The sequence below is a fragment of the Xylella fastidiosa genome (assembly GCF_011801475.1).
GTDB lineage: Bacteria > Pseudomonadota > Gammaproteobacteria > Xanthomonadales > Xanthomonadaceae > Xylella > Xylella fastidiosa.
Genome location: NZ_CP044352.1, coordinates 806887 through 1037572, shown reverse-complemented (window position 1 = coordinate 1037572; position 230686 = coordinate 806887). Strand labels below are relative to the sequence as shown.

The window sequence follows — 230686 nt, the reverse complement described above, 5'->3', positions numbered from 1 at the left end:
TGACAACACAAAACCAATATTGGTCACCCCGATCAATATCGCGATTTTACTGACAATCATCGGCAAGAAGAAAAACACCACAAGAACAGAACGAGAATGCGCAGCAATATATTCTTTATATTCTTTGAGTTTAATGTTCAAAACACGCTCCAAAGATGTAAGGTTCATCATGAAAGAATCTCAACACACTCCGTGGTGTCTTTCTGTCAATAAACATACTAAATAGATTCCTTCGGAGTGATCTAGGCACTCCTCAAAGCGCTGGTTTGATGCAGTGATACGCTGGGGCAGCGTTGTACGTTGATGTAGCGGGGGTGATGCGGTAGTGCAGGTGATCGGCCAAGCCGCTGCAACGACACAGGGTGCGGTGATGAATGAGGGCGCCGTTGCCTGGGTGTGGCGGGGTGTCTGCTTGAGTTCCATCTCCATAGCGGGTGACTCAGTTCCTTATCGGTTCAATTGCGTTATTTCTATCACACTTTTTTGTTTGTGCCCAACCATTGGGTGATTTTTATCTCACCCATCACCTAACGTGCAGGAGTGTGGCAACGCGAGCAGTGTGGGTGCCGTCTACGTCATTGCAAACTTGCTGCAACAGAGTGCCAGTGTACGCAGGCCTGGTGATGTGAATGATATTTACTGATCGTTCGTCTCAGTCCGCTTCATCAAGGTTGTCACACGAGCATTTAGCATCTTCTGATACTCCTCTATAGTAGAACATCAAAAGACAGTTCTTTATTCCCTCATAAGGCACTTTCAGAGAGCAGCTCAAAGAAGCTGCATTTTTGTTCTCATCAATGATTTTAAACGTCATTGTCTCTACCTTTTTCGATTTAAATACGCCATGAAAATAATTTAAATAAATTTCAGTGGGGCCAACGGTAAATTCTTTCAATCCAACAGATCTATCATCTGCCAATACCTCCTTGATATAGATAGAATGATTCGTTAAATTTTTGATACTAAGATAATATGTATTACCCTGGAGTTTTAAATAGATCACAAAGAGGGCGAGAAGGAAGGCTGGAAGAACAACCAATACCACGAAGAGTATTATTAAAGCTCTTAATTTTGTCATACGCATGCGGGTGCATATCCATACTCACGCTCACTCCCATCGGGCAAGGTAATCACAATGAAAGTATGTGGAATACCATCTTGACCACCAACATCATACTTAATCTGAACAGATATATTATTACTCATCATAAATCCTTTCTATAATATGGGGACACAAAAATCATCTTATAAATATTTTCCATCTCATCTTTCGTTTTATTGTAAAATGAGATCATCACTGTTGTATGCATGCCAATTTCTTCTTTCCTTTTCAAAATTGCCTTTTCGATCAACGATGGATTAACCTTCTTTGAGCCAACATAAAAATTAAGATACACTCTTTTCTCATTTCCATCCCAAAATACAAGACATTTATTCCTGCAATCCATATTAGTTTGGCAGAGCCCAGTCTCTGCCAAAGCATCATGGGCTGCCATGTTGATTTCACCTGAACCTTCTACCGAATTCATACCACACCCTGAAAGCAAACTACCTCCTGCAACAAGAATAGATAAAATAAAAATTTTTCTTAAGCGTCGAATAAACATTATAGATACCCACATTAAAGATTTAATTTACTATCTTTCATACTCTTGAATAAATGCCAAAGACCCAGCTTTCAATACTTCGCTCCACTCATTGAAAGTACTGTCATCCATCTGATGAGATGTTGCTTTACCTGTATCTTCCGTATTATTACTCATGACGCTATCACTCCTATTAAAGTCTCTTAAAAATTAAACGCAACGTTAAAGATAATGTGCAATACCAAATTGCAACACACATAAAAACAAGCATCGCGTATATCATACAAAAACCAAAATGCGATTCCCCCAATGAGAAAAATAGTTGACCTGAAAATCGTCTTCCCACAGTATAAGCTGATGCCTTAGTAAGATAGTCAACAGACATATTTTCAATCATGCCACCTCCACAAATAATTGACAGAAACCATGCTGCAGGAAGCAGAATAATCGCTTTTCTCAAAGACATACCTGGGTAATTCGCTTGTGAATGTAACCACAAAAACGCAAGAGGCGACATCACCCAATACATCACCATTGTCAGGGTATACCCCTCGGCACCGCCGAATGCCGTCCGATAAGATATTTCCCATGGGGAAACAAAACCAATATTGGCCACCCCGATCAATATTGCGATTTTACTGACAATCATCGGCAAGAAGATAAATACTCCAATAACATAATAATGATGCGCAGCAATATATTCTTTATATTCTTTGAGTTTAATGTTCAAAACACGCTCCAAAGATGTAAGGTTCACCATGAAAGAATCTCAACACACTCCGTGGTGTCTTTCTGTCAATAAACATACTAAATAGATTCCTTCGGAGTGATCTAGGCACTCCTCAAAGCGCTGGTTTGATGCAGTGATGCGCTGGGGCAGCGTTGTACGTTGCTGTAGCAGGGGTGATGCGGTAGTGCAGGGATCGGCCAAGCCGCTGCAACGACACAGGGTACGGTGATGAATAAGGGCGCCGTTGCCTGGGTGTGGCGGGGTGTCTGCTTGAGTTCCATCTCCATAGCGGGTGACTCAGTTCCTTATCGGTCCATATTCTGATGTTTATCACACTTTATCGCGGATCAGCGACGCTTATCAGCTCCTCTGCTATGAGCAGGCTGGAATCATTTTGAGATGTTGAGATTTTTCATGGCATGACGTTGTCATGGTTGGGCGCATTGGTGTGATGGGGGGCCTCTGGAGGGGTGCGGCAGCAGGGAGGCGCTGTTCATCAACGCTGATAATCGCTATCACGGTAGCTGTGTAGCTGTTTGAGCTGGGTATAGCCGCAAGGTGACGCTGCTCAACAGCAGGAGGCGATGAGGAGTTGCGCCACTCCAGGATGCATCTATTTGGATTCATGGGCCGTCAGGCAGTACCTCAGTGAGCACGTTCTACAGCCAAGCGTGCCAGTGCGGTCAGGGGGGCAGCACGTTCGCCGTAAGGATGCAATTGGGTGTACAGGCGTTCTGCCAATTCTTGTAAATAGCATTTGGCACCTTCTACGCTCAGCAGGGCGGGGAAGGTGGATTTCTGCTGTATGGCATCTTTGCCAGCCGTTTTACCAAGTTGTTCGGAACTAGACTCGATATCCAGGATGTCGTCACGCACTTGGAATGCTAATCCAAGGGTGGCCGCAAAGGTGTCCAGGGAGTGCAGATCCTCCGCGGAAGGGTCGCCAGCCAGGGCACCCATTCTCACGGCGGCTCGCATCAATGTGCCGCTCTTCAACGCATGCATGGCTTCCAGTGCTTTGAGTGTCTGGGATTGGCCAGTGGCGTCAATATCTAGTGCCTGGCCGCCACACATGCCGGCAACTCCTGCGGCGTGTGTCAATGTCTGTAACCAGGCGATACGCAGGGAGGTGTCGGCTGGGGCATCGGCTAAGCATTCAAACGCCAGGGTCTGCAAGGCGTCGCCAGTGAGGATTGCAGTGGCTTCGTCGAAGGCGATATGGACGGTGGGACGCCCTCGGCGTAAGAGGTCGTCATCCATGGCGGGAAGGTCATCATGCACCAGGGAATAGGCATGGATCAGTTCCACGGCCGCAGCCGGTACGTCGAGTAGGGGTTCATCGACATGAAACAGGTGGCCGGCAGCGTAAACCAGTAAGGGACGGATGCGTTTGCCGCCACTCAGTACGGTGTATCGCATCGCGGCCTGGAGCCGCTGTGGTGCTTGGGTGGGGATGGATAACGTTCGTTCTAAGTAGCTGTCGGTGCGTTGGCACCAGCGCGTGAACAGCGCTTTGCTCACTGGGATGTACTCACGAGGCTGGGATCAAACGGTTCACCGTCATCTGGGTGCATTGGATCGCTCAATATCCGGACGCGCAATTGCGCTTGTTCCAGGGCTTGATGGCATTCACGATACAGGGCGATACCGCGTTCGTAAGCGCCAAGGGACTGTTCCAAGCTCAGTGCTCCGGTTTCCATGTTCTGTACCAGTTGCTCCAATTCTTGAAGAGACTGTTCAAAGCGGGCAACGGGGGAGGTGTCTGGCGGGGAGCGTTTTGGCATCGGGCAAGTGTGCGGGGTGTCATCGGGATGGTCAAATGCATGTGTTGTTGTGGTATTGCCAGCGTAGTTTGAGGCGATGAGCCTGCAACCAGGTGACCAGTGGTGCGGCCAGTAGGGCATCGCCAACGGCGAGGATCTGTTCACCGTCGCACAATAAGGGCATTGATGCACGCCGCCAGGGGGGGATGCCGACGTCTTGCAAGAGGTGTTTGAGGGGGTGGGAATGGGTACGCCCAGGCAAGATCAAGCGCTCTCCTCCACGGCGGGCACGCACGCGCAGGGGGTGTGGAAAACCGGGCACGGTCTCGTGATCGGTGCTCTCTAGGTGGAGTTGGCCACCATCAGGCAGGATCAGCGGTGCGGTGCCGCTCCACAGGGGCTGCCAGTCAGGGGGCCATGGCGGTTGTGGACGATGCAGGTATAGGCGCAGGCGCCAGCGCCGGATCTCGGTATGAGACCAGGTGAAGCAGGCGGCGGAATCGTGTCTGGCAGGCAGTAGTTCGCGCTCGATAATGTTCACACCGCGCTCAGGGAGTGGGGGAGCACCTGCGCGGGCACACCAGGCGCGCAGCAGTCGGGCGCGCCGTGCGGGTGGGTGGGCAGTGAGGGCGTTGATGTCCAATGCGCCGTCAGGGTCAAGTAGGTCAGGCAGCAGTACGGCATCTTCAGCATTGAGGAGGTCGGCGTTGGCCGCTGCCAGTGCCGCATTGCGGGCCAGTACAGCCGTGGCCTGGGGCCAGCGCTGATGCAGTAATGGCAATACGTGGATGCGCAGGAAGTTGCGGTCATGACGCAGATCCGCGTTACTGGAATCTTCAATCCAATCCAGGTGCTGCTGTTGTGCGTAGTCCAATAATTGCGCCCGGGAGTGGGTCAGCAGGGGACGCCACAGGTGGCCCGCGGCAAATGGGGTCAATGGCCGCATGGCGGCGAGTCCGTCGCAGGAGCCACGTAGTGCGCGTAACAACCATGTCTCGGCTTGGTCATCGCAATGATGCGCCAATGCCAGGTAGTGGCCATGTTGCAAGGTGTGGGCAAATGCGGCGCGGCGCGCGGTGCGGGCGGCCGCTTCCAAGCCTTGTCCGCTGTTGTGGGAAACGTGGACACGCGCGATGTGTAGGCGGATGTCGTGTTGTGTGCAAAAGGCGGCGCAGTGGGCGGTCCAAGCATCGGCGTTTTCATTGAGTCCATGATGGATGTGGATGGCTTCCAGGCCGTGGATGCGCTGGGTTGGCTGGCTGGCTAAGCAATGCAGCAGGACGGTTGAATCCAATCCGCCGCTGAAAGCAACCAGGACGGGAACGCCAGGATCTGGAATGCGGGGAAAGGGAGAAGACACGGTCAATGCAGGGGGGTGAAATGGGGATGCAGTATCTCTGCTGACTCAGCGAGCCGCCAGCGGCGGTAGGGAGTGTGTCTCCTGGTGTATTCAAATACACAGGCACAGGCACAGGCACAGGCACAGGCACAGGCACAGGCACAGGCACAGGCACAGGCAGACATGATGTGTCACACCAAAAAGCAATGCCTGTTCGCTGTGCTCGTGGACATCAGCGTTTGATACGGCACGCGGGTTGTTGTGTATGCACTAACACTACGGATCGGAGGCTGTGTGGGGTATGGGCCGGGGGGCGTGGTACTCAATATAGTGGTTTTGACGGCCTGGGGGATTGCCCCTCGAAGGGGAGCGATACGGACACTCTTGGAGTGAGCAATCAGGCATTTTGTGGGTCCAAGGCTGCTCAGGATACGCATGGTGTACATCAGGGAGGCATGGTGGGAGTGGTTCACTCCCTGCTCTGGTCTTTGCGTTCGAAGTCGGCCAGCTGTGGCAACTTGATCGGCACGCCAGCGGCGTTACATGTGCCAGCGGCACACAGGCGCTGGCGTAATGCGGGTGTCGCTTGGACGATGACATGGTAGATGACATGTTGTTCAAGGACGCCGCGGAACGCAGCACTGCCGGGGCCTGTGGCCCAGATGCCGACGTCTTCGCCGCTGTGGCTCTCCTTCTTCAGTGGGACCAGTGCTTCTTGCAGATAGTCGGGCGCTTGGGTGTCGATCGTGGTCAGATCTGGGCGACCACGGACTAATTCATAGGTACTGGGTTGATGGTTGAAGTGTTTGGTTCCAGCCGACTGTGTATTGCTGGCGGCGGTGTGGCCAGGACCGTTTGCGTAAGTCAATGTGGTATAGGGCAAGGCATTTAAATCATGTGCGTACTGGGTGCGGTCTCCTGCATCACGGCTGCTGCTACGCACTTTGCCCAATATGGGGTTGCCGCGGACTGGGTAGCCAACAAAGTTAAGGGTATGGGCATGGTCGGCAGTGACAATAATCAAGGTATCTTTAGGGGCTGTCTGTACGGCGGCGCGTACTGCATCTGAGAGTGCGATGGTTTCATCCAAGGCTCTGTAGGCGTTACCGGCATGATGGGCGTGATCAATCCGGCCTCCTTCAACCATCAGTACAAAACCATGTGGATCACGAGACAGCGATTGGATCGCGGTACGTGTCATCTCGGCCAAGCTAGGCTCGCCGTTGGGGTGTCGGTCGCGATCGTGTTCAAACTGCATATGGCTGGGCTCAAATAAACCCAGCAGGGCCGGTGCGCCAGCATCAGCGTTGAATTGGTGGGTGTTCCACACATAAGCACCATTGGGATGTGCACGTTTCCATTCTTCAATGAGGTCGCGTCCATCCAAACGTAAGCCAGTACGCTCAGCATATTCGGGGTCATGTTGGTGCGCAGGCATGAATTGGGCGCGACCACCACCCAGCACCACCAGAGGACCACGCCCATAGCGGGTAGAGGTGAGGAGTTGTTGGGCAATATCGCGGCAGCCGCCCGCTTTGGCGGCTTCAGGCAGGTTGGCATCACTTTCCCAATGACGTTCCGGGGTATGTGCGTAGAGCGCCGCCGGGGTGGCGTGAGTGATACGGGTGGTCGTTATGATGCCGGTCGCCATACCGGCACTGTCTGCCAGTGTCAGCCAGGTAAGTAGACTTTTGCCGAGGCTATCAACGCAGTCGTTGCGCTGACCTGCACTGACGCCGATCGCGCCCCTGTGGGTCTTTACTCCAGAGGTGATCGCGGTCATGGAACCGGCTGAGTCTGCGGTCTGGGCATCGGTGTTGTAGGTTTTGCTGAATGCGGTGGCAGGAAAATGCTCCCAGGACAATACGTTCTCTTCGCCAGTGGCAGCGTTGCGCTGGCCTTCCAGGATGCGTGCAGCGGCTACGGTGGTGAAGCTCATGCCGTCGCCGAGAAATAGGATGACGTTTTTGGCTTTGCCAGCCATGGCACCGTTAGCCGCAGCACGTGTAGCGCCGCTCTGATACCACCATTGCGGGGTCTCAGCGGCAGGAGGAGTCACTTTGGGCACGCTCAGCTGGGTAGTAGAAGTGGCAGCAGATGGGAAAGAAACCGCTATGGCAAATGACACGACAGGAAGAATGAGGAAAGTAGAAAAACGTCGGAACATAATGTGATTTGATGGTCGACAAATTGAGAAACGCATTCATTATTAACAGACGATAAAGTCACATAGATGACAGTGTTCAACTGTGGTTTCATATACGAATAACACAAGGGCTATTGTCTGTTCCCCCATTTTGGACACTCTTTCATTATGAAGTTGATCTCGGGTTGGTTACGGATTCCGTTCTGGCAACGCGTGGTCGCGGGTTTTGTACTCGGGGCTCTAGTTGGTTGGGTGATGGGACCGGCCGCCAAAACTTGGTTTGGACCATTGGGCACACTGTATGTCACGTTGATCAAGATGATCGCAATACCGCTGGTGTTCTTCGCGGTGATTAACGCGATTGCGGCGCTGCACGGACAACGATCGGTCGCCATGTTGGGCGGACGCACGTTTCTGTGGTTTATCGTCACCGCAGCCTTGGCGGTGTGTGTGGGATTGGGTGTGGGTACGTTGCTGAAACCCGGTAATGGTGACTTCACTGTGAGTGTGGATGCGGCATGGGCGCCACCAGATGTACCGAGTCCGGTGCATGTGTTGCTGGATGTGGTGCCATCCAATCCGTTTTATGCATTGACCGGCATCGGGACTCGCAGTAATAACACGGGGGAAACGACGTTGGCGGCCGGACGTGGCTCAATTCTTCCAGTAATCTTTTTCGCAGCGCTGTTGGGCTTGGCCATTGTCAAGCTTGGGGAACGCGTGACGGAGGTACGCAAGCTGATCGGGCAGATGAGCGAGATCATGATCCAAATCACTCGCTTTGTGCTGGAGATGACACCACTGGGGACCTTTGGATTAATCGCTGCGTTGGTCGGGAGCTATGGTTTTCAGAAGTTGCTGCCTTTCGGTCACTTTGTATTGGCACTTTATTTGGCATGTGCGTTACACATTGTGGTGGTGTACAGCGGGCTTCTGCTGGCACATGGTTTGAGTCCATTGAAGTTTTTCAGGGGTGTCGCGCCAGGGATGCAGGTCGCTTTTGTGAGTTCTTCCAGCTTTGCTGCGATGCCAGTGGCGTTACGCGCGATTACGCACAATCTGGGGGTTAACAAGGACTACGCTGCATTTGCTGTGCCGCTGGGTAGTAGCATCAAGATGGACGGTTGCGGGGCGATCTTTCCAGCGTTGTGTGCGGTGTTCATCGCTCAGTACACCGGGGTGCCGCTGACCGCGAATCAATATTTCGTCATTTTTATCGCATCGGTACTCGGCAGTTTTGGCACGGCCGGGGTGCCAGGTACGGCGGTGGTGATGGCAACCGTGGTGCTGAGTGCAGCTCATTTGCCGCTGGAGGTAATTGGTTATCTGTATGCCATTGATCGCGTGTTAGACATGATGCGCACTATGACAAACGTCACCGGACAGATGTTGGTGCCGGTGCTGGTGGCAAAAGAAACGGGATTACTGAATACAACGGTTTACGAGGCAGCGTCCAGTAACGTTGGAATTGGGACATCCTGATTGTGTCCAAGAAAATGCGACGCGAGCGGTGCTCAGTCAGATTGCGTCGCACTGCGGTGCTCCATATTTATACAGGCTTGCTTAAGACATCAGCTGCAAATAGTGAGGGCAAGCGTGCCCCCTTATCTGAGTCTGTGTTGGATGACCAGCATTGCAAGGCGCAACGGTTGCTGCGATGGGGTACTTTACCGGGCAATCAAGGTCCAGGTGCGGGGAGGATGGATGGAACCCGGGCAAACAGCATTGGCCCATACGTCAGTGGAGCAAGATGCAACATCAATATCGGCAATCTCAAGCACGTTGGATTATGAAAAACAGATGCACAAGGAGGCTTCAAGCTTCCTGGAGGTGCGATGGCGATGGCAGCAGCACATCAAACGGGTATCGCCAGCAAAGCTTTAATACTTATTACATGTGCATCATGCGTGGCGATGGGTAGGGACGACACACCAGTTCAGGGTATCGCCCCAGGGAAGATCAGGAACAATTCAAATAAGCATGTAGGCAAGTGAAAGCGCTATCAATGTCATGTTTTTAACCCTGTGATGCGAACGAGAATCCCTTGATTTATCGGCATCACGATCGACGGACACCCAAGCATACATTTGCAAAAATTAAATTAAGGTATGGGAGATCTGACAGAGATGGCAGATGCTCCATTCTTCTGATTCCAAAGAAAAAAGTGCATTCAAGATACTCTCTCCTCTTCAATCCGATGACACTGTAAAGTGTATGAATCATTCAAAGGACGCGACGCGCCTGGATAAATTTATGGCTCCAGTAGCCACTGGAGAAGGAATCCATACGAACGTCTTTACCAGTTCTGGGAGCGTGCAGAAATAACCCTTTATCCAGAACAATCCCTACATGGGTAATACGACCAGCTTTACCGAAGAACACCAAGTCACCGGTGCGTACCTCCTTACGATCCTTAATCAACTCACCGCCAGAGTGACGCGCCATATCACGGGAGACGCGCGGTAACTGGATCCCAAGCGCAGTACGGAACACATAGTTGACTAAGCCACTGCAATCAAAACCTCCAGGACGAGCGCCTCCCCAGCGATAGGGGGTACCAAGCAGGTTCATTGCACGCCTGAGGACTACTTGGGTCTTTTTATCGGTGACTGCTTTCTCGGCCGCTGCAAGGGTGCTCTGGGATACATCGTAACCAGTCAACGCACGATTCATGTCACCAGTAAACAGGGCAGAACGATCCATCAGCGGGATCGTATCGTTGTTGGCCAGATGCGGCAGCAATGCGGCCAAAGCAACAGTGGTAGCCGCATCAGTACGGTTGCGAGGGGGAGTAGCGGCAACAGCAGTAGTATTAGCAGTAGCAGACTCACCCTGAGCACCCTCGGGAGTGGCATGAAGGGCAACAGTAGCCGGGAGTTGCGTCATATCCTGCGCCAGAGCCGATATAGGACCCAATAACAGCGTTGTTGAGCACAGTAGATAAAGCGGCTTCTGAAATGGATGGACAGCGGGGTTAGATTTAAACTGTTCGTCTTTTATCTTCACGCGAGCATCACAGTGTTTCGAAAGTAAGGGTGGATGATGCCCCGGTCCAGCTCGCATAAGGTTCAAAAAAGGTTAAATTTCCGTTTTATGTATAGTGATGATTGTTGCAATTCAGCGTAAAACACGTTTTGCGCCAGTGTAATGATCCCTCCAGTAAGGGGTATCAAGCCGATCCAAACGCACGGTGCCACCACTGCTGGGGGCATGTACGAAGCGACCTTCACTGAGGTAGATGCCCACGTGAGTGACACTACGGGCACTCCCAAAGAACACCAAATCACCAGTGGTCAGTTGTTCAGCGTCAATCTTGGGACCCTGCACTGCGGCCAGCTCGTAGGAAGTGCGCGGTAGACGCAAGTCGAGTGCATCGCGGTAGACGTAGCTGACTAAACCGCTGCAGTCGAATCCACTCTCAGGGGTGTTGCCACCGAAGCGGTACGGAGTGCCAACCAAGCTCAAGGCACGCATCACGACCTCATTGGCTGCCTCTGGATTGGCTGGGGTTGTGAGGGGCCACACGTTGACTGAAGCGAGCTTGGGCTGTGTTTTGACCGGCACGCGACTGCAACCAATCAGCATTGCAGGGAGGATGAAGAGGATCGAACCAATGGACGTCCTCCGCAAAACAATGGGAACTGGCTTGTTATTCATGGAGTCAGGATAATCGAACGCCTTTACGTTTCCACCCTCATCACAGTGCGCCCCAGTACGCACCGCCCGTCGACAAGCCATGCTTAACATGGCTGTCACCGTATAGCCCCATCAACGAGTGAGATATGAAGATAGAAAAAGACTGTGTTGTTCGCTTTCACTACATTGTTTCCGAGGTCGGTCAAGCGCCGTTCGAAAGCTCTAAGGAGCGCAATCCGTTGGCAATCCTTATCGGTCACGGCAACATCATTCCAGGCTTGGAGAAGGCAATGCTGGACAAGCACGCTGGGGAAAGCTTCAGCGTTGACGTCAAGGCCGCTGATGCCTACGGGGAGTACCGCGAAGGGCTGACACAAAGGATACCGAAGAAAAAGTTTGGGAATACCCGCGTCACCCCAGGGATGCAGGTGGTGTTGCAAACCAATACCGGAACACAAGCCGTCACTGTGCAGAAGGTTGGGCTGACTGTGGTCGATGTCGATTTGAATCACCCGATGGCTGGTAAGGATCTGCATTTTGAGGTGGAGATCGTTGAGGTGCGCGAGGCGACTCAAGAAGAAATCGAGCACGGCCACGTGCATGGTGAGGGTGGTCACCTGCACTGACGCTTGGCCAGCTATCCTGCATGACTGCTCCGTTGCAGAACACTACGTTATCTATGGTGTGTATGTCCTCTGCCACTCCTCCGCTACTCCCTATTGCCCAGAGCGAACGCATCGCGATACTCGACATCCTGCGTGGTTGTGCGTTAATCGGCATTTTGCTCATGAATATTGAATGCTTCGTGGGGCCGCTGGATGCTGGTACCACTGGCATTGATCCACAGTTGACCGGAATGGACCGCATCGCCGACGCTCTGATCTACGTGTTGATCCAAGGGAAGTTCTACACGCTGTTCTCACTCCTGTTCGGTATGGGATTCGCGGTGATGAGCAAGCGCGCCGCAGACGTCGGCCGCGCATTCATGCCGTTCTATTTACGACGCAGCTTAGGATTGTTGACAATCGGACTCATCCACGCGGTATTGATCTGGTCCGGGGACATCTTGGTGCTGTACGCACTGATGTCATTGCCGCTGTTAATGTCACGTAGGTTACCCACCGCAGCGCTGCCACTCACCGGGACGTTGTTGTATCTAATACCTGTGGCGCTGATGTCAATATACTGCTGGGCGGATTTTATCGTCTCGACAAGCTCCAATAGCGCGAACATCAAAAGCTGGCAAGAAGTATTGGCACAGAACGGCACCGAGACGGCACAGTTAATACGCGAACAGCGCCACGCCTACGGTGCTGGCAGTTATGTGCAAGCCACCGTACAACGTCTGCATGATGTAAAAAATGGCCTGGAATCGCTCATCATCAACGGCGTACATGTGTTAGGCATGTTTTTGTTGGGAACGTGGTTTGTACGCAGCGGTGCGATTCTGCAACCAGAACGCTATACGCGTTTGTTCGCTTGGCTGCGTTGGGGTGCATGGCCGTTAGGGTTAACGGCTATGCTGCTCAGCGTTCATCTGGCTTCTTGGCAGGATGTGACTCGGGTCGACCCACGGGCATTCAGTGCATTTGCGCTGAGCATGATCGCCGGGTTGTTGATGTGTCTGGGTTATCTGGCTTGGGGGATACGTGCCGCCTTTGCCTTGACTTGGGCCGCACCCGCAGGACGCATGGCGTTAAGCAATTACTTGCTACAGTCGATGGTCTGTACGCTGATCTTTTATGGGTATGGTCTTGGTTTTTTTGAGCGCTTACCGCGGGTTTGGCAGCTCCCATTTGCAATCGCACTGTTCACCTTTCAAGTGGCCTTAAGCCGATGGTGGCTGCAACGCTTCCGCTTCGGTCCCTGTGAATGGCTATGGCGCAGTTTTACCTACCTACGCTGGGAACCATTACGCGTAGCCAGCACTGCACGCTGAATCACATCCGTTATACAGCAGGCAAGGACATCGCACCGGGGCTGCAGCTGTTCATATGATGACTCTCCGCACCAACGGATGCTGTGCATGAAAAAGCTGTAAGCACACGATCACCCAGGCCATGCAGAACACTGGAACACCATTTGAACATCACCCTATCCACGTGCTGGAACGGGAAGATAGGCTGTACAAGGATGCAATCTGCATAAGCTAAGACGGCAGGAACCATAGGAGACATCAGAGAACTGGTCACCAAAACGTATCGTGGTACTCCGACAAGTACAACGCTGCCTCTACGGAAGCAACAATCTGTGAATCAACAACGGATAAAACGCCATCTAACACACGATCACGCATCTTCTGACACCTGAAACACAGCAATGTTAGGCGCTTCAATAACGAGCTAGTTATGATGGCGGCAATTTCTGGGGGAAGCCTTCCATGTTTCCGAAACTGCCTACCGTCACCAAAGGTCTACTACTCACCAACGTCGTTATTTTCCTATTTCAGATGATGTTGGGTGAGAACACCTTCGCAACACTGATGCTGTGGCCGCTAGGCGGTAACAGCTTCGAAACATTGATATCAGGTGCCAGCTTCATGCCTTGGCAGTTGCTGACCTACGGATTTCTGCATGAGGGTTTTCAACACCTATTCTTCAATATGCTCGCAGTCTTCATGTTCGGTGCGGCACTGGAGCATACCTGGGGTGAGAAGCGCTTTTTGACGTATTACCTGGTGTGTGTCGCCGGTGCTGGCGTATGCCAGCTATTGGTCAGTTGGCTGCTGAGCAGTGGTACGCCAGTGCTTGGTTCGTCCGGTGGCGTGTTCGGTTTATTGATGGCCTACGGGATGCTATTTCCCGATGAACGTATCTTGCTGGTTTTTCCACCGATTCCTATGAAAGCAAGAACCTTTGTGATTTTATACGGTGTCATCGAATTGCTCATGGGCATCACTGGCATACAACCCAACGTCGCACATTTCACACATCTAGGTGGCATGCTGTTTGGCTGGTTACTGATCCGCTACTGGCGTGGGCAACCCCCGTTCGGTGGTAGCGGACGTAAACCCAAGCCACCTTACATCCGTATGGTGCCCTGACCATCAATGGCCAGAAAATAAAGTACGTTGCAGTGGGGTTTAAGGAATGGAATCACTGCACACGTGTCATCACCAGCTGCCAAGTGGAGTGACATGGCGTCATGCTGATAATGAAACAAAGCATGGTGCCATGCAATCCGACACAAACGGCTTATCAATTGGCTTATTTGAATCGCCGATGCGCAACACACAACCCCCAATCAGCAACACTTCAACGGATTGAATAAAGGGCAAGCCAGGATAAATAAACACCCCTGGTGTATTCCTTATGTGTCTTCCTTCCAATGATTTAAAAAATGTAATAGCAACTTCTAAGCTGCTGGCGTCTTGTCCTTGTAACGACATAAATCAGCAATCACACACTGTGAGCAGTTCGGTTTGCGTGCCTTGCAAACATAGCGGCCGTGCAGAATCAGCCAGTGATGCGCATCCTTCAAAAACTCCTGCGGGATGCGTTTGAGAAGTGCATCCTCAACGGCTCGTACATTGCTGCCAATTGCCAAACCAGTACGGTTGGCAACACGGAAGATATGTGTGTCTACTGCGATGGTAGGTTCGCCAAAGGCTGTGTTAAGCACCACATTGGCCGTTTTACGCCCTACACCGGGTAATGCTTCCAGCAGGGCACGATCCCGCGGAACTGCACCGCCGTATTGCTCCACCAGAATACGGCAAGTAGCAATCACATTCTTGGCCTTGGCATTAAACAAGCCAATCGTGGAAATATGACGCTTCAAGGCATCCTCGCCCAAATCCAAGATTGCCTGTGGCGTGTTGGCAAGCGAATACAGTCGACGTGTCGCCTTGTTCACTCCAATATCAGTAGCCTGTGCAGACAAGATCACGGCAATCAACAGCTCAAATGCAGTGGTGTATTTCAGCTCCGTGGTTGGATGTGGATTGATCTCTTGTAACCGCACAAATGCTTCGCGAATCTCCGCACGGGTCATTACGCTGCCACGACGCATCACGGGTTTATCAGCAGATCCGATCGTCATATGTCCTGGCGTCCGGCCGCCTTGGCCTTAGCACGCTTGAGGATCTCCGCAGCCAAAGGGGGAAGGACAGACGATGTCCCCGTGGAGGATGAATGTGCGGAAGACGTCGCACGACGCATTTCAAGTGCAGCGGCAACACGTTGTAACCGGACAGCACGCGCACGGTAGCGATCGCGTGCAGCCCAGGCCTGACGTAAGCGTCTTTGCGCGGCAAGCAGCTGTGCGGGCAAATCCGGATACCTTGGATCAAGCATTGCATCACCCAAAGCAGGCACATACTCCATCAGCCCCAATGTCAGAGCACGGTCCAGATCCTGATCAAGCACGCAACGCAATAAGAGGATGGCAGGATGATCGGTCATCACAGTCTCAAATAGATTACCGGGCGATACCGAATCATCTTGTGGGAATACCCGGAGATCCCACACCTATTCTCAATCACAAACAACAGGGTGAACTTGGTCAGCAGACAACTTTATTCTTAATAACCACATTAGATCAGCCTCAAAAAGTCACCTTACCTAGTCAATGCAGCCCCGCATAACACGACGCCCATATAAGGCCGTCAAGCCCCGGCACCGCATCTCGGCCTGATGAAAGCGGCCCTGGCCACTCAGCAATTAAACTCATCCCCATCAATACAACTGTTAATCAAAGGGATCACCTACTTGTCTTGGCAAGGATGTAATGCAACAAATTAAAAGTATCGAACACCATCAAGCGTACCGTATAACGTAAGGTTCAAAGCGGCTATGGTGACCATCACCTTACATTTCAAAAACATCAGTAGTACATAGAAATGAGATTTAACTCACCAGCTCGTATTGGAGTCGCCATCTCACCAATGCACTATCCCAAATCAATGCTGAGTGAACAAAAACGGGAACTTGTATGAACTATTTTCTGTCTTAGCGTGACACTTGCAAGTGGCGGAACGAAATATCGCCCGCTATCCTATATCATCATTATCTGGAGAATTTTTGATGAAGTTGCGTCTGATCGCAGTCGCTGTTGCGACCCTGGCCCTGACCGGCAATGCATTCGCCCAGGACATCACGTCCGAAAAGGGAAAAATAAGCTATTACTTGGGCTATCAGCAAGGCAGCGCTTTAGCCGAGCTGACTGGGCGCGGGGAGCAGTTGGATATGAACTCTGTGATCAAAGGTATGGAGGACGCCTACAGCAAGAAGCAACCAGGCGTTACTGTTGAGCAGTTACGTCCAGCGATTGAAGCATTCCAAAAACGCGAACAAGCCCGCGCACAGCAAGCGAAGGCCGAATACGATAAAGCAGCTGCTGAAAACAAGGTCAAGAGTGAACAATTCATGGCCAAAAATAAGAGCGCCACAGGTGTAAAATCCCTTCCTAATGGCGTGCAGTACAAGATCATAGAAGTTGGCAAGGGTGCCAAGCCGACCCAGGCCAGTACCGTTCAGTTAGAAGTCGCTGGCCCATTCCCATGGGGTCAACGTCCACAACAGGGACACCAAGCACAGCAAATCCCAGGGATTAAGGTCAGCGCGATTGACATTAAAGGCATGCGCGAAGCCCTAATAAATATGCCAGCCGGTTCAAAGTGGGAAATCACCCTACCAGCTGACGCTTACGGCGCCGATCCACGTAATATTCTCCCACCAAACGCGGCTGTTCAATTTGAAGTCAAACTGCTGAGCGTCAAGTAAGGTAGCACCCATATACGTATGACGACGCCGGTTCTATCACAGCGCAGGCGTCGTCTTATGTATGTCCACACTTTGTAAATGGCGATATCTTGATCTGCGTTACAGATACTTGGGCGATCAGCCAGCGTTATTACTGCCCAAACTGCTCACATCCATTACATCGTTAGGCGATGTGACACGGATAGATGTGTGAGATGCACACCGATACATAGTACTCACAAGCAACAAATACGTTTTAAGAACGCCTCCCCTGGAACAGCATCACTCCATGGTGATGCGCAACGAATCAGTTTCACGCAGCAACACTCCTCCATCTACAACATTAACTGAAGCCGCACACACACACAGTGCACGCACCATAAGATTGCGCCACACCGCAGTGACTCACGTTGACATGAGCCATTTACCTCCACTCATGCATCAAACGATGCTGGCGTCATACGATGCTATCTGCGACAACGTCGCCCAGCTCAGCACCGAAGCACCACGTGATCTGGAGGTGCGCTGCAACATACAGTTGCTCTCCCACAACATACATTGCTCAAACGCCTGTCGGAATTCCTGACAAAATATCCCCCAATGCAGTAGCAACTGCATATAGGCAACATCAGCATTCAACGGTCACCGGGATGCAACTGAATTAATGGGGAGTTGAATCAACCAGCACGGAGCATGTGATAATAGGCGCTTCTGTCTAAGTCACCTGGGCAGGGCGGACAAAAAGGCAATGACCCCCACCGCCTGGATCACCTGGGTGCTTCAACAGAGAATAAGGACACACACGTATAGATGAAGTATCGCGGCGCAATCCTTTGCACCGGTCGCGACCCTCAAAACATACTGCAGAAACAATGTGTTAGAAAACTTCAGCTGATGGCAGCGTTCATGCAGCTAAACAGATTATTAACACATCACAAAATTAGGTGGGTTGGCAGAGCGGTTGAATGCACTAGTCTTGAAAACTAGCAAGGGGGTAACCCCTTCCAGGGTTCGAATCCCTGACCCACCGCCATTACAATAGCCAAGGCAGCGCAATGGGCACGTATCGAGCCGCAAAGATCTGCCCCAATGGACACGTCGCAACGACTGCTGCAGACCAGAACCATGAATTGCGGGAAGCGTTCTGCTCCCAGTCTGGTGAAGCGACCATCATCCAGTACCCAAAATGCAGCGCTTCCATTGGCGGTGATGACTACGTTGAAGGCGTTCTCGGATTTGGCAGAGACTACGAGCCGCCCACCTTCTGCAACAACTGCGGCAGTCGGTTCCCTTGGGCTGAACGCAAGATTGCTGGCACTGTTGAGCTTGTTGAAGCAGACGCTAACCTGACGCCTGACGAAGTTCAACAGTTCCGTACCGACCTAACCAAACTGACCAAAGACAGTCCCAAGACCCAAGTTGCCTCCCTTCGCTTCAAGAAGGTGATGGCGAAAGTCAGAACTTCGGTGGCGTCTGGTGTGCGTGACATCGTTGTGGATGTACTCAGCGAAGCAGCCAAGAAAGCGATTTAGGGAGCTTAAAAGGAATGGCGATGACTCTTGACGACATTAAAGCCTGCCTCCAAGCGGGCGGCTTCCAAGTTGCGAACGAAGTTGCGCTATCGAATGGCAAGGGAACACAGCTTCGCCTACAGAATGAGGCCATCGTTAACAGTTATCACACCGGCAACTTCATCGTTCAGGGCAAGAATCAAGACGCCGTGAAGGAGTGTCTCGGCGTGCAGCCCACGCATGTTGCGGCAGCACCCACGCCGCAGAATGGCGCTGCTACCAAGCCAATGCTCAGCAAGGTATTCGTCGTCTATGGGCACGACGCAGCAGCGCGCACTGAGCTTGAAGCAATGCTGCGCCGCTGGAAGCTTGAGCCGCTGATCTTGGACCAGCTTCCATCGCAGGGACAAACCATCATTGAGAAGCTGGAGAAGTACACGGCAGAGGTAAAGTTCGCAGTAGTGCTTGCCACACCCGATGACGAGGGTTTCCCTGCCTGCCAGGAGAACGAAAAGAAGTTCCGTGCGCGCCAAAACGTTGTACTGGAACTAGACATGATGCTCACACTGCTCGGTCGCAAGAACGTTGCCATTCTCATGAAGCAACAGGACAACATGGAGCGTCCTTCTGACATTCAGGGACTGCTTGTACATCCCGTTCAAGGACAACCTGCAAAAAGATGCAGGAACAGCTCTGGCAAAGGAAATGGCAGCTCAGGGTTACCAGATTTCTGTGGCTAACCTATAAGTCACGCGCAGCGCTCTGCTCGCAATAGGCTAGAACGCAGCTAGTTCAACCAACCTAACCACTAAGAAAAACAAGCGGTTACTCAGCAAGAGCGCCTCATTCCGGTTTGACCTTCCCGCCTGCAAGCAAGCACGCTGCTACAGACTGCGTAACGGTACTCCCGTCCCCTCTGCACGCTGTACCCCTACTGATCACCAGGTCGCTGCTTGAGCACATATCACGGTTGGAGGCGGATACACATCTTTTAGCGCCTGCTGCACAAACATAGCCACTGCGACGCCAAACACGCAACAACGATAAGCAGTTGATTACTCATAGCGCTACAAGCTCAACAACGCTCCACAACCATTCATGAGTTCAAATCACACCGCTTCCGCCAAATCGCCAATCAATAAACCACCTATTGAAAACAAGCTGCTGCCCCATATCAAAACCCACAATCAATCAGACATTGAAAGACGAGTTAAAACAGCCAGAAGCATTCCACACCCCACCACAACTGTTCACGCTACACGTCGATACCATCCCCTTGCTTTGCCGCAGCAAACAAGACCTCATTCTGTTTCTTCATCGTACGGGGGTCACTCAAGAAGATCGTGCTGAAGTGCAACAACCCGTAGACGTGGATCACCATTCAATCACCAAGTTCGCCATTGTCCGCAACGTTCTCACCAAGGTGAATACACGCGGCGACAATGGGCTGCCTGCTCGCTGTGACATCGTCAAGCGTATCGCAGAGTTCGAAAATTTCGAACTCTGTTGAGAAAAAGACCGGCTCAAAGCGAAAGGATTAAAATCACTGAGATCCTTACATTGGTCAATACCAAAGATGCCTTCACCCGTATGCAGCAAGAGCAGGAGAACGGGAGACCGCGCGTCAGCAAGCTCTAGCACAACATGAAGAAGTACATCTAACAGCCACTACAAAACGTGCAAAGTTTGAAGAAATAAACCAACGGCTCACTGCATTCATGAGCATGAACAACTATCCGCAGAAATGCGAAAAACGACGTACCAATACGCATGACATGTTCATAGCAACACATGGCGATACGGAATCGGTCCTCTCCGAATGCAGGAATGTACTGAGTCAAGAAACCATCTTTCTGTGTTGGCTGCAAGAATTCATCATGCTGCTACAACGCCAAGGCGATCTCACCACACTTCTAAAGCGTAAGTCGCAAGCAGCCATCCTTGAAAAGAATCCTTTTCTTGAAATTCTCTTGTAAGAAACCCAGCACGAAGCACAACAAAGTGCCAATGACGCCAAGGAATCATCTTTCAGCAGTTTTGTGGTCGAACGTGCGGGCCTCTAGCCATTCAATCAGCAACATGCTTCATATCACCTATCGCCATCCATCGGCCCTTGTGACTCACACCTCACACCTCACACCAAGAACTGTGAACTACGCTTTCCACTATGCAAAAAAAATCGCGGCACTATACCCCTGCTCCAAATACAGCCCCTGGAATTGCTATTGCTCAACACAACTCCGTAGCGGCACTTCAACAAGCATCTCTTTAATATTTGTCGATCCTGCGACTTTTCATCACCACCAGTAACATCACCACTACAACAGGCAACCAATACCGACGCATTTGCATCCTTACCGCAACACAGCACCTCATAACAAACCACACAAAACATCAAGAACAACACACCGCCGCCGCCTTTGACAACATCAACTCACCCACTCCATTGAGACACCATGTTGGCTTACTCAGCAACGACCTCAGTAACGGACAGAAAGGACCGTACACCGTACTAAAAAGCACGCCTATTTTTCAGTCATGACCGACCAGGAACGCCATACTCTGAATGTAATACCGTATACACTGGATCAGTATCCGGACGCCGACCGTGCCAGAGAGAGAAACTTTCAGCCGCTTGCTCAACCAACATACCTAACCCGTCGATCGCATAGCGGGTCTCAACCGCATGCGCCCAGGCCAGGAAGGGGACTGCTGCACTACCGTAATTCAGGTCTACCGCCGCAGTCATACTGTCCAACAACGAACGCGGCAGAGAGAAAGTGCGCATATCGGATGTGTTTCCGATCGAAGTCGCGTTAATGATTAACTCAAAATTTCCAAGATCACCCAAGTCACCCCAGTAGCGTGCACTGACTTTGCCAGGTTCACCAAGCGCATCGCACAGCATATCGGCACGCTCAGGGGAGCGGTTAACGATCACCATCTCAGTAATGCCGGCATCTAGCAATGCAGGAGCCACACCACGTGCAGCGCCACCAGCGCCAAGCAGCAAAGCGCGGCGACCACGCAAATCCAAACCATGCCGCTCCGTCAAGTTACGTACTAAACCTGTCCCATCGGTATTCTCACCATGCCAAACACCGTCAACGCGAGATAGCGTATTGACCGCACCGGCACGGCGTGCACGTGCACTTAAAGTTGTGCACACCTCAAATGCAGCCTCCTTAAGAGGCAAAGTCACGTTTGCACCACATCCACCCTCGGCAACAAAATGCTCCAGCGAAACACGAAACGCATCTGGCGCAACATCAAATGCAAGATAGTCCAGCACGACACCCATCTGACGGCCAAACTCGGTATGGATGCGCGGTGATAGCGAGTGAGCAATGGGATGACCAAACACAGCAAAACGGGATACAGGCATACAACGCTCCCAATCTAATTAAATGATTCACCAATCTATGAGGACCCATGAAAAATGCGAATCCAATGTCCCCGACTGACGCTAGAAACGAGTGTACTCCGTGTCTCCTTAGAAGAGTGACCCCGATAAAACTCACTATAAAAATCATCTCATTATAAAAATGATGAATATCATCCCGCTCACCCATGAGAAGCAGCAATCGTCACTCAACCCAATAACGCATCCTGCAAACAACTTGGCACTGCCTACACATTCAAACATGCACAACACGTAAATCCAAGGCAACAAGCCGTGACATGCTGTGGCTGATAACAAGCAATCACTACATTCGGATCACTCAATGTTTCAATGGCATAGCCGCTGATTCATCCCCACTGGTACTGAATTTCAACAACGCCGCCTGCGTGAGAATATTTCCGAAGCATTGCCCATGACTTGGCACACTACCGACCCACATAATCATCATCGACATACACCGGAACCGACATGACAATACGCAGATTACATGACTCAGCAGGTTTCCTTGCTCCTCTCTTACAAACCCTACACCTAGCATTGCACCGACAACACCACTCAACGCATGAATCCATTCATTGGCAACAACATGCGACACATCCCCAGAAACATCCATTTCAAATTTTTTCATTCAGTGCCAATAGTGACAAAAGCCAACACCGTCATCTCCAATATCCCACGGCATTCTGCCTGTGCTGAACTCATCACCTGTAATGAGTGACTCATCATCACCGCCAATGAAGTTCAATCAAACTGACTGCATGAAACTAAACTCCGTTTGTAGAACCATTGAAATGGTGCATTCTGCACATTCAATAAATCTCCCTCAATCATTATGTGATGCGATTGACATCTACTCATTTTTAAATAGATTAAAATCATCACTCACGCATAATTAAGTCTCATTTGGCCGCCCCATGGCGGCCTTTTTTTCCTCTCTACACTTCTGACCATTCAATTCCCGCCTGTACCAAGTACCCATCGCATACCAACACTGCACAATAGACATTACTCATAAACGCTATAAGCAGCACGTTAGCAATGTGATTTGAATTGATTAAAAAATAAAAACCTGACTATTACCCGCGCATAGCTCAGCCAATGGATTACTAGACACTTCATCACAAGCATTAGACTACGCCCGCCGCAGAGACTAATGGCTATTTTTAGCTCCTATTTCCTGACAGAACGCGTTTCACCCTACCCGCTTCCACTTCAGGCTGCTTCATCGCAATGACTCTCCACCCAGTCACACCATGACTGTCATTCGTATTCACCTTCTCAGCACTTTAGATAAATCAATAAAAACACTAAAGGTAATAAATAATGGCAGACATCTCTTTGTGTGATTCACACACATCATTAGATGAAAATACTTTTAATGCTCTGCCAACACATTAAACCAGCCTTCGTAATATTGCTCACCTCACACCACACAGGATCACCGTACTGAGTGAGCCTTGCCTGCCCGAAGCAGCACACACACCAATACAACGCTTTAGATTAACGATCCGCAGCAATCCACCTACAACCCACGTCGTAGCACTACTACACCAATGCAACATTCATCGCATGCCCTCCACCTGGAATGGCAGATCATGCGACACGCACTACACCCCATCACCACAGCAACAACGTGCATGACATAAAAACCCATTGCACAATGACCACATGAACATCCCCAACATTATCTCCGCACTCACTATCGCCGGCTCGGACACAGGCGGTGGCGCAGGCATCCAGGCCGATCTAAAAACGTTCGCCGCACATCATATACACGGACTCTCTGCGATTACCGTGCTAACTGCGCAGCACACCCGCGGGGTGAATGCAGTGCATATACCGCCGCTGGAATTTATCGCAACACAAATCGACACCTGCTTCTCTGACTTCAATGTACACGCCGTCAAACTCGGCATGCTCGCCAATGCCAAAGTCATCACACTGGTCGCCGAAGCCTTGCAACGGCATCAACCACCTTGCATCGTCCTAGATCCCGTGATGATTGCTACCAGCGGCAGCACACTCCTTGAAGACAGCGCATTGGAGGCTTTACGCACCCAGCTGCTGCCATTAGCCACCTTAATCACACCTAACATTCCAGAAGCCGAGCGACTCCTCAATCGTCATATCAACAGCGGCAGCGATGCCGACACCGCAGCAGCATCATTACTGAAACTTGGCGCTCACGCGGTACTACTTAAGGGGGGACATTTGAACGAAGGCAACAGTGTGATTGATCGCTTCGACAACGGCACATTACGCGAGCGCTTCAGCAATCCACGCTTAGCATTGAATGCCCACGGCACCGGCTGCACCCTATCCTCAGCGATCACCGCCCAACTGTGCCTTGGTCTGAACCTGCATCAAGCCTGCAAAGCAGGCATTGACTACGTTGCACGCGGATTGCACGCGGGCTACCGACCTGGACGCGGCAACATCACCGTACTCAACCACATACCACCAAAGCATACGGAATAAACACTCTAAAGACTGATAGCCAACAATACACATAACATGCCCATCCACTACCATCAGTGCGGATGCAGACATCAAAAACCACACCCTGCCATTCACCCAAAAACTAAGAAGGACTCCAAAGACCTATTTGCGCATTAACTAAGATCAGCAAGCACACGTAGCACTCAACGTGCAGCGCGCAACAAAGCATCCTCCACAACATCCTTAGTCAACACATTGGGAAGAATGTTGGGCGGTGCACCTGGTCCATAAACCACATACAGCGGTACACCTACTGCCTGATGCTGGCTTAGAAACGCACTAATCTGAGCATCTCCATTAGTCCAGTCACCCTTCATATACACAGCATCAATCCGATGCATCACATCGTGAAAAGCATCACTGGACAACACATTGCGTTCATTCGCCTTGCAGGTCACGCACCAATCCGCAGTCACATTGACAAAAACAACACGGTTATCGGCACGCAAACGATCCAGAAGCAGCGGCGAGTAAGCCACTTCATCGCTACTGACATTCTGCGGGATCGAATGCGGTATCTTCAGTTGCGTCACCCCCCAAAGCGGCAACAAGGTCAACAATAACAATACACTGGAGAGCACCAACCCCCAGCGATCAGCATTCCAACGGCTGCGCTCGAACCAACACAATCCCATTGCCAACATGACCAAGCCAACCAACAGCAACGACTGTGCATCCACACCGCGCTGTTTGCCCAGAACCCACAATAACCAGATTGCAGTCAAATACATTGGCAATGCCAGAACGTATTTCAGTGTCTGCATCCATGGACCCGGCGTCGGCAAACGACGTGTCAACGATGGCACAAAGCCAAGCAACAGAAACGGCAATGCCAAACCAAAGCCAAGCGTAAGGAATACCAACATTGCCAACAACGGCGGCGCGGTGAAGGCGTAGACCAACGCAGGGCCCATGAATGGACCAATGCAGGCACTGGACACCACACAAGCCAACACCCCAGCGAAGAAATCGCCTAATGACCCACTGCGCGCCATCAATGACTGACCTATCGCACCAAACTTGGTGCTGCTCATGGTAAAGACCCCTGACAAACTCAGGCCAACGGCAAACATCAAGTAAACCAATACACCCACAAAGCCAGGCTGCTGAAGCTGAAAGCCCCATAGTATCTTCGCCATAATCGCGATACCGCCGATGACGCCAAACGAGAGCAATACGCCGGCTGTGTACCAAATGGCATGGCGACGCGCACAAGCACGGCTCTCACCGCTTTTAGCCAACGCTAATACCTTCAGCGATAACACCGGCAACACGCACGGCAACAAATTCAATAGCAAACCACCGACTAATGCCAGAGACAACGCCATGAAAAACTTGCTCGCACTGTACGAGGGATGATTCTCCAAAGCGCTGTCAACCGAAACGGCCGACTGACTGGCCGTGGCCGGCGGGACGTTGCTACCTGGCAAACGCAATGGGTTCTGGAGAGAGGCATGGTTACCCATCAACGGTATAGCATTAGCGCGATTCGGCGAGGAGACCTTTCCAGAAGGCAAAGACAAACGCACCCGACGAGTCATCGGCGGATAGCAAATGCCGTCAATTTGGCACCCCTGGAAAGTCGCTACCAGAGTCGCATTAGCGATAGGCCCTGAATAATCACGCTGTAGCGGCAGCATCACTTCAATTTGATTGAAGTAAACGACCACATCACCAAAATGCTCATCGTGATACTTACTGCCCTGCGGCCAATACGCCACACCCGTATGAACAGTCTTATCACCTTCCAAGGCCAGTGAAGTGCGGTCACGGTACAGGTAGTACCCCTTGGCCGGGGTAAAACGCAGCAACAGATGATTACCATCACCAACGATGGCCTCAAAACCGAACGCCTGCTCGGCTGGAAGCGGCAATGCACGGACTCCAGGAACAATCTCACTGAGCAATGGTCGCGCGTCAACAGCACTCCCCCTATCCTGCCTATCAACCACAGCTCCTCTATCCAAATCATTACCATCAGTCGGCAACGCAACATGCAACGTGCGTACCTGTGGTGGGTAACACACACCGGCATCCGCACATCCCTGGTAGTTCACTTGCAACGTCAGCTTATGCACACCTTTCACAGGCAATACGCTGCGCACCGCGGTCAGACTCCCACGGTAAATTTCAACGTCCCCTAAATACGAATCATTCTTCCTGTAGCCATTTGGCAAATTCAGCTTGGAATCGCTTTTGAGCACACCATCATTCAAGACCCGCACCGCAATCCTATGTCGGTAAAGGTAATAACCCTCGGCGATCTTCCAATGCACCAACACATGATGGCGATCAAGAGCTTTCACCCCGACCACAAAAGCCTTTTCCACCGGAAGTAGGTCCGTTTCGCTGACGGCGACTACAGGAAAAGAAATCAGTGCCAATACACATAGTGTGGCTAAACGATGCAAGAACGTCATGGTAGAGAGTATTCCTCGTCAATCTCTGTATTAATCCAAGTCAAGTACTCAGGTAATCCCACGCTGACCTGGACTGCGATTGCCTCCGGCAGTCGATAAGGATGCAGCGCGCACAAACGCGTAATAGCGGCGTTCACATGCACAGCGTTGGTCTTAATCAGTAACTGGATCTCTTGCGTCGTCTCGATCTTTCCCTGCCAACGATAGGTTGAGATCGCACCCGGTAATTGAGTCACACAAGCTGCCAACCTTTCCTGTACCAATACGCGAGAAATAATTTCAGCGCTCGGCAAATCAGGGCAGGTGCTGAAAATCAGGTATACATCAGATGCCATAAGATCACAGTGTAAAGGCTGAACGACTCTCTGATATCGGGCACAGATATATTTGTGAGATTAATGTGAATAACGACATACTTAATAGCCTATTCAGCGATACTTTTGTTACGCCATGAACGTGCCTTCGTTATGTTTCATGAGTTCAATGCCTAGAGCATGCGCACTCAGCAAAGCATCAATAGCGCCTGACACCACCACTCATCAAAAATGCCAAAAAGTCAGACGCTAGCAAACGATCCAACCGAATCTACCAACGTAATACGGCTATGCAAGCAACCCGGTTTACCCAACTTGCCCAGTGATACCAATCATTAAACTAAAATGGAGTGTTGGCTGAGTCATGCTCTTGCAGCCTTTCAGAACACCAACTGCATCAGCACAGCGAACCACCCTTGCCGCACACACGTATTGCACATAGGGATTTAATCAATGAATTTCACAAAAAAATCTCTGAACCCCCTTGAAACCCCTACACTCAGCCATATATGCCGTCTTGATCCTGAGTTTTCAGTCGTCAGGATTTTCGCATGTGCGGAATTAGCACTCATTACATAAGAGTGCTAACCCTCCCATGTAAGATCTATATAAATCAATCACTTAAAGAGGGTCTTTATGAGCATCAAACCGCTTCATGATCGCATAGTGGTCAAGCCAATCGAAGCCGACGAAGTTTCCCCTGGTGGTATCGTGATTCCAGACTCCGCCAAGGAAAAGTCCACTAAAGGTGAAGTCATCGCCGTCGGTGCCGGAAAGCCGCTGGATAACGGCAACGTCCGTACCCCATGCGTCAAAGTGGGTGAGAAAGTGATTTACGGTCAATACGCAGGCAGCACCTACAAGGCTGAAGGCGTCGAATACAAAGTATTACGCGAGGACGACATCCTGGCGATCATCGGTTGATTAAGCCAAGCCCGAAACTCGTGAATGCATCCGACATATCACGCCAACAGCGGACACATTGTTCCATACATCACTAATGTTCTCATCGCGAATCTTGGAGTAAAAACATAATGGCTGCCAAAGAAATTATTTTCAGTGAAAAAGCCCGTTCACGTATGGTGCACGGGGTGAACCTGCTTGCTAATGCAGTGAAAGCCACCTTAGGTCCCAAAGGCCGCCACGTAGTGCTTGATAAGAGCTTCGGCTCCCCAATCATTACTAAAGACGGCGTCTCTGTCGCCAAAGAGATTGAGTTGGCCGACAAGTTTGAAAACATGGGCGCACAAATGCTTAAAGAAGTTGCGTCCAAAACAAATGACCATGCAGGCGACGGCACCACCACTGCAACGGTACTAGCCCAGGCGTTGATCCGTGAAGGATGCAAAGCAGTGGCCGCTGGTATGAATCCAATGGATCTTAAGCGTGGTATCGATAAAGCAGTCATTGCCGCGGTTACCGAACTGAAGAAGATCTCCAAGCCAACCAGCGACGATAAAGCCATTGCCCAAGTCGCAACCATCTCTGCTAACTCAGACGAGTCTATCGGCAACATTATTGCCGAAGCAATGAAGAAGGTCGGTAAAGAAGGAGTGATTACCATTGAGGAAGGCACAACTCTAGAAAACGAATTGGATGTCGTCGAAGGGATGCAGTTTGACCGTGGTTACTCTTCGCCATATTTCATCAACAACCAGCAGTCCCAAATTGTTGAGCTGGATAATCCCTACATCCTCCTTCACGACAAGAAAATTTCCAGTGTGCGCGATTTACTCACCGTGCTTGACGCCGTCGCCAAAGAAAGCAAGCCGTTGCTGATCGTCGCTGAGGAAGTCGAAGGCGAAGCTTTGGCAACTCTGGTCGTTAACAACATCCGCGGCATCATCAAAGTCTGCGCAGTCAAAGCACCTGGCTTCGGTGATCGTCGCAAAGCCATGCTGGAAGATATGGCTGTGCTGACAGGCGGCACCGTCATCTCGGAAGAAGTAGGTCTGTCTCTGGAAAAGGCCACGACCAGCCATCTTGGCAAGGCCAAGAAAGTACGCGTCTCTAAAGAAAACACCACCATTATTGATGGTATGGGTGACAACGATGCGATCAATGGTCGCGTCAAGCAAATCAAGACCCAGATCGAGGAAACCACCTCGGACTACGACCGCGAAAAACTGCAGGAACGTGTAGCCAAGCTCGCCGGTGGTGTAGCCGTCATCAAGGTCGGTGCTGCAACCGAAGTGGAAATGAAGGAAAAGAAAGCACGTGTTGATGATGCTTTACTTGCAACCCGTGCAGCCGTTGAAGAAGGAGTGATTCCAGGTGGCGGCGTGGCCCTGATACGTGCAATCACGGCAATCAGCAATCTGAAGGGTGCCAATGAAGACCAGACACACGGCATTCAAATCGCATTGCGCGCTATGGAGGCACCATTACGCGAAATTGTTGCCAACGCCGGTGAAGAGCCATCGGTCATCTTAAATAAGGTGAAAGAAGGCAAGGACAATTTTGGCTACAACGCCGCTACTGGCGAATTCGGCGATATGGTCAACCTTGGCATCCTGGACCCAACCAAGGTCACCCGTTCAGCACTCCAGAACGCTGCTTCAATCGCTGGCCTGATGATCACCACAGAAGCAATGGTCGCCGAGGCTCCGAAGAAAGACGAGCCAACCCCACCTGCTGCTGGTGGCGGCATGGGCGGTATGGGCGGTATGGATTTCTAAGAAAATAAACTAACGGTTGTTGTATTTATCAAAAAAGCCCTGCTCACGCGGGGCTTTTTTTCTGCGGCGATCCTTCAGCGTGCAATGGTGACACAGCAACAACTTTAGCTTCTAAGAACGTTGGTTATCCAATTCCTGCAATATTTCAGGAAATTTAAGGATAATTGCAAAACATCCGTACCCAATGCATAAATGAATACAGATACAGATCAACATCCACTGCATTTACACGAAACCACATAATAAAAATAGAAATAACTACTAATAGATAAAGCCAAACTCATTTATATTTCTCATTTAATTTCTTTTGAACAATAGAAAATCCTTGATCATGTAACCAAACACGCCCCTCCAAAACCAAAGAAACACTAAGTATCACATCACCACTTTCATCAACATTAATCGGGAAGCGAATATATCGCTGAGCACCTGCTGTAATATCCTCTCCTTGAGGAAAATCGACACGGGGAACCCAAGCATCAATTTTAGGAGTAGTCCCCTTCGGATGGACCTGCCAAGATAACCGCAATGGATGCTCCTTAGGCAATACAAGCAAAGGATACTCACTTTGATTATCTACCTTGACCTTGACTTCATAGCGTCCATCACACAGTTTTTTTACATTGATAATCCCAAGCTTGATACGCTTTATTTGCTCGTTTGGAATTTCACGCCAATCTCCCTCTGAACAATTAGGAGTATCCAATGCAACAAAATACTTAAAAATACCCATATCCAAATTTTCCCCAAGGTGCCCAGCATAAAAACGCCGTGCTGATTCCATACGCGAAACAGCCTGCAAGCACGCCGGTTGCGTAGGATCATTCGTTGAATAACCATTAGGAAAATTTCCAGAATATCCGTTCAAGGTCTTCAATCCACGCTCTTGAGCAAGCAACATACCATCCAACTCGGTCATAAAGGATGGCTCAGATGTATTGACAGGAACAAAAATCACTGTGGAAGCATTCAGATGTGCAGGCAACTTTTGATCGAGCGTTGCGGCACGCATTTTCGCTTCAGCAATATCATAAAACTGGCCTTTCATTAGAATAGTTTCAATCATGAGCGCTACGCACAGTGAAGCTGCTAATATGATCCATCTTCCGCTTTTTAAGCGTGCCGCATCTATTCCAGAGGCAATCAGAATCGCAAGTGGAATCATTAATATTAGAATGATACGAGATACAGCTCGAATCGAATTAACTCCAGGGAAATCAGCAAATAATAGATAGAATGATTGATCTTTAATATTTAAGGTAAATAACATCAATAACGCCAAAGATATAATAGAAACATTCACTATTGGCGATCTATTGAGGGTTAACGCGAGTACAACCAACAAAAGCGCACCTAGACCCACAAACATCTGATGCTCATGGCGCATAGGCAAATCCTTGCCTACGTGGTCACTGAAGGTATGCCATATCGTCGAGATATCAGAAATAAAATAGCTGCTGATACGCGGTAACATCGAAGAGATGTCATGCGAATCACGCGAGAAACCATATAATTTTGAATATAAAACATAGGGATACATTAAAACTAACAGACTGGTAACGACTAAACCTAGTAATAGGAAAAGAAATAAAGCATCTCTCCTGTTTGAATTCACCCAAGCACCGAAACCAGCAAACCAGGTTAAAGGAGATGTCCTTTCAATCCAGCATTGCGCAGCTATCCAAGCGAGTAACAACAATGACAAGAAATACCCGAGATAAATAGAGACATAAAATTGCAATGCCACTGCTAGCGCCCCCCAACCCAACCACAGTGGAGCACCCAACTGGCGAAAGCGCTGCCAACACAGCAGCGCCAAAGGCGCTGGAAAACAGTAGCTTAATTGAGCATGACCTACATGATGGGCAACGGTTGGCATCCCGAAAGTAAAGAAAAACGCTCCCCAAGCAGCAGCAGCAACAGAGTAGCCCAATTTCCGAAGCACAAAGTGCATTGATGCGAAATTCAGCAGATAGCCTGTCAAATACCAAAGATCATAAGCAACATACCGATCAAAGCCTAAGATGCGATAGATCGAATAGATCCAGGCAGTTCCCCAATGATTATCGCTAAAAGCAAGAGCACCAGGCATCGGATAAAAAAATCCAGGACTCAATAGTGATTCATTACCGCCACTCACCCATCTATAAAAATACTCAAGAATAATGCCATTGAAACGAGCATCCCCTAGATCACCAGGCACGCCGCGGAAGTAATTAACATGTGTTGCCAGTATTAAAAGTAAACCTAAAGCAAGCAACATAATAGGCATCAGCAGATGCCATTGACGGAATGGTGGAGGATCTTGCTGGTAAATAGCAGTCACTTTAATCATATGATATTTCTTATACCTTATGTTTATTGACAACGATAATCTAATTTCATCCGACTTTCACGGAAAGGATCTGTCAATGTATCCGTATAATTTCCCATCAATAAACGATGCTTGGGTAAAAGATTTTTACGGTAGAAACGACTGAATGAAGCTAAGCGCTCACCACGCTCAGTCAGCTTAACGCAGCCATTATGGATATAAATTGTTCCTGACTGAAGCTGCTCGGTCAATCGAACTTCTACCAAATGATGTTCCCGCATATACTCATCTTGAAATATCTGTTGGAAAGCATCTTCACGAATACCACCACCTCGTTGCTGTAACTTTTCGAGGATATAGAAAGAAAGCGAACGATCAACAACAGTTGGAATCGAAATTGCGAACAAATATGCTCCAAGAAGCCATATCACTAGCAACTGTACTATTTCCAGTGAAGAAAAATTGTTGAAAAAACGGAATATCCAAAATAATAAACCCACTAATACAGCAGCCAGCACACCATCCAGCAGGCTCGCATAGAAGACAACATTCACTTTAAAATAAATAATATGTATATAATAAAAAGCCAGCATGAATACAATAAAAACAAACGTAACCAAAGCTGATTTGAAAAACATATTCATTTGAAAACCATGAATTTATTAGAAAAGAAACTAAAAACGACTTGCATAGCAGTAGCCATCAAAAAACCAAGGGTATAGTTCAAATTGTAAACGTCAGTCCAAAAATACAAGATGCACGTATGTATTAAGGCGATGCAAAAATACGTCAATATAAACAGCAATGCCTGCTTAGCCAACGGCACTTGCACTATACGGAAAACAAAATAACGGTTGCCAATAAAAGAAACGATGATTCCGAATATAGCTGCAATACCATTTGCCAATCCCGCTGAATGCAGGCCAAGTACTTCCAAAGTAAATCGCAAAATAGTGTAATGGACAGCAGTTGCGACTAGCCCATTAAGCAGATATCGAAGAAGTTGACCACGTAGCGCGCTATTAATTCTGTTTCTATTACTTCGGGCAGGCATACAGGATCTCTTCAATAAAACCCTTGTAAGTCTCTGGAGGCGATACACCACTACTACGGATGATTCCAGACATCATCAGAAGAAGTAAAGTCAACGCCGCAGTTTGAAGGAAAACAAGCAGCAGGATGCCGTTAACCAGAGAAAACCAACCTGGTGTCGCATAACCAAACATTTTCAACAGAAATGCCAATACGCCACCAAAGATCGAAGAGCTGGCGATCACAGTGCAGGCAATACCAACCCGTACCAAAACATCTTCAGCGAAAACCATCAATGCACGGAAGCCATGAAGCGCCAAACTAACAAAATTCATCTTGCTACGTCCCGCATAACGTATACCCCGATCAAGAGCATAGCTCGAAACGCGCAGCTTAGAATTGAGCACGCAGGCTGCTACGTGAATCCACAACTCCTGCATTGCAACAAGCCTGCGCACCGCCGACATTTTGGCTGCCATGAAATTACCAAAACCGATTTTTCGCCCGCTAAGCAACGAAAACAAGTACTTGTAGATCACATAAAAGACGCGGAACTTGAGAGTTTCCACACGACTCTTACGAGTGGCAACTACTACATCAATCTGTGCTGAATCCAGATTTCCCAGCAATTCAGAAATACTTCCAGGAGTATCCTCACCATCAGAATCCATGACGACTACGTAATGCGTGTCACCGAAATGCTCAACCACATAGCTCAAGCCAATCGCAATTGCTCGCTGGTGACCAACATTGCGGCGCAACTTAATCACAACTCCCTGCAATCCAGCGGCAGTGATCGCTTCCGGATGAAGCGGTTGGCGTATGGAGCCATCGTCAACAGCAACGATATAGGTATCAGTCCTCTGATTTTTTGCAAGTTCCTGGAATAACTGGCTTGAAGCTTCGATATCTTCAAAAACCGGTATCACAATAACAAGCGGAGGCACTGAAGCAGACATTGCTAAACACGCTTACGGAAATAAGCAATGGTTTCCCTGAGGCCATCTTCAAGCGAGACCTTGGGTTCCCAGCCAAGTTGAGATTTAGCCAAAGTGATATCCGGCTGACGCTGTTTCGGATCATCCAAGGGCAGCGGTTGAAATACGATTTTTGAAATACTACCCACCAATTTAAGGACCATTTCAGCCAGCTGCAGCATCGTAAACTCAGTGGGGTTACCAATGTTTACCGGTCCATTAAAATCTTTGGGACTTTCCATCATTCGCAACATGCCATCAATCAGATCATCGACGTAGCAGAAGCTGCGCGTTTGGGTACCATCCCCGTAGATGGTGATTGGCTCACCACGCAGTGCCTGCACAATGAAGTTACTCACCACCCGACCATCATTGGGATGCATGCGCGGACCATAGGTATTAAAAATACGCGTGACCTTGATCTCTAACTTGTGCTGGCGCCAATAATCGAAAAACAGTGTCTCCGCACAACGCTTCCCTTCGTCATAGCAACTACGGATGCCCACCGGGTTCACACGCCCCCAATAGGTTTCGAGTTGTGGATGAATTTCTGGATCGCCGTACACTTCACTGGTGCTGGCTTGAAGAATACGTGCCTTGACCCGCTTGGCCAGCCCTAACATGTTGATTGCACCATGCACACTGGTTTTTGTCGTCTGCACTGGATCATGCTGGTAATGCACTGGCGATGCCGGACAAGCAAGATTGTAAATGCGGTCGACTTCAACATAGAGTGGGAAGGTGACATCATGGCGTATCAATTCAAACTTAGGGTGACCAATCAGGTTGATGACACTGTCCTTGCTACCCGTATAAAAATTGTCAACACATAATACATCGTGACCGGAAGCAACCAATTTCTCGCATAGATGGGATCCCAGAAAGCCAGCACCCCCGGTGACTAGCACTCTGTTGTTATTTCCAGACATGGGTACTCCATAAGAACACTTCAAAATCCAAGCTTGATCGACCAAGGAAGATAAACTTCTCAGTCGACTCGTCCATCAAACAGCAGTTTTGAGCATCCATTCCAATGTTTCTCTCAATGGAGGAGAACTCCAAGGGCCAATCAATTGCCGCAACAGAGAATGATTTCCACGGAGAATACGCACCTCGTTGGTACGCATAAAGGCCGGATTGATCCGAACCTCAATGGCATGTCCAGTAATATCTCTGCAAAAATCAATCGCATCACGCAGGGAATAAGCAACACCAGAACATACGTTGATTGTTTTTCCAACCGCGTTTATGGTTTCAACCAAACGTCGATATGCCTGAACGACTGAACGCACGTCACTAAAATCACGCTGCACATCAAGATTGCCAAGTTCGATATGCTGGGAGCGAAGGCAAAAATGCGCGACGATTTTAGGGATAAGAAAAGTATCTGCCTGCCCAATCCCTGTGTAATTAAACGGTCGGGTAACCACCAACGGTAAACGCTCACGCCACAAGCTAGCGGCATACTCCATAGAAAGTTTGCTCACTGCATAATCGTTGGTTGGTGCTGGCTTCGTAGACTCTTCCAACTCCCCTTCGGATGCATTGCCATATACGTTGGCACTGCTGGCCAGCAACACACACTCTGGCGTTGCATCGCCGTGGGTTAAAGCAGTTAATAGGTTACGCGTGCCGATCACATTGACGTGGTAGAAATCGTTTGCACTACCATGTGCAACAAAAGCCAGCGCAGCCAGATGGATCACAACATCCGGACGCACATCAGCCACACTCCGGGTAAGCGCGTCGAGATCACACAGATCAGCTTGCAACCAACGCACCGAATCATCTTGTGTCTCAGGGAGAGACTTACCAAGGGCAATGACTTCGTAACCATGGCTAAGAAGCTCGTCCAGCATATATCGACCGGTAAAACCGCTGCTACCTGTCAATAGAACACGCTTACCAGAAAAATTCATTTAGAAGGGGAAATCGCGTTCGCTGCGGCGCACATCTGCTTCCATCATCATGTGACAAAGCTCCTCAAGTGTGGTCTTTGGTTCCCAACCCAGCTTCGTTCTAGCTTTGGCCGGATTACCGATCAACAAATCCACCTCAGCCGGTCGATAAAACTTAGGATTGATTGTGACTAAAGTTTTTCCCGATGCAACATCAACACCACATTCCCGTTCGGCTTGTCCCTTCCACTCCAACTGGATATCAACGGCACTGGCAGCCAAGCTGACGAAATCACGCACAGTTTCAGTTCGGTTGGTTGCCAGCACGAAAGTATCTGGCTCATCAGCCTGAAGCATACGCCACATTCCCTCAACATATTCCTTCGCAAAACCCCAATCACGTTTGGCATCCAAATTACCAAGCTCTAATACGTCTAGCTTCCCTAATTTAATCATGGCAATCGCATGAGTGATTTTACGAGTAACAAAATCACGCGCTCGCAACGGCGATTCGTGATTAAACAAAATACCACTAGCAGCAAAGATACCGTACGACTCACGATAATTAACCGTCATCCAGTGAGCATACAACTTGGCAATACCGTATGGGCTGCGCGGATAGAAAGGCGTTTCCTCAATCTGCGGAGTCTGCTGGACTTTTCCAAACATCTCAGAAGTCGATGCCTGATAGAAGCGAATCTTAGGATTAACAATCCGAATGGCTTCCAACAGGTTCACCGCACCCACTCCGGTAATATCGGTCGTGGTCAATGGCTGGTCAAAAGAGACGCCAACAAAGCTCTGTGCGGCAAGATTATAGACCTCTTTAGGAGCGGCCAATTCGAGCAATCTCACACTCGAAGAGAGATCGGTCAAATCATATTCGACCAGATGTAAATTGGGATGCTGTGCAATCCCAAGTTCATTAATACGCCAGAAGTTCAATGAGCTAGAACGACGATACGTACCATAAACCACATAACCCATTTCGAGGAGCAACTGCGCTAAATAAGCACCATCCTGTCCTGTAATACCCGTAATGACCGCGCTTTTATTACACATTAGTATTTCTTCAAAACATGATTGAAAAAGAAATAAACATCACTTTATTAATGGTGAATCTATCTCAAAAAAGAATTATAAACACATTCACTCACATCTCCCCCACTCTGTCTTTGACGAAATTCTCGCGCGTAACAAGGCGTTCGGTATCTTCAAACAACACAGCAGCCAAATCAGCTGCACTCTCCCGCCAAGTCAGCCAAGACATCACATCACTGCGCTGATATCGCTGCTCCCGATACAACACAATCCAATCCAGAATCGCATCACGCGCCTGTTCGGGTGCGGTTCCTGAAAAATAAGCCGCATATTCACCCGCCACTTCCCGAAAGACGGGAATATCACGTGCAATCACCGGCAACTGATGCTGCGCCGCCTCAATCAGTGGTAATCCAAAGCCTTCTCCTTCAGATGCAGCAATCAAGCAACTACACGCCGAATACAGTCGTCCCAACAGTTCATCACTGGCACCAACGAACCAGAACAAACGGTGATTCAACTCAGAATGAGACTTTAATTCCTCGCACAGTGCATCTACCAACCATCCGATCTTACCTACAATCACTAGCATCACATCATGCTCTGCAGCCCACAATTGATCAAAAGCACGCAGGATCTGAGCATAGCCCTTACGCGGTTCTAAGGTACCCACCATAAGAAAACTCACCCGGCCATTCAGTTGCTCAAGCACGCTGTGCTCATGTTCCAACATGCCCTGGCTTGGCAAGCTACTCTGAATATCAGCTCCGAGGTGGAACCAGCGTACATCCGGGCGCTTCTGCAACTGCTGTTCGTCCATCCACGCCAGTACATCATCAGCCGTCGCATGGGAGATGCAAAGCAATACCTCAGAAACCCCCACCACTTCGCGCAACCAACGCTCATGGTGATATGCACCGTCAACTTGCCACCAATCGGGACGACGCACCGGCAGAATATCGTAAATAACAAATGCGATCCGGACACCAGCATTACGCAAGTACTGAAACCAATCCGGCAACAAAGCGATACATTCATTCACCAAATCAAGACCAAGAAATACATCCCCGGAATGACAGACCAGCGGCGTGTCCTCAATCACCTTACCTGTGCCAGTCAACTCGGCAGCATAGGCATTGGCGCACACATAGGTGCAGGACTCAAGATCCATTCTCACCAATTGGATGACATAACCTTCAGGTGGCTGACGCTGCCATTCCAAAACAATCGCACGCGTGACACGTTGAATACCCGTTCTGAAATCAAGTAACGCCAGTTGAGTCACGTCAACCATAATCTTAGGTACCGGAGGAGGTACCGATCGATCAATTGCATCGGCCAAAGCAAACAAATCAGTGCTGGTTTCACCACCACCCAGTTCAATCAAGCGATGTTCAAGTGAACGTAGCAAGACATCGTGCTCTGGAATCCCCTGGCACACAGCATACTTGCCTACCTGTTCGCACACTTTAAGAAAACGAAGTGCCACTGCATCCCAAGAGAATTCCCCAGCACGCTCCAAGCAATACCTACGCAGCTCCTCCAAATCAGCAGTGTGATCGAGAAAATGCGCCATGCGGTCACAGATAGAATCTACATCGAATGGATCAAAAAACGCATCGGGGTAATGGACAATCTCGGGAATACTGGACACACCCGAGACAAGTACCGCAGCACCACAGGACATTGCTTCGAGTACTGGAAGACCAAACCCCTCATGCCAGGAGGGAAAGATGAAAAAGCAACACAGATTATAGAGAGCAACCAAATCATGGTCGGAAATATAACCGGTGAAAATGACTTCTCCTGATGTCAGACCCGCCGCAGTAGCACGCTCCAGCAGCTGTTTGACACAGTGATCAGGCATTCGTCCAGCCAGTACCAGCCTACAGCGCGTGCGCTGGCCATGCTCCAGACGCGCATAAGCATCAATAAGACGCTGTAGATTTTTGCGCTCGTCAGAACCACCGGTATAAAGAATAAAATTGCCATCCAACCCAAATTTATTCAAAACCATCTGTAATTCAGGGGAGTGACGGGACAGTGATACGAAGATTGAATCGCACGCCGCGGAGATATTGAACACCCGCTTGGCATCGTAGCGCATCACGTTAACAGCCTCAGCACAGGAACTCTCTGAAATCCCGACTAATGCGTCAGCGCAACGTAGCTGAGTGAGTTTACGCTCGTAGTACTTACGATAAGCAGGTGCCGGATCCAAGTAGATATTGCGGTGAATCCACGGGATCATGTCGTAGAACGTCACCACAGTAGGTATGTGGACGAACTGACCAACACTGGTAACAGCATTGTCTCCGTAACCCTCGAACATGCTTGACACGTGCACCACATCAGGAGCCAATGCGGCAATCGCCGCCTCTCTGATTTGTTCCGCGCGCGCATTTGCCCCTTGCATCTCTTTGATTGGCAAAGGCACATGGAACACATGGATATTGACCTGTGGCAACAACCCCTCAAAAGCCTGCCGAATCACTGGAATTTGTTCTGCAAAAGCGCCATTAAGGATGAGATGAATATCGTGGCCACGATGATTACGTGCTGCAGCCATGGCTAACGACAAGGTATAGCGACCAATACCACGATGGCGGCTTCCTTCAGACTGCGCACCCTGCAGATCCATGACGATACGCATCAATCATTCTCCCTTGTTTATCTGACCTATCATGCGTGCGTAGATCTCACGTCCACGACTTGACAATAAATGCGTACCTTTTTTTTCATCGCATGCCAAGGAGCGATGCATCTGGCCCAGCACATGCGGCACGGGTACGGATACCAGCACATCAGCAGTGCTCAACGGAGGTGCCACCAAACCCTCTTGTTCAGCTAGTGAACGCAAGCGTCGATGCAATACAGGGACACGCTTTACTACGCCATTTAATAACGCTCTAATGCCTGGACGGTGTAACAATGGGCGCATTGTCAGGATGAGGCACTTACTTATCGCGCGCCTGGGCGAACAACATAGCAATCTGACAATTCTAGAAAAAACTCGCAGCGGACGCGTCACACGCCAAGAATGGCTGCGACGGATATCATCCAGTCTGGCACGCAGGGAATCGACCTCCGAAATGAGATGCTCTAATTGCGCACGATGCGCATCAATGGCCTGCTGCAAACAGGCTTCGGATGCCTTCAACGTCTTGACTTCTACATAAGCAGCAATCGCATCCGCACGATACGCTTCAATAGCCTGGCGCAACACCACCTCGGACACCTTCAATGCCTCAACTTCTGCGTGTGCCCCAAGCGCATCAGACTGACTTTTTATCAAGCTCTTCTGACACTCATCCCATTGACGCACGCCCACCGCACACCAACCATTTTCCAATCTAAAACCATCAAGCACATTGGGAGGACACGCAAACCCAGCCAGCAACTCAGGATGGCGTTCACTCACGTAGAATCGATTCAACCCATCGAAGTAAGCGAACACATAACCTTTACCCAGAACAGCAGCCTCCCACTGCGTATGCGTCGACTCAACCGTCATGGGTCGAGTCGCCTCGACGACCACTACCCAAGGCCTCACTGGAGAAGCAACCCAGCTGCGCAGCACCCGAGCCTCACTACCTTCCACGTCGATTTTCAGCCAATGGACTTCACGCCCACATACGTGCTCCAACACTGCATCCAAGGTTATCGCAGCGACACTAACGTCACGCACCACAAATCCATTGGCTTGGTGAGTATCAGCAATATCAGGTTCGGTAGTACTCAAGCCAGTATCGGCAATATCAAAGAACGGCAGCACACCTGCCAAGTCACTCACTGCAACTTGAAGTACCAGCTCATCTGGCCGACGCATACGTAACGAGTCAGCACACTCTTGATTAGGCTCGATATGTATACCGCGCCAACCACGCTCATAGAACAATTTGCTCACCGAATCAATATCTGGGCTGTACGCCCCAATATCGATATAGCATCCTCGGTCAACATGCTTGAGAGCACGCCAGAGCATGATGTCTTCAAAATTTTGCGCATAAGAAATCAACTCTGACATCAGTTATTCATCTGCCGGGAAGAAAATGACATGAGGCTAAAAATATTTATCAAATGATGAGTGAGATATAGCACACGCGTGCACTGTTGCACTGTCAACACGTTCCAAACATTCGACGCATTACACCTTAGAACCTTTTTTTCTGAGAAAATACCAAGAAAATACAACGGCACTTAATCACCACTGATACCACCGCCGTTTGTTTACGGAGCTACCACAGAATAACACCCTGCTTACAGTGCTCATCACCCTGTAATAAATCATGTTTCAAGAACAGAAGACATACTTAATGTCGTCCTGGATCACTAAGCGCTCTAAAGCACCATGTCATTTATCAAGATAAAACCAATAAATAAATAGTAATTGATATAATCATTCAACAACTGAAATAATTCCACGAAAATTAAATATCCGAGACGAAACCCTTGAGATATACCGTTCTCTCCGCCTAACAATCGGATACTCCAGATTGCTCATTGCACATACATCAACGACTACACAGCATGCGCTCAAAACACAGCGGCAACATCACAAAATTGTTCAATGCCCGTAGCACACCAACCAGCAACTTGATGACTACTGGAGTTAAAGCTCTAAATCCTTACCGAATAGTCGTGAATAATATTGTGCTTCAGTAAAACTAAAACTCAGGCAGCCAGTGAGCCACTATAGCGCAAAGGTATCTAACCGTCATTGGATACGACGACGCAGGTAATTCAATAAATCAATGCGTGTAATCAGGCCCAAAAACTGATCATCTTCCATCACTATAGCCACTTGGCCTCGCTCAAACACAGGGAGTAACGCCTCAATCGGCGACTTCACATCCAATCGGTGAAGTTTACTGACCATCGCGGTAGAAACAGGGTCACAAAACCGAGTCTCATCACCATAGACATGTAACAGCACATCGCTTTCATCAAGGATACCGACCAACTGTCTGTCCTCAATCACTGGCAACTGTGAAACACCGTATCGCTTCATACGCTGGTAAGCCACAGTCAGCAAATCATTGGGATCAACCACAACAGTATGACGCTGACTGTAAGGATGCAGGATCAGATCACGCAAATCACCATAATGTGGCCTTTTCAAAAAACCGTTATCCAACATCCAATCGTCGTTATACATATTTAACAAATACTTGTTTCCCGTGTCGCAAACAAACACCAATACACGCTTGTGCTCAATCTGCTCACGGCAGTATTTCAATGCCGCAGCCAACACAGTACCTGTTGAAGAACCTCCCAGAATCCCCTCTTTACTCAACAACTCACGTGCAGTGTGAAAGCTCTCCGCATCACTGATCGCATACGTTTTTTTGATCCGCCTGAAGTCGGAAATCGGAGGCAAACAATCACTTCCAATCCCTTCAACCAACCAAGTACCAGACTTATCACTACGTGTTCCCTCATTGATGTACTGGGTAAGAATAGAACCAACCGGATCGGCCAAAATCAATTCGACATCAGAAGCAACTGAGTCGAATGCCCGCGACAAGCCTGTGATGGTGCCAGCACTATCGCAACCTAATACAACCGCATCCACATGACCGCCCATCTGCTTCAGAATCTCCGGACCAGTACCGAACTCATGCGCAGCTGGATTGTCCGCATTTCCAAACTGATTAATGAAGTAGGCTCCTGGTGTCTCGGCTGCCAGTTTTTCAGCCAAATCTTGGTAGTGCTCTGGATGACCCTTGCTGACATCTGAGCGGGTCAATATCACTTCCGCCCCCATAGCCTTAAGATTAGAAATCTTTTCCCAAGCCATGTTGTCCGGTACAACAAGGATCAGGCGATAACCCTTCTGCCGAGCTACAAAAGCCAAGCCCATACTGGTACTGCTGGCAGCCCCATCAACCAACGTAGCACCCGGCTTGATATGACCACGGCACTCAGCCGCCTCAATCATCGACAAGCCCACACGATCCTTGATTGAACCACCAGGATTAGCGCTTTCAAGCTTCAAAAATAAATCACAGAGACCAGTGTCAAGGCGCTGCGCCTTGATAATCGGCGTATTACCAATCAATTCAAGTACGGAAGAATGAATGACCATGTACTCTCAATCAATGAACTTACAGGAGGGTCGCACATTATTCATCTAAACAGAGCAGTATAAGCAACGAGCGGCAGGGAAATAACTCACCGCTCGCTGCAAGAGACATTGTTATTAAAATTAGGAAATTCAGTGCGGGCGTTGCTCGTATAGCCTGATGAGTTTCATCTTTGCGAACAGCTTCTCTCGTTTCATCTGGCTCAAGGTCACATCACTGATCGGAAGAACCCCCAACTCGGCATCCATGCATTTTTTATCGAGCAACTTATGGCGCTGATATAACTCTTTAAATTCTTGACTAGCCTTGATTAAAGCATCGATTTCTGACTGTGATTGCCCTTCAAACATCATTTGGACTCCTTCTGCTAGAAAACAAAAACGCCCTAGAAATTGAGAGAATCAGAAGGTACTGCTTCAGAATGAGGGATGCCACGAACAGTCAAGATTGACCTGTCACAGGAAAAATCTGAACGATACGCTCCTCATTACGATTCACACTCTTGCTGCATATCGGACTGGACCTCCCACATTCTTGCAGTACAACTGGCCAACTACGCACCAAACGCCACACATGCTCTCTAGATGGAGCAATAGTGCATTAACAAGACCGCGCTGACGAGTGTATTCCATATAAACAGTCCATATGAACTTCACCCTACCCTGCATATTCAGGGCAGCACCATAACTTCAGCCGCTTTGGTGTTGGTGTTGGTGTTGGTGTTGACGTTACCGTTACCGTTACCGTTACCGTTACCGTTACTGATTTTGAATCGATTAGCGGGGACACCCGCAGCAACCAAAGCATCAAGCAAGACTTCAGCACGCTTATGGGCCACCACCGCATCACTGCCATAACCAACAATCTCCACACCGCCTCTTTTAACAATTTTCAAGTACTGCGCCAGTGCCTGAATTTGAGCACGCGCACTCGATGAAAATCTCTTCTTACCACCGCCGTAAGCCTCCGTACCCAAAGTAAAAATCTCGATACGCTCATCAAAACGTGAAGGCGGCAACTTAGCACCGGAAAGTAATTCCGCTTCCTCGCGAGCTAACTGCGCAGCCTTCTGCTGAGCAACACTGAGATTGGCCTGCTGCTTTTCAGCAATACTGCTAAGAGCCTGCTCAGCATTTTTGCGGGCTATCGCCTCAGCCTCAGCAGTATGACGCGCACGCTCAGCCTCCTCAGCTTGGATTTGCGACTGGATACGCAACTGTTCGGCCTCATGACGAGCACGGGCAGCCTCCCGGCGGCTTTCTTCAATAAGCAGATCATTACGCGTACCCGCCAACTGATCCAGTTGACGCCGAAGCAATGCAATGCGCACCGTGGTTTCAGCAATCTCCACACGCCGATCAGCCAAGTAAAGCAACTGATCACGCTCCCTACGCCTGGCATCCGCCAATGCCGCCACTGCCTGTTGTGCCAACAACTGCTCGTAACGAGTGGCATCAGCGACTTCAGAGTTAGCACGTAGTGCATTCAAACGAACATTAAACGCATCAACCTCCGGATCAACTTTGGCAGCCAACGCGACGACAGGAATCAACACCAAGACCAGAGCGCAAGACAACAACGTCGGTTTGATCAACATCATTATTTTTCCTCCGTGGTGCCTAAAGTATTCTGAAGCTGCATGACCTCAGCCCTACGCTGCTCCAGCTGAACCTGGAACATAGCTACTTGACTGCGTGCGGTCGCCAAATCTGCATCCGCAGCGGCACGCTGTGCAATCAGTGGCCCCTGTTTACGCTGATCACGATCCAACAGCGCGCGCTGAGCTTGAATCAATAATTGACGTGCTTGATTGATCAGGTTCGGTGCGTATTGATCCGCATTGGCCTGAGTAGCACGCTGAATCGCCTGCTCAGCAACCTCCAATTCAGACGATGTCACCTGAGCCAAAGCCGGGATAGAACATACAAAGAAACAACCAAGAGCAAACACTATATAGAGGGATCGGCACCTTTGCGCGAAACTCATCATCATTAGCAAACTCATGAACAAGAAGACTTAAATCCCATCATTGTCAGGAGCCAACAGCACGCTTGCAATGATGATGTATCAAGATTCATAGAAAACTTACTGTTAACAAAAAATCACATTAGAACACCCAGAAAAATTTTCTTAGCCATTTTAATTATCTGACATCATTCAAAGAAATTTTTATTCATTTGTTTAGTCGCTCTCTTCATAAAGTTAAGGAGTATCAATGGCTATTGAAAATCATTCTCTTTTAAGATAAAGTCACTATGAAGGTGACAGAACATCCCCCTGTCCCCCGTCGGCCCCAGCTTCCGGGTTTCCTGTCTACAGATAAATGATCGTCATGTGCTGCCACAACTCAACCAGCACCGATCATGGCTCACTGAGACCTCCAATGCCATTCATTAAGAGTCGCAAACACCTCATCACAGCAACGGCCAGCAGCCGCCACCTCACCGCAGCTGCCCTACTGTCCTCTTTCTCATTCTCATTCTCATTTGTCGCTCAGGCACAAGCGATCCCAATCACCACGCTCGACAAAATTGACGTACAAGCTGAACAACTAAAACGCTATTCCGCAGACAAACCTACCTATGGCAAGTACACCCAACCACTGATCGACACCACCCAGACCATTAACATCATTGGCAAAACTCTGTTCAACGAACAAGGCGCCACCTCACTCACCGAAGCATTACGCAACAGCCCGGGCGTAGGCACCTTCTACGTCGGCGAAAACGGGACCACCTCAAGAGGTGACAGCGTCTATATGCGCGGCTTCGACAGTTCCAGCAGCATCTATGTCGATGGCATCCGTGACCTTGGCTCAATCACCCGGGACGTCTTCAACCTGGAACAAATAGAAGTCACCAAAGGCCCGTCTGGACCCGACTACGGACGTACTTCGCCGACTGGCGCGATTAACCTGATCACCAAACAGCCCTTTCTACACAATGCCAACACTGCAAGCATCTCCTATGGCACAGCTTCGCAACGCCGCATCACCAGCGACCTTAATCTCATTGTCAGCCCTGATTCGGCATTCCGCTTAAACATCATGGGACAAGACATCGGGGTTCCAGGACGCAACAATGTCAAAAACAAACGCTGGGGTCTGGCCCCATCAGCAGCATTTGGCCTGGGAACCAGCACCCGCGTATTCGTCAATTTGCAATATATCAACCAGAACAACATTCCAGACGGCGGCGTGCTCACCATTGGCTTACCCGGCTACAGCACCCCAGACAGCACACGGACACAAATCAGCGCCGCACCGCGCGTGGACAGCAAAAACTTCTATGGAACCGGATCAGATTTCGAACATGTGAAATCGTCCATGACAACCGTACGTATTGAGCACGATATCAATGACAAAACGAAACTGCAAAATACCTTGCGCTGGGGTCGCAACGAACAGAGTTACCTACTGACCTCCTACCGCGGCAACGTAGAGAACTTAATAACACCGGACCTAGCCGATCCTTCGACCTGGACAATCAACCGTGAAATACCAATATTCAAGAATCAAACCAACACGATTTTGACCAACCAAACCAACCTTAATCTGACTCTGAAAACCGGCCCGATCGAACACAACATCGCCACTGGTATGGAACTGACCCGTGAACGGATGCAAGGCTACGGTATCAGCAGCAGCGGTCGCTGGCCGGCAGCCAACCTGTACCACCCGGACCCGGACGTCAGCGGGCTGCACTGGGCAGCCAATGGCGCCTATGCCAACGGACGTACTGATACCACCGCGTTTTACCTGTTCGATACACTTAAGCTCAATCAGCATTGGCAGCTCAACAGCGGCCTGCGCTGGGACCGCTATAACACCGACTATGCGGCACTGCTCTGCGACCCAGTACGTAGCCGCATCTACTGCAACACAACACCTATCACACTCAATCGGTTCAATGGCAACACGTCCGGGACGCTGTTCGGCTGGAAAACGGGGATATTATTTAAACCCACCAAACACAGCAGCCTCTACATCAACTACGCCGTGTCCCAACAACCACCCGGAGGTTCCTCACTGGATCTCAGTGCCAAACCCCAGGATGCCAATAACCCGAAGTACCAACCACAAACGGCACGCACCGCAGAAGCAGGTGTGAAGTGGAACTCGTCTCAAGAAGGCTTGCAACTGACCGCCGCCATATACAACACCCAGGTCAAAAACGACATCGTGCAAGACCCCATCGACCTACAGTATTACCAAAATGGTAAGAAACGCGTGCGCGGTGTTGAACTCAGCGCAGTCGGCAAAATCACCAATGCCTGGTCAATATCGGCAGGGTTCACTACGATGGACGCCAAAGTCAAACAGGGACCCTCGGTCTCGGCCGACGGTTCACCCACACTTGCTTACACGCCCAATCAAGCATTCACCGCCTGGAGCACATACACCCTCCCATTTGGCCTGACCATCGGCGGTGGCGCACGCTACGTCGGAGAAATGAAACGCGACAGTAAAACCGCGATCGGGACGCCAACCTATATCAAGAGCTACTGGGCCCTAGACATGGTACTTAGCTACCGCCTGAACGAACACCTGGATCTACGGCTGAACAGCTACAACTTGTTAAATAAAGACTACGTCGCAGCGATCAACAAGAGTGGCTATCGGTATGCACCAGGGATCCCACGTGCGTTTCTACTGACAGCAAACTTCCACTTCTAAGCGACACGAGCACGGCATGAACACCTAGCTCAAAAAAACTCACAATGCTTTTACACATCCCAACCATCCTCAGTCGCACACATGCCACCTCAATGCAGGAACGCTTAGCAGCAGCCAATTGGACCGACGGACGCGAGACCGTCGGTCCCCAAGGGGCTCAGGTTAAACATAATCTACAGCTACCGGAAACATCACCATTGCGCCAAGAACTCGGGCAAGAGATCCTTGATGCACTGGCACGCAGCCCACTGTACTTTGCTGCAACATTACCGCTACGCACACTGCCACCACGTTTCAACCGCTACCAAGAAAACCACCAATACGGATTTCACGTTGACGGCGCAGTGATGTCCCTTCCGGTCGCCCCCGACCATACTCCAGCCAGCCTACGCAGCGACATCTCCTGCACCTTATTTCTCAACGACCCGGACGAATACGAGGGCGGTGAACTGATCATCGCTGATACCTACGGCGAGCATGAAGTCAAATTACCAGCCGGCGACCTTATCATTTACCCATCCACCAGCTTACACCGGGTCGCACCGGTCACCCGCGGCATGCGCATCGCCTCTTTTTTTTGGGTGCAAAGCCTGGTGCGTCAAGCCACACACCGCCATCAATTACTTGAGCTGGACACAGCGATACAATCACTGACTGCCTCCAACACCGACCACAACACGATCCTGCGACTCACCAACGTCTATCACAACCTGCTGCGGGAATGGTCGGAAACCTGAACACATCTAATGCCAACCACACCCTCCTCCACCACCGCCGACGCAACCAAGCGTCGACAACGCCGCAACCTCTGGCTGCGCACATTGCACCAATGGCACTGGATCAGCTCGGCAACCTGCCTGGTCGGCATCCTCCTTTTCGCAATCACAGGATTGACCCTGAACCACGCCACACACATTGAGACCACACCAAACGTAATACATCGCACCACAACACTGCCACCGACACTGCACGCGGCACTCACCACACCCGAAAACGGCAATGCGCCTCTCCCCCCTGCAGTCGCCGCGTGGCTCAGCACATACACTGGCCAAGCACTGGCCGGACGCAACGCAGAATGGTCGCCCGATGAGATCTATCTATCGCTCACCGGCCCCGGCACCGATACCTGGCTCAGCCTGAATCGCACCAATGGCGTACTGGAGTACGAACATACCGACCGTGGCTGGATCGCCTACTTCAATGACCTCCACAAAGGCCGTAACACAGGTCCAGCTTGGGCCTGGTTCATTGACCTGCTGGCACTCGCCTGCCTGGTGTTCTGCCTAACCGGCCTATGCCTGCTCCACCTACACGCCCGCCAACGGCGCATGACGTGGCCGCTCGTCGGCTTTGGTTTGATCCTGCCGCTACTGATCGCGGTCCTCATGATTCACTGAACTTGAACTTCCACGGAAACATTCCATGCGCATTACCCTGACGATTGCACTCAGCGGTCTGCTGTCCATGCCGACCTACGCCACCACACTGAACATCACCATCGAAATACCCACACTCAGCGTTGCCGAATATCACCGCCCCTACGTTGCAATCTGGATTGAAGACGCCGATCAGAAAGTCGCACATAACTTGGCCATCTGGTACCAACAACGTAACGGCGACAAAACACACGGCACCAAATGGTTACCAGAACTGCGCCAGTGGTGGCGCAAGAGCGGCCGTACCGTAGAACTGCCTATAGACGGTGTCACCGGACCCACTCGGCCCGCTGGGCGGTACACCCTGTCCTTAGACGAGCAAAAACAACTCAAACACCTACCACCAGGAAAGTACACCCTGGTTGTCGAAGCCACACGTGAAGTCGGCGGGCGTGAACTACTAAAGATTCCATTTACCTGGCCAGTCACAACCATACAGACGGGTCAAGCACTGGGTAAGAGTGAACTCGGCACCGTCACCTTGGCTGCCACCTCGAAACCCAAACCTCATTGAGCCTCTCCTTAACAAGGAACTGATATGAAACGTTTCCTCCTATTGAGCACCATACTGGCGGCTCTTCCCTTCACTGCACAAGCACACAAAGCCTGGCTGCTCCCCTCACAGACAGTCATTGCCGGCCAATCACCGTGGATCACCGTTGACGCAGCAATATCAAACGATCTGTTCTATTTCAACCACGCGCCGCTATCCCTGGACACCCTGATCATCACCGCACCAAACGGTAGCCATGAGCGACCACAGAACCCAACCAGCAGCAAGTACCGTAGCGTATTCGATGTCACACTGAGTCAACAGGGCACCTACCGACTCAGTGTCGTGAACGATGGGCTATCTGTCACCTGGACCGAGAATGGCCAACTCAAACGCTGGCGTGGAGATGCCACACGCTTCGCCGTAGAAGTACCCCAAAACACCCCAGACCTTAACGTCACACAATCCCTTACCAGGATAGAAACCTTTGTCACCAATGGGAATCCGAACCGGACCGCACTCGAACCCAGCAACCACGGTCTGGAATTAGTCCCCATCACCCATCCAAATGACCTGTTCGCTGGCGAAACAGCACAATTTTCACTACGCATTGACGGAAAAGAAGCCACTGGACTGGAAGTACACATCATCCGCGGCGCAACTCGGTACCGTAACTCACAGGATGAAATCAAAGTGACCACCGATACCCAAGGACATTTCTCTGTCATTTGGCCCGAAGCCGGGATGTATTTACTGGACATCACCACCGAAGACACCAAGGTCAGCCTGTCACCCGCAAAGCAGCGTAGGCTTAAATACATGGCCACCCTAGAAGTGCTACCACAGTGACCCCTTCGCTATGACAGCCCCATCGCTTCTATAACAACCGTCTCATCACCTGCTTGTCACACCCGCATGAACACACCCAACCTCAACCTTGCCACCCTGGGTGGCTACACCATGGGCACCACCTGGAGCGTGAAACTGGCTGCACCACGACGACTCGACCTACACCCACTACACAATGCAATCCAAGCACGACTCGACCAGATTGTCGCGGAAATGAGCACATGGGAGCCGAACAGTCACATTAGTCGTTTCAACCGCGCACCAGTCCGCTCATGGCATCCCCTACCAAACGATTTCGACTTAGTACTACGTACCGCCCTGGACATCGCAATGACCAGCAACGGCGCATTTGATCCAACCGTTGGACCGTTGGTGAGGCTATGGGGCTTCGGTGCCTACAGCGGCAATCACAAACAAATACCAACACCTGAAGCAATCACTCTGGCAACAACACGCGTAGGCTGGCAACACCTGGAGCGCACCACTGACGGACATTGGCTGCAACCTGGTGGAACCGAACTTGACCTATCAGCAATCGCCAAGGGATATAGCGTGGACGCCGTCGCCGCCACACTACATGCCAAAGGCGTGGAACATGCGTTAGTAGACATTGGAGGCGAGTTATATGGCTATGGACATAAACCTGACGGCACCCCTTGGAGTGTCCTGGTAGAAATGGATCTCACACACCAATATGGCAATCCACTGCCACCGTGCATCCTACAACTGGATGGACTTGCAGTCGCCACCTCTGGGGACCGCTGGCACCACTTCGAACACGAAGGTCAACGCTACACACACACTATCGACCCTCACCAAGGCACCCCTATCCCTGACGCACCTGCACTAGTCACCATGATCGCAAGCAGTGCAATGCACGCCGATGCCTGGGCAACCGCTCTAAACACGCTAGGCCGCGAAGCCGGCTTGGCACTAGCCAACACACTCGGATTAGCGGTTCGCTATCTAGAACACAACAATGACGCATTCACCGCTTACTACAGTCCTGCCTTCACTCGCTTGCTACACAAACCAGCAACAGCATGAATCGGGCTGGACAGAGTCACATACTGCTATGGCTAGCATCCAACCTTCAACAGTCGTAATAATGGCGCTACTAGACCTACATATCGGCCCGTGATCACTTGAGATACAAAGCACACCCCGATCCAAGTGCAAATGGAACAAGATATCAGGATGACGTGTTAATCGCGTGCCTACTCAATCGCATCAACTTCTCAGTAAATCCACATCACAGCGCTGCTACAACACCAAGCAACCCATTAGGCAACATTTTGGTATGCAAACACGCACCAAAGGAAAGATTGCCTTGTCGATCCGAACCAATACACGCTTTTGTAGTTCCATCTGAGGATCGCTCATCGATCTTGACTTCTCAAGGAACAGCCAATCACAGCGTTGCTACATCTCATATCTGCTTGAAATCAATACGGACATGTTAGGTAGATGGGTTGCCGATGATATCCGTCTCCACACCTTGGACAACCAACGAATGGAGAGCATCCATCTACTGGATAACATCTATTTCAGTAGGGGATGAACTCACGAACATGACAGTAACGAAAAGTCCCAACATGATTAGCATGATAAAAACATCCACTGTCTGACTCTTGCGAAAAAACGCCCGGGAGCACATCCAAGTGCAACCACCGGACGACGTTACATTCCATGTCGGCATCTTGCCTCTTCCAGGCATCTTGCCTAGAAAGGTAACGGCCATGCATCATGCATCGTACCGTATCCCTTCCGCGCCTCTTACCGCTTTCCCACCGACTTCAGCTCCGTTCCCTTGGCATGTTTAGCAGGTGCCATCCTGGTGCCAATTTCAATCAGGTCACGATTCCGTTCAACCGTCTTCATTCCGATTCCTTTGACTAGCGCCAATTCCTCAACACTTTTGAAGGGACCATTCTCCTCACGGTACTTGACGATGGCCGAGGCCTTAGAGGGGCCAATATTCACCAATACCTTATCCATTTCTTCCGCTGAAGCAGTGTTGATATCGACCTTGTTAGCCGCATGTACCGTAAAAGCAAGGACAAACAACAACAACAAAGACTTCAATCTCATAGCGAAAGATTTCATGGCAACGCCCCTTACATTAAGAGTGACTTGAGTATTTTATTTAAAAGTTCGTACCAGTATTTCTACCAGCCGATCCAGTATTCATTACTGGCTGAGGAAAAAATACCTTGAAACCACCTCTTATACTTTCAGTAAAAACCACAGAGTAATGTAGGAAAAATCCTAATCCATGCAAAACAACCTGGAACCGCAACACAGCGATGCCCTGTCACTCTCTGTCGTACCAAAACATTCCTTGGCGAAGCACACGAAGAGTCGATCAAATTAAATAAAAAGGAAATAGGATCAACAAAACATCATGCAATGGTCGGATAACATGTACACCCCAACACACCTCATTGATGATCGACATAAACTGCACCTTCCTGATACTCCCCCAGGCAAGCAGCCAAGTGACTTAACGGTGTCCCACTTTTGAATACTTCCGCAAGTATTCAATGAAAAATACGGAGCAAGCCTACAAAGGCACCTTACTATCTAACACTGACTCATTACCCGTCGGCCATTATTTCACGCTGCGTATGACCTCATCCGACTTCTCTGATACCACACGTGCGACACAACGCCTGCAATGGATCCGTACCACACTCGCAGACTCGACAGCAACGCTACAACGTGCTTCCAGTGACGCCGGATTCCGCAGTTATTGGCGCAGCACTAGCAACGGCCTTAGCCATATTTTGATGGATGCCCCACCACATCTAGAAAATCCACACCAATGGCTACGTATACATGCACTACTCACCAGCGGTGGCGTGCGTGTCCCACACATACTGGCACAAGACCTTGAAGCTGGCTTCTTACTGCTGGAGGACCTCGGCATACCAACGCTGGCCCAACGCCTGGACGCCGACAACGCCGACACCCTATTCGACGCCGCACTGGACCAACTGATCGCGTTGCAGTGCATTGTTCCGCCAAACGACCTTCCCCGGTTCAACACAGCACTACTAGAACGCGACGCCAGCTTGTTCGAAGACTGGTTCCTATACCGCCACCTGAACTTAACACTGAATCGCACAGACCTCGACGCACTGAAGCAAGTACAACAGCAACTGATGGATAACGCACTGACACAACCGCGTGTGCTTGTACATCGGGATTTCATGCCACGCAACCTCATGCTAACGACCGATGGAGTCACGGTTCTGGATTTCCAAGACTGTACAGTCGGCCCAGTCGCCTACGATCCAGTGAGCCTCTTCAAAGATACCTCGGTGAGCTGGCCACTGGCACGTGTGGATCGCTGGCTGACGCACTACCACGCACGCGCTAACGCAGCCAAAATTCCAGTACAAACACTCCCGCACTTTCTACGCGATGCAGACTGGATGGGCGTACAACGACACCTAAAAAATCTAGGTATCTTCGCCCGACTCCATTACCGTGACGGTAAGTCCTGGTATTTAGAAAACATACCGCGCTTTATCAGCTATCTTGAAGAAATACTGCCACGCCACCCAACACTCGCACCATTGGCCGAACTGATTGAGCACCGCATCAAACCAGCACTGGCAGCACGAATGATCACGGAGTCAACATGAAAGCACTGATCTTTGCCGCAGGCATCGGTCAGCGCATGCGTCCACTAACAAACTACACGCCAAAGCCACTCTTATGTGCTGGCGGTGAACCATTGATCGTCTGGAACCTACGCAAACTCGCCGCGTTGGGCATCAGTGAAGTTGTGATCAACACCGCCTGGCTGAGCGAGCAATTCCCGGAGATCCTCGGAGACGGTCAACGTTTCGGCTTACGCTTGTTCTACAGCAACGAAGGCTCACTGCCACTGGAAACTGGTGGCGGCATGCTACACGCGCTACCACTGCTGGGCAACGCACCATTCCTCGCAATCAACGGCGACATATGGACTGATGCCGACCTCACACGCCTACCGACGGAACCAGTAGGCGATGCACATCTCATGCTGGTCAACAACCCTGAATATCACCCACAAGGCGACTTTGTATTACAAGCAGACAGCAGCGTACTCGACCGCACCCCTGGGATTCCTACATTGACTTTTGCCGGACTTGGCATCTACAGATCACAACTGCTGGCCGACTGGCGGAACATCATCGGTGATACGCCCGACACACATGCACAACCACCACGCTTCAAGCTTGCGCCACTGTTGCGTGCGGCCATGCGAAGCGGCCGCATCCACGGCACCCACCACCGCGGCCAATGGACCGACGTTGGTACGCCGCAGCGTCTGCACGCACTAGATACATGGCTAAGATCACCAGAAGCACGCTTCTAAAAAAGATGAAATTTTCTTCATTTTCCAACACTAAAATGTATGGATCACTCCAATACTCCACTGGCCTGACCTTCGCTGACACACCACTCACAACGTGTTAGCGCTTTAATCACAACATGAATCCCTGACACTGGCTTCATTAGTTGGATTCAGAAGACCCTACCTCCCAACAGCAAAGCACCTCAACCCCCACCCTCGGCAAGCACATGACGCAAGAACGGAATGGTGACGCGCCGCTTTGTGGCTAGCGATTCACGATCAAGCCTTTCCAGCAACATCACCAAACTGCCTAAATCACGATCACCACGACTCAACAGCCACTCAATTGCAGCCTCATCCAACATCAGCCCGCGACGTTGCGCACGTTCACGCAACACGGATGCACGGCCGACATCATCCAGCGTAGGCAACGCAATACGGATGCACTGCGCCACACGTGAACGCAAATCCGGCAACGTCAACCCAAGCCCATCAGGGATAGCGCGGGCCGTATACAACAACGTAATACCAGCCGCACGCGCGCGATTATGAAAGTCGAATAACGCAATCTCGTCCTCACGCATCCCAACGATCGCCTGCAAACCATCCAACACGACCAAGACACAGCCTTCCAGCGCTTCCAACGCATCGCGTAAGCGCCCTACGGCAACCTGTAGCGGCAAGTAAGCCACTGACTGCCCGACCTGCTCGGCAGCCGCACACAACGCCAATGCCAAATGCGTCTTACCACTCCCGGAAGCACCCACAAGATAGATCCACTCCCGTGAGCACTGATCGACCAGAGCACGCAGTTGCGCAATCAAACCAGAGGGAGCGTGCAGATAGGTTTCAAAACGCTGATCTGAAGAATAACGCAAGGCCAGCGGAAGCTGCGAAACACTCACACCGCGTCCTTTTTGCCATCACAGTTCTCATCGCTTTTACACTCATGCAACGCGACCGCCAAATACTGACCTTTATAAAACTCACTTTCGATATAACGCTCATGCGCATAACGCAACAGCACATTCACCACAGCAGCGACAGGCAGCGCCAGTAACATACCCACGAAACCGAACAACTGACCGCCAGCCATCACCGAAAAAATGACTGCCACAGGATGCAAACCAATTTTGTCGCCAACAATCCGCGGAGTCAGCACATAACTCTCCAGAAGCTGGCCAACCCCAAAGACAACACCCACCAAAACCAACAACTGCAGATCCAACCCATGCACCTGCACGATGACGGCAATGAGTGCCAGGACCACGCCAGTGATCGCACCTAAATACGGGATAAAACTAATCAGCCCAGCAATCAAACCAATCAACAAACCAAGCCTTAGCCCTACCAAGGACAAACCAACAGCATAAATCGCACCTAAGGCCAGCATGACAAGGAACTGACCACGGATGAAAGCGCCAAGCACCTCATTTGCCTCTGTGGCCAAACGGCTAACGGTACCGATATAGGCGCGCGGAATCGCAGCCGCAACGCGCTCAACCCACTTATCCCAATCCCGCAAAAAATAGAAGCTCAAAATTGGCAACAGCGCTAAGTTGATGACCCACGTCACCATGACGAAACCAGAGCGCGACACATAACCGAAAAGCCCCCTGGCCACGCCCCCCGCCTGCTCCCAATTACTGTGCATCCATTGGATCATTTGCTCTGGATCTAACCAAGTCCTCAACTGTGACCCGGTTTTTTGCTCGACCCAGGGAATCACGGTATTCACCACCCAATCATGCATCTGTGGAAACGTGTTAATCAACGTCACCACTTGACGCTCAATCAGAGGCACAAAAATCATCAGCACCAGCACCAGTAACAGCACGACTAGAAAAAATACGAAACAGACAGCCATAGCACGTGAAACACCCACCCATTCAACCCTTTTCACCAACGGATCTGCCAACCACCCCAGGAAAACCGACAGCACAAATGGAATCAGCACGGGAGTGAGCAACCACGCCATCCACAGGACGCCCCCAACCAACACGTACCACTTCAAACGACGCAGAAACCGGGCAATTTCAACTTCAGGCGAAAACATCATTTCAGAACATACTCCACAAGCTCACCTTCACTCTGTGGCGACTCCAACGTGGCTGCAGCAACCGGCTGCAACGCACTATCGCCACCCAACATGCGATTCAGACCGGTGATACCCGTCATCAAATCCAAATACACCTCCAGACGTTCAGCACTCGCCTTCACAGGAATCATGCTGCGTACCACAGGAACCCTCTGCAATGCAGCAGACACACGCAAGTAATCGTCAGCACTACGGATACCATTAATTCCAACCCGATAGACCCCCGGTGTCCCCGTTAACGGCACCTTGGCATAACGCTTGACCAAAGCGTCCGCAGCACCATCAGCACCATCGGCCATCACCCGCAACGCATCCGCATTGCTACTGGACCAACTCGCCACCTGCTCACCACCATCCACAAAAATCCAATCCGCAGCCCAACCATTCCCTGAACGATACAATTTACCAACCAGCTGCATCGAAGATGTGTAACGGGTCGAAGCGCTCAGCACCGCACTCACATCACGCCGCCAAATGGCAGTCACCAAGGCTTGCTCCTCCGACCTTCCAGCCGGCAAACCTAACCTGTAGCCACGCTCAATTGCGCGATCGAGCACACTGCGTACCGCCCTGGACTGCTGCACCCCAACCAAACGCGGACCACTGCCATCATCAATAGCCAGCCACAACACGGGCTTGGGTCTAGGCTGCGGCCATAACGGCAACGCCAGCGCACCAACCAGAGCATTGACCTCATCTGGCCGGAAGTGCACCGTCAGCATGGTACGAGACGTCGGCGCACCTCCAGGCGAGCTCCCTTGATCTTGACGGTAGTCATAGCTATCGACAAAAACAGCCGCATCGCGCAACGCTTGAGACACTTCAGGACGTAACTTTGCATTGCGACTGCGATCACCTGTCACCTTGCCAAGCACAATGGACAGCGCACGCGCAATACCAGCTTTCCGGTCACTGTCACCCTGACTATTCACCGGCACCTCGGCCTCATAAATACTTTGCTCCTTGGCCACATCGCTCTGAATGTGCGGGGCACGTTGCGCCACAGCCGGAACGACCGGCAGCACAGCACACAAAGCAATGAACAGAAAAAAACGGTAACGCATTGATAATTCCATGGCATGGGATATGCAGAATAGAGATTGTTGCCCGAAATAAGGCATTGCCGCCAATGCACCCTGTTAACATTACCAAGGATTTCCGATCAAGCTGCCGCCTCCCCGTGACAACTCCCCCCCCCCCAGCACGACACCACTGACCTATCGCGATGCCGGAGTCGACATCGACGCTGGTAATGCACTTGTCGAACGGATCAAGCCGTTGGTGAAACGCACCTTCCGGCCCGAAGTCATGAGTGGACTGGGAGGCTTTGGTGCATTGTTCAACCTAGCAGGCAAATACAAAGAACCTGTGTTGGTCTCCGGAACGGACGGAGTTGGCACCAAATTGAAGTTGGCACAGCAACTGAACCGACACAATACGATCGGCATTGATTTAGTAGCGATGTGCGTTAACGACGTCCTGGTACAGGGCGCCGAACCCTTGTTCTTCCTGGACTACTTTGCAACCGGCAAACTTGATATAGACACCGCCACGGCAGTCATCAGCGGTATCGCACTAGGCTGCGAGCAATCCGGCTGCGCACTGATCGGCGGTGAAACCGCCGAAATGCCAGACATGTATCCACCCGGAGAATACGATCTAGCAGGCTTCTGTGTCGCTGCTGTCGAAAAATCTCAACTCCTGGATGGCAGCCAAGTACGCGAAGACGATGTCCTCATCGGCATTGCCTCCTCAGGTCCACACTCAAATGGCTATTCATTGATCCGACGTATCTATGAGCGTGCCGGATCACCTGCCGACCTGGATATCCACGGAACCCGCCTAATCGACACATTAATGGCGCCCACCGCGTTATACGTCAAACCAATACTGAAACTTCTACACACCCACAGCGACGCAATCCACGCAATGGCCCACATCACCGGCGGCGGCTTGACAGAGAACATCATCCGCGTGATTCCACCCAACCTGGGTTTGCGCATTGATGCCAACGCGTGGACACAACCGCCCGTGTTCCAATGGCTACAGCGCGAAGGCGCGCTAGCCGATACCGAAATGTGGCGCACTTTTAACTGTGGCATCGGCTTCGTATTAGTCGCCACACCCAACCAGGTAGCCCCCCTGGGACAAGCACTTGACAACCAAGGCTTGGCACACTGGCAGATAGGCCGGGTCGTTACCCCTGTTGACAATGAGCGGGTACACATCGGCTGAAGTGACAACAACAGAGACATCCACACCACACACCACTGCGGTATCCCTGCTGCCTCAGCATCGACCTCATCCCTACCTCACAACAACACGTGATCTTGCTTGCACTAAAATAATGCTGATCGTCACACCAACGGTACTCATCCATACCTGCTTGCGTTCCCCTGCATCAACGCAGCTGAAGTTGCCTCAAGCCATTGCATTGCTGCCTTAGTGACTGCAACAACCAGCAAAGCCCTTACTGGACACACACTGGCACACTACCAACCATACTTGGCTACTCTTGCCCTTTACCCTAACTCAGGAAATCCACTGTTTGACCTCACCCTCCTCCCCTTTACGCCTCGCCATCCTGGCCTCAGGACGTGGCAGCAATCTGCAAGCCATCCTTGATGCCATCGCGACCGACCGACTGCATGCCGAAGTGGTTGGAGTTTTTTCCGATCGCCCCGACGCACCCGCACTCACCAAAGTGTTACCTAGGCACCGTTGGAGTGCAGATCCACACGACTCCCCTGATCGCATCAGCTTCGACACAACGCTCAGCGCAGCGATCGCCGCCGTAACACCACACTGGGTCGTATGCGCAGGCTACATGCGCATCCTCAGCGCAGCATTTATAGAACGCTTCCCCAAGCGAATCCTTAACATCCACCCCTCACTGCTTCCCAAACACCGCGGCTTAAACACGCATGCACGCGCACTGGCAGCAGGCGACACCGAACACGGTGCCAGCGTCCATCTTGTTATACCGGAACTAGATGCTGGAACGGTACTGGCCCAGGCAGTAGTTCCCATCCTTACCAATGACACCGCCGAAACGTTGGCCAAACGCGTGCTAGTACGCGAACATCCACTGCTCGTCGCCACCTTGGAACTACTTGCAAACGGTCGCCTGACGGTCGACGGACCAACACCGCAATTAGACACTCAGTACCTGTTTACACCACTGCGCCTAGATTCACAGGGAACTCTCACCCGTTGACCATGCACACCACATCGGGACATCCACTGGAACATTCTTTTATTACCACCGGACTGCGCCACGTATGAAACGCTTCCTGTCGCCCGTGCCTCTGTGCCTGACAGCACTACTGATCGCAATCGCACCAGCCATCACACAATCGGCACCGAACATCACCGTGCCACCAGTCAAGGACATCCCAACATCCACTGCCACACCACTCCAGGAACAGGGATCCTCACCCGCTCCACCCACACCGGAAACATTACCTTCCGCTGAATGGAAGACACTACCACTGCAACCATTCGTAGCCTCCTATCGCGTCTTCTACCACGGTGAAGAAGCCGGCGACGCAGTCATGAAAGTCATCCACAACAAAAGCAACAACGTGTGGCAAGTGAACCTAATAATACGTGGGCGACGCGGCTTCGCCAGCGTGCTTGGTCTGAACATTGAACAAAACACCGTCTTTGAGATTCACAATGGCGTCTACGTCCCACTCAGCCAAACCACGGTGAAAAAAGCATTGTTATTCGGCAAAAGAGTGAAAGGAGTCTACGACTGGAATGCTGGCACAGCCCAATGGTCTGGGGACTTGAAGAAAGAACAGCACCACCCCATCCAACTTCTACCTGGCGACCAAAGCATCCTATTACTGAACCTGTCCCTGATACGCGACGCCATGCCCAACCGCACACTCAGCTACCGCTGCATTGATGTCGGCAAGATACGACAGTATGACTACCGCACGGCCGATACCACAGAACCGTTGCAAGTCGGCGACCTGAGTTACGACGCACTACGCATCCATCAGATCAACAGCGGCAAGAACCAAACCATCCTCTGGATCGCTAATGGCGTACCGACCCCGATACGCATCCTGCAACGTAAAAATAGTGAAGAAGAAACCGATCTACGCCTCATTGATTACCAAGGGACTTGAACCATGACACTCCCCCGGATCCTATGCACCCTGACTGCTATCGGCCTGGCACTTATCAGCCTACCAACATTGGCAATGCAACCATTTAAGATCGAATACCAAGCCAGTTACATGGGTCTGCAGGCCAACAGCACCATGACCCTGGCGATGATTGATAACAACCAATGGCGCTATACCCTGCACATCCAGAATCAACTGGTCAACTTGACTCAAAGCACCATATTCAATGAAAAAAACAGCACATTGCGCCCACTCAGCAATGATGATGTTGCAACGCTGCTGGTCAAAAAACGCAAAATACAAGCCAAATACGACTGGGATACCCTCCAAGCAACCTGGAGCGGCGACATCAAAGCCGATCGACGCGGCCCTGTGGCCCTCAAAGAAGGTGATATGGACGGACTCCTCATCAACCTGGCCATCGTCCGCGACGTACAAGCCGGCAAGCAACTGCTGAATTACCGCCTGGTTGATGGCGGGAAAATAAAGCCAATGACCTACACCGTCGTCGGCAAAGAAGAGATCACCGTTAACGGTAAAACCCAGCAGGCAACCAAGGTTTCCCGCACGGATGGCGATAATGAAATCAGCGCCTGGATTATCCCCGGTCTCCCGATACCAGCACGCTTAGTTCAAAAAGAGAAAGGCCACAACATCTTGGAGCTGATGATCAAATCACTGAATTGATCGTCGCATCTCCGTGACAACACACGCTCCCATGCACATCACCGACATTCGATCCTCACCATGAACCCCTTAAACACCTCCTGGAAAAGACAGACCGTTTTTTGATATTCCCAACAAACACAAACAAAATCTTCCAATCAAACGCACCACTCAAACGCACCACCGTACCTAACAGACACTGCATGATGTGATCATGCGATCCACGCAAGCAGATACTTGACGCTACACACTAGCAAATACGCATCGCTCGAAATTTTCCTGGCTCATTCACGCATCAGCTGCACAGCCACACCACATGTGCAGCAGCGTGATAACAGCACGATCGGGCATTGGACTCGCTGACGGCTGCTTTTGCGGCTGTTCCTGCATATTGCTCGATAGAGCGACGGCTCATATCCCGTTGCACATAACGGTTCTCCTTGATGAAACACGGCTACTGTCAACCCACCAATCCGCAGCGCTTCAAGCATGTCATGCCATTAGCGCACCCATTGATAGACCTAAGCTGTCAACACGCGCATCCAACAACACACCTACCTCTGATACGTTGTTTATTTAGAACGATGCCCCTACAACATCACACACCTTAGCCAGCAAGACGCTCCAACACCACCGCACCTAATGCGCCCAGACGCACCCGCAATACCTCCATCACCAAGCCCAGTGCCGCAGAGAACACCGTTTCAGCATTGGCCGTTGCATCAATCACCCGTTTAGATGGCAGTTCCAATGCTAGGAAAATGTCACGGCAACGCGACAGATTTTCCGTAGTTTCAAAGTGATTTGGCGTGCTCCCCCGCTCCCAGATACGCTGCAAACCAATCACTGGCGGCACATCCAGCAACAACAGAACATCCGGACGTGGAGCAAACGCATTGGCCTCAAGCAAAGCATCCACTGGTAACCCGGCAGCGCCCTGATAAGCCACCATCGACGGGAAATAGCGGTCCAAGATCACCACCGCACCACGGCCGATCATCGGAACAATAAGATCTTCAACATGCTGGCGACGATCACGCAACAACACATCAACCTCCTCCTCGGGGGAAAAACGCCCGGTCACAGCAGACTGCCGCAACAGCGTGCCCCATGGACCGTTGGTCGGCTCCTTACTGACCACCGTTTCCAACCCGACACCTCGTAACTTAAGCGCCAAACTCCGAGCTAACGTGGTCTTTCCGGCACCATCAATCCCCTCGATGGCGACGAGCATCCCACATGGAATGATCTGATCGTGCATCGGGCTACTTTAACCGACCACGGGCCATCCTAATAAGCCTCCTACCATGAACAACCATCCCATGAGTCGCACACATACCCACCTAAAGCAGACACGGAATAAACCCGAATACACGTAGACACCACACCTTGCATCGTCAACAAGATCAGATCGCCGCACAGGGGTGCTACTTGAATCAATCCTGCTAGCAGAAAATACACACCCCAGCGATGCAATATTGCACGCAGCACATTGGACGATGTCTTAGACAATCCAGTCCAAAAACACGCATACACAATGCAATACATGTGCACCTAAAATCATCAAAACGACCGAAGATCAATACGCACCACAGCACACAATGCAACTCCCCCCGCCGCGACACGCTCCAAGACACAACCGGTGCCAGGTATAAACACATCCCGTACTGACAGCACCTGCACGGCAACCTCCAGCATCACCAGTCATCGTCTCCACCACATAGAACAATGACGATCACGACCAAGCAACCCACAACACAACGCAATGAGGACGAACATCATCAAAGCAACTCCTGCTCTCCCACCCTAGTTCGGAAAAGAAGATGAGCAACATCGACAACTCACTCATAAAAAGAACTTGCAACAACCACATACGAAGATACAAAACAACGGCATACCCTGCCGGAGCCTGACACCTCGTTATCGCTTGCTAAATGTAGAGTAGAGACACCAACAACCAATCGTGACACACCATATTCATACTGTTTACAGTTCTACTATACAAAACCATCTCCTCTACCATTGGAACTCTCGAAATGCCACATAAATATCAATGGTTGCCTCTCTCCCTCGCTGTTGCTATGACTCTTGCAAGTTGCAACCGTAACGCACCAGCACCGGTGGCGATCCCCACGCCCAATCCAACACCCAAGACAAACACCAACGACATTGATCTCTCCACGCTACCGCCCGTCATCCGTTTCACCGCATCGGATCTAGATCCGACCGGCAACCCATGCACTGACCTGCACACCTATGTCAATGGCAACTGGCTGAAAGCCAACCCTGTACCTAGCGACCGCACGAGCTGGGGCGCATTCCAAATGCTGGACGAACGCTCTAATGCGATCCAGCGTCAACTGATCGAACACGCCGCCGCCGACCCTCAAAGCAGCGGCATCAAGAAGATCCTCAGCGACCTATGGAACACTGGCATGGACGAGGCCAAGATCGAAACCCAAGGCATAGACCCACTGAAAACGGACTTGGCTGCAATCGATGCCATCACCAACCAGGACACCTTGGTGAATTACCTACGCAGCACAGCTGCCAAAGGACAGGGCGAGCTATTCACGCTCAGCGCATACCCCGATTTCAAGGACCCCACCCGCAACATCGCCTACATCAGTCAAAGCGGACTGGGCCTTCCAGATCCGGAGTACTACACCAAACCAGCCAACAAAGACAAACTCCTCGCCTACAAAGCACATATCGCCAAGGTATTGGAATTATCCGGAATGGCTGCCGCCGATGCTGCCAAACACGCCGATAAGATCATCGCGTTTGAAACGCGTTTGGCTAAGGTCTCCAAAACAACACAACAAATCGCACGTGACGTGACGCTGCACTACAACCCAGTCACCCCAACCCAGGCAAACAAACTCACTCCACACTGGTCATGGACTGAAGCATTCAAGGCCCAAGGCGTGCCACTACCAGACATGTTCTCGCTGGCGATTCCAGCGTTCCACAAAGAACTAGACCGGATGCTGGCTGATACCGACGTCACCATATGGCGCGCCTATCTACGCTTCCATACCGTCGATAAAGCCTCGCCCTACCTGAGTCGGCCATTCGTGGATGAACACTTCGCATTCTGGAACAACACCATGCGCGGGCAGAAAGAAATCAAACCACGCTGGAAACGAGTGTTGAACACCATCAATGAGCAAACGGGTGAAGCCCTAGGCCAACTTTATGTCAAGGCCGCCTTCCCCACTGAATCCAAAGTCAAGATGGAAGCATTGGTCGCCCAGTTGCGTACCGCACTCAAAGCACGCATTGAGAAGCTGGACTGGATGAGTCCAGCCACTAAATCCAAAGCACTGGCCAAGTGGGAAAGCTTCACAGCTAAGATCGGTTACCCAGATCAATGGCGATCCTGGGATAACCTCCACACCAGCCGCGACAGTTATCTAGGCAATGTACTGACTGCACAGCAATTCAACTACACATGGAACCTCTCCAAGATCGGCAAACCTGTAGACAAGACTGAATGGGGGATGCCGCCACAAATGGTCAATGCCTATTACGACCCGCAAAAAAACGAGATCGTGTTCCCAGCCGCTATCCTGCAACCACCGTTCTTCGATCCGGACGCGCCATTGGAAAGCAACTACGGTGGCATCGTGGCAGTGATCGGCCATGAAATGACCCACGGCTACGATGACCAAGGCAGCCGCTTTGGACCAACAGGCAAGTTCGAGCAATGGTGGACCAAAGCCGATGCCAAAGCGTTCTCGGCACGTACCACAAAACTGGTCACCCAGTTCAACAGCTACCGCACTGAGGACGGTAAACAAGTCAACGGCTCACTGACCTTGGGCGAGAACATTGCCGATTTGGGAGGGCTAAATACAGCCTACGACGCCATGAAGAACGCTACCGCCGGTCAAGCGGACCCAAAAACCGACGGTATTACCCGCGAGCAACGTTTCTTCTATAACTGGGCAACAGTGTGGCGTGCACAATACACCCCAGAAGAGCAGGCAATGCGACTGAAAACCGATCCACATGCCCCGCCGCATTTCCGTACGATCGGCCCGCCCTCGAATATGCCCAGCTTCGCCGAAGCATTCAATTGCAAACCAGGCGACGCAATGGTTCGCCATAATGATCAGCAAGTCGTGATCTGGTGATATACACATGATCCGCCCTGCATCACGCAGGGCGGGCGGGCAGAAACACCCAGCGACCGCGTCATCATGATCGGTGACACGGTCGCCCGCTTGGCACCTGATCTACACCCCCCGTCACCAAACAAATAATCTCTGGAATTCCATACACCATCCCTGTTTTTTTTATGAAGCCAGCCCATTGGGGCTTCAGTGAAACACATCGTAGATCAAAGCTGAGGCAGAGCACACCACGAGCACGATGTTCCCAAACGACGGCTCTTCCAACCAACAGCATCGCCACGCGCACGACACCATCGCAGCCAATAGCCGTATCACCGTGGCCAACACGCGATGGCATCCCATTACGGCATTTCACACAAATGACCATCAATCCCATTGTTTAAAATATCTCAATGCGATTAATGCGCAAATAGCGCTTAAAAAACATGCACCTTGCTGACTCCTCCATCCGAGGAAATAGCCAAACATAAGTCCACATCACAGATCTGTACTACCTGCTCCCAATAAACGAGCAATAACGTACTCATTGGGAAAACACGACAGCGACTCAAAGCAGGCATAACACTGAAGAATACTGACAACAACGGCCTGAGCACGGGAAACATGCCCTTTCCCCATTGGAAACGCAACGCAACCACCACTGAACAATGACGCCAACCACGCCAGCACTCCACAAGTAGCATTACCGAAACAGGAAAACGTAAAACACTATGTATGCCGATAGCGGGCTAACTCAGACCATACACCGCAGCAACACGACATCGCAGAGACCAACACCCCTCGACATCACCTATGGAACGCTGTTGCAAAACCATCACACCGACAACAACACCGATGTACCACGAAACATCGGAATGGAGCGGAAGCCACCAAAATACCTGCTCAAAACATCACAAAACACACTGCATCGCCCCCTCCTGTAGTGCCATCTATGCGTTGCCAAATACAACACATCTGCAAGAACACCTCATTTCAAGGCATCTTTCATTCACAACGTAACACCGCGGCATTAAATGCCAAATGCACTGCCCACACTTGCGTTCCCTATGGCAAAAAACGTTCATTGCAACACTCAAACCAGACAATTTTCACCCGCCACATCACATCACAGCTGAAATACACATCGTCATGTTTGATTGCATCCGCATTGCTCAGGTACGCTTACTTCCCTTTATGGGCTAGACGCAGGAATTTTGATGTCCCGGCAACATGCGTATTCACGCGAAGAACTGCTGGCAACCGCGCGTGGCGAACTCTTCAGTCACAGCAACGCCCGCCTGCCGAATGATCCAATGCTGATGTTTGACAGAATCACCGAAATTTATGCAGACGGCGGCTCACACGGTAAGGGTATCGTCAATGCGGAACTTGATATTCGGCCAGACTTGTGGTTCTTCGGTTGTCATTTCCTCGGTGACCCAGTGATGCCTGGCTGTCTCGGCCTGGACGCCATGTGGCAACTCACCGGTTTTTTTCTAACATGGAGCGGCGCAACCCCCGGATACGGTCGTGCATTGGGCTGTGGCGAAGTCAAGTTCACAGGTCAAGTACTGCCAAACGCAAAATTGGTGCGTTACGAAGTAGAGATGACCAAAATCATCAACCGCACACTGGTCATTGGTCAGGCTAATGCCCGGATGTTGGTAGATAATCGTGAGATATATTTCGCCAAAGACCTACGCGTAGGTATGTTCAACAACACAGAATCTTTTTAGGGCACCGCGTTGTAGCACCTGGATGGAAATCGAATTGTCGCCCCTCCTTCTGCTCGGGCGGCATATTTCCCACAACACAAAACGCAGCGTGATCGACCGAATCAATGCACCTGCGCACATCATCATCTAACTATCAAACGACGCCACGCACAGATCGCGTGGGCCAAATCAATACCGCAGCAAGATCAGCCAGCCTTATCACAGCAATCGCCAAGTGATTGATCACAGCTACAAACATGACGCATATCCAGTGATGCACTGGTGCCACCGAGCACGTCTCTGGCCCACACAAAGACTCAGTCGGACTAACTCACTAAAACACTGGAAGCTAAAGACAGACGCTTGTCTGTTGTTAGCTTATTTCACTATTACATTTACATTCGATATCTGCTGCACCGATACTTCTACTTCTTTTTTTAATCGCCACCTCACTAATGAATGATTGTGGAAATCCTATACATTCAGTGCTATTCCACTTAGTCCGTTTTTCATTTGTATATCCCTCCCTTACGGATTACGGAAATGAATTGCCGCAACATCACTCCTGTGTAGTTACTGCTCCCATCACCTTGATGAACATCCAAGCACGACTTAATCATTAAACTCAGCTTAAGCCGCTAACACAAACACTGGAGCACGGCATCAGCGAACCCGATGACATGTTCATCCAATGAACACCGAGTACGACATCAATAAACCAGCAAACCAATACGCAGATATCACGTGCAACAACACACCTGACATAGATCAGCAACTCGCATTGAATCTTGAACAACGCTCAAGATTTAATGCGATAAGAAATCGATCATGATTGCAAATGTATTTTTCATTGATACAACAGCTGCAGGCCCGGATCGTATACCTGCACATCAAATACGGCTTTACCACTGTAATGGCAACTCAAACCGACATTCGATCACCTTCCACATAGAAAGTAACTGTAAGGCACTCATCAGTGAGCGCGCCGACCGGGGCCAGCTACAATGAGCGCCCTATGGATGCGACCTTCCCCTCTCAACACAACATCACCGCCAGACCTGCTCCAGGCAGGATACGCCGTGAACAATGCAAGCTTGCCAAGCGCCTACGCCGTCAAGTGGGTCAAGCCATCGCTGACTTCGGCATGATCGAAGCCAACGATAAGATCATGGTCTGCTTGTCCGGCGGCAAAGATAGCTACACCCTGCTGGACATGTTGTTGCAACTGCGTGCAAAAGCCCCGGTGCCGTTCGAACTGACCGCAGTCAATTTGGACCAAAAGCAACCCGGCTTTCCCAAACACGTCCTGCCAGAATACTTAAGCAGCATTGGCGTGCCCTACCATATCATTGAGCAAGACACCTATTCGGTCGTGACTCGTGTCGTCCCCGAAGGTAAAACCCTATGCGCGCTCTGCTCGCGGATGCGCCGCGGAGCACTGTACGCCTATGCGGAAACACAAGGCTTCACCAAAATCGCGTTGGGCCACCACCGCGACGATATGGTTGCAACATTCTTTATGAATCTTTTTCACCACGCCAAGCTATCAGGGATGCCACCGAAGCTACGCAGTGATAATGGCAAACATGTCGTGATTCGCCCACTGGCTTACGTGAGCGAAACCGACATCATTGCTTACGCCGATGCACGTGAATTCCCGATCATTCCCTGCAATTTATGTGGCAGCCAAGAAAACCTGCAACGCAAACAAGTGGGAGTGATGCTCAAAGCATGGGAAAAAGAATATCCAGGCCGAATAGAACAAATCGCACGTGCACTGGGCAATATTCGCCCCTCACAATTAGCCGACCAATCCCTATTCGACTTCCTGGCATTGGGTCGACATAGCAACACCCCATTGCCTAATGCACACGCTTGGCTGGCTGGGGACCTCGCCAACGACACGGCTCCATAGAGCGCCTATTCCCCTTTCCATTTCCATCCGGACACACAATGTTCTTTCGTAATCTGACCTTGTTTCGCTTCCCAACGTCACTAGATTTCTCACAGATCGACAGCATACTACCCAACGCACGGTTGCGACCGGTTGGCCCATTGGAAATGACATCACGTGGATTTATCTCCCCCTTTGGGCGTGAAGAGCAGGAAGTACTCAACCAACGTCAAGGCGACTTTCTGTGGTTGACCGTCGGCAGTGAAGACAAAATCCTGCCTGCTTCAGTCGTTAACGACCTGCTGACGCGTAAATGCAGCGAGATTGAGGAAAAGAAAGGCCACCCTCCAGGCGGACGTGAACGCAAACGCATCAAAGACGATTTAATCCACGAACTGCTACCACGCGCTTTCGTTAAAAACTCCCGCATTGATGCAATGCTTGATCTACGTTACGGCTACGTGGCCGTAGATACCGCAAGCCGCAAAGCCGCTGAAACCGTCATCAGCGAGATCCGCGACTTGCTTGGCAGCTTTCCAGCACTGCCGCTCAACGCCGAGATTTCAATACGCTCCATGCTGACGAGCTGGATTGCTGGCGAGCCACTGCCCGAACACCTCAACCTGGGTGATGAGTGCGAAATGAAGGATGCCACCGAAGGCGGTGCAATCATCAAGTGCCAGCACCAAGCGCTACGCTGCGAAGAAATTGACAAACACTTAGAAGTTGGCAAGCAAGTAAGCAAACTGGCACTCATACTCGACGACCACGTTTCATTTGTACTCGGTGACGATCTGGTGATCCGCAAACTAAAATTCCTCGACGGCATGTTGGACCAGCTCGAACACAGTGACACCGATGGAATCCGTGCTGAACTTGATGCGCGCTTTGCGTTGATGAGTGCCGAAATACGGCGACTGTTTCTCCTATTAGAAGTTCCGCTGAAGTTGAGCAAAGCAAACAACTAAATGCAGTAACGTCTATGCCCTGACCAACGTTATGCTTGGAGTACTCTTTGCAGACTCATCTTGCCTGATGCCCCCTACAAATCAGTTCGAACATGACAACATCCCGTTGCAGACACAAGGATGTAAAATTAACGTGTTGTGCGTCCGCAATCCGCGTGCGCGTCGCATTAAGCTAAGCGTCGATGAGCGCGGTGTACGCCTGACCCTGCCACCATGCGCCAGCCTGGACGCTGGCACCCGTTTTTTGCTTGAACAGCGCGCCTGGATCGAAACACAAATAGCTCGCTATGCCAGCGGTACGGCAACGATACCGCTGCGTCGCGGCGAAACCACAACCCTACCGCTACGCGATCAACAACTCCCCCTGCATTGGCACGAGAGCCGCTACACACGGCTGGAATTGGATGCACATGGCCTACAGTTTTATATAACAACACACACCAACGACAACACACTACGCCGCACACTCAAAGAATTTTACGAAGTGCAAGCACGTGTGGACATCAGTGACTGGCTGCGAAAATACCTACCAGGCCTGCCACGTCCACCGACCCGGGTACGCCTAAAACCCATGTCATCGCAATGGGGGTCGCTTGCCACAGACGGCCACATGGCACTGGATCTGGCACTGGTGCTCGGTCGCCCCTCCGCATTCGAATATGTGGTAGTGCATGAATTGTGCCACCTGATCCAAGCTAACCACTCGCCGGCATTCTGGCGGGAGGTCGAATGCCGCTTCCCCCTATGGCGGGAAGAACGGGACTATTTCCATCTCAAAGGACGGATACTAAAAGCACAACTGCGCCGCTTGCTGCAAACCGAATAAACGACACGACACCTACACAACACCCCCTTCAAAACACACTCTTCCCCTTTACTTAATACCCTCAATGGTTTGAATCACTGGCTCTGCAAGCAAACTCTAACGGCTGCACTGGCGCAACCGCGATCCACACTCACCGCCTGTGGACTGAAGCACCATCACTCAGAGTGCTGTTTCTGCTGCCGATACAGTCAATGCAGACGCGCTCGCAGAGAGTTTTCTCTACGACAAAATCACTCGGCACATCCCCTGATCAGCCGCAACATCAAATGCACTAAAATGCAGCATTGGCAACGCTGCACTACAACACAGGGCAATGCACTGAGAACGCTGCTGCATTCACGGCAACGCACGTTGCGCCAGTCCAGCCAACGCCTGCACATGTGCAGGGTCATCATTGAGACAGGGAATGTAGCGCATCGTTGCACCACGCGCTGCCAGCGTTTCTGAAAAACCGAGCGCCACTTCCTCCAATGTTTCCAGGCAATCAACGGAAAAACCTGGGCAGACAAGATCAAAGCGACGTATGCCAGACTCAGCAAGCGCCCAGAGCGTTGGCTCAGCATATGGTTGTAACCAACGCTCAGCACCAAAGCGCGACTGATAACCGAGCACCCACTCACTCTCATTCAAATTCAATGCTGCGGCAATCAAAGACGCACTCACCTGGCAGCGCTGCGGATAGGGATCACCGTTATTGGCCACACGCTGCGGCAGTCCATGGAAAGAGAACATCAACTTCTCACTGCGGCCATGTGCTTGCCAATGCCTACGGATCGAAGCAGCCACCGCAGCGACCCACGCTGGGTCCTCGGCATAGTCTTGAATGCATTCAACCTGCACTTGGGGAGTACGCTTACACCACGCTTCCACCACATCCTGTACTGAGGCCGTGGTGGTGGTCGAATATTGAGGATATAACGGCAGTATCACGATGCGGCGTACCTGCTGCGCTTGCAGCGCATCTAGCGCCTTTGTCAATGCTGGAGCACCGTAACGCATCGCCCAAGCCACACGCCAATCAGGCAGATGTTGCGTCAGCCCTTCAGCAATACGGCGGGTATACACACTGAGGGGAGAGCCTTCCTGCAACCACACTTTGGCGTATTTGCTGGCTGAACGCGGGCCGCGAATCGGCAAAATCACCATATGCAGCAATGGCTTCCAAAACAACGGCGGAATGGATACCACGCGGCGATCACTCAGGAATTCGCCCAGATAACGGCGCACCGCCGCCGCAGTCGGCGCCTCAGGAGTACCAAGATTAACAATCAGTAAAGCAGTATCAGAAGTGTGATTCATATGTGCTATTGTGACTCAACGTGACCTCACTTGCCGCATGCAAATCGGCAAGTCATACCGATAACACAAGGAACGTAGTCACACTCATTACCGATTCAGCACACGGATAACAGTTTGAGTTGTAATGGGGAGTTGACATTCCGCACTCGAATCACTCTAGGAGTCTGTTGCCATGCCTCGCCTACCATACTTAACCATGCTGCTGTCGCTTGCTCTTGCTGCTGGCCACGCGTTCGCCGGCCCGGAAGAAGACCAGCGCGCTCGCAATGCGCTACGCGTGCTGACCGAGCTTCAGAAAATCCCAGAGCAAACCATTCCAGACAAACTGCTAGAAGAAGCACGTGCGATCGTCATCATTCCCGACACGCTCAAAGTGGGCTTCATCATTGGCGGACGCCGTGGCCAAGGCCTCATGTCGATCAAGACACCACAAAACACATGGTCTCAGCCCGTATTTGTGAAACTGACCGGCGGCAGCATCGGCCTTCAAGCCGGCGTGCAATCTTCCGACGTGGTACTCGTGTTCCGCAATGACCGCAACTTGGATAACATCGTTAACGGAAAATTTACTCTTGGCGCAGATGCCAGCGTGGCCGCAGGTCCCGTTGGGCGTAATGCGTTGGCAGCGACCGATAGCGAGCTAAAGGCCGAGATCTACTCTTGGTCAACAGCCCGCGGCTTGTTTGCTGGTATCGCTCTAGACGGAGCGGCACTTCAAATCGACGACAGTGCCAACCTTGACGTTTATGGCAAAGGCACCACTCCACGTATGATTTTCGAAGGCCGAACCGCCGAACCTCCCTCCAGCGATGTGATCGCGTTCCGTGATCGCCTGGAGGAAGTCACTTATACAGCACGCAATAACCGTAATAACACCACAAAACAAAGTGGATGGAACCAGCACACCAGCACACCCAGGCCTGGCACAACAGTGAGAGTGACACCATCGGCCAAGGCAACCCAGGAAGCCATGACGACCCCGATTCAATCCGAGGCAACCGCCGCAATCCCAGCACAACAAGGCTTCCAGCCAGTCTCCGAAGATGGCATCCACACCGAATCTCTCGATCACCACTAAACGTCCATCCTTACAGATGTCGGTTTGTTCAGGTATGCTGATTCTCCCTTTTCCCAGGCAATAGCGAGCAAATCATGGGCAGCTTCAGCCTCCTACACTGGCTGGTCGTGCTTGTCATCGTCCTGTTGGTGTTCGGCACCAAGCGACTTGCCAATGGCGCCAAAGATATTGGAAGCGCCATTAAAGAGTTCAAAAAAAGCCTACACGAAGACGACAAACCGACCGATCAGCTTGGCAGCACTTCCCAGAGCACCGCTTCCGGACCCCAACAGGATCATGGTAAGCACTGAGACGCGGGCTATTTACCTTGTTCGATATCGGTTTTAGCGAACTACTTCTGATCGCTGTAGTCGCCCTGGTTGTTTTAGGTCCAGAACGCTTACCCAAGGCAGCCCGCTTTGCTGGTTTGTTGGTTCGCCGCGCACGCACACAGTGGGAATCCATCAAACAAGAATTGGAACGGGAGTTAGAAGCCGAAGCACTGAAGCGCAACCTGCAAAATGCACAGCAGGTGATACACGACGCCCAAGCGCAGTTACAAAGCAACCAACAAGATATGGATATCCAGAACTCCATATCCATACTGCACGAGCAGACAAAACGCGACATTCACCCCGATCACGACACCAACACATTGGAACCGAGCACCGCCGTCCATCACGTCCATGTGCCCCCCCCAAGTACAAGCACCCATGGCAACAATGGCCAGGAAAAATCGCAGTGACCTCATCGGACAATTTAGAGAGCGAAAGTAGCCTGATTGAGCACTTGATAGAACTACGTGCACGCCTGATACGGATGTTGATCGGTCTTGGCTTGGTGGTCAGCGCGCTGCTGCCATTCTCAAAAGTCTTTTACCGTTGGTTGGCGACACCGATCATCTCGCAATTACCCGCTGGACAGAGCGTGATCTCCACCCAACCTGCCGGAGCGGTGTTTGCACCACTGAAATTGACTTTCTTTCTGGGCCTATTCATCGCCATGCCCTGGGTGTTGTACCAGGGATGGGCGTTTATCGCACCAGGTTTGTATCAGCGCGAAAAACGACTCGCACTCCCTTTGCTGATCTCAGCCGTCGTGTTGTTTTATATCGGTTGCGCATTCGCCTACTTCCTGGTGTTGCCCGCAGTCTTCCATTTCCTGACCACGTTCAAACCAGACGTCATCCAGCTGACCCCAGACGCTGGCGCTTACCTGGACTTCGTACTAGCCATCTTCTTCGCCTTCGGTGCCAGCTTTGAACTTCCAGTGGCCATGGTGATTTTGACCGTACTGCACTGGGTCAAACCAACCCAACTGCGTGAAAGCCGCGGTTATGCGATCGTTGCCATCTTCATCTTTGCAGCAGTACTGACACCACCGGATGTTGTCTCGCAACTCATGCTCGCAATACCGATGTGCCTCCTCTACGAGCTTGGCATTGTTGCCGCCTGGGCGGTCACCCGCCCGAAAACGGTTTGAGGCTTGAGGCATCACCAACGTTGGACGTGCAACAGCACGCCCCCACATTTACTCCCCAAGCCTACTAAGCAGCCAACACCTCATCAGGCGACGACGGCAACGCGTCGTGAGCAAGCATCTGTTTCCACGCCGCGTACACCGCCCCGTTAAAGACGGGAATGAACACCGGCATCCAAAGCAGCTGCATCACTACTTGATGAATAAAATTAATAAAAAACACTTCATCGCCGCGACCTAGTACAGCTGCAATGAATGCTGCAGGAACAATTGCGATAAAAGATACGATAACAAACACCACAATCGTCACGATGCAGGCCAACACAGCAAACACCAATAACGCTGGAAGATTGCGCAAGCAAGCATACAAACTCAGCTTTAACGCATGTAACCCATTATCACGCTGGAACATCACCTGCGGCGGCATCACAAACAAGGTCATCGCCACCACCACGAAGATCACGCACAAAAACAGCAACCACAGCCGAATAAGTGGCATAGGCAGATCAACATATGATTGATAGATTGCCTCCGGATTGATCTGCGCACCTGGCTGATGCATGGTCATTAAATCCCCAAGAAACTTGGAAAAGCCTTGCAAAGAGCTATAGTGAATCACTAGAAATGTAACAACCAGCGCTAGCAATTGCGGCAACAACGCCATCAGCAACTGCGGTACCCGTCCATCGTACAACCCCTGCAATAAATCTCCCGGGCGCGCAGTACGCCCCTGATCCACCTCGCGTAACGCCCACAGCACTCCCCCCGTCAGTAGTGGGGTGACTAGAAACATCAGAAACAGCACGTAATACAGCACGCTTGGCCACTTGAAGCCCACCAGCATCAGCAATGAGGAAAACATGCCCCACAACAGGCCAAGCCCCCCCAAACGCAACGGCGCACGCCACAGCAATGCAAAGCCAGCCCACAACCATTGCGCACCAGCCTTCGCCGGGACTTTAAGGATTTCACTCATTGACTTACGACTCCAATACCGTGCCAGAAGACGCAGCACATTGCGACGATTATCACCCTTTCCAGATAGCACAGATAGAGACGGCTTCGGAATACAAGATATTTCGCCGCAGCTAACCACTCCTGGAGAGTGCCCACACACTTTAGAACTGCTGCGCACCTCAAACCAAAGATGCCCCATCCAGAGACCCCAACATCCCAGAAAACCATCCACTCCTGAAACACTGAAACCCCACACTACGATGAACACAACAGCGGTGCCCAACCTCCCTCTTAAACGGCGCGACGTGCATAACGCACAAAGCGCCGCAACACCTGACGCGCCACCGGCGCCGCACTGACTTGACGCGCAATACGACGCGGACACTGCCCTTGACGCTGCAAACACTGGGCACGCGCAATCACATAACCACGCATATGATGCGTTGCGAATTCCGGATGGAACTGCACGCCCCAACTACTCTTCCCCCATCGGAACGCCTGACACTGATCCTGCACCGAGCGTGCCAACACCACCGCCCCCTCAGGCGCACGCAATACCGTCTGCACATGAGTGGCATGTGCCGAAAAGTGCCTTGGTAAATTTGCAAACAACGGATCATCAAACGCAACCGGATGCAATTCCAACTGAATCGTCCCAGATTCACGCCCAGCCGGATTACATGCCACCTCCCCACCAAGCGCGTGCGCCAACAATTGATGTCCATAACAAATACCGAATAACGGCATCCCAGCGTAAGCAGCTTCACATAACCACTCCGCAGTACGCTCACTCCAATCAGCACGATCCGTAACAAACGCTGCCGAACCACTGATCAGCGCCCCAGCGAACCCCTCACGTGCCGGCAACCTCTCACCCGCTTCCACATTCACCGCAACCGTTTGCGACTCAGCCAACCCCGAAGCAACACGAATCCAGTGCGGGAAACACCCATAGCGCCTCACCGATGGCAACGGCTGGCCCGTTTCAATCATTAAAAAAGGCAATACAGACATTGTCATCCCTAAAAAGTCGCAGCATCATCACAATCAGCAAACCACCGCCCGGCTGTTTCAAACAACCTGCACCAACAACCGGCCCCAAAGAAATCAAAAGAATATTGAAACGGATGGTTTCCGCATTACTCACAGCAACACGCCGACTAATCCCAACCATACGCGCCCACTCTTCTACAATCCACAAACCCTGCTCCCGCGTGATCACCTATCTACCCACTCACACGCCTCACCATCCAGAGATGACTGGATCAATCCCAAACACTCCCCAGCATCCCCTGATTGACACAACCGAATAACGCGGCCCTTGACATCACCAGCGCCTCTAAAAACCCCGAGCACTGACAAGCAGCGCATTTCAAATCTCCAGCGACTTGCGCATCCTCACATCATTCAGGCCATCAAAAAGTAATCCACTTCCAACGTTCATTCCCCCGCACCACGAAGCACCAACGACCAACGTTGCAGCACAATCGGGAACAGCTCAATGCACACAGCACACCCACCACTCAACACACCGAGCACATCACATCACCAATGACCTACACGCCGCATCAATGGCACTGTTTAGAAACACACATAGCCACTCACTGACATCAAACCTTGACCGCCATCCTGTCAAACAGGCCTGCCCTCCCTATTGCACCTTGCATCATCCAACAACATACCTACCATCTAACGTATTCGCACCACACTCACCACTCATGCCCAGTGAATGCCAACAACACGTGAAACCGACGACATGCACCGCGCAGAACGCCAATACACAGTGAGGACTGCAAGCATGAGCGACTCAATCGGATACATTGCAACCTGGTATTACACCAGTGCCTGTTGCGAACAATTCTCGCTACCGGAATAACCAACAGACGCCTAAAATCACTAGACTGTTCATCACCTCCTCCCAGGAAGGGCCACCTTGAAACTGCTACGCAACACCGTCTTACCCGCCATCCTGCTATGCATCTCACCTGCGCTCTGGGCCAAAACATGTGCAGTGACGATTTCCGCAAACGATCAGATGAAGTTCGACCAGGACACCATCAAAATCGCAGCCGAATGTACCCACGTGAACTTCACCCTCACACACACCGGCAAGAGGAGCGCCCGCGTCATGGGCCACAACTGGGTCCTGACTAAAACCACCGATATGCAGGCCGTCGCACTGGCCGGATTACACGCCACACTCGCAGACAACTATGTACCCAAAGCCGATCCGCGCGTGATCGCCCATACCGCCATCATCGGCGGCGGCGAGCGCACCAGCATCACCTTCCCAACCAACACACTCAGCAAAAACGTCTCCTACACCTTTTTCTGCTCATTTCCCGGCCACTGGGCACTGATGAAAGGAACACTGAGTTTCGGCGGATAAACAATACGTGCGGCCTACGGCCTACAACCGAACCTTCCCCATCGGCAGGCTCCTAAAAAGGCCAAAGCCTCTGACCTAACTCCATTTCCGCAAACGCACCGACCACGGCGACAACCGCACATCAACACACACTCCACGAGGATACACAGCAGACGCACAGCGACGGAATGCGACAACGGTCATGACAATGCAGATGCATTCGAAGAACCTCAAGGAGAGCAACCACACTCAATAACGCCGCAACATCGACCTGTCTGCCGCCCCGACAATCTCACCACGCAACTTAAAGTAATGATGCAGACGCTGCGGATCCAACGTCCCACACCCAATCGCCGCACGCACCGCACACCCTGGCTCAGCCTGATGGGCACAATCACGAAAACGGCACTGCGTCGCCAGCAACTCAATGTCAGCAAACTCTTCGACAAGATCCTCTTCACCGGTGAACTTAAGCTCACGCATCCCTGGGGTATCAATCAAACAAGCCCCGGATGGCAACGGCAATAAGGCCCGATGCGTAGTCGTATGTCGGCCACGCGAATCCCTTTGACGCACCTCACCAACCTTCATACGCTGCTCGCCAAGCAACGTGTTCGTCAACGTCGACTTGCCCGCACCCGATGAACCGAGCAACGCCACCGTACGCCCCGGTAATAACCACGGATACAGCGCCACAACAGGCTCCGCTTTGCGCGCATCAACGGCCACCACGGCCAATGCCTGAGAAGAATGCTCACGCAACACCGCCACCGCCGCCGCGACATCAACACACAGATCAACCTTCGTGAGCACCACCACCGGCTCAACACCACCACTAGCAATCAACACGCAGTAACGCTCAATCCGACGTGGATTAAAATCACCATCCAATCCACAAACGATAAATGCAGTATCCAGATTGGCGGCAATCAGCTGCTGCCGGTAATGTTCCCCCGCCGCCAAACGCTTAATGACTGTACGCCGCGGCAACAACGCCACGATGCGACGACCATCCAACAACACCCAATCCCCCACAACCGCGCGCTCATGGGGCGGGAAACTGCGGCGCTGCCACGCTGGCAGCGACTCGACCTTAATGGGGACCTCCGGCGCCTCAGCCACCACATAACCGGACCGATGCTGCTCAATCACCCGTGCCGGACGGCACTGCGAATACATCGCACACATCGCCTGCCACGCCGAATCAGCAGGCGGCCCCGGCCAAGGCCAGCCAATGGCTTGAAGCATCCGATACCCAACAACAGGCTCAATCATGCACCCATTCCAACATAGGCACAGATTGTCTTTTTGAAAAATGCTGTGCCGTGCCTATCACCGGATTGTTGCCACAACACCTTAAACACCCATCCCCATATCCAAGCATCAAGCATAAATAAATAGTGATATCGCCAAAGAGAACAATCTCCAGCACCTTTCACCAGGAAGATACTGAGCAATTCAGCACCTCCCCAGCATGGCGCGTAAAGAACACCAACAGCAAATACGTACTGCTTCTACACATTCATCCCTTAAACCGCATCACATGCAACGTATGCGACACCTGCGCAAATCAATGCTGCATCACAACAGCACACAGCATCTCAACAATCATCCAAACGGAACGCATCACGGATCCAATGCAACTGTAACGGCCTACCTGCTCCCTCAACCACATCGAAGCGGCACGGCACCTGCGCTAAAAACGGATGACGCTGTAAAAACAATTGCGCCGCCATGACCAGCTTACGGCGTTTACGCCGATCCACACTCTGCGCAGCACTCCCATGACTCTCTTGCTGACGGTAACGCACCTCGACAAACACAACGCTCATCACGTCATACATCACCAAATCCAACTCCCCGCCACGGAAACACACATTGCTCGCCAACCAACGCAAACCAGCCCGTTCAAGATGCCGACGCGCAGCAACTTCAACTGCCGCACCGCAGTCGCGCCGATTCAACATGACTCAGAGCATCTCCACCGGAATACTCTGACCATTTCTGAATGTTGCCCAGATTGGAATACGTATCACGTTACCGGAATCATCCAAACGTAACGTTCCTGTAGCACCACGCAACCCTCCACCCGCACCACCAGCAGACAGCCCCTCTAGATAGACAGACAGCTTCCAAGCATCGACACCAAAGGCGAACAGCCGCAACGCCGCGCCCCGCATATTTGGCAAACGTACCGCCACATCCGCCGCGGACGGGATTGACTTCACCCCCTGCACACTCCACGGTTCAGTGGGATAAACAATCCCATCCAGCAACGTATCTTCCTCAGGCTTCCCCGTTCCCAACACCAATTGCGAAGTACCCACTTGAGGCTTACTCGATAACCCCAACGACGCCAACTGCGGCGCCAATACCCGTGCAGTGGGACCACGTACCGCCAGAAATACCGCATCAGCACGATCGGCGCCACGTAGCCGGGGTCCAAGATCGCCGGGGACATCAGCAACACCCAGCGCCGCCAGCACTTGGCCACCACGCGCACGGAAGCGATCCATAAACGCCTGCACACCACGCCGACCAACATCATCATTACTCCCGATCACGATCACATTGCGCTGCCCCTGAGCCAACAAATAGTCAGCAGCAATCACGCCATCATCCTCGGGCGCCAACGAAAAACTGGCGCTCCCTGACGGCAACGACACGCGATCTCCAGTTGAACGGTTCAATGCCAGCAGTGGGATGCTCAATTGCCCCTGAGAAAACAAAGCGCTCACCTCATCACGACCGAGGGGACCCACCACAAAATCAGCACCAGCTGCGATCGCCTTGGCGTATGCCGCCTTGGCTCCGACTGGCGTACTACCTGTATCGAAGAAATCCAGATCCGGACGCCGCCGGGTTTCAGCATAGTAACCAGCGAGAAAACCATCACGAACCGGCGCAGCCGCTGTCGCCAGACTTCCGGTCAATGGCAACAACACCGCCAACTTCAACGGTGGCCGATACCCATCAGTATCCGCCGATGGGCGCTGACTGCTGCCCACACTCCCCTGCACGCTCCCCTCCAAAGGCTGCGGGAGCGCCTCACCACGGCTCAGTAAAACCCGTCCAACAAAGTGATACAGCGGATCACCTACTGGCAGCGCCGCCGTGCGAGTGAGCAATACCTCATGATCCAAACCAGCAAGCAGACGGGTGATCGCCGCCTGATTTTCATTACGCGCCTTACCAAGCAATGCTTGATCAGCACGCGCGCGCTGCTGCGCCGCACCAAACGCATCACCGTTGGCCTCCAACGCCGCAGCACGCCCCAACAACCAACGTATCTGCAATTTTTTGGAAAGCCCAGACGATGACTCACCAAAGTACTGAAAAGCCCGCACCGGTTGCCGATTAGCCAACGCCAACTCGCCCAACAACAGCACAAAGCGCGCCTTACTTTCACCAGTCAACTGCTGCACGCTCACCTGCCTGACCAGCACTTGCGCGCGCGCAGTATCCCCCGCCTCATGCCAAGCAAAAGCAGCATCCGCCAGCAACTGGTTGCGTTGAGCACCACTGGCCCGGCTGGCCTCAGCCTCAAGGTGCTGCGCCGCCTCGCGCGGCTTGCCCTGCTCCAACAAGACCAACCCGGCGCTTTTGTGGGGTAAGAACACGCGAGTCGATGTGGTTGCACACCCGCAAACCAATATCGTCACCAGTAACGGAAAGAAAATTTTTGCAAAACGCGGGTTCATTGAGCATCCATACAGCAAGGCCCACCGAAGCGGGCAGGTGAAAAACGCTACGATTTTACTCTTCCCAAAAAATATCCGCCGATGTCCACACCAGGCACGCTCCATATCGTCGCAACCCCCATCGGCAACCTGGGCGACCTATCGCCACGCGCCCAGCACATCCTGCGCACCGTCACCATGATATGTGCCGAAGACACCCGGCATACCCGGCAACTGCTGGCCCACTTTGGAATTGAACGGCCCCTATTGGCACTACACGCGCACAACGAAGACACGCTGGCCGAGCGGATCATCACCCGATTGATCAGCGGCGAATCACTGGCCCTGGTCAGCGATGCCGGTACACCACTGATCAGCGATCCGGGCTTTCTCCTGGTCCGTGCTGCACGTGCGGCTGGAATTCGGGTGACCCCAGTGCCAGGACCAAGCGCATTAATTGCCGCCCTGAGTGTCTCCGGCCTACCTAGCAACCGCTTTACCTTCGAAGGCTTCCTCCCAGCCAAACCAACGGCACGGCGCGACCGCCTGACACACCTGGCGCATGAACCACGCACCCTCATCTTTTACGAAGCATCACACCGTATCGCCGAGTGTCTGACAGACCTAGCAACCATCTTCGGCAGCATGCGTATAGCAGTGGTTGCACGCGAACTCACCAAGATATTTGAAACCGTACTTGACGGTACCTTGGCGACCTTACAAACACAGGTGGCCAACGACGAAAACCAGCGTAAAGGAGAGTTTGTAATTATCGTACAAGGTGCCGCCGATCAGGATGCCGCCAAGATCACCGAAGGACGCCGTATCTACGCACTGCTTAAAGAACACCTGCCCCCTTCAAGTGCTGCCAAACTCGCCGCAGAAATCACCGGCGCTCCACGCAAGGCACTGTACGGCGGCTGACATCCATTGTCCCTCGATTTCTGACCTTTCCTAAGGACATTCATTCCGATCAGGAAAGTCACGCCGTAACACACTGCACATCAGAAAGGTAAACCCATGAACAGACAGCGCGCCCTAAAATTCTTGACAATTCAATGAATTTAAATTAAACGGTAATTTCGTTATTTTAAACAGCAGGTTAACAAAAAATAGACACATAACCTTTGAACTGAGGTTTTATGCTTTTAAGACTTCTCAAAAAGAAGTCGCAGCAAAAACCACTCACAAGTTAACTGCATTCTGCGTTGCGCGTGATGACCTTCGATATCCCATTCCCCCCAAAAACGCGTAAGCGGCGCACCACAAGTTGCATTGGCACCTGGCTTATAACGAATTGAAATAAAAAACAACGTTGAATTGCTTTCCAATTAAATTTTAATGAGCAAACATGGAATTAAATTTTCGTTACGATGCAAATTGCAGCAATCACCTTAGATACGCATCCATACAACACACTTAATAGGTGAACACAAAAATGAAGACATTCAGTAGATACACGCCAGCGTTGAATCATTTAGCGCTGGCGCTAGCGTCAACATTGCTCCTGATCGCGACCTATACAGCCAACGCAACGGCAGCCGAATCCGAGCACAGCACGAACGAAGACAGCAAGGCTGCACCCCACGAGAGCAAAACCACCGAACTAGACCGCGTTGTGATTACCGGATCACGCATCCCACGCGCCGGCTTCGACACGTTAGAACCGGCCACGGTCGTCAACCGACAATACATTGACAGTTTCGGCTTCACCAATGTTGCCGATGCACTATTTTCACAACCTGGCTTCGACAGCAGCGCCAGTGTACGCGGCAATCAGGCAAGTTTTGGTGCCGGTGTCAGCTTCCTCGGCCGCTTCGGGCTTGGTTCCAACCGTCAGCTCACCCTGGTCAACGGACGCCGTTTAGTCACCTCTAATCCCCCCACCGTCTTTGGCCCTGGCGACGGTGGTACCCAGGTCGATCTGAATGTGATCCCGACCTCATTGATCGAACGCACTGAAACCATCGGCGTCGGTGGCGCACCCACGTATGGCTCAGATGCCATCTCCGGGGTCACCAACATCATTCTGAAGAAAAACTACGAAGGCGCAGAAGTCAACATTGGCTATGGACTGACCGAACGCGGCGACAACGCGCGCTACAGCTACTCAGCACTGCTAGGCAGCAACTTTGCCAATAGCCGGGGCAACGTGACCATTGCTCTGGACGCGGACGATAGCGCAGGCGTACTCGGTGAGGCACGCCGCTACTACCGCAACGGCTACTCAATGCAAACCAATCCAAATGCTGCAGCGATCGCGCAGTTTCAGCCTGGACGCCAATACGCGACCGACGGACGGGTGAACCCCACTATCCCGTTCAACACCAGTAACACGGACGGCATCCCTGGCAGAGTGCTCATCCGCAACCGCCGTATTAACAACATGACCTGGGGCGGTCTGCTTTACCCAAGCACCGGCCGTTACATCCGTGACGCCAGCCAACAACCACGCGGTTTTGGCCCAAATCAAGATCAATTCCTGCAATTCGACAAACACGGCAACCTGGTCTCCTACAACCCTGGGGTTAATTTCGGCAATAGCTCCTCCTCTGGCGGCGATGGGCTGGACTTCAATCAAACAACACAAGTCACCTCACAGTTGGACCGCAAATCGGTGTTCATGCTCGGCAACTACGACGTCACCGATAACATCAGCAGCTTCTTTGAGGGGTCCTACTACACCTCAAAAGCACTCGAGTTGACCGATCAGAGCATTTACAACGCAGCCGGTTTCGGAACCGGCAATGTCAACGGTAGCGGGGATCAAAGCGGAGCGCTGAACTTTAACATCGACAATCCGTTTCTCTCCGAGCAAAACCGGCAAGCCCTGCGCAACCTAGGGATCACCGATTTCCGACTGTCCCGCGCCTCACGCGATCTGGTCATCGGCAACTCCAGCACCGATACCCGGCTATGGCGTGCCGTCGCTGGCCTTAACGGCCACTTCGATGCAGGCGGACACCCATTCACCTGGGAAACCAGCCTCAATCATGGCGAAGGCAACTTCGACTATTACAGAACCGGTCTGATCCAACAGCACTTCATCAACGCCATCAACGTAACGCGTAACAGTGCTGGCGAGATTGTTTGCGATTCGAGTGCAGCAGGGACCACCGTGGACCCGAACTGCGTGCCACTCAACCTCTTTGGCGAGGGCGTCGCCTCAGCGGCGGCGCGTAATTACGTCACGACACCCACACATGCCAAAGCACAGATGAAGCAAACCGTATTCAATGCCAACCTGTCCGGCAGTTTCATCGACTTACCGGGTGGCAAACTCGGCTTCAACGTTGGCTACGAACGCCGTAGGGAAGAAGGCCGCTTCACCCCAGACGAGTATCAGCGTCTGGGTTTGGGCCGGACGGTACCGACCACCGGCTCACACGGGACATTCACCACGAATGAGTACTTCGGCGAGATCCTGGCGCCGCTAGTCAATCCGGACGCTCATCTCCCCGGCCTGCATCGCCTTGATCTAACCGCCAAACTCCGCCGCGTCAACAACACCGTCAACGGGTGGTTCACGGCCTACACCTACGGCCTCCAATACGAACCGTTCCAAGGCCTCCAACTCCGCGGGAATAAGACCCGCTCCTTCCGCGCGCCCGCCATTGTTGAGTTGTACACCAGCCAACAACCCAGCTACTACTCCATCCCCGAGCCTTGCACCCCAGCCAATATCACTGCAGGGAATCGCCCGGAACTGCGTCAGCGCAACTGTGAAGCGTTCTTCGCATACTACAACGGTGTGAATCCTGGCACTTTCCAGGAGGCCCCAACCACTCAGCTTGGTTCCGTGAGCGGCAATCCCACACTGGAAAACGAACTCGCCAAATCTTGGACAGCCGGGATCGTCTTCCAACCAGAGTGGGCACACGGCTTGCGCGTGGCGGCAGACTGGTACGACATCAAGATCAGCAATGTGATCACCCAGTTAGATTCCGGAGATATCACTTCAGGGTGCTTTGACAACGAAACATTCAACCGCAACGACGTACCAAACGCCAACCGCTTCTGCAGCATGATCACCCGTGATCCAAGCACCGGCGTGGCCAGCAGTGTCCGGGGAGAATATACCAATGGCCCGTACATCAACTTCCGTGGCTGGACCGCAGAGATCAACTACCGTTTGGATCTGAAAGAACTGCGCTGGGGCGGGAGCGGAATCTTGGACCTCGGCTTCTATGGCTATTTCCCGAAGAACCTGAAGTACACAGCCGCTCAAGATATCCCAGCTGAAGAATCCGTCGGAACCATCGATAATTCCAAACGTCAATTCCAATGGAACGCCCGCTATCTGACCGGCCCCTGGAATTTTGGCGTCAGCGCAAATTACAAAAGCGCTGCGCTGTACAGTCTGACCAATACAGTAGAGACACGTGACTACCTGGGCATCCCAAGCTACACCAGTTACGACGCCAATATCGGCTACACATTTGACAAGCACAGCAGCCTCAACCTGGCAATCCTGAACGCAACTGACAAGATGGTGGCATTCCCATACGTATACGACGGGCTGGGACGCCGCTACATGCTGACATTCAACTACAAATTCCATTAATCATCACCGCATAATGCGACACAGGGGCCGGCTTGCCGGCCCTTGTTTTTTGGGCAAGCACGATGCAACACACTGCAATGACATAACACTGCAATGACATACCCTGATACACCGCTACGAGAGACCTGAATCAATCACCGGACATGCGATACTCGCACCCCCTGGTACCACTCTCCTTCATGACCACAGCACTTGTCACCACCGCCCTGCCTTACGCCAATGGTCCACTGCACCTCGGCCATCTGGTCGGCTACATTCAAGCTGACATCTGGGTACGCGCACGGCGCCTGGGAGGACACAACACCTGGTTTGTTTGCGCCGACGACACCCACGGCACCCCGATCATGCTGGCCGCAGAAAAAGCGGGCATGCCGCCGGAAGCCTTTATCGCCACCACCCAAGCCAGCCATGAACGCGACTTTGCGGCCTTCAACGTCGCTTTTGACCACTACGACTCCACACATTCCCCCGTCAACCGCCACCTGACCGAACAGTCTTACCTCACACTCAAACAGGCCGGACATATCACATGCCGCTCGGTCGCCCAATTTTACGACCCGGCCAAAGGCATGTTCCTCCCCGACCGCTACGTCAAAGGAACCTGTCCAAACTGCGGCGCCACCGACCAATATGGGGACAACTGCGAAGCATGCGGTGCCACCTATGACCCCACAGAACTCAAAAACCCATACTCGGTGATCTCCGGCGCGACCCCAGAACTGCGCGACTCAGAACACTTCTTTTTTGAAGTGGCTCACTTCGACACCTTCCTACGCCATTGGCTGAGCGGCGATGTCGCCTTGCCTAGCGTCAAAAACAAACTCAAAGAATGGCTGGATGCCAAAGGCGGCCTACGCCCCTGGGACATCTCCCGCGATGCCCCCTACTTCGGCTTCAAAATCCCCGACCAACCAGGCAAGTACTTCTACGTGTGGCTGGATGCACCGATCGGCTACTTATGCAGCTTCAAAACCTTATGCACACGCATTGGCGAAGACTTCGACACACACCTACGCAGCGGCACCACGACAGAATTGCATCACTTTATCGGGAAAGACATCGTCAACTTCCACGCCCTGTTTTGGCCGGCAGTCCTGCACGGCACCGGCCACCGCGCCCCCACCCGACTCCATGTCAACGGCTACCTGACTGTGGACGGTGCCAAAATGTCCAAATCGCGCGGCACCTTCATCATGGCGCGCACCTACCTTGATGCTGGCTTGGAACCAGACGCACTACGCTACTACTTCGCCGCCAAATCCTCCGGAGACGTCGACGACCTGGACCTTAACCTGAGTGACTTCGTTGCACGCGTCAACGCCGACCTAGTCGGTAAACTCGTCAACCTAGCCAGCCGCTGCGCAAGTTTCATTGGCACGCGTTTTAACGGACAACTCGCCGACACCCTGCCAGACCGCATCCAATATGATCGATTCGTTGCAGCACTGACCCCCATCCGTGACGCCTACGAACGCAACGACACCGCCAGCGCGATCCGTCAAACCATGCAGCTGGCTGACGAAGCCAACAAATACATTGACGAGACCAAACCCTGGATCATCGCCAAACAACACCACGCCGACGCGCAGCTACACGCCGTCTGCACACAAGGATTGAACCTGTTTCGCGTCCTGATCACCGCACTCAAACCAATCCTGCCGCACACCAGCATCCAAGCGGAGACATTCCTCGCTGCACCAGTAACGGCATGGCAAGACGTCAACCAACCACTGACCGGCGGCCACACCATTCAACCCTACTCCCCCTTATTCACCCGTATCGACAAAAAAATAATTGAGGTGATGATCAACGCCTCTAAAGACACCCTCGCCCCTCCCCCTGCTTCGGCCAAACAACAAAACGCATCCATGTCAAACACAGCACCACCACCCACTGCGGAAGAACCGGAAACAACTGCTCCCACCATTGGTATTGACGACTTCGCCAAACTCGATCTACGCATCGGCAAAGTACTCGTGTGCGAATACGTTGAAGGGTCAGACAAACTACTGCGCTTTGAATTGGATGCTGGCCCCCTGGGCAAGCGCCAGATCTTCTCAGGAATACGCGCCAGCTACAGCAACCCAGAGGCACTCATTGGCCGCAACGTCGTGTTCATCGCCAACCTAGCACCCCGCAAAATGCGCTTTGGGATCAGCCAAGGGATGATCCTCTCAGCCGGCTTCGACAACGGTACGCTGGCACTACTAGATGCTGACAGCAGCGCCCAACCCGGCATGCCGGTGCGTTAAAAAAGCCCAGCCCCCAACACGCCACACACCAAAATGATCTCACTGGAGATGCCTACGAGAATGTCCTGTCATCTCCCGCGTAAAACACGTGATACCGCCATCGAACGGCATTAGCACACCATCGCAAAAACAAAAGGCTCACACCATCCCACTACTCCCACAACCTCAACAACAATACCCTGCGCACCTGGCGCACCCACGACGCTACAAAACACACCAAGCCACTTAATATTGGCAAACTGAGCAACACCACAGCACTCATCCCCAAACAACAACACTTCCGCTAAATACCCATGAGCGATCCATGACCACAGAATCAGGCTCTCTCCGGTAGTGACATCCACCGCCCCGGATGTCTCATCACAGCGGCACACACCCACAGCCAACAACAGACACAGAGTCGTACTGAACATCCGCCGCCTGTCAGCAGACCACTCCTGAGAGTGGCACCTCATCACCCAGCGTGATGACCTGGCCAGCCGTGATTGGCCGCACGGATACTCCCCCCAACATCAACAGTCTCTGGAAAAGACATTCATGAGAGGATGCCTGCTAAACGAAAGATGCGAGAAGATCCGACAGCAATACACCGCCTCCAGATAAGAACAACGCACACTGCTCATCAATCCCTCATCCTGGAAGCCATCAAAACACGCCACGCAACGCACCACCACTCTACTCAAACAAAGAAAACAGCCTGCCCGACCATCCACCCTACCCTGCTGCTCACTCACCTCATACCCGTGCAACCTGACACACACCATGTCCAGCCCTCCCCCCCTCACCCTCGTCGAACGCATTGATCGCTTGCTGCCACAAACACAATGCGGCCAATGCGGCTTTCAAGGCTGCCTCCCGTATGCGCAAGCGATGGCACGTGGCGAAGCCAACATCGACCGCTGCCCTCCCGGCGGAGACGCTGGCGCACGCGCCCTGGCACACCTGCTTGGCTTACCACCACGCCCCTACGACCGCAACCGCGGCACCCAACAGCAACCGCAGGTCGCCTGGATCGTCGAAGCGGACTGTATCGGCTGCACAAAATGCATCCAGGCTTGTCCCGTCGATGCAATTATCGGTGGCGCTAAACACATGCATACGGTAATCGCTGCACTTTGCACCGGCTGTGAACTCTGCGTGCCCGCGTGCCCAGTGGACTGCATCGAACTACACCCCAGCTGAACACAGCAAGCCCAACCGCATTGATTGGTGATGCACCTCACGCAAGCGGCACACTGAGCAAAGCGACTCAAAGCAAATCTAATGATTCAAACGTGGCTCTAGCGTTTGGAATCCACATCACCCGATGGATACGGCCCAGGGCAACAGGCCAGTGGCACTCCCCTTCCAAGCGCAACACACACATTTAATCCGCACATCCCAATACAACGCATTCGAACAACACAACACGTTCACTGACAACACAGCCCCAGCCAGCCATTGAACCTTATCAAGAATGGGATTGATGAAAACATGGATACCGTTATCGCTCACATCCATCCGGCAGCGCCTCGGGAAACGCCAACGACGGACACCCTTCCATACCGACAGCCACCACCAACCACGATGGATGCTTCACGCATCCAGGCTATCTTGCAAAGGAAACACGATACGCACACCGACCAACACACACAAAAGTGACACTGGCAATGCCACTTCGTGACTAAAACCATCGACAGAGAGTCAGAATGCCGCAATATGCCTGCGGCCTCAGCAACATCTGGATTGCTGCCGCGCCAGATGCCTTGATGTTTCAGCGCAACATTCAATGACCGAACAGATATGCAACATCGCAACAACAACGAACACATTGCACCGATCCGCACGCACCATAATCACTCACCTTCACCCAACCAACACCATCACCCCACAGCGTACGCCTGCGCCTAAAACCGCAAGCACAACTAAATTCCAATACCAACACCGATCAAGAACGCCTCTGCGGCCTACAGCCAGAACAACGGACTGGATAGGATGAATACCGTTATAGATAACTTTCCGGTGGCGGCTCAAACCGTTGCAAGCACGCTTCCATCAAAGGAAATTCAAAGCGGCGCAACCTGGGGTTCCGTGGCCTCTTCTCATCCAACATCGTGCTGAGCCGTCGACACCCTTTACTAATGGCGGTATTAACGGCTTTGACTTTCCAGTCATACAACGGGCGATCAGGGAGCTGACGAATTTGTTCCAACAACTTAGAAAATAACGACCCTGGATGTATGAAGGCTCCCCAACACATCAGGGTTAGATTGATCGCGCACACGACTTCCTTATTCAGAGGATGCATCCCCCCCCTACCGTGACTCTCCCCATTGCCACGCCCACCACTTACCGCTTCCTCTGGCTCCCCTTGTAAGGGATCGAAAAATGGCAACGGAGTCATGGGCTTGTCACTCAATGCAGCAGCCAGTTCCTCAGAAAGATCAAAAAAGCGCGCAGCGCAACCTTTGTCCCCAGCATAAAGAATCGCGACCGTCTTCCCAGTGCTGCGTTCAGTCGCATCAAACTGGTAATAACGATCCTCCAGAGGGCGGCCACAACAGCAACGCAACGCCATCCCTTGCAATAACCGCGTGTGCATAACCGGCGTCAAACGATATTGGCGCAGGATCTTCCGTTTTTTATCGTCACCTTGACCATTGGTAATGAGCATTCAAACCCCAGAGAAATACAGAGAATAATCACTATATTAATGTGACTAATTAATCATATTAAGAACCCTGGGGCACACCATCTACATTTAACCCATCGCACTCACACGTTTGCTGCCCCTTGCAACATCGCGGCGACAATGACAGACCAATCAAACAGCACCCGGCACACAACGCGGCCAGCGATGGCATTACCTCCCCGGTCACAGACCTGCGCCATCACGGCTAACGGCACGACCTGCAACAACGGTTCCCAGCAGTGCCAGCGACTTAACACACTGCAGTTACTTCCTGCCTGCGACAGCGTTAACGTCCCATATGCCGTCACGCACCACGCGATGGTCTTGGCTGGTTCAGTCATCCACGTGAGTCCCACATGACATCCGCCGCGTGACTGCAGTCCCCCTTAGCATCCGGCACCCTTTGTTTTGATTGGAATCGCCCCCTGCATCTTCCAGGCCAGAATGAATTCATCACCGACCCAGACGGTGCCAAAGTGATGTTTCACCGCTTGACCGTCTTGAACGGTGGGCACCTGGGCCTGCTGTGGTTTGACCGACTCCGGTTTGGGGCGCAACGCCGCCGACACGTAGGCCGCCACAACCGCAATCGCCAGTTGCCACACCCACCAGTAAACGGCCTGTGCGGGTGCGCCGTGCGGTGCAGGCAGCGCCGCGGCCACCCACACGCGCACCAGCTGCACAATGAACACCAGCACACCCAGGCCCTGCGCCCAGTGCTGGGCGCAGACGCCCGATGGCGTGTCATACCACCAGTAGCGCAGCCGCCACACCCAGAGGTGATACCAGCGGCGCAGGCGTGCAATCAGCCCCATGACATCGATACTCCCTCGGACGTGTGGAGCGGACGATAGACCGCACCGCCAAAGTGAATGGTATTGCCACGCGCTGCACAGGCGTCCCAGGTGCGTGGGCACGTTGGGAGCACCGTGATCTCTCAGTCATGGCACCTCCTGATGGGTCGCGTGCACTTGAGCACGGCAAGCGACCTGGGCGTTGTATTTGTTGATTTCGTTGATGTACAAACCGATCACTCTGCGGAAAATGGCGAAGATCTCTGGTTGTTCATTTGAAATCGGCGGTACTGGCAGGGGGGGGAGTCGGTCGCAGACCGCTTCTGAGCGCGTTGTTGGCAGTATCCCGGACGGCGCTAAGCTCGTGCACGATGCGAGGGACAATGACACTGCAATCACTAAGTACGCGAATAATGCGGATACGTCTGATGTTTTCATCGGTGGCAATCCTGTTGTGAGTGACTGCTGCGGCGGCTGATCCACAGCAGTAATGCAACGATGAGCAAGAAGGGGGGAAAGGTCATCACGAGGCCCTTCCTTCGCACAGGGCGCGTTCATCGACACGGCGCAACACCAGGCCACGCACTTCGTGGCCTGCGGCGTATTTCCAGCGGTCCAGTTCGGCGCTGGACGCTGGGCCAGTCGTGCATCCAGGTGACTTCGGGACGTTTGGACCAGGCGTGGTAGAGGGGGAGGATGGCATCCACCAGTGATTCAACCAGGTTGCCGTCGACGTCGCGGGGGGTGGGGACGATGTTGATGCCGCTGGGGCCGATGATGTTCTGGACTAAGGTGGATAGGCCGCCGCTGATGATGTCGTGGTTGCGGTCCAGGTGGCGTGCTTGGTTGCGCAGGGCCACGCCGGTCATGGTCACGATGGTGTTGCCGCTGCCAAAGTCGCGGGAGGCTTGGCGCAGGTGGGTTTTTTCCGCCGCTTCATAGGCCTGTCGGTAGGCAACGGCTTTGACGCGGCTCTGGGCACGGGAGGCAGCCCAGGCTGGGGCAAGCTGGAGGAGGCCGCGGTCGAAGGCGGCAACGAGGCGGTGCAGGCGCGGGGATGCGGTGGTCATGGTGCGTCTGCGCCGCTGTCTCTGCGGAAGTCGGCAATGGCAATGCGAACGGTGCCGCTCGTGGAGGGGGCCGCTTCTGCGGCGGCGCGGCGCAGCCATTTGTCCAGTTCATCGCTAATCCATTTGGCATCGGCGCGGGTCACTTGGCGTTCGCCATACCGGACGGATTGGCCCAGCAGGACTTTGCGGTAGGCGTCTTTTAGGAGTGCAACTTGGTCGGTAGCAAGGCTCATATGTCTCTCTGGTGTTGGTTGGGAAGCCACTCGGTAAGCCTGGTGATGGGGGCTTTGGTGCGGCGCGTCGTGCGGTTCATAGACGCTTGTTCCAACGGTCGGAGCCAAAGCCGCTGTTAGGAAGCGGTGGCATGTCATGGGGGGCGCTGGGCGGGGCGGGGGTGGCGGTCACTGAGCGCAGGGGGCGGGGGGCGGGGTCAGTGGGCGGGGCAGCTGGTGGGTCAAAGAGGCTGCCGTTGGTCGGTTGGTAGATGGCTTCAAGGGCTTCCCATTGTGATTCGCGCATGACGTCGACTTTGAGTGCGGGGGCCAGGGTGGCCCAGAGGGCGTAGACGGCGGTGTCCAGGGGTTCGTTGCGCACGCCGCGGGGTTTAATCCAGCGTCCGGCGTCTTTGTCGAAGTATTCGGCGGTGAGGCCGGCGAAGTAGTGTTCTGGCAGTGCGCCAGGATCAGGGTGCAAGGGGTCGGGGATGTCGTCGCCACGTCCGCCAGGAAAGCGCAGCATGCGGGCGCTGATGTCTTCAGCAGTGCCTGTTTGGGCGGCGTTGTCTTTGGCAGCCAGGGCGGCGCCTAGCCAGCCGTAGATCATGTGTTTGAGGACGCTGGTGCCAACGCCCCAGACGCCGACGTCTCGGGCCAGTGTTTTGCCGCGTTCGTCAACGGTGGTTTTTGAGGGGCGGTAGACGGCGCGGTCTGATTTGATTTCGGCGCGGCCACGCACGAGGTAGAGGGTCTGTTTCAGGAAGCCTTGGGGGGTCTCTAGGATGCGGGATTGGCCGGACCAGCCAACGTGTTGTTTGATGAATTGGGCGACGGTTTCGGTCCAGTTGCCGCCGTCAATGGCGACGGCGCTAATGGGCATGTCGATGCCACAGGCGGTTTTCCAGGTGCCGCGCAGGTAGGTGTCCAGGTCGGTGTAGCTGTCCAGGACGGTGGGGTCCAGGTCGATGACGGCGTAGTCAACGATGTAGCGGCGTTGGCCGCGGCCGGTGGCGATGAGGTGGATTTCAGCGCGGTCATGGGCAAGGTCCACGCCTGCCGCAAGGACGAGGCCGCCCAGGGGCACCAGGCCACGATAGACGCCAGGTTCGGCGAGGGTGGCCACTTCGTGAGCGGCGCGGACGTCACGTTCGCCTTGGAAGGGCAGGCCCAGAATCAGGTTGGTGAAGCCAGGCAGTTTGGAGGGGTCGCGTTTGGCTTCGGCCCATTTGTCTGCAATCTGTTTCCAGCTCAGGCCCAGGCCTAGGGGGGCGTAGGCGGCCCAAAGGTGGTAGCTGCGATGGTCCGGAGGGGCCGATGGGTTGTGGGGGTGCCAAAAGGCGGTGCCGCCGGTGCCGCGTTCTTTGAGGATGGTGTTTTTGTGGTGTTCTTGGATGATGCAGCCGTTGACGGCGCAGGCAAAGGTGCCATCTGGCTGGAGGTGTTCCAGGTCTAGGACTTGTTCGCCGCCGCAATGGGGGCAGTGGATGTGGTAGTGGCGTTGGTCGCCGTCAAGGAAGTTTGTTTCAATCGCGCTGCCACCAGCAACGGTGGGGGTGCAGGCGCGGTAGATTTTGCCGCGTTCGCCGTGGGACATGATGCGGGCGGCGATCTGTTGGTCGGCGGTGCCTTGGTTGTTGAGGTTGCGGGGGTATTCGTCAATTTCATCCAAAAATGCGTAGCAGGCGGTGATCTGGCGGAGTTGGCTGGAGGAGTTAGCCCATTTCACGAAGAGGGTGCCGCCTGGATATTGTTTTTCGAAGGTGTTGTTGGTGGTGAGTTTGTTGAGCAGGGGGGCATGTCCAGGACGCCTGGGTCAAATTTGGCTACGGTCCAGGTGCGGGCGAGGTCTTTGACGGGTTGGGTGACGATCATGGAATCAATGCCGCGGTCAATGACGTAGCACACCCAGTTGATGCCGATTTCGGTCGCGCCAATTTGGCCGGATTTCATGAAGCTGACCTGTTGCACGGGGGTGTGATCGCTGAGGCAATTCATGATTTCGCGCAGCGGGGGGTGACGGTCGGTGCGCCATTGGCCTGGTTCAGCGCCTGAGCCGCGGGCGATCTTGCGGTAGGCATCGGCCCATTGGCTGATCTCCAGGCGCGGGGGGACTTCCCAGGCGTGCTGCCAGGCGGTGGAAACGGTGTGGTAAGCGTTGGCCAGTTGGATGTCGGGGAAGTCGTCGAGGCTCATCCGGATACTCCTTCTTCCTCGAATGCGAGGGTGTCGTTGGTGTCGTTGGCTTGGACGGGTTCGGCGTCGGGTGTGTTGGTTTTCAGCAGGGTCGTGGCGGCGTCCTGCATTTGCTTGCAGATGTGGGCGACGTCGGTATCAATGATCTGGGTGACTTTGCCCGCATCGGTCTCTGCCGCCAGTGTCTTGCGTAGTCGGCCACTCATGCCGCGGAGCTGGTTCAGTGCTTGGCGTACCAGGGTGAAGACGGCGCGGTTGACCTCATCTACGCAGGTCAGTTGTTCGGCTTGCTTGCCCAGATCAAGTTCAGCCATGAGTGCACGCGCGACGCGCTCGCGGCGGACCGCTTCTTGCACCGGAATGCCCTGTGGGGTCATCACGGTGAAGGTGGGTACGGCGGCGGCGTGAGGGTCGGTCATGCCGCGCTTGCCGCCCTGCACGGGATGGGTCATGCCATCCAGCAGGGTGTCACTGGCGTTCACGTGGATGCGGCCATCCTCGCCCAGGATCACATTGCCTTTGCGCCGCATCCGGCGGATGTAGGAGTCGCTGACGCCGCGGTGCTTGGCGTATTCGGCGGTGGTCATGGTCGTCACAGAACCCATCGGAACCCCCCCGCCCCTACCGGAACCAAAATCTGGAACCAGGACATGCACGCAAAACGGGGTCCGAATTGCCCGCGGTGCAGACCCCCACGGAGGAACCTTTGACAGCGGCCCGCCACGGGGAGCAGCCACAGAAATCCCGACCCACGGCTCTGCTGTCCAGACCGTCCAAACGTGGGTGAAGAGGTCTGGACAGCAAAACCCGCGCCGTGATTAGTTTGTCCAGACCGTCCAAACCGTCCAGACCTAGATGGATATATAGAAGGATGGATGAAACACGCTCCCCTATACGTGCGCACGTCAAAAAGGTTTGGACGGTCTGGACAGGCCCGCCGTTGCTCGTTCCAGGTCTGGACAGAGGTTTGGACGGTCTGGACAGGTGTGGACAATGGCGGCTCAGAAATCGGGCGCATCATCCCTCCCGTTGTCATCCAGTGGCTTAGACACAGGCCTTACCTCGTTAATGCAAGCGCCTTCGCGCACCCAACGTTGTTCTCGTGTTTTTGTGTCCGGCCAGCGTTTCCGCAGGTGCTCCCACGTATCCTCGACACAGGTGTCCCCCTGTACAGGGTCGCGCCCTAAGCGCTTCATGATGCTGGCAACGCGCATCTGGGAACTCCTGTCGTGCCTGGCCGGGTCCACGCCGATGGCAAACTCCAGTAGCTCATCGGTGGTCGTCCACAGGACACGCCACCCTGCAGTACCCTTCAACCGCTGCGGTGCAATCTCCTTCCCATCCCCTGTTTTGCGAAATTGACCGGCGAGGAATTGCTCCACGCGGGCCTCCCAGCTATCGCCGATGTAGCGGGCGGCCTGCTCGGCGGGGGCGTCATCAGGCAATACCCAGTACGGGAAGTGATCAAGGAACAGCCGCACTGCCTCGGCCCATAGCTGATCGCGCTCGGCCACAATGCGCGAGACATCCACGTTGCCATCGGCACGCACCGGCAGAAAGCGCCGCCCGCCCGTGGCATCCTTCAGGTATTCCCGATCATTGGTCGTGCCGACAAACACGCACTCCCGCCGATAACTACTCGGCAGGCGTTCGTAAGGCGCGCGAAACTTATCGGTACGTCGGGTGATGGCCACTTTCACCGCGGTCACATCCGCCTTGCCGAAGCTGTCCATCTCGCCGATCTCCACGCCCCAGCACCCCTGGATGACCTGATAAAAGTCCTTCCCCGTGGGCGACTCAGCCGTTTCTACAAACCAGTAGGTGCCGAACAGTTCGCTCAGTGAGGTGGACTTGTGCTTGCCTTGCGGGCCTTCCAGCACCAGCATGAAATCCACCTTGGCCCCAATGGATGGATTCTTTGGATCCACCCACAGCACCCGCGCCACGGCACCGACCATGAAACACAACGAAGCTTGCCGCGAATAAGTGCTGTCACTGGCACCGAACATGTCGATGAGCATCGTCTCCACGCGCGGCGTCCCGTCCCACTGCACCCCCGTCAGGTATTCACGGATCGGGTGCCGCCGATACCGCCGTGCAACCGCAATCACGGCCTTTAGCACGCTGTCATCGCTGCACTTCATTCCATAGCGCTCTGGATGCTGGAGCCATGCCGCAAGCTCGCTACTGTCAGCATCCACAAACTCATCGCGTGTACTGCCCTGCCACGGTGCCGGACGGGCCATCACCACCTGGTTACTGGAATCGTTCAACCAGAACAACGCTTTCAACCGCTCATCGTTCTCAATGATGGTGATGAGGTTATGCATCGTGCCCTCGACATGACCGTCACGGGTGCGCGTTAACTGCTGCTTCCAGTCATCGGACCCTGGCACACCGCCATGACCACCGCCGCCGCCATGAGAACGGCCCTTGCCGCCATCCAGGATGGTGATCACCGGCCTCGTCATCGCCCCCCTCCCCGCACCACATTGACGTCAACACGCCGCGCCGCCGCCCAGGCGGCTGCCTGCGGGGGTGTCCAGCCATCCTTTTCGAAGGCATCGGCAAGATCCCAGCCTTTGCTGCACCCGTGCGTGTCAATCATGCCAATGCTGCGCACCCCAACGCGCGACACGTAGTGCGCCACACCCGCCCTGAAATCACCGGCATCCGTGCGGTTGCCCAGCATGGCCTTGCGGCCCACCTCATCGGCATCCGGCCACAGCACCACATCACGCCCAGCCAGCGGCGTCCAGTCCACCTTACGGATCCCGTTCGCGCCACCAGGCCAAGCAACCACCGCATACTGCGGCCACGCGCGAGCGCCGGCTGCGCAACACTTTTCACCTTCAACAATCAACACCGGCGCGTCTGGCTTTACCGCCAACGTATCCAAACCAAACAAGGGCCGCGGTTCTGGAAAATGCTGCAAACACCACTGCCGCGCTCCGGTCGGACTCACGCACCAGGTGAGCGTCGGCGTCCACTTTTTTAGCGCCCCCGTGTCCCGATCCTTGATCTGCGCCCGCGCCACGTAGCCGAGCAAACGCCCCTGCGCATCACGGTAGGCATCCAGGCGCTGCACCTTCAGAGGAGCGGCCCTACCCCGCTTGGGATTCCATATCGGCACCGTCCAGTGCGCATCACCCATCACCTCTGGCGCATCTTCCGGTACTGGCAGCAGCGGCACCCAGACCATGTCAGGCACATACTCTGGCCGCTGCCGCTGCGCCTGTTGCTCGGCCTGCGGCAAGGCACCGCGATCAAGCTGACGCACCGCCTCACGGAAATCCACGTTGAGGTAACGCATCACAAAGCCAATCGCATCATGATGCGCGCCACACCCAAAGCAATGCACAAACCCTTTATGCGGAATCACCGTGAACGAGGGGGTGTGCTCGTCATGGAACGGACATACCCCCGTGTACTCAGCGCCTGTACGCCGCAGCGTCACATAGCGGCCCACCACCTCGACCAGATCAATCCGCGCGCGTAATGCCTGCGTATCCACCCTAGTCATGCTGCTGCCCCGCCTGACGCCGCTGCGCCTGCTCACGGTTGACCTGCATTCCCCATTGCACCCGAAAGTACGCGGCGACGTATTCCCTGCATCCTGGCTGGGCCGTACAGCTGGTGCACGGGCACACCTGCGGCAGCGTTTGGATGTACGCCTTCCATTGCGTCCTGGGCTGATCCCGCAGCGCCTCGACAGCCTGACCCAAACACCGCGACACACTCATGGGCCACCCCGCAACAGCAACACCCCTTGCCTGCACCGTGATGCTTCGGCTTCTACCCGCATCCGTTCACGCGCGGCCAATGCCGCCGCACCACTCACCCCCGGTTCGCTGGAATACAAGGCCTCCAGTGCCGCTCGTAATCCGGCGCACTGCCGCAGCGTCATCGTGACCCTGCCTTGACGGCGGTATCCACTCGGTAAACGGTGACGGGCCATCATGCGGCCTCCCCACCAGCAACGGTGGTGCGTTGCTTACCGTGATGACCTGCGGCACAACACGCCTTACGCATCCGTGTTCTCCTGCTGAAACATCGCTTGTACTTGGCCGCGAACACCCATCACCGCCGCGATCACGTCGTCGGATTCATCAAGGATGCGCCGCACAAACGGCAGATCATTTTTATCAATACGGCTATCGGCTGATGAAAATATGCAAACAACGCATGGATTTATCAAACCATGCCGACAACCTGTGTTATGCGGCTCACACAGTGACGTGTTCGATAAGGATGTACCGCAGCAATGGCACGATGCGCTGTTCTCATTAATCCATGCAACGCCAAACATTCATTGGCTATTGCTAACGAAAAGTAGCGGTAACGCCCACATCACTGATGCTGTTTGCTCACTGTCGCATGTGGACATCGTCCGCCTGCCCCCTCCATTGCCCTCTAGGAGCACTCACAATGGCACGCGGAATTAACAAGGTGATCCTAGTCGGAAACCTGGGAAACGAGCCAGATATTAAATACACCCAAAGCGGCATGACGATCACCAGTATTAGCCTAGCGACCAGCAGCAAACGCAAGGACAGAGAGGGCAATACCCAGGAGCGGACCGAATGGCACCGCGTCAAGTTTTTCGGAAAGCTGGGCGAGATTGCCGCTGAATATCTGCACAAGGGATCGCAGTGCTACATAGAGGGCACCATCCGTTACGACAAATTCACCGGCAATGATGGGCAGGACCGTTATGTCACTGAGATTATTGCTGACCAAATGCACATGCTCGGCGGTCGCGGCGAAGGCTCCAGCGGCATCACGCCACAGCGACGACCGGCAAAGGTCCGTAACAACGATAAAGCCTATGCGTATGCAGGCGACGACTTCCACGATGACGACATCCCGTTCTAGCCGAGCAGGAATCAGACAATGGTTAATGCGCCAGTAAAAAAAATGCATGACACTCCGTCGGCTATTGAGCACCGCCTGCCGGATATCTACACCTTCCACGACTTGCAGTTGCTTTGTGGCAGAGGAAAAAAAGTTAAACGTGCGCGCGTCGAAGAATGGGCGCGGCTACAAGGCATCCCCTACAAGTACGACGGAGAGGGTGGAATCTGGACCACACTCCAAGCACTCAATGCCGCACTGGGGATCGGCACCGACCTAGACGACGTACCATACCGACCAGAGGACTTGGTGTAATGCCTCGGCCACGCAAGTATCACCCGTCGATTCCGCCACACATTGATCAATCCAAAATCCCAAAGGGAATCTATTGGGGGGATGGACGCTGGTATACGCTGATACCTCACCCAGAGGGCGGGCGGCACCAGAAACGAACCATCGCAGGTCGCGCAGCGCGCTTATCTGACCTGCACGCCATCATTGAACAGCAACACACGGGCAACGTGAAAGGAACCGTTGGTGACGTGTTTAATCAGTTTCATCACTCAAGCGAGTTTGCAGGGTTGGCGAAAGCCACCCAGAAAGACTATCAATGGTGCGCACAAGCCATCCAAAGTTTTCTACTCAAAGACAACACCACATTAGGAAGCAAAGCCGTTAACAGGCTCAATGTGCCCACGTGGCAGCGTTTGGTTGAAGTCATCGCGCAAGGCCGCCCTGCACAGGGAGACAGTGAAGCGATTCAGCCGACACCATCCAAGGCAAACCATATGCTGCGTTATGCACGCCGCGCTTTCGCCTGGGGTATTCGGCACGGTCATTGCACGACCAATCCCGTACATGGAGTCAAACAGGCCAAGGAACGCGCCAGATATCGTATGCCAGATTTAAAAACCTTTGCTGCAATACATGCATTTGCCGCCGAACGAGGCCAGCGCCAAGCACATAGCATTGGCTCAGTGGCTCCCTACTTGGCCGCCGCTATGACATTTGCTTACGGCTTACGCCTACGAGGCATTGAGGTATGCACCCATCACCGATGCCCACCACAAACCGGAAGGCATCTTATCCAATCGGAGAAAAGGCAGCCGTGACAACATCACTCGTTGGAATGACGAATTACGCTCAGCGTGGGATTGGCTTGTTCAGTATCGGGCTGCCCGCTGGGCATCTCACAAGCGCGCTACACCCCTACGGCCTGAAAATCGGTTCTTGTTCGTCAACCAATCCGGCGCACGGTTAAGCAAGTCATCACTGGACACTGCATGGCAGCGGATGATTGTCATGGCCATCATGGAAGGTGTCATCACAGAAGAAGAACGCTTCTCGCTGCACGGGCTCAAGCACCGAGGGATCACCGATAGTGAAGATAAGCGCTCCGGCGGACACCGCACTGAAGCGATGCGCGAGCGCTACGACCATGAAATACCTATCGTGGAACCTCCAAAAAAGCCAGAGTTTTCCCGATAGTTTTACCGGCACCATAAATAAGCAGCGCTCATTCATCGTAAACCTTTGATACATATGGCGCCCGAAGTTGGACTCGAACCAACGACCCCCTGATTAACAGAAAGCCGGCTGTTATGCCGCAAGGTGTTGTTTAGCCAAGGGTTCCCGGTGTGGCAATCAGCTAAATCTTTGTTCTCATTGCAAAATAACCCCCAAAGGCCACACCATTGGTGCTCAATGGCACCAAGCCACTGGGGCACACCGGCGAGTTTTCTAGAATGGCCGGGCCGGCTGGGTGTGCTTACAGCCACTTAGCGGAGACCCTGCCCAATGTCCAAGCAAGCCCCTCAGCGGTGCCAGTTCTTCTTTACGGCCAAGGCACTGGCTGCCCTGCCGCCCGACCCACAGCGCGACTACATCGTGCGCGACGCCAACACGCCGGGGCTGGCCCTGTGCGTCACCAAGGGCGGGCACAAGTCGTTCCGCTTCTGCTACACAGCTGACCAGTTCGACCGCCAAGGCAAGCGCGTCTAGAAGGGGAAAGACATCGGCATCGTCTTTCAGCCCAGCTACGGCAGCCTCGAAGCGGCGCGGGCCAAGGTGGTGCTGCTGCAGGGCGAGTTGCAGCAGCAGCGCATGACCGACCAGCCCGTAGAAATACTGTCCCCACGTGAGCAGCGGCAGCTGGCCGAAGCCGAGCGCCTAGCCGCTGAGCGCGAAGCCGCCAAGCACGCCGACATGGGCCAACTAACCACGCGGCACATGGAAGAACACGCCAAACAACACAAGCGCAGCTGGAAGGAGGACGAGCGGCGCATCAACAACTGGCTGCTGCCATGGGTGGGCACGCGCAAGGCAAAAGACCTGTCGCAAGAGGAGATCAAGGTGGAGTTGTGGGCCATCGCCACCGGCGACCGCAAGCATGGCGTTGGCCGTGCCCGGCCGAGGCCAACGCCCGCACGGCGCTGGTGGGCAAGATCTACTCGTTCGCGGTGGATGCCGAGCTGATTCCCTACAACAGCAACCCAGCCGTGCGCTTGCCCAGGTGGAAGGTGCCACCACGCGATCGCGCGCTGCAAACTGGCAGGGAGTTTCGGGTGTTCTGGCGGATGACCGACTCCGATGGCTACCTGACGCAGCCCCGGCCGGAAGGACGCCAGCGGTATGCGTGGCGGCACCCGCACATGGACCCGGATATGGTGCAGGTGCTACGGCTCATCGCCATGACGGGTTGCCGCATACAGGAGATCACCGCGCTGCGCTGGCGGGAGGTCGATCTGGACGAGGCGCACATCGTGCTGCCCAGCGCCCGCGTCAAGAACAAGCGGGAGCACATGTCTTCAATCAGCGGTTCGACTTTGGCCGCGCGGATCGCTCGCCAAACTGGCATCGGGCGAGGCCGCGTAGCCGCCACAGCGTTGTACGGCAGCACCCCCGGGCGTCTAAGGCTTCCTCTGGCCGGTGGGGACGCCGGGGGCTGCTGTCACCTATGCGGCGCGGCGCTTGTGCGGAACAGGCAGTCGCGACCAATCGACAGCATTGAGCACGCTGGATTTAATCGGCCTTTTCTCATCCCAGAAGATGAGCGACGAATACAGTTCTGTGGCTTCAATGGAACAAATGCGCTCTAGCGCGTCCTGCGCTTCATCGCGCGAATCGAAGGATACGTAGTAAACGGTGTCGTCGAATTGAACGGGCTTACCTTCAATTGGCCCGACCAGTCGAAAGTTGAGTTTCTTGTAAAGGCCGCAAATCGCAATGCGCCACGGTCGGAACGCATAGTCGCCGATGCCAAAGATCGCGAAGCGCGGATTCTTTCGGTAGATGGCGCTTCCTCTTGCGTCCAGAATGTCTCCGTGACCATCAAGGTACTGCCACGTGCGCGGCGCTCGCTCGCGGATGGCGTCGGTCTCGTCCTCAGGCTTACGTTGCGTGACCAAAACGAACTTCCCGCGCCAGTCGCGGTTCGATCCAATATCAGAACCCTTCATCAGCGGATACAGGTATTCGAGCTCGATTCTCACTTCTTCATCTAGCCCGTTGCGAAGCAAACCGTCAGAAGAATCAAACTCCATTACCGACGACGCATCGTGCTTAACACCGGAACGCCATTTCTGGGGACTGCTCCCTATCAAATCTGCATGCTGCTCGAACCGGACTAGATCGCCAACGGTCAGGCCGAGGCGATGTCCAACTCGGCGAGTTGTGCCGTTGCCATCTAGTGATAGGTGAACGTCATAGTCGATACCAGCATCTGATAGGGCGCCCGTGAACCGCATGGCCAAGAGGCAAGCATCTACCGACGCATCGAAATGGCGTTTTGCATCAATGCCGAAGATTGTGGCGTAGCTAACGCCTAGCTGCATCCGTTCCGCGTGAGCGATGATCTTACGAGCGACCGTAGTTTTAACAAGCATCGCTAGATCGCCACCGCGCGCGCCAAGCGTCCGCATCAAGTCGATGAGCATCCACTCCGAGATATCGAAGTTGGCTTTACCGGTGATGGCGTCGAAGCCTTTGTGCTTTAGGAAATTCGATTTCTGAGGAAGATTCGTGCCGCCTATGGCTCCCTGTCCGGCATTGGTCACCCACGGCGGATTGCCGAGCACAAGCACGTTGCCCGGCATCGCTTCCAGCTCGGCCAGCCAATCGGTCTCGAAGAAATCCTGCTGGTGTAGGTTCACGCGTCGAGTGACGCCGAGCCCTTCGACGCTTTGACGTAGCTCATCAAGGTAGGCGGGGTTGATTTCGTAGCCATGCACTTCGGCACGCGGAAACTGTTGCGCGGCAGTAAGCACGAACGCCCCAACACCGCAGGTTGGCTCAATGACTACATCCGGCGCAAAGCCTAGCAAGGACAGTCTTTCGCAAACGAGGCGCGCTAGTGCAGACGGAGTCTGGAAGTCTCCGAACTCAATTTTGCGTTTCTTTGCTTCGTTCACCGTCCGGCCTTGTAGATCGAGCGCACTCCGGCAACTTCGCCAGCCTTCTGAATGACGCGCTTGTACTGTAGGCGCCACTGCAGCGCGGGGGAAATGGTCAGGTAGCCTTGCACTGGGCGGCGCTCCATAACCTCCTCAGCAAGCTGTCGCAGTTCTATCTCATCCGTAGTCAGATGCCTTGCCATGATGAATGAGGTCAGGTCATCCTCATTGCCATCGGCATCAAGAACTTCAAGCAAGCCCTTCGTCATCTGGAAGTCGGCGGTCACTTCTGATTCGACGAACACGGTATCCGTCATGCCGAGGATCGCGGTGCGTGTCGTAGGGTCGTCCGTCTTCTCATAGACGAACACGAGTAGGCAGTACCCGAGCCCGTAGATTTTCTGGCGGATGGACCGGAATGGGCAAGACGATTGCGGCTGCTTAATGCTCGTGACCTTGATATCGACGTTCAAGCTAGGGAAGTCCAAGCCGTTGGCGGCATTGCCCGCCTCGAACTCGTAGCCTTTCGCGTGCAGGTACCCGCAGAACTTGGCTTCGAGGTACGTCCCGACCGCCTTGCCGTCGGTGACGCCGAAGAGCGACGGCTCGGGATGGCTGGATTCGATGCGCGAAAATTCCTGTGCTTCGCGGCAGAGCGATTCAATGTCCAGCTGCATCCGGTTCTCCGATACTTTCAACGTCAATGTAACACTATCGGGTACGGCGCCATACCGATCAACAAACATGCTGTGGATTGCTTGGCCAGGTGCACCCGCGCGTGGCACCACCAGCGCACGCCAGCAGGGCGTGCAGCCTTGGCCCTAGGCCACACACCCCAGAGCACGCGCCCAGCGCGGCCAGCAGCGGACGCCTGGCGGAGCCGCCTGTGTGCCCCGGTCAAGGCCGCAACCCCAGCAACCAAGCCGCTTGCAGCCGCTGGCGGGTTGTGTGCGGGTTTTGGTTGCGCAGCGGGCGCAGCGCGGCCTAGAAAAGAAGAAGCCCCGCATCGCTGCGAGGCCTGCTTTTAAGCTGCTTTGTACTGGCGCCCGAAGTTGGACTCGAACCAACGACCCCCTGATTAACAGTCAAGTGCTCTAACCGGCTGAGCTATTCGGGCAATCTTGCAATTGTACCCAGCCACTCATGACTGAATCAACATTATTCCCAACGCATTTTCTGGAACATTGAAATGCTTCCAACTAAAAGCAATGCGGGAACACGTTACCAGCATTCGGATAATTCACCTTGGCTATTCGTCTTAATTCCAGCCTGGTTGATAAACAAGGTACCGCACTTGTCGTTTTGCTGAGTGCCTTGTGGCACCGCACTGACAGTAAACGCAGTACGCGTGGCATCTCCAACAAACACCAAAAGATAAGATGCCGTCCCTTGGCGTGGGGACTGGGTTATAGGATTGGTTGCGGGGAATCCGGCATAAGTATTGTTCACCGTACGAAAACGCTCCGCGAACTGGGCAATCTCCACTAAATCAGCCTTAGCCTGATCCCGATGGCTCTTGAGAATGTAATGCTGGTATGACGGATACGCAATGGACGACAAGATGGCAATGACAGCGACCACAACCATCAACTCAATTAAGTGATACCCGTATGACCGCTGCCGTGCCCCAATCCGCCTGCGCTTGCTCACACGTTCCCACTTTAGGATCACCATCATCGCAACTGCCTCCACGATTGCCGTCCACATGCCCTGAACAGTGAGATGGACCTGGTTGGATCATTTGGATCAATGATGACTTCGCTGCATCGGGTATCCAAAGGTGCAGCATGTGTCTCTGGCACCAAGGGACATCCCTGTTCACCTGGATTACAAAAAACCGGTTGTCTAGGCGCTGTGCGGGTCATTGCAACACTCTGAATTGGAGCATCTCCACCCGTCGAAACCGCACCAGTATCACTATTACCGATACTGGATCTGGAGCCACGGGACGGTATATTGACTTGACCGAGCGCGGCACCACCTGAAGCAGCATCTAACACATAAAGCCAATTGCTCCCGCCCGAAGCACAATTCACACTCACTCCCGGCACATAGGTCGAAAAGAAGACACGCCCCCCCTGTAACAATGGTGTGGCAATGGAACGCTCCCCCTGTGGATCCTGTCCCTGTACCACCAAATCGACATACCAACCATGCTTGCTGAGATAACTCAGCGGTCTACGGGTGACAATGCGGGTGTCTGGCGACGTCGGATGATCGCTAGCCTGGATAATTTGAGCTGATAAAGCTGCACGGCCTGCAATGACAGGACTCCCGCTATCCCAGATGCCATACAACGTACTGAGGTCTTTGCTGTTGTTGTCATTGGCAGCAAAATAACGGCCACTACCAAAATAAATGATATAGCCAGCACTCGGCCCCACCGCCACTTCCAAACCTCCCGTAATCGGTTGGCGATAGCCTTGAGGATTACGGGCCACAAACAGCGGTATTGGATTACCCAAACCATCTTTATAAGCGATACCCCAGCGTTGCGGATCTTTACCACTCAGGTTGAACTTCCAGAGATTGCCGTGCAGATCAGCCCCGTACACCATATCGACCAACCCATCGCCATCCGTATCCAACACCGCCAAATTACCGAGACCGTTATATCCCATGTTTGCAGGATCAGAGCCATCGGGATCAATCCCATCACGCGCCTCAATCTTGCGAATCAGCTGACCCGTTGCCAGATTGACTATAAAGAGCACAGCCCGACCATTAGTGCTGTTGTAACCGTTACCGAAAATCGCCGCCCAACTGCCATTCTGTAACGGGACGATGTAGGGCTTCCCCATGGTGTACCCCATATCGTCGTCATTCTCACTGTTCATTTCCCACAACACATTTGACTCATTGAACGTGCTTGGGCTAGTAACATCCAGAGCAAACATCGAACGGCCACCCGCCCCAGTGCCACCAACCAACACACTCCTCCAACTTCCATCCAGATAGGCATCACTCAATGTCGATTTGCCATCAACATAGTAATGATGCTGATACTCCGGGTTGGCCAGAAAACCCAAATGATGCAGCACACCGTTGGGCACATAGGCAAAACGCTCCGTACCCTTATCGTCAAAGGCATGCAACATGCCATCGTTAGCACCAACAAAAATATGCTCAGCAGCCGTTGAATTCTGGCGAGCATTGATGAAAGCCGAGTAACTATCACGCTGCACCTGAGGCAACCCACTCGCAGTGGCCCACCCATAATTCGCACGACGCGTTGCGACAACAGGAATTGAATTAATCATGTCGCCCAACGGACCGAAACGACGGCGGAATGGTGCCGTGTTGAGTGTTGCACCCTCCATCCTCTTGTCACCACGCAAGTAATTCACTAATTGATTGGGCGTGACAGAACTACCAAAGTCATCAATAACACCACGTGGTGTATATCCAAGGCGACCAAAGACCTGCGCAGCATCAGTGGCGACATCACCGCTACTACTGTCCACCAATTTTTCAGCGACAAAACGACGTACTACAGATGCGCGGTTGGTATCGTCAACATGACTCAGCGCCGTATAAATCACACGCTTGGCTATCGCACTGGTACCACTCGGCACACCAGCACTCGCCAACCACAGCACATCACCTATCATCCCATTAGCATCAATACGATAAGCGGTCATCTCACCCGTCCAATCCTTACCATCATGGGTGCTGGAATAACTGGGGATCACCGCGAACGAGGTACTGGAAACACTGGCTCCAACGACGGCAATCGAACCACTGCTCCCCGCCTGACTCTGGATGGCTGAAAAAGCTTTGGCCACCTGCTGACGCAAATAAAGCGCATTGTTCACTGGGAAATAGTTGGCCAGACCACCACTACTATTGAGTATCACTCCCTGATCATGACCGTACTTGGCCGCATACCAGAGTGGATCTTTTAACAAGACCGCATTTGCACCTTGAGAAGCCACAGAGAATATTCGCGTTGCAACAGGGGGCAAGCCATTACAATCCCCAGGCATCGGGGTCGCATTGCAATATCCAGGCAAGCGATTAGGGGGAGTATTCAGTTTGTAGGGCTGTTGTCCTGCACAACTACTGCGCGTCCCATCATTACTGTGACCATCAGCAAGATCACATATTTCCAAATACACACCGTCGCGTGTGGTACCAGAGATCACATATCCCATATGCTGATCAATGCTTCCAGCAGAATATTCGGATTTGAGTGTTACCACCAGTTGATTCTTGGCATTGACATAAATGGTGTAAAGCGCGATTGCATCCATGTCATGGTCAGCCCCCTGTTCCACATCCTCGTAATTGATACGGAACTCTGCATAGGGGCGGCCACCATTGATGGTTGCATCGTAATCTGCCCCAGAAGATCCAGCCATATTGGCCACACGCTGCACATAGAAATCAATGATCTGGTTAGTAGGCTGGAAATTGCCAGTCGCAGAGATACCGAAACCACGCACAGATTTAGCAAACGGCACCAGACTCACTCGAGCATTACCAACTGGGAACTCAAATTTTGGAAGCGGCGAAGCCAGTGCAACCGCATAGGTGCGTACGAATTTACTGCCGCCCATCTTGTGATTAGCCCCATAGCGTGCAACAGCAGCAGAATAATAAGTTCCGCCCTTGCTGGGTTCTTCGGGAGACAACCCACGCACCGTGGATAAGTTACTCACCACTTTCGGTGTCGGTGCATTATCGGAATTATTGTTGGATTCCCCGATAAAAAATAACTTGCTGCCGCCGCCTTCAGCCTCCCAGATCCGATCAGCCTCCGCGGAAACATCCAAATTGCGCATCGAAGCAGGATCACCTGATCCACTGAAATTGGACCAGTGAGACCCCGGCAACTTGTCATCGTAAGAAGGGTTGATATCACTAAATACTGTCATTGTCGGCTGCGCGCACACCGAATAGCCACTGCCTCCCTTATCGACAGAGGTATACGGCGGCTTCCAACCGGGATGGGACAGTTGCAACGTAGCAATGTCCTGGGAGCTGCTATTAATATCGTACTCAGGTCGCGGCGCAGTCGCTCCCCCAAAGTAACGTAGCGTCTCGTACATCATCTCAGCGACGGGGTTGCCCCACATCCAGCACTCACCCTCTTTCACCGGGCGCGTCGCGATCCACCCACACCCATACGTATAGTCCTTATAGTTGAAATCCAGCATACGGAAACTACTAATCGTATGCACAATCCCTTTCACGTCTCCCCCACCGCCGCAATTGCCATTCAAGCAAAATTGCCCAGTCAACGGATTAATCTCTCGAGAAAAATTGGATACATTGCTATGCAGGACACCACCAGTAATATTTTTCTGGTATGAGCCAGTCAACAGACCGAAGTACATACGGTCATTCTCCCCATAATCGTGCAGGATTCCAGTCGGTTTATAGGAAGTATTGTTCTGATAAAGCTTACAGTTACTTTCACGTAACTCATCGGCAACAGAACATACCTCGACCCGTAACGGGTAATCACTAATACCCCTAGAACCCCCACTCACACAGCTGACGCGCTTATTCTCAGGAGTAAAGCAATCACTACCAGCAACCGGCCGCTCAATAGACACCCAATTCCAAACACGGAAGGTTGTATCGGCAAGTACACGTAATTGTGGAATGCCATTATCACTGAGCGTCGTCACAGCAAACAAATGGTAATGGCCGCTCCCAGGCGCACTCAGCGGCGCATAATCAGAGATGTCATACCCGTCATGCGACACACTAGCGTACTCCTTGCCCCAACTATGCGCGTCCTGTGGAGTATATGAAGCACGCAAAATAGTCTGCGTCAGCGTGTCGACTTCGCGATAACCACCAAACAATACCTTGCGCAAAGCATCCATACGCGATGTGGTTAAATAATTCAGAAAATCACCGCTCCAAGCACCCGTGCATTTTTTTCCGTTACTCCCATTGGCAACGGACATCGCCTGAAACATAGTCCCGTTCGCGCGATAACACACATTCGAATTGTAATAACCGTAATACGTGATCTTATCTGGCTTGTAACCGACATCCAGCACACCGTCACCGTCCAAATCGGACGCATCGTTGTAGGCCTCGTAGTACAACTTGTGATCACGCCCCATCACCAGCATATTGAGCGGCGGCACCACGTTGCTCGTGAACAACGGCGCCTGTGCAATATCCAATGGGCCAGGCCCCGTGATACCGCGCCGCACGAGAAAACAAAGACCGATGAACATGACGCAAAGCAAGACGCACTTCAGAACGTTTTTTTTCATTGCTCAAGGCCTGACAAAAATAGTGTCAATGGATGACAAGGAACTTGAAGCATCAACGGAATTACGATCCCGACTGAATACAGTGATACGGAACATATTGCAGCCACTCTCGGACCGATCAGAACCGGCGCTCGCACTGCACTGTTGCATGCAAATACTGATGTTACGCGTCAGCACATCAGCAACCACGCCTTTACCGATGCTGTTCACCCAAGCAACAGGATCATAGGGAACCAAGCAGTTCTGGTACTCGTACTCGGCTCCATTATTAATCGTGGACTCCCGATCACGCACCAACGACTCAGCCCTCTGAAAAGCCATATTGGCCGCAAGATAATTCGCAGACATGCGCTCCTGCATGGTTGCAACTTGCATACCAACGATGCCGATCAACGCCAATAGCACCAACACCACCAGCACAACATATAAAACAGCTCCCTGCTGGGAACGTGCGCGACCTCGAAGCAGCGAATCGACAAATGCCCGTAACTTCATCATCAGTTCCCGTATAAGCGATTGCGTAAAGCGACGGTTGTCTCGTACACCGCCCGGTATTGACCATCCGATGGCGGATTGATATGTACAGATAGCACCGTCGGATTCACTACCGGATTCAGAGAATTGGCCCGTTCTTGCCCAGCACCACGCACCAACAGCCCGATCTGCACCGTACCAATCCGACGCCAACGCAGCGCGTTATCCACATCACCGATGATGTTTGCTGGATTCGTATGATCGATATAGCCACTTGATATCGTTTTGCTCAACACTGCCGAATCTTCACCATAAAGAAATTGCAAGGACTCCACTCCCTCAACCAACTCCTGAACATTGGTAACCAAGGCAACCGCCGCAGGCGCCGAAGTCCAACGGGCACGATACAGTGATGGAATCCCGCGCTCGTTCAAACCAATGTAATAAGCAATCGATTCGGCACGAAACAACGCCAAACTCTCTGGGAAAAACGACAGCGAACGATCGTAATAACCGACGAAATCAAGCGCCGTCTTATTCAGACCGCCAGCACTGACATTCATACTGGTCATCGTCGGCGCAGTACTCGCCTGGAAGACACTGGCCCCATTACAATCGGCAATCGCATACAGGCCACTACCACCGGTCGCGACTTTACTGCTCCCATGAACCGACTCATCTGTATAAATGATGGTAGGGCTGGACGTTGGATTGAAATCCGTCACTATGTTTTCCTCAGCGGAAAGATAACGCAGTACCAGAACATCACTTCCCTTGATCGGTTTCAGAGCCGTAAGTTCAGCCGGCAACACTGGATTCCAATCAGACGCACTACCGACGACAGGGACAGCACCAAGCGACAGCAGGCTACCTCTTCCTGTCCCAGAGGCATCAAATCCCTCAATCGCAATATCGAAACGCAGCGGGAATGGCTGATTAGAAACATTGTTGGTATTGCGATCATCCGCATTGAGAAACAACGAACGGATATTTCCTCCATTCGGGTGTCCGCCATCATCAACAGACAACAGCGCTTGATCATTGATACATCCGGTATGACCAGCCATGCGGATATCCCGTGTCAGAAAATCCAGTGCGAAACGACCGCTTTCCTGATTACGCGCGATCCCTTGGGAAAGACGGTAAGCAGTCCATGACGCAAGAAATACCTGGATCACCCCCACAATGAGTATGGAACCAATCAACAGTGCGATCAGCAGTTCCATCAACGAAAGTCCACTGATGCGAAGACGCGCTAAGCGTGAGGAATACATCGTCATAACACACTAGTCAGATTGAAAGTGGTGGATTGCTTATTCACATCGGTCTCCCAGTGTTGATCACCCCAACGGATCGTCACCGTCACTTCCCCATTCGTCGCAAGATTCACCTGTGCACGGCCATCCGGCAGTGCACTCACCACCTCACAACGCCAACGCGCCATGTTGGCAACCGGCGTAGCATTTTCAGAATGATTGCAGTCGGTGCCATCAACACCATCAAAACTTCCATAAGTGATCGCACCGTAGTAACCCACCGTACTGCGCTGGCTACGCATGATGTCTAGCAACTCGTAAGCTAAGTTACTGGCGATCGTTCGCTGCTGGGCACTTTTAGTGAAACGCACATTCATGGTTTGAAGCAGTGCGAAAGCCAACAAACCGATACCCAGAACCAGCAACGCGATCAACACCTCAATCAACGACACCCCAAGGGGAGGCGCAGCCCAATGGCAACGATGATTGGAACACTTTTTCATTGACACGCGCCCTTCTCCACCTTCGCCAGACCCGTAGCGGTGATCGTGACGGTACGCTGTAATGGCTGGCCGCCGCAGTTATCCGGACGGAGCGTCACCACTTGATCGTTCGATGCACGCCGTAAGCCATGCGCATCAAAAACAATAGGTAAGGGATCCTTCACTGACACGAACAACTGGGGACTGCCCTGAATGTAACGCAACACTGCTTCACCCTTGTCGAAGATGCCATTCCCGTTGGCATCACTCCAAATCAACCATCCCTGACTCCATTGACCATCGCAAGCATCACCATTGGCACTTGGACAAATACCGCCGCCATGTGTGCTGGACACCGCCTCACTGCGGGCCAAAGCGATAGAACTGATCAGTTCATCGGTCCTAGATGACACTCGATTCGAGCGAATCACATGACGAAAATTGGGAAATGCCATCGCCGCCAAGACAGAAACGACAGCAACAACGACCATAAGCTCCATCATCGTGAAGCCACGCACATCGTCTGGCATCTAAACGCTCCACAGCGTTAATGTCTAAGGGATGGAACTCCAAAGCAGACACTGTCAGTACAGTGCAGCGCAAACACTGTCTGACAAACGGTCAGCGTTAACCGATGAGCGTCAAAAAAATGTTAATTCAATCGCTTTTAATGACTCAAGAAGAGACCTGATAACAAGGTTCATACTTCCCAGAAAGACTCATCCGCTTCTGTTCAACAAACGCGGACAACAGCGCATCCAACGCTTGCATCATCGACGGATCACCATGAATCCGGAATGGGCCGAACTGCTCGACCTGACGGATGCCTTCTTCCTTGACGTTGCCAGCAACAATGCTGGAGAACGCACGGCGCAAGTCTGCCGCTAATGCATGCACCGGCCGACTATGATGCAAGTCCAACGCAGCGACAGCCTCATGGGTAGGGATAAACGGCTGTTGAAACTCCAACGGAATATGTAAGGACCAATTGAAGTAATAAGCATCCTTGCGTTCTTCACGGAATTCGCGAACTTGGCGGATGCCATCGCTGATTTTGCGTGCTACAGCAACCGGGTCCCCAATCACGATCTCATAGCATGACGCGGCCTGGTTGCCCAACGTCAAACGGATAAAGTGATCAATCTGCTCAAAATACGGTGCAGCGCTCGCCGGACCTGTCAGGATCAACGGAAACGGTAACCCGTGATTCTCCTCACGTAACAGCAAACCCAGCAAATACAAAATCTCTTCAGTCGTTCCCACACCACCAGGAAACACAATGATGCCGTGAGCAAGGCGAACAAAAGCCTCCAAGCGCTTCTCAATATCCGGCATGATGACCAAGTGATTCACAATGGGATTTGGCGATTCGGCAGCGATGATGCCTGGTTCGCTGATACCGATATAACGCTTATCGTGGCGACGCTGCTTGGCGTGAGCGATAGTAGCCCCTTTCATTGGCCCCTTCATCGCACCTGGACCACACCCTGTACAAATGTCCAAGCCACGCAAACCAAGCGCATAGCCCACTTGCTTGGTGTACAGGTATTCATTGCGTGAGATCGAGTGACCTCCCCAGCACACGACAAGATTAGGTTCTGCAGATACCTGCAAAATGCGCGCGTTGCGCAACTGCGCAAACACCGCATTCGTAATCCCATCAGTGGTCTTTAAAGCAACGGCATCACCCGATCCAAGATCAATGGCCATATAGGCAAAATCACGCACCACTGCAAACAGCAAATCAGCCACGCCACAGATGATTTCATCGTCCACGAATGCCATTGCCGGCGCATTGCTCAGCTCAATCGCCATACCACGATCACGCTGTATCACTTGAATATCAAAATCAGGGTATAGATCGCAGACAGCACGTGGATCATCCAAACCGCTCCCACTGGTCAGCACCGCCAATGCGCAACGACGCAACGACTCGTGTATCCCTCCATTAGAAATATCGCGCAGCCGTGCCGCCTCCATTGGAGACAATAGATCCAAACAGTTCGCTGGATAAATTCTGGCATCTACTACTGTGCGCTCACGCAGGACCCTCTCACTACCGTGTTTCATACCTCACCATTGTAATTTTTCTAAATAGACAAAACTGTAGCGCACTCTTTCCTACTATCGGCATGTCCGGCACTCACCAGAGGAGGTCACACAACGTCAGCAACAGTCGCCGACGTTGTGAAGCACGATGCACTTCATGAACCAGACGAGATCACCAAGATGCACGCTCATGACACGATGGCAACACCGATCAACCAAACGGTTTCGGAATCGATAACACCCAGTAAAAGATAGATCACTCCAAACACCATCTGGATAACAAGAGAGGTGGATCGCAACACGGATCGGCTGCAACACTCGATTCAGCCCAGCAGGCTAACAAGAGGTGTAGCTATCGCCACCACACCAACGCTGCTCCGTACCATCCATACAGCAACTTCAAAAAGTCGCACACCTCGTCCAAGGAGCCATGCCACAAGCACAAAATACCTCAGTCATCGGGATGCATACTGCGATTGTGGGAAAGATAGTCAACGAACTCAGCGACGCTTAACGGAGATGAGAACAACCAGCCTTGAGCCATATCCACACCACGGGCACGTAGATAGACGAGTTGTTCCTCACGCTCCACACCTTCAGCAATGGTACGCATGCCCAATTCCTTAGCAATGTCGATGATGTGCGAAGCAACCGCTGTGTTAGTGACATCGCGACCAACCGTATCAATGAAGGATTTATCAATCTTCAAAGCGTCTAATGGCAGTTGCTGCAAATACTGCAAATTTGAATAACCAGTCCCAAAATCATCAATCACTACAGCATATCCAGCCTCTCGTAGCCGCACGATATGCTCGCGTGCGGCACGTGCATCCATGAAACTGCGCTCAGTCGCCTCGATCCACAGTTGTTTTCTGTATAGGCCAGTGTCTTGTAAAGCAAGCGCCAATACATCCAGTAAGCGTCCTGATTCAATGTCCTTCACTGAAACATTAATCGCAATGTGCAACGAACGATCAGCCACCAGTAATGGTCCTAATTCACGCATGGACGCTGCGATGACTTGATCGGTAATGGGAAGAATTAAACCACTCCGCTCGGCCAGTGGAATGAATTGGTCCGGCAAGATCAATGTGCCGTCTTGCTGGCGCCAACGCACCAATGCTTCTGCACCGACGCAACGCCCATCACTCAGTGAAACAATCGGCTGATAGCAGACAAAGAATTCACATCGCTGGATGGCCTGACGCAACCGGGCCAACGGAGCGCGCCGCCGGCGCAAATACAGGATGGCTAAGCCGCTGACACTCAATGAAACCAATAAGGCAACCGGGATGGCCAGCCACTCTTTGCGATGTACCGCACCCACAAGCTGTTGGATTGGTTCAATGACAGCGATCTGCCAATCATGATGAGGGTTTTGAATGCGGGCTGCGACCACATCATGCGAAGGATCACTCGCTGATTGATTCACAGGGTTACTAAACAGTTCTTTCACATGAGAACCAGTGCTCAGCAACAGTACCCCATCCATAGTGGCCAGTGCCAATTCCACACCGGGTGGAATTGGAAAATCCATAAAGGTGCTGAGCTTCATCAGTGCATGGTAGTCACCATGATGCAAGCCCAGCAGGCGCTGCTCAGGGTTCAGCGGTAAAGACACCCGCTTCACCAATTCAAGGCCATCGTTTCTGGTATCGCTGGTCAACGTCTGCTTGAATGCACCATCAAACGGCCCCCACGATGTACAGCTCAGTTTCTGAGTCGGGGCATAGTCAAGTTCTGTGATGTAGCGGGTAGCCAGCACCAATGCACGCATCCGTGCGATGTGTTCTGGAGAACACGGGGCCAAGTGCGCATGATCCATGTCTGACAGGAGCAGCAATGATTCGGAAACGGCGCGATCCACCCGTTGACCCATTTGCTGCGCCAAGTCGCGCAGGCGCTGTTGTTCGTGACGCTGCGTCGTCACCCAAACGTAGCCATCAGTCAATGCAATTGAAACAGAAAGACACGCTATGCAAAGCGTGGCACCGACGATAAGAGTCCAACAACGTTTCAAGCGGGAGTCACGAAATGAGAACAATGGGAGTCCAAAGACTCGAAATATTGATCAACACTATTTTCCATGTTCTTTCTACTTGGCATCACAACAACGGAATCACCTGGGCTGATTGCCGAGGCCCAGAAACATCTCCAACACTGAAACACCTGCGTATGGCATTACATTGTCTGGCAATCTACACATCTGTGAGGCTACTGCATATAAGGTGGTCATCGGAAGCGGTGGAAAAGACTTGCCATCCTGTAATCAAAATACTCGAGCTAGAAACCACGTTGGAAATAATGGAGCAATTTCCCAGTTCCAAAGTGTGCTAATCGACCGATATATAAACGTGACATAAAACACATACACTCCTTATTTGTTAAAAAATGCTTTCATCGGATCAAAACAAAGCGCATTCAATCGCATCGTGCCTATGCTTCAGGAGCTGCGCTACACCAGTCCACATGATCCAGTTGTGGTGATGGTACGACGAGAAGGCTGGGCTATTCCGCCACGCTTCCACAGGTTCATCAATTAAATGGATGCTTATACAAGCAAAGCCAGCACCCATGAGCAATGTAAGCGAGCTTGAGCACCTGCATAGGCGTGAGCGCACCCCTCTCTTGTAATGCCTTTGATGCTTTTTGTAAAAAGTAATTGCCAATGGTGGTTGCCGAGCACGGCATATAAGACATCCTGCATTAGCTACTAAAAAAGCATCAAAATGATGCTAAGCCATCAGCCAGAAACTAAGGTAGGGGGCCTTTAGTTGCGGAAGCTAATTGCATCTAAGCAATTGATATTTAAATCTTTACCCTATTTTTATGTGTTGAACACTTTCCTTGGAATGGGCGCTCAAATAGACTGCCATCCTTTGGCAGTAGCATCAGTTCTATCACGCACCATAAGATGGTTGACATCACGCAACGCACCACAATAAACCCGGTGAAATCAAGCATCAGCAATCTGCGCAGCACCGCTCAATCCAACACATTGACGCCTTCAGGAATAGCAACACAGTAACGGCGTACGTGGATTATTCGATAATGTCACGATGAGCATCGCTGAAATCACACCGCATCAGGCACGGTCTCGCGCCGCCAGTGGCGCCGTTTTCATTGATGTACGTCAATCCTATGAGCGGGTGAGCGGCCAAGCTGAAGGCGCGCTCGGGATCGATCAAGCGACACTGGAAGCGCATAGCAGCACTCATTTACCCGATACAAACGCGGAGATCGTCCTGATCTGTCAGTCCGGTCAGCGCTCACGGCACACCGGGGAGCGACTGCAAGCAGCGGGTTATCGGCGGTTGTACTCCGTTGCTGGCGGAACCGATGCCTGGCGCAAGGCCGGTCTGCCATTACTACGCCCTATCCTGAGCACTGACGAGCAGGACTTCATGGAGCGTTACGCGCGTCACTTGCGTCTGCCTCACATCGGGCCACATGGCCAGCAGCGCTTGGCAGAAGCACGTGTGCTGTTGATTGGTGCCGGTGGTCTGGGATCACCCGCCGCGTTCTATTTGACTGCCGCCGGGGTCGGTCATCTGCGCATCGCCGATCATGACACGGTGGAACGCAGCAATCTGCAACGGCAGATTCTGCACGTGGATGCAGAATTGGGAGTTCCCAAAGCCGCATCAGCAGCACGGCGCCTGAGTGCCCTGAATCCACGCGTCCAGGTCGAAGCAATGCAGGTAAGGGCGAATTCCAGCAACATCGAAACACTGTTACAGGACGTCGACGTCGCCATAGACGGTGCCGACAATTTCCCGGCGCGGTATCTGCTCAACGACGCCTGCGTCAAGATGGGCACTCCTCTGGTCTATGGTGCAGTCCACCAGTTCCAGGGCCAGGTCAGCGTTTTCGATGCCGGCCGCCAGCGTGGGCAGGCGCCTTGTTATCGCTGTCTGTTTCCGGAACCACCGCACCCAGAATTCGCACCCAGCTGTAGTGAGGTTGGCGTGCTCGGTGTGTTACCCGGTGTCATCGGGATGCTCCAAGCCACCGAAGCGCTGAAGCTACTGCTGGATATCGGCAAGCCGCTACGCGGACGTGTGTTGTGTTTCGATGCGCTGGCAATGCAGTTTCGGGAAATACGTCTGGCCCCAGACCCGACGTGTCCAGTGTGTGCACCAGGACGACCGTTCCCCGGGTACATCGACTATGCCGCATTCTGCCGCAATCCACTCTAAGCAACCGACTCAGCGCAGTTGATACACCAACGCATGGCACTGCTCTCAACGAGAGCCAAGTCAAATGTGCATTCCATCGGTAACATCACAATAGGCAGCGCATCACCCGCAACATCGACCAGAATCCACTGGATCAGCACAGCAATAAAGGCATCATCCCTTCCCTAGCCTAGATACTGAAGCATGAAGCATCGACACGATCCCACGCAGCATTTCATATAACAAGGCCACTCAGCCTCACTATTTACGCTTCACATGGCGCATCAAACGGCGTCTGCGCTGGATCTGGCGTTCGCTCAATACGTTCTTCCTGCCTTCATAAGGGTTGTCACCTTCTCTGAACAGGAAACGCACCGGGGTGCCAACCAGTTTGAAGCGCTTACGGAAGAAATTCTCCAGGTAACGTTTGTACGTATCCGGTAACACCTTCAGGCGGGTTCCATGGACGATGAAGGTTGGCGGATTACTTCCAGCCGGATGGACATAACGTAATTTGGACACATGGCCTCGAATGCTCGGCGGCGGCGCGGTTTGGTAGGCGATCTCCAGCGCTTTATTCACCTCGCTGGTGCTGAACTGACGCAGCGCCGAAACATGAGCACGATGAATAGCTCTGAATAATTCACGTAAGCCCGAGCCATGTTTGGCAGAAAGACGCACCACCTCAGCCCAATTGACAAAGCCGAGTTTACGCGAGAGCAAGTCCTCGGCTTGTTCTCTCTGGTAAGTAGCGAGGCCATCCCATTTATTCATCGCCACGACCAGGGCCTTGCCCGCATCCAAGATGGCGGCAAGCACGGTAGCATCCTGGTCAGTCACACCCTCACCGGCATCCAACAGCAACACCGCAACTTGGCATTGTTCGATCGCCTGTAGGGTCTTAAAGGCACTGAATTTTTCGACTGCCTCTTCAACCTTCGATTTGCGTCGTAAGCCCGCGGTATCGACCAAACGGTACCGTAATTCATCGCGCTCCAAATCAACTGTAATGGAATCGCGGGTTGTGCCAGGCACATCCGAGACAATCATCCGCTCCTCACCAAGCAGGCGGTTCACTAGTGTCGATTTACCGACATTCGGTCGACCGACAAAAGCAATATGGATGCGCTCTGAATCTTCATTAAATGCCTCGCCAATACTGCGTTCAGGCAGCCACGCAAGCACCTGTTCAATAAGGTCATCCAAGCCTTGACGATGCGCAGCAGAAACAGGAACCACGTCGGAAAAGCCGTAGTGAGCGAACTCCGAATGCACTGTGGTATCACTCACACCATCAATTTTATTGATCACCAACAATGTAGGCTGCGATAGCTTGCGTAACCAAGCAAGGATATCGTCGTCAAGCGCAGACGCACCTTCACGCACGTTGACCACAAACAACACCACATCAGCTTCAGCCACAGCAAGACGTGCTTGACGCGCCGTAGCACCAGCCAAGCCATCTTCCTTACCAACCATGCCACCAGTATCGACGACAGCAAACAAAGGCTGCCCATCAATACGGCATACACCATAGTGGCGATCACGGGTGACACCGGGTTGGTCATGTACAAGTGCATCACGCGTCAGCGTCAACGCGTTAAACAGGGTGGACTTACCAACGTTCGGCCGTCCAACCAGGGCGACCAAAGGGAGCATATCGCATCAACATCCGTAGTTATTGTTATTGCATCAGACGAAAAGCAGCGAGCTTTCCATTACTACTCTGCACCAGAAGCACATTGTCAGCGACGACAGGTTGCCCAACGATAGCGGCACTCCCAGAGCGTTCGCGAGCAGCAAGTGCACCATCACTGAGACGCAACCAGTGCAGATAGCCTTTGTAATCACCCACCACCGCGTAATCTCCCTGGATCGCCACGCCTGTCAAAAAGCGGCGTGCTAACGCAGGTTGCGACCAGGAGGCACTTCCAGTCGGCTTGTCCAAGCCCCATACGGTGCCATCATTATCAGCCACCACAATATAGTTGGAAGAAACGCCGACACCACCCGCTCCACCGTGCTCGCGATTCCAAAGCATACGACCGCTCGCCCCATCAATCGCAACAGTCTCGTTTTTATAGCTGGTTGCGTACAGAGTATTTCCTTCCAGAACAGGGACACCGTCAACGTCAGCCATACGCTCCAATTCACTACGACCTTCCGGCATAGCAACAGACTGTACCCACAGGGAATTTCCATCATGCATCGCTAATGCACTGATAGTACCGTCGTCATTTCCCACGAACAGCAAATCTGTCCCAGGGATCACCGGCGCATTACCACGAACCGTCAAGCTAGGCGACTCGCGCTCAGTGAACCAGCGACGTTGACCAGTAGCCCCCTCGAATGCGGTCACGCGACCATCATTACTGCGCACAAACACCATGTTCTGCGCCACAGCTGGCGCTGCAATCACCTCGTTCGGTACATTGGCGCGCCACTTCTCAGTACCATCGTTCTGGTCCAAAGCGATCACTTGACCATCTAGGGTACCGATCACCACCAGACCATCCCCAACACCGGGGCCACCAGCAAGACGCAGCATCGATTTTTTACTAAATTTCTTGTTGTCCTTTGCGTTACTTCCTTGAGCCGGTACGTACTTCCACAAGACCTGCCCTGTGTGTAAATCCAGTGCGAGCACACCACCACCGATGGCTGCTGCATATACCTTGCCATCGACCACGGTCGGACGTTGCCGCACTCCAATGCGACCCTCACCCTTCCCAAGATCCACTGCCCAAAGCTTGCCGACCTTTACGGTCGGGGTGAAATCAGCAAGATCGGCAGGTTCCTGAGCCTTTCTAGCATCGGCATCTTTACCGCGAAACACACTTTTTACACTGCCACACCCAACAAAAACGGTAGCGAATAATGCAATTGTGAAAAATTTCCTGAACTTCATAACATCTCTCATTTAAATCGGACCCACAGGAGTGGGTAATGTGCCGCCCACATCCATCAACTTAATTTCCAGAATACGGCGCTGCGGCGCTGCACTATCGCCCATGGCAAGTGCTTTGGCATAACGCTCGCGTGCCTGTTCACGCTTGCCAAGCACTAACAAGGCGTCACCTTGAATCTCAAAGCTGACATCATCATTGCGAGTAGCCAGGAGTTTGTTTGCCTCATCGGCCTTACCAGTGGCAACCAGCAAACGCGCCAAACGTTGATCAGCAATCAACTTGAATTGACTATCGACCGGCAAGGTACGCAGGATCTTGATCGCCTCAGCAGTGTTACCAGCCTCTGATTGAGCTTTAGCCAACTGCAATGCGCCAAGCTCAGCATACAACCCAGAAGGCGCACCATTGAGTTTAGCCAGCGCCTGGGCAGCATTACCCAACTCTTTAGCCTGGAGCAATTTACCGAAAACGGCGAACTGCTGCGCAGCAGAGGTGAATTGGTCGACCTGCTTGGCCTCCCTCCATTGCCAAGCTGCAATAAAAACAAAACCAAGTAACACACCACATAACAAGCCAACACCATTCTTACGTAACCAAGAGCGAATGCGTTCGCCATGTTCCTGTTCATCGTGCAAATCACCGATCGCCATCAATACCCTCAAGACCACGCGCTCCAGCAGGAGCTATGCAATTTAGAAACGGAAAACGCTAGCGCTGTGTACTGTGTTTTATCTGGGAACCGGCATCACAGAGCCATCGGAGGATACCGCAAAACGTGCCACATTAGCGCGCCTGTAGCGTGTTAGATCAACAATGTTCCCAGATTCTTGCACTTCCACCGCAACGGCATTACCCAGCACGACACGCCCCACTTGGCCAAGCACATAATGGCGTACTTGCCCAGCAGGGATTAATGCTTTCTCTATCGGGCTTCCATCGGGAGCAACCACCTCTATCCAGCTATCGCCCTTGAAGCTCAGCGTTAACCCCCCCCCTTGCTCCGAAGGCATTGCGTTGTTACGCGGCACTGGGGCAATCGAGGCGATAAACGGCGCAGTACTATCGGAACTACCCCCCGAGTCAGGCGAGGTACCACCCAAAGCCTCGGACTTTGATTGCTCAGGCACCACCTCCAACGAAGCAGTCCGTGGCACACGCGGCTCAAAACTGCTGCGCATTGCATACCATACCGGCACAGCAAGCACACCGGTGATGACCACATACATTGCTTTGCGGGTGACGCTCTCAAGCAAGTGCCTCCCGCGTTGCATATGCGCATAACTCACCAATTCGGCTGGTTCGATTTCAGCCGAGAACGCCTGTTCAAGCAATGGATCAAGATCTATATTCAAAAACCGCGCATAACCGCGTAACTGACCACGGACGAATACCGGCGCACCTAGACGCTGCCAGTTTTCCTCCTCTAATGAACGCACTATCTGTATCGGCATGCGCAGGCTGGTTGCGACATCTTCAACAGTCAAGCCAACCGCCATTCGCGCATCACGTAAACGTTGTCCACATCCTTTCGCATGTTCAAAAGGGTCAGGATTCGAATCATGCTCGGAAGGGTTAGGATCGAAATCACTGATCACAATACATTAGCCCCTGGGTTCGACGGCTACAGTCTCGGGAAACTCCTTGACTAACCGCTGTTGATATCGGCTAGCAGCTGCCCTGTCTCCTAGCTCTTGCTCGATTTGAATCGCGAGTTTTAATACAGAAGCCGTCGCAGGCACAGTTGTTGCCAAACGACGCTCGCTGAAAGCACGCGCTTCAAAATAGCGATGTTTGTCGTATTCGTTTCGCGCCATTGATTCCAATGCGTAAGCATTGGTTGGATCCAACTCCAGCGCTCTACGCAAATCGTGGTCGGCACGATCACGCTGTCCAGCTTGAAGGGCACAACCGCCGGAATTGGCTAAAGTTCCCGGCTGCTCGCCATAGGCCGGATCAGCCATCGCACGTTCGAACCAAACCAATGCCTCGGCTGGATACCCATTTGCACACAACCAAGCACCGTAATTATTAAGTACATCACCACGCTGTGGCGCCAACTGGGCAGCCTTACGGTAGTACTCACCGGAATGCACCACATCGCCACGCTTACTATAGATCGTGCCCCGCAGTGTCCAGGCATCAATTGAAGATGTATCCTGGCGCAATACTTCTTCTAGCAACTTCTCGGCAGCCACATCATCACCGGCATTAAATTGGTTATAGGCGCGCCCAAGCTTCTGAGTCAACGCAACACGACGGCGTGTTTTGGCATCATCACGCACGTTGTAAACAGGAGCGAGATTCTGAACTGACTTAATACGTGTCTCCCTCTTATCAGACATGACTAAGCAGCCAGATAAAATCAGTAAAGAAGAAAACGCTAAAACCAGGGATATATCACGCTGCAACATCTCGACCAACCCGATCTTCAATAGTGCGGCGGAACTCAGCTTGACGGCGAGTACGATCCACGACTTGCCCTTTCAATTGCCCGCACGCTGCATCAATGTCGTCTCCACGAGTACGACGCACCATGGCCAAAATTTGTGCGTCCAACAGGATCTTCTGGAAAGCACGGATATCAACTTCCGTAGAACGTTCATAACAGGTGCCCGGAAACGGGTTGAATGGAATCAGGTTAACCTTCGCTGCACCCTTCACCTGCATCGCACAGTCAAATTGCCGCATTAGTTTGGCCAACTCATGAGCATGTTCTTGCTTGTCATTAACACCCTTCATCAAAGTGTATTCAAAAGTGACAGAATCACGTTTACGATTAACAGACAAATAACGCTCGCAGGATGCCATCAGCTCAACAATTGGATATTTCTTATTCAACGGAACAAGTTGTTCGCGCAGTTTGTCATTCGGCGCATGCAGTGATACAGCCAAAGACACATCACTCTCAGTCGAGAGGCGATCAATCATCGGAACTAAACCGGAAGTCGATAAAGTCACACGCTTGTTGGACAACCCGTAGCCCAAATCATCACGCATCACGCTCATCGCACGCACAACGTTATCGAAATTCATTAAGGGCTCACCCATACCCATCATTACCACATTCGTAAGACGACGCTGCTGGTGCGGCACATTACCAAGGTGACGGGCAGCAACCCAAACCTGGCCGATAATCTCGGCCGTGGTCAGATTGCGGTTAAAACCTTGGGTGGCTGTCGAACAAAACGTACAGTTCAATCCACACCCTATTTGCGAAGACACACACAACGTACCACGCCCTTTGTCCGGGATATAAACAGTCTCAATCGCATTTTTTCTGTCAGTGCCCATCGCCAGCAACCACTTGTGTGTGCCATCGGCTGAGTGCTTGTCGAAGACAACACGGGGGACCCTGACCTCAGCGCAAGCCTGCAACCTAGTACGCAACGCTTTGCCAACATCGGTCATTTGCTCGAAATCAGCGACATAACGGTGGTGGATCCATTTCATGACCTGATGGGCACGATAGCGTTTCTCACCAAGAACATCTTCGAAAAAGCGCTCCAACCCCTCACGGTCAAGTTCCAGCAGATTCTGTTTACGAGCAACATCGCTAGCGATGGGCTCACCACTAGTTGTCGTTGTTGTCACACTGGGAATCACCGCAAACCCATTCATGCCTACAATCTCATCGCAAAATAATTTCGGTAGCAGCGAAAAAGTAAGCCACTTCAATCGCAGCATTCTCGACCGAATCCGAACCATGTGCAGCATTGGCTTCAATCGACTCAGCAAAATCAGCGCGGATCGTACCTGGAGCGGCATCCTTCGGATTGGTCGCTCCTAACAACTCACGATGACGAGCCACAGCATTTTCGCTCTCCAGTACCTGAATCATTACTGGCCCTGAGATCATAAATTCAACCAAGGCGTTAAAAAACGGGCGATCACGATGCACAGCATAAAAACCTTCAGCCTCACGACGCGATAACTGCTTATATTTAGCAGCAACGATCTTAAGACCAGCCTTCTCAAAACGGCTATAGATATCGCCAATCACGTTCTTCGCAACGGCATCAGGCTTGATAATCGAAAGAGTACGCTCAAGCACCATGTACAGGATCTCCTGTTGGGCGGGCTACTGACAGCCCGGAAGTCTACATGAAAAAAACCCGCGTCTGAACGCGGGCTTAGCTTATTTTTACAGCAATGAATTCTAGCTGGTCGTAACCTTCTTTGCACTCTGCACGCCTAGTGATTTCCAAGATAATGAGAACATCAGAAAACACAGCCATACTAAGCAACTAATTACCCGAACATCATATAGGTGAATTTTTAAAAATCCATTATCAATTTCGAATGATAACAAATGAATTGAATTCTTCTTTCGGCAATGCACATTAAATTTCGATAGATAAAACATCACCCTCTGCAATTAAAAGCAAGCAGCCTAACCTTGCGAAAAAATGAAAGTCAACGCACACGCATCCACTTAGCAGAGATTGAAGAATATACCCTTAACAGAAATAATTATCGTGCTTCACCGCATTCTTGGTACACCCGGTGACCCGCGCCATCGTTATATTTACGTTAAATCAATAAAATGAAAAACACTTCGATCAATTAAGCCAGAATATCAATACCAACACATTGCCAGCCCATCATCGGCAACGTCCTCCCCCGAGGTGGGGAAGGAATGAACAAGGCGCATATCAATGTGTCATTTTCCGGTCTGGTAAACACCTTGGCCAACCCATCCTTCATTTACTCCTCTTGCGCTGGGCTGCGAGCATCGCATCAGCGGCCTAGTCAATCTGACTGAACAACACTGAGCCGATACTAGTCGGTAAACACACATCACTATTAATGAAGCTGATTACTGAATCACAAGATCTCACTCTCATCTAGCATAAACTATCGTCATTATCTCTTGTACGGATAGCATCACTGAGAAAGCAACCAAAGCATGGCACAACTAATGAAGCCGAGCAGGGAGCGTGACTGCCAAGGCAGGCGACAAAAGTTCAACAGCGATCAAGTTATAAAATTGTCAACACAAGTCATTGAATGAATGATGTCATCCAACAACTATAAAGCGTGTTATTGACTCAAATAATCTTGATGGATGAACCATCTCCGCAACACATAAGATCTACTCATGCGGATGTGTAACGGGTTGCCTTGGTGACACGACTCGGCATTCTCCGGTACTCACGTTGGCTGGAATAAAATGATGTCGAAACAAGGAGACAAGTTCCCTGTTCACACCCAACCTCAGCAATACATTACAGAGCAACCCAATACCAATGATTCTGAATAATCACAGGTTAGATCACACAACACATGATGAAAGTACAGTGTACGAACTAACGACCGTAGATTAAGAACACACCCAGATATATTCACTGACACAGTCCATTGTTAGCGACACAATGAAGAAAAAGGGAAGCATACACAGTCCTTCTTCTTGCAATGTCAATAATCAACAACCTGCCCCCAGACTTGGATCCCGCCCTCAACCAGCAAGCCTAGTAGATATATATAACAACAGGTCGATACCTCATCACAGGACAGGCACTGCTAGAATGGATGCTTCCTCCACACGCTGCCCCGCCGGGGCCATCAGGAATTCGTGAACATGGCAATCAAGGTCGGTATCAACGGTTTCGGTCGCATTGGACGCAACATATTACGCTCTGCAGTACAAAACTTCGGCAGTAACATTGATATCGTAGCCATTAATGACCTGCTAGAAGCAGATTATTTGGCATACATGTTGCAGTACGACTCAGTGCATGGACGCTTTAAAGGAGAGATCGCAATTGAGGGAACTGCACTCATCCTTAACGGCAAGAAGATTCGCCTAACAGCCGAACGTGATCCAGGCAATCTTCAATGGGCTGATGCCGGTGCTGAAATAGTGATCGAATCTACCGGACTATTCCTGACGCAGGAAAGTGCCGGGAAACATCTCGCAGCCGGCGCCAAGAAGGTCATCATCTCAGCACCTTCAAAAGACGAAACACCCATGTTCGTGTACGGCGTCAATCACAACAGCTACAACGGGGAACCAATCGTCTCGAATGCTTCATGCACCACCAATTGCTTGGCACCACTGGCTAAAGTCATCAACGACAAATGGGGCATTACGCGCGGTTTAATGACCACTGTACATGCGGCCACTGCGACACAAAAAACTGTCGACGGCCCATCCAATAAAGACTGGCGCGGTGGACGCGGGATTCTTGAGAACATCATCCCATCTTCAACTGGAGCAGCAAAAGCTGTTGGGAAAGTGATCCCATCACTCAACGGGAAACTCACCGGGATGAGCTTCCGCGTCCCCACCTCGGATGTTTCTGTCGTGGACTTGACTGTCCAATTAAACACCCCAGCAACTTACAAAGAAATCTGCACAGAGGTGAAGCAGCAAAGTGAGGGGCCGTTGAGGGGCATCCTGGGCTATACAGAAGACAAAGTGGTAGCCACCGACTTCCGCGGTGAAACCTGTACCTGCGTATTCGATGCGGATGCTGGCATTGCACTAGATCCGACATTTATCAAACTCATTGCTTGGTACGACAACGAATGGGGTTATTCAAACAAGTGCTTAGAAATCGCCAAAGTCATTGCAGCTAAATAAGCTAAAGTGAATCAACACAAGACACGGCAATTCGATTAACGCAATATGGTTTATCTGTTGACCCCAACCATCTCTAGCATGTTGTGTTATTGGTGCTTGAAACTCTCCCTATTCACTGGCCAGTAACTCGCTATGACCTGTTTATTCTCTAACGCCTTGGATTTTAATGATGCAACGTGGAATTATTTTATTAATATGCGTAATAAGGTAATTAATCTGTAAAGTCCTATATTCACCTGAAGCAAGCTTGCACTGCTTGCATTGCACGTGTTCTGAAACAATCCGAATCGACCAAACCAGCTCCCGACTGAATTAAGCAATCATCGGGAGATTAGGTACCTCATGCCTTTCTTGTTGCCAAGTAATACTCGCGCATCAACCAATACAGGCAAGCTCGGTCAAGCTATTGCAGGCAACAAAAGCTTTCTAGGTTCGGAAAAATCAAATGGCCACATGTGGAAATGTGTAACGACAAGCACATCATCCATTATTCCCAATAAATCCTCCGACCTTGAATCACTAAGAAATCAAGCAAAAGGATCATGCAACATGATCGTGTGCTCTCGGTCTGGGCCAGTGCTCACGATACCAATCGGACAGCCAGCCAGCTCTTCCAGCGCACACAGATAAGCGCGGGCTGCTGGAGGGAGTTTCTCCCACGAAGTAATGCCATGCGTGCTCTCATTCCAGCCTGGAAATTCCAAGTACACTGGGGTGCATTCTTCCCAACCTTGCGCATCCAACGGAGCGTACTCACTTCGTTTATCGTGGTACTCATAAGCGATACAGATCTTAAGCTTATCCATTCCGTCCAGCACATCCAATTTGGTAATACACAGACCGGTAATCCCATTGATGGCAACAGCACGCTTGAGCGCAACAATGTCCATCCAACCACAGCGGCGTGGACGACCAGTGGAAGCACCGTACTCAACACCACGATCTCGGATACCCTGACCAATTTTATCATCCAACTCGGTTGGAAATGGACCACCTCCAACACGAGTTGCATAAGCCTTAGCAATGCCCAACACATAGTCGATATCCTGGACACCAACACCAGCACCACTGAGAGCACCACCAACCGTCGTGCTGGAGCTAGTCACGTACGGATAGGTGCCGTGATCGATATCCAGCAATGTCCCTTGGGCACCCTCAAAGAGCACTCGCTTGCCTTGCTTGCGCAGGTCATGGAGGATACCCGCAACATCAGATTTCATCGGCTCGACGTATTCAGCGAACACTAACATCTCGTCATAGATCCGCTGGAAATCCATCCCATCCACACCAAAATATCGAGTCAACACAAAATTGTGGTAATCCAACGCAGCACGTAGCTTTTCCGCCAATTGGTCTGGGTAATGAAGGTCAGCGACACGAATACCACGACGCCCGACCTTGTCCTCGTACGCCGGACCAATCCCTCGACCGGTCGTACCAATAGCCCTACCGCCAGCCGCTTTCTCGCGTGCTTGATCCAGTGCAATGTGATATTCCATGATCAACGGCGCAGCTGGCGAAATCTTCAAACGGGAACGTATTTCCAAACCGGTATCTTCCAGCTCCTCAATCTCCTTTCGCAATGCGGCTGGCGAGATAACTACACCGTTGCCAATCAAGCAGAGCACACCATTCCGCAAAATTCCAGATGGAATAAGATGCAAAACGGTTTTCTTAGCATTGATAACCAGAGTGTGGCCAGCATTGTGACCTCCCTGAAAACGCACAACAGCACCAATTTCCTCGGTGAGAAGGTCGACGATCTTGCCCTTTCCTTCATCGCCCCACTGGGCACCGAGCACGACAACTGACTGACCCATAATGGGTAACTCCTCAGATTTTTCTGGCACCGACAGGAGCCACGGAATAGAACATACACGTATTTGTTAAGCACCTTTATTCAAGACACCATCACAGCACCTCAAGATCACGATGCCTGGAAAACAATCTTCGCCGTGACTGATGCATTATCCGGGTTGCGGATACGCCACCCCAGGATGCTGGCGCCTAATACACTCCACTAACGCCACCGTTTAGTGACGTAACCACCACAACACAAGTAACCCGACACCAAGTACGAACATGCCCGACAGTCGCAATTGAGCCAAAGGCAGATCCAACAACTGCGTGGCCAAGCGTTTCCATAAAGCAGGCGCAAGAAACAAGAACAAGCCTTCCAAAACAGCAACAAGACTCAAGGCGACAAACAGGTCATACATAAAAACACGGATGTAGTTAAAAACGATGGAATGGAACGCTCCTAGTTGCCGCTGCCCTCGCACAAAACAGAAATGACAGGAAACCACCACCTATCATCGCTTGACAGTCTGTCTTTCAGATACGCGAAGGCATCGCTGCAACACCAGAACAAGCACCGCTCAATGATCGCTCTTAAAGTACTTCAAGAACGGATCGTTCTTGTCGAGCACAATGACACCATTGCCATCAGCCATACCGTTTCGGTAAGCCTCCAGACTACGGTAAAAAGCGTAGAACGCGGGGTCATTAGCACCAGCTTTGCCGTAGACACGCGCAGCTTCAGCATCACCCTCACCACGCAATTTCTGGGCATCACGCTCAGCATCAGCAATTAACACAGTGGACTCGCGATCGGCCTGGGCACGAATGCTCAACGACCGCTCCTCACCCTCAGCACGCAACTTGGCAGCCTCTTGCTTACGCTGGGCACGCATGCGTTCGTAAACATCACTGATCACCTGGCTGTCTACTGGCAGCTCAATCTGCTTGATTCGAAGATCAACAATATGCACACCTAACCCTTTAGTCGCAGCATTGATACTTTTCAATTGACCAGCAATCAACTCACTACGATCTCCAGACACCAACTCCTGCAAGGTGCGCGAGTTAATCTGGTTACGCAGCGAATCAGTGATGATAGGCGCCAAACGGGCGGCAGCTTGAGACTCATCGCCACCGGTAGCACGGTAAAAGGAACGCACGTCTTCAATGTAGCCAATTGCAAAAAAATCGACACTGACATCCTTCTGTTCAGCAGTAAAGTAGCGCGCTGGCTCCGTAGCCATCACCTTGAAACGACGATCAAATAGACGCACCGACTCAACCAACGGGATCTTGAAATGTAAACCTGGCTTTAGGTCGTAACGCACCACACGACCAAGATTGATGACCATCGCAGTCTGATCCTCGCGCACTACAAAGATCGAGCTGAACAAACTAAGAAAAAGCACAGCCGTAACAACAATCCACAAATAATTTTTCATAGAGGAGCTCCTTCACGGCCTGCAGGACGGACAACGCGCTGCGGATTACGGATATTCTCATTAGATGGCTTGCTAAGCGATTCGGGGATCAATAGATCCTGTGACACCGGAGGCGCATTGCCCACCCCTCCCTGGATGGTAGTAGCCGGTAGACGTGGCACGTCCGATGCTATCGGCACATAAATCAATTGACGGCCATCGGCACCGATCACCTTACGATTCTGTTCCAGGACCTGCTGTATTGTCTCCAACCACAAACGCTTACGCGTAACCTCCGGAGCGTTCTTGTATTGGGCCTGCAGAAGAGTAAAACGGTCAGCATCTCCCTGTGCACGTGCAATCACCGCCTGCTTATATCCCTCAGCCGCCGTACGGTTACTAGCCGCACGGCCACGTGCCTCAGGAACAACCTTGGCGGCATAAGCCTGAGCCTCATCAATAAGGCGCTCACGTACCTGCTGAGCACCATTCACCTCATCAAAAGCCGACTTCACTTCCTCTGGGGGGCGTGCGTCAGGCAAAGTCAAACCAGTGACCAACAGACCAGTACGGTAAGCATCCAACGATGCCTGTAAACGCTCTTTAGAGGCTGTCGACAAGGGACCACGGTTATTGAGTACCGAGTTGAGATCGGATCGACCCACTTGTTCACGGACCGCACTTTGGGCAGCCTGAACCAGCACTTCATTCGCATTACGCGAGCCATACAAGTATAGGTGCGGGTCATTAATCTGGTACTGCACATTGAGCGTGACATTCACTATGTTCTCGTCACGGGTCAACACAGGGACCTGCTTACCGAAAGTCTTAATCTCGGTGGCGTTGACCTTATACACCGACTCCACGGGCCACGGCAGCTTGAGGCTCAACCCCGGCTGCAACACCCTCACAAACTGCCCAAAGCGCAGCACCACACCACGCTGCTGCTCGCCAATTAACTGGACACTAGAGAAGACCACGATCAAAAGCACCCCAATCAGCACCCAACTCAGGATACCCGCATCAAATAAATCCTTAAGTGGCCCTGGCACCTTCCAGAAACCACCGCCATTACCGCCACCACGTAACGGACCTGAACCACGATGTTGCGACTCTGAAGCATGTTTACCCTTGCTTCCAGGTATGTTCCAAGCCATGCATACTCCATGATGGAAAGGCGGAGCGGGGGTAATCCCGCATTGCCGCCATGATGAATGAATCCGAGAATTGTACAAACTTATGGGTATGGGGTAGATAGTCAGTTTCAAAATGTCTGCCGTAATACGGTTAGGTTCACCCCAATGACCTCAATATCCATCCCAGCCAAGTTCACCGCCTTCCGGATTCACCGAGACGGTGCTGGCCACCGTGCTGGACTGGAAACAGTTGCCCTAGAGTTGTTAACTCCAGGAGAAGTGATAGTTCGCGCGTTATGGTCTTCTGTCAATTATAAAGATGCCCTGGCTGGTACAGGGCGAGGCAGGATCCTACACCGATTTCCGCTCACTGGGGGAATTGACGTTGCAGGACATGTGGTCGCATCCGCCGACCCAGCATTCAATGAAGGCGATGCCGTCATCTCCACCGGCTGTGGCCTCAGTGAAACTCTAGATGGCGGCTATAGTCAGTACGTACGCTTGAAATCACATGCATTACTTCCACTCCCAGCCGGACTGAGCCTACGTGAAGCAATGGTGATAGGTACTGCCGGCTTTACTGCAGCACTGGCACTTTTACGCTTGACTGAAAACCATCAGACACCAGCATTAGGCCCTCTCGTGGTTACTGGAGCCACTGGTGGGGTCGGTATGCTGGCTTTGGACATCTTCAGTGGCGCTGGTTTTGAGGTGTATGCCGTCAGTGGCAAAATCCAGCACACCGCATTCCTACACCAGATCGGCGCCACGCAAGTACTTCAACGCGAAGTCCTACTAACCGATAAACCGCTAGCCTCAGCACACTACGGTGGCGGCCTAGACAACGTTGGCGGACCACTCTTAGCAGGACTAGTCGCACAAACTGTACCGCATGGCAACATCGCTACGGTTGGGCTGGCAGCAAGCCCAACGCTAAATATGACCGTCATGCCCTTTATCCTACGCGGCGTTTCTCTACTAGGCATCGGAGCGTCAGGCACCGTACGCACTATCCGCGAACACATCTGGGGAAGGTTAGCTGGCATGTGGCGCCCACGTCACCTGGAGCAGATCTGCACACATGAAGTTGGACTGGATGAACTGCCACAAGTATTCGAGAAAATGCTCGCAGGCGCATCATTCGGACGTACCATAGTGCGTATCGAATAGGGTAACCCTTTCCGTGCGGCCACCAATATGCATCGCGCTTCCAGCTCCGCCTATATACACACTAAACTGCTGAAGCAGACATGGGGAAAGCTATGGCACGCATTTTGATCGTCGAGGACTCACCGTCACAATTACTCAGCATCCAGAGAATCGTCGAGAAACTAGGGCACGAAACAATTACCGCAACCGATGGCAACACCGGGGTAGAGGCAGCCAAAGCACATTTACCTGATCTGGTACTGATGGACGTGGTCATGCCTAAAATTAATGGGTTTCAAGCCACACGCACACTCAAGCGCGAACCAGCAACGCAACATGTACCAGTCGTCCTGGTAACCACCAAGGACCAAGACACTGATCGGCTATGGGGCATACGCCAGGGCGCGCGCGCCTACATCACCAAGCCTTTCTCAGAGAGTGAATTGCTAGAAGTCATGGAAAGAATATTCAGCCAACCAAAAGCAAAAGCGAACGAGTAAGGCACACCATAACGAGAAACCGGACAAGTACCATCGTTATGCTTTTCACCACATCAAGTCGACACAAAGCATCGTGCTTTCATACCTCAGAGAGAATGGCTGTGTGCATCGTTGATGAATCAGATCCCATGCGACTGATAGCATGATGAGATACTTCATGGCATTAATAACAAGGAAAAACTCATGACTGGTCTTGTGACTGGTCTTGCACAAGATCAGTTTATAGAAAAAAACACCATACCTACAGACTGATAACGATCAATGGACCTAATGTTTTCGAAAGCGTTAATAAGCACAATTGGAAATTGTGTCGTAAAACCAACCAAACCAGAGCAAACGCTCAACCTGCCTCCACCCTTTTCTCTATTCAGGGGTAAGGCGGGAAATGCCATCCGGAAAATCCAGCAATATTGGCTACTGCATGAAAGTTAATGCTGGTAAGCAGCAATAGCCCCTTTCATCAATCTGCGTATGCGCACAGAAAAGTGAGTGAATCAATTCACACACGCATTATCCAACTCTTGCCGCAAAATCTGATCCTTTTCTATACAGATACAAGAACAATAAACTGCCACGCAACATCACCCCATCACTCTCACTCCCTGAACATCAATAGAACCGCGATCAAAATAAGGCCAAACGCTGCCCAGTGATTCCAACGTAGTGGCTGACCCAAATAAAATGTTGAGAAACAAGCGAATATCAAAAGAGTAATTACCTCCTGCATACCCTTCAGTTGCGGGGCCGAATAAACAACACTGCCAAGGCGGTTACCCGGCACCTGAAGACAGTATTCAAAGAAGGCGATGCCCCAACTCACAAAAATCACGGTAACCAACGAAACACTCTTGTACTTGAGATGCCCATACCAAGCGAATGTCATAAAAACGTTACTACCAATCAGCAATAACACTGGATACAGATAAACAGAGAAGGGAGTCAACATAACATATTAAAAATGCAAAGATGGATGTAAAAGTAAAGTACGCAAAGCTAAGGACATCCCCAAAAACATACGTTCAACATTTCTGGAACAGCATCATGACAATGAGTCACTCAATTATTTGAAATACTCCAAATGAGAACAACCATCTGAACTAAAAAATCTCAACGGATCGACCAATCATTGTGACCATAAAAATATATCGACCAAGTAACACTGCCTAGAAAAGCATCCTAACATCAGTCAGACAACGACATGAAGCCATCCAAGATGGCATTAGTCAACAGAAAAACTCAATCTCAGACAATCGTTTTCTCATCGTAAACATACAGCCAATTGGAATATTTGGATGATAACCTTAACAAAAAACCCATCATCAGCGAAAAACCCTTAAAAAATAGAAACATCAAAGATAGCAATGAAAAAGTATTATGCATCTCTCATTTTTCTCAGCACTCAACGCATCAATGGAATATGTTATCACCATCCTCAATCATGTACCTCTGCAACGCCTTACTAGAAAGGCTTATAGTACGAAGCAACCACTCCCACTCACATCAGTATAACGAATGCCCCATGCAGTGCATTTTTCTAGGAAAACAAATAACAAAACAAGAGCCGCCTTTCATCATGACGATTATGAAGTTTAGACATCAGGTCTGAAAAATAAAAAAGAAACAGTGATTGTTTACATTAAAACTCAAGAAATTCATCTTGATGACAATCCATGTCAATATAAAAAGAATGCAAAAAGCGAAAGAAACACTAAATATTTCCCGCTGACTTGACTCAAAAGAATCTTAAAATCATTTTTAATGTAAAAATTATTTCCATGAATGAATCTAGCTAATGATCGATACGCATCAACAGTTTTCACACATTTATGAATGCGCCAGATGGAAAACCATGAAAATATAGAAGGCTATCCAAACTACTCTCTAAGAGAGAGAAAATCTAGTGGATTGATTACAAAACGAAGAAGCAAACGATCTATGAACATCTAAAATAGAAAATATTTCTACCGAATTTCTGCTTGGACGAACACCTAAATAAGCTAATAATCTTTTTTGTTTCAAAAAAGATTCAAAATCCTGAAAACTATCACCTTCTTTTAATCAAAAAATCCTCGACCTTTTTTCCGGAAGCAACCAACTCCGTCAACCAACGTGGCCGCTTACCGCGTCCAGCCCAAACCTCATCTTTATTCGATGGATTACGATACTTCGCTGAAATTTTCCCAGCCTTACGTTTAGCCTTCTGAAGCATCTTAGTGGCACTTACCTTCCGGCTGCGGCCACTCGGTACCTTAGCAAACAACTCTTCAATGGTATAACCCTCGACCTTAGCAGCCTTGGTCAGCGCTGTGCGTACCTTATCAATTGAAGCGCGCTTAGTCACAAGACTGTGCTGTTTCTGAGCGGCTTTAATCAATATGATCAATTGTTTTGCCGACAGGTCAGTAAGATCAATAGACATCTCGACTCCGAAAAAATAATATGGGTCTTTTTAAAAAAATTTATGTACTTAAAGCGTCGGCCATTATAATCACTCGGTTTGAAACTGACAAACACATAGCAACAGTTACAATGAAACATTCATATTTCAATAACACAAATCAATCAGGCTTTTATTCGCGTCAGCAAAGTCGTCTTATCCAGATTCTCAACCATTGCAGTACGACGTGCGCGATATTCATAAGTACCAGCAGCTAATCCACGTTCGGAAACCACAATACGGTGAGGAATACCGATTAATTCCATGTCCGCAAACATCACGCCAGGACGCAAACCACGATCATCTAATACCGTATCAACATCCGCTGACTGCAACTCAGCAAGAAGCAGTTCTGCAGCGGCAGTAATGACCGGATCTTTTTTTGGATTAATCACACAAACCGCTACCTGCCATGGTGCAATGGGAGCGGGCCAAATGATGCCAGCGACATCATGGTTCTGTTCGATTGCGGCAGCAACGATCCGTGACACACCGATGCCATAACAACCCATCGTCATGGTGACAGCTTTGCCATACTCATCCAGCACCGTCGCTTTCATTGCTTCGGCATACTTACGACCAAGCTGGAACACATGACCGACTTCGATACCGCGCGCAATACAGATCTTCCCACCATCGACAGCGCGATCCCCTTCGATCACATTACGGATGTCAGCCACAACTTCCGGCTCAGGCAAATCTCGACCCCAATTCACTCCAACCAAATGAAAGCCAACCTCGTTAGCACCGACCACAAAGTCAGCCATCACCGCAACCTCACAATCAGCAATAATGCGGATCGGCATACCTGGGCAAACCGGACCAAGAAAACCCGGCTCACTCCCCAGATGTCTGGCTATTTCGACCTCATTAGCCAAACGAAAGTTGGCCAAGCCCGGTAGCTTGCTCAATTTAATATCGTTAAGCGTATGATCGCCTCGCAACAAGGCCAGAAAAAAGCCGCTATCGGTCATCACCGCGATAGACTTCACCACACGCTGCAGTGGAATATCCAACAGAGCAGCAACATCTTCACAACGCTTCTGCGTCGGAGTGCTGACTTTCTGTAACGTTTCGTTTGCGGTCAAGCGCGGACCAGGCGTAGCAGCAATGGCAGCCTCGATATTGGCCGCATAGTCCGATCCCGTAGAAAAAGCCAGTACATCTTCTCCAGAATCAGCAATCACGTGAAACTCCTGCGAAGCATCACCACCAATCGCACCAGAATCAGCCTGCACTGCACGGAACTCCAACCCCAGCCTGGTAAAGATACGTGTATACGTCGCCCTCATATTTTCGTACTCACGTACCAAATCAGCATCGCTCAGATGGAACGAGTAAGCATCCTTCATCACAAATTCACGCGCACGCATCACCCCAAAACGGGGTCTAATCTCATCACGGAACTTCGTTTGAATTTGGTAAAGATTGACCGGCAACTGTTTATAACTGGTCAACTCCTGTCGTACGTAATCAGTCACTGCCTCTTCTGCAGTGGGGCTGTAACAGTACTCGGCTTGTTTACGGTCCTTGATCTTGAGTAACTGGCTACCAAACTTCTCCCAGCGTTCGGATTCTTCCCACAATTCACGAGGCTGAATTGTGGGTAACAACATTTCTACCGCACCGGCACGATTCATCTCATCGCGCACGATTGCTTCCACTTTACGCAAAACACGCAATCCCAAAGGCGACCATGTATACAGACCAGAAGCCAGTTTGCGAATCATCCCAGCACGCAACATCAGCCGGTGACTCACCAACTCGGCATCAGCAGGGATTTCCTTGGTGGTATGCAGATGAAACTCAGACAAACGCATCGGAAGCTCCCCAAGGAAAATAAACCCCGTATTCTGCCAGCGATTCCTAAGCAGCAGGCAAATCGAGTCACATCGAAGAAGTACTCAGTGTGACGGTGTGGCGGTGCAATTAGCCTTAATCGCAGCCTCGGCCAGAGCTTTCTGAGCCACACGTTGCGCTTCGTCCAGCGGAGTATCTGGCTTGCCATCACCGTTCGAATCCAGCATCAACTTACCACTACCGCTGAGCAACTCCAGATTTTTACGCGCGTTAACACAGGCTGGACTCTCCACTGAAGCCGTTTGGCTGCTAACCGCTGACTCACCATGATGGCTCACACTGATGGTCTCGAAAGATTGCGCATGTTGCGGGGGAGTCCCCGAATAATGGGAAACCCCATTGGCATCCTTCCATTTATACAATGTGCCGGCACTGACACTAATGCTGGCAAGCAATAAACAACAGACAACAATTCGTTTCATTCCCTCGGTCTCCATTAACATCTGGGGTGGGGGGGGTGTGATTGCAACACTTGCAAGCATCACTGGCAAATCTTCACTATCAAGCGCCTCAACGTATCAAAGCTTACTAGAATAGCTCGAAATGCTCCTAGCCTACCCCAAGGCTGACGCACACCCTACACTTTACATATGAACAAAATACGATCTATTACTGGCTCACGCACAATCTACTTGCTACCTAACCTACTTACCACCATTGGTTTATTTTCCGGGTTCTACGCCATCATTGCCGCAACAAACGGTCAGTTCATTGATGCCAGCATCGCTGTATTTATTGCGGCATTAATGGATGGCTTGGACGGGCGCGTCGCACGCTTGACTGGGACAAGCAGTGAATTCGGCGTCCAGTATGACTCTCTCGCCGACCTGATCAGCTTCGGCATGGCACCTTCACTGGTGATGTACCACTGGTCGCTATCAACACTGAGACTCGACAGCAACATCATGGGTCGCGTTGGTTGGGCAGCCGCATTTCTATACACAGCCTGTGCGGCACTGCGTTTAGCACGCTTTAATACTCAAGTCGAAATGGTCGACAAACGCTGGTTCGTCGGCCTCGCCAGTCCAGCTGCAGCTGGATTAATGATGTCCTTCGTCTTTGCATTTTCTGATGGCAAGTTAGGCTGGAGCGGAGAAGATCTACGCTACATCACACTTACCGTGACGATCGCCGCGGCACTACTGATGGTCAGTCGAATCCTGTTTTGGAGCTTCAAGGGCAATACAAGCCACCCACGATCAAACAATATCGCATTCCTGGCACTGGCTCCCATCATCCTGGCATTGATGATGATCGACCCACAACGGGTATTACTGACAATGGCTGTCCTGTACACCCTCTCCGGGCCAATACTGTGGCTGTGGCGACACCAACACAAAAAGAGAGGCGAAACAAAATGATCGCCACCATGAACCCAACACCATGGTCAGCCCAACAACTCTGCTGGCTGCAAGCGATAGGCTATACCGTCTATCTGGATCGCAAAACGTTTCCCGAACCAGCAAGCACAAACAAAACGCCGTCTACCATGCCTGAGAACGGCGCAATGCCTGAGATACAAGACAGGACGCATGGGCTGGAAATGTTGACAATTGCACACAGCAGAACCAATACCACACCAGTACCCCAACGATGGGGACATATCAGTATTCCCGACAAACTCCAAATCGCACTTCTACGCGCCTGTGCCGCCGGCCCCTCAGATCCACAGATACAACAAATAATGGCGACCTGGCCGCTGGCACAATTACGAGCCGACCCACATGCTAAGCGCGCACTGTGGCCGCAACTGCGCACAATACGGCGTCAAGCAAAAAAGTAAATGAACACGCTAAAGACCTCACCGCTACCGGTAAGGCTCTGTACGCTAGGCGAATCGCACTTGGACAAAGTGATGGAGATCGAACGCCGTGTCTACTGTTTTCCATGGACACGCGCCATCTTTCGTAACTGCCTTCAATCCGGACATCTTGCTCTACTCATGAAGCAAGGCCGCAATATAATCGGGTACGGGATAGTAAATATCACACGGAAAGAAGCGCATCTACTCAACATCTGTATTGCTCCGGAACAACAATCACACGGCCTCGGACGCAGCCTGCTACGTACCTTAATCAAGCTATCATGCAACAGCGGTGCACAATGCATGTTCCTAGAAGTGCGCCCCTCTAATACCGTAGCAATTGCGCTATATCACTCCGAAGGCTTCAATGAGATTGACCGCCATCGACACTACTACCCTGCACAAAACGGATATGAAGATGCACTAGTCATGGGCATAGAGTTTTCTTGAATCGCATTACATCAGATTTTTAAAAACCGCATTACTTACAACACTGTTGTACTGCCACTCTACGAAGAAAATAATATGGTAAGAAGTTCTCTACAGACCATCGCTACGGAAGCTGCACAACCTGCAACACCAAGCCAAGCCCTCATACTTAATCGTCATTTAAGCACTTATCGACTACTACATATTCAACACACGGCACTACCCGACAGAATCATCACTAAAATACACACACATCCATGCAAAATATTCTGAAAACAACCAATACCATCAAACCTCATCATACAAACGTAAAAACATACCTCCCACATGAACGACGCTACACATACATGAACGACTAATCCAAAAAAGCACATTGCACTCTGAAGAATGAACATTCTTCAATGACACTGCTAATATTGAATATCCTATCTTCATTAAAACTCCTAAAAAAATTAAATTAAAGCATTCTGCATCAATGGTAATTGAGTGACTGCACGATGCATCGCAACGGCCTTTTTTCAGAATCACCCAACTCATCTCGCATCAAAGAACATTTCACCTCAGATCGTGAGTATTTCCATTACTGCCACGCTACACAACTGAATACAAATAAATTCAGCCAACCTCAGCAGGCAAGACATGTAATTACTTTTACTTTAGAAAAACCACACATCAAGCACTCCCTTAAGATCTCCTCAGCATCCGACCTGACACACTCCCAACTTAAACCAATTGACTCCATGACCAATTAGGTAGCTGCAAGTAATTCAAACTGCATCGCCTCACCACTTTGCGCGTTTGCACACACCCATAGATCAAATAAACCAGGCTCGGCACCATACACACCTTGCGGATTGGTAAAAGCCAACGCATTACGGTCGAGAGTAAAACACACCTCCACACTTTCACCTGGTGCAATGTATACCTTACGAAAAGCCTTCAGCTCACGTATCGGTCGCACGCGACTGGCAACACGATCATGCACATACAACTGCACCACCTCCTCACCAGCAACCATCCCGATGTTAGTCACTCGGGTCGTCACCAACAACGTCTGATCCCACGCCAGAGATACCGTGCTTAATTGCGGTGCAGAATAGGCGAAACGGGTATAACTTAAGCCATGACCGAACGAATATAGTGGCGCATTCGGAACCTCACGCCAACGTGCCTTGAACTCAGATATCGTCGGTAACTCAGGACGCCCAGTCCGTGAATGATTATAAAAATACGGCTGCTGTCCCGTCGTGTAAGGGAAACTCACCGGCAAACGCCCGGACGGATTATAGTCACCAAACAACACATCAGTGACAGCCGTACCAGTCTGCGTCCCAAGAAACCAAGTAACCAAGATCGCCTGCGCATCACGTACCGCGCCCCTGAGTGCCAACGCGCGACCGTTACGTAACAACACCACGATTGGCTTACCCATCGCAGCGACTGCCTCAGCCAACACCTGCTGCACCTCAGGCAACACGATGTCGGTACGCGACTGCGCTTCACCACTGTAACGCTGCGGCTCGCCCAATGCCAACACCACCACGTCAGCCGCCTGTGCTGCTTGCACCGCATCGGAAACACCACCAGAAATTGGCTCCTCAATATTGCAACCAGGAACCACCGTTAGCATCTGCGTATCGACCACTGCGCGCACCCCCTGTTCCAAAGTCACATAACGGTGCTTATCGCCGAATAGGGTCCAACATCCCTCAATGTTGTCACGATCCTGCACAAACGGACCAATCAGCGCGATACGCTGTGCCTGCTTACGCAACGGCAATAACGGCCCATCGTTTTTCAGTAATACGATTGAACGCCGCGCCGCATCACGCGACAACGCATCATGCGCCGAAATGTACGAAACATCGGCCTCACGGACCAGATCCAAAGACCGGTACGGGTTGTCGAATAAACCAATGACTTCCTTGATCTGCAACATACGCCGCACACTCGTATCAAGCATTGCCATCGGCACCTCACCGCTCGCCACTAACTCAGGCAAATGCTCGGCATAAAAGCCGCTCTGCATACTCAAATCCAACCCAGCCAAGAACGCTTTCTTTGTCGCATCACGCGCATCAGCAGCATAGCCATGTGCGATCAACTCCATATCAGCGGTGTAATCGGAAATCACCAAACCAGGGAAACACCACTCACCACGCAGAATATCGGTCAACAACTCACGATTCGCGCTGGCCGGCACACCATTAATGTCATTGAACGCCGTCATCACCGTCAGCGCACCAGCAGCAAACCCTGCTTGGAACGGTGGTAAATGCACATCACGCAGCGTCTGCAACGCAATCTCCACATTCGCATACTCCATCCCGGCAGCAACCGCACCGTAAGCAGCAAAGTGTTTTGGTGTTGCCATCAATGCATCGGGTGCCTTCAAGTCAGGCCCCTGAAAACCACGCACACGGGCTGCGGCAAATGCAGACCCCAGCAGCGTATCCTCACCAGCCCCCTCAGCAACACGGCCCCAGCGCTGGTCACGAGCAATATCCACTGCCGGTGCGTAAGTCCAATGAATACCCGCCGCAGTAGCCTCAATCGCAGTCGCACGCGCAGTACGTTCGGCAAGCTCTGGCTCGAAACTGGCCGCTTCACCCAACGGAATTGGGAACACAGTACGCATCCCATGAATCACATCTGCAGCCAAAATGACTGGAATTCCGAGACGACTCTCCTCTACCGCTGCCTGTTGGATCCTAAGTCCCAGTTCAACCCCAACACCATTGAACAACGAACCAACTCGACCAGCACGCACCTGAGCCAACAGCTCATCAGCGTTACGCACATTGGCCTCAGGATTCACGTCTGGAGCAAATGGCCGCACCATGTCAGCAAAAACACCCAACTGCCCCACCTTTTCCTCTACCGTCATACAGGAAAGCAGGGATTCAATGCGATCAGAAGCAGTCATGAAATCCTTGATAAAACGTTTATTTAGCGGTGGAATTCCCATCATCAGCGCCCTTTGAAACGCGTATCTCAAAACACACTGACTGCCAGAAGAAGGTTGCTTACCTACATAGTTATAACCAACCACACTGCAGACAAATCATGAAGATCAAACGTCTACAAACAGCAATCCAATAATAATGACAAGAGCCAGGGACTACATTCCGTCCATAACCCACTCAATGAATAGGCAACCCACGTAAGAATGTACTGCAGATGAGACCTATCTACTGACTATCTATTGACAAAGATAAACAGACCAAGCACCCGCGTTTCTCGCTGCAATCCCAACTCAGCAAGATCACCCATTAAGAAAATCAGATGGGCCGGACGTGTATCCCGACAACACATTCACATCAGGTGATCCTTGAATTGGATAGGCACGTCCTCAATACACTGCTAAACAACATAAGTGCGTCGTAAAACATCATATCAAGTCGCTCTATCGTGGACACATCCTTCTTAATGCCTGTCGTGCGCATACACACGTCAATGCGCACGCCCCGTTAACGCAGCCGATATAGCACTCAAACGTTGCGCCGTTTCCATCAACATGGTGTCACTGGAACTCTGAAAAACCCTCAACCCAAAGTGCGGCAACAACGCCAACAGATGATCGAAAATGTCCGATTGAATTTGCTCGTAAGCCACCCAATCCGTGTTATTTGTAAAACAGTAGATCTCCAAAGGCAGCCCAAGATCCGTTGGTTGCAATTGCCGTACTAACAACGTCATCTCCTGGTGCACATGCGGGCTGGCACGCAGATAATGCTCCACATAAGCGCGAAATGTCCCAAGATTGGTAATACGGCGAGCATTGACTGAAGCAACACCTTGACTTGACAGCGCCACATTCCACTCAGCCAAACTCTCGCACTTTGCATCAATGTAATCACGCAATATGCTGAACTCACGCATCCTTGCAATTTCAGAATCATCAAGAAAACGTACACTGCACTGATCCAGAAATAGCGACCGCTTGATCCGGCGCCCACCACTCTCATGCATTCCACGCCAGTTCTTGAACGAATCACTGATCAATCGCTTGATTGGAATTGCAGTAATCGTTTTGTCCCAGTTCTGGACCTTGATCGTATGCAGCGCAATATCAATCACATCCCCATCAGCGCCCTGCTGTGGCATTTCGATCCAATCACCCACCCGCACCATATCGTTGGAATTAATCGTCACACTGGCGACCAACGACAACAACGTGTCCTGAAAGACCAAAATCAACACAGCCATCATGGCGCCCAGACCAGAAAGAAGGATCAGCGGCGACTTGTCTATCAATACTGAAATCATCAGTACAGCCGTAAACAAACCGAGCACAATTTTCAGCAGCTGTACATAACTCTTGATTGGCTTGTGCTGCGCATCGGGACGGCGCTCATACACTTGATTGGCCAAATCCATCAAACGAGCCAACGCCAATGCCACGGTCAATACGATAAAAGCCGTACAAACATTGCGCACCACTGCAACCACCACAAGTGGCACATCAGGCACCGCGGCCACTCCCAGAGACAACACCAATGCTGGAACCACATTAGCCAAGCGCGGGATGACACCCAAACGCATGCCGTAGCCGCCCTCCTCGCCAGCAAGCACACTGCTACGCAGCACACGCTGCACACCACGTAGCAAAACCCGCTTCGTCACCCAATTAGCAAACCAAGCAGCCAACAACAACATGATTGTTGCTAATACACGGTAGACCCAAGGATAAGGTGCCAAGACATCATGCAAATGGGTCCAGGTAATCGCAATGCTGGCATTGAACATCATCACTCCAAAATCACAGCCCCCTTCAATGTACAGCATGGGGTACCCACGTATCCCCACACATTGGCATTGAACCAAGAAACAAATAATCTCAACAGCAGCACACGTTTGTCTTACCACCACGGACCATCTGAGGTGGCAGCCAACACAAGGAGACGAGAATATCACCCATAAATAGCGACTTAAGTCACGTAAATTGATCCAAGAAACAGCACCCTCCCAAACACCCCCAACGCTTAAACGGCATTGGTACGGTGACGCTCAATGATGACGCCCACTGCCTGGGCGCCACGCACCGCACCCGGCTTACTCAGTTTCAAACGTAGCCAATGCATACCGAATTCATCAAGCAATACCGCCGCACAATACTCGGCCAACGTCTCAACCAAACCACAGTCAGATTGCTGCACAACTTCGATTAAACGCTTACTAATCGCACTATAGTTCAATGCATCAACGATATCGTCACTGGCTGCCGGAAGACGATTATCGAAACCCATTTCAAGATCAAAACACAGTATCTGACGAACTCGTCGCTCCCAATCGTAAATACCGATCAACGCGTCGATCTCAAGACCTTCGATAAACACTTTATCCATAGAAAAATTTTTTCAGGGGAGATGAAACAAGCCAGAGTGCAGAAAACATTTTCACGCGGTAAACAACTATAAAACTAGGGACTCATCGGCGGCACGACCGCGAGACCAACGGTGGCAACGCAGCCATATCCCAACGCGGCGTTACACGCACCGCAACATCACTCTGCTGACCCGCCTGCAAACGCAACGCCCCGGCAAAAGCGATCATCGCACCGTTATCCGTACACAATGCTGGACGCGGAAAACAAGCACGCCCACCACGTTGCCTGCACATTGCCTGTAATCGTGCACGCAAGCACTTGTTGGCACCGACACCGCCAGCAACTACCAGCGTCTGACAAGCCACCGTATCCAAGGCACGTTCACATTTGATCGCCAGAGTATCAACCACAGCATCCTCAAAACCGCGTGCAACATCGACGCGAATCGCATCAGACTGATCACTGTTGCGCCACGCTAACAATACCTGAGTTTTTAATCCCGAAAAGCTGAAATCCAACCCAGGACGATCAACCATCGGACGAGTGAAACAGAATCGACCTGGAATACCCCGTTCAGCCAACGCAGCCAACTGAGGCCCTCCCGGATACGGCAGGCCCATCAACTTGGCAACCTTGTCAAACGCCTCGCCAGCCGCATCGTCCAACGTTTCACCAAGCAACCGGTAATCACCAATCGCATCGACTGCAACCAACTGGGTATGCCCACCCGAGACCAGCAACGCCACAAACGGCACCTCAGGTGGATCATCCTCCAGCAACGGTGACAACAAATGACCTTCCATGTGATGCACCCCAATCGCCGGCACCTCAAGTGCCCAAGCCAATGCACGTGCCACCCCTGCACCGACCAACAGCGCACCAACAAGACCCGGTCCGGCCGTGTAGGCCACTCCATCCAACTCCTCAACAGAAAGCTTGGCCTCAGCCAGCGTCTGACGTAGCAATGGCAACAACTTACGTACATGATCACGACTTGCCAACTCCGGCACCACACCACCGTATTCGGCATGCAACGCAACCTGGCTATAGACAGAATGCGCACGTAACGCAGCAGAACCAGAGAGCGCAGTGTCATACACCGCAACGCCAGTTTCATCACATGAAGACTCAATACCGATGATTTTCACATACCATCCATTTATTTTTGCCTAGATTGCAGGACACATAACATACCTAAGGCTTGCACACACATTTTAAGCCTTTATAATCCCTCCTTCTTTATGGCGCGGCGGACATGAGTTGTGCGAGCTTACTCGCAAACCAATCCCGCTAAGCCTTCAGTTTATTTATGGAGAATGCATGCCAAGCGTTAAAGTCCGCGAAAACGAGCCTTTCGAATTTGCGCTGCGTCGCTTTAAGCGCATTTGCGAGAAAGCAGGCATCTTAGCCGAAACTCGAAAGCGCGAGTTCTACGAAAAACCAACACAAGAACGTAAGCGAAAGGCTGCAGCAGCTGTAAAGCGCAATATCCGCCGTACCTCTCGGGATGTGACCAAGCGTAAGCGCTTGTACTGATCTGTTACACAACATACGCCGCATCTTTGTCTGTTTTGCTCCACACAATCGGCGCAACCGATAGAGGCACTTCCCACGGCAGACTGCACATTAAAGCGTTGGTGGTTTTTTTATCTTTACCCTGAGACATCATCAATCCAGCAAACCACCCACTGACGGCCAGTTTCCTCATTGACGGAGGCGCACATGAGCCTAAAAGAGCAGATCACCGATGACATGAAAGCCGCCATGAAGAGCGGCGACAAACACACCGTAGGGGTCACTCGGCTGATCAACGCCGCTATCAAGCAGAAAGAAATCGACGATCGTATCCCCCTGGACAACGACGGTGTACTCACTGTTTTACAAAAAATGGTCAAGCAACGCAGGGACTCAATCAAACAATACAGCGATGCCAACCGCGAAGACCTCGCACAGATAGAACACGATGAAATCAAAGTCATCGAACGCTACCTACCAGCCAGACTCGGCGAAGCAGAGATTATTGCCGCAATCCAAACAGCGATTGCAGACACTGGGGCCTCAAGTTCAGCCGATATGGGAAAACTGATGGGGGCAATCAAAACCAAACTTGCCGGCCAAGCCGACATGGGACAAGTCTCTGCACTGGTGAAAAAACACCTGTCTCAGTAATCCCCTCGCCCTCCAAGCCGCTAGAAAACACACTTCAGGCCAACGTACCAACTTAAAGAACAACTTATCCTGACTCGCGGGGCATCACATTCCGGACCGTCTCACTGGTCCGGCACCTCTTCCTAATCCCCCCACCCATTCACCTGTTTTTGCCATCCAGACTGCTAGAAACACAACGCCAACGGATGACGCACACAGACAACTCCATTGCGTAAACCGCACTAGCAACACGGCATACAACTTATGGCGGAGAACCTCCTTTCACCCAAACAACTGAACAAACACCTAGAACGCTTGCAACAAAGCCTACCGATGGCGCTGGTCAACCGTTTCAACGAGATCGACCTACTGACTCAAGCCGCCTCACTGTCCTTCTACGCACTGCTATCACTGGCACCACTACTGGTACTGCTCCTCTGGCTAACTGCCTCACTCTATCCTGCGGCACAAGCAACGCTGATCACACAGATTGAACAATTAGCGGGTAACAGCGCAGCCACCGTCGCCAAAACGATTTTACAAAACGCCACCGCACAACCCACTTTCGGTACCCTGGCAGGACTGTGGAGCACACTGTTATTGTTCATAGGTGCTACGGCAGTGTTCGCACAACTGCAAAACGCGCTGAACCTCATCTTTCACACCGATCAACGGCGCCTGGAAGGAATAAAAGCATGGCTGAAAAAGCGTGTGTTTTCTTTCGGTGTCGTGTTAGCACTGGGCTTCCTGCTGATCATCTCCATGGTCGCCACAACCGCACTGCAAGTCGTGTTTACACACCTGCCTTCCATGCTGCCGACGATAGGCTACCTAAGTACACTGGTGCTGTACACGCTAGCCTTTGCGTTTTTATACCGCTATTTACCAGACCGAACAGTCAACTGGCGCCAAGCCTACATCGGCGGCGCAATCACCGCTTGCTTATTCACACTGGGTCGCTATGCCATCGGGCTGTACATCAGCACCGCAGCACCAGGCAGCGCCTACGGCTCAATGGGTGCATTGGTCATTATGCTGGTATGGATGTACTACACATCCGTCGTATTCTTCATCGGCGCACTGCTGACTGCCGTCATCGACGAACGGTTACGTGATCACAAGATCCGAAACATCCAACACTGAACACCACCGAACACCTGACCAGCATTACGGTGTATGACACTGCGCGATGTCATTCTGCTACGTTGCGTGCTCACCATGTCTAACGCAACCATCCCTATCACGCGTGCTGCACAGCCCTTGCACCCGAGATGCGAACACACATCACCGACCGCACTGCTGAAACGAACATCCGACAGAATCCAACGAATGCCCCCCAACCACACAACCCTCCCCCTACACCACCGACAGCTCCCCTCCCCCAATACAACACCACACTTGACAGACCGCCTACACTACTAAAATGGCCCGCATCCCTGATGCATTCATTGATGAACTACTCGCCCGTACCGATATCGTGGAGGTAGTAGGCAGCCGCCTACCGCTGAAGCGTCAAGGCAAAGAATACGCATCGCGGTGCCCATTCCACGACGAACGCTCCGCCTCCTTCTATGTCTCTCCGACCAAGCAGTTCTACCACTGCTTTGGTTGTGGCGCACACGGCACCGCCATCAACTTTCTAATGAACTACGACCGCCTCGAATTCCTTGATGCCGTCGACGAACTGGCCAAACGCGCCGGAATGGAAATCCCCCGCGAAACCCAGCAAAAACACGCACACCAGGACGACAGCCGCCCACTCTACGCCGCACTAGAGGCTGCATCTCACTTTTTCCAAAAACACCTAGAAAACAACCCCAAAGTCCAGGCATACCTGAATGAACGCGGTGTTGATATCAACACCCGCACACGCTTCCAGATTGGTTACGCACCCGACGGATATAGCGTACTGAAAGACACCCTAGGGACCGACGAACGACGCATCACCCTATTAGATCGGGCAGGCATGCTCTCCAAAAACGACCGCGACCACGTCTACGACAAATTCCGCGACCGAGTCATGTTCCCGATCTTTGACCGACGCGGCCGCGTCATCGCCTTTGGCGGCCGCGTCCTGGACAAAGATAAAAGCCCGAAATACCTCAACTCCCCGGAAACCACCTTATTTCACAAAAGCCGCGAACTGTACGGCCTCTGGCAAGTACGCCAAGCACACCAGAACATCGAACGACTGATCGTCGTCGAAGGCTACATGGATGTGATCTCACTCTTCCAATTTGGCATCACCCAAGCCGTCGCCACACTTGGCACAGCAACCACCGTAGAACACGCCGAACTCCTATTTCGCAATACCCCGGACGTGTACTTCTGCTTTGACGGCGACAACGCCGGCCGGAAAGCCGGTTGGCGCGCACTTGAATCGATCCTGCCACGCATGAAAGAAGGACGACAAGCCTTCTTCCTCTTCCTGCCCGATGGCGAAGATCCAGACACCATCGTCCGTAAAGAAGGCAAAAACGCATTCAACGAACGCCTCAAACAAGCCATCCCACTGTCACAATTCTTCTTCGACACACTCTCCAGCGACATCGCCCTGCATACCCTGGACGGCAAAGCACGCCTGGCCGAACGCGCCCGCCCACTGCTCATGAAAATCCCCGAAGGCGCATTTAACGACCTCATGCGGCAACGCCTGGCACACCTCACCGGTGTCAACATCGCCCACCCCGGACCAGCCACTGCCGCCACATCACGGCCAGCGACACGCCTTACTGCACAGAAACGCAACCTCATCCACACAACAATCGCAATCATCCTGCAACAGCCCTCCCTGGCAATGACCCTGAACACCCCATACCCTCTTGCCATTAACGACCTAAAACAACCAGGCATCGCCCTACTACTAGAATTACTCGACCTGATACACCAGCGCCCGGAGATCACCACAGGCGCCCTGCTAGAACACTTCACCGAACGCGAAGAATACGTCCTACTACAGACACTAGCCACACAAACCATGCCAGGTGACACCGCCACCTGGACCCAAGAATTACAAGGCGCGATGACACAAATGCAGAAACAGCTACTCCAACAACGCCTGAACGCACTCCACACCAAACAACTGACCCAGCCCCTGGACGACATCGACAAGTACGAACTGCGTGAACTGCTCAAAAACCGCACCACACTACGGTGAAACATCCCACAACCGTCCTACATCCCTACGCAACAACACCCAACCAACACGGATGACCCAACCCATTTGATACAACCAACATCCCGCGTGCCTTGAAACACCGCCCTGCACACCGACACATCTCAACAATCACCGACCACGTGACACCCCAGTCACCACAGCAACGCCAGATAGACTCACAACACAGCCTTCCTGCCGCAGCACGACACGGCTACCTCACCACAGAAAGCAACAGTCCTATCCCTGCATTCAACCAACCGTGATTTATACTTGATTGCACCAAACTAAAATCGCTTGTTTTTTCCGTATAAATGCTGCAAGTCGTCAATGTTGATACGGAACTTTGTTCCATGATCGCGTAACCCCAACCCCGAACCATCGGTAGTGCGGGCATCAAAGTCAATTGCCATTACCCCGCTAGTTAATGCTTGCACGATTCCTGATAACTGTGGTTCCCAGTAAAGCCGTGCGCTTTCATACTTGACCCTACCGCCGCGCTTTGTTCCATGTACCACGATTAAGCGACGCAACTTGTAGGCGAATGCGGCTAGCAGTTCATTTGTTTCCCAGTATGGAGGTATGAAGTCTGTATGGAGAGAGTTACGAACGATTATTCGGTTTATCTCATACACCACTTTGAAGCCGCGATCTGACTCACCACGTATGGTGTGCCTGAAGCTGGTTCGTCAGTGATCGTCAGGCCAACCAAAGGTTCTGACCATCGTGTGCATGACGTTTTTCGGCCCTGGTGTTTTATGGAAAAGCGTTAGTAGAGAAGTTCCGCTATGAAATTTCACTTCCCACTTGCCAGAGTCAGGGGTGTCGCTATTGTTTGCTTTCAGCCCCAACAACTCCTCTAGTAGAAGCCCTGGGCCACCTGTACCTCTGTAGCCCGGATAGTCTGGAAGCTGTACCCAATCATTTTGCAAGACGCCTCGTACTCTCGAAAAAAAACGTCTTCTGCAATCATGATGTCACTATTTTCCTTTGAGGCTCTTTAGCCTATCAAGTGACATTTCAACGTATTTAGGCGATTTTTCGATTCCAACCCAGTCATAACCCAATATTTCAGCCGCAACTGCAATTGTTCCACTCCCCATAAATGGGTCTAAAACAGGTTCAGCACCCACAGACTCAATACAGCGTTGCGCTAATTCGACAGGAAATGGAGCAGGGTGTGGGTTCTTTGATTCTTGCGGGATAGTCCACACATCGCCTATGGCGTTTGCTTTTGGCTTCAGTTTGAAGTCTGGTTTTGCGATTAAGTAGATCACCTCATACGTTGGCAAAAAATAGCCGGAATTGAAGTTAATCCCGCCATTACGCTGCCAAATGATGATTTGCCGCACAGGGAACCCTGTAACAATGTCAGTACGATCTTGCAAAAGCCCCGCTTGCACTCTCCACTTATGGTTATAGAAAATTGCACCATCGTTGCGAAGCAAGCGCATCATTTCAGTTAGACAATCCCTTTGCCACCGCACATATTCGTCATGCGGCATAACATCTTCGTGATTATCGAAACCTTCGATAAGAGCCCCGTTTGCTCACTTGCCGCCACGCCCATCCTTCATGCCATTCCCCGTAGAATTTTTCAGATTGTATGGTGGGGACGTGACAATGACGCGAAAGCTCTCCGCTGGCAAAGTCTGCATGACTTTGATGCAATCACCACTATGGATAGTTCCGCGTAAATTGCGGGCGCTGTTATCGCCTTTGGGCAGCTTTTTGGCTGCCTTAATGACGCGCCTTACGGCTTCATCAAAGTCTAGTTCGAGTAGAGCCATTTCTGGAGGCATAGCTATCTCAGTTCGTTAACGCAGAATAGCGTTAGACGTTTTCCTTGACCTGAATGTATCAGGGCCGCAATCGCGGATTCACCGTTTAGGCGGATTTTATATTGACGATAGGCAAATTCAGCAATATCACGGTTTACATGTTTTATGCTCCACCAGTGGGGAGTGCCGTAGTAAGCACGCTTAAGAAGTGCCCGGAAGATTCAACACCATTGGTTGATGCACGGTCATTCACGTATTCCCCAGCACTGTGCCTAACAGTGAAGTGTTGGTATTGACTCAGGCTCTTGTACCTTCTGTGGTTCGTCAGTAATGATGATCGAATTAGTTACTACGCTTTCACGTATGATTTGGTCCAATTGTTGTTTTATCGGCAACGTCAATGTTGTGTGCCACCATCGGACCACCGCATTTACTTAGCGCAATTACCTGCTATTTGCCTACTGCTCTGCGCCCAGCTTTTAGACGACGCAAAGCGTGTTTGTTTTTCTCCCTGCCACCAATATAAATTTCATCCACTTCAACATTGCCGCCGAGAAACCTTTTGCCTGTAACGCAAACTTTACGGATTCGATTTGCCAAAAACCAAGCAGTTTTTTGTGTAACACCCAACGCTTTGGAAAATTGAACGCTTGTAAATGCTTTTACGCGCAGTAGTAAGCAACAAAATTGGCGAGAACCATTATTTGTAATTCAATTTTTGATACATCTATCATTCTTATGCCGCGAACGCTACAACGTTTACGGCAAGAGGCGCATTTGTATCCCATAGTGCTTTTTACAGAATACGCTTCGCACTCACCATAGTGAGGGCACACACAGGCTCATCGTTTCAGTGTTCTTTTGCAATCAACCCTTCGCATGCTGCCTCAGTTGGAAAGCGTTTGTAGAACTCTGAAATACTCATTACATCTTTCATTGCAACCTCCATGGGGAAGAATTGCTCACCAAATATCTAGTGCATTCAAATCAAAATGAATTGAATAAAATTTGGTGCAATTAAGTATATAAATCCAAACCAGCCTCACGCAGCCGACGCAGCGCAGCGAGCACAACAACAGGATCAGCCACCGGCTCCAACATCGGAGAGACCAACGCCTCAGCAGACACCACCTGCTTAAACAAAGCGATCCACTGACCGGCATCACGCGGCGAAGCAAACCCCCGACTCTGCACCAACACCGCCCCCTGCCCATCAATCAACTTGAAATAAAAACGCCCATCCTGTTCCCGATATTGCTTCAATACCGGTAACGCCACCTTTTCTTGCGGCACCGGCACCGCACTGACCATGCAGAGCGACAAACTCCGCAACCCCACCGCCTCACGCAACCGTGCCAAAAGTGGGATTGCATCCCTCTCCCGCAAACGCCCCGCACTATCACGCAACATTGCTTCGATATCCGCCGGACGCCTCATGAAATCCTCATAACGCTCCCGCAGCGGCGCAACCTCCGCATCAATACGCTCGAACAAACGCACCTTTGCCTCCCCCCACCCGAGACCCTCAACCAATGCCTGCGCGAACATACTGCACTCCTCAACACCAGCAAACGCCTGATACAACTGGAACACTGCCGAACCAACAGCCTCCTTCGGCTCCCCTGGCGCACGCGAATCGGTGACAATCGAAAACACGTACTTCTTTAACTCCTCCCGCGTACAGAACAGCGGCATCGTATTGCCATAGCTTTTACTCATCTTGCGCCCATCCAAACCCGGCAACGTCGCCACCTGCTCATCAATAGCGGCCTCCGGAAGCACCAAATACTCCCCACCGTAAATATGATTAAAACGCTGCGCGAAATCCCGCGCCATCTCGATATGCTGAATCTGATCGCGTCCCACTGGGACCTGATGCGCATTAAAAAGAAGAATATCCGCCGCCATCAACACCGGATACATAAACAGACCGGCCGTGATCCCTGCATCATCATCATCCCCATGACTACGATTCTTATCCACCACCGCCTTATAAGCATGCGCACGATTAAGAATCCCCTTCCCGGCAACACAAGTGAGCAACCACATCAACTCTGTGATTTCAGGCACATCACTCTGCCGATACAACCACACCTTTTCCGGATCCAGACCACACGCAAGCCAAGTCGCCGCAATCTCCAGCGTCGAACGCTGCGTACGCTCTGGATCCTGCACTTTGATCAAACTGTGCAAATCCGCCAAAAAATAAAAACTTTCAGTTCCAGGCGCCCCAGCAGCACGAATCGCCGGACGAATCGCACCAACATAATTCCCCAAATGGGGCGTCCCGGAAGTAGTGATACCAGTCAGAACACGAATACTCATGAAATGTCCCATCGGAAATGAAATACGGCTTCAAAGTCTAACCCCCGCCATACAAAGCACTGCAGAAAATCACCACCTTCCAGAGCAAGCCCATCCCAGAACACCGACATCCCCACGCCCACTCACATCACGCACCGACGATCGACACCGGAACAAACTCATCTAACTTCCAGCGCGCTCAGCGTCTCAACAGACGCAACCATCGTCACTCGCACAACTTTCCCTGTCCCTGTCCCTGTCCCTGTCCCTGTCCCTGTCCCTGTCCCTGTCAATCAAGACAGCAATCAACGACACCAAGCAATACAACCAAACCGCAACATGACACACCACTTGATCCAACGCCGACCCCTGCCCACAGCACCCATACTGCGCCACCTCAACATCACCGATACACCGCTCCATCATCTAAAGCTGGCAACAGCGCAACACCCATTGACCACGCAGCCCGAACCACCGTGATGCAACAGCCACCAATCACCAACAACTTCCGCAGGCAATGCCATTACACACACCTATACCCCCCCGCCTGATACCACCGACCGACAGAACCTGACTCCACCGCACACCCCACAAAAACACAGCCAACATCAAAGACATCGCCTCCATGCCAACCTGAACCCAGAGTTTGCAATCCATGTCATGACGCAGTACCGCACATCCCCCGGCCTATCCACACCACTGTCATGACCCACCTCAGCACCGCCACGTTCAGAACAACACCCCTTGCCCCCCCTTGCCAAACACCTCCGCATCCCCCGCACCTGCCCCTATTGGCACCGTGTTGCAACCAGTGACACCAAGCCGCCAAGCCAGCCCCGACACACGCACCGCTTGCCGTGCCAACGCCGCACACAACACCGACTCACTGCCCGCCACATGCAACCCATGGCGTGCACGAGTCAACCCCGTATAGATCAACTCCCGTGACAGCACCCGACTCTCCTGACGCGGCAACTGCAACCACACCGTATCGAACTCCGACCCCTGCGCCTTATGCACCGTCATCGCAAACGCACTCTCATGCGCCGGCAACGCAGCCGGTGCAAATGCGCGGACACCCTCTCCCCCAGCACCAGAAAACCAAGCCCACATCGTCCCATCATCATCCCGAAGACACACCCCAATATCACCATTGAACAAACGCTGACGAGAACTAGTCTCAGTCATCAACAACAGCCGCCCATGAAAGTAACCATCCACACCGCCGCCGCCGAGCAGGCGCTCAATCCGCGCATTGATCCCCGCCGCCCCCTGCGGCCCCTCACGCAACGCCGTCAACAAACGTAATCGCCCCGCCGCTGCCAATGCCTGCACCGGATCAGACAACGCAGCCAACGCACGCCAATGCGCCAACAACACCTGACCAGCCCCGACACACGGATCCAAGACCCCCTCATGAAATTGCACCCCACGAAGTGTGCCGCGACGCAACATCCCCAGCACCGCAGTCGCATCCCCCAAACGCACCGCCTCAGCCAACGGCGCCAACGCTAAATCCTCACCCTGACGGTGACTGTGTTGCAGATGCACCCGATGCCCATGTAACCCCCCGCGGACAACGTGACACTCTGCAACAACCGCTGCAGACGGCGCGCCTAACAAGGGCGCCAATACCTGCGCATCGGCGACATCCAACACCTCACCGGAACCGGCAGCGGCAAGAATCCCCGCAAGCACATCGCCCGCCTCCACTGACGGCAACTGATCCGGATCACCCAGCAAAATCAACTGCGTCCCGTCCGCCACAGCATCCACCAACTTACACATCAGCGGCAGATCCATCATTGAAGCCTCATCCACCACGATCACGTCATAAGGCAACGGATTGTCCTCACAATGACGAAAGCGCGGCGTATCGGGGATCACCCCAAGCAAACGATGCACCGTACTCGCTCCCGACGGCAACGCGGCAAACAACGCCGCATCCCCCCCCGCCGCGGACACATGCCCTGCCGCCGCACGCAGACTTTCAGCCATTCGCTCGGCCGCACGGCCCGTCGGCGCGGCCAGCGCAATACGTAACGACGCCTGCCCCTGTTGCCGCGCCTGGGCGACACGCAGCAATAACAGGCGCGCAATCGTCGTTGTCTTGCCAGTCCCAGGCCCCCCCGTGACCAGCAATAACGCACGCTGCAACGCCAACGCAGCCGCCAATGCCTGACGATCCTGCCCAGCGCGTGCCTGTGGAAACAACGCCGCAAACACCGTCGCCACCGCGGCCGATTCAGCCGGTGGCAACCGTGCAGCGGCAATCCGACGCAAACCGATCGCTAAACGCCGCTCATACTCACGATAGCGACGCAGATAGAGCACCCCTTGCTCAAGCACCAACGGCTGCCCTGTCGGTGCTGGTGCCTCCCCCTCAGATGGCTCGGCCACCCACCGACTGGCGCGCAGCAGATGCACCCACTCCGCAGCGGAAGGCCAGTCGAACATCTCTCCAGCGAGCAATCCAGGATGGGCCAGATCTACACCCGCGTGACCATGCGCCACCGCCATTGAGGCCAGCGCAGCGGCAGCGGCCACCTTGTCCGGAGTCTTCGGATCAAGACGGCACAAACTCCGCGCCAACGCATCATCCAACGTACGCAACACACCAGCCTGGTTGAGCGCGGCGAGCAGGCTCATAGGCAGGCTCCGCTGAACATCACAGCGACCGCAGCGATCAAGGCAGGAATAAAAGACGGCGCATTTACCCCCACTGCATCCGTACACGTCATAGGCGCACTCCGGCAGCACAGATCACCGATACCACCCATCGCGCGCGCAACGGCGTCACCCTCACTCCAATGGAAACGCAACCAGCAGCACCAGCGATGACACAACACACCAGGCTGGAAGAGCACCGCGCGCAGGCTCATGGACAGACTCCACTGAACATCGCATCAACTGCCTCAATCAAGGCAGGAGCAAAGGATTGCGTATACACGCCCGCTGCATTGGGACGCGTCGCGTCCATACCGCGGCAGAACAGGTAACGGATGCCTCCCATATCACGTGCGTAGTCGTACGCATCACGCAAACGGAAGCGCAACCAGCGATGCAGGGCCACGGTGTAGATCAGCGCCTGTAGGTCGTATTCACTGTCAGTCATCGCCACAGAAAGATGCGCTGGTGTGTAATCCGGCAGGCGATTGCTTTTGTAATCCAGGACGTACCACCGTCCGGCGTGGCGATAAATGAGGTCGATCATGCCGGTCATCAGTCCTTCCAAGCGACGCCGCATGCCGAAGCTCTGACGCTGCTGTAGCAAGCCGTGGTCATGGAGCAAGGCAAGCAAGGCATCCACCGCCGTGGCCTGGATGACAAATTGGAATTCAATCTCCGGTCGCCGCTCGGTTGTCGGCACATCACACAAACGCACGCCCTCGGGAAGGACACTGGTCAAGGTATGGCCCACCAATGGGGTTAGCAAGGCGATACCGGCCTCCACGTCTTCAGCCACGTAGCCGCTGCCACGCAGGGCTTGGAGCAACACGCCACGTTCCGTCGCAGGCACAGGGACATTGGCACGCCAAGTGCTCCAGGCTAGGAAATCGGTACGCTCGAACACTTCATGCAGTGCCACACCAAAACGGATGCCGGTAAAACGGGGGTCGGCGGGTACTTCGCTCCCAGGCAGAGGCTGTTGGATGGCATCCTGTGGCCAGGCTGGTTCGTCCTGCCCTCCAGTGAGTGGCTCGGCAATACGGCGACCCCCATCAGGAGCAGGCTCCGCTTTGGCATGCGCCAATTGGGTAAAGCTGTACACCCACCAATCCGAAAGCAGGGCACCACGCTGTGCGGTCCGTGCGGGGGGGACGCTGTGCGGCTGTTCTGGGGTCAAACGGGGCAAAATTGCCGGTGGTACAGCGGTGTCAAAGACGATGCCAGACTGCGCCGGCACTGCCTGGGGATCACCCAGCAGTGGCCATAAGGCGGTACGTTCCGTCTGATAGAAGGTGCCGGTAGCGATCCACAGTGCATGTTTGGCACGGGTCAGGCCAACGTAAAGTAGGCGTGCTTCTTCAGCGCGCTGTTCCTGTTTCCACGCTGTTTCAGCGCGTTGCCACTCTGGTGCTTGTTTATCAAGGCACCAATGCAGGCAGCGCCCTTGCTGCGCATCGTGTACGACGCAATAACGGCCTGGGCCGGCATGGGAACGGCCAATCGCAACGTAAGGCAGGAAGACCAGTGGGTATTCCAGGCCTTTGCTTTTATGCAGGGTGACGATCTGCACGCGGCGCGCATCTGATTCCAAACGCAATAGCTGTGTTTCGTCATCATTCTTGGCTTCAGCAATCCGCCGTGCCAACCAATCAACCAAGCCATGTAAGCCCAGGGCGCGCAAGTGGACTTGCTGGAGTAGTTCGCCCAGTTGTAGGTAGTTGCTCAAACGGCGCTCACCGTCGAAGAGGCTGAGCAAGCGTGCGGCATGTAGCGCGCATAGGTCGGTCAGTAACCCCAAGGGGCCGCCACTGTGTAAGCGTTCGCGCCAGTGCAACGCCTGGCGCTGCCAGTGACGGGAGGCAACGCTGTCATGGTCAAATGTGGCGATTGTCTCGGCGGTAAGGCCCACGAGGACGGTGGACAGTGCGGTACGCAAACGGCCTTCATCAGCGCTGTGAAGCAGTGCCAGCAATAGTGCCAGGGCTTCATTGGCTTCGTCGGTAGTCAATAGGCTGCGTTTGCCAGCAGCAACGGCAGGAATGCCCGCACGCGCTAGGGCCTGCTGCATCAATGTGGCTTCACGGTGGCTGCGCACCAATACGGCGATGTCGCCGGCACCCACGGGACGGCCATCCAGCAGGGCGCGCCCGGTCTGTGCGTCGGCAAGCCATTGGTGAATGGCATGGACGCAGGCATCGGTGCATAGGGCGCGCGCGGCATCGGCATTCCAGGGTTTGGGTTTGCCCTTGGCGGTGCTGTCCAATGGCGGTGGGGCTTGCCACACTTGTAACGCGGGCGCGGGAACTCCGGCGTTGCTGAGGTCTGTATCGCGGCAGTGGGCGCCTGGCTGTACGGGGTGGAAGGCAATGCCTGGGGTGAGGAAGGCTGCATCGCCGGCTTGGGTATACAGTGCTTCAATAGCACGCAGTAATAGGGGACGGGAGCGGAAGTTACGCTCCAGCGGGGGGGCGCGTTCGGCACGGACGGCGGCGGCCAGGTAGGTGTGTACGTCGCCGCCACGAAAGCCATAGATGGCCTGTTTGGGGTCGCCAATCAAAAACAATGCGGGTGTGAGGTCGGCGGTGTGTGCGTGCTCGGTATCACCAAAGACATGATGAAAGATGCGCCATTGGGCCACGTCGGTATCTTGAAATTCATCGACGAGGGCCATGCGGTACTGTTGGCGCAGGGAGCGCACCAAGGCGAGGCGATGCGGCCCATCCAGTGCCTGGGCGACACGTTGAATCAAATCATCGTAGGTCTGTACGCGACGCTGGCGTTTGAGTGCGGTGAGGCGGAGGCGGGCTGCGGCACGCAAGCGATGCAGGCGACGTAAGCGATGCTGAGCGCGTGCTGTTTCGATGCTCGTCAGTGCGTCCAGGTAATGCTGTACGGCTTCGCTCACGGGGGAGTTTGGGGTGCGTCCGGCACCCTGTTTATTGGTGCCGGCTTGCAAGGCCGCAACGGTCAATGTTTGCAGTTTGGGGTGTGGCTCTGGATAGGCGTTGGGTGCGAGGCTCCAGCGTTCCATCCAGTCCCAGAGATCGTTCAGTGCATCGGCTTTGTAGCTTTTCTTGTTGAGGACGCCCTCTTCTAAGGCGGTGTGCAGTGCGCTGCGCAGTGCCGCGCCCTCGGTCTGCCAGAGGTGGCGCAATGTGGTCTCAGCGGCGGCAAGGGCAGCATCAGGCAGCGTCACTGGTGCTTCCAGCGATGGCGCGGGAGATAAGTGCGGTTGGTAGAGCAGGTCTGTCAGGTCCTGAGCCAGCATTGGTGCGCCTGCGGGCCAGAGGTGGATGAGGTCTTGGATGGCCTCGGGATCAGCAATTTCTTGACGCCATATGTCGGCGGCCAGTTCGTGTAGTAAATCGCGGTCACTGGCCAGTAAGGTAGGCGGAATGAAGCTTTGTCCGGTATGCAAGGCATGTTCGCGCAGTAGGCGTGTGCAGAAGCCATGAATGGTGAAAATCGCCGCGAGGTCGATTTCATCGGCGGCCTGTTGTAAACGGGAGTGCAGGGCGTGTGGGGTCTCATCCGTAGCGGTAAGGTGGGTACGCAGGATCTGTAGGGTCAACGCAACATCTGGGGGTTCAGGGGAGGTGGAGTTGGTCACTCCAGGAGTGATGCGGGGTGCATCCTGGGGATGGGGTGTTGGATGCGGTATCTGTGGTTGTGCTGCGGGAAGGGGCACCGGCAGTTCAGCAGCCTGCGGGACGAGACGGGCGGCGAGTATTAGGCGCTCGCGGATCCGGGTGCGTAGTTCTTGGGTCGCGGCCTCGGTGAAGGTCACTGCAAGAATGTGGCCGATGCGCCAGCCTCGTTCGACCACAAGTCGGGTGACGAGGGTGGCCATGGTGAAGGTTTTACCAGTGCCCGCGGAGGCTTCAATCAGACGCACGCCGTGGAGGGGCAAGGTCAGATAGGGGTCATGGGGAGGGTTCATGGGTGCAGTTGCAGCCAGGTCAAGGGTTCTGGGTCAGCTTGACCGGTGGTGAGTAGGTCAAATATCAGTGTTGCGAGCTGTGCAAAGTGGGCAGCGGTCTGCGGGGTGGCAAAGGGATCGTGGTTACGCAGTGCTAATTGGATCGCTGCATGGTTGCTTTCGCCCCATTGGTGGTCGTTACCACGCCAACGGGCGCGGGCGGTCTGCAAGGCACGTTCGGGGGTGTCGCGCTGGGTGTAGTACTCCCAGGCGCTGTAGGGGGCAAAGGGTAGGGGCTGGCGCAGGCCAGCCGTGCGCAGGCGGAGTAGTAGGGTCAGTGCGGTCTGTGCTTGGGAACTGGGCAAGGATGGCTGTAGATGGGGACCTAGGCCCGCAACGCCTGCATCTTCAAAGCGGACCAGGGGCCAGGGGTGGCCGGCGGCGCTGGCCAGCAGCCAATCTAATCCGTGGCGCAGTACTGCGGGGCCGTTAGGGGGGCCCAGGCGCAGGCGGGCGATTCCGTGGGGGTAGAGGTCCTGAATGTGTGCGTGGAGACGGATGCCGTCGATCATTACTTCAAGGCACTGGGACTGTGGGAGGGCGGTACCGCGCCAATGTGCAAATGCTTGGGCATAGGGGCGCAGGTGTTCAATGCGTTCTTGGAGTTGCTGTTGGCCTAAGGGACCTGAGGGGAGTAATGCGCGGGCGCGTAGTTGTGGGTAGAGGGTGTCGTCATTCTCATGGAGTAGGGAGGCAAATATCAGGGTGTCGAGTCGATGGCGTTCTAGGCCGTGGCTGGGAAGCCAGAGGGGGTCGCATTCATCGGTGGTCTGAGGGGGTTCGGGCAGGCGTAGGCCCAGGCGCTGTTGTAGGAACTGTTCTGCAGGGGCGCTCAAGAAGCGCCGCAGGCTATCCAGTGGTAGGGGGGGTTCGGGGTCGGGAAGGGCTGGGAGTCGGCGGGGACACCAGGGGGCCAGAGGGTGGCGCTGTCCTTCAATACTCGCGGCGGCGGCCTGCCATAAGGGGTGGTAGCTGAATCGGCGTGGGTCGCCGTCGGCGCCAAAGGCGGTGGGGGAGAATGGCTGTAATGAATGCCGCAGTAGCAGTGTTTTGGCCGCTGTACTGGGGTCGGCATGGTAGGTGGCTGCGGTGCTAAGTAGTTCTGTGAGCAGCGGTGAGGGTTCGCGTAGGCTGCCGTCGTGTGGATCAGCGCCAAGGTAGCTGACGTAGAAGACGTCTTGGGCGGCGCTGAATAGCTGTAGAAGTAGGAGGCAGTCGTCATCACGTCGGGAGCGATCACCAGGGCGACGCTGTGCGGTGCCAAGTTCGGCGGTGAGGCGATTGAGGCCAGCCGCAGGATCGCGGCGCGGGAAGTCGCCGTCGTTCATGCCTAACAAACAGATGACGCGGAAGGGGAGCAGTCGCATGGGAACCATGCGGCCAATACTGATGCCACCTGTGAGCAGTGGGGCGCGGGTATCGGTGTCGGCTAGTAAAGCGGCAAAGTGCATACGCACGACTTCGGCTGGCACGGGTAAGGCCACTCCGGCGCGTGTGGCATCGGTGGCGAAGGTGTCGATCAGTCTGCGTAAGCGTTCTAAGGGACGCTGGATACCGGATGGTGCGGTGGGGATGTCAGGCAGGAGTGCATCAAGCAGGCTCAGTAGGCGTTCTCGCCACTGTGTCGGTAATAGGGCCTCACTCAGGCGTTGTCGTGTATTGGCGAGGACGCGCAGTAATCGGATGAGGGTGTCTAATGCGGTCAGCATGCTGCCTTCCAGATCCGGCCAAGCAGCGACGCCAGCAATATCGGCATCTGCGCCGCTGGCGTGACCCAGGAGGAGGCGGTCCAGTGCAAAGCTCCAGGTGTAGGCGTCGTCAGCTGGGGCTTGGTGTTCGGCACGGTGGGCAGCATCCAATCCCCAGCGTGCGCCGGCGGCGGTCAGCCAGCTTCGCAGGATCTCCAAGGTCTGTGTGTCAAAGCCAGCAAGGGTGGCCATCGGCAGGCTGGCCAGGAGGTCCAATATTTCGTGCAGGCCAAAGCGGGATACGGGCAAGTCGAGGAGACGCAAGAAGACTTCAGCCAACGGTTCATCAATCAGTGGGCTGGCATCAGCCAGTGTGTATGGCAAGGGGTCGCTATGGGCATGTCCACCGAACACGGCTTCTAGATAGGGGATGTAGAGGTCGATGTCCGGTGCCAATACGGCAATCTCACGCGGTTGTAAGGGAGGGTTAAAACGCTGTCCCTCCGGTGAGTTAGGTTCCAGCAAGGCACGGAGCCGGTCATGAAGGACCTGGAGTTCACGTAGTCGGGTATGACAGGCGTGAAACTGGAGACTGGGATCTTCCAGACGCGGTGCGGGCAAGGGGGCGGGGACGGGTGCCGAACGGTTATGGAATAGATCCGCATGCAGGCGCTGCAATAGGCTATCGCGCAGGCCGCCTTCATCCAGGGTGGTGCCTGGACGTTGTTCCGGATCATCGTATGCGGTGATTTCGCCAGAGGGATGGACGACTTCGTAGTTCCCCAACACAGTCATGAAATCACGCCCGGCAGCACCCCAGGTATGGAGTAGGCGGTTTTCTCCGGTCTGGGTGACGCAGTCGGTGGGCTGATGCAAGCGTTGCGTGAAGGGTTGCGCATCACCCCAATATTCTTTGGTCGGGGTCGGCAGGTAAAAGTGCAGTGTGCCAACCTGTGCCTGGGTCGCCAGGACACGTAATACATCTGGGGAGATGTTGAGGGTGGCGAAAATAAAGAGTCGCGCTGGCAGTCCTTGAGGGGGAGGGGCTGTCCCTGACCCATAACGGTTCAGGTAGTCGTGGATGCGGCGTGCGCGGTGCGTAGCACCGTTAACACTATGCCGCCATAGGATGGCCTGTGGATCGTCCGGATCTGCGCCCGCCTCCCAGCGTAGCAACCAGTCGCAACGCCAAGCCTGGTATTTTTCGAATGCTGCACTCAGTGCTTCGGCCAATGTCCAAGGTTTGAAGAGGTCGCCATCTGCCAGGTAAGCATGTAATTCAGCAAGCGCTGGTTGCGTCAGTAATGCTGGATCGCGCAACGCTGCATATAGTCGCCAATGCAACACGGCCGTATCCAAAGCGTTCGGCACGGCACCAAGATTGGCATCCAATGCACGGGCAACGAACTCGCCCGGAGTCAAAAATTCCAGATTGGCCACGACACCATGCGTGGTGGCCAACGTGGCTTGCAACCAACGCCGCATGGCCGCTTGTGGAATCAATATTGTGTCTGGGACCAACAACGACTGGCCCGGCACCGGGGACCGCAACGTTTCGGCCAGCAATCCCGCCAGAACGTCGAGTGCATTGGAGTGGTATAGGCGAAAGTCAGTGGTGACCATCATCTGGGACATCTTGCCTCAGCAGACGCACAGCGCAAGGCGTCATGTAAAAAGTGAATCGCTTGGGGACTCTTCCGTACTTTCAAAAAAATTTGCGCAAGGTCACAATGGGCGATGTAACCTAAAATATATGGCAAGCCCAAGCCCAGACAATACAGAAAACTGGGCACACTCAATCGCTTTAATACCTGGACAGACTAGTCGCCGTGCCATTCACAAAATTGAACAATATTAACATATTTTTTATGTTAGCCTAGAATCCGATGATACTTCCAACACCCGCCGTCCAATTGTCCGGTGTCCGTATCGAACGCGGCGGACGCACTGTTTTAAGCAATGTTGCATTGCAAGTGCCGCGCGGCAGTATTACCACGGTGCTAGGCCCATCCGGGAGTGGTAAATCGACCATGCTCGCAGCACTGACAGGCGAGCTTCGGCCGACTGAGGGGGAGGTCCGTCTGTTCGGAGATGGAATCCCACAAGGAACCCAAGCACTGTTAGAGATGCGGCGCAACTTGGGGGTATTACTCCAGGGTAACGGTTTACTGACCGACCTGAGCGTCGCTGAAAACGTGGCGTTGCCGCTACGCGCGCACACTCGGATGCCAGAACCACTGCTGCAACGGTTGGTCCTGATGAAGCTACACGCAGTTGGCCTACGAGCCGCCGCCGAAGCGATGCCACGTGAGTTATCAGGCGGAATGGCACGGCGCGTAGCGCTGGCACGTGCGCTGGCTTTGGATCCACCACTGATGATTTACGACGAGCCCCTGACAGGGTTGGACCCGATTGCCAGTGGTGTGATCGTGAGTCTCATCAAGCGCCTTAATGACAGTCTTGGCTTAACCACAATCATCGTCAGCCATCACGTACACGAGACGCTCCCCATTTGCGACCAAGCGGTCGTGATTGCTAATAGCACGGTCATTTTTGCCGGCACGCCTGCGCAGCTGGAAGCCAGCAACGATGCGCTGGTATACCAGTTTATGCATGGGCAACCGGACGGGCCGATCCCATTCGATGCAGCACCACGCACATCTGAACGGAGTTCCGCCTAATGCCACTGGTATCTTCAATCAGCTCGCTAGGCCGCTCTGGTCTGTTTGCACTCACTGTATTACGCAGCTCGCTGCCCACACGCGACTTCTTCGCCGAACTGATCCGTGAAATCTACAAGATTGGCGCGCGCTCGCTACCAATCATCGCCGTCGGAGGCGCGTTCGTCGGCTTGGTACTGACCTTGCAAGGCTACCGCACACTCACTCTGTATGGCGCTTCCGACGCACTATCCACCCTCCTAGGCCTATCACTGTATCGCGAACTTGCGCCCGTGCTGACTGCTCTGCTTTTCATCGGACGTGCGGGCAGCTCAGTGGCGGCGGAACTGAGCCTGATGCGTGCGACCGATCAGATCAAGGCACTGGAGCTGATGGCCATCGACCCCATCGCTAAAGCAGTGGCGCCACGCTTTTGGGCAGCGGTATTGACTGTACCTTTACTCACAGGTGTGTTTTGCTCACTGGCCATCTGCAGTGGTTACTTCCAAGCAGTCCATGTGTTAGGCATAGACAACGGTTTATTCTGGTCAGGATTGAGCAACAGCGTGGACTTTTTGGAGGATTTCGGCGTAGCAATGCTCAAATCAGCAATCTTTGGTGGCACCTCGGCTCTTGTGGCAGCTTACGTAGGCTTCCATGCGCAACCAACCATTGAGGGCACTTCAATCGCAACCACGCGTGCAGTCGTCAACGCGTCATTGCTGGTATTGATGTTTAACTTCGTGCTATCAGCACTATTATTCCGATAATCCGTGCTGCCTGCCCCGTCCTCCACATGAAAAAATCAGCGTTTTTCTACGCAAGATATTTAAAGAAATATGAAGTGAAAACCTGCTCTGATCCATCCATATCAGAGTGTTTGTTGGATCAAAAAGTGAGATAACCATCGTTATGCGTGGACCAAGACTTGAATTCGCTGTGGGTACCTTTCTGCTATTAACCCTAGCCTCGCTAATGGTGCTAGCAGTCGCATCCACCAACCAACGCTGGAGTATGGGCAGCAACCAATACACTCTTACCGCTCACTTCACCCAAATTGGACAACTACGCAAGCAAGCCCCGGTACGAATCAGCGGGGTTAACATCGGCCAAGTCAGTAACATCACGCTGGACCCGAAAACATTTGAATCGGTGGTCACGCTGTCGCTAGACAAGCAATACAAGGATCTACCTGCAGACACCTCAGCCAACATTCTCACGAGTGGACTCCTCGGCGAGAGTTACATCAATTTGCTGCCTGGCGGCGACCCGGAAGTGCTCAAACCTGGGGATCAGATCGCATTTACTCAACCAGCAGTGGACTTAATCCAGTTAGTCGGAAAATACATGTTCAGTGGCGGCAGCGATAAATCCACATCCAGCAACACCACCAGCACAACCGATCACGCTGCCTCCTCTCACACAGACACTCAAGAAACTCACCAATGAAGACCACACTGTTCTACATCATGTTCGCTTACGCTCTGTCAACCGCATTTCCATCCATGATGCTGGCTCAGGCATCATCAATCGCCGAGGTCAACCAAGGCCAAGCCTCTAAGATGGTGATTGACTCGAGTGCGCGCGTCCTATCCACGCTAGAACAGCAGCGTGCCCAATTTCGCCAGGACCCCAAAGCGCTGCGTCAGTTCATGGAGACTGAATTCACTACTATTTTTGATCGTGATTACGCTGCACGTTTGGTACTAGGGAAATACGCTCGTAACGCATCAGACACCGATGTAAAGCTGTTCGCCGACGCAATCGGCGAAAATCTCATGCAACGTTACGGCAATGCGCTGCTGACCTTTGAGGGTAAACCCAGTTTCCGCGCCAAGTCCGAGAGCCGCCTACCAGGCAATCGTAATGTCAGAGTTTCGACAGAATTGATCCGTTCTGGAGCTGACCCTATTGCAGTTGACTACCTGCTACGTAATGTTAACGGCCAATGGAAAATCTTCGATGTCATGATCGAAGGCATTTCTTACGTACAAACTTTCAGAAATCAGTTCGACGCACCGCTGCGCCAAAAGGGGATCGCTCAGGTTGCCGCAGAGCTGCGCAGTGATAACCTGCAAGTCGGGAAGAGCAATGGGAAGTGAGACTAAGCTACATCGCGACGGTAACTCACTGGTGTTAAGCGGCCCTCTTAATCGCGATGCAGCCATCGGATTATGGTCTGAAATCCAAGCGCAAAGTAAAAGTAATGGCGTATCCCAACTTAATCTGGCAGGCATCAAACAGTTAGACAGCACCGGTGTTGCGCTGCTTGCCGAAGTAATGGAACGTATCCGTGTCCAGGGGGGCAGCGTGCCAACAATTGTTGCCCCTCCCGCCGGTCTGAAGGAGCTGCTCGCGGCCTATAGAATGTCCTCTGACCTGCAATTCCAGCCCTGACCCGAAAACGTGCCATGCATCACCCTCAAGCCTTAACTCTCATTGCATCCTCATTGTTACTGGCGGCCTGTGCCAACAAGGCAACGAAGTCCGTCATGCCGACAGTGACTGCTTTGGACAGGTCTGCACCTGTCATGACTGTAACGCCAGCCCCTCCCACCAAGCCTCAAACGACGACAGTCACGCCGCAGGACGCCTCCTCCCTGGTGATGCCGACAGCAGCAGCAGATAACAACACCGCAGACAATACTCCGACCCAAGCGGAAGATGACTACGCTGCGCTTTACGGAGCCATTTCGCCGTCTGTTGGTCATTCCGATACAAACATACCCAGGCCAAACGACACTCACACCACCTACGATCCTTGGGAACGCTACAACCGTGCAATGCACCAATTCAACGTCGTTATAGACCACAATCTCGCGCGGCCACTGGCTAACGCGTATGTACATGTCGTGCCAAAGAAGGCGCAAGTGGGTGTGACCAATTTTTTCAATAACCTTAGCTCACCGCTGACAATGGTCAACCAAGTGCTGCAAAACCACCCAGTCTATGCATTACAGACGCTGGGCCGGTTTCTGCTGAATTCCACGCTAGGGCTGGGCGGTCTCCTTGATCCAGCCAGCGCAGCGAAAATTCCGCGCCGCACCGAAAATTTTGGGCAGACTTTGGCACTTTGGGGCTGGTACAACTCACGCTACTTCGAACTTCCCCTGTTTGGGCCACGCACAGTGCGCGACACCTTTGGCTTGGCAGGGGATCTTCCGCTGTCCCTATTACGGCAAATCGATAACAACACATGGCGTTACGGTCTACAGGGTCTGCAATTGGTTGACACCCGCGCTCGGCTGTTATCGTTTGACAACATACGCGACGGCGCTGTAGACGATTACGCGCTCACACGGGACGCTTGGTTACAACGCCGCAATTACCAAATCCAAAATGCACTGCGCAAGAACAATCAGGACACGAATGACAATAGTGAGCTGCCCGACTACCTACGTGAAGAACATGACTCCACCACGGTACCGGTAGATGCAATGCCAATCCCGCGCTTGAGTCGCTGAAGACCACGCAGAACACCCTAACGAGTATGGTAGTGGTGTAGTCGTGTTTCACATAGCTACCGATCAAGCTGTGATAGATCACTGTGGCCACTGGTTGCAAAAAACGGGGACTCCACTGTCAATCTGATGTTGGTCAGCAGAGCGCAACGCCAATAATATTTTGAGAATGCAGATGCGTCGGCAAAACACTGAATCGCAGCAACGGATCACTGAGTGGTACTGACTGATGAGGAGCTGTTCGAAGTTGCAGAACACCCTTAAATAGTACAGATGCTGCGCGATACCCAAAGCAATCAGAGGTTTACGCATTGACTGCTTTTTGACAACGAATCGCTGCACCATTTTTTCGCTATGAGCAGCTACAGTCCTTTTTTCGCAAATTGTGTCAAGGGTAACCAACGTTGTCTTCATCACTGGGGAGCGCATGAGGTAATCGGATAGGACATTGAGCATTTCCAGACGCTAGCCATACACCTTTCACAATCAATACAAGACTGGCCTAAAGATCTGCGTACTACGCGGTCAAGGCGAGCTTGAAAATCAATACGGTTGACCAGCAGAGTGACCAAGAACCGCTTGCTGACTGAAGGAACTTCAAGATTCGCTGATCGGATGCGATGTCACATGGATAACAGCGTCATGCAAGATGCTCGCCAAGCGCAGCATGACTACACACACTGAAACACAAGTTCAGAACGAAGCATCCGAGTCGACGTCACTTTCAGCTGTATCCACATCCAAGCCATCCAATAGCACTTGCGTCTGCTCTTGTGACAATGACTCCACGCCTCTCAGGCGGCGCTCAATGGTACGGGTTTTACGGCCAGCCTCACCGAGGCTCTTGCCGACGGTGTTGATCTGTTTTTCTGCTTTTTCAAGGATACCGGCAAATTTTCCGAACTCGCTTTTCACCGCTCCCAGTAAGCTCCACACCTCACTGGAACGCTGCTCGATCGCCAATGTACGAAACCCCATTTGCAAGCTATTGAGCAGCGCCGTTACCGTGGTCGGGCCCGCCACCACAACGCGATACTCACGCTGTAACACATCGGCCAAACCAGGACGGCGGATCGTTTCGGCATACAGGCCCTCGGTCGGCAGGAACATCACGGCGAAATCCGTGGTATGCGGTGGAACGATGTACTTGTCACGAATCGACTTGGCTTGGATTTTAATCGCACGCTCCAATTGCACCCCCATCGTACGCACCAACTCTTGGTCTGCTTGCTCCTGAGCATCAAGCAAACGTTCATAATCTTCCTTCGGGCATTTCACGTCGATCGGCAACCATACAGGGGCTTCGTATTGACCACGCCCAGGCAAGCGCACTGCAAAATCGACAATTTCGCTGGCATCCGGGCAAACACGCACACCACGCGCGTACTGCTCCTGAGTGAGCGTTTGGTCGAGAATGTTATCCAGTTGGACCTCCCCCCAAGTACCGCGGCTCTTCACATGCGTCAAGACACGCTTGAGATCACCCACGCCAGTTGCCAATTGTTGCATCTCGCCAAGACCACGCTGTACCTGTTCTAGACGCTCGGAAACCAATTTAAAGGATGAATCCAGACGGGTATTCAGGGTCGTTTGAAGCTTCTCATCAACGATCGTACGTATCTGCTCGAGCTGTTGCGCATTGTCGGCTCGCAGCACATGTAGTTGCTGCTCCAAAGTGGTACGCATCTCATTGATGGACTGGGCGTTACGCTGTGTCAGCTCCGTCAGGCGCTGTCCAAGGGCATCTGCGAAACGTTGTTGCCCTTCACTTGCTTCTTGACGTCCCTTCCGCGCGTCTTCGCCCAGTGAGGCAGTCAGCTGATCCAAACGTTGATCAATACGAGCAACCAGATCGGTGAGGGAGCGTGCAAAACTTGCCAGACGCACTTCCTGTTGCCGCTCCAGGGTCTCAAGCTGCTCACGCAATTCGGCACGGCCAACACGGTGTTCCTCCCGCAATACATGATCGAGCGCGGTATGGTCGGATCTCCGCAGTAAAGCAAGAATCTGCAGAACCAGGACAATACAAAGAAGACATCCAAGAATCAGAAAATCAGGTTGCATGTGTGCAGTGTAACGGGATGTCTCCCGATCGTTTCACCATAAAACGACACAGCAGCGTATCCAGAAGAGAGGAAATGGCAAGTTTTTCCATCCTTTGAAGGATGCATCACCGCACCCTGATGCGCGTCCAAGTCAGCAGATGATGACCAATACCGAAGCCATCCGAAGGGCACACTGGATATTCAGGGCAAGAGGTGGCCAAAGCAACACCTGCAAGAATCAATAACCAAAATCCAAGGTTCTCACTATCTAGCACCAAATCAAAACCATAGGCTGTTTACGTACAGCAAACAAAACAGTACGTGGCAGCCCAATGATGCCCAATTGATTCAACGCACAAATGGCAGTACAAGGGCGGCTACGAGCGCCGCATGTTCTCTCGGTTCAACTCGGATTTTCCAGGGTAAGCAACCCGGCTTGCTCATCGTAAGCAAAGTATTCGGCATAACGCGACCAGCTGATCACGGCCTTGAGCGTCTGTGCGGCGCTAGCTTCGGACATGTAATCCTCTAACTCATCGCTAAAACGGCTCAACGGTGCTTGATGACTCACGCGGTCATCAAGGACACGGCGGATGTGAACAGCGAGCGGGACATACGTCGCCAACTGCTGACAGAACAACCGTTTACGCTCGTCGGTATCACCATCGACAAAACGTTGCCCAACCACCGTCAGACGCAGATCTCCCGATTCAAGTTCAGCCAAACGCAGCAATTGCAAGGTCTCAGCAATCGGAAATAAATCATCGATTTCCAATTGCAGACTAGCCGCCAGTGGCGGCAAGTCGGCTTGACCGTTATAGGGTTCAGCCGCGACTGTTTCGAGTAAGCCGGCTAACAAGTTCGACGAAACTTGGGGTAAGACCATACCGATACCGGTCCCCGGGAAATTGCCTTCACGCGCAGGCGCTAACGAACGTACCGTCATGCGCGCATAGATGTCCTCCACCAGAACACGGAACGCCGGATCCAAGCGGTTACGTGGTTGTGGCAACGCCACCGCAATCTCACCGATCACTCTCCCAGGATTGGAACCGAAGATCATAATGCGGTCACACATCAACACCGCCTCCTCAATGTTATGGGTCACCATGAGGATCGACTCAATTGGCATCCGTCCCTCGCTCCACAGGTCGAGTAAATCTGTGCGCAACGTTTCGGCGGTCAGCACATCCAACGCCGAGAACGGTTCGTCCATCAATAACAACTTAGGATGGACCACCAATGCACGTGCCAAGCCCACGCGCTGACGCATGCCACCGGATAACTCCTTTGGATAGGCGTTTTCGTAACCATCCATACCAATCAAGTCAATTGCCGCCAAAGCTCGCCGCCGCCGCTCCTCCGGCAGCACACCCCGTGCCTCAAGACCAACTTCCACGTTCTGCTGTACGGTCAACCACGGAAACAACGCAAAACTCTGAAACACCATCGCCAACCCATCCGGTCCACCATCACGGTAGGCAATTTCACCCATCGTAGGCTGCAACAGCCCTGCAATGGCGCGTAACAAGGTGGATTTACCTGAACCTGATCGTCCGAGTAAACCGACAATTTCCCCCGAATATAAGCTCAGGTCGACATCCTCTAAGACCACCAACGAGGCGGCAGCTCCTTTGTCGTAAGTCTTACAAACCCCTCGCACGCTCACCAAGGGGCTTTTCTGAGAGACATCGGACAGGTTCATTGATGCACTCCAGTGGAAAAAATAAAAAGCAGGATAAAAGAGTCAATCCAAACGTAAACGGCGCTCAGCAAAGACAAATAAGCGACGCCACAAGGTACGGTTAAACACGGTGACAAACAGCGACATCACCACCACTCCAAGGAGTACGCGGGGGTAGTCACCGGCCTCCGTCGCACTGGCGATATAAGACCCCAGGCCATAGGCTTGCAGATGCTGGTGTCCCCAACTGACCAGTTCGGCAACGATACTGGCGTTCCAAGAGCCACCTGAAGCCGTCAACGCGCCGGTCAGATAATAGGGGAAGATCCCAGGTAACATCACCCGGCGCCACCAGGTCCACGAACGCAAGCGATACACCTGGGCCGCCTCTTTCAGGTCAGTCGGAAACGCGCTCGCTCCAGCAATCACGTTGAACAGGATGTACCACTGGGTACCCAGCACCATGAGTGGCGACAACCAAATATTCGGATTCGCACCCGTGCTCACAATCGCGACCACCGCAAACGGGAATAGTACGTTAGCGGGGAAGGCAGCCAAAAACTGTACCAAGGGCTGGACCCGCTGTGCGAGCACCGGACGCAATCCAATCCACACTCCAATCGGTACCCAAATCAGCGAGGCCAAGGCAATCAATACGACCACCCTGAGTAATGTCGCCAAAGCGCCACCCAATGCAGCTGTAAGATCTTCTACGTCCAGTGTCTGCCATAGGCTATTGAACACAAAATAGATGCAAGCGGCAGCCACAGCAAACAAAACCACCCGCCATAATCGATCTCCACGCACGCTACCCGCCCGGGGCGACACAGGCAGCACTGTCACTCTATTGCGCTTGGTCCAACGTAGGATAAGCACTCGCTGCCAAAGCCGAGTGAGAGGTGCAACTAAGCGCTTTAGCAGTCTGGTACGGCAAATCAGATCGTAAACCCAGGATCTGGGTATCTGACGACCAGCCGTCAGCTCAACCCGGAACTTATCGGCCCAAACCACAATCGGGCGGAACAGCAGCTGGTCGTAAAGCAAGATGAGCAATGCCATCGCAGCCACCGCCCAGGCAACTGCACCAAACTGCTGATGTGCGATCGCCAACGCCAAGTAGGAACCAATACCAGGAAGCGTCACTGTGGTATCACCAACCGTAATCGCTTCGGAGGCCACCACGAAGAACCATCCCCCTGACATGGACATCATCATGTTCCAGATGAGTCCAGGCATCGCGAACGGGACCTCCAATCGCCAAAAACGCAACCAAGCGGAGAAACCAAAGCCACGACTGACTTCTTGCAAATCGCGTGGCACAGTACGTAATGACTGGTAGAACGAGAACGCCATGTTCCATGCCTGACTGGTAAATAATGCGAATACCGAGGCACATTCGGCACCCAGTTGGCTACCCGGGAACAGTCCGAGAAAGAACGTCACAGTAAATGTCAGGAACCCTAGGACCGGCACCGACTGCAAGACATCCAAGGCTGGAACAATCAGTCGTTCAGCACGCTGACTCTTGGCAGCCAACGTGGCAACCACGAAGGTAAACAGCAGTGAGGCCGTCATCGCCGCAAACATCCGCAAGGTGGTACGCAACCCATACTCAGGCAGGTGTGTTGGATCCAACGACACAGCTTCCACCGGCAACGCGCTCAACGGCGCGCTTGCGCCTTCGGCACCATGCAACAAGGCAATCCCTAGGAGCAATATCAACGCCAACGCCACTAAATCATAGACGTTAGGTAATTGCGCTCGCACCAACGAGGCTACGGCAGGATGGACAGGGCGGTTTTGAGAAAGGAACGCCATGCAGAACCTCCTGATTTCCATGGACGGAAAAAACAGCACGCAGACAGATTCAAACCAAAGCGCGGCAGCCGATATAAAACCTCAAAGAAAAGGCAATAGCATATGAGGCTTGAGTAACATGCGCGATCTCCGAGGACGAAAACAGCATCCGCAAGACAGGTAATTCTTTGAAGATCCAGAAACAAGCGATCAACACAGAGGAAACGTATTAAAGCAAAAAGGCTGCTTGCGCCGCTCGCGGGACATCAATCCATAACAAACGGAATCAGCGTTAAATCAAATGGTCCGCCGGGTCATGCGCTGCATCGAAATCGACGAGAAGGGTGCCTGTGTATTCAGAGGATTCTAAACGCTGAGCACGATAGGCCAAACAAGCAAAACAGGTCAACAGGACAGTCACCAACATTACAATGCTCTCTTTAATGCAGCAAGCATTGTTGAACTATTTCATGTCATGAGAGTGACCATCATCTCTCCAATACAAACCAACCACGTGTTGACTTTGACTGCATCCACGCTGCCCCCTCAAGCAATAATGTTGCCCATGATCCATGTCACGCATTGATACCATTGTGTGGTGAGCGCTTAGCAAGGTATTGGAAGTTTCACAGCAAATATAGATTGGATCGTGACCACCCATGCACTCAACATGAATCACATCTAATTGAAACAAATTTCAATTTTAGTGAGACTCTTTATTACGCCACATGTGTCATATCCGTGTGGTTTTCTTCACTCATCGAGACTCGTAATGTCATTCTTGCCATCGTTTCTAAAGCGCAAGTCCATTGATCTAATCACCGTGCATGAAGAAGGACGACGCCTGGTCCCTACACTGAGCTGGCCACATCTGATCGCATTTGGGATTGGTGCAATCGTTGGCACTGGGATCTACACCTTAATCGGGGTCGGGGCAGAAAAAGCGGGGCCAGCAGTCCTCCTCTCATTCGTCATCGCTGGGGTCATCTGTGCCTGCGCAGCGCTGGCATATGCCGAGATGGCGACAATGATGCCAGTGGCAGGCAGCACTTATACGTACAGCTATGTGGCCCTCGGTGAGGGGATTGCCTGGATCGTGGGGTGGAGTCTCATCTTAGAGTACTCACTGGTGGTCAGCACTGTTGCGGTGGGATGGTCCGGGTACATGACTGGGTTTCTCAAGAGCGTAGGGGTCGATATGCCGCTGGCGCTCACCGCCGGACCGTATGCTGGCGGGATAATCAATCTTCCAGCGGCAGTGATCACCTGCGTTGTGGCTGGACTGCTGATCGTCGGCACAAAAGAAAGCACCACACTCAACGCGGTTCTGGTGGTGGTTAAGATCATTGCGCTCTCTGTGTTCGTCGTGATCGCGCTACCACATTTTGATATGGCTCATCTGAAACCATTCATGCCCTATGGGTTTATCAAGTCAATCGACACCGGAGGTGTGGAACGCGGGGTGATGGCCGCTGCAGCAATCATTTTTTTTGCTTTCTATGGTTTCGATGCAATCTCCACCGCAGCCGAGGAAACTAAGAATCCAAGCCGCGATCTGTCCATCGGCATCATCGGTTCTATGATCGGATGCACCTTAATTTACGTATTAGTGGCACTAGCTGCGATCGGTGCAATGCACTACACCGTGTTCGGTCCCAGTACTGAACCGCTGGCGCTGATTCTGCGGCAACTTGACCAAGGCAACACCGCCAGGCTCATCGGAGCAGCTGCGATTATCGCGCTACCCACTGTACTGTTAGCCTTTTTATATGGACAAAGCCGCATTTTGTTCGTGATGTCTCGGGATGGGCTGCTGCCACGTGGATTGTCGACGGTGAATGCACGCACAGGAACACCGATCGCCACGACACTGTTCACCGCAGTTCTCGTCGCAACGGCAGCAGGGTTGGTGCCATTGGGCGAGATTGCCGCGCTGGCTAATGCTGGCACGCTGACTGCGTTCATCGCAGTAGCTTTATGCCTGCTGGTACTGCGGGTACGTGAACCACAGCGCGTGCGTGCATTCCGTACACCACTGGCTTGGGTCGTCGGGCCAATCGCAATTGCTGGTTGTTTGTATCTGTTCTGGAGTCTACCAAAGATGACACAATACCTTTTTCTGCTGTGGAACGCACTGGGATTGTGTGTGTATCTGGTCTATGGGCGCCACACCAGCCTGCTATCAAAGGCGGTAAGCATCGACACGCCAAGATAACCCAACAGTCAACAGATTAATGAGTACGCGACGTTATGGATGCAAACACGACGGGTGACACTCGCTGATGAGATACCGGTGAGCATGGACGTACTGCCAGCTCACCTGAATTCTTTCACGGTGGATGCGATGGCCCTAAGCAAGACGGTGCAAGGGCTGTAAATGATGCTGGCTTCGCTGATGCTTCTTCCAATTTAAGCCAGCAGCCTTGAGGCGTGCTCTTCAAGGACAGCCGTATTAGTGCGCGTGGACACTTGTATGCAGCAATCGCCTACAGGATCAAGCTACGTCGCCCACGCAGCAACTGAAGCACTCAATAGTTGCGTAGAACCACGCTTTTTAAAGCAATGTCTTGCAATTCACCCCTCAATCCAGGACGCGGCAAAACGTCGCTTTGAGGTAACGCGATTCTTGTACATGCGCCATGAACGGATGATCAGGACCAGCGCCAGCCACTTTGAGAATTTGGATGGTACGGCCGGAATAGAATGCCGCGCGACGCAGCATCTCTAGGAACTGCTCTTCGCTAATCAAGCCAGTACAAGAAAAGGTGGCAAACAAGCCTCCCTTTTTGACTACGCCCAAGGCCAGCTTATTCATGTCTAGATATTTCTTCAGGGCGTTGATGATCTGATCACGGTCGCGGGTCATTTTGGCAGGGTCGAGGATCACCACGTCGTACTGGTCACCACGTACGGCGGCATCACGCAGATACGGAAAGATGTCGGTCTGCAAGAATTTGGGGCGGACGCTGTTAAGCTTTGCATTGGCTTTGGCGATCTGAATGACATCTTGGTCAATGTCCACACCCACTACATCCGCCGCACCGCGTAAAGCAGCATAGACCGCAAATCCTCCGGTATTGCAGCACAGGTCCAAGACGGTCTTGCCTGCAACACCTTGGCTCAACCACTGGCGGTTCTCGCGCTGATCGGCAAAGAAGCCGGTCTTATGTGCACCCATCGGGTCAACAAGAAACTTGACACCATGCTCGGTGATCACCGCCGATTCAGTATCAATCGTGCTGTGAAAGTCGAAGCTCTCCTGCTTCTGAACATGTTCGTCAGCGAAGCTGTGGAAGCGAGCGCCTGGGAACTGCTGGCGTAACGCGGTGTAGATCCACTCTCGATGACGGAACATACCTGCAGCGAAGAATTGCACGACCAGTAAGTCACCGTAACGGTCCACCACTAAACCGGACAGGCCGTCACCCTCGCTGTGTACCACGCGCCAAGCATCAGACACTGCATCCAACTTCAGTACCTCGCGGCGTAAACCAACAGCTTCGGCAATCCTACGCACGAACCACGCTTCATCCACCACCACATCTTGGCGGGTTTCCAAAATGCGCACCGCAATACGCGAATGGCCATTGTAGAAACCACGGCCAACCCATTCTCCATCGACGCCGACGACGTCGACAATAGTGCCTGGTTTCAGACGGACGGAAGGTTTTTCCAGGAGCTTTTGGAACAGCCATGGGTGGCTAGAACGCCAAGCATTCTTAAGACGGATAACAGGGAGATCTCTAGACATTGGGGTATTGTAGTTGTTCGGCTTGGTTGACGTGCTTACACTCTGCCCGCTAAATTGGTTTTATAAAGGGGGATAGATCCTACACGTTAGTCACCGTCAACAGCGGGGGCGCTGTAACGGCACTTTGGCCAACTGCGAACAATACCTTCCCCACGCGGGCAAAAATCTATATCCGGATCACAAGGAGCTTTCCGTATATCAGTGCCCCACCCTGCAGCTCCAAGCCCTTCTTCATTTCCCCGGAGACTCACATGCAAACCATTGGCAATCCCTGGTTGTGGAGCGGATTCGCAATCGTGGTGATAGCAGCTCTGTTGGTCGATCTGATCCTGATGCGCCACGGCGGACCACATAAAGTCACGTTTAAGGAAGCCGCCTGGTGGAGCATCGGTTGGGTGCTCCTCGCACTGCTGTTCAATGTCGGACTATGGTGGTACTTGCAAAGCACCGCTGATCCAAGCATCGCCAACCGAGTCAGCATTGAGTTCCTCACCGGCTACTTAGTCGAAAAGTCATTAGCAGTGGACAATATTTTCGTGTTTTTGATGCTGATGAGCTACTTCGCTGTTCCAGAGGAACAACGTCAACGTGTGCTGATCATCGGTGTACTCGGCGCGCTCATACTGCGTGGATTGATGATTTTCGCTGGCTCACTGCTACTGACCAAATTCCACTGGTTGTTGTACGTGTTCGGCGTATTTCTGCTGCTGACCGGGGTGAAAATGTGGTTTTCCGCTGGTAAAGAACCGGAGCTGGAAACTAACCCCATACTGCGCTGGATGCGCAATCACCTGCGCCTGAGTCCTGATTATGCAGGCAATGCGCTAAGCGTGGTCCGTGACGGTAAACGCTGGTTCACTCCATTTTTCGTGGTCCTGATACTAATCGCAGTGATTGATGTGATCTTTGCAGTTGACAGTATTCCGGCCATCTTCGCGATCACGACAGATCCATTCATTGTGCTCACCTCCAACGTGTTCGCAGTGCTGGGCCTGCGTGCCATGTTCTTCCTATTGGCCGGGATGGCCGATCGCTTCCACCTGTTACCGTACGGGCTAGCAGTGATCCTAATCTTTATCGGCATCAAGATGGTCATCATCGACCTGTACAAGATTCCAGTACTAGTCTCACTTGGGATGGTCATCGCCATCCTAGCCATCACTATCGCACTTAGCTTGATGAACCCACCAAAGCAGATGGGAAAACACTGATATCAGACTTTGTCAATGGGCGGGTTTGAGCCGTATAAGCAAGGCCCCCTTGCCAACCGAACTAATACTGAGACCGAGAAATCTTAAGCACGTCAAACACTGAAACTACTGCCACAACCACAGGTAGTCTTAGCATTGGGATTTCGAATCACAAACTTAGCACCAGTGAGGCTCTCAGTGTAGTCGACCTCTGCACCTAACAGATACTGCAGACTGAGTGGATCAACCAATAACACAACACCATCTGTCTCCAACGCTAAATCATCATCAGCGCGATTTTCGTCAAACTCAAAGCCGTACTGGAAACCAGAACACCCCCCACCCTGGATGTAAACACGCAACGCCAAATCGGCGTTGTTCTCTTCCTGTATCAATTCACGGACTTTGGCTGCTGCAGCCATAGTGAAATTCAATGGACGCTCCAGCGACTGATAGTTAGGCACTGATGGTGCCGTGGGCAAAGAAATGAGCATAGTCATACTATAGCCTGCATGAGGTCAAAGGAAGGGCGAATCAAGGACCTGCTGCAACAGATGTCTCTAATTCCAGCGTTGACAAGGGTTCATCTGGAGGCGGCAAGGCAGCTTGGTTATTAGTATGTATCAAGCTTCCAGTCAACTGCGCACCAACACGCATCTCCACAACTTTGTAATGCACATTGCCATGGACGCACGCGCCGCCGCCCAGCTCAACTCGATCAGCCGCATAAACATCGCCATCAAGCCTGCCATTGATCACAATCACCGGGGCGCGGACTTCGCCATCAATCCGCCCCTTTTCGGCAACGACTAAGGTTGCTGATACGCCTTCATCGGCAATCACTTTGCCAAATATATTCCCTTCCACATATAAAACTCCGCTGAAGCTGATATCACCAGTTATCACTGCTTGCGGACCAATCAAAGTATCGACGACATTACGATCACTACGGTTGGACTTATTTCCAAACATACTATTCTCCAATACTGTTAGCGGCAAGCTTCCAATCGAAAGTTTGTGTAACAGACATTCCTTGACCAACAAGGGATATTTTTACACGCTGTGGGGTGAAATCCAGCGGCAACATCACACTGCCTTGCAACTGCTGGAAATAACGGAATGAATAAGGCTGTCCCGGGACATCGGTTTTCTGGTGCAAATCGTTCCAGCTTATCGTGGTCAGCTTGCCTACACGGACACCATCTACAGAGAAACGTAACTGGCCCTGGCTTATTGCACCACGATTGAGATTCTGTGTCAGTACTACATTGTAATCCCAAACCCCGCTGGGCTTTCGCACAAACTCAATCGAATGTGTATTCAACCCTTTGCGCTGCGCAGTCGCGCCAACTAGCCGCTCGTAAAACGCTACGTCAGCACGTAACGCAGCAATCTGTTCGTCACGTTCTGCAAGCAATGATTGGATATCGACATTAGCTGCGCGGCTGATTTGATCGGATATCTCAAGATTGATCTGGCGTTGCTGCAATTTTTGGATCTGATGCGTCTGAGAAGCTTGGATCTGGCGTGACTGTCGCAGTTGTGCCTCGGTCTCAGCCAAATGTGGTACGACTGAATGGCTGGCCACCCCCCATGTCAAAGCTAATGAAACCAACCAAAACACCACCAACAGGATCCAACGCAAAGACATGTTGCTGCGCTGAGACGAAACGATAGATAAAGTACGATGAAAGATTGGTCGCTGCATCTGCAGTGTATCTCTGAGGAAAGCAGGAAACCCTGGAGGCATAGTTTAAGCCAACACACGCTGATGCGATGGCATAACACTTCAATTAATGCATCTTCCAGATTAAACAATATGTAGTGAGCCATTCACCGGCAGACTATCGCTGACAAAAATCCACATGCTGCTCATCAGATGCCTTCATCGTTCATTGGATCAAAAGATGACCGACACTGGAAACTATACAATCGCTATAATTTGAACATCACTTTGGAGATTACTGCTCTGCATCATATCTAGGCGACATTGCGGTTGGTCTCTAGTGTAAATTCAAGTTATTCATTATTCTTTGAGTTATTCTTTGAGCAATGACTTTGAAGCACAAGCACACCTCCGGACTTACGAATTAAAAAATAAATAAAAAATACATTAATTAATGATTTTGACGTAACAAATATTATTCATAATATCCATTTATTAAATATTAAATATTACGGATGATGAGACATGCGTTGAAGATAAAGACTGGTAGGTTTTCATCCAAAAACACTTACCTAAACCAATTATTCAATTGGGGGTTACTTCGTTTCAGCATGAATGGTGTGGCGTTGCAGCCGCATTGCTACTCAGGATTATCATTAAAACTCTGACCAATACTTGGTTGACTATAAAAAATAGCCGAGACCACACTATCCAGCATGTTACTAGTCTAAATGGATAGCACACACGTTCTGGAAAAGTGTGCGGCAAGATGAATACATCACAGCAAGTAATCTAAAGAGAAGAAACCACATTATTTCAATTCCAGAGTAAGTCGTCATGAACCAACAAGACACGGTCTCCATCACCCTGAAGGTTGTCTTACAGCCCATGCTATGCCGACCAAATACACACTACTGGGCCACTAGCAATCCAAGTTGGAACAAATTCCACAAAAAAAGTGCGATTTACCACAATTTCAAAGGCGTATGACAACGTGACCACCGACGATACTCAGTACCGCATCTTGATCGTTGAAGACGACCGTTCACAGGCGTTGTTCGCACAAAGTGTGCTTCAAGGTGCTGGCATACATGCTCAGATAGAGATGTCTGCATCCGAGGTGCTAAAAGTGATCGAAGATTACCGCCCAGACTTGATTTTGATGGATTTGAACATGCCGGAGCTGGATGGGATCAGTCTAACCACATTGATACGCCAGCAACCAAATCAACTGCTATTACCAATCGTGTTTCTGAGCGGCGACACCGATCCGGAAAAGCAGTTTGAGGTACTTGATAGTGGTGCCGATGATTTCTTAACTAAGCCAATCCAACCGCGCCACCTCATTGCCGCAGTTTCTAATAGGATGCACAGGCTGCGCCAGCAGCAGCAAAACGCACAACAGGCCGATACCCAGATAAACATCCAGAAGACCTCCATCACCGAGCTTCAAACTCGTATACATATAGTGGAACAGCTAGAAGTGGCTCTTAGCAGTGGCGCGCAAGGTGCTTTGTTCTTTATCGAAGTGAGCAGCGCACTGAACCTACGCACGCGCTATGGTTACACTGCTTTCGAGCGACTGATGAACCAAGTTGAATACCATTTGGCGCAAGAAGCACATCCATATTCACTCGCACGCATCAGCGATCATAGCTTTCTGCTTCTTGCTATAGACTTGGCAGCAACTGAACATCAAGCTCTTGCCACACACCTACGTGAGCATCTGGCCACGCTACCACTGCCAATACAGGACGATGAATTAGTACATCTACGCAGTGCAATCGGCTATGCCCCGCTGAATCAAGGCTTTAAAAACGCCGACGATGCAGTGGAGTGTACTGAGAGTGCCACCCTAGAAGCACGCCAAAACAACGAAGGCATATACGCCTACGTACCATTGCGAACACCGGAGAATACCGGGCACTTAGCGTTACTTGATGGTCAGTTAGAATTGGCCTACCAACCCATTGTCGAAGTAGCTGGAAGCGATACTGCGCAATACCAAGTACTACTGCGTCTGCGCAAGGCAGACGGCAACTTACTGTCAGCTGGTCTGGTCATCCCTGCTGCGGAGGCAGCAGGTCGCATCATGGAACTGGATCAGCAAGTCATAGAACAAGCATTGGACATACTGAAACTACACCAGGACACCAATCAGCAACTGCGGCTTTTTGTATCGCAATCGGTACGCACACTAATACATGAAGGTTTTTCTGATTGGATCATCAAAAATCTACGGGAGCGTAATGTCAACGGTACGGGACTGGTGATCGATTTGCGTTTGCAAGACGCAGTTATTCACGCCATCCCCCTCAAACAGCTCTGCAAAGAACTACTGAAACACAACGTAAAGTTCTGTCTAAGCCAATTCGAATCGAACTCAGAAGCCACTGTTTTGTTTAGCGAATTACCACTCAATTTCGTACGTCTATCTCAGCATTTTGGGGACGCACACAACCACCCAGAACGGCAAAAAGAGCTCCCACTACTCATTGAACAAGCGCATGAACACAACTTGCATGTTATTGGACAATGTATCGAAGACGCGCAAGCCGCTACGTTTATGTGGATGAACGGAGTCGACTTGATACAAGGTAATCTGTTCCAGAATGTCAGCAAAGATCTTAACTTCAACTTTCACGACATGGTGCTCTGAGGGAATGACTCAGAGGCTTCAGAGCCGAACTTGGAGCTGGCTAACCAAAATCACAGGCACTGCAATTGTAACGACCGTCTTTATTTATTGTTTAGCTGATGCCTACGCTGCACTACCTCGGCTCGTTTTCGGCATCATCGCCACTAGCCACTACGTATGTGCTCCTAATTGGCAGGATATTACTCTCCACACGCCAGGTTAGGCATCTACACCTAGCTGTTGATGGCTTGGTCAACATGCGGAGGCTGAGCGTGATCGCAGGCAACAGGAACTGGAGCAACATAGCAAACTCAAACAAGAGTTAGTAACGGTCAAACACATTACAGAAACATCTGTATTAGCCAAGGGCGAATTCTTGGCAGCGATGAACCACGAGATCCGCGCACCCCACTCAAATAGCATCATCCCAATACTTGAAGTCATCGCTGAGAACAACATCGAACACGAACAACGAGATTTATTGCAAAACGTAACTGAGAACACACTGTAACTGCTGCATATCGTCGACGACAACTTGGACTATTGCAGGTGTGAAGCAAACAAACTCAAATTGGAAATCACCACATTCAACTTGCGTGAGTTACTCGAAGGTGTGACACAGCTAATGCGGCGTCTTTCCGAAACCAAACGTCTAGCACTCGAAATTATCCATCGAGTCCACAGTCCACCTGTTAGTGCGCGGTGATCAAGTAAGGTTGCGCCAAGCACTTAGCAAACTGATGGGCAACGCCATCAAATTCACAGAACGTGACCGTATCAACGTAAAGTTAAGTCTAATTGGCGAGAACGGCACGCATCACATGCGTGTGTTTCGAAGTGCACGATACCGGTATCTGTATTTCTTCCGAACAGCAAATACGACTGTTCTCTTCGTTCAGCCAAGCTGACACTTAAACCACACGCCTATACGAGAGCACAGCGCTTGTCTTGTCTTGTCTTGTCTTGTCTTGTCTTGGCCTGGCCTGGCTTGGCAAAATGAGTGGGCGAATCGTAATAGAATCGCAACGTGGCGTCGGCTCCACGTTATGGTTCGAAATCCCACTACTGAAGGCAGCTCGTGAATTAAACCTTGATACCAATATCGGCCCAACGTGCACTGCTGCTCTGCTGCGACTCACCCCTAAGGCAACGCGTGTCACAACTTCTGGAAGCACACAACACGGATGTAGTTTTTACTGAAGAAGCCATGGAACAGCTACGTCAAACAAACACTCTGTTACGCTTAGATGTGATCGTCGTTGATTAGCTCAGTGTTCGCTACAACGCGCGCGCGCTACATCATGCAGTACAACTCCCCCAAAAAAGGGGAGCCGCCATGGATGGTCTAGCTGCATGGCGAATAAACCATGAGTGAAGAATTGCTTTTACACGGCCAACAAGTGTCACGTCTAGCGCCAGATGTCCCTGCTGGCGGTGCTTAATCAAGACGACCACGTCCAAGCCAAACCTGAGACAACTATCGCTAATGACAATATATAGGCACCATTTCCACGTTGTGAAGCGCGCATCTTGTTGGTCGAAGATAATCCAGTCGACTTAACAGTGGTACAGAAAATCTTGATAGTGCTGTGCACGGTAAAGCTGCCCTGCAAAGTAGGCAAAGTAGGCAAAGTATTCATTACGATTTAGTATTCATGGACTGCACAACAACCCGCTACTGGCGTAATCCAAGAGAACCCAGAGAATCCACTTCTACCAATCGTGGCGCTGACTGCTCGCCATCACAGATGATCGCGAACGCTGTCCGGAAACAAAAATGGACGACTATCTGTCAAAACCTATCTCACCCAAGGAAACAGAAGCCTGTCTACACCGCTGGCGTTCTCCCTCTTCCGCTACGATCACCGTAAGACACACTGGAACTCTTTCCACCTACGCAATAAAGCTTGTTTCTCATGAAACTAAACTAACAGTAACGCAAACGTTACAGCACCGGACAAGGGCCATACCAACACTCATCTCGATCTATTTTAAAGGAGATGCAGCTAAACTGGTCACCCAGCTACAGGAGAGCGTCGCACGGTAACAAGCCAACCTACTGAGCCAAGCAGCAGACACACTAAAATCCTCTAGTGCTAATGTCGGCGCACTCGCACTCTCAGATGCAGCGCGACGCATCGAATCGGCCGCACATAGCGGAGACACTAAGTTAGCCGATACGATGGCGGCACTTTTATTCACAGAGCATGAGCGCGTGAAATCAGCTTGGGGCCTGAAGATTGCACACCGATCTAGCACTGAATAATCAAGTTTTACAACTTTGTAAGCAGGTAATTGGGCTCCCCAATTCGCTTGACAATATCTAATTGCATTTGAAGCCAATCAATATGCTCTTCTTCAGAGTTGAGAATATCGACCAACAGCTCCCGGCTGACATAATCCTGTACCGATTCAGTGTAAGAAATCGCCTCACGGAGTAATGCAACTGCCTCCTGCTCCAATGCCAAATCGCCACTAAATATCTCGGTTGGACTTTCGCCGATACGCAACTTACCCAACGCCTGAAAATTAGGCAAACCATCCAGAAAGAGTATCCGGTCAGATAGCCGATCAGCGTGTTTCATTTCATCAATCGATTCTTTGTACTCGTGCTCAGCAAGCCCCGCCAGCCCCCAATTCTTCAACATCTTCGCATGCAAGAAATATTGATTGATGGCAGTAAGCTCTTTGTAGAGCACCTTATTAAGATATTCGATAACCTTAGGGTCTCCCTTCATACAACATCTCCGGTAGAAAATTCTAGGTACTGTAGCTGCCTTGATCTACCGATGAAGGAACGAAAATCGTGCTCATTACGATTACCTGTTGCACATCGTTCCCAAATTAAGCAACGCTGATTGCGGCATAACACAAGCGGCACGCGCTTTAACGAGAAGCTCAGCAGCCGCATTCAAGCAAGAGCCGCAATTGGAACCACAGCCAGTACGCATGGTCAGCTCGGCAAGATCGGCACAACTGGCAGCAACCTCATAAATATGATCATCAGTGACAGCGTTACAGATGCAAATGTACACGCGCGGCATAAGGTAGTGGCATCCCTAAGTGGGACATAACCATTCAACCACAAGATGAGAATGAATGTCAATTACAAAAATTAATCGTTACTAATATCCTATCCGCTTACATCAATACCGACTCACCCAATTAGGTAAATGCTTGTATCCAACATTAAGCAAACAAATATCCTGTACGTACTGCGGCATCGTCCCTACCTCAAGACCGACCACCTGCTGCGCCAGTGATGCTAACTGGCACAACGCACGCGCATAAACACTGCGCTTAAACATGACGACATGCTCAATTGGGTACCAAAAACTCACCCAACGCCAATGATCAAACTCGGGATTCTCACTCTGGTCGAGTTGTACATGCGATTCATCACCTATCAGTTGCAGCAGGAACCAGACCTGCTTTTGGCCGATACACATCTGGGATCGATTGCAGCGTACGGCTTGACTCGGCAATCGATAACGCAGCCAGCCTGGCGTAGCACCAACTAATTGCACGTGCTCTGGCAACAATCCAGTCTCTTCATTCAACTCACGGTACATAGCTTCAACTGGAGTTTCGTCAGAATGCATGCCGCCTTGTGGGAACTGCCAACCATCACGGCGGACGCGACGTCCCCAGAACACCTGCCCATCCCTACGGATCAACACAATACCAACGTTAGGTCGGTAACCGTCCGGATCGATCACGATGCGGACTCCTGAAAAAATTTACTGTGGTCGACTCTGCCATGACTCTAGGGTTCTGCCAAGTAGCGGCACACGCAGCTTGACGAACTAGAATCAAAAAATTGATAATTATCCGCTGTTTAGGCTATGTAGCTCAGCAGGTTAGAGCACAGCACTCATAATGCTGGGGTCGGTGGTTCGAGTCCACCCATAGCCACCAAACGTTGGCAGAAAATCGTAATTCTAGGATAATCCCCACCCCTATTGCCCCGTAGCCAAGTGGTAAGGCATCTGACTCTGACTCAGACATTCGTTGGTTCGAATCCATCCGGGGCAGCCAAACTTATAAACGGATTATGTTTGCTCATCACTCGCTATTGATGGAAAAAAGACCTACTCCAGTTTAGCATCAGCACGGAGTACTTCTGCCTTATCGATTTTCTCCCACGAGAAAGCAGTGGCAACCACACGTTCACCGTTGCTGTTGGTGTAAGCCAACTCTCTCGGCTTACGGCCAAAATGACCGTAACTAGCACTCGGTTGATATATCGGATGAATCAAATCTAACATTTTGATAATGCCATAGGGACGAAGATCAAAATGCTGGCAGATTAGTTTCTCGATTTTATCATCGGGTATCTTACCTGTACCAAAAGTAGTCACTGAGATAGAAATAGGCTCAGCCACACCAATTGCATAGGATACCTGCACTTCGCAACGATCAGCTAAACCAGCAGCAACCACGTTTTTAGCAACATAACGGACAGCATAAGAAGCCGAACGATCTACTTTTGATGGATCTTTACCAGAGAAAGCACCGCCGCCATGACGGGCTGAACCGCCATACGTGTCAACAATGATCTTGCGGCCAGTCAGACCACAATCGCCCACCGGACCACCAATCACAAATTTACCCGTTGGATTAATGTGGAATTTGGTTCCTTTGTGCAACCACTTGGAAGGCAACACAGGCTTGAGAATTTCCTCACGCACTGCTTCAACAAGATCCTTCTGTTTGATACCAGGATCGTGCTGGGTTGATAGCACAACAGCATCAATCGCACTGGCCACACCGTCCTCATAACGCAAAGTAATCTGAGCCTTAGCATCCGGACGTAACCACGGCAATAGCGAGTTGCTTTTTTTACGAATTTTTGCTTGCTGCTCAACTAGCCGGTGTGATATGTGAATTGCCGCTGGCATATAGCTATCAGTTTCGTTGGTGGCATATCCGAACATCAAGCCCTGATCACCAGCTCCCTGTTCCTCAGCCTTTTTACGATCCACTCCCTGATTAATATCTGGGGACTGCTTACCAATTAAGTTCAACACGCCGCAAGTAGCACCATCGAAACCAACGTCGGAACTGTTATAGCCGATGTCAACAATCACTTTACGGGTTAACGCTTCCAGATCAACCCAGGCACTTGTAGTAATTTCACCAGCGATGATCGCTACACCAGTCTTAACCATTGTCTCGCAAGCAACACGGGCACGCGGATCCTGAACCAAGATCGCATCGAGCACTGCGTCAGAAATTTGGTCGGCAACCTTATCCGGATGGCCTTCCGAAACCGATTCGGATGTAAAAAGGTAGCTGGACATCAGGTCTATATCCCTTAATTCGAATGAAAAGATAAGTAAGCATCTATGATACGCTCAATGCAACCAATCTGTATTGTTCATTTCAATCAAGCATCTTTGACTCCACGATCTAAGCCAAGCCAATGAGAAAAGGACACTGAGCGAACCTGATACAGCAAGCGGAGTTATTTCCTTAATTCCCCCATTAATGTCATACGAAAACCAAAATAAAGGGTGAGTATACTGTACTGAGATCATCTTTAAAGATGATAGAAAAAGATGATAGAAAATTAAAAGACTGAAACGATGCTCCGTCAGTGCAACCTTCCATTAACACTGTTGAAAATCACCGATATAATTTTTTTTAAAGCCGCCATTTTGACGTACACAAATTGGGAAAAAAGAAATCGTATAACAATCGAATCATTGACTCTCAACCCTGCCACCTCTGATGATAGTTGCTGTGACATAACTGTTGAATAAATCAGGATAAGATCGGGAAAATACACACATCACAGGAAAAAATAATTTAACCACTCAAATGTAAATAAAAGACCCAACCCAAAATATATCCATCTAAATACTGATACCCCTTAATACTTCTTAAAAATTCAACGTAAACCCATTAAAATAATTCAATATTAATATCCATACCCTATATACTTTATCACGACCATTACAACTTAACGGGATTAATACCGCCCAGTTTAGAAATATTGAGGTTTTATGAATATCATCTACTCAAGTGCACATCAGAATGTAAAAATTATACATGATCGCCTCATGAAAATCAGAATCAGCACACAACAAAATGAGGCATATATTATATAAAACAGCGAGTGAAATTAATTAAATATTTTTTATGCAATTATCTAATTACATCGGAAATGCTTGCGAAAAAAAGACAGATATCAACCTAAAAAAAAATAAAAATGCACTACCACTGTTTAAGTATGATAATGCTCGAAACATTGAAAAATCACAACACATCCAACTATTAATTTTCAAGAAACTTCAATTCACTTTATATTTTCTTCTCTGAGATAATGAATTCTGAATAAAAAAAGTGTAATTTCCTCGGAAAGAAATTTACATATCACCTTCATCAAAGCGAAACACAATTTTAACACAAACTAGGTATTAATATGAAAAATCCTATTATTAAAATTATACGCATATAAATTAATTGATAATTGCTACATTAAAAATCTTCATGTAACAAACAATATAAGAAAGCGTTACAGAAAAGCATGTTACAAAAACTGTTATAACCCTGGAGGCAATACCACCTCAAAGCAAGCCCCGCCCAGTTCGTCCGAACGAGTCACCTGTAATTCGCCACGATAACCCTTAACTAAGTCCTGAACGATTGACAATCCGATACCATGACCGTGTACACGTTCATCGCCACGCACACCACGCTGTAAGATTTTGCTAACCTCTTCAAGCGGGATGCCAGGCCCGTTATCCTCAACCGACAACACCAACCCAGGACGTCTGGTACCAACCTGCTCACCTGGGCTAGCAGTTAACAACACACGTGATAGGGCCCACTTGAAAGCATTCTCCAACAGATTTCCTAGCAGTTCCTGCAAATCCCCAGGCTCACCATAAAAACAAGCCTTAGGATCAATCTCAAATTCGCACAACACGCCCTTAGCAGCGTAAACCTTCTCCAGGCCACGTACGATCTCTTCAGCTGTAAAATTGATCAATACCGGAGCAGAAAAAAGTTTGTGGCCACTGGAAGCAGCGCGCGCAAGCTGGTAAGAAACCAAATTATTCATGCGTCGCAACTGTACGTCCAATTCCTCGCGCAACTCATTCTCACTAGCACCGCTATCCAACTGGGTGCGTAATACCGCAAGTGGCGTTTTCAAACTATGCGCTAGATCAGCCAAAGTGTTACGTTGACGATCAAGATTCTCACGCTCGCTCTCAATAAACGCGTTGATACTCTGGGTGAGTGGTTCCAGCTCAGGCGGATGTTGCTCGCTCATCCTCTGCGCTTGACCACGTTGAACTTTAGCCAACTCGTTAATGACATGGCTTATTGGACGCAAACTCCACTGCAAAATAAAGGCTTGTAGCAGTAATAGTACGATGCCAGCACTACCAAGATAGAACCAGACAGCCGTGCGAAATACACGCAGCTGCGCACCTAGTGCAGCCTCATCCTCCATCACGTAAATCGTATAAGGGAACTCGTCGTTGGGATTACCTGTACCGTTCCAGATCAATCCCATACCGTAGCGATACACTCGCCCAAGCTTGCCATCAACCTGGGTCATTTCGAACGGCCCTTCAAAGACCTCCTGACGAGCCTTAAGCAATGGACCTACCGGAGGAAGAAGTGGCCCCTCGGATGACAACGAACGCCAACGATTGGCAGGCCAGATCACTTCGGAATACAATCCACCGCCTGGCACATCAAAGTGTGGGTCAGGTGGCGGACGATCACTACTAATATATAATGATCCATCGCGCAGGAACTCAACGCTGCTGACATATGCTGTAGCGTAGGCTTTCAACCGCTCACGTAAATTCTTTTCAGCAGTATCTGCGAAAGCCGCGTCAAGCGCATAACCAGCCAACGCCAGGAAAGCAACTAAACTGAAGCTTGCAGCAAACAATTGGCGCGCCTGAAGCGAACGTGGCTGGAACCCATTTAACCACCACAGACGCGACAAGAGGCGCTGTTTCCCCATTAACATGGTGCACAGCAGATCTTAATTTTCGTTGCGGGCAATTGCGAAACGATACCCGCGACCACGCACTGTCTCAATCGGCTTCAGGTCACCATCTGCATCCAGCTTCTTACGCAAGCGACCGATAAACACCTCAAGCACATTTGAATCACGATCGAAATCCTGCTGATAAATATGCTCGGTCAAATCAGCCTTAGAAACCAATTCACCAGCATGCACCATCAAGTATTCAAGCACCTTGTACTCATAACTGGTAAGATCGACATTGGTCCCATTAACGCTCACCGTCTGCGCAGCAAGGTCAAGCGCTACAGAACCGCATTCAAGAGTTGGCTTACTCCAACCAGCAGCCCTACGCAGCAAAGCATTGACGCGTGCTAACAACTCCTCCACATGGAAAGGCTTAACCAAGTAGTCATCAGCTCCTTGCTTCAGCCCCTCAACCTTACTCTGCCAACTAGAGCGCGCCGTCAATATTAAGACTGGAAACTTCTTACCTTCGTCACGTAAAGCTTTGACAAGATCCATACCAGACATCTTAGGTAAGCCCAAATCAATAATACCAACATCGAACGGCACCTCACGCCCCATGTAAATACCTTCTTCACCATCCTGAGCGGCATCAACCGCGAAACCTTCACGCTTCAAACGCGCAGCCAGCGTCTCACGCAATGGGGCCTCATCTTCGACCAAAAGGATACGCATGAACTCTCCCTAGTTTCGTTAGTGGCCTGGGAGGCCGTGGGAATGTAAATACACTAAAAAATATAATGCAAGCCACAAAATCTATCGTATCTAAAGGTTATCGGCACGTGGTGGTAATCCGTTTACCTCAACGTCCATGCGTGAAGAGCGCGGGAACTCGCACGCTGGTAAAGACTCACCCGTGTAACATACACCCACCCGACCCGTATTATCGATATATTTAATTCGTTTAATATCACGCCCCTCGAACTGCACCTGCTCTGCGCCAAGAATCTGTCCACCAGTGGTTCTCTGCACCTGTCGGATCGCATCTGACAGAGTGTTGTTTTTACTACCATTGCGGGGAAGCAGCCCATGGCCATCCGCATGACTACTCGGATCCTGTGCACATACCGGGTATGCAACCAAGCAAGCCATAAAAATGACTACGGCAAGGCAGCAATAGCGGAAAAAAACCTTCATAGCACTGGGATCCTAACAAATGCCTCTGGATCATTCAGAAAAATAAAAAAACACATTAAAACTAAAGGAGATTATTTATTTTCAATAGTGAATCATATCTGAACTTTCCAAGACCAATCTAAGCACGTTCATAATTATGAAATAATACAATTTAAGAACCTAAAGACAATTCGTATAGCCAAAAATCCCATATATTATTGGAGGAGAAGCTCTAATCAAACTACCGCAGCATATGTTTCTTAACCCTCAATTATTGATAGTGCCTGTTCCACCAATGACCAGTCGGCATCCGATCTTTGCCCACCTTGGGTAAGAACTTGGCGGAATACACGACCGCCAGGCTGGCCATGAAATAGGCCAAGCAGATGGCGAACAATGTGCCTGAGCGTCACCCCTTGCTCCAACCATGCCTCGACATATGGTCGCAACGCACGCAGCAGCAACGCGCGCGGTAGCACCGGCGCATTAGATAAAGCACAATAAAATTGGTGCAGAATGTAAGGATCCTGATAAGCGGCTCGGCCAAGCATCACGCCATCGACCATAAGCAGATGATCCAATCCAGCCTCAACCGAAGTGATACCGCCATTCAGTACCACTGCCAATTCAGGACACTCACGCTTCAAACGGTAAACCCAATCGTAACGTAACGGTGGTATTTCACGATTTTCCTTAGGCGAAAGTCCCTGTAACCAAGCATTACGTGCATGTACCACAATCATCCTACTACTCGACGCCCCGATCACCCAGTCAACGAACTTAGCAAAACGTCCGTAATCATCATCTTCATTCACCCCCAGTCGACATTTTACTGTTACTGGAACTGAAACTACGGCTGCCATCGCCGCCACACAATCGGCTACTAACGCAGGCTCACGCATCAGACAGGCACCAAAGGACCCAGCCTGAACCCGATCAGAAGGACAACCACAGTTGAGATTGATCTCGCTGTACCCCCAATCTACGGCAATGCTCGCTGCTTTTGCCAGCAATGCTGGCTCACTCCCCCCCAATTGCAACGCAACCGGCTGCTCAACCGACGCAAAACCCAATAACCGCTCACGATCACCATAAATCACTGCTTTGGCATGCACCATCTCTGTGTACAAACGGGCCGACGGGGCCAACACTCGATGGAAGACGCGGCAATAGCGATCAGTCCAATTCATCATCGGGGCGACAGATAACCTAAAATCGCCTGATATACCTTGTTTTTCTTGATTAATCACCGGAATCACAGCGTTTTAGCCTCTTATATCCCTACGGTTTTTTGGAGGGTTTTCTGTATTTCTAAGGTAAAATCGTCCATTCAGAAGCTGAAACCTTCAATACGCTAGCCGTGTCTGCGACGCACTGCGCACTCTGACGTATCGCAACAATGCAATCAACAAAATGCTGTTTAGCCAAGGAACGAATCACCAAAGGTGAAGCGGCACCACCAAGGACAGTACAGCCGTCAACCCAAGGGTGACGGCTAGTCGTGGAGATGCTAGAAGGCTGCCCCAACCTAGAGGTTCAATGGAGGCGTACTATCAATAAGACAGATCTCGCTGCGCTGTAGACTGGGGTATATAGTACATAGCAAGGCGCATTGATCGGTTAACCCGGGAAAATTTCCATAGAGCAATTTTGAGTACCGGCACCAAACTACTCCTGGGCAAAATATAACGAAACCATCGACTGATCTGACGACGTCAGGTGCTCAAGACCGCATTAACCATGCTCAGCGTACCGATATCGCTACCAACACCTTGTAAGGCCACCCTCCGACAACATCGGATCCGTATCATTGCCAAATCGAAACATAGAGACCACAGTCTGACGGCACAGAAGGGGATGATCGTCTCAGATTCGCGCTGCTCACTGCACGCCGCCAAGATGGAATAAAATAGCCTTCACCTGCTGAAAATCGACCTGGGCAGCGACAAAAGCATCTCCCTGCTACGTGACGAGAAGCACTCGATCCGCTACATCGGCAACAATCAAGTGTAGGCGCTAATCAACATGCAGCCGCAAATGACGGCGTGCAACAGAATGGCAAGAAAAAGCAATATCTACGTGTGTTCCCCGCGGGGTATTTCATTGATATTCAACCTCTGTAGTTAAACGACTTGCGACACAAAGGAAAATCACAATTGATTGGAACAGGTTTAAATCACACCATCGCCACCGGCAGCACAATAACAACAAAGCGCCCAAGCGTCGCTCTAACCTGCCGCGAAAACGCTACACCAGTTTTGAATTCTGGAGGCTGCCCAAGAGGATGCTTGGCCGTCATTTCGACGAAGCCAGAATAGACGAAACTCATTTATATGCGATTACGTACTTACCTAAATAATATAAAAACCTCATTTTCAAACAGCGCAAAAGTTGCAGCGCCTGAGAATACGCTCTCATTAAAGAATGATACATCGGCGAAAGTCTACTCACCTCCAGGAAAGAGTGGCGCACACCAATTTTAATAATTGAAATCTTATTTTAAGAGTTACTCAACAATACTAATTTATTTGAGATCGTTAGAAACAACACCTAAAACAAAGGAGATTTTTATCAGCATTTTATTCGATTATTATCTGCGATATTGGAAATTCATGCCATTACTGTATCTACTCCTAAAATATTTAATTAGCCACAATAAATCGTCAGAAGAATAATTACCTCATGCTATTTATGAGTCAGAAAGAAAAAGTCCAAATGAACTCTAAAATAATGTAGAAAATAAGGTATGTAGAACACAATCTGCAATTCCAATCAACAAAAGCAATAAAAAGCGGCGCCCTTTGCAGAACGCCGCTATAAAATAAACACTAAAGACTCAAGCACCTAATACTGCTAAAAACAAAAGCCGTTAAGAGATTATAGGAGCACATAACCGCTAAAAGAACATACGCAAACCAACAGTATAGTTACGACCAGCCAACATGACATCGTCTTTAAGGAAGGAAGTATGAACACGAGCATCGCAGTTGGTGAGATTGTTACCATCGAAAAAGACCTCCCAGGCAATGTTATCCACATCAATATGGTAGGCCAAATGCGCATCTACCATGGTATATCCTGTGGTTGGAGTCTCGTTGACCGCTACTCTGTTCTGCTTCTCGTAGCGCTTAGCACCCAACGATGTACGCCAACCAACGTCCTCCCAACGTAGCTCCGCCCCGTAACGTGCTGGAACGATGCGTGGCAAATTGCCTCCATCTTTCAAACGACCACGAACCCCGTCACCAAACACACGTAGGTCCCAAGACCCACTCGTATTTTTAGCCAAGTGAAAGGTGGCCTCACCTTCAATTCCGTGAAAAATTGCATTAGCTTGCGACCACTGACGGACCGGCAAATCACGCTGTCCATCATCCCAAAACCAAGTACTCCCTGTATCGACTAAGTAAATGAAATTGCCATAGCGACTGTAATAGGTCGAAACTTTGGCATCACTCCAATCGTTACGGAATACCAACCCCAACTCAGCTTGGTTAGCCTTCTCCTTATTCAGGTCGGCACGACCAACTTCATAAGCAAGAGTCGCAATGTGCGGCCCCTTGGCAAACAGTTCCTCCTCCACCGGAGCACGCTCGGCATGATCCACGTTCAAAGTCAGCCGCCATTGCTTAGAGAGTGCTAAATCACCACTAAATGAAAAACTTCCTGGGTGATAATTCCGAGTAACGCCATTATCCGTATCGTATTTAACTTGATCACCACGCGCACCAAATTCTACTTGAAACAACCCAAAAGTGTTATGTGCCAATCCGAACACACCAATTGATTTGTTATTCGTCTTTGGTACAAATGACTCCTCACCAAGCGCCTGGAAAGTAGAGTCCCCTCCCTGCACACCAAACGCAGTCCGCCAGCCACCACCAAATGCAAAGGAGGCCTCGACTCGCCCCTCTGAAGCACGCTTACCGAAAGTAGTGCCGACCTCGTTTCCCTCAAACTCAATGTGATCATATTGAGTGTGACCTAGGCTGAAACGCAGGGCACTCGCCTCACCCCATGGATCAGTTAAACCAGCCTTCAAATCATAACGATCCTGATGCAATCGCAACCAACTACCGCGGTCACCCGCGATAGGATCACCAGGCTCACCCGGATTGCCATAGCTGTCATGAAAACGCGCGACCGACAGGCCAAAGAAACCAAAATCACCGCTGAACGAAGCACCCATCGAGCCTGATTTGGTGTCGATGAACGAGTTAACCTGCCGCCCCTTCGGGGTGTCATAGTCCTTTTCGTTACGGTACACGCCATCTGCATGGACCGATAGAGCACTCCCGTTACCAGCATCAATGCGGAACATGTTGTTATTACCATGTTTATCACCACCGTCTAAACGCATTTCAGCACGTCCGTTGAAACCACCTACGGGCGCTTCAGCAATACGTCCATCAACGATATTGACTACTCCACCGATCGCTCCTGAACCATATAGTAAAGTGGACGGGCCTTTCAACACCTCAATCTGATTAGCCAAAAATGGCTCGACCGCTGGCGAATGATCCTGGCTAACCGTAGACACGTCCTGAGAGGACAAACCATTATTGAGAACAGCAATGCGCGGACCATCCAGCCCGCGAATGATAGGGCGGCCCACACCAGGGCCAAAATTTGAGCTCTGCACACCAGGCAAGACGGCAACAGTCTCACCAAGACTACTAGCACGTACTTCATCCAACCTCTCGCCCGCCAACAGTGCAACCGGGCGACTCAAATCACTATAACTATCACGTAATGGAATAGCAGTAACAACCACTGCGTCCAGGTCCTTGAGGTGGCGCGTGACTTCTGTCGTTTTGAAATGACGTGAATCTGTGGGTGGCGGTCCAACGTCAGCCATAGCCAACGCTGGAGTGAGGAGTAAATTGTAAACAGCCAGAAAAAGAACAGTGCGGGGCAAAATACTGATATGGGTGACAAGCATATTAAATCCGTACAGTTAGTGAGCTACCAGTAATGGCGTTCTATGATTGATGGAAAGATGGATCTATGGTTTTAGAGATGTAATACTCTTGCCCAGCAAATAGGTAAGGTAATATTATATCATTCAAAACTCTTATGGTTATTGAAGAACATTAAAGCCATGCTAGGACACACATTCCGTCATCGACTAGATCACTTCGGTGCAACCGGTTCACTGCTATGCGCATTACACTGCGCGGTGCTACCACTGTTACTTGTCATCGCCCCGGCCTCTGGGTTCCTGCTATGGTTTGGAGATGGGGTTGAACAGGTGATCGTGATATCGGTGACCTTACTTGCTCTGTTCAGCCTAATACTCAGTTACTTCAAGCACCACGCTTGGCGCGCCATCAGCGTTTTATTGCCTGGACTAACGCTATTATGGTTGGGCCTACTATACGATCCACTACACCATGCCCCGACCCTGCATGCAGTGACGATGGCTATAGCCGGGACCTTGATTGGTATAGCACACTTGGTCAACCTACACCTTAATCATAGCCATATTGATAACACTTCCTCAAAACACTAAAACACAGTTGCCCTGCTCGGACAGATACCAGAGCAAATAGCATCATGATATAGTTGCCGCCCTTAGCAAGACTCCGTATTAACGCGGTGTTTAGCAACTTTCAGCTCTTTTCCGCTCTATCAGGAGTTAATAATATGGGTAAAGGTGACCGCAAAACCGCCAAGGGCAAGCGCTATAACGCCAGCTATGGGAATGCGCGTCCGCATAGTATAAGCAAAGCGTCGGTAGACGCAGCTGCTCCCCTTTCCAACAAGCGCGCGCCCAAAGCACAATCCCCTAGGACTGTTGTGAAGAAAACGGTTACCAAAGCCATCTGACCTGGCATGCAGTAAAAACCACTGCTTACAAAACCATTACCCTATCCAGTTAAGACTGTTTTACTATGCATCACCATAGGGTCTTTTTTTGTCGGTAATTCTTACCAAAGAGCATCATAGGATCCTACCAACCAGGATTGATAAAACCACAAAAATCCCGATCTCTTTACAGGCTAAGGCATTAGAAAGACTGCTAGACAGAGAAAGGCGCTGTGGATCTGGCCTATAGCCAGATCCATTACTCAGACAACAGATAAGCGCCTTATGGATGTCATTTTACTCAGATCAAATCCACACACCAAATGGACTCAATGACTGCCGTAATTGATCTCCTCCTTCGTCCATTTTCTTAGCATCCAGCCAAATTAATTTGGCTCTTCTCCATACAGAGCTTACATCTGTCCGCGCACGATGCGCGCGGACCCAACCTGATCAATATAAACCAACATTACTGGCAACCAAGAAAGGTTATTTATAACCACACCCTTCGTACACCCATACAATACACAGCACTACTGACTATATACAGTAAACAACTTCACACCTTAGAGAATACAAGCTTCCCTCCATCAACACCCACCTGCACAGTATCTCCACTGACGAACGCTCCAGCTAAGATCTGCTGCGCTAAGGCATTCTCCAGCTGAGATTGGATTGCTCTCTTCAGCGGGCGGGCACCATATACAGGATCAAATCCGACATTACCAAGCAATTCCAGCGCACGATCATCCAAATCTAGTTTCAACTCAGATTCAGCGAGACGCTTCTCTAGCCCCCGCAGTTGAATCCGCGCAATCTGCTTGATTTGCGCCTTGTCCAACGGGTGGAAAACAACAATATCATCCAACCTGTTAATGAATTCTGGGCGAAAATGCGCCTGCACCACCCCCATCACTGCCGCCTTCATTTGCGTATACACCTCCGGAGAATCGTCTCCACTGAGTTCTTGGATCTGATGTGAACCTAAGTTTGATGTCATCACAATAACGGTATTGCGAAAATCAACAGTACGGCCCTGACCATCAGTCAAGCGTCCATCATCAAGTACTTGCAGCAGAATATTGAACACATCACTATGCGCCTTCTCCACTTCATCCAAAAGAATCAGAGAGTAAGGCCGACGTCGCACCAATTCAGTAAGATAACCTCCTTCCTCATAACCCACATAGCCCGGAGGCGCACCAATCAGGCGCGCCACAGAATGTTTTTCCATGAACTCACTCATATCAATGCGGACCATTGCATCTTGACTGTCGAACAAAAATTCAGCCAGCGCCTTACATAACTCAGTCTTACCAACACCCGTCGGACCCAGAAAAAGGAACGAGCCGCTCGGTCGATTTGGATCAGACAAACCAGTACGCGAACGGCGCACCGCATCCGATACCACCTTGATCGCCTCATCTTGACCAACCACACGTCGACCTAGATCAGCTTCCATACGCAACAACTTATCGCGCTCGCCCTCAAGCATCTTGCTCACTGGAATACCAGTCCAACGACTGACTACCTCGGCAATCTCCTCAGCAGTCACTTTCTCCTGCACCAAAGTAAAATCGTGCTGTTCCGCCTGACTTGCTGCCACTAGCTGCTTCTCCAACGCGGGGAGTACACCATACTGAATCTCGCTCATCTTGGCGTAGTCCTGACGGCGCTGCGCGGCTTCCAAATCAAGCTTGGCCTGCTCGATTGACTCCTTGATCTTAGTCGCCCCCTGTAGCGCGGCTTTTTCTGATCTCCACACCTCCTCCAGATCGGAAAATTCACGGTCCAGAACCTCAATATCACGCTCAAGATCGACTAAACGCTGCTTGCTCGCCTCATCCTTTTCTTTCTTCAGCATCTCACGCTGAATTTTCAACTGAATCAACCGACGCTCCAAACGATCAAGCTCTTCCGGCTTGGAGTCAATTTCCATACGAATACGACTGGCAGCCTCATCCATCAAGTCAATCGCTTTATCTGGTAACTGACGATCAGTGATGTAGCGATTAGACAGCGTAGCCGCAGCAACAATAGCCGGATCAGTGATTTCCACACCGTGGTGCAACGCATACTTTTCCTTAAGTCCACGAAGAATTGCGATGGTATCCTCCACCGTCGGCTCCCCAACAAACACCTTCTGGAAACGGCGTTCCAACGCCGCATCCTTCTCAATGTACTTGCGATACTCATCCAACGTAGTCGCACCGATACAATGCAACTCACCACGTGCTAACGCCGGCTTGAGCATATTGCCAGCATCCATCGCACCCTCGGCTTTACCGGCACCAACCATGGTATGCAGCTCGTCAATGAACAAAATGACCCGCCCCTCATTCTTAGCGAGATCGTTAAGCACCCCCTTCAAGCGCTCCTCGAACTCACCACGAAACTTGGCCCCAGCAATCAACGCCCCCAAATCCAGCGAGAGCAGACGCTTACTGCGCAACCCTTCCGGAACCTCACCATTGACAATGCGCTGAGCCAGCCCTTCTACAATGGCAGTTTTACCCACACCCGGCTCACCAATCAGCACAGGATTATTTTTTGTACGCCGCTGCAATACCTGTATCGTGCGGCGAATTTCCTCATCACGACCAATCACCGGATCAAGCTTGCCACTCTCAGCCCTGGCAGTCAGATCAATCGTGTACTTTTCCAACGCTTGACGCTGCTCCTCCGCATTCTCAGTCTGGACAGTTTCACCACCACGCAATTTATCAATCGCAGCCTCAATCTTCTTTTTTTCCGCACCAGCAGCACGCAACGCCTGGCCCAGCCCCCCACTATCATCGACCACAGCCAACACGAACCACTCACTGGCCATAAACTGATCACCATGCTGCTGCGCTAACTTATCAGTCCGATGAAACAAACGACTCAATTCATTGCTGGGTGAGACATTAACCGTCTGACCACTCACTTTCGGCAATGCCTCAAGTATCTCGGTCAACCGCTCACGCAGCAATGGCACATTGACACCGGCCTGCACGAGCAACGGACGTGTACTCCCCCCCTGCTGATCAAGCAATACCGAAAAAACATGCACCGGCTCAATAATAGTATGGTCACGACCGACGGCCAGCGATTGCGCATCAGCCAACGCATTCTGGAAACGCGAAGTAAGCTTATCCATCCGCATAAAAAGCCCCAGTTAGGAAAGAGACCGGACACCTGCCGGCGACATCCAACAGATGCGGTTTAACAAGTCACTTTCAAGGACACGACCGATGACATGACCAAGTATGTGTTCATTTGAGAACACCCGATCGAACAGAGATACACAATCAACCCCACATCCCAGCGTATCTAAATACACAAAACTGATGAAACAGCACGCACGCCAACATGCTATTGAAGCTGAAACACAATATATTCATTGACTTAAAACAGAGAAAACCAATGACACCAAAACCCTCAGCACATCCCAAAAAACAAAAAATCACAAAAATAGATTAAATTGTCACATCAAAAAAGAGACATGAACCCGGGATATAAAACATTTACATACACTTAAAACAGCCAAAGACACTATAAAAACTATGCCAGAAGAACCAAACACACAATCCGGATTCCGCGTCACTGAACTCAAGGATTTCCTATTAACTACTGAACAAACATCGCTGATTCAAAAAATGATGAGATAACCCCTCACCCAACGATCACCATCTCGAAATCAGCCTTACCAATACCGCAATCAGGGCAAACCCACTCCTCAGACACATCCTCCCATCGCGTCCCTGCAGCGATTCCCTCCTCCGGAAACCCCTCCTCCTCACGGTACAAAAAGCCGCAAACGGTACACCTCCAGGTACGCCACATCATTGTGGAAGTTTCAAGCATAGGATCATTCCAAGAACATATTGATAAGACCACTGACATTGTCACACTGCATCCTCTACTTCGGAACCCCATCATGCCCCAGCCTCGCGGCATCTACCTAATTACTCCTGATGAAACTGACACTGCACGACTTATCGCACACACCGCACCATTACTGAATGGCATCGTTTGGCTGCAATACCGCAACAAACTAGCCAATACCGCATTACGCACAGAACAAGCACAGGCACTACTAGCCCTATGCCGTCCAACCGGCATCCCCTTACTCATCAACGACGACTTGGAATTAGCACAAACCATTGGCGCAGATGGTGTCCACCTGGGCATGCATGACAGCAACGCCAGCATTGCGCGAGCACAATTAGGACCGCACGCCATCATAGGCGTCTCCTGCTACAACCAAATTGAACGTGCGAAACAAGCAATCAAAGCCGGTGCCAGCTACGTAGGCTTCGGTGCGTTCTATCCGAGTCATACCAAAACCACCCCATACCGCGCCACACCAGAACTGCTACGCCAAACTACCCATTTGGGTGTACCACGCGTGGCCATCGGCGGACTGACGCCAAAGAATATTGCTCCCATCATCGAAGCCGGTGCAGAGCTACTCGCAGTGATCAGCGGAATCTACTCTGCAAAAAACCCAATCACTGCACTGAAAGCATATCAATCCCAATTCAACATCTGAACAAACCATCCAGCCACACACATTCACCGTCAACGTAACCAACCACTCCATCACATCAATTTTTGTTGATGTACCAACACACCCTCGCCTCACTGACCAACCCAGATCCCAATTCTGCTTACAAAATCACCAACCTTCCGTAATCAGAAAAAATAAAAGCGATAAACATGACACCGAACTTCTAGTACCCGAAGCAGATATAGCGATAGCCCTTAAACCTGCAAAAGATGCGCACGACATCATGACGGCACTGACACATCTTTCGATCATATGCTTAAAGTCTAATAGGAATATAAAACACCGTCACGACGAGAATGAAGCAAAAATAAAGCGCAAACCAGTGCCCCCTTCACCTACTTGGTTCATGCATGTCATGCATGTGTAGACCCTATGCCAATGACCGAAGCGCTTGAGTCAAATCACATCATTAACAATCGTAGACAGCGGGATAACGCGTGACGGTCAGCACTTGCAGATTCATAGAACTGACGTTGCCACCTTACCTAAACGAAAGAGCATTCTATTTGCACACAGTAAACCGCTGTGATCCTCAGATGCTTATTACCATGACGAGTTAACCAGTAAAACGAATATTGGAACACTCACCCGTCCTGCCGACCTAAAAACACAATGTCCACACGCCTTCGTAAACACAAATGAACATTCTAAGAATCACATTAAAAATGCTGTCATGATTGGACAAACAACGCCTCCAAGATAGTTCGCAAATAGCAGCCATTTGGATAGAGACACAACCCAATGGCGCAATAAAGTTTCACTTTAAAACCTGTGTCTCCCATTCCAAATCTCATACTTCAGTGCTTGCGAAACACGCTTGCATCCCTTAGAACCTCATAATCCAGACCCCCTCCACACACACGATCCCGTGAAACTCACCGACCTCTCCAACCCCGCGTTCTTAGAAAATCCCTATCCACTGTATGAAACCCTACGCGCACAGGCACCCTTCGTGAGCATCGGACCGAATGCACTGATGACGGGACGCTACAGCCTAGTCGACTCCCTGCTCCACAACAGGAACATGGGAAAAAAATACATAGAGAGCATACGATTACGGTACGGAGACACCGCTGCTGATATGCCATTGTTTCAAGCATTTAGCCGGATGTTTATAACGATCAACCCGCCTGCACATACACATCTACGTGGCTTGGTAATGCAAGCGTTCACCGGGCGAGAGAGTGAATCAATGCGCCCCCTTGCGATCGATACGGCGCACCAATTGATTGACAACTTTGAACAGAAACCATCCGTTGATCTTGTTGCTGAATTTGCCTTTCCCTTTCCCATGCAGATCATTTGCAAAATGATGGATGTGGATATTGGAGATGCCGTCACCCTGGGTATGGCGGTGAGCAAAATTGCCAAGGTACTCGACCCTTCGCCAATGTCGGCCGATGAATTAGTACACGCAAGCACTGCCTACGAAGAGCTTGCGCAATACTTTACGAAGTTGATTGAGCTACGCCGCACCCATCCTGGAACTGACTTAATTTCCATGTTTCTGCGTGCTGAGGAAGATGGCGAGAAACTAACCCATGATGAAATCGTCTCCAATGTGATTATGTTATTAATCGCCGGTTACGAAACCACATCCAATATGATTGGCAATGCATTGATTGCGTTGCATCGCCATCCAGAGCAACTCGCACTGCTCAAGAGTGATCTGTCACTGATGCCACAAGCGGTATCGGAATGCTTACGTTACGACGGGTCGGTACAGTTCACGATGCGCGCGGCGATGGATGATATAGAGGTTGAAGGCGAGTTGGTCCCTCGCGGCACAGTAGTATTTTTGATGCTTGGTGCTGCCAACCGTGATCCGGCACAATTCACTCATCCCGACCAGCTGGATATTACTCGTAAGCAAGGACGCCTCCAGTCATTCGGTGCAGGCATTCATCATTGTCTTGGCTATCGGCTTGCGCTGATTGAACTGGAATGTGCATTAACTACGTTGTTTGAACGCCTACCACATTTAAGGCTCGCTCATCTGGATGCATTGAACTGGAACCAACGGAGCAACCTGCGGGGCGTCAATACATTGATTGTGGATTTGCATGCAAAAAACTAGAGACACCACATACAAAAGTGATGCACATCATTAAACCTTATTAAACTGCCACCACACGCTAGTATCATGTCATTGCAACTTTATTAAACGATGAGATCAACACTTAATTTTTAATCGTTATAGATAACAACTGATGATTCAATTAGTGAGGCTATCACGTATTACAGCTCTTTCTTATTTATTAGAGAAGTTCCGCAAAATACGCTTAGACCTTCAACCTATCCAGGCCACACTGCGATGGCACACTTGACAATCTGATTGTATTGCTCACCAAGCCTCTTACAGAAGAGTCATATGAAAACCTCTGAATCATTTTTTGTAAACATGAATGGTTTCCTATTGATTGATCGTCGACTAAACAGCAACAAGCTCACCTGAAATCTAAGGGAGATTCCAAGCGCAGATCACATCACAAATCTTTTCAATTTATGACACGATATAAGCCGCATAAAATACCAATGCAGCTAGTACCTACACAGATCATAAAATTTTTAGTCCATAAACCAGACACCGTAAAACGATGTGATGACTCCTTCAGATTTAGTCCGATGAGACATGAACAACCATAATATCCCCATCATTTCTCGCATGTGGCAAACAGATCATGTGGACGCTCATATAGCGCTGTCTTGACCTGCATCAACCCCAACACCGATGAGAATAGATTGTCATGGTCAGCATACTGACGGGCACGTTGGTGCACACAGTTCAAGTCTATCTGACGTGACTGAACGAACTGCTTCGAGAACCATATCACCATCGGCACCCGTGTCTGCTCAACAGGCGCAATTGCGTATGGCATACCATGCAAATAAAGTCCCTTTTCACCAAGAGATTCACCGTGATCGGATAAATAAATCATCGCTGTGTCGTAGTCGGACATATCACGCAGCATCCCAATCGTCCGGACAAGAAAGTGGTCGGTATAAAGCAAACTATTATCGTAAGCAGCAACGATCTGCTCACGGCTGCAACTCCCCAGGTTAGGAGTCTCACACGTCGGATTAAATTGACGGAACGCAACTGGATAACGCTGGAAATAACTGGGACCGTGGCTACCAAGCTGATGAAGCACCACCACCCGATCCCCCGACTTACTGCGTACCTGCGACACGAAATCCTTCAGTAGAATTTCATCCATACAGCGACCACTACTAGTGCACAGCGTGGGATCTTTAGCATCATCTAACTGCTGCAACTCCAATCCATCACATACCCCCTTACAGCCAGACTGGTTATCGCGCCACAACGTACTGATTCGGGCACGCTCAAGCACATGTAATAGCGACTGATGCCCACGAATTTTACGTTCGTCATAATTGCGACGACCATACGGTGAAAACATGCATGGCACCGAAACTTCAGTATTAGTTCCACACGAGTGCATATCTTGGAAATTGATAACGTCGTTCTGAGCCAATTGCGGAGTTGTCTGACGGACGTAGCCATTCAGCCCCCAATTCTGTGCCCTGGCAGTTTCACCAACTACGATTACTAACAAACGCGGACGACTACTTGGTACACGTGGGGTAGCCACCGCATCTTCACCAATCGGCAACTTGGGAGCGCGCTTCAAAACCGAATCATTGCTCAACATCTTGCGCAACGCCATGATGTAATTGATGGGCGTGGCTAAATGACGCACCTCACGATCATTACGTATCAACGCCGACAATTTTTGGAATGACAGCATCGCACCACTGGCACCAACCACAATAACTATCAGCAAAAACAACATGCGTAGGCCAAGCGCACGAGACCAAGGTCGCTGGCGAAACCGTAGCCGCCACAACACCGCAATTGGTACCGCCGCATAGAACAGCAACGGCAAAATTAGCGCTGAAGTTATCAGCTCCCGAGACTCTTTATGATCGGTATTGAACACATTACGCAGCATGTCCGCGTCCAGGTAGACGCTGTAGCTATTCATGTAATGCGTAGCAAACGCCGTAATCACGAATAACAAAGTCAACAATGGCTTTGCACTCCACCGCCACACCACCAAACCCAACAGCAACGCATGTACCGTCACCAACAACGCTAAAAGCGAAAGGACAAAACCGATACTTCCTGAGACGGTACTCATCGCACTTCGCCAGAACATCGTATTGCAAGCAAGTGCAAAGAACAGGCTAGTACAGAGCACTACACTCTCAGTAGAAACTTCCGGGCGCACACGCCAGTTAAACTCACTCATCCGACGCCGTAACACAAGAACAAATGTTGAAAAACTCATGTCATTGCCCTTTGTTGCGCAGAGACTACCCTTACTGCGGGAGAAACAAAAAAGAGGTAGAAAAAGCCCAAAGCAACCAACCAACAGATGGTCAGTGACCATAGATCATGGGAAAGAAAATGTGCACCACGCAACTGCTGTGAAATACCAAAAATAAGACCAGCAACCAAACCGATCATTAAACCTAACCAGCGCCAAGCCGGACACACCCCCCACGCTGCAAAATACAGGCACACCCAAGCATAACCTGCACTGGCATGGCCTGCAGGAAAGCAGCCTGACGCCTTCAAACCATGGCGACTCTCAAACAAACCAATGAATGGAAATCCACCGCCATAACGCACCAAATCCCAAGGACAATCCATACCAGTAAGACGTTTTACCAATGAAATAAGACTAGTAGACAGTACCAACGTCACGACGACATACAAAGACGCACGCAAATAACGACACCCTGCCAGCCCTCCCCGACACCTCACTAACATACCTGCCAATAAGCACAACCCAGCAACGATACTAAGCCACTTACCAACACGATGAATAAGATACTCGGTGATCCAATGCTGCTTAAGCAACCACTGTCCACCTTCGAGACGGTACAACAAGTCAGCTAGCGACTGATCGCCTGCTAACCCCATCAACAGACCGGATAACAACATCACCCCAACTAACGGCAACCAAAGATGAAAAAATAGAAACTTACGGACCTGGATACACGCAGCCTGGTTGATGCGTATGGACAAAATCGAATTCATGTAAGTCAATGCCTATATAGACACAATATATAAATGTTGGGTATCACGTATAAAAGAATGCCACTTAAAGAAGATTAAAATTAGAAAAAATGTGAATCTCAATGATAACCGCCACAACAACATAGGCAACCTGACAGCGATACAAATAGACTACACACATTGTCTCTTGATTGAAGAATGTGCAGATTAATTACGGCCCTTCTCTAAGATTGCATCTAAAAATAACACATAAAGAATTTTCAAATCAGCAAATGCGACAAAGCAACCTGGAAGCTAATGAAATGAAAGCGACTCACATTCAAGCATAAAAAATAATCGCTCACTGTTATCAGCCAGAATAGTCACCGCGTTGTACGAATAACTATCGGATAGCACATCAAGAGCACACGACCTATCCACTATTTTTTCGAGGATTTAATGACCAATGACACTATCTAACGGGACTTAATCTAACTCTATTACCCTAACACTCTAAGTCACTGAGCTTGCATAAACTAACGCTCACACTTAAACACATACACCAACTCGAAACGCTTGGCACAACAAACAGGGCAAAAAATTGGATACTCCCAGCACATGTTCCAATCGTAGATTGGCGGCTACCGAACTCAATAACTAATCCAACTCCCTATTAACAACAATTCGCACTTCTCGAACATCAACGAATAATATAAACATCATTATATTTACGGAGAGAGTCAAGTGCATCAACCCCAAAGCTGAAACAGCACGTCAGCATCCTATGCTGCGTTAATAACTTCAATAAGTTGAGAAATCCAATAGATTTCCACCCCTCAAAACGATAACTACGACATTAAATCATCTTCGGATCAATATTATTTTCACTCAGCATAACCACCAACTTTCCTATGGCCATTAAAGCTCTTAAGCATTACATTGAATACAACCCCGTTAAATAGATTTTATTTCAAAAGAGAATTCCACATAAATAAATAATTAGCCCATTAATCCCATCCTCATATACCCATTTTAGAATCTTCAATTCAAAGATTCAGGATAAGACACGATCATTCACAAGTATCTATTATGAGAATTATTATTATTCGCCCAATTGATTTCAGCTTATGTAAGAAGCAGGAAACAATCCACGCCACAGAATTTTAACAACACAATACCGCACAAAAATAGCGATATGACAGAATATGCAAGCACCACACATAAAAAACAGCCCTTCATTGGATCGCTTATTAAATACAGCGACCACAATAAGGACTATATTCACCTGTTCATTCCATTAGAAACATTTAGATCAAATTCCCACAGGGAACGTGGCAACACTCGACTCGAATTGCACAATGAGAACACGAGTGCAGACACGAACTGGAACAAGAGTTTATTTCAGAGATATAAAGCAGTGCATTGACGAAATTCAATGCACCGCAGCAGTAGCATTAGCCACACGCAACACCTTAGGAGTCACGAAAATCAAAAGCTCGGCCTTTTGTTTATCTTTACCACGTTTCTTAAACAAATTACCAAGGAAAGGCACATCCCCTAAGAACGGAACCTTACTCACACTATTACGGTCGGAAAACTCATATACACCACCGATAACAACAGTTTGACCATCATCAACCAATACGGCAGTGTTGATCTCACGCTTGTTCAAGGTCGGCACGGTACCGAAATTGGCGATCGTAATCATTTGATCAATCTCGTCCTTCTTGACAGTCATGTTGAGAAACACACGGTTGTCATTGGTGATCGTTGGGGTCACACGCAACTCCAAAACAGCCTCTTTAAATTGGACATTCGGAGTGGCTTGACCACCAGCGACTCCTCCAGTGATCGTGACATACCCAATTTCCTTACCTTGTTTGATATATCCCTCACGCTGGTTTGCAGTGACAATACGAGGGTTTGAAATCACCTCGCCACGGGATTCCTGCTGCAATGCCGAAAGCTCAAGATCTAGATTAAATTTAGGTCCAAGCAAAGTGTAGGCTAAACTCGGAAGAACTGAAGCAGTGGTGTTGGTCGGACCGCCCAAATCAACATTAAGCCCCCGCGTAGCCGATGTGGAGCTGCCAGCAGTCACATTACTACCGATCGTTGCAGTGTTATCGCTGAAACGACTAGCAGCACCAACACCGAACTTGGCCCCCAAATCACGCGCGAAGCTATCGGTGGCGATCACGATGCGGCCCTCAATCAACACTTGGTCCACAGGACGATCAATATGCTGGATAAGAGTACGCATTTGCGCAACTTTCTTCGGAATATCGCTAATCATCAACGTATTAGTGCGCTCATCAGCCACAAGCCGACCACGTGGCGATAAGAAAGCATCATCACTATTATTATTAGGTGTACCGTTACCTCCCCCACCCATACCTTTGGCTTCTGTCAGTGCCTTAAAAATGACCGTGGCCGAATGATAATTTATTTGGACATAATCGGTAATTAACCCCTCACGATTTTCGATCGCGATCCGCGCGTCCTCTTTTTCTTGCTCGTATTTAGCAAGCTCCTGTTGCGGCGCAACCCAAATTACTTTCTCATCACGGCGCTTATCCAATCCTTTAGCACGCAAAACGATGTCGAGCGCTTGATCCCATGGCACATTAATCAAACGTAGAGTGACATTACCTTGCACAGTGTCGGAAGCAACAATATTGAGATTGGACTCATCAGCGATCAACTGCAAAACCGTTCGTACTGGAACGTCTTGGAAGTTAAACGTTACTGGACGACCACTGTACCCTTGTGCGGAAATCTTCGCTGCGGACTTACTGACCGATTCTGGGGTGATCGCCCCACCCATGGCAGCCTCTCCCTTGCGTGGCACAATTTCAACCACGTATTCATCCCCTGTCTGGTAAGCAAGCGACTCAAACGCTCCCTTCGTGCTCAACACAAGTTGTGCACCCTTACCCATAGGCTTAGCGTCGATACGCTGCACTGGGGTAGCAAAGTCAACAACGTTGATCTGGCGTTGCAAGACAGTCGGCAACACAGCTGTCCCCAGGTCAACCAGCACGGTGCCACCCTGCGTACGCAGGTCAGGAGTGGCTCCCTGCCCATCAAACTTCAAAATCAGACGGCCAGAGCCATCATCACCACGTTTGAAATCGATTTTGGAAACGCTTAGTGGCGCATTGGTAGCTTTAGCCACTGGAATCGCTTGCTTGTTTTCAGCCGATACGGTTCCTGGGATGCAACACCAAGCGAAAGCTATGCATACCCAAATTTCACATACGCGAAGCGAGGCTATACGCCTAACAAAACGCAAGCCTAAGACTTCAAATAAAGTCATCATTCTATCCCTTAAATCAATCATTAATCGTCGAACGAAAGTGCGGCTGGCCGTTCCAACCATCCTCCCTCGCCATTTGAAACAAGTTCCACAAGTTCGACGCGATCTTCATTCACCTTCGTAACTCGCCCATCGTTCTGTCCAATATACATCCCTCGACGCACCCGATAAGTGACTTTGTCAGGAGCAGTAATCACTGCAACCAAACCAGCACCCCTACCGATCGTACCCACCATCTTCAATGTATCAAGTGGGAATGCTTCCAGCGGCTCCTTACGTCGATGCGGATCTGGACGTAACCCATTGCCCCCCTCAGGATTAACCCAAGCGTCGCTAAAGGGATCACGCATTCCCTGCGCAGAATACTCAAAGGTTTCAAACTGCTGCATCACTGGTAGTTGTTCCAGAGGTGGAGCAGGACGCGCACGCACCTCACTCACCCAATTTTTCAAATCTGGTGCATCGCCAAACGAGGTGGTTACACTACGCATGCAACCGACTAATACCAAGAGAACAATCAAACCGACTATTTTTTTGAGGGTTTTTGTACTCATGGTCCATCCTTCTTGCTCGCAGCATCAGCAGTACGATTCTCCTTATTAGCTATTTCCTGGTCATCCAGGTAGCGGTAGGTCTTCACTGTGCCAGACAATTCAAGCAAACCTCGCGTAGACACATTGTTCCTATTGGTTTTCGGTTTGAGACTCATATCATGCATAGTCAAAATCACTACGCGCGGTAAAGAAGCCACACCACTGACAAAAGCAGCAAACTGGTGATAGCTCCCAACCATACGTAAAGAAATCGGCTTCTCGGCGTAAAACTCCTGAAGAACTTCATCCCCTGGTTGAAATAGCTCATTCACCAAACCACTAGATAAGGCAGTCTGAGAGATATCAACAATCAGATCGGGCATTTCGGTCTTACTAGGCAACTGCCGTAACATCTGCTTCAGCACCTCTTCCATCTGCGCCAACTGCTGCTTTAATGGCTGCAGGTTCACAGCACGTTCCTGCTGCTTTTGGAATTCCGAACGCAGCTCGCGCTCTTTGCCTTCAAGCACACCAAGTTTCTCACGCTCACCGCTAATGACGAGGAACCAAGCCATGATGACAATAAAAAAGCCGACCAAGACGCAGAAAACCATCTTGACCTTCTGTGGCCATGCACCAATATTATTAAAATCTAGGTCACTCAATTTAAACGAATTCTTACTCATCAATTGTCCTCTGACAGCGGCTTAAAATCAGCAGACGACGACGCAGAGGCTTTCCCAGAATTAGGAGATATGGGCCTATGACGAGCCTTATCTGGCGACTCTGGCTTGGACAGTTTTGCTTTGATAGTAAATACATACGGCAGAGCCCTGCTATCAATGAGCGTATTTTTATCTTGTTCCTTGGCTTCAATGATCGACAAATCGGGATTAGTCATCCATCCTGACCCCTCAATATTGCGCATGTAAGTACTGACTCTCACGTTTGACTGAGAGCGTCCTTGCAAAGTCAAACTATTACCTTCCTGCTTAATAGTGGTCAGAACCACGCCATCCGGGATGGTACGTGCCAACGAATCGAATAAATGAACCATTTGCGAACGGTTTGATTGCAGCTCTTCGATCACTTTCTTACGCGCCAGTAAATGCTCTTTCTTCTTGTCAAGTTGGTCGATTTCCCGATTCTGAGCCTTAACCCCCTCTATCTCGGAAACCAAGAATGCGTTGCGATCATTCTGACCACTGACCTGCGCGTCATAATAAAACCACACAAGCGCCGAAACGAGGATACCCACCAATGTGGAAAAACCAAGCATCACATAAAACTCACGCTCACGCTGCTTGCGGCGCTCAACGCGCCAGGGCAATAAGTTAATTCTGGCCATCAGTCAAAACTCCTCAAAGCCAGACCAGTAGCAATCATTAAAGCAGGTGCATCTTGAGCAAGCGTGTGTGCTTGCACTTTCGCCCCTAAAGTCATCTGCGCAAGCGGATTAGCCACAACGGTAACGACACCCAACCGTTCTTCGACCATAGCCGGTAACCCCGCAATCACAGCACAGCCTCCCGCCAACACGATGCAATCAACTCGGTTGTACTCACTGCCAGCATAGAAAAACTGTAATAAACGGCTGATCTGCTGGATCACAGAGTCCTTAAATGGTCCCAGCACTTCAACCTCATAGCTTTGCGGCAAACCTCCTTGACGCTTGGCCTGACCAGCCTCCTCGTAAGTCATCCCATAGCGATGCATTACTTCGTCAGTAAGCTGCTTACCACCAAATAGCTGCTCGCGCGCGTACAAACTGCGACCACTATGCAGCACATTAAGCGTCGACATCGTTGCACCGATGTCGATCAATGCAACCAATGCATTACTCCCAACCGACAGTTCTTGGGCAATAAGAGAGAAAGCGTTCTCAACCGCTAAAGCTTCCACGTCAATAACCTTGGCAGTCAACCCCCCAGCTCCAACGCAGATTGGCGCAATTCGACATTCTCCGAACGAGACGCAGCCAGCAAAACTTGGACCATCTCCGTGTTGTTGGGAACCGGACCAAGCACCTCGAAATCTAGGCTGACCTCTTCAATAGGGTACGGGATGTAATTCGTAGCCTCGATTTCTATCTGAGCTTCCAAATCCTGCTCGTCCAGACCAGCAGGCATCGGTATCAATTTGGTGATCACTGCCGAACCGGCAACCGCGGCAGCGGCAAATTTGGCCTTAGTTCCAGAACGACTTACCGCACGACGGATTGCTTCACCAACCTGCTCGACTTCAACGATGCCCTTCTCAGCGACCGCATTCAGAGGTAGCGGCTCCACAGCATAGTGTTCCACCTTGAAGCGATTACCACTGCGGGAAAGCTGTAAGAGCTTCACTGCAGTTGAACTAATGTCGACACCAACCAATACCGACTGTTTTTTTGAAAAAAGCCCCACGAAAACTCCCCTGACCACGGGCACTTTTAAGACAGGAACATATCTGTTTCCACGCCCAGGTACCTTAAATTCAAATATAAAACTGCGGCACACAATAGCTTGCTATGCATCACATAGCAAACAACACTGCCGTGCGTTGCATTTGTTTTTTAACAATTAGAAATTCTAAGGCAATGCCAAAGCCTAAGCTCATCTATACTCTACGGCCAAAAAGTTCGCAATCCAATATCGATTTAAATATGTATCGTCTCCGCGGTTGGCTTGGGTGGCTCCTCACCATACTTATCATCCTCACACTCGTTGGCATCCTGGCAGCGGGCAGTATGTATTACGCCATTTCCTCGAAACTGCCCGACATTCGAAACCTCAAACAAGTCGAACTACAAGAACCAATGTACGTCTACTCCCACGATGGCCTGTTGATAGCGATATTCGGAGAAATCCGCCGCTACCCTGTGCAGATCAAGGAAGTGCCTGAGCAACTTAAACAAGCATTCCTAGCGACCGAAGACGCTCGTTTCTACGAACACAGCGGCATTGACTATAAAGGAATTGCACGCGCAATTTGGCTACTAGCGACAACAAACGAAAAACGTGTCCCAGGTGGTTCAACGATTACTCAACAGGTTGCCCGCCAATTCTTTCTCAACTCCGAATACAGCTATAAACGCAAACTGGCTGAAATTCTATTAGCTCGAAAAATAGAGTCGCAGTTAAAGAAAGACGAAATCCTGGAGCTGTATCTAAACAAAAGTTTTTTCGGAAACCGTGCCTACGGCATCGCTGCTGCAGCCGAGTTTTACTACGGCAAGAAACTAAACGAACTTAACCTTGATGAGATGGCATCCTTAGCTGGGATCCCCAAATTTCCATCAAGCGGCAACCCGATTACCAACCCGGCTCGTGCCCGCGAACGGCGTGATTTATACGTACTACAACGCATGGTCGACCTTAACTTCATCACCCAAGACCAAGCCAATGCCGCAAAAGCAATACCGATGCACGCCAAACCCCACGAACCACCAGTCCAGGTATACGCCCCCTACGCAGCCGAAATGGTACGTCAGGAAATGATCGCCAAATACGGTGGTGCCGCACTCAACAAAGGCTATCACGTCACCACCACGATTGATGGCACACTTCAAATGGCCGCCGAAACTTCCGTACGCAACGGCCTAGCGTTATATGAACATCGCCACCGTTGGCGAGGTGCCGAACAACATATCGAAGTGGATGCAAACGCAGACACAGCTACATTAGCTGCACACCTGTCAGGCATTTCCTCCCAAGGTGGGATGTTCCCAGTGATCGTGGCACGTACCACTCCCGAAGGCAGCGCCATCGTGGTACGTAGTGATCGCAGCGAATTGACGCTCCCCCCGGCAGCCTCGCGCTGGACCGGCACTCCACTGAACAAACTCCTCAAACGTGGTGACGTGGTGCGGGTCAGGCCTGGGGAAAAACGGGGTGAATGGACATTAGAACAGCTACCCAGCGCTCAATCCACATTGGTCTCACTAGATGCCAACAATGGCGCACTACGTGCACTCGTCGGTGGCTTCAGCTTCACCGCTAATAAATTCAATCGCGCCACCCAAGCACGCCGCCAACCTGGGTCGAGCTTCAAGCCATTCGTCTATTCAGCCGCATTAGAAAAAGGCTTCAATCCAGCGTCCATCGTACCGGATGCACCTGTCATATTCCGCGATCGCCGCGGCCATACCTGGTCGCCACAGAACGATGACGGCAAATTCCAAGGTCCAATGCGTATCCGTGACGCCCTGGTTCAATCACGCAACCTAGTATCAGTACGACTACTCGACGCAATCGGCATAGATTTTGCACGCAACTACATTACCCAATTCGGTTTTGAGGAAAACGAGATTCCTCCAAACTTATCAATGTCTCTGGGTACAGCCTCACTCACTCCATTGTCGATCGCGCGCGGTTACGCAGTATTTGCAAACGGCGGCTTCCGCATCGACCCTTGGCTTATTGACGAGATACACGACAGAGAACACAAATTAATCTTCAAGAACAACCCTAAGGTAGCCTGTAGCAGCTGCACGTCGGCCAACACCAACGTCACTCAATCAACCAGCCACCTAGTGGACGGATTCAACTTTGGCGCACCCACCAAAACAGAACCATCCAAACCAGTAAAAAACAACAACGAACCTACCCAGACCATCCCTTCACCGGATCCCAACACCCCAATGGCACCGCGCGCGATTGATGAACGCGTTGTCTTCCAATTGGTATCAATGATGCGCGACGTGGTGCTACGCGGTACAGCAACCGCAGCACGCTCACTGAATCGCCAGGACATCGCCGGAAAAACTGGCTCAACCAACGAACACCGTGATGCGTGGTTCTCAGGGTTTGGCGGACCTTATGTAACTACCGTATGGGTAGGACGCGATGACTTCCAGTCACTTGGTTACAGAGAGTATGGCGGTAAAGCAGCACTCCCCATCTGGATCGAATATATGCGCACTGCATTGAAGGACAAACCAATCGCACGCAACGCCCCCCCTCAAGGCATGACTCAAACCACACTCAACGGAGCAACCGAATGGGTCAAAAACGAAGATATAAACCACTTACAAGATCATGATTTCAAGTTGCATGAAGAAGAAAGTGATGAACAGACCTTTGACATCTTCTGATTCTGCCCCGAGCCAACACACATTCATTACGTAGGACTAAATATCACTTAGGTAAAAAACCAACTGCCCTCTAACAGCATTTAGCAAAGACATTCCCCATCATGAAAAGCAGTGTATAAAGTACCCAATAGAGCGGTGCATCTTGATCAAATACCGTATTTCGGAAACCCCTACTCGAGACACTTAGCAGAGAGACACATTCAACTTCAGCAATACCGATATGAATGAAACATCCCAACCAAGGAATACACAGTCAACCTCCCAATACCGACATGCACCACAACTCCATCAGGTTCGGATCACTCATTCCATTGCAGCCTCAACACATCGCCAAGCAGCAGCATCCAACGCTGCAACCACCTGCAATGCCTGAAGATTTTCTTTCAATTGAGCAACCCGACTCGCACCGAGAATCACCGTAGAGACATGTGGATTACGTAAACACCAAGCAATCGCCAATTGCGTCGGCAACTGGCCAAGATCAGCAGCAACCTCACTAAAGCGCCGCGCTTGTACCAAACGCGCCTCACCCTCACCCAACACCTGCCTCTGTAACCACTCGTAACCTGGCTGCACCAAACGGCTGCCCGATGCCACACCCACATTGTGTTTTCCAGTCAGCAACCCCGATGCCAAAGGCGACCAGATCGTCGTGCCCAAACCCTGAGCATAGAGCGATACATACTCCCGCTCTACACGCTCACGGTGTAGCAAGTTGTACTGAGGCTGCTCTACCCACGGACGCTCAAGATGCTCACGCGAGGCAATTGCAATTGCTTCGGCAATCTGTGCAGCTGACCACTCCGAAGTGCCCCAGTAAAGCACCTTGCCCTGCCGAATCAGCGTAGTCATCGCACGTACCGTCTCCTCAATCGGAGTATCAGCATCAGGACGATGACAGAAAAAAAGGTCCAAATAGTCCACTCGCAAACGCTTCAATGCAGCATGGCAAGCATCATGGACATGCTTGCGTGAAAGCCCGCACTGCGTCGGACGTGGCTCATTCACAGCCCCAAAGAACACCTTACTGGATACACAATAACCATCACGTGGCAAACGCAAGTCGGCAATCACATCCCCCAACACCTGCTCCGCACGCCCTTGAGCATAGGTCTCAGCACCATCAAAGAAATTCACGCCGTGATCCCAAGCACAAGCCACTAAATTACGAGCCTCATCGCGCGCAACCTGATTGCCAAAAGTCACCCAAGTACCGAAAGAAAGGACTGATAACTGCAACCCAGTAGAACCAAGACGACGATAATGCATAAAACTCCACTCCCTAAAAGGACGCGAGAATAAAGAAACAACCCATGCAACAACAAAAGAAAACAACAACACACAGCACTACTAATAAGTAGATATCGTCTTCACTTCCCCAATCCGCTTGCTAAAAGCTTCTAAGCGTGCCGCAACCAACGATTCTCACATGACCAATCGTGTGAATTGAATCGACTTCACCCCACTCACCTTAGAACCTCAACTGGATATTCTTACCTAATCACCGCCCGATCCCTGCAAACCACTCACACCCGAAATCCGATTGCAGGTTGATTGCCCCCTGCAACCAGCTTACGAATTGGGTAGCTTCATCAATTTTTCAGCAAATATCTCCCTAATCGAGAATCCAAACATCAGCGCTCCGTCACGATCTGATCACATTAGAGCTATGTATTAGGCTCAATGTCTCGATCATCACCATCATGACAGCTAACATGGACAATACGTTGTCGCACCTTGTCTAACTCACACTCCATATTTAAAGGTTCTTATGCATTCAGTCGTCGTCGTCGGCTCCTTCAGTATTGATCATGTTTGGCGCTGCGACACATTGCCCACACCTGGTGCAACAATTGCCGGCCGCTATAGCCGTGGTCCAGGAGGCAAAGGCTTCAACCAAGCCGTGGCGGCTTGCCGCGCTGGTGCGCGCACCTATTTCATATGCGCACTCGGCAATGACACCGACGGCAATATGGCACGCGACATCGCCACAAAAGACGGCTTCACACTGATCGGCGAATCCAGCACCGAACCCACTGGCACCGGAGGGATCTATGTCGACAGCCACGGCCATAACACTATCGTCACTGGCGCTGGTGCCAACGCAGTACTGAGCACCCACTTCATCACAGAACAACGCGCCCTAATTACCTCAGCATGGATCGTCTTGGCACAACTGGAATCACCGATAGAAACACTCGAAACGGCGCTCAGCATGGCGCGCGAAGCTGGCCGCTTGACCATACTCAATGCTGCCCCCGCCAATGCAACCGCCACGATCAACCTACTCAAATTGGCCGACGTGCTCACACTGAACGAAACGGAATTCGTCGCCTTGCTCAGCCGTCACGTCGGTGAAAGGATCAGTCCCGACAACGTCGCCACCACCGATGGCAACACACTACACGCCTTATGCAACAAACTACTGTCCGGCAGTACGGTTGTCATTACATTAGGCTCGGCTGGCGTATTCGTTTCACACTCGGAAGAAAACCTGCGTGGTGACACCCAGCCCTACTATCGTGTGGCCGCCGAACAGGCCCACACCGTAGACACCACCGGAGCTGGCGACGCATTTAATGGTGCTTTGGCAGCATCCCTGGCACGGCAACCAAACACAGCGTTTATCCAGCACATACGCCTCGCCAATAGCTATGCAGCGCGCTCGACCGAAACAGAAGGTGGAGCCGTATCAATGCCAATATTAACGACTACCCAAGACTAAACAGGCACGAAATAAAGTAGAGAGTGCAATGACTCACCACCCCGGCGAGCGCATCTGACTGCCCACTCATCCTGAGCACAAAAAGTCATCAGCTGTATGACCTCCATGAACCCAACGTGGGCACTGCATCGCTCCCATTGCAGCCTGACTTGCTTCTATCGCTATCGCAATCACTTATACAGCCCACTCACACTTGAGCTGCACCTCAAATCATAGCGTTGCAATCACATATGGTCGGCAGCGACGCAGCGCTGTATCGAAGTGATTCCAACACAGCATTCCTGGAGTGGTTCCACCATGTCCTAGTCCTACGGCTCTGCCGTGTTCAGGTCAAGCAAGGAGACAACCTATCCGCTGACCTACAGCACATGCCGCACGACCACGTTGCGCCAGCACACTGTACAACACAAATTTTCAAAGGATGCGACACAAACCAGCATCAAAAACATTGTTGCTCTGAGACATAAATAGCGAAAAAGAACATATCACCAGCACAACACTGCCTTGCCCATCGTTTCTATGGATACATGGGGAGCACTTTTAATCTGGATCGCTGGCTCCAATGTCTACAGCAGAGCATGTCCAAGCATCGAAAAATCCATGGCACTGTCATCCTGCTCATTGCAATACACCGTATATAGCACGATCACCAATGACCAGAGTAAGACCACCCGCCACTTCTTAAAGATGATCCAGTCGACAACGACTCTCTTTCAGCCAACTTGATTGAAATAACAAAACGCTTGAAACCACCGGAATAACATCCCCTGGGCCTCTACACAACGCATAGTATTGAGAGCATCAATCAAACTCAAAAAACCGCTGATTCAAAACACGGCCTACAGTAATACTAAAAATTTAAATCTTTATTCCACAAGATCAACAATCAGGATCGCAAAGATGTATTCAAGTACACCTCATTTCACCAACGAACACTTTGGATATTCAAAAAATACATCACTCTCCGCCTCAGAGTGAAATACGACTCAACTACAATCCAACACATCGACTCACGCCACATCCTGCGAAACAGTCACACAACCCAAGGTCTGTCAAAGGAACCCCTGGATTCGCTTGCATGACAACAACAAACAAATCCAGAGGAAATCCAAACTACGGCAGATAAATACTCAAAAAGCGCGCTTCACAAGCAACATACAGCGTACAAGCAGTTAATACAGACTCAATGCATGCCTGTGGCACCGCTATTTTCAGCACTGAATGGAATCAAATGTATTTCAACACGCCGGTTCTTACTACGCCCAGCTTCTGTACTGTTATCGGCAATCGGGTAACGTTTTCCCATCCCCGAGATTTCCATACGTTCACGCTGCACACCTTGTGCCGCTAAATAACTAGCAACCGCACCAGCACGATCCTCAGACAAGCGCTGATTCACCACATCACTGCCAATACTATCGGTATAACCAACCACCTCAATCATCGTCTGGTTATACTCGCGCAACGTCGAAGCGACATTTTTAAGTGCGCCATAAAATTGCGGCTTGAGCATCGACTTACCAAAATCGAAAGTAATACCGTCCGGCAAATTGAGAGTGATATTGTCACCGTCACGCTTGACATCAATGCCAGTATTGGCCGTGCGCTCACGCAAAGCGCGTTCTTGACGATCCTGGTAATTACCAATCGCTGCCCCGCCAAGTGCACCGATACCAGCAGCAATCATCGCGCGCTGTCTCCGCTTGGTGGCATTTTTACCAGTCAACAAACCCGCAGCAGCGCCAATGGCCGCACCAATGGCCGCATCCCGCCCGGTCCGGTTTCGCTGCTCTGTGGAATTACCAGACTGGTCACGCTGCACATAAGATCCACCTGTAGCACAACCGGACAGCACCAGCGCCACCGCCAGAACTGTACACATAGGCTTAAGGGCCGCTCGCATCATCATCATTACTCCTTCGCCGGCACATCCGGCACACCAATAGTTAAGATAAACGCAGAGATACATCAACTGGGTGATGGAAACCTGGACAACAATCAGACTACAACAATGTTATCAACCATGTAACCACAGCATGACACTCATGCTTGAGTACAGTCATTGATGTACGGCGCATCACTCATCTGACACACAAAACCACTGCAAAAAGCAATCCAATCAGCCTATCCAGCACACCTACTGCTCGAATCCTGATATCCAGACAATCCTTTTCCCGCAACGCTACCGTTACGCACGGAAAATGGTCGAATCAATCATCACACGCACATTCGGCTTGGAAGCAACACACGAAAGAACCAAACCAAGACAAAAAAACAGCAACAAAAAAATAGAACACCGATGACACCCAGCACATGCAACAACAACGCCTGGCACCCATCGCAGCAGTGCACATCCGTTCATAACAACGCAAGCACTGCTATAAGGCGTGATCATTCCCCCTGCAGCCACCCAGCTTCCGATTAAGCAAGTCACCGCTACGGCTCATGCCGCAATCCCATCCTCTGACTACACACCGTCTATTGCACCCGTAGCAACGCGAGACCAAGAGTGTCACAAGGATAGATGCGCCGATTTAGCCCCCTAGATCTCCAGCAACGCCGTACTACTCAAATGTGCCAATTGAGTCGTGGGCCAGATTATCGAAACGGGTGTATTCGCCAAAGAACTTCAACTTGCACGAACCTGTCGGGCCGCTGCGATGCTTACCGATGATGATTTCCGCCAAACCCTTATCCGGAGAATCTTTGTTGTAATACTCATCCCGGTAGATAAAAACGATCATGTCTGCATCCTGCTCAATCGCACCAGATTCACGCAGATCAGCCATGACGGGATGCTTGTCAGTGCGCGTCTCCAAAGAACGGTTCAACTGTGACAATGCAATCACTGGAACATTCAACTCCTTAGCCAACCCCTTGAGAGAGCGCGAAATTTCCGAGATCTCGGTAGCACGGTTCTCACTGTTCCCAGGGACAGACATCAACTGCAGATAATCGACCACCACTAGACCAAGATCATGCTCACGCTTCAAACGACGGCACTTGGAGCGCAATACCTCTGGCGACACACCAGGGGTATCATCAATAAAAATTTTAGTCTCCTTCAACATCTTGATTGCTCCAGTCACACGTGCCCAATCTTCGTCCTCAAGCTGACCCGTACGCAGACGCTGCGCATTGATACGACCATTAGAAGAAATCAAGCGCATCGCCAACTGTGCAGCAGACATTTCCATTGAAAATACAGCCACCGTCTTTTTCGATTTAATCGCAACATACTCAGCGATATTCAACGCAAAGGTTGTTTTCCCCATTGCCGGACGCGCAGCCAAGACGATCAAATCAGTCGGCTGTAAACCTGCGCTCATCGCGTCAAAATCGTTATATCCGGTTGGAAGCCCGGTCACATTACTACCGTTCTCAAAACGATCACGCAGCTGCTCAAAAGCATCCTTCAACGCACCAGGCATTGCCACAAAATCAATGCGACCACGCGCACCAGTCTCGGCAATTCCGAACACCGACTTTTCAGCCTCAGCAAGCAAATCAATACTTTCGCGGCCCTCTGGTTGGAATCCATCGTTAACGATCTTGGTTCCAACCTCAATCAACTGACGCAGTACTGCCTTATCGCGCACGATTTCAGCATAGGCAACGATATTGGCGGCCGAGGGCGTGGTACTCGCCAGCTCAATCAAATAAGCACCATGATCAACAACCTCCAGCATCCCCTGCGACTCAAACCATTCTCCTAGAGTGACGACATCGAATGGTCGCATCTTCCTAGACAAATCGCAGATCGCACGGTAAATCATGCGGTGATCACGACGGTAAAAATCGTTCTCCGTTAACCGATCATTGATCTTATCCAACGCATCGGGCGCCAACATCAGCCCCCCCAATACGGCCTGCTCAGCCTCAACAGAATGAGGAGGGACGCGCAACGGATCAACACGCAGCGCTTCACGATCGCCAGGCTCGCGTTGATAATTGGAATGGAAGCCGGGACGAGCAGACATAAAACAACGGCCTAGTACTGTGTAACAGGGGGTGAAGCATAGTCAGTACCGCAGCAACGGCCAAGGTACAATCCTGTGGATAAACCGGTGACAGTCAGTGCATAACACTCCAAACCATCACACACTCATCAGCCAGATGAAGACATGGCAGCCCATCACCTGTCACACGTGCCTGCGACAACAAGACAGACAAAACCGCTTGCCAAAGTATCCCGTTACAACACTTGTGATCTCTTCCCAGGATGCATGGCACCGTACCGCGTACGCCCTGGTAGACGACACTAACCACATGAGTTAGCCGGATGTTGTCGACTCACTAAACGCGCGTTTGCAAACAGCCACCTCATGACGCGTGACCCACGCGCGGATACAACCCCTGCGACGCAAAGAGAGTCGCAGCCATTCATATCTAAAGTTTAGAGGCACAGAAAAAGCCCCCGAATGGGGAGCCTACCGGACACCAATGATGCAATAGAACAACTACAACCGTACGGATCTCTTGCACCACTACAATAAATCAATCCTGCCTTGGTATTGACGGTTGGAAACGATCAATACCAAGGCAGGATTAAAGTATTAACAATATCGACCATCATCAAGACACTATGAGTGCGATCCTAGCGTCACTTATCGGATATCTGATGATCTAAGCAACAGAATCAACGCCACACACAATGAAAATTATCAGGGTACATTTACCAGACCGATCAACTAACGTTGCTTATCCAGCAACTGCTGGCGAACCTTAAGAATACAAGGGTCCTCAGTGAAAAAATGCTCCCCCGCACTATTGTCTTCACGATTACCAGTGCCAATATCAACCACAGACACTTGACGGCTACCACGCTTCTTGAATGATGCTATCGCCAAATTAGTGTTCTTCAAAAAAGGCACAACGGTATCGTTGTCAGAACCACACAGCAGTGTTGGAGTACGTGGTGCCCAATTCAGCAGATCATTGCGTACTAGATCTACAAAGAATGGATTCTTCCGATTCTTTGGAAAGTCGCTATAGAATCCAGGTTGCAAATACTGTTTTATCTGCTTGACATCGGGCAAATAATCGAAAACTTCACGCCTACCTTTTTCACCAGGGAACAATGCCTCAACCTGGTTAGCCCAAGGATCCTGGAAAACCTGACTAGGATCAGAGTAGATGTTTCGGTAAGTACGCTGCATCCCAACGATCGCATAAGTGCCTAAAATGATAGCGAAATTGTTTTCACCAACTTCGTTCCGACCAGTCCAAGTGTCAAGAAACGTTTGACTGAGTGCGTAAGGACCAGAGATGGGCGCGCTGGCAACAAGCCTGAATTCATTTGACAGATGCGCTTCAATTTCACGCTGGGTCGCCATTGCAGTATGACCACCTTGCGAAAAGCCAGACAACATCAGCTTGTTCGATAATGGCGTATTCAAATGCTGTAATACAGTACGAGATGCACGTAAGGCATCAATCAGCGCAGAGGCTTCTGAATTCGCATGCAGATATGGATGATACGGGTAATTAGATCCACCCAATCCAAGATAATCGGTGCCGACAACCACGTAACCTTGGCTCGCTAAACGCGTGACCAACGGATCATCGCCCTTGGCAGAAATAATGCTCTTGGCCTGTTCAGAGCGGCGGAATGTCTGTCCATCACGGCCCCAACCAAGCACAGGATAAGGTCCTGGACACTGTGGCCCGTCTGGAACAAGCACTACCCCAGATGCCCTGGTCGCTTCACCAACCACACCAACCGTTGTATACGTCATTTCAACCACTCGAACGTTGCATTTGGGTTGCTCGGATGGCGGCTCATCAGTAAGCAGAGCAGCAATCTGACGCTGCGTATAGCTACCAATAATTTTTCTGTTAATCACCATCCCACGTGAAGGCCAAGCAGCTGCAACACAGGGGAACAGAGCACAGATAAAAATAAAGTAACTCAGGATAAGAAGCACCGGTTTTCGTTGAGAACCATACATCATTGTCAATCACCAATTTATATTGAATGGAAAGAAATAAAACATGAGATTTAAATTCATTACATGGATCGGATGAATTAATAGCACGATTCTAAATCTGAAAACATGCAGAAACTCTCAAAAAATCATGATAATTAATTTAAAAATTATTCAATGACATCATGATTAAATATTAAATAGAGGTAAGTATTGATAGACATCACATTAAATACTCATAGATTACTAGCCACTCCAAACTCCGATCTCATTGTATCCACTACATAATCTACTTATTTCGGCTGCTAGCTATATAGTGGATGAATAACCCCACGTACTCCATTTCTCCAGACGTACGCCCCAGCGATCTGCACGCATGGACAGGATGAGATGTAACATCAGTGCATTACGCGATCGTGCATGCACTACGCCTGCCGCTGTGTAACGATATTTTGGCATGGTGGCACTTCTTTAAAAACGTCCTAGATATCGTCAGGCATTGCCAAGCAATAGCTTCATGAACTGACGCAATCCAAAGGCCGTAATTCACCGTGAGAGTACATCAATACAGCAATGCCTTCTCTACATCTCATTGCGCTTTATTGGATTCTATCAATGCAAATCCGCAATCAATGCATTGACACCCCGCAAGTTACCCCGCTGGTTCCAACTTAATGTATCCAGAACGGATGCAACGGATGTTACAAAAAGAAAGTCACAACCATTCATGTGTAAGATTTTGGAAGGAAAAAAAAGCCCCCGAATCGGGGGCATAGCGGGACATCAATTATGAAATAGAACAACTCCAACAATACGAAGCTCTTGCAATACGGGTCTCTTTCGCCACTAGTGGATCCGGCCTTGGGATTGACGGTTGCACAATATCACCATCAAGGCCGGATCAATGTATTAACAATAGCGGGGATGATGCACACACCTAAATGCGATCCTTGCATCACTTATCGGATATCTCATACGCACCACATCATCAAATGTATCTAGGTACGTTTGCAAACCCTATATCCACTAACGTTTCTTCTCTAGAAACTCATTGCGAACCTTAACGATACAAAGTTCCTCACTGGAAAGATGCGTCAGCGCACTATTGTCTTTACGATTGCCAGTGCCAATATCAACCACAGACACTTGACGGCTACCACGCTTCTTGAATGATGCTATCGCCAAATTAGTGTTCTTCAAAAAAGGCACAACGGTATCGTTGTCAGAACCACACAGCAGTGTTGGAGTACGTGGTGCCCAATTCAGCAGATCATTGCGTACTAGATCTACAAAGAATGGATTCTTCCGATTCTTTGGAAAGTCGCTATAGAATCCAGGTTGAAAATACTCTTTGATCTGATCAATCGCCGGCAAATCATCACCTAAGAAAAGATCAGTAGTATCTTTCTTGCCAGGGAACAATGCCTCAACCTGGTTAGCCCAAGGATCCTGGAAAACCTGACTAGGATCAGAGTAGATGTTTCGGTAAGTACGCTGCATCCCAACGATCGCATAAGTGCCTAAAATGATAGCGAAATTGTTTTCACCAACTTCGTTCCGGCCAGTCCAAGTGTCAAGAAACGTTTGACTGAGTGCGTAAGGACCAGAGATGGGCGCGCTGGCAACAAGGCTGAATTCATTTGACAGATGCGCTTCAATTTCACGCTGAGTCGCCATTGCAGTATGACCACCTTGCGAAAAGCCAGACAACATCAGCTTGTTCGATAATGGCGTATTCAAATGCTGTAATACAGTACGAGATGCACGTAAGGCATCAATCAGCGCAGAGGCTTCTGAATTCGCATGCAGATATGGATGATACGGGTAATTAGATCCACCCAATCCAAGATAATCGGTGCCGACAACCACGTAACCTTGGCTCGCTAAACGCGTGACCAACGGATCATCGCCCTTGGCAGAAATAATGCTCTTGGCCTGTTCAGAGCGGCGGAATGTCTGTCCATCACGGCCCCAACCAAGCACAGGATAAGGTCCTGGACACTGTGGCCCGTCTGGAACAAGCACTACCCCAGATGCCCTGGTCGCTTCACCAACCACACCAACCGTTGTATACGTCATTTCAACCACTCGAACGTTGCATTTGGGTTGCTCGGATGGCGGCTCATCAGTAAGCAGAGCAGCAATCTGACGCTGCGTATAGCTACCAATAATTTTTCTGTTAATCACCATCCCACGTGAAGGCCAAGCAGCTGCAACACAGGGGAACAGAGCACAGATAAAAATAAAGTAACTCAGGATAAGAAGCACCGGTTTTCGTTGAGAACCATACATCATTGTCAATCACCAATTTATATTGAATGGAAAGAAATAAAACATGAGATTTAAATTCATTACATGGATCGGATGAATTAATAGCACGATTCTAAATCTGAAAACATGCAGAAACTCTCAAAAAATCATGATAATTAATTTAAAAATTATTCAATGACATCATGATTAAATATTAAATAGAGGTAAGTATTGATAGACATCACATTAAATACTCATAGATTACTAGCCACTCCAAACTCCGATCTCATTGTATCCACTACATAATCTACTTATTTCGGCTGCTAGCTATATAGTGGATGAATAACCCCACGTACTCCATTTCTCCAGACGTACGCCCCAGCGATCTGCACGCATGGACAGGATGAGATGTAACATCAGTGCATTACGCGATCGTGCATGCACTACGCCTGCCGCTGTGTAACGATATTTTGGCATGGTGGCACTTCTTTAAAAACGTCCTAGATATCGTCAGGCATTGCCAAGCAATAGCTTCATGAAC

General features: G+C 51.4%; 203 protein-coding genes, 4 tRNA genes and 5 pseudogenes (1 of these 212 cut by a window edge). 81 read left to right on the top strand and 131 right to left on the bottom strand.

Annotated elements, in window-relative coordinates; all coding sequences use genetic code 11:
* From F7G16_RS04520 to tilS, 10 genes are all read right to left on the bottom strand, one after another.
* A protein-coding gene (locus tag F7G16_RS04520) for a hypothetical protein (RefSeq protein WP_011098139.1) crosses the window boundary here: on the bottom strand, nucleotides 1-171 show its 5' portion. It extends 375 nt beyond the left edge of the window; 171 of the gene's 546 nt are visible here — the first part of the coding sequence; it begins with the start codon at nucleotides 169-171; its stop codon lies off the left edge, out of view.
* 9 nt (nucleotides 172-180) lie between these two features.
* A complete protein-coding gene (locus tag F7G16_RS04515; RefSeq protein ID WP_004088653.1) occupies nucleotides 181-429 on the bottom strand; it encodes a hypothetical protein in 249 nt (82 codons plus the stop codon).
* A gap of 223 nt (nucleotides 430-652) precedes the next feature.
* The gene (locus F7G16_RS04510) at nucleotides 653-1084 is read right to left on the bottom strand and encodes a hypothetical protein (protein ID WP_004088654.1); all 432 of its coding nucleotides are present in this window, start codon (nucleotides 1082-1084) and stop codon (nucleotides 653-655) included.
* A 121-nt stretch (nucleotides 1085-1205) separates the two neighbouring features.
* The gene (locus F7G16_RS04505; RefSeq protein WP_004088655.1) at nucleotides 1206-1607 is read right to left on the bottom strand and encodes a hypothetical protein; all 402 of its coding nucleotides are present in this window, start codon (nucleotides 1605-1607) and stop codon (nucleotides 1206-1208) included.
* 30 nt (nucleotides 1608-1637) lie between these two features.
* On the bottom strand, nucleotides 1638-1763 hold the full coding sequence (locus tag F7G16_RS12525) for a hypothetical protein (RefSeq protein ID WP_012382697.1): 126 nt from the start codon (nucleotides 1761-1763) through the stop codon (nucleotides 1638-1640).
* A 16-nt stretch (nucleotides 1764-1779) separates the two neighbouring features.
* Nucleotides 1780-2346, bottom strand: a complete 567-nt coding sequence (locus F7G16_RS04500; protein WP_004088656.1) for a hypothetical protein — start codon at nucleotides 2344-2346, stop codon at nucleotides 1780-1782.
* Between the two features lie 71 nt (nucleotides 2347-2417).
* On the bottom strand, nucleotides 2418-2603 hold the full coding sequence (locus tag F7G16_RS04495; protein WP_225621627.1) for a hypothetical protein: 186 nt from the start codon (nucleotides 2601-2603) through the stop codon (nucleotides 2418-2420).
* Between the two features lie 358 nt (nucleotides 2604-2961).
* A complete protein-coding gene (locus tag F7G16_RS04490) occupies nucleotides 2962-3837 on the bottom strand; it encodes a polyprenyl synthetase family protein (protein WP_011098141.1) in 876 nt (291 codons plus the stop codon).
* On the bottom strand, nucleotides 3834-4100 hold the full coding sequence (locus tag F7G16_RS04485; protein ID WP_004088658.1) for an exodeoxyribonuclease VII small subunit: 267 nt from the start codon (nucleotides 4098-4100) through the stop codon (nucleotides 3834-3836). The genes F7G16_RS04490 and F7G16_RS04485 overlap by 4 nt, the downstream gene beginning before the upstream one ends.
* 31 nt (nucleotides 4101-4131) lie before the next feature.
* The gene (tilS, locus tag F7G16_RS04480) at nucleotides 4132-5445 is read right to left on the bottom strand and encodes a tRNA lysidine(34) synthetase TilS (protein WP_004088659.1); all 1314 of its coding nucleotides are present in this window, start codon (nucleotides 5443-5445) and stop codon (nucleotides 4132-4134) included.
* A 78-nt stretch (nucleotides 5446-5523) separates the two neighbouring features.
* Between tilS and F7G16_RS04475 the strand changes: the two genes are divergently transcribed.
* Nucleotides 5524-5661: a hypothetical protein gene (locus F7G16_RS04475; RefSeq protein ID WP_162179011.1), complete on the top strand. Its 138-nt coding sequence runs from the start codon at nucleotides 5524-5526 to the stop codon at nucleotides 5659-5661.
* Nucleotides 5662-5887: 226 nt separating this feature from the next.
* Here the strand turns inward: F7G16_RS04475 and F7G16_RS04470 are convergent, their stop codons facing one another.
* A complete protein-coding gene (locus F7G16_RS04470; RefSeq protein WP_172632646.1) occupies nucleotides 5888-7621 on the bottom strand; it encodes an alkaline phosphatase in 1734 nt (577 codons plus the stop codon).
* Between the two features lie 111 nt (nucleotides 7622-7732).
* Between F7G16_RS04470 and F7G16_RS04465 the strand changes: the two genes are divergently transcribed.
* The gene (locus F7G16_RS04465; RefSeq protein ID WP_004088662.1) at nucleotides 7733-9046 is read left to right on the top strand and encodes a dicarboxylate/amino acid:cation symporter; all 1314 of its coding nucleotides are present in this window, start codon (nucleotides 7733-7735) and stop codon (nucleotides 9044-9046) included.
* A gap of 2 nt (nucleotides 9047-9048) precedes the next feature.
* Nucleotides 9049-9357 carry a hypothetical protein gene (locus F7G16_RS04460; protein WP_228446146.1) on the top strand — a complete coding sequence of 103 codons (309 nt, stop codon included), beginning with the start codon at nucleotides 9049-9051 and terminating at the stop codon, nucleotides 9355-9357.
* Between the two features lie 430 nt (nucleotides 9358-9787).
* Here the strand turns inward: F7G16_RS04460 and F7G16_RS04455 are convergent, their stop codons facing one another.
* Both F7G16_RS04455 and F7G16_RS04450 read right to left on the bottom strand, forming a co-directional pair.
* Nucleotides 9788-10627 (bottom strand): C40 family peptidase, encoded by an 840-nt coding sequence (locus F7G16_RS04455; protein ID WP_004088664.1) that lies wholly within the window; start codon nucleotides 10625-10627, stop codon nucleotides 9788-9790.
* A gap of 54 nt (nucleotides 10628-10681) precedes the next feature.
* Complete coding sequence (locus tag F7G16_RS04450; RefSeq protein WP_012382700.1) at nucleotides 10682-11311, bottom strand: C40 family peptidase; 630 nt, start codon at nucleotides 11309-11311, stop codon at nucleotides 10682-10684.
* A gap of 35 nt (nucleotides 11312-11346) precedes the next feature.
* On the opposite strand from F7G16_RS04450, the gene F7G16_RS04445 reads away from it, so the two are divergent.
* The 3 genes from F7G16_RS04445 to F7G16_RS04435 all read left to right on the top strand — a co-directional run bounded on the left by F7G16_RS04445 (nucleotide 11347) and on the right by F7G16_RS04435 (nucleotide 14243).
* Nucleotides 11347-11826 (top strand): FKBP-type peptidyl-prolyl cis-trans isomerase, encoded by a 480-nt coding sequence (locus F7G16_RS04445; protein WP_004088666.1) that lies wholly within the window; start codon nucleotides 11347-11349, stop codon nucleotides 11824-11826.
* A gap of 62 nt (nucleotides 11827-11888) precedes the next feature.
* The gene (locus F7G16_RS04440; RefSeq protein ID WP_011098144.1) at nucleotides 11889-13139 is read left to right on the top strand and encodes a DUF418 domain-containing protein; all 1251 of its coding nucleotides are present in this window, start codon (nucleotides 11889-11891) and stop codon (nucleotides 13137-13139) included.
* Nucleotides 13140-13580: 441 nt separating this feature from the next.
* Nucleotides 13581-14243 carry a rhomboid family intramembrane serine protease gene (locus F7G16_RS04435; protein WP_004088669.1) on the top strand — a complete coding sequence of 221 codons (663 nt, stop codon included), beginning with the start codon at nucleotides 13581-13583 and terminating at the stop codon, nucleotides 14241-14243.
* A 311-nt stretch (nucleotides 14244-14554) separates the two neighbouring features.
* Here the strand turns inward: F7G16_RS04435 and nth are convergent, their stop codons facing one another.
* Nucleotides 14555-15241, bottom strand: coding sequence for an endonuclease III (gene nth / locus F7G16_RS04430; RefSeq protein ID WP_004088671.1), 687 nt, complete (start codon nucleotides 15239-15241; stop codon nucleotides 14555-14557).
* The gene (locus tag F7G16_RS04425; RefSeq protein WP_004088672.1) at nucleotides 15238-15603 is read right to left on the bottom strand and encodes a hypothetical protein; all 366 of its coding nucleotides are present in this window, start codon (nucleotides 15601-15603) and stop codon (nucleotides 15238-15240) included. Before F7G16_RS04425 ends, nth begins: the two co-directional genes overlap by 4 nt.
* Nucleotides 15604-16224: 621 nt before the next feature.
* Between F7G16_RS04425 and F7G16_RS04420 the strand changes: the two genes are divergently transcribed.
* A complete protein-coding gene (locus F7G16_RS04420; protein ID WP_004088673.1) occupies nucleotides 16225-16923 on the top strand; it encodes an FKBP-type peptidyl-prolyl cis-trans isomerase N-terminal domain-containing protein in 699 nt (232 codons plus the stop codon).
* A gap of 420 nt (nucleotides 16924-17343) precedes the next feature.
* On the opposite strand, the gene F7G16_RS04415 is transcribed toward F7G16_RS04420, so the two are convergent.
* The gene (locus F7G16_RS04415) at nucleotides 17344-17541 is read right to left on the bottom strand and encodes a hypothetical protein (RefSeq protein WP_072866344.1); all 198 of its coding nucleotides are present in this window, start codon (nucleotides 17539-17541) and stop codon (nucleotides 17344-17346) included.
* Nucleotides 17542-17845: 304 nt separating this feature from the next.
* On the opposite strand from F7G16_RS04415, the gene F7G16_RS04410 reads away from it, so the two are divergent.
* The 5 genes from F7G16_RS04410 to F7G16_RS04390 all read left to right on the top strand — a co-directional run bounded on the left by F7G16_RS04410 (nucleotide 17846) and on the right by F7G16_RS04390 (nucleotide 20389).
* Nucleotides 17846-17935 (top strand) — tRNA-Ser (locus F7G16_RS04410).
* A 22-nt stretch (nucleotides 17936-17957) separates the two neighbouring features.
* Nucleotides 17958-18434, top strand: coding sequence for a DUF2321 domain-containing protein (locus tag F7G16_RS04405; RefSeq protein WP_004088675.1), 477 nt, complete (start codon nucleotides 17958-17960; stop codon nucleotides 18432-18434).
* 20 nt (nucleotides 18435-18454) lie between these two features.
* Nucleotides 18455-19153 carry a nucleotide-binding protein gene (locus tag F7G16_RS04400; protein ID WP_234552898.1) on the top strand — a complete coding sequence of 233 codons (699 nt, stop codon included), beginning with the start codon at nucleotides 18455-18457 and terminating at the stop codon, nucleotides 19151-19153.
* A gap of 458 nt (nucleotides 19154-19611) precedes the next feature.
* Entirely contained in the window at nucleotides 19612-19923 is a 312-nt protein-coding gene (locus F7G16_RS04395; RefSeq protein WP_004088677.1) for a hypothetical protein, read from the top strand.
* A 214-nt stretch (nucleotides 19924-20137) separates the two neighbouring features.
* The gene (locus F7G16_RS04390) at nucleotides 20138-20389 is read left to right on the top strand and encodes a hypothetical protein (protein WP_012382701.1); all 252 of its coding nucleotides are present in this window, start codon (nucleotides 20138-20140) and stop codon (nucleotides 20387-20389) included.
* 560 nt (nucleotides 20390-20949) lie between these two features.
* On the opposite strand, the gene aroE is transcribed toward F7G16_RS04390, so the two are convergent.
* Both aroE and F7G16_RS04375 read right to left on the bottom strand, forming a co-directional pair.
* Nucleotides 20950-21798 (bottom strand): shikimate dehydrogenase, encoded by an 849-nt coding sequence (gene aroE / locus F7G16_RS04380; RefSeq protein WP_004088679.1) that lies wholly within the window; start codon nucleotides 21796-21798, stop codon nucleotides 20950-20952.
* Between the two features lie 337 nt (nucleotides 21799-22135).
* A complete protein-coding gene (locus F7G16_RS04375) occupies nucleotides 22136-22444 on the bottom strand; it encodes a hypothetical protein (protein ID WP_011098151.1) in 309 nt (102 codons plus the stop codon).
* A gap of 1040 nt (nucleotides 22445-23484) precedes the next feature.
* On the opposite strand from F7G16_RS04375, the gene thiD reads away from it, so the two are divergent.
* Nucleotides 23485-24294, top strand: coding sequence for a bifunctional hydroxymethylpyrimidine kinase/phosphomethylpyrimidine kinase (thiD, locus tag F7G16_RS04370; protein ID WP_004088681.1), 810 nt, complete (start codon nucleotides 23485-23487; stop codon nucleotides 24292-24294).
* A 164-nt stretch (nucleotides 24295-24458) separates the two neighbouring features.
* On the opposite strand, the gene F7G16_RS04365 is transcribed toward thiD, so the two are convergent.
* Nucleotides 24459-26735 (bottom strand): protein-disulfide reductase DsbD family protein, encoded by a 2277-nt coding sequence (locus F7G16_RS04365; protein WP_004088682.1) that lies wholly within the window; start codon nucleotides 26733-26735, stop codon nucleotides 24459-24461.
* Nucleotides 26732-27070, bottom strand: coding sequence for a divalent-cation tolerance protein CutA (gene cutA / locus F7G16_RS04360; protein ID WP_004083506.1), 339 nt, complete (start codon nucleotides 27068-27070; stop codon nucleotides 26732-26734). Before cutA ends, F7G16_RS04365 begins: the two co-directional genes overlap by 4 nt.
* 615 nt (nucleotides 27071-27685) lie before the next feature.
* On the opposite strand from cutA, the gene F7G16_RS04355 reads away from it, so the two are divergent.
* Nucleotides 27686-27973 carry a co-chaperone GroES gene (locus tag F7G16_RS04355; RefSeq protein WP_004088683.1) on the top strand — a complete coding sequence of 96 codons (288 nt, stop codon included), beginning with the start codon at nucleotides 27686-27688 and terminating at the stop codon, nucleotides 27971-27973.
* A 110-nt stretch (nucleotides 27974-28083) separates the two neighbouring features.
* On the top strand, nucleotides 28084-29727 hold the full coding sequence (groL, locus tag F7G16_RS04350; RefSeq protein ID WP_011098153.1) for a chaperonin GroEL: 1644 nt from the start codon (nucleotides 28084-28086) through the stop codon (nucleotides 29725-29727).
* 280 nt (nucleotides 29728-30007) lie between these two features.
* Here groL and F7G16_RS04345 read toward each other — a convergent pair whose 3' ends face one another.
* The 13 genes from F7G16_RS04345 to F7G16_RS04285 all read right to left on the bottom strand — a co-directional run bounded on the left by F7G16_RS04345 (nucleotide 30008) and on the right by F7G16_RS04285 (nucleotide 45067).
* Entirely contained in the window at nucleotides 30008-32062 is a 2055-nt protein-coding gene (locus tag F7G16_RS04345; protein WP_004088685.1) for a hypothetical protein, read from the bottom strand.
* A 23-nt stretch (nucleotides 32063-32085) separates the two neighbouring features.
* Nucleotides 32086-32685 carry a hypothetical protein gene (locus F7G16_RS04340; RefSeq protein ID WP_004088686.1) on the bottom strand — a complete coding sequence of 200 codons (600 nt, stop codon included), beginning with the start codon at nucleotides 32683-32685 and terminating at the stop codon, nucleotides 32086-32088.
* Nucleotides 32682-33095 (bottom strand): GtrA family protein, encoded by a 414-nt coding sequence (locus F7G16_RS04335; RefSeq protein WP_004088687.1) that lies wholly within the window; start codon nucleotides 33093-33095, stop codon nucleotides 32682-32684. The genes F7G16_RS04340 and F7G16_RS04335 overlap by 4 nt, the downstream gene beginning before the upstream one ends.
* Nucleotides 33079-34032 carry a glycosyltransferase gene (locus tag F7G16_RS04330; protein WP_004088688.1) on the bottom strand — a complete coding sequence of 318 codons (954 nt, stop codon included), beginning with the start codon at nucleotides 34030-34032 and terminating at the stop codon, nucleotides 33079-33081. Before F7G16_RS04330 ends, F7G16_RS04335 begins: the two co-directional genes overlap by 17 nt.
* A 2-nt stretch (nucleotides 34033-34034) precedes the next feature.
* A complete protein-coding gene (locus F7G16_RS04325; protein ID WP_004088689.1) occupies nucleotides 34035-34979 on the bottom strand; it encodes a UDP-glucuronic acid decarboxylase family protein in 945 nt (314 codons plus the stop codon).
* 75 nt (nucleotides 34980-35054) lie between these two features.
* Nucleotides 35055-35969, bottom strand: coding sequence for a GDP-mannose 4,6-dehydratase (locus tag F7G16_RS04320; RefSeq protein ID WP_004088690.1), 915 nt, complete (start codon nucleotides 35967-35969; stop codon nucleotides 35055-35057).
* A complete protein-coding gene (gene gmd / locus F7G16_RS04315; RefSeq protein ID WP_004083513.1) occupies nucleotides 35970-37010 on the bottom strand; it encodes a GDP-mannose 4,6-dehydratase in 1041 nt (346 codons plus the stop codon). It lies immediately after the preceding gene.
* A gap of 91 nt (nucleotides 37011-37101) precedes the next feature.
* On the bottom strand, nucleotides 37102-39642 hold the full coding sequence (locus F7G16_RS04310) for a glycosyltransferase family 4 protein (RefSeq protein WP_004088691.1): 2541 nt from the start codon (nucleotides 39640-39642) through the stop codon (nucleotides 37102-37104).
* Nucleotides 39643-39645: 3 nt separating this feature from the next.
* Nucleotides 39646-41016, bottom strand: coding sequence for an FkbM family methyltransferase (locus tag F7G16_RS04305; protein WP_004088692.1), 1371 nt, complete (start codon nucleotides 41014-41016; stop codon nucleotides 39646-39648).
* Between the two features lie 690 nt (nucleotides 41017-41706).
* Nucleotides 41707-43077 carry a pyridoxal-phosphate dependent enzyme gene (locus F7G16_RS04300; protein ID WP_004088693.1) on the bottom strand — a complete coding sequence of 457 codons (1371 nt, stop codon included), beginning with the start codon at nucleotides 43075-43077 and terminating at the stop codon, nucleotides 41707-41709.
* Nucleotides 43078-43206: 129 nt separating this feature from the next.
* A complete protein-coding gene (locus F7G16_RS04295; RefSeq protein ID WP_004088694.1) occupies nucleotides 43207-43425 on the bottom strand; it encodes an HP1242/YdcH family protein in 219 nt (72 codons plus the stop codon).
* Between the two features lie 320 nt (nucleotides 43426-43745).
* Entirely contained in the window at nucleotides 43746-44672 is a 927-nt protein-coding gene (locus tag F7G16_RS04290; protein ID WP_038233200.1) for an OmpA family protein, read from the bottom strand.
* Between the two features lie 2 nt (nucleotides 44673-44674).
* Nucleotides 44675-45067, bottom strand: coding sequence for a DUF4398 domain-containing protein (locus tag F7G16_RS04285; RefSeq protein ID WP_004088696.1), 393 nt, complete (start codon nucleotides 45065-45067; stop codon nucleotides 44675-44677).
* Between the two features lie 391 nt (nucleotides 45068-45458).
* On the opposite strand from F7G16_RS04285, the gene F7G16_RS04280 reads away from it, so the two are divergent.
* The 6 genes from F7G16_RS04280 (at nucleotide 45459) to F7G16_RS04255 (ending at nucleotide 51575) form a co-directional block, all read left to right on the top strand.
* Nucleotides 45459-47750, top strand: a complete 2292-nt coding sequence (locus F7G16_RS04280; protein WP_004088697.1) for a catecholate siderophore receptor Fiu — start codon at nucleotides 45459-45461, stop codon at nucleotides 47748-47750.
* 44 nt (nucleotides 47751-47794) lie between these two features.
* Nucleotides 47795-48487: a Fe2+-dependent dioxygenase gene (locus tag F7G16_RS04275; RefSeq protein WP_004088698.1), complete on the top strand. Its 693-nt coding sequence runs from the start codon at nucleotides 47795-47797 to the stop codon at nucleotides 48485-48487.
* 9 nt (nucleotides 48488-48496) lie between these two features.
* On the top strand, nucleotides 48497-49147 hold the full coding sequence (locus F7G16_RS04270) for a PepSY-associated TM helix domain-containing protein (protein ID WP_004088699.1): 651 nt from the start codon (nucleotides 48497-48499) through the stop codon (nucleotides 49145-49147).
* Between the two features lie 25 nt (nucleotides 49148-49172).
* Nucleotides 49173-49700: a DUF2271 domain-containing protein gene (locus tag F7G16_RS04265; protein ID WP_004088700.1), complete on the top strand. Its 528-nt coding sequence runs from the start codon at nucleotides 49173-49175 to the stop codon at nucleotides 49698-49700.
* Nucleotides 49701-49724: 24 nt separating this feature from the next.
* A complete protein-coding gene (locus F7G16_RS04260) occupies nucleotides 49725-50528 on the top strand; it encodes a DUF4198 domain-containing protein (RefSeq protein ID WP_004088701.1) in 804 nt (267 codons plus the stop codon).
* 66 nt (nucleotides 50529-50594) lie between these two features.
* The gene (locus F7G16_RS04255) at nucleotides 50595-51575 is read left to right on the top strand and encodes an FAD:protein FMN transferase (RefSeq protein WP_004088702.1); all 981 of its coding nucleotides are present in this window, start codon (nucleotides 50595-50597) and stop codon (nucleotides 51573-51575) included.
* A gap of 729 nt (nucleotides 51576-52304) precedes the next feature.
* On the opposite strand, the gene F7G16_RS04250 is transcribed toward F7G16_RS04255, so the two are convergent.
* Nucleotides 52305-52634 carry a ComEA family DNA-binding protein gene (locus F7G16_RS04250; protein WP_004088703.1) on the bottom strand — a complete coding sequence of 110 codons (330 nt, stop codon included), beginning with the start codon at nucleotides 52632-52634 and terminating at the stop codon, nucleotides 52305-52307.
* Between the two features lie 521 nt (nucleotides 52635-53155).
* Here F7G16_RS04250 and F7G16_RS04245 point away from each other — a divergent pair.
* Nucleotides 53156-54178, top strand: coding sequence for an aminoglycoside phosphotransferase family protein (locus tag F7G16_RS04245; protein ID WP_011098161.1), 1023 nt, complete (start codon nucleotides 53156-53158; stop codon nucleotides 54176-54178).
* The gene (gene murU, locus F7G16_RS04240) at nucleotides 54175-54897 is read left to right on the top strand and encodes an N-acetylmuramate alpha-1-phosphate uridylyltransferase MurU (RefSeq protein WP_004088705.1); all 723 of its coding nucleotides are present in this window, start codon (nucleotides 54175-54177) and stop codon (nucleotides 54895-54897) included. The genes F7G16_RS04245 and murU overlap by 4 nt, the downstream gene beginning before the upstream one ends.
* Before the next feature lie 182 nt (nucleotides 54898-55079).
* On the opposite strand, the gene hda is transcribed toward murU, so the two are convergent.
* The 3 genes from hda to F7G16_RS04225 are packed head-to-tail and all read right to left on the bottom strand — an operon-like array spanning nucleotide 55080 to nucleotide 58095.
* The gene (gene hda, locus F7G16_RS04235; RefSeq protein WP_004088706.1) at nucleotides 55080-55781 is read right to left on the bottom strand and encodes a DnaA regulatory inactivator Hda; all 702 of its coding nucleotides are present in this window, start codon (nucleotides 55779-55781) and stop codon (nucleotides 55080-55082) included.
* Nucleotides 55778-56935 (bottom strand): AI-2E family transporter, encoded by a 1158-nt coding sequence (locus F7G16_RS04230; RefSeq protein WP_004088707.1) that lies wholly within the window; start codon nucleotides 56933-56935, stop codon nucleotides 55778-55780. The genes hda and F7G16_RS04230 overlap by 4 nt, the downstream gene beginning before the upstream one ends.
* Nucleotides 56932-58095, bottom strand: a complete 1164-nt coding sequence (locus F7G16_RS04225) for a DUF2066 domain-containing protein (protein WP_061278149.1) — start codon at nucleotides 58093-58095, stop codon at nucleotides 56932-56934. Before F7G16_RS04225 ends, F7G16_RS04230 begins: the two co-directional genes overlap by 4 nt.
* 91 nt (nucleotides 58096-58186) lie before the next feature.
* Between F7G16_RS04225 and purM the strand changes: the two genes are divergently transcribed.
* The 5 genes from purM to F7G16_RS04200 all read left to right on the top strand — a co-directional run bounded on the left by purM (nucleotide 58187) and on the right by F7G16_RS04200 (nucleotide 61800).
* Nucleotides 58187-59209 carry a phosphoribosylformylglycinamidine cyclo-ligase gene (purM, locus tag F7G16_RS04220; protein ID WP_038231838.1) on the top strand — a complete coding sequence of 341 codons (1023 nt, stop codon included), beginning with the start codon at nucleotides 58187-58189 and terminating at the stop codon, nucleotides 59207-59209.
* Nucleotides 59187-59420 carry a hypothetical protein gene (locus F7G16_RS04215; RefSeq protein WP_004088714.1) on the top strand — a complete coding sequence of 78 codons (234 nt, stop codon included), beginning with the start codon at nucleotides 59187-59189 and terminating at the stop codon, nucleotides 59418-59420. Before purM ends, F7G16_RS04215 begins: the two co-directional genes overlap by 23 nt.
* 102 nt (nucleotides 59421-59522) lie before the next feature.
* A complete protein-coding gene (purN, locus tag F7G16_RS04210; RefSeq protein ID WP_004088715.1) occupies nucleotides 59523-60191 on the top strand; it encodes a phosphoribosylglycinamide formyltransferase in 669 nt (222 codons plus the stop codon).
* A 64-nt stretch (nucleotides 60192-60255) separates the two neighbouring features.
* Nucleotides 60256-61113, top strand: coding sequence for a DUF3108 domain-containing protein (locus tag F7G16_RS04205; protein WP_004088717.1), 858 nt, complete (start codon nucleotides 60256-60258; stop codon nucleotides 61111-61113).
* A gap of 3 nt (nucleotides 61114-61116) precedes the next feature.
* Nucleotides 61117-61800, top strand: coding sequence for a DUF3108 domain-containing protein (locus tag F7G16_RS04200; protein ID WP_004088724.1), 684 nt, complete (start codon nucleotides 61117-61119; stop codon nucleotides 61798-61800).
* A 586-nt stretch (nucleotides 61801-62386) separates the two neighbouring features.
* On the opposite strand, the gene tmk is transcribed toward F7G16_RS04200, so the two are convergent.
* Entirely contained in the window at nucleotides 62387-63040 is a 654-nt protein-coding gene (gene tmk, locus F7G16_RS04195) for a dTMP kinase (RefSeq protein WP_004088726.1), read from the bottom strand.
* Nucleotides 63041-63342: 302 nt separating this feature from the next.
* Nucleotides 63343-63480 carry a hypothetical protein gene (locus tag F7G16_RS04190; protein ID WP_012382706.1) on the bottom strand — a complete coding sequence of 46 codons (138 nt, stop codon included), beginning with the start codon at nucleotides 63478-63480 and terminating at the stop codon, nucleotides 63343-63345.
* Between the two features lie 335 nt (nucleotides 63481-63815).
* Here F7G16_RS04190 and F7G16_RS04185 point away from each other — a divergent pair, with 335 nt between their 5' ends.
* From F7G16_RS04185 to F7G16_RS04160, 5 genes are all read left to right on the top strand, one after another.
* Nucleotides 63816-65918: a M13 family metallopeptidase gene (locus tag F7G16_RS04185; protein WP_004088742.1), complete on the top strand. Its 2103-nt coding sequence runs from the start codon at nucleotides 63816-63818 to the stop codon at nucleotides 65916-65918.
* Nucleotides 65919-67114: 1196 nt separating this feature from the next.
* Complete coding sequence (gene fabA, locus F7G16_RS04175; RefSeq protein WP_004088753.1) at nucleotides 67115-67633, top strand: 3-hydroxyacyl-[acyl-carrier-protein] dehydratase FabA; 519 nt, start codon at nucleotides 67115-67117, stop codon at nucleotides 67631-67633.
* Between the two features lie 994 nt (nucleotides 67634-68627).
* A complete protein-coding gene (gene ttcA / locus F7G16_RS04170; protein WP_004088754.1) occupies nucleotides 68628-69527 on the top strand; it encodes a tRNA 2-thiocytidine(32) synthetase TtcA in 900 nt (299 codons plus the stop codon).
* A gap of 38 nt (nucleotides 69528-69565) precedes the next feature.
* Nucleotides 69566-70474, top strand: coding sequence for a recombination-associated protein RdgC (locus F7G16_RS04165; protein ID WP_004088756.1), 909 nt, complete (start codon nucleotides 69566-69568; stop codon nucleotides 70472-70474).
* A 31-nt stretch (nucleotides 70475-70505) separates the two neighbouring features.
* Complete coding sequence (locus tag F7G16_RS04160) at nucleotides 70506-71300, top strand: YgjP family zinc-dependent metalloprotease (RefSeq protein ID WP_011098167.1); 795 nt, start codon at nucleotides 70506-70508, stop codon at nucleotides 71298-71300.
* 336 nt (nucleotides 71301-71636) lie between these two features.
* Here the strand turns inward: F7G16_RS04160 and hemH are convergent, their stop codons facing one another.
* Complete coding sequence (hemH, locus tag F7G16_RS04155; RefSeq protein WP_004088767.1) at nucleotides 71637-72599, bottom strand: ferrochelatase; 963 nt, start codon at nucleotides 72597-72599, stop codon at nucleotides 71637-71639.
* Nucleotides 72600-72771: 172 nt separating this feature from the next.
* Between hemH and F7G16_RS04150 the strand changes: the two genes are divergently transcribed.
* From F7G16_RS04150 to tatC, 4 genes are all read left to right on the top strand, one after another.
* Entirely contained in the window at nucleotides 72772-73677 is a 906-nt protein-coding gene (locus F7G16_RS04150; protein WP_004088769.1) for a lipid-binding SYLF domain-containing protein, read from the top strand.
* Between the two features lie 74 nt (nucleotides 73678-73751).
* A complete protein-coding gene (tatA, locus tag F7G16_RS04145) occupies nucleotides 73752-73967 on the top strand; it encodes a twin-arginine translocase TatA/TatE family subunit (RefSeq protein ID WP_004083544.1) in 216 nt (71 codons plus the stop codon).
* 17 nt (nucleotides 73968-73984) lie between these two features.
* Nucleotides 73985-74401, top strand: coding sequence for a Sec-independent protein translocase protein TatB (gene tatB, locus F7G16_RS04140; protein ID WP_004088772.1), 417 nt, complete (start codon nucleotides 73985-73987; stop codon nucleotides 74399-74401).
* Complete coding sequence (gene tatC, locus F7G16_RS04135) at nucleotides 74398-75138, top strand: twin-arginine translocase subunit TatC (protein ID WP_011098169.1); 741 nt, start codon at nucleotides 74398-74400, stop codon at nucleotides 75136-75138. Before tatB ends, tatC begins: the two co-directional genes overlap by 4 nt.
* 64 nt (nucleotides 75139-75202) lie before the next feature.
* Here tatC and F7G16_RS04130 read toward each other — a convergent pair whose 3' ends face one another.
* From F7G16_RS04130 to F7G16_RS04120, 3 genes are all read right to left on the bottom strand, one after another.
* The gene (locus tag F7G16_RS04130) at nucleotides 75203-76111 is read right to left on the bottom strand and encodes a BPSS1780 family membrane protein (RefSeq protein WP_004088776.1); all 909 of its coding nucleotides are present in this window, start codon (nucleotides 76109-76111) and stop codon (nucleotides 75203-75205) included.
* 272 nt (nucleotides 76112-76383) lie between these two features.
* Nucleotides 76384-77106, bottom strand: coding sequence for a glutamine amidotransferase (locus tag F7G16_RS04125; protein WP_004088782.1), 723 nt, complete (start codon nucleotides 77104-77106; stop codon nucleotides 76384-76386).
* Nucleotides 77078-77314 carry a hypothetical protein gene (locus tag F7G16_RS04120; RefSeq protein WP_012382707.1) on the bottom strand — a complete coding sequence of 79 codons (237 nt, stop codon included), beginning with the start codon at nucleotides 77312-77314 and terminating at the stop codon, nucleotides 77078-77080. The genes F7G16_RS04125 and F7G16_RS04120 overlap by 29 nt, the downstream gene beginning before the upstream one ends.
* Nucleotides 77315-78127: 813 nt before the next feature.
* Between F7G16_RS04120 and azu the strand changes: the two genes are divergently transcribed.
* Nucleotides 78128-78481 carry an azurin gene (azu, locus tag F7G16_RS04110; protein WP_004088786.1) on the top strand — a complete coding sequence of 118 codons (354 nt, stop codon included), beginning with the start codon at nucleotides 78128-78130 and terminating at the stop codon, nucleotides 78479-78481.
* 228 nt (nucleotides 78482-78709) lie between these two features.
* Here the strand turns inward: azu and rsgA are convergent, their stop codons facing one another.
* The 3 genes from rsgA to F7G16_RS04095 form a co-directional block, all read right to left on the bottom strand.
* The gene (rsgA, locus tag F7G16_RS04105) at nucleotides 78710-79735 is read right to left on the bottom strand and encodes a ribosome small subunit-dependent GTPase A (protein ID WP_011098172.1); all 1026 of its coding nucleotides are present in this window, start codon (nucleotides 79733-79735) and stop codon (nucleotides 78710-78712) included.
* 326 nt (nucleotides 79736-80061) lie between these two features.
* On the bottom strand, nucleotides 80062-80427 hold the full coding sequence (locus F7G16_RS04100; protein WP_004083551.1) for a YraN family protein: 366 nt from the start codon (nucleotides 80425-80427) through the stop codon (nucleotides 80062-80064).
* Between the two features lie 3 nt (nucleotides 80428-80430).
* On the bottom strand, nucleotides 80431-82161 hold the full coding sequence (locus tag F7G16_RS04095) for a penicillin-binding protein activator (protein ID WP_004088791.1): 1731 nt from the start codon (nucleotides 82159-82161) through the stop codon (nucleotides 80431-80433).
* A gap of 81 nt (nucleotides 82162-82242) precedes the next feature.
* Here F7G16_RS04095 and rsmI point away from each other — a divergent pair, with 81 nt between their 5' ends.
* The 3 genes from rsmI to metG all read left to right on the top strand — a co-directional run bounded on the left by rsmI (nucleotide 82243) and on the right by metG (nucleotide 88956).
* Entirely contained in the window at nucleotides 82243-83064 is an 822-nt protein-coding gene (rsmI, locus tag F7G16_RS04090; RefSeq protein WP_004088794.1) for a 16S rRNA (cytidine(1402)-2'-O)-methyltransferase, read from the top strand.
* A 514-nt stretch (nucleotides 83065-83578) separates the two neighbouring features.
* Nucleotides 83579-86704: a TonB-dependent receptor domain-containing protein gene (locus F7G16_RS04085; protein ID WP_011098173.1), complete on the top strand. Its 3126-nt coding sequence runs from the start codon at nucleotides 83579-83581 to the stop codon at nucleotides 86702-86704.
* 179 nt (nucleotides 86705-86883) lie between these two features.
* The gene (gene metG / locus F7G16_RS04080; protein WP_004088816.1) at nucleotides 86884-88956 is read left to right on the top strand and encodes a methionine--tRNA ligase; all 2073 of its coding nucleotides are present in this window, start codon (nucleotides 86884-86886) and stop codon (nucleotides 88954-88956) included.
* Between the two features lie 110 nt (nucleotides 88957-89066).
* Here metG and F7G16_RS04075 read toward each other — a convergent pair whose 3' ends face one another.
* On the bottom strand, nucleotides 89067-89369 hold the full coding sequence (locus F7G16_RS04075) for a hypothetical protein (RefSeq protein WP_004088818.1): 303 nt from the start codon (nucleotides 89367-89369) through the stop codon (nucleotides 89067-89069).
* Between the two features lie 349 nt (nucleotides 89370-89718).
* On the opposite strand from F7G16_RS04075, the gene rnfB reads away from it, so the two are divergent.
* The gene (rnfB, locus tag F7G16_RS04070; RefSeq protein ID WP_004088821.1) at nucleotides 89719-90138 is read left to right on the top strand and encodes an Rnf electron transport complex subunit RnfB; all 420 of its coding nucleotides are present in this window, start codon (nucleotides 89719-89721) and stop codon (nucleotides 90136-90138) included.
* Between the two features lie 117 nt (nucleotides 90139-90255).
* On the opposite strand, the gene F7G16_RS04065 is transcribed toward rnfB, so the two are convergent.
* The 12 genes from F7G16_RS04065 to F7G16_RS04015 form a co-directional block, all read right to left on the bottom strand.
* Complete coding sequence (locus F7G16_RS04065) at nucleotides 90256-90456, bottom strand: hypothetical protein (RefSeq protein ID WP_004088824.1); 201 nt, start codon at nucleotides 90454-90456, stop codon at nucleotides 90256-90258.
* Nucleotides 90457-90940: 484 nt separating this feature from the next.
* A complete protein-coding gene (locus tag F7G16_RS04060; protein ID WP_004088827.1) occupies nucleotides 90941-91609 on the bottom strand; it encodes a hypothetical protein in 669 nt (222 codons plus the stop codon).
* A 101-nt stretch (nucleotides 91610-91710) separates the two neighbouring features.
* Nucleotides 91711-91968 carry a hypothetical protein gene (locus F7G16_RS04055; protein WP_004088830.1) on the bottom strand — a complete coding sequence of 86 codons (258 nt, stop codon included), beginning with the start codon at nucleotides 91966-91968 and terminating at the stop codon, nucleotides 91711-91713.
* Between the two features lie 45 nt (nucleotides 91969-92013).
* Entirely contained in the window at nucleotides 92014-92442 is a 429-nt protein-coding gene (locus F7G16_RS04050) for a hypothetical protein (RefSeq protein WP_004088833.1), read from the bottom strand.
* Nucleotides 92443-92568: 126 nt separating this feature from the next.
* On the bottom strand, nucleotides 92569-92859 hold the full coding sequence (locus F7G16_RS04045; RefSeq protein ID WP_004088836.1) for a hypothetical protein: 291 nt from the start codon (nucleotides 92857-92859) through the stop codon (nucleotides 92569-92571).
* Between the two features lie 116 nt (nucleotides 92860-92975).
* Entirely contained in the window at nucleotides 92976-93491 is a 516-nt protein-coding gene (locus tag F7G16_RS04040; RefSeq protein ID WP_004088839.1) for a phage portal protein, read from the bottom strand.
* Nucleotides 93488-93724: a hypothetical protein gene (locus F7G16_RS12100; RefSeq protein WP_004088842.1), complete on the bottom strand. Its 237-nt coding sequence runs from the start codon at nucleotides 93722-93724 to the stop codon at nucleotides 93488-93490. Before F7G16_RS12100 ends, F7G16_RS04040 begins: the two co-directional genes overlap by 4 nt.
* Before the next feature lie 76 nt (nucleotides 93725-93800).
* Nucleotides 93801-95432 (bottom strand): terminase gpA endonuclease subunit, encoded by a 1632-nt coding sequence (locus F7G16_RS04030; protein WP_425527302.1) that lies wholly within the window; start codon nucleotides 95430-95432, stop codon nucleotides 93801-93803.
* Nucleotides 95429-95899 carry a phage terminase large subunit family protein gene (locus F7G16_RS12710; protein WP_425527301.1) on the bottom strand — a complete coding sequence of 157 codons (471 nt, stop codon included), beginning with the start codon at nucleotides 95897-95899 and terminating at the stop codon, nucleotides 95429-95431. The genes F7G16_RS04030 and F7G16_RS12710 overlap by 4 nt, the downstream gene beginning before the upstream one ends.
* Nucleotides 95896-96504: a hypothetical protein gene (locus F7G16_RS04025; RefSeq protein WP_004088848.1), complete on the bottom strand. Its 609-nt coding sequence runs from the start codon at nucleotides 96502-96504 to the stop codon at nucleotides 95896-95898. Before F7G16_RS04025 ends, F7G16_RS12710 begins: the two co-directional genes overlap by 4 nt.
* A gap of 396 nt (nucleotides 96505-96900) precedes the next feature.
* Entirely contained in the window at nucleotides 96901-98370 is a 1470-nt protein-coding gene (locus F7G16_RS04020) for a virulence-associated E family protein (protein ID WP_038233147.1), read from the bottom strand.
* The gene (locus F7G16_RS04015; protein ID WP_038233149.1) at nucleotides 98367-99422 is read right to left on the bottom strand and encodes a DNA primase; all 1056 of its coding nucleotides are present in this window, start codon (nucleotides 99420-99422) and stop codon (nucleotides 98367-98369) included. Before F7G16_RS04015 ends, F7G16_RS04020 begins: the two co-directional genes overlap by 4 nt.
* Between F7G16_RS04015 and F7G16_RS04010 the strand changes: the two genes are divergently transcribed.
* Nucleotides 99421-99822, top strand: coding sequence for a hypothetical protein (locus F7G16_RS04010; RefSeq protein WP_038233152.1), 402 nt, complete (start codon nucleotides 99421-99423; stop codon nucleotides 99820-99822). The genes F7G16_RS04015 and F7G16_RS04010 overlap by 2 nt on opposite strands.
* 101 nt (nucleotides 99823-99923) lie before the next feature.
* Here the strand turns inward: F7G16_RS04010 and F7G16_RS04005 are convergent, their stop codons facing one another.
* A complete protein-coding gene (locus F7G16_RS04005; RefSeq protein WP_155115078.1) occupies nucleotides 99924-100097 on the bottom strand; it encodes a hypothetical protein in 174 nt (57 codons plus the stop codon).
* Between F7G16_RS04005 and F7G16_RS04000 the strand changes: the two genes are divergently transcribed.
* The 6 genes and pseudogenes from F7G16_RS04000 to F7G16_RS03975 all read left to right on the top strand — a co-directional run bounded on the left by F7G16_RS04000 (nucleotide 100015) and on the right by F7G16_RS03975 (nucleotide 103228).
* Nucleotides 100015-100344, top strand: a complete 330-nt coding sequence (locus tag F7G16_RS04000) for a DUF5131 family protein (RefSeq protein ID WP_011098178.1) — start codon at nucleotides 100015-100017, stop codon at nucleotides 100342-100344. The genes F7G16_RS04005 and F7G16_RS04000 overlap by 83 nt on opposite strands.
* Nucleotides 100328-100774 carry a single-stranded DNA-binding protein gene (locus F7G16_RS03995; protein WP_004088866.1) on the top strand — a complete coding sequence of 149 codons (447 nt, stop codon included), beginning with the start codon at nucleotides 100328-100330 and terminating at the stop codon, nucleotides 100772-100774. Before F7G16_RS04000 ends, F7G16_RS03995 begins: the two co-directional genes overlap by 17 nt.
* An 18-nt stretch (nucleotides 100775-100792) precedes the next feature.
* Complete coding sequence (locus tag F7G16_RS03990) at nucleotides 100793-101068, top strand: hypothetical protein (RefSeq protein WP_011098179.1); 276 nt, start codon at nucleotides 100793-100795, stop codon at nucleotides 101066-101068.
* Nucleotides 101068-102241: pseudogene (locus F7G16_RS03985) on the top strand (site-specific integrase). Before F7G16_RS03990 ends, F7G16_RS03985 begins: the two are co-directional and overlap by 1 nt.
* Nucleotides 102242-102550: 309 nt before the next feature.
* Nucleotides 102551-102754 carry a DUF4102 domain-containing protein gene (locus F7G16_RS03980; RefSeq protein ID WP_004089756.1) on the top strand — a complete coding sequence of 68 codons (204 nt, stop codon included), beginning with the start codon at nucleotides 102551-102553 and terminating at the stop codon, nucleotides 102752-102754.
* Between the two features lie 66 nt (nucleotides 102755-102820).
* Complete coding sequence (locus F7G16_RS03975) at nucleotides 102821-103228, top strand: hypothetical protein (RefSeq protein ID WP_012382712.1); 408 nt, start codon at nucleotides 102821-102823, stop codon at nucleotides 103226-103228.
* A gap of 200 nt (nucleotides 103229-103428) precedes the next feature.
* On the opposite strand, the gene F7G16_RS12520 is transcribed toward F7G16_RS03975, so the two are convergent.
* The 3 genes from F7G16_RS12520 to F7G16_RS03965 form a co-directional block, all read right to left on the bottom strand.
* Nucleotides 103429-103554, bottom strand: a complete 126-nt coding sequence (locus F7G16_RS12520) for a hypothetical protein (protein ID WP_256626233.1) — start codon at nucleotides 103552-103554, stop codon at nucleotides 103429-103431.
* A gap of 153 nt (nucleotides 103555-103707) precedes the next feature.
* Complete coding sequence (locus F7G16_RS03970; protein WP_004089759.1) at nucleotides 103708-105162, bottom strand: type II restriction-modification system methyltransferase; 1455 nt, start codon at nucleotides 105160-105162, stop codon at nucleotides 103708-103710.
* Nucleotides 105159-105821: a type II restriction-modification system restriction endonuclease gene (locus tag F7G16_RS03965; RefSeq protein ID WP_011098180.1), complete on the bottom strand. Its 663-nt coding sequence runs from the start codon at nucleotides 105819-105821 to the stop codon at nucleotides 105159-105161. Before F7G16_RS03965 ends, F7G16_RS03970 begins: the two co-directional genes overlap by 4 nt.
* 81 nt (nucleotides 105822-105902) lie before the next feature.
* Between F7G16_RS03965 and F7G16_RS03960 the strand changes: the two genes are divergently transcribed.
* Entirely contained in the window at nucleotides 105903-106172 is a 270-nt protein-coding gene (locus F7G16_RS03960) for a hypothetical protein (RefSeq protein WP_140161513.1), read from the top strand.
* A gap of 12 nt (nucleotides 106173-106184) precedes the next feature.
* Here F7G16_RS03960 and F7G16_RS03955 read toward each other — a convergent pair.
* The 9 genes from F7G16_RS03955 to F7G16_RS03915 all read right to left on the bottom strand — a co-directional run bounded on the left by F7G16_RS03955 (nucleotide 106185) and on the right by F7G16_RS03915 (nucleotide 117664).
* Nucleotides 106185-106261: transfer RNA gene (locus F7G16_RS03955), tRNA-Asn, on the bottom strand.
* 104 nt (nucleotides 106262-106365) lie between these two features.
* Nucleotides 106366-106821: a type IV pilin protein gene (locus F7G16_RS03950; RefSeq protein ID WP_012382713.1), complete on the bottom strand. Its 456-nt coding sequence runs from the start codon at nucleotides 106819-106821 to the stop codon at nucleotides 106366-106368.
* On the bottom strand, nucleotides 106818-111383 hold the full coding sequence (locus F7G16_RS03945; RefSeq protein WP_004089764.1) for a pilus assembly protein: 4566 nt from the start codon (nucleotides 111381-111383) through the stop codon (nucleotides 106818-106820). The genes F7G16_RS03950 and F7G16_RS03945 overlap by 4 nt, the downstream gene beginning before the upstream one ends.
* 3 nt (nucleotides 111384-111386) lie before the next feature.
* Entirely contained in the window at nucleotides 111387-111881 is a 495-nt protein-coding gene (locus tag F7G16_RS03940; RefSeq protein ID WP_012382714.1) for a pilus assembly PilX family protein, read from the bottom strand.
* Nucleotides 111881-113137 carry a PilW family protein gene (locus tag F7G16_RS03935; RefSeq protein WP_004089768.1) on the bottom strand — a complete coding sequence of 419 codons (1257 nt, stop codon included), beginning with the start codon at nucleotides 113135-113137 and terminating at the stop codon, nucleotides 111881-111883. Before F7G16_RS03935 ends, F7G16_RS03940 begins: the two co-directional genes overlap by 1 nt.
* On the bottom strand, nucleotides 113134-113616 hold the full coding sequence (pilV, locus tag F7G16_RS03930; protein WP_004083567.1) for a type IV pilus modification protein PilV: 483 nt from the start codon (nucleotides 113614-113616) through the stop codon (nucleotides 113134-113136). Before pilV ends, F7G16_RS03935 begins: the two co-directional genes overlap by 4 nt.
* On the bottom strand, nucleotides 113613-114125 hold the full coding sequence (locus F7G16_RS03925) for a GspH/FimT family pseudopilin (protein WP_004089770.1): 513 nt from the start codon (nucleotides 114123-114125) through the stop codon (nucleotides 113613-113615). Before F7G16_RS03925 ends, pilV begins: the two co-directional genes overlap by 4 nt.
* Nucleotides 114126-114270: 145 nt before the next feature.
* Complete coding sequence (gene ppnN / locus F7G16_RS03920; RefSeq protein ID WP_011098185.1) at nucleotides 114271-115665, bottom strand: nucleotide 5'-monophosphate nucleosidase PpnN; 1395 nt, start codon at nucleotides 115663-115665, stop codon at nucleotides 114271-114273.
* 430 nt (nucleotides 115666-116095) lie between these two features.
* On the bottom strand, nucleotides 116096-117664 hold the full coding sequence (locus F7G16_RS03915) for an EAL domain-containing protein (protein ID WP_011098186.1): 1569 nt from the start codon (nucleotides 117662-117664) through the stop codon (nucleotides 116096-116098).
* A 1039-nt stretch (nucleotides 117665-118703) separates the two neighbouring features.
* Between F7G16_RS03915 and moeB the strand changes: the two genes are divergently transcribed.
* Nucleotides 118704-119843 (top strand): molybdopterin-synthase adenylyltransferase MoeB, encoded by a 1140-nt coding sequence (gene moeB, locus F7G16_RS03910; RefSeq protein WP_004089775.1) that lies wholly within the window; start codon nucleotides 118704-118706, stop codon nucleotides 119841-119843.
* A gap of 240 nt (nucleotides 119844-120083) precedes the next feature.
* Here moeB and der read toward each other — a convergent pair whose 3' ends face one another.
* From der to ndk, 7 genes are all read right to left on the bottom strand, one after another.
* Entirely contained in the window at nucleotides 120084-121481 is a 1398-nt protein-coding gene (gene der, locus F7G16_RS03905) for a ribosome biogenesis GTPase Der (protein ID WP_004089777.1), read from the bottom strand.
* A gap of 25 nt (nucleotides 121482-121506) precedes the next feature.
* Complete coding sequence (gene bamB, locus F7G16_RS03900) at nucleotides 121507-122742, bottom strand: outer membrane protein assembly factor BamB (protein ID WP_012382716.1); 1236 nt, start codon at nucleotides 122740-122742, stop codon at nucleotides 121507-121509.
* Nucleotides 122743-123381, bottom strand: a complete 639-nt coding sequence (locus F7G16_RS03895; protein WP_004089779.1) for a YfgM family protein — start codon at nucleotides 123379-123381, stop codon at nucleotides 122743-122745. It abuts the gene before it with no gap.
* Between the two features lie 78 nt (nucleotides 123382-123459).
* Nucleotides 123460-124326 (bottom strand): helix-turn-helix domain-containing protein, encoded by an 867-nt coding sequence (locus F7G16_RS03890; protein WP_011098187.1) that lies wholly within the window; start codon nucleotides 124324-124326, stop codon nucleotides 123460-123462.
* A gap of 6 nt (nucleotides 124327-124332) precedes the next feature.
* On the bottom strand, nucleotides 124333-125073 hold the full coding sequence (pilW, locus tag F7G16_RS03885) for a type IV pilus biogenesis/stability protein PilW (RefSeq protein ID WP_011098188.1): 741 nt from the start codon (nucleotides 125071-125073) through the stop codon (nucleotides 124333-124335).
* A gap of 55 nt (nucleotides 125074-125128) precedes the next feature.
* A complete protein-coding gene (gene rlmN, locus F7G16_RS03880) occupies nucleotides 125129-126349 on the bottom strand; it encodes a dual-specificity RNA methyltransferase RlmN (protein WP_004089782.1) in 1221 nt (406 codons plus the stop codon).
* Nucleotides 126350-126359: 10 nt separating this feature from the next.
* The gene (gene ndk, locus F7G16_RS03875; protein WP_004083578.1) at nucleotides 126360-126785 is read right to left on the bottom strand and encodes a nucleoside-diphosphate kinase; all 426 of its coding nucleotides are present in this window, start codon (nucleotides 126783-126785) and stop codon (nucleotides 126360-126362) included.
* A 1524-nt stretch (nucleotides 126786-128309) separates the two neighbouring features.
* Here ndk and gap point away from each other — a divergent pair.
* The gene (gene gap, locus F7G16_RS03870; RefSeq protein WP_004089784.1) at nucleotides 128310-129314 is read left to right on the top strand and encodes a type I glyceraldehyde-3-phosphate dehydrogenase; all 1005 of its coding nucleotides are present in this window, start codon (nucleotides 128310-128312) and stop codon (nucleotides 129312-129314) included.
* 527 nt (nucleotides 129315-129841) lie between these two features.
* Here the strand turns inward: gap and F7G16_RS03865 are convergent.
* The 4 genes from F7G16_RS03865 to hflK all read right to left on the bottom strand — a co-directional run bounded on the left by F7G16_RS03865 (nucleotide 129842) and on the right by hflK (nucleotide 133692).
* Nucleotides 129842-131134 carry an adenylosuccinate synthase gene (locus F7G16_RS03865; protein ID WP_004089785.1) on the bottom strand — a complete coding sequence of 431 codons (1293 nt, stop codon included), beginning with the start codon at nucleotides 131132-131134 and terminating at the stop codon, nucleotides 129842-129844.
* Between the two features lie 213 nt (nucleotides 131135-131347).
* The gene (locus F7G16_RS03860; protein ID WP_004089787.1) at nucleotides 131348-131533 is read right to left on the bottom strand and encodes a DUF2065 domain-containing protein; all 186 of its coding nucleotides are present in this window, start codon (nucleotides 131531-131533) and stop codon (nucleotides 131348-131350) included.
* A gap of 159 nt (nucleotides 131534-131692) precedes the next feature.
* Nucleotides 131693-132556: a protease modulator HflC gene (hflC, locus tag F7G16_RS03855; protein WP_004089788.1), complete on the bottom strand. Its 864-nt coding sequence runs from the start codon at nucleotides 132554-132556 to the stop codon at nucleotides 131693-131695.
* A complete protein-coding gene (gene hflK / locus F7G16_RS03850; protein WP_004089789.1) occupies nucleotides 132553-133692 on the bottom strand; it encodes an FtsH protease activity modulator HflK in 1140 nt (379 codons plus the stop codon). Before hflK ends, hflC begins: the two co-directional genes overlap by 4 nt.
* 144 nt (nucleotides 133693-133836) lie before the next feature.
* Between hflK and F7G16_RS03845 the strand changes: the two genes are divergently transcribed.
* Nucleotides 133837-134841, top strand: coding sequence for an oxidoreductase (locus F7G16_RS03845; protein ID WP_004089790.1), 1005 nt, complete (start codon nucleotides 133837-133839; stop codon nucleotides 134839-134841).
* Between the two features lie 92 nt (nucleotides 134842-134933).
* Nucleotides 134934-135320: a twitching motility response regulator PilH gene (gene pilH / locus F7G16_RS03840; RefSeq protein WP_004083584.1), complete on the top strand. Its 387-nt coding sequence runs from the start codon at nucleotides 134934-134936 to the stop codon at nucleotides 135318-135320.
* 595 nt (nucleotides 135321-135915) lie between these two features.
* On the opposite strand, the gene F7G16_RS03835 is transcribed toward pilH, so the two are convergent.
* The 4 genes and pseudogenes from F7G16_RS03835 to F7G16_RS03820 form a co-directional block, all read right to left on the bottom strand.
* On the bottom strand, nucleotides 135916-136266 hold the full coding sequence (locus F7G16_RS03835; RefSeq protein WP_004083585.1) for a DMT family protein: 351 nt from the start codon (nucleotides 136264-136266) through the stop codon (nucleotides 135916-135918).
* Between the two features lie 1104 nt (nucleotides 136267-137370).
* A pseudogene (locus F7G16_RS03830) lies at nucleotides 137371-137739 on the bottom strand (H-NS histone family protein); the annotation flags it as partial.
* Between the two features lie 143 nt (nucleotides 137740-137882).
* Nucleotides 137883-139577: a proline--tRNA ligase gene (locus F7G16_RS03825; protein WP_038233155.1), complete on the bottom strand. Its 1695-nt coding sequence runs from the start codon at nucleotides 139575-139577 to the stop codon at nucleotides 137883-137885.
* An 84-nt stretch (nucleotides 139578-139661) separates the two neighbouring features.
* Nucleotides 139662-140039, bottom strand: a complete 378-nt coding sequence (locus tag F7G16_RS03820) for a DUF4124 domain-containing protein (protein WP_004083588.1) — start codon at nucleotides 140037-140039, stop codon at nucleotides 139662-139664.
* Between the two features lie 168 nt (nucleotides 140040-140207).
* On the opposite strand from F7G16_RS03820, the gene pssA reads away from it, so the two are divergent.
* Genes pssA through rimI form a run of 3 tightly spaced genes read left to right on the top strand, consistent with a single transcriptional unit; the run spans nucleotide 140208 to nucleotide 141871 of the window.
* The gene (gene pssA / locus F7G16_RS03815) at nucleotides 140208-140978 is read left to right on the top strand and encodes a CDP-diacylglycerol--serine O-phosphatidyltransferase (protein WP_004083589.1); all 771 of its coding nucleotides are present in this window, start codon (nucleotides 140208-140210) and stop codon (nucleotides 140976-140978) included.
* Nucleotides 140975-141400, top strand: a complete 426-nt coding sequence (locus F7G16_RS03810; RefSeq protein WP_004083590.1) for a hypothetical protein — start codon at nucleotides 140975-140977, stop codon at nucleotides 141398-141400. Before pssA ends, F7G16_RS03810 begins: the two co-directional genes overlap by 4 nt.
* Entirely contained in the window at nucleotides 141401-141871 is a 471-nt protein-coding gene (rimI, locus tag F7G16_RS03805) for a ribosomal protein S18-alanine N-acetyltransferase (protein ID WP_004083591.1), read from the top strand.
* Between the two features lie 727 nt (nucleotides 141872-142598).
* Here the strand turns inward: rimI and bglX are convergent.
* The 4 genes from bglX to tsaD all read right to left on the bottom strand — a co-directional run bounded on the left by bglX (nucleotide 142599) and on the right by tsaD (nucleotide 148327).
* Nucleotides 142599-144821 carry a beta-glucosidase BglX gene (gene bglX / locus F7G16_RS03800; protein ID WP_049756317.1) on the bottom strand — a complete coding sequence of 741 codons (2223 nt, stop codon included), beginning with the start codon at nucleotides 144819-144821 and terminating at the stop codon, nucleotides 142599-142601.
* A gap of 482 nt (nucleotides 144822-145303) precedes the next feature.
* Complete coding sequence (locus F7G16_RS03795; RefSeq protein ID WP_004089805.1) at nucleotides 145304-146638, bottom strand: mechanosensitive ion channel family protein; 1335 nt, start codon at nucleotides 146636-146638, stop codon at nucleotides 145304-145306.
* Between the two features lie 197 nt (nucleotides 146639-146835).
* On the bottom strand, nucleotides 146836-147198 hold the full coding sequence (folB, locus tag F7G16_RS03790) for a dihydroneopterin aldolase (protein WP_004089808.1): 363 nt from the start codon (nucleotides 147196-147198) through the stop codon (nucleotides 146836-146838).
* A gap of 82 nt (nucleotides 147199-147280) precedes the next feature.
* Complete coding sequence (gene tsaD, locus F7G16_RS03785; RefSeq protein WP_004083595.1) at nucleotides 147281-148327, bottom strand: tRNA (adenosine(37)-N6)-threonylcarbamoyltransferase complex transferase subunit TsaD; 1047 nt, start codon at nucleotides 148325-148327, stop codon at nucleotides 147281-147283.
* 172 nt (nucleotides 148328-148499) lie between these two features.
* Between tsaD and rpsU the strand changes: the two genes are divergently transcribed.
* The 5 genes from rpsU to F7G16_RS03760 all read left to right on the top strand — a co-directional run bounded on the left by rpsU (nucleotide 148500) and on the right by F7G16_RS03760 (nucleotide 152747).
* Nucleotides 148500-148715 (top strand): 30S ribosomal protein S21, encoded by a 216-nt coding sequence (gene rpsU / locus F7G16_RS03780; RefSeq protein ID WP_004089809.1) that lies wholly within the window; start codon nucleotides 148500-148502, stop codon nucleotides 148713-148715.
* A 186-nt stretch (nucleotides 148716-148901) separates the two neighbouring features.
* The gene (locus tag F7G16_RS03775; RefSeq protein WP_004089810.1) at nucleotides 148902-149348 is read left to right on the top strand and encodes a GatB/YqeY domain-containing protein; all 447 of its coding nucleotides are present in this window, start codon (nucleotides 148902-148904) and stop codon (nucleotides 149346-149348) included.
* A 243-nt stretch (nucleotides 149349-149591) separates the two neighbouring features.
* Entirely contained in the window at nucleotides 149592-150470 is an 879-nt protein-coding gene (locus tag F7G16_RS03770) for a YihY/virulence factor BrkB family protein (protein ID WP_004089811.1), read from the top strand.
* 280 nt (nucleotides 150471-150750) lie between these two features.
* Complete coding sequence (gene dnaG, locus F7G16_RS03765; protein ID WP_004089815.1) at nucleotides 150751-152484, top strand: DNA primase; 1734 nt, start codon at nucleotides 150751-150753, stop codon at nucleotides 152482-152484.
* A gap of 92 nt (nucleotides 152485-152576) precedes the next feature.
* Nucleotides 152577-152747, top strand: coding sequence for a hypothetical protein (locus F7G16_RS03760; RefSeq protein ID WP_155274701.1), 171 nt, complete (start codon nucleotides 152577-152579; stop codon nucleotides 152745-152747).
* A gap of 21 nt (nucleotides 152748-152768) precedes the next feature.
* Here F7G16_RS03760 and F7G16_RS12095 read toward each other — a convergent pair.
* The 8 genes and pseudogenes from F7G16_RS12095 to recC form a co-directional block, all read right to left on the bottom strand.
* Nucleotides 152769-153332, bottom strand: a pseudogene (locus F7G16_RS12095) (MvaI/BcnI family restriction endonuclease).
* A 129-nt stretch (nucleotides 153333-153461) separates the two neighbouring features.
* Nucleotides 153462-153986 carry a DNA-methyltransferase gene (locus tag F7G16_RS03745; protein WP_011098196.1) on the bottom strand — a complete coding sequence of 175 codons (525 nt, stop codon included), beginning with the start codon at nucleotides 153984-153986 and terminating at the stop codon, nucleotides 153462-153464.
* A 45-nt stretch (nucleotides 153987-154031) separates the two neighbouring features.
* Entirely contained in the window at nucleotides 154032-154283 is a 252-nt protein-coding gene (locus tag F7G16_RS03740) for a site-specific DNA-methyltransferase (RefSeq protein ID WP_004089823.1), read from the bottom strand.
* Between the two features lie 996 nt (nucleotides 154284-155279).
* Complete coding sequence (locus F7G16_RS03735; RefSeq protein WP_004089825.1) at nucleotides 155280-156587, bottom strand: tryptophan--tRNA ligase; 1308 nt, start codon at nucleotides 156585-156587, stop codon at nucleotides 155280-155282.
* A 708-nt stretch (nucleotides 156588-157295) separates the two neighbouring features.
* Nucleotides 157296-159215 (bottom strand): exodeoxyribonuclease V subunit alpha, encoded by a 1920-nt coding sequence (gene recD, locus F7G16_RS03730; protein ID WP_004089831.1) that lies wholly within the window; start codon nucleotides 159213-159215, stop codon nucleotides 157296-157298.
* On the bottom strand, nucleotides 159212-159448 hold the full coding sequence (locus tag F7G16_RS03725; protein WP_004089833.1) for a hypothetical protein: 237 nt from the start codon (nucleotides 159446-159448) through the stop codon (nucleotides 159212-159214). Before F7G16_RS03725 ends, recD begins: the two co-directional genes overlap by 4 nt.
* Nucleotides 159445-163176 carry a UvrD-helicase domain-containing protein gene (locus F7G16_RS03720; RefSeq protein ID WP_004089835.1) on the bottom strand — a complete coding sequence of 1244 codons (3732 nt, stop codon included), beginning with the start codon at nucleotides 163174-163176 and terminating at the stop codon, nucleotides 159445-159447. The genes F7G16_RS03725 and F7G16_RS03720 overlap by 4 nt, the downstream gene beginning before the upstream one ends.
* Nucleotides 163173-166538: an exodeoxyribonuclease V subunit gamma gene (recC, locus tag F7G16_RS03715; RefSeq protein WP_014607435.1), complete on the bottom strand. Its 3366-nt coding sequence runs from the start codon at nucleotides 166536-166538 to the stop codon at nucleotides 163173-163175. The genes F7G16_RS03720 and recC overlap by 4 nt, the downstream gene beginning before the upstream one ends.
* Nucleotides 166539-166789: 251 nt before the next feature.
* On the opposite strand from recC, the gene F7G16_RS03710 reads away from it, so the two are divergent.
* From F7G16_RS03710 to F7G16_RS03685, 6 genes and pseudogenes are all read left to right on the top strand, one after another.
* Entirely contained in the window at nucleotides 166790-167584 is a 795-nt protein-coding gene (locus F7G16_RS03710; RefSeq protein ID WP_004089839.1) for an ABC transporter ATP-binding protein, read from the top strand.
* Entirely contained in the window at nucleotides 167584-168333 is a 750-nt protein-coding gene (locus F7G16_RS03705; RefSeq protein ID WP_004083606.1) for an MlaE family lipid ABC transporter permease subunit, read from the top strand. Before F7G16_RS03710 ends, F7G16_RS03705 begins: the two co-directional genes overlap by 1 nt.
* A gap of 136 nt (nucleotides 168334-168469) precedes the next feature.
* A pseudogene (mlaD, locus tag F7G16_RS03700) lies at nucleotides 168470-168932 on the top strand (outer membrane lipid asymmetry maintenance protein MlaD); the annotation flags it as partial.
* 76 nt (nucleotides 168933-169008) lie between these two features.
* Nucleotides 169009-169665, top strand: coding sequence for an MlaC/ttg2D family ABC transporter substrate-binding protein (locus F7G16_RS03695; RefSeq protein ID WP_004083608.1), 657 nt, complete (start codon nucleotides 169009-169011; stop codon nucleotides 169663-169665).
* Nucleotides 169655-169960 carry an STAS domain-containing protein gene (locus F7G16_RS03690; RefSeq protein ID WP_004089844.1) on the top strand — a complete coding sequence of 102 codons (306 nt, stop codon included), beginning with the start codon at nucleotides 169655-169657 and terminating at the stop codon, nucleotides 169958-169960. The genes F7G16_RS03695 and F7G16_RS03690 overlap by 11 nt, the downstream gene beginning before the upstream one ends.
* A 209-nt stretch (nucleotides 169961-170169) precedes the next feature.
* Entirely contained in the window at nucleotides 170170-171027 is an 858-nt protein-coding gene (locus F7G16_RS03685) for an MlaA family lipoprotein (RefSeq protein ID WP_225621640.1), read from the top strand.
* 690 nt (nucleotides 171028-171717) lie between these two features.
* Here the strand turns inward: F7G16_RS03685 and F7G16_RS03675 are convergent.
* The 4 genes from F7G16_RS03675 to F7G16_RS12515 form a co-directional block, all read right to left on the bottom strand.
* A complete protein-coding gene (locus F7G16_RS03675; protein ID WP_004089847.1) occupies nucleotides 171718-173088 on the bottom strand; it encodes a DNA recombination protein RmuC in 1371 nt (456 codons plus the stop codon).
* Nucleotides 173089-173472: 384 nt separating this feature from the next.
* Nucleotides 173473-174774: an ABC transporter ATP-binding protein gene (locus F7G16_RS03670; RefSeq protein WP_004089848.1), complete on the bottom strand. Its 1302-nt coding sequence runs from the start codon at nucleotides 174772-174774 to the stop codon at nucleotides 173473-173475.
* Between the two features lie 42 nt (nucleotides 174775-174816).
* Nucleotides 174817-176571 carry an ABC transporter permease gene (locus tag F7G16_RS03665; protein WP_004089849.1) on the bottom strand — a complete coding sequence of 585 codons (1755 nt, stop codon included), beginning with the start codon at nucleotides 176569-176571 and terminating at the stop codon, nucleotides 174817-174819.
* A gap of 271 nt (nucleotides 176572-176842) precedes the next feature.
* Complete coding sequence (locus F7G16_RS12515) at nucleotides 176843-176977, bottom strand: hypothetical protein (protein ID WP_012382720.1); 135 nt, start codon at nucleotides 176975-176977, stop codon at nucleotides 176843-176845.
* 354 nt (nucleotides 176978-177331) lie between these two features.
* Between F7G16_RS12515 and F7G16_RS03660 the strand changes: the two genes are divergently transcribed.
* Complete coding sequence (locus F7G16_RS03660) at nucleotides 177332-178765, top strand: amino acid permease (RefSeq protein ID WP_172632662.1); 1434 nt, start codon at nucleotides 177332-177334, stop codon at nucleotides 178763-178765.
* A 366-nt stretch (nucleotides 178766-179131) separates the two neighbouring features.
* Here the strand turns inward: F7G16_RS03660 and F7G16_RS03655 are convergent, their stop codons facing one another.
* The gene (locus F7G16_RS03655) at nucleotides 179132-180301 is read right to left on the bottom strand and encodes a class I SAM-dependent rRNA methyltransferase (RefSeq protein WP_004089851.1); all 1170 of its coding nucleotides are present in this window, start codon (nucleotides 180299-180301) and stop codon (nucleotides 179132-179134) included.
* Between the two features lie 251 nt (nucleotides 180302-180552).
* Between F7G16_RS03655 and F7G16_RS03650 the strand changes: the two genes are divergently transcribed.
* The gene (locus F7G16_RS03650) at nucleotides 180553-181512 is read left to right on the top strand and encodes a TerC family protein (protein ID WP_004089855.1); all 960 of its coding nucleotides are present in this window, start codon (nucleotides 180553-180555) and stop codon (nucleotides 181510-181512) included.
* Between the two features lie 92 nt (nucleotides 181513-181604).
* On the opposite strand, the gene erpA is transcribed toward F7G16_RS03650, so the two are convergent.
* The 3 genes from erpA to F7G16_RS03635 are packed head-to-tail and all read right to left on the bottom strand — an operon-like array spanning nucleotide 181605 to nucleotide 183142.
* A complete protein-coding gene (erpA, locus tag F7G16_RS03645; RefSeq protein ID WP_010892935.1) occupies nucleotides 181605-181991 on the bottom strand; it encodes an iron-sulfur cluster insertion protein ErpA in 387 nt (128 codons plus the stop codon).
* A 34-nt stretch (nucleotides 181992-182025) separates the two neighbouring features.
* Nucleotides 182026-182463, bottom strand: coding sequence for a bactofilin family protein (locus F7G16_RS03640; RefSeq protein ID WP_004083618.1), 438 nt, complete (start codon nucleotides 182461-182463; stop codon nucleotides 182026-182028).
* Nucleotide 182464: 1 nt separating this feature from the next.
* The gene (locus F7G16_RS03635; protein WP_014607439.1) at nucleotides 182465-183142 is read right to left on the bottom strand and encodes a DUF6776 family protein; all 678 of its coding nucleotides are present in this window, start codon (nucleotides 183140-183142) and stop codon (nucleotides 182465-182467) included.
* A gap of 973 nt (nucleotides 183143-184115) precedes the next feature.
* Here F7G16_RS03635 and F7G16_RS03630 point away from each other — a divergent pair.
* From F7G16_RS03630 to F7G16_RS12705, 3 genes are all read left to right on the top strand, one after another.
* The gene (locus F7G16_RS03630) at nucleotides 184116-185816 is read left to right on the top strand and encodes an EAL domain-containing protein (RefSeq protein WP_011098203.1); all 1701 of its coding nucleotides are present in this window, start codon (nucleotides 184116-184118) and stop codon (nucleotides 185814-185816) included.
* A 364-nt stretch (nucleotides 185817-186180) separates the two neighbouring features.
* The gene (locus F7G16_RS12510) at nucleotides 186181-186306 is read left to right on the top strand and encodes a hypothetical protein (RefSeq protein WP_262363347.1); all 126 of its coding nucleotides are present in this window, start codon (nucleotides 186181-186183) and stop codon (nucleotides 186304-186306) included.
* Between the two features lie 1548 nt (nucleotides 186307-187854).
* Nucleotides 187855-188061 carry an Hpt domain-containing protein gene (locus F7G16_RS12705; RefSeq protein WP_080502621.1) on the top strand — a complete coding sequence of 69 codons (207 nt, stop codon included), beginning with the start codon at nucleotides 187855-187857 and terminating at the stop codon, nucleotides 188059-188061.
* Between the two features lie 7 nt (nucleotides 188062-188068).
* Here the strand turns inward: F7G16_RS12705 and bfr are convergent, their stop codons facing one another.
* The 3 genes from bfr to F7G16_RS03610 all read right to left on the bottom strand — a co-directional run bounded on the left by bfr (nucleotide 188069) and on the right by F7G16_RS03610 (nucleotide 189514).
* Complete coding sequence (gene bfr, locus F7G16_RS03620; protein WP_004089871.1) at nucleotides 188069-188533, bottom strand: bacterioferritin; 465 nt, start codon at nucleotides 188531-188533, stop codon at nucleotides 188069-188071.
* Nucleotides 188534-188614: 81 nt separating this feature from the next.
* Nucleotides 188615-188830: a (2Fe-2S)-binding protein gene (locus F7G16_RS03615; protein ID WP_027700186.1), complete on the bottom strand. Its 216-nt coding sequence runs from the start codon at nucleotides 188828-188830 to the stop codon at nucleotides 188615-188617.
* 111 nt (nucleotides 188831-188941) lie between these two features.
* Complete coding sequence (locus F7G16_RS03610; RefSeq protein ID WP_004089873.1) at nucleotides 188942-189514, bottom strand: RNA pyrophosphohydrolase; 573 nt, start codon at nucleotides 189512-189514, stop codon at nucleotides 188942-188944.
* 122 nt (nucleotides 189515-189636) lie between these two features.
* Between F7G16_RS03610 and F7G16_RS03605 the strand changes: the two genes are divergently transcribed.
* Together F7G16_RS03605 and F7G16_RS03600 are read left to right on the top strand one after the other, a co-directional pair.
* Nucleotides 189637-189713, top strand: a tRNA-Met gene (locus F7G16_RS03605).
* A 45-nt stretch (nucleotides 189714-189758) separates the two neighbouring features.
* Nucleotides 189759-189833 (top strand) — tRNA-Gln (locus F7G16_RS03600).
* 53 nt (nucleotides 189834-189886) lie between these two features.
* On the opposite strand, the gene metK is transcribed toward F7G16_RS03600, so the two are convergent.
* The 7 genes from metK to F7G16_RS03565 form a co-directional block, all read right to left on the bottom strand.
* Nucleotides 189887-191098: a methionine adenosyltransferase gene (gene metK, locus F7G16_RS03595; protein ID WP_004089874.1), complete on the bottom strand. Its 1212-nt coding sequence runs from the start codon at nucleotides 191096-191098 to the stop codon at nucleotides 189887-189889.
* Nucleotides 191099-192342: 1244 nt separating this feature from the next.
* Nucleotides 192343-193785, bottom strand: coding sequence for an ATP-binding protein (locus F7G16_RS03590; RefSeq protein WP_014607440.1), 1443 nt, complete (start codon nucleotides 193783-193785; stop codon nucleotides 192343-192345).
* Nucleotides 193786-193806: 21 nt separating this feature from the next.
* On the bottom strand, nucleotides 193807-194490 hold the full coding sequence (locus F7G16_RS03585) for a response regulator transcription factor (protein ID WP_004083627.1): 684 nt from the start codon (nucleotides 194488-194490) through the stop codon (nucleotides 193807-193809).
* Between the two features lie 90 nt (nucleotides 194491-194580).
* Nucleotides 194581-194952 (bottom strand): hypothetical protein, encoded by a 372-nt coding sequence (locus F7G16_RS03580; RefSeq protein WP_011098204.1) that lies wholly within the window; start codon nucleotides 194950-194952, stop codon nucleotides 194581-194583.
* Nucleotides 194953-195191: 239 nt separating this feature from the next.
* Nucleotides 195192-196190, bottom strand: a complete 999-nt coding sequence (gene dusA / locus F7G16_RS03575; protein WP_011098205.1) for a tRNA dihydrouridine(20/20a) synthase DusA — start codon at nucleotides 196188-196190, stop codon at nucleotides 195192-195194.
* Nucleotides 196191-197107: 917 nt separating this feature from the next.
* Nucleotides 197108-197260, bottom strand: coding sequence for a hypothetical protein (locus F7G16_RS03570; protein WP_155115079.1), 153 nt, complete (start codon nucleotides 197258-197260; stop codon nucleotides 197108-197110).
* A gap of 567 nt (nucleotides 197261-197827) precedes the next feature.
* On the bottom strand, nucleotides 197828-199873 hold the full coding sequence (locus tag F7G16_RS03565; protein WP_038233157.1) for a TonB-dependent receptor: 2046 nt from the start codon (nucleotides 199871-199873) through the stop codon (nucleotides 197828-197830).
* A 159-nt stretch (nucleotides 199874-200032) separates the two neighbouring features.
* On the opposite strand from F7G16_RS03565, the gene F7G16_RS03560 reads away from it, so the two are divergent.
* A complete protein-coding gene (locus F7G16_RS03560) occupies nucleotides 200033-200443 on the top strand; it encodes a MerC domain-containing protein (protein WP_004089891.1) in 411 nt (136 codons plus the stop codon).
* Between the two features lie 134 nt (nucleotides 200444-200577).
* Complete coding sequence (locus F7G16_RS03555) at nucleotides 200578-200760, top strand: 30S ribosomal protein THX (RefSeq protein ID WP_004086643.1); 183 nt, start codon at nucleotides 200578-200580, stop codon at nucleotides 200758-200760.
* 538 nt (nucleotides 200761-201298) lie between these two features.
* Here the strand turns inward: F7G16_RS03555 and clpB are convergent.
* Nucleotides 201299-203884, bottom strand: coding sequence for an ATP-dependent chaperone ClpB (gene clpB / locus F7G16_RS03550; protein ID WP_011098208.1), 2586 nt, complete (start codon nucleotides 203882-203884; stop codon nucleotides 201299-201301).
* 509 nt (nucleotides 203885-204393) lie between these two features.
* Entirely contained in the window at nucleotides 204394-204624 is a 231-nt protein-coding gene (locus tag F7G16_RS03545; protein WP_071869604.1) for a rubredoxin, read from the bottom strand.
* Nucleotides 204625-204658: 34 nt separating this feature from the next.
* On the opposite strand from F7G16_RS03545, the gene thiE reads away from it, so the two are divergent.
* A complete protein-coding gene (gene thiE / locus F7G16_RS03540) occupies nucleotides 204659-205273 on the top strand; it encodes a thiamine phosphate synthase (protein ID WP_004089901.1) in 615 nt (204 codons plus the stop codon).
* An 886-nt stretch (nucleotides 205274-206159) separates the two neighbouring features.
* Nucleotides 206160-207368 carry a cytochrome P450 gene (locus tag F7G16_RS03535; protein WP_011098211.1) on the top strand — a complete coding sequence of 403 codons (1209 nt, stop codon included), beginning with the start codon at nucleotides 206160-206162 and terminating at the stop codon, nucleotides 207366-207368.
* A gap of 577 nt (nucleotides 207369-207945) precedes the next feature.
* Here the strand turns inward: F7G16_RS03535 and F7G16_RS03530 are convergent.
* The 7 genes and pseudogenes from F7G16_RS03530 to pilM form a co-directional block, all read right to left on the bottom strand.
* The gene (locus tag F7G16_RS03530; RefSeq protein WP_004089903.1) at nucleotides 207946-209604 is read right to left on the bottom strand and encodes a phosphoethanolamine transferase; all 1659 of its coding nucleotides are present in this window, start codon (nucleotides 209602-209604) and stop codon (nucleotides 207946-207948) included.
* On the bottom strand, nucleotides 209601-210359 hold the full coding sequence (locus F7G16_RS03525) for a phosphatase PAP2 family protein (RefSeq protein ID WP_004089904.1): 759 nt from the start codon (nucleotides 210357-210359) through the stop codon (nucleotides 209601-209603). Before F7G16_RS03525 ends, F7G16_RS03530 begins: the two co-directional genes overlap by 4 nt.
* A gap of 1390 nt (nucleotides 210360-211749) precedes the next feature.
* On the bottom strand, nucleotides 211750-213660 hold the full coding sequence (locus F7G16_RS03520) for a type IV pilus secretin PilQ (RefSeq protein ID WP_011098213.1): 1911 nt from the start codon (nucleotides 213658-213660) through the stop codon (nucleotides 211750-211752).
* Entirely contained in the window at nucleotides 213660-214190 is a 531-nt protein-coding gene (locus F7G16_RS03515) for a pilus assembly protein PilP (RefSeq protein WP_011098214.1), read from the bottom strand. The genes F7G16_RS03520 and F7G16_RS03515 overlap by 1 nt, the downstream gene beginning before the upstream one ends.
* Nucleotides 214187-214855 (bottom strand): type IV pilus inner membrane component PilO, encoded by a 669-nt coding sequence (locus F7G16_RS03510; RefSeq protein ID WP_004089909.1) that lies wholly within the window; start codon nucleotides 214853-214855, stop codon nucleotides 214187-214189. The genes F7G16_RS03515 and F7G16_RS03510 overlap by 4 nt, the downstream gene beginning before the upstream one ends.
* Nucleotides 214855-215517: a PilN domain-containing protein gene (locus F7G16_RS03505; protein WP_004089910.1), complete on the bottom strand. Its 663-nt coding sequence runs from the start codon at nucleotides 215515-215517 to the stop codon at nucleotides 214855-214857. Before F7G16_RS03505 ends, F7G16_RS03510 begins: the two co-directional genes overlap by 1 nt.
* Nucleotides 215517-216574: pseudogene (gene pilM, locus F7G16_RS03500) on the bottom strand (type IV pilus biogenesis protein PilM). The gene F7G16_RS03505 and the pseudogene pilM overlap by 1 nt, the downstream one beginning before the upstream one ends.
* Before the next feature lie 239 nt (nucleotides 216575-216813).
* On the opposite strand from pilM, the gene F7G16_RS03495 reads away from it, so the two are divergent.
* On the top strand, nucleotides 216814-219243 hold the full coding sequence (locus tag F7G16_RS03495; RefSeq protein WP_012382725.1) for a penicillin-binding protein 1A: 2430 nt from the start codon (nucleotides 216814-216816) through the stop codon (nucleotides 219241-219243).
* 303 nt (nucleotides 219244-219546) lie between these two features.
* Here the strand turns inward: F7G16_RS03495 and F7G16_RS03490 are convergent, their stop codons facing one another.
* Entirely contained in the window at nucleotides 219547-220512 is a 966-nt protein-coding gene (locus F7G16_RS03490; RefSeq protein WP_004089914.1) for an aldo/keto reductase, read from the bottom strand.
* A gap of 502 nt (nucleotides 220513-221014) precedes the next feature.
* On the opposite strand from F7G16_RS03490, the gene F7G16_RS03485 reads away from it, so the two are divergent.
* Nucleotides 221015-221968, top strand: a complete 954-nt coding sequence (locus F7G16_RS03485) for a ribokinase (RefSeq protein ID WP_004089916.1) — start codon at nucleotides 221015-221017, stop codon at nucleotides 221966-221968.
* Between the two features lie 1183 nt (nucleotides 221969-223151).
* On the opposite strand, the gene F7G16_RS03480 is transcribed toward F7G16_RS03485, so the two are convergent.
* From F7G16_RS03480 to F7G16_RS03465, 4 genes are all read right to left on the bottom strand, one after another.
* Nucleotides 223152-223874, bottom strand: coding sequence for a YiaD family glycine zipper/OmpA-like lipoprotein (locus F7G16_RS03480; RefSeq protein ID WP_004089919.1), 723 nt, complete (start codon nucleotides 223872-223874; stop codon nucleotides 223152-223154).
* Nucleotides 223875-224532: 658 nt separating this feature from the next.
* A complete protein-coding gene (locus F7G16_RS03475) occupies nucleotides 224533-225948 on the bottom strand; it encodes a replicative DNA helicase (RefSeq protein ID WP_004086603.1) in 1416 nt (471 codons plus the stop codon).
* A 711-nt stretch (nucleotides 225949-226659) separates the two neighbouring features.
* Nucleotides 226660-227919, bottom strand: a complete 1260-nt coding sequence (locus F7G16_RS03470; protein WP_425510556.1) for a lipase family protein — start codon at nucleotides 227917-227919, stop codon at nucleotides 226660-226662.
* Nucleotides 227920-228921: 1002 nt separating this feature from the next.
* Nucleotides 228922-230187, bottom strand: a complete 1266-nt coding sequence (locus F7G16_RS03465) for a lipase family protein (RefSeq protein WP_425527304.1) — start codon at nucleotides 230185-230187, stop codon at nucleotides 228922-228924.
* Nucleotides 230188-230686 lie beyond the last annotated feature (499 nt).

What these genes read in the sequence shown, in the direction of transcription:
- F7G16_RS03895 (WP_004089779.1), bottom strand. Translation starts at nt 123,381, where the DNA reads ATGGCGATCGGTGATTTGCACGATGAACAGGAACATGGCGAACGCATT.
- F7G16_RS04050 (WP_004088833.1), bottom strand. Translation starts at nt 92,442, where the DNA reads ATGGGGCTGATTGCACGCCTGCGCCGCTGGTATCACCTCTGGGTGTGG.
- F7G16_RS03995 (WP_004088866.1), top strand. Translation starts at nt 100,328, where the DNA reads ATGGCACGCGGAATTAACAAGGTGATCCTAGTCGGAAACCTGGGAAAC.
- F7G16_RS03775 (WP_004089810.1), top strand. Translation starts at nt 148,902, where the DNA reads ATGAGCCTAAAAGAGCAGATCACCGATGACATGAAAGCCGCCATGAAG.
- F7G16_RS03480 (WP_004089919.1), bottom strand. Translation starts at nt 223,874, where the DNA reads ATGATGCGAGCGGCCCTTAAGCCTATGTGTACAGTTCTGGCGGTGGCG.
- nth (WP_004088671.1), bottom strand. Translation starts at nt 15,241, where the DNA reads ATGACGATCGGATCTGCTGATAAACCCGTGATGCGTCGTGGCAGCGTA.
- recD (WP_004089831.1), bottom strand. Translation starts at nt 159,215, where the DNA reads ATGAGCCTGCTCGCCGCGCTCAACCAGGCTGGTGTGTTGCGTACGTTG.
- F7G16_RS04455 (WP_004088664.1), bottom strand. Translation starts at nt 10,627, where the DNA reads ATGCGAGCTGGACCGGGGCATCATCCACCCTTACTTTCGAAACACTGT.
- F7G16_RS03525 (WP_004089904.1), bottom strand. Translation starts at nt 210,359, where the DNA reads ATGAATTCGATTTTGTCCATACGCATCAACCAGGCTGCGTGTATCCAG.
- F7G16_RS04065 (WP_004088824.1), bottom strand. Translation starts at nt 90,456, where the DNA reads ATGGATGTGAGCGATAACGGTATCCATGTTTTCATCAATCCCATTCTT.
- F7G16_RS03820 (WP_004083588.1), bottom strand. Translation starts at nt 140,039, where the DNA reads ATGAAACGAATTGTTGTCTGTTGTTTATTGCTTGCCAGCATTAGTGTC.
- F7G16_RS03935 (WP_004089768.1), bottom strand. Translation starts at nt 113,137, where the DNA reads ATGACGATGTATTCCTCACGCTTAGCGCGTCTTCGCATCAGTGGACTT.
- F7G16_RS03690 (WP_004089844.1), top strand. Translation starts at nt 169,655, where the DNA reads ATGGGAAGTGAGACTAAGCTACATCGCGACGGTAACTCACTGGTGTTA.
- F7G16_RS03810 (WP_004083590.1), top strand. Translation starts at nt 140,975, where the DNA reads ATGATCGCCACCATGAACCCAACACCATGGTCAGCCCAACAACTCTGC.
- rpsU (WP_004089809.1), top strand. Translation starts at nt 148,500, where the DNA reads ATGCCAAGCGTTAAAGTCCGCGAAAACGAGCCTTTCGAATTTGCGCTG.
- bamB (WP_012382716.1), bottom strand. Translation starts at nt 122,742, where the DNA reads ATGAGAGATGTTATGAAGTTCAGGAAATTTTTCACAATTGCATTATTC.
- F7G16_RS04025 (WP_004088848.1), bottom strand. Translation starts at nt 96,504, where the DNA reads ATGGGTTCTGTGACGACCATGACCACCGCCGAATACGCCAAGCACCGC.
- rsmI (WP_004088794.1), top strand. Translation starts at nt 82,243, where the DNA reads ATGTCCACACCAGGCACGCTCCATATCGTCGCAACCCCCATCGGCAAC.
- dnaG (WP_004089815.1), top strand. Translation starts at nt 150,751, where the DNA reads ATGGCCCGCATCCCTGATGCATTCATTGATGAACTACTCGCCCGTACC.
- ttcA (WP_004088754.1), top strand. Translation starts at nt 68,628, where the DNA reads ATGGATGCGACCTTCCCCTCTCAACACAACATCACCGCCAGACCTGCT.
- F7G16_RS04405 (WP_004088675.1), top strand. Translation starts at nt 17,958, where the DNA reads ATGGGCACGTATCGAGCCGCAAAGATCTGCCCCAATGGACACGTCGCA.
- F7G16_RS03860 (WP_004089787.1), bottom strand. Translation starts at nt 131,533, where the DNA reads ATGTATGACCTGTTTGTCGCCTTGAGTCTTGTTGCTGTTTTGGAAGGC.
- F7G16_RS03530 (WP_004089903.1), bottom strand. Translation starts at nt 209,604, where the DNA reads ATGAGTTTTTCAACATTTGTTCTTGTGTTACGGCGTCGGATGAGTGAG.
- F7G16_RS04500 (WP_004088656.1), bottom strand. Translation starts at nt 2,346, where the DNA reads ATGGTGAACCTTACATCTTTGGAGCGTGTTTTGAACATTAAACTCAAA.
- F7G16_RS03950 (WP_012382713.1), bottom strand. Translation starts at nt 106,821, where the DNA reads ATGATGGTGATCCTAAAGTGGGAACGTGTGAGCAAGCGCAGGCGGATT.
- thiD (WP_004088681.1), top strand. Translation starts at nt 23,485, where the DNA reads ATGAACATCCCCAACATTATCTCCGCACTCACTATCGCCGGCTCGGAC.
- F7G16_RS04420 (WP_004088673.1), top strand. Translation starts at nt 16,225, where the DNA reads ATGAAGTTGCGTCTGATCGCAGTCGCTGTTGCGACCCTGGCCCTGACC.
- F7G16_RS03635 (WP_014607439.1), bottom strand. Translation starts at nt 183,142, where the DNA reads ATGTCTTTGCGTTGGATCCTGTTGGTGGTGTTTTGGTTGGTTTCATTA.
- F7G16_RS03925 (WP_004089770.1), bottom strand. Translation starts at nt 114,125, where the DNA reads ATGCCAGACGATGTGCGTGGCTTCACGATGATGGAGCTTATGGTCGTT.
- F7G16_RS03470 (WP_425510556.1), bottom strand. Translation starts at nt 227,919, where the DNA reads ATGTATGGTTCTCAACGAAAACCGGTGCTTCTTATCCTGAGTTACTTT.
- gmd (WP_004083513.1), bottom strand. Translation starts at nt 37,010, where the DNA reads ATGTGTAATAAAAGCGCGGTCATTACGGGTATTACAGGACAGGATGGT.
- bfr (WP_004089871.1), bottom strand. Translation starts at nt 188,533, where the DNA reads ATGAAGGGAGACCCTAAGGTTATCGAATATCTTAATAAGGTGCTCTAC.
- recC (WP_014607435.1), bottom strand. Translation starts at nt 166,538, where the DNA reads ATGTCCCAGATGATGGTCACCACTGACTTTCGCCTATACCACTCCAAT.
- folB (WP_004089808.1), bottom strand. Translation starts at nt 147,198, where the DNA reads ATGGATAAAGTGTTTATCGAAGGTCTTGAGATCGACGCGTTGATCGGT.
- F7G16_RS04100 (WP_004083551.1), bottom strand. Translation starts at nt 80,427, where the DNA reads ATGTTGAATCGGCGCGACTGCGGTGCGGCAGTTGAAGTTGCTGCGCGT.
- F7G16_RS12510 (WP_262363347.1), top strand. Translation starts at nt 186,181, where the DNA reads ATGAACCACGAGATCCGCGCACCCCACTCAAATAGCATCATCCCAATA.
- F7G16_RS04250 (WP_004088703.1), bottom strand. Translation starts at nt 52,634, where the DNA reads ATGAAATCTTTCGCTATGAGATTGAAGTCTTTGTTGTTGTTGTTTGTC.
- F7G16_RS04425 (WP_004088672.1), bottom strand. Translation starts at nt 15,603, where the DNA reads ATGACCGATCATCCTGCCATCCTCTTATTGCGTTGCGTGCTTGATCAG.
- tatA (WP_004083544.1), top strand. Translation starts at nt 73,752, where the DNA reads ATGGGCAGCTTCAGCCTCCTACACTGGCTGGTCGTGCTTGTCATCGTC.
- F7G16_RS03665 (WP_004089849.1), bottom strand. Translation starts at nt 176,571, where the DNA reads ATGGCGTTCCTTTCTCAAAACCGCCCTGTCCATCCTGCCGTAGCCTCG.
- F7G16_RS03490 (WP_004089914.1), bottom strand. Translation starts at nt 220,512, where the DNA reads ATGCATTATCGTCGTCTTGGTTCTACTGGGTTGCAGTTATCAGTCCTT.
- F7G16_RS04150 (WP_004088769.1), top strand. Translation starts at nt 72,772, where the DNA reads ATGCCTCGCCTACCATACTTAACCATGCTGCTGTCGCTTGCTCTTGCT.
- F7G16_RS03710 (WP_004089839.1), top strand. Translation starts at nt 166,790, where the DNA reads ATGATACTTCCAACACCCGCCGTCCAATTGTCCGGTGTCCGTATCGAA.
- F7G16_RS03720 (WP_004089835.1), bottom strand. Translation starts at nt 163,176, where the DNA reads ATGAACCCTCCCCATGACCCCTATCTGACCTTGCCCCTCCACGGCGTG.
- F7G16_RS03845 (WP_004089790.1), top strand. Translation starts at nt 133,837, where the DNA reads ATGACCTCAATATCCATCCCAGCCAAGTTCACCGCCTTCCGGATTCAC.
- F7G16_RS03545 (WP_071869604.1), bottom strand. Translation starts at nt 204,624, where the DNA reads ATGTCAGTGGTCTTATCAATATGTTCTTGGAATGATCCTATGCTTGAA.
- F7G16_RS04320 (WP_004088690.1), bottom strand. Translation starts at nt 35,969, where the DNA reads ATGAATTTTTCTGGTAAGCGTGTTCTATTGACAGGTAGCAGCGGTTTT.
- pilH (WP_004083584.1), top strand. Translation starts at nt 134,934, where the DNA reads ATGGCACGCATTTTGATCGTCGAGGACTCACCGTCACAATTACTCAGC.
- F7G16_RS04185 (WP_004088742.1), top strand. Translation starts at nt 63,816, where the DNA reads ATGCCACATAAATATCAATGGTTGCCTCTCTCCCTCGCTGTTGCTATG.
- F7G16_RS04365 (WP_004088682.1), bottom strand. Translation starts at nt 26,735, where the DNA reads ATGACGTTCTTGCATCGTTTAGCCACACTATGTGTATTGGCACTGATT.
- F7G16_RS03590 (WP_014607440.1), bottom strand. Translation starts at nt 193,785, where the DNA reads ATGGGGAAACAGCGCCTCTTGTCGCGTCTGTGGTGGTTAAATGGGTTC.
- F7G16_RS04345 (WP_004088685.1), bottom strand. Translation starts at nt 32,062, where the DNA reads ATGATTAAAGTGACTGCTATTTACCAGCAAGATCCTCCACCATTCCGT.
- F7G16_RS04125 (WP_004088782.1), bottom strand. Translation starts at nt 77,106, where the DNA reads ATGTCTGTATTGCCTTTTTTAATGATTGAAACGGGCCAGCCGTTGCCA.
- F7G16_RS03705 (WP_004083606.1), top strand. Translation starts at nt 167,584, where the DNA reads ATGCCACTGGTATCTTCAATCAGCTCGCTAGGCCGCTCTGGTCTGTTT.
- F7G16_RS04055 (WP_004088830.1), bottom strand. Translation starts at nt 91,968, where the DNA reads ATGACTGAACCAGCCAAGACCATCGCGTGGTGCGTGACGGCATATGGG.
- F7G16_RS04465 (WP_004088662.1), top strand. Translation starts at nt 7,733, where the DNA reads ATGAAGTTGATCTCGGGTTGGTTACGGATTCCGTTCTGGCAACGCGTG.
- erpA (WP_010892935.1), bottom strand. Translation starts at nt 181,991, where the DNA reads ATGACTATGCTCATTTCTTTGCCCACGGCACCATCAGTGCCTAACTAT.
- moeB (WP_004089775.1), top strand. Translation starts at nt 118,704, where the DNA reads ATGAGCATCGCTGAAATCACACCGCATCAGGCACGGTCTCGCGCCGCC.
- F7G16_RS04160 (WP_011098167.1), top strand. Translation starts at nt 70,506, where the DNA reads ATGCTTGGAGTACTCTTTGCAGACTCATCTTGCCTGATGCCCCCTACA.
- F7G16_RS03515 (WP_011098214.1), bottom strand. Translation starts at nt 214,190, where the DNA reads ATGAGTACAAAAACCCTCAAAAAAATAGTCGGTTTGATTGTTCTCTTG.
- F7G16_RS03670 (WP_004089848.1), bottom strand. Translation starts at nt 174,774, where the DNA reads ATGAACCTGTCCGATGTCTCTCAGAAAAGCCCCTTGGTGAGCGTGCGA.
- F7G16_RS03770 (WP_004089811.1), top strand. Translation starts at nt 149,592, where the DNA reads ATGGCGGAGAACCTCCTTTCACCCAAACAACTGAACAAACACCTAGAA.
- F7G16_RS03570 (WP_155115079.1), bottom strand. Translation starts at nt 197,260, where the DNA reads ATGAGTTTCGTCTATTCTGGCTTCGTCGAAATGACGGCCAAGCATCCT.
- F7G16_RS03865 (WP_004089785.1), bottom strand. Translation starts at nt 131,134, where the DNA reads ATGGGTCAGTCAGTTGTCGTGCTCGGTGCCCAGTGGGGCGATGAAGGA.
- hemH (WP_004088767.1), bottom strand. Translation starts at nt 72,599, where the DNA reads ATGAATCACACTTCTGATACTGCTTTACTGATTGTTAATCTTGGTACT.
- ndk (WP_004083578.1), bottom strand. Translation starts at nt 126,785, where the DNA reads ATGGTGCTTGAGCGTACTCTTTCGATTATCAAGCCTGATGCCGTTGCG.
- F7G16_RS04450 (WP_012382700.1), bottom strand. Translation starts at nt 11,311, where the DNA reads ATGTTAAGCATGGCTTGTCGACGGGCGGTGCGTACTGGGGCGCACTGT.
- F7G16_RS03735 (WP_004089825.1), bottom strand. Translation starts at nt 156,587, where the DNA reads ATGAGTATTCGTGTTCTGACTGGTATCACTACTTCCGGGACGCCCCAT.
- F7G16_RS04230 (WP_004088707.1), bottom strand. Translation starts at nt 56,935, where the DNA reads ATGATGTTTTCGCCTGAAGTTGAAATTGCCCGGTTTCTGCGTCGTTTG.
- pilW (WP_011098188.1), bottom strand. Translation starts at nt 125,073, where the DNA reads ATGTCTGATAAGAGGGAGACACGTATTAAGTCAGTTCAGAATCTCGCT.
- F7G16_RS03740 (WP_004089823.1), bottom strand. Translation starts at nt 154,283, where the DNA reads ATGCCTCCAGAAATGGCTCTACTCGAACTAGACTTTGATGAAGCCGTA.
- cutA (WP_004083506.1), bottom strand. Translation starts at nt 27,070, where the DNA reads ATGGCATCTGATGTATACCTGATTTTCAGCACCTGCCCTGATTTGCCG.
- F7G16_RS04440 (WP_011098144.1), top strand. Translation starts at nt 11,889, where the DNA reads ATGTCCTCTGCCACTCCTCCGCTACTCCCTATTGCCCAGAGCGAACGC.
- F7G16_RS03560 (WP_004089891.1), top strand. Translation starts at nt 200,033, where the DNA reads ATGCTAGGACACACATTCCGTCATCGACTAGATCACTTCGGTGCAACC.
- F7G16_RS03745 (WP_011098196.1), bottom strand. Translation starts at nt 153,986, where the DNA reads ATGCCGCATGACGAATATGTGCGGTGGCAAAGGGATTGTCTAACTGAA.
- F7G16_RS03795 (WP_004089805.1), bottom strand. Translation starts at nt 146,638, where the DNA reads ATGCTGTACATTGAAGGGGGCTGTGATTTTGGAGTGATGATGTTCAAT.
- F7G16_RS03520 (WP_011098213.1), bottom strand. Translation starts at nt 213,660, where the DNA reads ATGATTGATTTAAGGGATAGAATGATGACTTTATTTGAAGTCTTAGGC.
- F7G16_RS04310 (WP_004088691.1), bottom strand. Translation starts at nt 39,642, where the DNA reads ATGCGTATCGTCATGGATCTGCAGGGTGCGCAGTCTGAAGGAAGCCGC.
- F7G16_RS04300 (WP_004088693.1), bottom strand. Translation starts at nt 43,077, where the DNA reads ATGGTCATTCATTCTTCCGTACTTGAATTGATTGGTAATACGCCGATT.
- tmk (WP_004088726.1), bottom strand. Translation starts at nt 63,040, where the DNA reads ATGCACGATCAGATCATTCCATGTGGGATGCTCGTCGCCATCGAGGGG.
- F7G16_RS04020 (WP_038233147.1), bottom strand. Translation starts at nt 98,370, where the DNA reads ATGACGAGGCCGGTGATCACCATCCTGGATGGCGGCAAGGGCCGTTCT.
- F7G16_RS03695 (WP_004083608.1), top strand. Translation starts at nt 169,009, where the DNA reads ATGAAGACCACACTGTTCTACATCATGTTCGCTTACGCTCTGTCAACC.
- F7G16_RS04040 (WP_004088839.1), bottom strand. Translation starts at nt 93,491, where the DNA reads ATGACCACCGCATCCCCGCGCCTGCACCGCCTCGTTGCCGCCTTCGAC.
- F7G16_RS04390 (WP_012382701.1), top strand. Translation starts at nt 20,138, where the DNA reads ATGAACAACTATCCGCAGAAATGCGAAAAACGACGTACCAATACGCAT.
- azu (WP_004088786.1), top strand. Translation starts at nt 78,128, where the DNA reads ATGAAGTTCGACCAGGACACCATCAAAATCGCAGCCGAATGTACCCAC.
- F7G16_RS03650 (WP_004089855.1), top strand. Translation starts at nt 180,553, where the DNA reads ATGCAAACCATTGGCAATCCCTGGTTGTGGAGCGGATTCGCAATCGTG.
- hflC (WP_004089788.1), bottom strand. Translation starts at nt 132,556, where the DNA reads ATGAAAAATTATTTGTGGATTGTTGTTACGGCTGTGCTTTTTCTTAGT.
- F7G16_RS04485 (WP_004088658.1), bottom strand. Translation starts at nt 4,100, where the DNA reads ATGCCAAAACGCTCCCCGCCAGACACCTCCCCCGTTGCCCGCTTTGAA.
- F7G16_RS04215 (WP_004088714.1), top strand. Translation starts at nt 59,187, where the DNA reads ATGAGCGGGTACACATCGGCTGAAGTGACAACAACAGAGACATCCACA.
- der (WP_004089777.1), bottom strand. Translation starts at nt 121,481, where the DNA reads ATGCTCCCTTTGGTCGCCCTGGTTGGACGGCCGAACGTTGGTAAGTCC.
- F7G16_RS04435 (WP_004088669.1), top strand. Translation starts at nt 13,581, where the DNA reads ATGTTTCCGAAACTGCCTACCGTCACCAAAGGTCTACTACTCACCAAC.
- F7G16_RS03940 (WP_012382714.1), bottom strand. Translation starts at nt 111,881, where the DNA reads ATGATGAAGTTACGGGCATTTGTCGATTCGCTGCTTCGAGGTCGCGCA.
- F7G16_RS03510 (WP_004089909.1), bottom strand. Translation starts at nt 214,855, where the DNA reads ATGAGTAAGAATTCGTTTAAATTGAGTGACCTAGATTTTAATAATATT.
- rsgA (WP_011098172.1), bottom strand. Translation starts at nt 79,735, where the DNA reads ATGATTGAGCCTGTTGTTGGGTATCGGATGCTTCAAGCCATTGGCTGG.
- F7G16_RS04470 (WP_172632646.1), bottom strand. Translation starts at nt 7,621, where the DNA reads ATGCGTTTCTCAATTTGTCGACCATCAAATCACATTATGTTCCGACGT.
- F7G16_RS04445 (WP_004088666.1), top strand. Translation starts at nt 11,347, where the DNA reads ATGAAGATAGAAAAAGACTGTGTTGTTCGCTTTCACTACATTGTTTCC.
- F7G16_RS04265 (WP_004088700.1), top strand. Translation starts at nt 49,173, where the DNA reads ATGCGCATTACCCTGACGATTGCACTCAGCGGTCTGCTGTCCATGCCG.
- F7G16_RS03475 (WP_004086603.1), bottom strand. Translation starts at nt 225,948, where the DNA reads ATGTCTGCTCGTCCCGGCTTCCATTCCAATTATCAACGCGAGCCTGGC.
- F7G16_RS12100 (WP_004088842.1), bottom strand. Translation starts at nt 93,724, where the DNA reads ATGAGCCTTGCTACCGACCAAGTTGCACTCCTAAAAGACGCCTACCGC.
- F7G16_RS03675 (WP_004089847.1), bottom strand. Translation starts at nt 173,088, where the DNA reads ATGCAACCTGATTTTCTGATTCTTGGATGTCTTCTTTGTATTGTCCTG.
- F7G16_RS04325 (WP_004088689.1), bottom strand. Translation starts at nt 34,979, where the DNA reads ATGTCTGGAAATAACAACAGAGTGCTAGTCACCGGGGGTGCTGGCTTT.
- F7G16_RS04075 (WP_004088818.1), bottom strand. Translation starts at nt 89,369, where the DNA reads ATGTTCAGTACGACTCTGTGTCTGTTGTTGGCTGTGGGTGTGTGCCGC.
- F7G16_RS04285 (WP_004088696.1), bottom strand. Translation starts at nt 45,067, where the DNA reads ATGATGATGAGTTTCGCGCAAAGGTGCCGATCCCTCTATATAGTGTTT.
- F7G16_RS04275 (WP_004088698.1), top strand. Translation starts at nt 47,795, where the DNA reads ATGCTTTTACACATCCCAACCATCCTCAGTCGCACACATGCCACCTCA.
- F7G16_RS03990 (WP_011098179.1), top strand. Translation starts at nt 100,793, where the DNA reads ATGGTTAATGCGCCAGTAAAAAAAATGCATGACACTCCGTCGGCTATT.
- F7G16_RS04340 (WP_004088686.1), bottom strand. Translation starts at nt 32,685, where the DNA reads ATGAATATGTTTTTCAAATCAGCTTTGGTTACGTTTGTTTTTATTGTA.
- thiE (WP_004089901.1), top strand. Translation starts at nt 204,659, where the DNA reads ATGCCCCAGCCTCGCGGCATCTACCTAATTACTCCTGATGAAACTGAC.
- F7G16_RS12515 (WP_012382720.1), bottom strand. Translation starts at nt 176,977, where the DNA reads ATGTTGGTGACTGTCCTGTTGACCTGTTTTGCTTGTTTGGCCTATCGT.
- F7G16_RS04280 (WP_004088697.1), top strand. Translation starts at nt 45,459, where the DNA reads ATGCCATTCATTAAGAGTCGCAAACACCTCATCACAGCAACGGCCAGC.
- F7G16_RS03685 (WP_225621640.1), top strand. Translation starts at nt 170,170, where the DNA reads ATGCCGACAGCAGCAGCAGATAACAACACCGCAGACAATACTCCGACC.
- clpB (WP_011098208.1), bottom strand. Translation starts at nt 203,884, where the DNA reads ATGCGGATGGATAAGCTTACTTCGCGTTTCCAGAATGCGTTGGCTGAT.
- metK (WP_004089874.1), bottom strand. Translation starts at nt 191,098, where the DNA reads ATGTCCAGCTACCTTTTTACATCCGAATCGGTTTCGGAAGGCCATCCG.
- F7G16_RS04130 (WP_004088776.1), bottom strand. Translation starts at nt 76,111, where the DNA reads ATGAGTGAAATCCTTAAAGTCCCGGCGAAGGCTGGTGCGCAATGGTTG.
- aroE (WP_004088679.1), bottom strand. Translation starts at nt 21,798, where the DNA reads ATGCCTGTATCCCGTTTTGCTGTGTTTGGTCATCCCATTGCTCACTCG.
- F7G16_RS04335 (WP_004088687.1), bottom strand. Translation starts at nt 33,095, where the DNA reads ATGCCTGCCCGAAGTAATAGAAACAGAATTAATAGCGCGCTACGTGGT.
- F7G16_RS03565 (WP_038233157.1), bottom strand. Translation starts at nt 199,873, where the DNA reads ATGCTTGTCACCCATATCAGTATTTTGCCCCGCACTGTTCTTTTTCTG.
- F7G16_RS04510 (WP_004088654.1), bottom strand. Translation starts at nt 1,084, where the DNA reads ATGCGTATGACAAAATTAAGAGCTTTAATAATACTCTTCGTGGTATTG.
- F7G16_RS03555 (WP_004086643.1), top strand. Translation starts at nt 200,578, where the DNA reads ATGGGTAAAGGTGACCGCAAAACCGCCAAGGGCAAGCGCTATAACGCC.
- bglX (WP_049756317.1), bottom strand. Translation starts at nt 144,821, where the DNA reads ATGATGGGAATTCCACCGCTAAATAAACGTTTTATCAAGGATTTCATG.
- F7G16_RS04305 (WP_004088692.1), bottom strand. Translation starts at nt 41,016, where the DNA reads ATGTCAGAGTTGATTTCTTATGCGCAAAATTTTGAAGACATCATGCTC.
- ppnN (WP_011098185.1), bottom strand. Translation starts at nt 115,665, where the DNA reads ATGAAACACGGTAGTGAGAGGGTCCTGCGTGAGCGCACAGTAGTAGAT.
- fabA (WP_004088753.1), top strand. Translation starts at nt 67,115, where the DNA reads ATGTCCCGGCAACATGCGTATTCACGCGAAGAACTGCTGGCAACCGCG.
- F7G16_RS03465 (WP_425527304.1), bottom strand. Translation starts at nt 230,187, where the DNA reads ATGTATGGTTCTCAACGAAAACCGGTGCTTCTTATCCTGAGTTACTTT.
- F7G16_RS04015 (WP_038233149.1), bottom strand. Translation starts at nt 99,422, where the DNA reads ATGACTAGGGTGGATACGCAGGCATTACGCGCGCGGATTGATCTGGTC.
- F7G16_RS04355 (WP_004088683.1), top strand. Translation starts at nt 27,686, where the DNA reads ATGAGCATCAAACCGCTTCATGATCGCATAGTGGTCAAGCCAATCGAA.
- F7G16_RS12710 (WP_425527301.1), bottom strand. Translation starts at nt 95,899, where the DNA reads ATGAGCCTCGACGACTTCCCCGACATCCAACTGGCCAACGCTTACCAC.
- F7G16_RS03655 (WP_004089851.1), bottom strand. Translation starts at nt 180,301, where the DNA reads ATGTCTAGAGATCTCCCTGTTATCCGTCTTAAGAATGCTTGGCGTTCT.
- F7G16_RS04255 (WP_004088702.1), top strand. Translation starts at nt 50,595, where the DNA reads ATGAACACACCCAACCTCAACCTTGCCACCCTGGGTGGCTACACCATG.
- F7G16_RS04085 (WP_011098173.1), top strand. Translation starts at nt 83,579, where the DNA reads ATGAAGACATTCAGTAGATACACGCCAGCGTTGAATCATTTAGCGCTG.
- F7G16_RS03725 (WP_004089833.1), bottom strand. Translation starts at nt 159,448, where the DNA reads ATGAGCCTGCGCGCGGTGCTCTTCCAGCCTGGTGTGTTGTGTCATCGC.
- F7G16_RS03825 (WP_038233155.1), bottom strand. Translation starts at nt 139,577, where the DNA reads ATGCGTTTGTCTGAGTTTCATCTGCATACCACCAAGGAAATCCCTGCT.
- F7G16_RS04205 (WP_004088717.1), top strand. Translation starts at nt 60,256, where the DNA reads ATGAAACGCTTCCTGTCGCCCGTGCCTCTGTGCCTGACAGCACTACTG.
- F7G16_RS03980 (WP_004089756.1), top strand. Translation starts at nt 102,551, where the DNA reads ATGTCCAAGCAAGCCCCTCAGCGGTGCCAGTTCTTCTTTACGGCCAAG.
- F7G16_RS04515 (WP_004088653.1), bottom strand. Translation starts at nt 429, where the DNA reads ATGGAGATGGAACTCAAGCAGACACCCCGCCACACCCAGGCAACGGCG.
- F7G16_RS04225 (WP_061278149.1), bottom strand. Translation starts at nt 58,095, where the DNA reads ATGCCTTATTTCGGGCAACAATCTCTATTCTGCATATCCCATGCCATG.
- F7G16_RS04000 (WP_011098178.1), top strand. Translation starts at nt 100,015, where the DNA reads ATGCGCCGCACAAACGGCAGATCATTTTTATCAATACGGCTATCGGCT.
- rnfB (WP_004088821.1), top strand. Translation starts at nt 89,719, where the DNA reads ATGTCCAGCCCTCCCCCCCTCACCCTCGTCGAACGCATTGATCGCTTG.
- F7G16_RS03485 (WP_004089916.1), top strand. Translation starts at nt 221,015, where the DNA reads ATGCATTCAGTCGTCGTCGTCGGCTCCTTCAGTATTGATCATGTTTGG.
- F7G16_RS03640 (WP_004083618.1), bottom strand. Translation starts at nt 182,463, where the DNA reads ATGTTTGGAAATAAGTCCAACCGTAGTGATCGTAATGTCGTCGATACT.
- F7G16_RS04260 (WP_004088701.1), top strand. Translation starts at nt 49,725, where the DNA reads ATGAAACGTTTCCTCCTATTGAGCACCATACTGGCGGCTCTTCCCTTC.
- F7G16_RS04095 (WP_004088791.1), bottom strand. Translation starts at nt 82,161, where the DNA reads ATGAACCCGCGTTTTGCAAAAATTTTCTTTCCGTTACTGGTGACGATA.
- F7G16_RS03945 (WP_004089764.1), bottom strand. Translation starts at nt 111,383, where the DNA reads ATGAAAAAAAACGTTCTGAAGTGCGTCTTGCTTTGCGTCATGTTCATC.
- F7G16_RS04045 (WP_004088836.1), bottom strand. Translation starts at nt 92,859, where the DNA reads ATGAAAACATCAGACGTATCCGCATTATTCGCGTACTTAGTGATTGCA.
- F7G16_RS03835 (WP_004083585.1), bottom strand. Translation starts at nt 136,266, where the DNA reads ATGTTGACTCCCTTCTCTGTTTATCTGTATCCAGTGTTATTGCTGATT.
- F7G16_RS04270 (WP_004088699.1), top strand. Translation starts at nt 48,497, where the DNA reads ATGCCAACCACACCCTCCTCCACCACCGCCGACGCAACCAAGCGTCGA.
- F7G16_RS03965 (WP_011098180.1), bottom strand. Translation starts at nt 105,821, where the DNA reads ATGCAGCTGGACATTGAATCGCTCTGCCGCGAAGCACAGGAATTTTCG.
- hflK (WP_004089789.1), bottom strand. Translation starts at nt 133,692, where the DNA reads ATGGCTTGGAACATACCTGGAAGCAAGGGTAAACATGCTTCAGAGTCG.
- F7G16_RS03495 (WP_012382725.1), top strand. Translation starts at nt 216,814, where the DNA reads ATGTATCGTCTCCGCGGTTGGCTTGGGTGGCTCCTCACCATACTTATC.
- F7G16_RS03505 (WP_004089910.1), bottom strand. Translation starts at nt 215,517, where the DNA reads ATGGCCAGAATTAACTTATTGCCCTGGCGCGTTGAGCGCCGCAAGCAG.
- F7G16_RS03580 (WP_011098204.1), bottom strand. Translation starts at nt 194,952, where the DNA reads ATGAAGGTTTTTTTCCGCTATTGCTGCCTTGCCGTAGTCATTTTTATG.
- F7G16_RS03585 (WP_004083627.1), bottom strand. Translation starts at nt 194,490, where the DNA reads ATGCGTATCCTTTTGGTCGAAGATGAGGCCCCATTGCGTGAGACGCTG.
- F7G16_RS04165 (WP_004088756.1), top strand. Translation starts at nt 69,566, where the DNA reads ATGTTCTTTCGTAATCTGACCTTGTTTCGCTTCCCAACGTCACTAGAT.
- F7G16_RS04060 (WP_004088827.1), bottom strand. Translation starts at nt 91,609, where the DNA reads ATGCTCATTACCAATGGTCAAGGTGACGATAAAAAACGGAAGATCCTG.
- F7G16_RS12525 (WP_012382697.1), bottom strand. Translation starts at nt 1,763, where the DNA reads ATGAGTAATAATACGGAAGATACAGGTAAAGCAACATCTCATCAGATG.
- rlmN (WP_004089782.1), bottom strand. Translation starts at nt 126,349, where the DNA reads ATGAATGGGTTTGCGGTGATTCCCAGTGTGACAACAACGACAACTAGT.
- F7G16_RS04495 (WP_225621627.1), bottom strand. Translation starts at nt 2,603, where the DNA reads ATGGAGATGGAACTCAAGCAGACACCCCGCCACACCCAGGCAACGGCG.
- F7G16_RS04400 (WP_234552898.1), top strand. Translation starts at nt 18,455, where the DNA reads ATGACTCTTGACGACATTAAAGCCTGCCTCCAAGCGGGCGGCTTCCAA.
- groL (WP_011098153.1), top strand. Translation starts at nt 28,084, where the DNA reads ATGGCTGCCAAAGAAATTATTTTCAGTGAAAAAGCCCGTTCACGTATG.
- F7G16_RS04010 (WP_038233152.1), top strand. Translation starts at nt 99,421, where the DNA reads ATGCTGCTGCCCCGCCTGACGCCGCTGCGCCTGCTCACGGTTGACCTG.
- rimI (WP_004083591.1), top strand. Translation starts at nt 141,401, where the DNA reads ATGAACACGCTAAAGACCTCACCGCTACCGGTAAGGCTCTGTACGCTA.
- F7G16_RS04200 (WP_004088724.1), top strand. Translation starts at nt 61,117, where the DNA reads ATGACACTCCCCCGGATCCTATGCACCCTGACTGCTATCGGCCTGGCA.
- metG (WP_004088816.1), top strand. Translation starts at nt 86,884, where the DNA reads ATGACCACAGCACTTGTCACCACCGCCCTGCCTTACGCCAATGGTCCA.
- F7G16_RS04245 (WP_011098161.1), top strand. Translation starts at nt 53,156, where the DNA reads ATGACCTCATCCGACTTCTCTGATACCACACGTGCGACACAACGCCTG.
- F7G16_RS04330 (WP_004088688.1), bottom strand. Translation starts at nt 34,032, where the DNA reads ATGTCTGCTTCAGTGCCTCCGCTTGTTATTGTGATACCGGTTTTTGAA.
- F7G16_RS04290 (WP_038233200.1), bottom strand. Translation starts at nt 44,672, where the DNA reads ATGTTGATCAAACCGACGTTGTTGTCTTGCGCTCTGGTCTTGGTGTTG.
- F7G16_RS04505 (WP_004088655.1), bottom strand. Translation starts at nt 1,607, where the DNA reads ATGTTTATTCGACGCTTAAGAAAAATTTTTATTTTATCTATTCTTGTT.
- murU (WP_004088705.1), top strand. Translation starts at nt 54,175, where the DNA reads ATGAAAGCACTGATCTTTGCCGCAGGCATCGGTCAGCGCATGCGTCCA.
- F7G16_RS04295 (WP_004088694.1), bottom strand. Translation starts at nt 43,425, where the DNA reads ATGTTTGAAGGGCAATCACAGTCAGAAATCGATGCTTTAATCAAGGCT.
- pssA (WP_004083589.1), top strand. Translation starts at nt 140,208, where the DNA reads ATGAACAAAATACGATCTATTACTGGCTCACGCACAATCTACTTGCTA.
- F7G16_RS04375 (WP_011098151.1), bottom strand. Translation starts at nt 22,444, where the DNA reads ATGAAAAAATTTGAAATGGATGTTTCTGGGGATGTGTCGCATGTTGTT.
- gap (WP_004089784.1), top strand. Translation starts at nt 128,310, where the DNA reads ATGGCAATCAAGGTCGGTATCAACGGTTTCGGTCGCATTGGACGCAAC.
- pilV (WP_004083567.1), bottom strand. Translation starts at nt 113,616, where the DNA reads ATGAAAAAGTGTTCCAATCATCGTTGCCATTGGGCTGCGCCTCCCCTT.